220 protein-coding genes, 7 tRNA genes and 1 pseudogene (2 of these 228 running past the window's edge) are annotated in these 225,619 nt (G+C 69.6%); 126 read left to right on the top strand and 102 right to left on the bottom strand.

What is annotated here, in order from left to right:
• From gyrA to EDF27_RS03820, 4 genes are all read left to right on the top strand, one after another.
• Window positions 1-1,147: the 3' portion of a DNA gyrase subunit A gene (gene gyrA, locus EDF27_RS03835; protein ID WP_243698188.1), read on the top strand. The gene continues 1,508 nt to the left of window position 1, outside the view; the window shows 1,147 of its 2,655 coding nt (coding positions 1,509-2,655); its start codon lies off the left edge, out of view; its stop codon occupies window positions 1,145-1,147.
• Window positions 1,140-1,547: a DUF3566 domain-containing protein gene (locus tag EDF27_RS03830; RefSeq protein WP_022907014.1), complete on the top strand. Its 408-nt coding sequence runs from the start codon at window positions 1,140-1,142 to the stop codon at window positions 1,545-1,547. Before gyrA ends, EDF27_RS03830 begins: the two co-directional genes overlap by 8 nt.
• Window positions 1,548-1,623: 76 nt before the next feature.
• Window positions 1,624-1,700, top strand: a tRNA-Ile gene (locus tag EDF27_RS03825).
• Between the two features lie 32 nt (window positions 1,701-1,732).
• A tRNA-Ala gene (locus EDF27_RS03820) sits at window positions 1,733-1,805 on the top strand.
• A gap of 482 nt (window positions 1,806-2,287) precedes the next feature.
• Here EDF27_RS03820 and EDF27_RS03815 read toward each other — a convergent pair.
• Window positions 2,288-2,869, bottom strand: a complete 582-nt coding sequence (locus EDF27_RS03815; RefSeq protein WP_123655028.1) for a hypothetical protein — start codon at window positions 2,867-2,869, stop codon at window positions 2,288-2,290.
• A 117-nt stretch (window positions 2,870-2,986) separates the two neighbouring features.
• On the opposite strand from EDF27_RS03815, the gene EDF27_RS03810 reads away from it, so the two are divergent.
• Both EDF27_RS03810 and EDF27_RS03805 read left to right on the top strand, forming a co-directional pair.
• The gene (locus tag EDF27_RS03810; RefSeq protein WP_123655029.1) at window positions 2,987-3,526 is read left to right on the top strand and encodes a peptidylprolyl isomerase; all 540 of its coding nucleotides are present in this window, start codon (window positions 2,987-2,989) and stop codon (window positions 3,524-3,526) included.
• Window positions 3,527-3,675: 149 nt separating this feature from the next.
• The gene (locus tag EDF27_RS03805) at window positions 3,676-4,386 is read left to right on the top strand and encodes a rhomboid family intramembrane serine protease (protein ID WP_243698187.1); all 711 of its coding nucleotides are present in this window, start codon (window positions 3,676-3,678) and stop codon (window positions 4,384-4,386) included.
• A 280-nt stretch (window positions 4,387-4,666) separates the two neighbouring features.
• Here the strand turns inward: EDF27_RS03805 and EDF27_RS03800 are convergent, their stop codons facing one another.
• Window positions 4,667-4,921: a cell division protein CrgA gene (locus tag EDF27_RS03800; protein WP_123655031.1), complete on the bottom strand. Its 255-nt coding sequence runs from the start codon at window positions 4,919-4,921 to the stop codon at window positions 4,667-4,669.
• A gap of 82 nt (window positions 4,922-5,003) precedes the next feature.
• Between EDF27_RS03800 and EDF27_RS03795 the strand changes: the two genes are divergently transcribed.
• Window positions 5,004-5,648 carry a gamma-glutamyl-gamma-aminobutyrate hydrolase family protein gene (locus EDF27_RS03795; RefSeq protein ID WP_123655032.1) on the top strand — a complete coding sequence of 215 codons (645 nt, stop codon included), beginning with the start codon at window positions 5,004-5,006 and terminating at the stop codon, window positions 5,646-5,648.
• 122 nt (window positions 5,649-5,770) lie between these two features.
• Here the strand turns inward: EDF27_RS03795 and pknB are convergent, their stop codons facing one another.
• From pknB to EDF27_RS03760, 7 genes are all read right to left on the bottom strand, one after another.
• Window positions 5,771-7,594, bottom strand: a complete 1,824-nt coding sequence (gene pknB, locus EDF27_RS03790; protein WP_260233336.1) for a Stk1 family PASTA domain-containing Ser/Thr kinase — start codon at window positions 7,592-7,594, stop codon at window positions 5,771-5,773.
• Between the two features lie 124 nt (window positions 7,595-7,718).
• The gene (locus EDF27_RS03785; RefSeq protein ID WP_132047379.1) at window positions 7,719-9,470 is read right to left on the bottom strand and encodes a serine/threonine-protein kinase; all 1,752 of its coding nucleotides are present in this window, start codon (window positions 9,468-9,470) and stop codon (window positions 7,719-7,721) included.
• Window positions 9,467-10,921, bottom strand: coding sequence for a penicillin-binding protein 2 (locus EDF27_RS03780; protein WP_123655034.1), 1,455 nt, complete (start codon window positions 10,919-10,921; stop codon window positions 9,467-9,469). Before EDF27_RS03780 ends, EDF27_RS03785 begins: the two co-directional genes overlap by 4 nt.
• Window positions 10,918-12,366, bottom strand: coding sequence for an FtsW/RodA/SpoVE family cell cycle protein (locus tag EDF27_RS03775; protein ID WP_123655035.1), 1,449 nt, complete (start codon window positions 12,364-12,366; stop codon window positions 10,918-10,920). The genes EDF27_RS03780 and EDF27_RS03775 overlap by 4 nt, the downstream gene beginning before the upstream one ends.
• Window positions 12,363-13,730 (bottom strand): Stp1/IreP family PP2C-type Ser/Thr phosphatase, encoded by a 1,368-nt coding sequence (locus EDF27_RS03770; protein WP_123655036.1) that lies wholly within the window; start codon window positions 13,728-13,730, stop codon window positions 12,363-12,365. Before EDF27_RS03770 ends, EDF27_RS03775 begins: the two co-directional genes overlap by 4 nt.
• A 6-nt stretch (window positions 13,731-13,736) precedes the next feature.
• Window positions 13,737-14,291: an FHA domain-containing protein gene (locus EDF27_RS03765; RefSeq protein WP_132047377.1), complete on the bottom strand. Its 555-nt coding sequence runs from the start codon at window positions 14,289-14,291 to the stop codon at window positions 13,737-13,739.
• On the bottom strand, window positions 14,288-14,968 hold the full coding sequence (locus EDF27_RS03760) for a DUF3662 and FHA domain-containing protein (RefSeq protein ID WP_123655038.1): 681 nt from the start codon (window positions 14,966-14,968) through the stop codon (window positions 14,288-14,290). Before EDF27_RS03760 ends, EDF27_RS03765 begins: the two co-directional genes overlap by 4 nt.
• Before the next feature lie 86 nt (window positions 14,969-15,054).
• Here EDF27_RS03760 and EDF27_RS03755 point away from each other — a divergent pair.
• Window positions 15,055-15,141 (top strand) — tRNA-Leu (locus tag EDF27_RS03755).
• Window positions 15,142-15,303: 162 nt separating this feature from the next.
• On the top strand, window positions 15,304-16,287 hold the full coding sequence (locus EDF27_RS03750; RefSeq protein WP_132047375.1) for an NAD(P)-dependent oxidoreductase: 984 nt from the start codon (window positions 15,304-15,306) through the stop codon (window positions 16,285-16,287).
• Window positions 16,288-16,293: 6 nt separating this feature from the next.
• Here the strand turns inward: EDF27_RS03750 and EDF27_RS20195 are convergent, their stop codons facing one another.
• From EDF27_RS20195 to EDF27_RS03735, 3 genes are read right to left on the bottom strand one after another with little or no spacing between them, the layout of a single operon-like run.
• The gene (locus EDF27_RS20195) at window positions 16,294-17,484 is read right to left on the bottom strand and encodes a Fic family protein (protein WP_132047373.1); all 1,191 of its coding nucleotides are present in this window, start codon (window positions 17,482-17,484) and stop codon (window positions 16,294-16,296) included.
• Window positions 17,485-17,527: 43 nt separating this feature from the next.
• Complete coding sequence (locus EDF27_RS03740) at window positions 17,528-18,139, bottom strand: TetR family transcriptional regulator C-terminal domain-containing protein (RefSeq protein WP_132047371.1); 612 nt, start codon at window positions 18,137-18,139, stop codon at window positions 17,528-17,530.
• A 46-nt stretch (window positions 18,140-18,185) separates the two neighbouring features.
• Window positions 18,186-19,700 (bottom strand): PucR family transcriptional regulator, encoded by a 1,515-nt coding sequence (locus EDF27_RS03735; RefSeq protein ID WP_132047369.1) that lies wholly within the window; start codon window positions 19,698-19,700, stop codon window positions 18,186-18,188.
• 92 nt (window positions 19,701-19,792) lie between these two features.
• Between EDF27_RS03735 and gabT the strand changes: the two genes are divergently transcribed.
• From gabT to EDF27_RS03720, 3 genes are read left to right on the top strand one after another with little or no spacing between them, the layout of a single operon-like run.
• Window positions 19,793-21,151: a 4-aminobutyrate--2-oxoglutarate transaminase gene (gene gabT / locus EDF27_RS03730; RefSeq protein ID WP_132047367.1), complete on the top strand. Its 1,359-nt coding sequence runs from the start codon at window positions 19,793-19,795 to the stop codon at window positions 21,149-21,151.
• A 2-nt stretch (window positions 21,152-21,153) separates the two neighbouring features.
• Complete coding sequence (locus tag EDF27_RS03725) at window positions 21,154-22,659, top strand: NAD-dependent succinate-semialdehyde dehydrogenase (RefSeq protein WP_207909556.1); 1,506 nt, start codon at window positions 21,154-21,156, stop codon at window positions 22,657-22,659.
• Window positions 22,656-24,023 (top strand): NAD(P)/FAD-dependent oxidoreductase, encoded by a 1,368-nt coding sequence (locus EDF27_RS03720; RefSeq protein WP_132047364.1) that lies wholly within the window; start codon window positions 22,656-22,658, stop codon window positions 24,021-24,023. The genes EDF27_RS03725 and EDF27_RS03720 overlap by 4 nt, the downstream gene beginning before the upstream one ends.
• 57 nt (window positions 24,024-24,080) lie before the next feature.
• On the opposite strand, the gene EDF27_RS03715 is transcribed toward EDF27_RS03720, so the two are convergent.
• Entirely contained in the window at window positions 24,081-24,653 is a 573-nt protein-coding gene (locus EDF27_RS03715) for a TetR/AcrR family transcriptional regulator (RefSeq protein WP_123655046.1), read from the bottom strand.
• Between the two features lie 76 nt (window positions 24,654-24,729).
• Between EDF27_RS03715 and EDF27_RS03710 the strand changes: the two genes are divergently transcribed.
• Window positions 24,730-25,464 (top strand): SDR family oxidoreductase, encoded by a 735-nt coding sequence (locus EDF27_RS03710; protein WP_132047362.1) that lies wholly within the window; start codon window positions 24,730-24,732, stop codon window positions 25,462-25,464.
• 42 nt (window positions 25,465-25,506) lie between these two features.
• Window positions 25,507-25,665, top strand: coding sequence for a hypothetical protein (locus EDF27_RS19565; RefSeq protein ID WP_165931350.1), 159 nt, complete (start codon window positions 25,507-25,509; stop codon window positions 25,663-25,665).
• A gap of 17 nt (window positions 25,666-25,682) precedes the next feature.
• On the opposite strand, the gene EDF27_RS03705 is transcribed toward EDF27_RS19565, so the two are convergent.
• The 7 genes from EDF27_RS03705 to EDF27_RS03675 all read right to left on the bottom strand — a co-directional run bounded on the left by EDF27_RS03705 (window position 25,683) and on the right by EDF27_RS03675 (window position 33,262).
• Window positions 25,683-27,065, bottom strand: coding sequence for an NAD-dependent succinate-semialdehyde dehydrogenase (locus tag EDF27_RS03705; RefSeq protein WP_132047360.1), 1,383 nt, complete (start codon window positions 27,063-27,065; stop codon window positions 25,683-25,685).
• Window positions 27,062-28,489, bottom strand: coding sequence for an APC family permease (locus EDF27_RS03700; RefSeq protein WP_123655049.1), 1,428 nt, complete (start codon window positions 28,487-28,489; stop codon window positions 27,062-27,064). The genes EDF27_RS03705 and EDF27_RS03700 overlap by 4 nt, the downstream gene beginning before the upstream one ends.
• 179 nt (window positions 28,490-28,668) lie before the next feature.
• Window positions 28,669-29,913, bottom strand: coding sequence for a type II toxin-antitoxin system HipA family toxin (locus EDF27_RS03695; RefSeq protein WP_132047358.1), 1,245 nt, complete (start codon window positions 29,911-29,913; stop codon window positions 28,669-28,671).
• Window positions 29,910-30,227, bottom strand: coding sequence for a helix-turn-helix domain-containing protein (locus EDF27_RS03690; RefSeq protein ID WP_123655051.1), 318 nt, complete (start codon window positions 30,225-30,227; stop codon window positions 29,910-29,912). Before EDF27_RS03690 ends, EDF27_RS03695 begins: the two co-directional genes overlap by 4 nt.
• 55 nt (window positions 30,228-30,282) lie before the next feature.
• Window positions 30,283-31,302 carry an agmatine deiminase family protein gene (locus tag EDF27_RS03685; RefSeq protein WP_132047356.1) on the bottom strand — a complete coding sequence of 340 codons (1,020 nt, stop codon included), beginning with the start codon at window positions 31,300-31,302 and terminating at the stop codon, window positions 30,283-30,285.
• Window positions 31,299-32,366, bottom strand: a complete 1,068-nt coding sequence (locus EDF27_RS03680; RefSeq protein WP_132047354.1) for a nitrilase-related carbon-nitrogen hydrolase — start codon at window positions 32,364-32,366, stop codon at window positions 31,299-31,301. The genes EDF27_RS03685 and EDF27_RS03680 overlap by 4 nt, the downstream gene beginning before the upstream one ends.
• Window positions 32,367-32,392: 26 nt before the next feature.
• Window positions 32,393-33,262 carry an aminoglycoside phosphotransferase family protein gene (locus EDF27_RS03675; RefSeq protein ID WP_132047352.1) on the bottom strand — a complete coding sequence of 290 codons (870 nt, stop codon included), beginning with the start codon at window positions 33,260-33,262 and terminating at the stop codon, window positions 32,393-32,395.
• 256 nt (window positions 33,263-33,518) lie between these two features.
• On the opposite strand from EDF27_RS03675, the gene EDF27_RS03670 reads away from it, so the two are divergent.
• The gene (locus EDF27_RS03670; RefSeq protein ID WP_132047350.1) at window positions 33,519-34,337 is read left to right on the top strand and encodes an SDR family oxidoreductase; all 819 of its coding nucleotides are present in this window, start codon (window positions 33,519-33,521) and stop codon (window positions 34,335-34,337) included.
• Window positions 34,338-34,346: 9 nt separating this feature from the next.
• Here EDF27_RS03670 and EDF27_RS03665 read toward each other — a convergent pair whose 3' ends face one another.
• From EDF27_RS03665 to EDF27_RS03645, 5 genes are all read right to left on the bottom strand, one after another.
• Window positions 34,347-35,000: a hypothetical protein gene (locus EDF27_RS03665; protein WP_243698186.1), complete on the bottom strand. Its 654-nt coding sequence runs from the start codon at window positions 34,998-35,000 to the stop codon at window positions 34,347-34,349.
• The gene (locus tag EDF27_RS03660; RefSeq protein WP_132047348.1) at window positions 34,997-36,316 is read right to left on the bottom strand and encodes an NAD(P)/FAD-dependent oxidoreductase; all 1,320 of its coding nucleotides are present in this window, start codon (window positions 36,314-36,316) and stop codon (window positions 34,997-34,999) included. Before EDF27_RS03660 ends, EDF27_RS03665 begins: the two co-directional genes overlap by 4 nt.
• A gap of 33 nt (window positions 36,317-36,349) precedes the next feature.
• Window positions 36,350-37,714 (bottom strand): FAD-dependent oxidoreductase, encoded by a 1,365-nt coding sequence (locus EDF27_RS03655; RefSeq protein ID WP_132047346.1) that lies wholly within the window; start codon window positions 37,712-37,714, stop codon window positions 36,350-36,352.
• Between the two features lie 2 nt (window positions 37,715-37,716).
• Entirely contained in the window at window positions 37,717-39,048 is a 1,332-nt protein-coding gene (locus EDF27_RS03650; RefSeq protein ID WP_243698221.1) for an aspartate aminotransferase family protein, read from the bottom strand.
• A 107-nt stretch (window positions 39,049-39,155) separates the two neighbouring features.
• The gene (locus tag EDF27_RS03645; RefSeq protein ID WP_123655059.1) at window positions 39,156-39,626 is read right to left on the bottom strand and encodes an Lrp/AsnC family transcriptional regulator; all 471 of its coding nucleotides are present in this window, start codon (window positions 39,624-39,626) and stop codon (window positions 39,156-39,158) included.
• 125 nt (window positions 39,627-39,751) lie between these two features.
• On the opposite strand from EDF27_RS03645, the gene EDF27_RS03640 reads away from it, so the two are divergent.
• The 6 genes from EDF27_RS03640 (at window position 39,752) to EDF27_RS03615 (ending at window position 46,586) form a co-directional block, all read left to right on the top strand.
• Window positions 39,752-41,212 carry a gamma-aminobutyraldehyde dehydrogenase gene (locus EDF27_RS03640; protein WP_132047344.1) on the top strand — a complete coding sequence of 487 codons (1,461 nt, stop codon included), beginning with the start codon at window positions 39,752-39,754 and terminating at the stop codon, window positions 41,210-41,212.
• Window positions 41,213-41,236: 24 nt separating this feature from the next.
• Window positions 41,237-42,427, top strand: coding sequence for an ABC transporter ATP-binding protein (locus EDF27_RS03635; protein ID WP_132047342.1), 1,191 nt, complete (start codon window positions 41,237-41,239; stop codon window positions 42,425-42,427).
• Window positions 42,424-43,632, top strand: coding sequence for a spermidine/putrescine ABC transporter substrate-binding protein (locus tag EDF27_RS03630; RefSeq protein ID WP_132047340.1), 1,209 nt, complete (start codon window positions 42,424-42,426; stop codon window positions 43,630-43,632). The genes EDF27_RS03635 and EDF27_RS03630 overlap by 4 nt, the downstream gene beginning before the upstream one ends.
• Window positions 43,629-44,540, top strand: coding sequence for an ABC transporter permease (locus EDF27_RS03625; RefSeq protein WP_123655063.1), 912 nt, complete (start codon window positions 43,629-43,631; stop codon window positions 44,538-44,540). The genes EDF27_RS03630 and EDF27_RS03625 overlap by 4 nt, the downstream gene beginning before the upstream one ends.
• On the top strand, window positions 44,537-45,403 hold the full coding sequence (locus EDF27_RS03620; protein ID WP_123655064.1) for an ABC transporter permease: 867 nt from the start codon (window positions 44,537-44,539) through the stop codon (window positions 45,401-45,403). Before EDF27_RS03625 ends, EDF27_RS03620 begins: the two co-directional genes overlap by 4 nt.
• 319 nt (window positions 45,404-45,722) lie before the next feature.
• A complete protein-coding gene (locus EDF27_RS03615) occupies window positions 45,723-46,586 on the top strand; it encodes an NUDIX hydrolase (RefSeq protein WP_207909555.1) in 864 nt (287 codons plus the stop codon).
• Here EDF27_RS03615 and EDF27_RS03610 read toward each other — a convergent pair.
• Entirely contained in the window at window positions 46,573-48,162 is a 1,590-nt protein-coding gene (locus EDF27_RS03610; protein WP_207909554.1) for a GMC family oxidoreductase, read from the bottom strand. The two genes, EDF27_RS03615 and EDF27_RS03610, sit on opposite strands and share 14 nt — an antisense overlap.
• Window positions 48,159-49,508 carry an alpha/beta hydrolase gene (locus EDF27_RS03605; protein ID WP_132047338.1) on the bottom strand — a complete coding sequence of 450 codons (1,350 nt, stop codon included), beginning with the start codon at window positions 49,506-49,508 and terminating at the stop codon, window positions 48,159-48,161. The genes EDF27_RS03610 and EDF27_RS03605 overlap by 4 nt, the downstream gene beginning before the upstream one ends.
• A gap of 89 nt (window positions 49,509-49,597) precedes the next feature.
• On the opposite strand from EDF27_RS03605, the gene EDF27_RS03600 reads away from it, so the two are divergent.
• The 10 genes from EDF27_RS03600 to EDF27_RS03555 all read left to right on the top strand — a co-directional run bounded on the left by EDF27_RS03600 (window position 49,598) and on the right by EDF27_RS03555 (window position 63,495).
• Window positions 49,598-52,147 carry a carboxylate--amine ligase/circularly permuted type 2 ATP-grasp protein gene (locus EDF27_RS03600; protein WP_123655066.1) on the top strand — a complete coding sequence of 850 codons (2,550 nt, stop codon included), beginning with the start codon at window positions 49,598-49,600 and terminating at the stop codon, window positions 52,145-52,147.
• Window positions 52,147-53,943 carry an N-acetylglutaminylglutamine amidotransferase gene (locus EDF27_RS03595; RefSeq protein WP_132047337.1) on the top strand — a complete coding sequence of 599 codons (1,797 nt, stop codon included), beginning with the start codon at window positions 52,147-52,149 and terminating at the stop codon, window positions 53,941-53,943. The genes EDF27_RS03600 and EDF27_RS03595 overlap by 1 nt, the downstream gene beginning before the upstream one ends.
• Window positions 53,940-55,838: a prolyl oligopeptidase family serine peptidase gene (locus tag EDF27_RS03590; protein ID WP_243698185.1), complete on the top strand. Its 1,899-nt coding sequence runs from the start codon at window positions 53,940-53,942 to the stop codon at window positions 55,836-55,838. The genes EDF27_RS03595 and EDF27_RS03590 overlap by 4 nt, the downstream gene beginning before the upstream one ends.
• A 44-nt stretch (window positions 55,839-55,882) precedes the next feature.
• Complete coding sequence (locus EDF27_RS03585; protein ID WP_123655068.1) at window positions 55,883-56,599, top strand: GntR family transcriptional regulator; 717 nt, start codon at window positions 55,883-55,885, stop codon at window positions 56,597-56,599.
• A gap of 208 nt (window positions 56,600-56,807) precedes the next feature.
• Window positions 56,808-57,827 carry a sugar phosphate isomerase/epimerase family protein gene (locus EDF27_RS03580; RefSeq protein ID WP_123655069.1) on the top strand — a complete coding sequence of 340 codons (1,020 nt, stop codon included), beginning with the start codon at window positions 56,808-56,810 and terminating at the stop codon, window positions 57,825-57,827.
• Window positions 57,824-58,777: a 3-hydroxyacyl-CoA dehydrogenase family protein gene (locus EDF27_RS03575; RefSeq protein ID WP_123655070.1), complete on the top strand. Its 954-nt coding sequence runs from the start codon at window positions 57,824-57,826 to the stop codon at window positions 58,775-58,777. The genes EDF27_RS03580 and EDF27_RS03575 overlap by 4 nt, the downstream gene beginning before the upstream one ends.
• A 16-nt stretch (window positions 58,778-58,793) precedes the next feature.
• Window positions 58,794-59,555, top strand: a complete 762-nt coding sequence (locus tag EDF27_RS03570; protein ID WP_123701032.1) for an SDR family oxidoreductase — start codon at window positions 58,794-58,796, stop codon at window positions 59,553-59,555.
• Between the two features lie 105 nt (window positions 59,556-59,660).
• The gene (locus EDF27_RS03565; protein ID WP_123655072.1) at window positions 59,661-61,049 is read left to right on the top strand and encodes an MFS transporter; all 1,389 of its coding nucleotides are present in this window, start codon (window positions 59,661-59,663) and stop codon (window positions 61,047-61,049) included.
• Window positions 61,046-62,749: a dihydroxyacetone kinase family protein gene (locus tag EDF27_RS03560; RefSeq protein WP_123701033.1), complete on the top strand. Its 1,704-nt coding sequence runs from the start codon at window positions 61,046-61,048 to the stop codon at window positions 62,747-62,749. The genes EDF27_RS03565 and EDF27_RS03560 overlap by 4 nt, the downstream gene beginning before the upstream one ends.
• Window positions 62,746-63,495, top strand: a complete 750-nt coding sequence (locus EDF27_RS03555) for a triose-phosphate isomerase family protein (RefSeq protein WP_123701034.1) — start codon at window positions 62,746-62,748, stop codon at window positions 63,493-63,495. The genes EDF27_RS03560 and EDF27_RS03555 overlap by 4 nt, the downstream gene beginning before the upstream one ends.
• Window positions 63,496-63,498: 3 nt before the next feature.
• On the opposite strand, the gene EDF27_RS03550 is transcribed toward EDF27_RS03555, so the two are convergent.
• The 8 genes from EDF27_RS03550 to EDF27_RS03515 form a co-directional block, all read right to left on the bottom strand.
• A complete protein-coding gene (locus tag EDF27_RS03550; protein WP_123655075.1) occupies window positions 63,499-64,167 on the bottom strand; it encodes a response regulator transcription factor in 669 nt (222 codons plus the stop codon).
• 29 nt (window positions 64,168-64,196) lie between these two features.
• Window positions 64,197-65,357, bottom strand: a complete 1,161-nt coding sequence (locus tag EDF27_RS03545) for a histidine kinase (RefSeq protein ID WP_132047336.1) — start codon at window positions 65,355-65,357, stop codon at window positions 64,197-64,199.
• Window positions 65,358-65,368: 11 nt separating this feature from the next.
• Complete coding sequence (locus EDF27_RS03540; RefSeq protein WP_123701036.1) at window positions 65,369-66,349, bottom strand: D-alanine--D-alanine ligase; 981 nt, start codon at window positions 66,347-66,349, stop codon at window positions 65,369-65,371.
• The gene (alr, locus tag EDF27_RS03535; protein ID WP_132047335.1) at window positions 66,342-67,502 is read right to left on the bottom strand and encodes an alanine racemase; all 1,161 of its coding nucleotides are present in this window, start codon (window positions 67,500-67,502) and stop codon (window positions 66,342-66,344) included. The genes EDF27_RS03540 and alr overlap by 8 nt, the downstream gene beginning before the upstream one ends.
• Window positions 67,499-68,128 carry a M15 family metallopeptidase gene (locus EDF27_RS03530; RefSeq protein WP_123655079.1) on the bottom strand — a complete coding sequence of 210 codons (630 nt, stop codon included), beginning with the start codon at window positions 68,126-68,128 and terminating at the stop codon, window positions 67,499-67,501. Before EDF27_RS03530 ends, alr begins: the two co-directional genes overlap by 4 nt.
• 109 nt (window positions 68,129-68,237) lie before the next feature.
• Entirely contained in the window at window positions 68,238-68,918 is a 681-nt protein-coding gene (locus EDF27_RS03525) for an SDR family oxidoreductase (protein ID WP_123701038.1), read from the bottom strand.
• A 140-nt stretch (window positions 68,919-69,058) separates the two neighbouring features.
• Window positions 69,059-69,718, bottom strand: a complete 660-nt coding sequence (locus EDF27_RS03520) for a helix-turn-helix domain-containing protein (RefSeq protein ID WP_243698184.1) — start codon at window positions 69,716-69,718, stop codon at window positions 69,059-69,061.
• A complete protein-coding gene (locus EDF27_RS03515; RefSeq protein WP_123701039.1) occupies window positions 69,715-71,226 on the bottom strand; it encodes an APC family permease in 1,512 nt (503 codons plus the stop codon). The genes EDF27_RS03520 and EDF27_RS03515 overlap by 4 nt, the downstream gene beginning before the upstream one ends.
• A 198-nt stretch (window positions 71,227-71,424) precedes the next feature.
• On the opposite strand from EDF27_RS03515, the gene EDF27_RS03510 reads away from it, so the two are divergent.
• The 6 genes from EDF27_RS03510 (at window position 71,425) to EDF27_RS03485 (ending at window position 77,088) form a co-directional block, all read left to right on the top strand.
• On the top strand, window positions 71,425-72,921 hold the full coding sequence (locus EDF27_RS03510; protein ID WP_123655082.1) for an APC family permease: 1,497 nt from the start codon (window positions 71,425-71,427) through the stop codon (window positions 72,919-72,921).
• A gap of 50 nt (window positions 72,922-72,971) precedes the next feature.
• Window positions 72,972-74,936, top strand: coding sequence for a primary-amine oxidase (locus EDF27_RS03505; RefSeq protein WP_123701040.1), 1,965 nt, complete (start codon window positions 72,972-72,974; stop codon window positions 74,934-74,936).
• A gap of 1 nt (window position 74,937) precedes the next feature.
• Window positions 74,938-75,579, top strand: a complete 642-nt coding sequence (locus EDF27_RS03500; protein WP_123701041.1) for a hypothetical protein — start codon at window positions 74,938-74,940, stop codon at window positions 75,577-75,579.
• Between the two features lie 135 nt (window positions 75,580-75,714).
• Window positions 75,715-75,897, top strand: a complete 183-nt coding sequence (locus EDF27_RS03495) for a hypothetical protein (RefSeq protein WP_123655085.1) — start codon at window positions 75,715-75,717, stop codon at window positions 75,895-75,897.
• A gap of 20 nt (window positions 75,898-75,917) precedes the next feature.
• The gene (locus EDF27_RS03490; protein ID WP_123701043.1) at window positions 75,918-76,457 is read left to right on the top strand and encodes a MarR family transcriptional regulator; all 540 of its coding nucleotides are present in this window, start codon (window positions 75,918-75,920) and stop codon (window positions 76,455-76,457) included.
• Window positions 76,458-76,482: 25 nt separating this feature from the next.
• A complete protein-coding gene (locus tag EDF27_RS03485) occupies window positions 76,483-77,088 on the top strand; it encodes a TetR/AcrR family transcriptional regulator (RefSeq protein WP_123701044.1) in 606 nt (201 codons plus the stop codon).
• A gap of 80 nt (window positions 77,089-77,168) precedes the next feature.
• Here EDF27_RS03485 and EDF27_RS03480 read toward each other — a convergent pair whose 3' ends face one another.
• A complete protein-coding gene (locus EDF27_RS03480; RefSeq protein WP_123701045.1) occupies window positions 77,169-78,272 on the bottom strand; it encodes a Gfo/Idh/MocA family oxidoreductase in 1,104 nt (367 codons plus the stop codon).
• Window positions 78,269-79,069 (bottom strand): sugar phosphate isomerase/epimerase, encoded by an 801-nt coding sequence (locus EDF27_RS03475; protein WP_185017334.1) that lies wholly within the window; start codon window positions 79,067-79,069, stop codon window positions 78,269-78,271. The genes EDF27_RS03480 and EDF27_RS03475 overlap by 4 nt, the downstream gene beginning before the upstream one ends.
• Before the next feature lie 216 nt (window positions 79,070-79,285).
• Between EDF27_RS03475 and EDF27_RS03470 the strand changes: the two genes are divergently transcribed.
• The 4 genes from EDF27_RS03470 to EDF27_RS03455 all read left to right on the top strand — a co-directional run bounded on the left by EDF27_RS03470 (window position 79,286) and on the right by EDF27_RS03455 (window position 83,852).
• Window positions 79,286-80,587 carry an MFS transporter gene (locus EDF27_RS03470; RefSeq protein WP_123655089.1) on the top strand — a complete coding sequence of 434 codons (1,302 nt, stop codon included), beginning with the start codon at window positions 79,286-79,288 and terminating at the stop codon, window positions 80,585-80,587.
• 14 nt (window positions 80,588-80,601) lie between these two features.
• A complete protein-coding gene (locus EDF27_RS03465; RefSeq protein WP_132047334.1) occupies window positions 80,602-81,810 on the top strand; it encodes an MFS transporter in 1,209 nt (402 codons plus the stop codon).
• A 78-nt stretch (window positions 81,811-81,888) separates the two neighbouring features.
• Complete coding sequence (locus EDF27_RS03460) at window positions 81,889-83,205, top strand: carboxylesterase family protein (RefSeq protein WP_132047333.1); 1,317 nt, start codon at window positions 81,889-81,891, stop codon at window positions 83,203-83,205.
• A 59-nt stretch (window positions 83,206-83,264) separates the two neighbouring features.
• A complete protein-coding gene (locus EDF27_RS03455; RefSeq protein ID WP_123655092.1) occupies window positions 83,265-83,852 on the top strand; it encodes a hypothetical protein in 588 nt (195 codons plus the stop codon).
• Between the two features lie 38 nt (window positions 83,853-83,890).
• Here the strand turns inward: EDF27_RS03455 and EDF27_RS03450 are convergent, their stop codons facing one another.
• A complete protein-coding gene (locus EDF27_RS03450) occupies window positions 83,891-84,511 on the bottom strand; it encodes a GNAT family N-acetyltransferase (protein WP_123701047.1) in 621 nt (206 codons plus the stop codon).
• 155 nt (window positions 84,512-84,666) lie between these two features.
• Between EDF27_RS03450 and EDF27_RS03445 the strand changes: the two genes are divergently transcribed.
• Window positions 84,667-85,107, top strand: a complete 441-nt coding sequence (locus tag EDF27_RS03445) for an NUDIX domain-containing protein (RefSeq protein WP_123655094.1) — start codon at window positions 84,667-84,669, stop codon at window positions 85,105-85,107.
• 4 nt (window positions 85,108-85,111) lie between these two features.
• Here EDF27_RS03445 and EDF27_RS03440 read toward each other — a convergent pair whose 3' ends face one another.
• From EDF27_RS03440 to EDF27_RS03430, 3 genes are all read right to left on the bottom strand, one after another.
• Window positions 85,112-85,798, bottom strand: a complete 687-nt coding sequence (locus EDF27_RS03440) for a hypothetical protein (RefSeq protein ID WP_132047332.1) — start codon at window positions 85,796-85,798, stop codon at window positions 85,112-85,114.
• Window positions 85,795-85,986: a hypothetical protein gene (locus EDF27_RS03435; RefSeq protein ID WP_123655096.1), complete on the bottom strand. Its 192-nt coding sequence runs from the start codon at window positions 85,984-85,986 to the stop codon at window positions 85,795-85,797. The genes EDF27_RS03440 and EDF27_RS03435 overlap by 4 nt, the downstream gene beginning before the upstream one ends.
• A gap of 89 nt (window positions 85,987-86,075) precedes the next feature.
• Window positions 86,076-86,447, bottom strand: coding sequence for a VOC family protein (locus EDF27_RS03430; protein ID WP_123655097.1), 372 nt, complete (start codon window positions 86,445-86,447; stop codon window positions 86,076-86,078).
• Between the two features lie 33 nt (window positions 86,448-86,480).
• Here EDF27_RS03430 and EDF27_RS03425 point away from each other — a divergent pair, with 33 nt between their 5' ends.
• A complete protein-coding gene (locus EDF27_RS03425; RefSeq protein WP_132047331.1) occupies window positions 86,481-87,119 on the top strand; it encodes a nucleoside/nucleotide kinase family protein in 639 nt (212 codons plus the stop codon).
• 28 nt (window positions 87,120-87,147) lie between these two features.
• Window positions 87,148-87,981 (top strand): SDR family oxidoreductase, encoded by an 834-nt coding sequence (locus EDF27_RS03420; protein ID WP_123701049.1) that lies wholly within the window; start codon window positions 87,148-87,150, stop codon window positions 87,979-87,981.
• A gap of 196 nt (window positions 87,982-88,177) precedes the next feature.
• Here the strand turns inward: EDF27_RS03420 and EDF27_RS03415 are convergent, their stop codons facing one another.
• The 4 genes from EDF27_RS03415 to EDF27_RS03400 form a co-directional block, all read right to left on the bottom strand.
• Window positions 88,178-89,437, bottom strand: a complete 1,260-nt coding sequence (locus EDF27_RS03415; protein WP_165931349.1) for an MFS transporter — start codon at window positions 89,435-89,437, stop codon at window positions 88,178-88,180.
• Window positions 89,434-90,165: an HAD hydrolase-like protein gene (locus EDF27_RS03410; protein WP_123655100.1), complete on the bottom strand. Its 732-nt coding sequence runs from the start codon at window positions 90,163-90,165 to the stop codon at window positions 89,434-89,436. The genes EDF27_RS03415 and EDF27_RS03410 overlap by 4 nt, the downstream gene beginning before the upstream one ends.
• Before the next feature lie 88 nt (window positions 90,166-90,253).
• On the bottom strand, window positions 90,254-90,949 hold the full coding sequence (nucS, locus tag EDF27_RS03405) for an endonuclease NucS (RefSeq protein ID WP_132047329.1): 696 nt from the start codon (window positions 90,947-90,949) through the stop codon (window positions 90,254-90,256).
• A gap of 9 nt (window positions 90,950-90,958) precedes the next feature.
• Window positions 90,959-92,293, bottom strand: coding sequence for an MFS transporter (locus EDF27_RS03400; RefSeq protein ID WP_123701052.1), 1,335 nt, complete (start codon window positions 92,291-92,293; stop codon window positions 90,959-90,961).
• 54 nt (window positions 92,294-92,347) lie between these two features.
• On the opposite strand from EDF27_RS03400, the gene EDF27_RS03395 reads away from it, so the two are divergent.
• Window positions 92,348-93,457, top strand: coding sequence for a substrate-binding domain-containing protein (locus tag EDF27_RS03395; protein WP_123655103.1), 1,110 nt, complete (start codon window positions 92,348-92,350; stop codon window positions 93,455-93,457).
• Between the two features lie 74 nt (window positions 93,458-93,531).
• On the opposite strand, the gene EDF27_RS03390 is transcribed toward EDF27_RS03395, so the two are convergent.
• Together EDF27_RS03390 and EDF27_RS03385 are read right to left on the bottom strand one after the other, a co-directional pair.
• Window positions 93,532-94,842, bottom strand: a complete 1,311-nt coding sequence (locus EDF27_RS03390; protein ID WP_123701054.1) for an MATE family efflux transporter — start codon at window positions 94,840-94,842, stop codon at window positions 93,532-93,534.
• A gap of 70 nt (window positions 94,843-94,912) precedes the next feature.
• The gene (locus tag EDF27_RS03385; RefSeq protein WP_123701055.1) at window positions 94,913-96,256 is read right to left on the bottom strand and encodes a solute carrier family 23 protein; all 1,344 of its coding nucleotides are present in this window, start codon (window positions 96,254-96,256) and stop codon (window positions 94,913-94,915) included.
• 91 nt (window positions 96,257-96,347) lie between these two features.
• Here EDF27_RS03385 and EDF27_RS03380 point away from each other — a divergent pair, with 91 nt between their 5' ends.
• Window positions 96,348-98,312, top strand: coding sequence for a M13-type metalloendopeptidase (locus tag EDF27_RS03380; protein WP_123655106.1), 1,965 nt, complete (start codon window positions 96,348-96,350; stop codon window positions 98,310-98,312).
• On the top strand, window positions 98,312-99,250 hold the full coding sequence (locus EDF27_RS03375) for a serine hydrolase (protein WP_123655107.1): 939 nt from the start codon (window positions 98,312-98,314) through the stop codon (window positions 99,248-99,250). Before EDF27_RS03380 ends, EDF27_RS03375 begins: the two co-directional genes overlap by 1 nt.
• Window positions 99,251-99,509: 259 nt before the next feature.
• On the opposite strand, the gene EDF27_RS03370 is transcribed toward EDF27_RS03375, so the two are convergent.
• The 11 genes from EDF27_RS03370 to EDF27_RS03320 form a co-directional block, all read right to left on the bottom strand.
• The gene (locus EDF27_RS03370) at window positions 99,510-99,701 is read right to left on the bottom strand and encodes a hypothetical protein (RefSeq protein WP_123655108.1); all 192 of its coding nucleotides are present in this window, start codon (window positions 99,699-99,701) and stop codon (window positions 99,510-99,512) included.
• A 31-nt stretch (window positions 99,702-99,732) separates the two neighbouring features.
• Complete coding sequence (locus tag EDF27_RS03365) at window positions 99,733-100,155, bottom strand: MFS transporter permease (RefSeq protein WP_123655109.1); 423 nt, start codon at window positions 100,153-100,155, stop codon at window positions 99,733-99,735.
• Complete coding sequence (locus tag EDF27_RS03360; RefSeq protein ID WP_123655110.1) at window positions 100,152-100,640, bottom strand: Asp23/Gls24 family envelope stress response protein; 489 nt, start codon at window positions 100,638-100,640, stop codon at window positions 100,152-100,154. Before EDF27_RS03360 ends, EDF27_RS03365 begins: the two co-directional genes overlap by 4 nt.
• A 76-nt stretch (window positions 100,641-100,716) precedes the next feature.
• Window positions 100,717-100,890 (bottom strand): CsbD family protein, encoded by a 174-nt coding sequence (locus EDF27_RS03355; protein WP_123655111.1) that lies wholly within the window; start codon window positions 100,888-100,890, stop codon window positions 100,717-100,719.
• A 92-nt stretch (window positions 100,891-100,982) separates the two neighbouring features.
• Window positions 100,983-101,546, bottom strand: coding sequence for a hypothetical protein (locus tag EDF27_RS03350; RefSeq protein ID WP_123701059.1), 564 nt, complete (start codon window positions 101,544-101,546; stop codon window positions 100,983-100,985).
• Window positions 101,543-102,133: a DUF6286 domain-containing protein gene (locus EDF27_RS03345; protein WP_123655113.1), complete on the bottom strand. Its 591-nt coding sequence runs from the start codon at window positions 102,131-102,133 to the stop codon at window positions 101,543-101,545. The genes EDF27_RS03350 and EDF27_RS03345 overlap by 4 nt, the downstream gene beginning before the upstream one ends.
• Window positions 102,134-102,141: 8 nt before the next feature.
• Entirely contained in the window at window positions 102,142-102,456 is a 315-nt protein-coding gene (locus EDF27_RS03340; protein WP_123655114.1) for a hypothetical protein, read from the bottom strand.
• On the bottom strand, window positions 102,453-102,644 hold the full coding sequence (locus EDF27_RS03335) for a DUF2273 domain-containing protein (RefSeq protein WP_123655115.1): 192 nt from the start codon (window positions 102,642-102,644) through the stop codon (window positions 102,453-102,455). The genes EDF27_RS03340 and EDF27_RS03335 overlap by 4 nt, the downstream gene beginning before the upstream one ends.
• Window positions 102,641-103,108 (bottom strand): Asp23/Gls24 family envelope stress response protein, encoded by a 468-nt coding sequence (locus EDF27_RS03330; protein WP_132047327.1) that lies wholly within the window; start codon window positions 103,106-103,108, stop codon window positions 102,641-102,643. Before EDF27_RS03330 ends, EDF27_RS03335 begins: the two co-directional genes overlap by 4 nt.
• Before the next feature lie 160 nt (window positions 103,109-103,268).
• Window positions 103,269-104,441 (bottom strand): helix-turn-helix domain-containing protein, encoded by a 1,173-nt coding sequence (locus EDF27_RS03325; protein ID WP_132047325.1) that lies wholly within the window; start codon window positions 104,439-104,441, stop codon window positions 103,269-103,271.
• Window positions 104,442-104,472: 31 nt separating this feature from the next.
• On the bottom strand, window positions 104,473-105,135 hold the full coding sequence (locus EDF27_RS03320; RefSeq protein ID WP_243698183.1) for a DUF4232 domain-containing protein: 663 nt from the start codon (window positions 105,133-105,135) through the stop codon (window positions 104,473-104,475).
• Window positions 105,136-105,266: 131 nt separating this feature from the next.
• Here EDF27_RS03320 and EDF27_RS03315 point away from each other — a divergent pair, with 131 nt between their 5' ends.
• Window positions 105,267-105,563, top strand: a complete 297-nt coding sequence (locus EDF27_RS03315; protein WP_123701063.1) for a hypothetical protein — start codon at window positions 105,267-105,269, stop codon at window positions 105,561-105,563.
• Between the two features lie 46 nt (window positions 105,564-105,609).
• Here EDF27_RS03315 and EDF27_RS03310 read toward each other — a convergent pair whose 3' ends face one another.
• Window positions 105,610-106,008, bottom strand: coding sequence for an NUDIX domain-containing protein (locus tag EDF27_RS03310; RefSeq protein WP_243698182.1), 399 nt, complete (start codon window positions 106,006-106,008; stop codon window positions 105,610-105,612).
• A gap of 20 nt (window positions 106,009-106,028) precedes the next feature.
• Window positions 106,029-107,354 carry a glutamyl-tRNA reductase gene (locus tag EDF27_RS03305; protein WP_347812793.1) on the bottom strand — a complete coding sequence of 442 codons (1,326 nt, stop codon included), beginning with the start codon at window positions 107,352-107,354 and terminating at the stop codon, window positions 106,029-106,031.
• Window positions 107,355-107,412: 58 nt separating this feature from the next.
• Here EDF27_RS03305 and hemE point away from each other — a divergent pair, with 58 nt between their 5' ends.
• From hemE to hemL, 11 genes are all read left to right on the top strand, one after another.
• A complete protein-coding gene (hemE, locus tag EDF27_RS03300) occupies window positions 107,413-108,522 on the top strand; it encodes a uroporphyrinogen decarboxylase (protein WP_243698220.1) in 1,110 nt (369 codons plus the stop codon).
• Window positions 108,519-109,835 carry an FAD-dependent oxidoreductase gene (locus EDF27_RS03295; protein WP_132047319.1) on the top strand — a complete coding sequence of 439 codons (1,317 nt, stop codon included), beginning with the start codon at window positions 108,519-108,521 and terminating at the stop codon, window positions 109,833-109,835. Before hemE ends, EDF27_RS03295 begins: the two co-directional genes overlap by 4 nt.
• Before the next feature lie 96 nt (window positions 109,836-109,931).
• Window positions 109,932-110,186, top strand: coding sequence for a hypothetical protein (locus tag EDF27_RS03290; protein WP_123655123.1), 255 nt, complete (start codon window positions 109,932-109,934; stop codon window positions 110,184-110,186).
• Window positions 110,183-110,641 (top strand): phage holin family protein, encoded by a 459-nt coding sequence (locus EDF27_RS03285; RefSeq protein WP_123655124.1) that lies wholly within the window; start codon window positions 110,183-110,185, stop codon window positions 110,639-110,641. Before EDF27_RS03290 ends, EDF27_RS03285 begins: the two co-directional genes overlap by 4 nt.
• A gap of 49 nt (window positions 110,642-110,690) precedes the next feature.
• Entirely contained in the window at window positions 110,691-110,927 is a 237-nt protein-coding gene (locus tag EDF27_RS03280) for a DUF3618 domain-containing protein (RefSeq protein WP_123655125.1), read from the top strand.
• Between the two features lie 69 nt (window positions 110,928-110,996).
• A complete protein-coding gene (gene hemQ / locus EDF27_RS03275) occupies window positions 110,997-111,755 on the top strand; it encodes a hydrogen peroxide-dependent heme synthase (RefSeq protein WP_132047317.1) in 759 nt (252 codons plus the stop codon).
• Entirely contained in the window at window positions 111,752-112,987 is a 1,236-nt protein-coding gene (locus tag EDF27_RS03270) for a ferrochelatase (protein ID WP_132047315.1), read from the top strand. The genes hemQ (EDF27_RS03275) and EDF27_RS03270 overlap by 4 nt, the downstream gene beginning before the upstream one ends.
• Window positions 112,988-112,998: 11 nt before the next feature.
• Window positions 112,999-113,958, top strand: a complete 960-nt coding sequence (gene hemC / locus EDF27_RS03265) for a hydroxymethylbilane synthase (protein ID WP_243698181.1) — start codon at window positions 112,999-113,001, stop codon at window positions 113,956-113,958.
• A 35-nt stretch (window positions 113,959-113,993) separates the two neighbouring features.
• Window positions 113,994-114,779 carry a uroporphyrinogen-III synthase gene (locus tag EDF27_RS03260; RefSeq protein WP_279433181.1) on the top strand — a complete coding sequence of 262 codons (786 nt, stop codon included), beginning with the start codon at window positions 113,994-113,996 and terminating at the stop codon, window positions 114,777-114,779.
• Window positions 114,776-115,831: a porphobilinogen synthase gene (gene hemB, locus EDF27_RS03255; RefSeq protein ID WP_279433175.1), complete on the top strand. Its 1,056-nt coding sequence runs from the start codon at window positions 114,776-114,778 to the stop codon at window positions 115,829-115,831. Before EDF27_RS03260 ends, hemB begins: the two co-directional genes overlap by 4 nt.
• Window positions 115,828-117,177, top strand: coding sequence for a glutamate-1-semialdehyde 2,1-aminomutase (gene hemL / locus EDF27_RS03250; RefSeq protein ID WP_132047311.1), 1,350 nt, complete (start codon window positions 115,828-115,830; stop codon window positions 117,175-117,177). Before hemB ends, hemL begins: the two co-directional genes overlap by 4 nt.
• 103 nt (window positions 117,178-117,280) lie before the next feature.
• Here the strand turns inward: hemL and EDF27_RS03245 are convergent, their stop codons facing one another.
• The 5 genes from EDF27_RS03245 to EDF27_RS03225 form a co-directional block, all read right to left on the bottom strand.
• On the bottom strand, window positions 117,281-118,066 hold the full coding sequence (locus EDF27_RS03245; RefSeq protein WP_123655131.1) for an ATP-binding cassette domain-containing protein: 786 nt from the start codon (window positions 118,064-118,066) through the stop codon (window positions 117,281-117,283).
• Window positions 118,063-119,382, bottom strand: coding sequence for an FCD domain-containing protein (locus EDF27_RS03240; RefSeq protein ID WP_165931348.1), 1,320 nt, complete (start codon window positions 119,380-119,382; stop codon window positions 118,063-118,065). The genes EDF27_RS03245 and EDF27_RS03240 overlap by 4 nt, the downstream gene beginning before the upstream one ends.
• Before the next feature lie 38 nt (window positions 119,383-119,420).
• Complete coding sequence (locus EDF27_RS03235; protein ID WP_123655133.1) at window positions 119,421-120,089, bottom strand: GntR family transcriptional regulator; 669 nt, start codon at window positions 120,087-120,089, stop codon at window positions 119,421-119,423.
• An 88-nt stretch (window positions 120,090-120,177) separates the two neighbouring features.
• On the bottom strand, window positions 120,178-121,155 hold the full coding sequence (locus EDF27_RS03230) for an acryloyl-CoA reductase (RefSeq protein ID WP_132047307.1): 978 nt from the start codon (window positions 121,153-121,155) through the stop codon (window positions 120,178-120,180).
• Window positions 121,156-121,225: 70 nt separating this feature from the next.
• Window positions 121,226-122,254 carry a 6-phosphofructokinase gene (locus EDF27_RS03225; protein WP_123655135.1) on the bottom strand — a complete coding sequence of 343 codons (1,029 nt, stop codon included), beginning with the start codon at window positions 122,252-122,254 and terminating at the stop codon, window positions 121,226-121,228.
• Between the two features lie 74 nt (window positions 122,255-122,328).
• Here EDF27_RS03225 and EDF27_RS03220 point away from each other — a divergent pair, with 74 nt between their 5' ends.
• Window positions 122,329-123,279: a DNA-3-methyladenine glycosylase 2 family protein gene (locus tag EDF27_RS03220; protein ID WP_123701073.1), complete on the top strand. Its 951-nt coding sequence runs from the start codon at window positions 122,329-122,331 to the stop codon at window positions 123,277-123,279.
• A gap of 5 nt (window positions 123,280-123,284) precedes the next feature.
• Here EDF27_RS03220 and EDF27_RS03215 read toward each other — a convergent pair whose 3' ends face one another.
• Entirely contained in the window at window positions 123,285-123,866 is a 582-nt protein-coding gene (locus tag EDF27_RS03215) for a hypothetical protein (protein ID WP_132047305.1), read from the bottom strand.
• A 140-nt stretch (window positions 123,867-124,006) separates the two neighbouring features.
• Between EDF27_RS03215 and EDF27_RS03210 the strand changes: the two genes are divergently transcribed.
• The 3 genes from EDF27_RS03210 to EDF27_RS03200 are packed head-to-tail and all read left to right on the top strand — an operon-like array spanning window position 124,007 to window position 125,933.
• On the top strand, window positions 124,007-124,690 hold the full coding sequence (locus EDF27_RS03210; RefSeq protein WP_123655138.1) for a YceI family protein: 684 nt from the start codon (window positions 124,007-124,009) through the stop codon (window positions 124,688-124,690).
• Window positions 124,687-125,202: a sigma-70 family RNA polymerase sigma factor gene (locus tag EDF27_RS03205; protein ID WP_123655139.1), complete on the top strand. Its 516-nt coding sequence runs from the start codon at window positions 124,687-124,689 to the stop codon at window positions 125,200-125,202. Before EDF27_RS03210 ends, EDF27_RS03205 begins: the two co-directional genes overlap by 4 nt.
• On the top strand, window positions 125,199-125,933 hold the full coding sequence (locus EDF27_RS03200; protein WP_123655140.1) for a zf-HC2 domain-containing protein: 735 nt from the start codon (window positions 125,199-125,201) through the stop codon (window positions 125,931-125,933). Before EDF27_RS03205 ends, EDF27_RS03200 begins: the two co-directional genes overlap by 4 nt.
• Before the next feature lie 179 nt (window positions 125,934-126,112).
• Here the strand turns inward: EDF27_RS03200 and EDF27_RS03195 are convergent, their stop codons facing one another.
• Window positions 126,113-126,580 carry a MarR family winged helix-turn-helix transcriptional regulator gene (locus EDF27_RS03195; protein WP_165931347.1) on the bottom strand — a complete coding sequence of 156 codons (468 nt, stop codon included), beginning with the start codon at window positions 126,578-126,580 and terminating at the stop codon, window positions 126,113-126,115.
• Between the two features lie 115 nt (window positions 126,581-126,695).
• Between EDF27_RS03195 and EDF27_RS03190 the strand changes: the two genes are divergently transcribed.
• Both EDF27_RS03190 and EDF27_RS03185 read left to right on the top strand, forming a co-directional pair.
• Entirely contained in the window at window positions 126,696-130,253 is a 3,558-nt protein-coding gene (locus EDF27_RS03190) for a bifunctional proline dehydrogenase/L-glutamate gamma-semialdehyde dehydrogenase (RefSeq protein WP_123655144.1), read from the top strand.
• A 7-nt stretch (window positions 130,254-130,260) separates the two neighbouring features.
• Window positions 130,261-130,986, top strand: coding sequence for a tyrosine-protein phosphatase (locus EDF27_RS03185; protein WP_132047303.1), 726 nt, complete (start codon window positions 130,261-130,263; stop codon window positions 130,984-130,986).
• On the opposite strand, the gene EDF27_RS03180 is transcribed toward EDF27_RS03185, so the two are convergent.
• The 5 genes from EDF27_RS03180 to EDF27_RS03160 all read right to left on the bottom strand — a co-directional run bounded on the left by EDF27_RS03180 (window position 130,979) and on the right by EDF27_RS03160 (window position 134,035).
• Window positions 130,979-131,620: a hypothetical protein gene (locus EDF27_RS03180; protein WP_132047301.1), complete on the bottom strand. Its 642-nt coding sequence runs from the start codon at window positions 131,618-131,620 to the stop codon at window positions 130,979-130,981. The two genes, EDF27_RS03185 and EDF27_RS03180, sit on opposite strands and share 8 nt — an antisense overlap.
• A gap of 32 nt (window positions 131,621-131,652) precedes the next feature.
• Window positions 131,653-131,850: a hypothetical protein gene (locus EDF27_RS03175; RefSeq protein ID WP_123655146.1), complete on the bottom strand. Its 198-nt coding sequence runs from the start codon at window positions 131,848-131,850 to the stop codon at window positions 131,653-131,655.
• A 252-nt stretch (window positions 131,851-132,102) separates the two neighbouring features.
• Window positions 132,103-132,663: a dihydrofolate reductase family protein gene (locus EDF27_RS03170; protein WP_123701078.1), complete on the bottom strand. Its 561-nt coding sequence runs from the start codon at window positions 132,661-132,663 to the stop codon at window positions 132,103-132,105.
• A 32-nt stretch (window positions 132,664-132,695) separates the two neighbouring features.
• Window positions 132,696-133,043 (bottom strand): hypothetical protein, encoded by a 348-nt coding sequence (locus EDF27_RS03165; protein WP_123655148.1) that lies wholly within the window; start codon window positions 133,041-133,043, stop codon window positions 132,696-132,698.
• Complete coding sequence (locus EDF27_RS03160; protein WP_132047299.1) at window positions 133,040-134,035, bottom strand: SDR family oxidoreductase; 996 nt, start codon at window positions 134,033-134,035, stop codon at window positions 133,040-133,042. The genes EDF27_RS03165 and EDF27_RS03160 overlap by 4 nt, the downstream gene beginning before the upstream one ends.
• A gap of 86 nt (window positions 134,036-134,121) precedes the next feature.
• Here EDF27_RS03160 and EDF27_RS03155 point away from each other — a divergent pair, with 86 nt between their 5' ends.
• On the top strand, window positions 134,122-134,736 hold the full coding sequence (locus tag EDF27_RS03155) for a hypothetical protein (RefSeq protein ID WP_132047297.1): 615 nt from the start codon (window positions 134,122-134,124) through the stop codon (window positions 134,734-134,736).
• A 36-nt stretch (window positions 134,737-134,772) separates the two neighbouring features.
• Here EDF27_RS03155 and EDF27_RS03150 read toward each other — a convergent pair whose 3' ends face one another.
• Genes EDF27_RS03150 through EDF27_RS03140 form a run of 3 tightly spaced genes read right to left on the bottom strand, consistent with a single transcriptional unit; the run spans window position 134,773 to window position 136,771 of the window.
• Window positions 134,773-135,555: a DUF2071 domain-containing protein gene (locus EDF27_RS03150; protein ID WP_132047295.1), complete on the bottom strand. Its 783-nt coding sequence runs from the start codon at window positions 135,553-135,555 to the stop codon at window positions 134,773-134,775.
• The gene (locus tag EDF27_RS03145; protein WP_132047293.1) at window positions 135,552-136,382 is read right to left on the bottom strand and encodes a nitroreductase family protein; all 831 of its coding nucleotides are present in this window, start codon (window positions 136,380-136,382) and stop codon (window positions 135,552-135,554) included. The genes EDF27_RS03150 and EDF27_RS03145 overlap by 4 nt, the downstream gene beginning before the upstream one ends.
• A 17-nt stretch (window positions 136,383-136,399) precedes the next feature.
• Window positions 136,400-136,771, bottom strand: a complete 372-nt coding sequence (locus tag EDF27_RS03140) for a hypothetical protein (protein ID WP_123655153.1) — start codon at window positions 136,769-136,771, stop codon at window positions 136,400-136,402.
• 62 nt (window positions 136,772-136,833) lie between these two features.
• On the opposite strand from EDF27_RS03140, the gene EDF27_RS03135 reads away from it, so the two are divergent.
• Window positions 136,834-137,619 (top strand): CPBP family intramembrane glutamic endopeptidase, encoded by a 786-nt coding sequence (locus EDF27_RS03135; protein ID WP_132047291.1) that lies wholly within the window; start codon window positions 136,834-136,836, stop codon window positions 137,617-137,619.
• Here the strand turns inward: EDF27_RS03135 and EDF27_RS03130 are convergent.
• Window positions 137,590-138,027, bottom strand: a complete 438-nt coding sequence (locus EDF27_RS03130; protein ID WP_123655155.1) for an Lrp/AsnC family transcriptional regulator — start codon at window positions 138,025-138,027, stop codon at window positions 137,590-137,592. The two genes, EDF27_RS03135 and EDF27_RS03130, sit on opposite strands and share 30 nt — an antisense overlap.
• Before the next feature lie 214 nt (window positions 138,028-138,241).
• Here EDF27_RS03130 and ddaH point away from each other — a divergent pair, with 214 nt between their 5' ends.
• Together ddaH and rocD are read left to right on the top strand one after the other, a co-directional pair.
• Window positions 138,242-139,147 carry a dimethylargininase gene (gene ddaH / locus EDF27_RS03125; RefSeq protein WP_347812792.1) on the top strand — a complete coding sequence of 302 codons (906 nt, stop codon included), beginning with the start codon at window positions 138,242-138,244 and terminating at the stop codon, window positions 139,145-139,147.
• Window positions 139,147-140,388, top strand: coding sequence for an ornithine--oxo-acid transaminase (rocD, locus tag EDF27_RS03120; RefSeq protein ID WP_132047289.1), 1,242 nt, complete (start codon window positions 139,147-139,149; stop codon window positions 140,386-140,388). Before ddaH ends, rocD begins: the two co-directional genes overlap by 1 nt.
• A gap of 157 nt (window positions 140,389-140,545) precedes the next feature.
• Here the strand turns inward: rocD and EDF27_RS03115 are convergent, their stop codons facing one another.
• A complete protein-coding gene (locus EDF27_RS03115; protein ID WP_132047287.1) occupies window positions 140,546-141,544 on the bottom strand; it encodes an NAD-dependent epimerase/dehydratase family protein in 999 nt (332 codons plus the stop codon).
• Window positions 141,545-141,623: 79 nt separating this feature from the next.
• Between EDF27_RS03115 and EDF27_RS03110 the strand changes: the two genes are divergently transcribed.
• A complete protein-coding gene (locus EDF27_RS03110) occupies window positions 141,624-142,634 on the top strand; it encodes an aldo/keto reductase family protein (protein ID WP_123655158.1) in 1,011 nt (336 codons plus the stop codon).
• 248 nt (window positions 142,635-142,882) lie between these two features.
• Here the strand turns inward: EDF27_RS03110 and EDF27_RS03105 are convergent.
• From EDF27_RS03105 to EDF27_RS03095, 3 genes are all read right to left on the bottom strand, one after another.
• A tRNA-Phe gene (locus EDF27_RS03105) sits at window positions 142,883-142,955 on the bottom strand.
• 1 nt (window position 142,956) lies between these two features.
• Window positions 142,957-143,033, bottom strand: a tRNA-Asp gene (locus EDF27_RS03100).
• Window positions 143,034-143,086: 53 nt separating this feature from the next.
• A tRNA-Glu gene (locus EDF27_RS03095) sits at window positions 143,087-143,159 on the bottom strand.
• A 301-nt stretch (window positions 143,160-143,460) separates the two neighbouring features.
• Here EDF27_RS03095 and EDF27_RS03090 point away from each other — a divergent pair.
• Together EDF27_RS03090 and EDF27_RS03085 are read left to right on the top strand one after the other, a co-directional pair.
• Window positions 143,461-144,765, top strand: a complete 1,305-nt coding sequence (locus EDF27_RS03090; protein ID WP_132047285.1) for a M23 family metallopeptidase — start codon at window positions 143,461-143,463, stop codon at window positions 144,763-144,765.
• 32 nt (window positions 144,766-144,797) lie between these two features.
• Complete coding sequence (locus EDF27_RS03085) at window positions 144,798-146,255, top strand: NlpC/P60 family protein (protein ID WP_132047283.1); 1,458 nt, start codon at window positions 144,798-144,800, stop codon at window positions 146,253-146,255.
• 98 nt (window positions 146,256-146,353) lie between these two features.
• Here the strand turns inward: EDF27_RS03085 and EDF27_RS03080 are convergent, their stop codons facing one another.
• The gene (locus EDF27_RS03080) at window positions 146,354-146,845 is read right to left on the bottom strand and encodes an inorganic diphosphatase (RefSeq protein WP_070417329.1); all 492 of its coding nucleotides are present in this window, start codon (window positions 146,843-146,845) and stop codon (window positions 146,354-146,356) included.
• A gap of 64 nt (window positions 146,846-146,909) precedes the next feature.
• Here EDF27_RS03080 and tilS point away from each other — a divergent pair, with 64 nt between their 5' ends.
• From tilS to EDF27_RS03005, 16 genes are all read left to right on the top strand, one after another.
• Window positions 146,910-147,929: a tRNA lysidine(34) synthetase TilS gene (gene tilS, locus EDF27_RS03075; RefSeq protein WP_243698180.1), complete on the top strand. Its 1,020-nt coding sequence runs from the start codon at window positions 146,910-146,912 to the stop codon at window positions 147,927-147,929.
• Between the two features lie 19 nt (window positions 147,930-147,948).
• On the top strand, window positions 147,949-148,500 hold the full coding sequence (gene hpt, locus EDF27_RS03070) for a hypoxanthine phosphoribosyltransferase (RefSeq protein ID WP_123655162.1): 552 nt from the start codon (window positions 147,949-147,951) through the stop codon (window positions 148,498-148,500).
• A 115-nt stretch (window positions 148,501-148,615) separates the two neighbouring features.
• Window positions 148,616-150,604, top strand: a complete 1,989-nt coding sequence (gene ftsH / locus EDF27_RS03065; RefSeq protein WP_123701090.1) for an ATP-dependent zinc metalloprotease FtsH — start codon at window positions 148,616-148,618, stop codon at window positions 150,602-150,604.
• Between the two features lie 6 nt (window positions 150,605-150,610).
• Window positions 150,611-151,495, top strand: coding sequence for a dihydropteroate synthase (gene folP / locus EDF27_RS03060; RefSeq protein WP_132047281.1), 885 nt, complete (start codon window positions 150,611-150,613; stop codon window positions 151,493-151,495).
• Window positions 151,492-151,893: a dihydroneopterin aldolase gene (gene folB, locus EDF27_RS03055; RefSeq protein ID WP_132047279.1), complete on the top strand. Its 402-nt coding sequence runs from the start codon at window positions 151,492-151,494 to the stop codon at window positions 151,891-151,893. Before folP ends, folB begins: the two co-directional genes overlap by 4 nt.
• On the top strand, window positions 151,890-152,474 hold the full coding sequence (gene folK, locus EDF27_RS03050) for a 2-amino-4-hydroxy-6-hydroxymethyldihydropteridine diphosphokinase (RefSeq protein WP_123655166.1): 585 nt from the start codon (window positions 151,890-151,892) through the stop codon (window positions 152,472-152,474). The genes folB and folK overlap by 4 nt, the downstream gene beginning before the upstream one ends.
• Complete coding sequence (locus EDF27_RS03045) at window positions 152,471-152,950, top strand: DUF3180 domain-containing protein (RefSeq protein ID WP_123655167.1); 480 nt, start codon at window positions 152,471-152,473, stop codon at window positions 152,948-152,950. The genes folK and EDF27_RS03045 overlap by 4 nt, the downstream gene beginning before the upstream one ends.
• Before the next feature lie 18 nt (window positions 152,951-152,968).
• Window positions 152,969-153,490, top strand: a complete 522-nt coding sequence (locus tag EDF27_RS03040) for a PH domain-containing protein (RefSeq protein ID WP_123655168.1) — start codon at window positions 152,969-152,971, stop codon at window positions 153,488-153,490.
• A 9-nt stretch (window positions 153,491-153,499) separates the two neighbouring features.
• Window positions 153,500-155,272, top strand: a complete 1,773-nt coding sequence (locus EDF27_RS03035) for a PH domain-containing protein (RefSeq protein ID WP_132047277.1) — start codon at window positions 153,500-153,502, stop codon at window positions 155,270-155,272.
• The gene (locus EDF27_RS03030; protein ID WP_165931345.1) at window positions 155,269-155,961 is read left to right on the top strand and encodes a Rossmann-like and DUF2520 domain-containing protein; all 693 of its coding nucleotides are present in this window, start codon (window positions 155,269-155,271) and stop codon (window positions 155,959-155,961) included. The genes EDF27_RS03035 and EDF27_RS03030 overlap by 4 nt, the downstream gene beginning before the upstream one ends.
• Complete coding sequence (locus EDF27_RS03025; protein WP_123655171.1) at window positions 155,958-156,392, top strand: hypothetical protein; 435 nt, start codon at window positions 155,958-155,960, stop codon at window positions 156,390-156,392. Before EDF27_RS03030 ends, EDF27_RS03025 begins: the two co-directional genes overlap by 4 nt.
• 253 nt (window positions 156,393-156,645) lie before the next feature.
• Window positions 156,646-158,175 (top strand): lysine--tRNA ligase, encoded by a 1,530-nt coding sequence (lysS, locus tag EDF27_RS03020; RefSeq protein WP_123655172.1) that lies wholly within the window; start codon window positions 156,646-156,648, stop codon window positions 158,173-158,175.
• Window positions 158,176-158,203: 28 nt separating this feature from the next.
• Window positions 158,204-158,407 (top strand): hypothetical protein, encoded by a 204-nt coding sequence (locus EDF27_RS03015; protein ID WP_123655173.1) that lies wholly within the window; start codon window positions 158,204-158,206, stop codon window positions 158,405-158,407.
• Window positions 158,408-158,521: 114 nt separating this feature from the next.
• Window positions 158,522-158,713, top strand: coding sequence for a hypothetical protein (locus tag EDF27_RS03010; RefSeq protein ID WP_123701095.1), 192 nt, complete (start codon window positions 158,522-158,524; stop codon window positions 158,711-158,713).
• Between the two features lie 52 nt (window positions 158,714-158,765).
• Complete coding sequence (locus EDF27_RS20190; protein ID WP_260233343.1) at window positions 158,766-158,897, top strand: hypothetical protein; 132 nt, start codon at window positions 158,766-158,768, stop codon at window positions 158,895-158,897.
• A 338-nt stretch (window positions 158,898-159,235) separates the two neighbouring features.
• Window positions 159,236-160,297 carry a sigma-70 family RNA polymerase sigma factor gene (locus tag EDF27_RS03005; RefSeq protein WP_123655174.1) on the top strand — a complete coding sequence of 354 codons (1,062 nt, stop codon included), beginning with the start codon at window positions 159,236-159,238 and terminating at the stop codon, window positions 160,295-160,297.
• Between the two features lie 137 nt (window positions 160,298-160,434).
• Here the strand turns inward: EDF27_RS03005 and EDF27_RS03000 are convergent, their stop codons facing one another.
• Complete coding sequence (locus EDF27_RS03000; RefSeq protein ID WP_123655175.1) at window positions 160,435-161,367, bottom strand: NAD(+)/NADH kinase; 933 nt, start codon at window positions 161,365-161,367, stop codon at window positions 160,435-160,437.
• 71 nt (window positions 161,368-161,438) lie between these two features.
• Between EDF27_RS03000 and EDF27_RS02995 the strand changes: the two genes are divergently transcribed.
• From EDF27_RS02995 to EDF27_RS02990, 3 genes are all read left to right on the top strand, one after another.
• A complete protein-coding gene (locus EDF27_RS02995) occupies window positions 161,439-161,918 on the top strand; it encodes a Clp protease N-terminal domain-containing protein (protein WP_165931344.1) in 480 nt (159 codons plus the stop codon).
• A gap of 133 nt (window positions 161,919-162,051) precedes the next feature.
• Complete coding sequence (locus EDF27_RS19560; RefSeq protein WP_165931343.1) at window positions 162,052-162,228, top strand: hypothetical protein; 177 nt, start codon at window positions 162,052-162,054, stop codon at window positions 162,226-162,228.
• A gap of 154 nt (window positions 162,229-162,382) precedes the next feature.
• Complete coding sequence (locus EDF27_RS02990; RefSeq protein ID WP_123655177.1) at window positions 162,383-164,905, top strand: ATP-dependent Clp protease ATP-binding subunit; 2,523 nt, start codon at window positions 162,383-162,385, stop codon at window positions 164,903-164,905.
• Between the two features lie 71 nt (window positions 164,906-164,976).
• Here EDF27_RS02990 and EDF27_RS02985 read toward each other — a convergent pair whose 3' ends face one another.
• Window positions 164,977-165,429, bottom strand: coding sequence for an SRPBCC family protein (locus EDF27_RS02985; RefSeq protein WP_123701098.1), 453 nt, complete (start codon window positions 165,427-165,429; stop codon window positions 164,977-164,979).
• A gap of 73 nt (window positions 165,430-165,502) precedes the next feature.
• Between EDF27_RS02985 and EDF27_RS02980 the strand changes: the two genes are divergently transcribed.
• Both EDF27_RS02980 and EDF27_RS19555 read left to right on the top strand, forming a co-directional pair.
• Window positions 165,503-166,045, top strand: a complete 543-nt coding sequence (locus EDF27_RS02980; RefSeq protein ID WP_185017346.1) for an amino-acid N-acetyltransferase — start codon at window positions 165,503-165,505, stop codon at window positions 166,043-166,045.
• A gap of 64 nt (window positions 166,046-166,109) precedes the next feature.
• Complete coding sequence (locus tag EDF27_RS19555; RefSeq protein WP_165931342.1) at window positions 166,110-166,817, top strand: hypothetical protein; 708 nt, start codon at window positions 166,110-166,112, stop codon at window positions 166,815-166,817.
• Window positions 166,818-166,902: 85 nt separating this feature from the next.
• Here the strand turns inward: EDF27_RS19555 and EDF27_RS02960 are convergent, their stop codons facing one another.
• Window positions 166,903-167,343: a hypothetical protein gene (locus EDF27_RS02960; RefSeq protein ID WP_132047273.1), complete on the bottom strand. Its 441-nt coding sequence runs from the start codon at window positions 167,341-167,343 to the stop codon at window positions 166,903-166,905.
• 116 nt (window positions 167,344-167,459) lie between these two features.
• Complete coding sequence (locus EDF27_RS02955) at window positions 167,460-167,666, bottom strand: cold-shock protein (protein ID WP_123655181.1); 207 nt, start codon at window positions 167,664-167,666, stop codon at window positions 167,460-167,462.
• 282 nt (window positions 167,667-167,948) lie between these two features.
• On the opposite strand from EDF27_RS02955, the gene EDF27_RS02950 reads away from it, so the two are divergent.
• Window positions 167,949-168,332, top strand: a complete 384-nt coding sequence (locus EDF27_RS02950) for an SseB family protein (RefSeq protein ID WP_165931341.1) — start codon at window positions 167,949-167,951, stop codon at window positions 168,330-168,332.
• 49 nt (window positions 168,333-168,381) lie between these two features.
• Here the strand turns inward: EDF27_RS02950 and radA are convergent, their stop codons facing one another.
• Window positions 168,382-169,743 carry a DNA repair protein RadA gene (radA, locus tag EDF27_RS02945; RefSeq protein ID WP_132047271.1) on the bottom strand — a complete coding sequence of 454 codons (1,362 nt, stop codon included), beginning with the start codon at window positions 169,741-169,743 and terminating at the stop codon, window positions 168,382-168,384.
• 9 nt (window positions 169,744-169,752) lie between these two features.
• Window positions 169,753-170,733 (bottom strand): SGNH/GDSL hydrolase family protein, encoded by a 981-nt coding sequence (locus EDF27_RS02940; RefSeq protein ID WP_123655184.1) that lies wholly within the window; start codon window positions 170,731-170,733, stop codon window positions 169,753-169,755.
• Window positions 170,734-170,876: 143 nt separating this feature from the next.
• Between EDF27_RS02940 and EDF27_RS02935 the strand changes: the two genes are divergently transcribed.
• Window positions 170,877-170,966 (top strand) — tRNA-Ser (locus EDF27_RS02935).
• Between the two features lie 290 nt (window positions 170,967-171,256).
• On the opposite strand, the gene EDF27_RS02930 is transcribed toward EDF27_RS02935, so the two are convergent.
• A complete protein-coding gene (locus tag EDF27_RS02930) occupies window positions 171,257-173,194 on the bottom strand; it encodes a hypothetical protein (protein ID WP_132047269.1) in 1,938 nt (645 codons plus the stop codon).
• Window positions 173,195-173,202: 8 nt separating this feature from the next.
• A complete protein-coding gene (locus tag EDF27_RS02925) occupies window positions 173,203-174,630 on the bottom strand; it encodes a hypothetical protein (protein WP_132047267.1) in 1,428 nt (475 codons plus the stop codon).
• A gap of 627 nt (window positions 174,631-175,257) precedes the next feature.
• Between EDF27_RS02925 and EDF27_RS02920 the strand changes: the two genes are divergently transcribed.
• The 6 genes from EDF27_RS02920 (at window position 175,258) to EDF27_RS02895 (ending at window position 182,605) form a co-directional block, all read left to right on the top strand.
• Window positions 175,258-175,941 carry a hypothetical protein gene (locus EDF27_RS02920; RefSeq protein ID WP_132047265.1) on the top strand — a complete coding sequence of 228 codons (684 nt, stop codon included), beginning with the start codon at window positions 175,258-175,260 and terminating at the stop codon, window positions 175,939-175,941.
• Between the two features lie 83 nt (window positions 175,942-176,024).
• Entirely contained in the window at window positions 176,025-177,191 is a 1,167-nt protein-coding gene (gene wecB, locus EDF27_RS02915) for a UDP-N-acetylglucosamine 2-epimerase (non-hydrolyzing) (RefSeq protein ID WP_132047263.1), read from the top strand.
• Complete coding sequence (locus EDF27_RS02910) at window positions 177,188-178,408, top strand: MFS transporter (RefSeq protein ID WP_132047261.1); 1,221 nt, start codon at window positions 177,188-177,190, stop codon at window positions 178,406-178,408. Before wecB ends, EDF27_RS02910 begins: the two co-directional genes overlap by 4 nt.
• Window positions 178,409-178,424: 16 nt before the next feature.
• Window positions 178,425-179,690 (top strand): VCBS repeat-containing protein, encoded by a 1,266-nt coding sequence (locus EDF27_RS02905; RefSeq protein WP_132047259.1) that lies wholly within the window; start codon window positions 178,425-178,427, stop codon window positions 179,688-179,690.
• A 3-nt stretch (window positions 179,691-179,693) separates the two neighbouring features.
• A complete protein-coding gene (locus EDF27_RS02900) occupies window positions 179,694-181,433 on the top strand; it encodes an FAD-binding protein (protein WP_132047257.1) in 1,740 nt (579 codons plus the stop codon).
• Entirely contained in the window at window positions 181,430-182,605 is a 1,176-nt protein-coding gene (locus EDF27_RS02895; protein WP_132047255.1) for an acyltransferase, read from the top strand. The genes EDF27_RS02900 and EDF27_RS02895 overlap by 4 nt, the downstream gene beginning before the upstream one ends.
• A 53-nt stretch (window positions 182,606-182,658) precedes the next feature.
• Here the strand turns inward: EDF27_RS02895 and EDF27_RS02890 are convergent, their stop codons facing one another.
• Window positions 182,659-183,543: a helix-turn-helix transcriptional regulator gene (locus tag EDF27_RS02890; protein ID WP_132047253.1), complete on the bottom strand. Its 885-nt coding sequence runs from the start codon at window positions 183,541-183,543 to the stop codon at window positions 182,659-182,661.
• Between the two features lie 215 nt (window positions 183,544-183,758).
• On the opposite strand from EDF27_RS02890, the gene EDF27_RS02885 reads away from it, so the two are divergent.
• The 3 genes from EDF27_RS02885 to EDF27_RS02880 all read left to right on the top strand — a co-directional run bounded on the left by EDF27_RS02885 (window position 183,759) and on the right by EDF27_RS02880 (window position 186,221).
• On the top strand, window positions 183,759-185,144 hold the full coding sequence (locus EDF27_RS02885; RefSeq protein WP_207909553.1) for an MFS transporter: 1,386 nt from the start codon (window positions 183,759-183,761) through the stop codon (window positions 185,142-185,144).
• A 108-nt stretch (window positions 185,145-185,252) separates the two neighbouring features.
• Window positions 185,253-185,399 carry a hypothetical protein gene (locus tag EDF27_RS19550; RefSeq protein ID WP_165931340.1) on the top strand — a complete coding sequence of 49 codons (147 nt, stop codon included), beginning with the start codon at window positions 185,253-185,255 and terminating at the stop codon, window positions 185,397-185,399.
• A 3-nt stretch (window positions 185,400-185,402) separates the two neighbouring features.
• Complete coding sequence (locus EDF27_RS02880; protein WP_132047249.1) at window positions 185,403-186,221, top strand: hypothetical protein; 819 nt, start codon at window positions 185,403-185,405, stop codon at window positions 186,219-186,221.
• Window positions 186,222-186,405: 184 nt separating this feature from the next.
• Here EDF27_RS02880 and EDF27_RS02875 read toward each other — a convergent pair whose 3' ends face one another.
• Together EDF27_RS02875 and EDF27_RS02870 are read right to left on the bottom strand one after the other, a co-directional pair.
• Window positions 186,406-187,299: a hypothetical protein gene (locus EDF27_RS02875; protein ID WP_132047247.1), complete on the bottom strand. Its 894-nt coding sequence runs from the start codon at window positions 187,297-187,299 to the stop codon at window positions 186,406-186,408.
• Between the two features lie 185 nt (window positions 187,300-187,484).
• Window positions 187,485-188,072 (bottom strand): hypothetical protein, encoded by a 588-nt coding sequence (locus tag EDF27_RS02870; RefSeq protein ID WP_165931339.1) that lies wholly within the window; start codon window positions 188,070-188,072, stop codon window positions 187,485-187,487.
• A 340-nt stretch (window positions 188,073-188,412) separates the two neighbouring features.
• Between EDF27_RS02870 and EDF27_RS19545 the strand changes: the two genes are divergently transcribed.
• Window positions 188,413-189,072, top strand: coding sequence for a ScbR family autoregulator-binding transcription factor (locus EDF27_RS19545; protein ID WP_165931338.1), 660 nt, complete (start codon window positions 188,413-188,415; stop codon window positions 189,070-189,072).
• On the opposite strand, the gene EDF27_RS02860 is transcribed toward EDF27_RS19545, so the two are convergent.
• A complete protein-coding gene (locus tag EDF27_RS02860) occupies window positions 189,035-189,886 on the bottom strand; it encodes an NAD-dependent epimerase/dehydratase family protein (RefSeq protein WP_165931337.1) in 852 nt (283 codons plus the stop codon). The two genes, EDF27_RS19545 and EDF27_RS02860, sit on opposite strands and share 38 nt — an antisense overlap.
• Window positions 189,887-189,900: 14 nt before the next feature.
• The gene (locus tag EDF27_RS02855; RefSeq protein WP_165931336.1) at window positions 189,901-190,851 is read right to left on the bottom strand and encodes a ScbA/BarX family gamma-butyrolactone biosynthesis protein; all 951 of its coding nucleotides are present in this window, start codon (window positions 190,849-190,851) and stop codon (window positions 189,901-189,903) included.
• 256 nt (window positions 190,852-191,107) lie between these two features.
• Here EDF27_RS02855 and EDF27_RS02850 point away from each other — a divergent pair, with 256 nt between their 5' ends.
• From EDF27_RS02850 to EDF27_RS02815, 8 genes are read left to right on the top strand one after another with little or no spacing between them, the layout of a single operon-like run.
• The gene (locus EDF27_RS02850; RefSeq protein WP_165931335.1) at window positions 191,108-192,679 is read left to right on the top strand and encodes a thymidylate synthase; all 1,572 of its coding nucleotides are present in this window, start codon (window positions 191,108-191,110) and stop codon (window positions 192,677-192,679) included.
• Window positions 192,680-192,704: 25 nt separating this feature from the next.
• Complete coding sequence (locus EDF27_RS02845; protein ID WP_165931334.1) at window positions 192,705-193,751, top strand: nucleotide kinase domain-containing protein; 1,047 nt, start codon at window positions 192,705-192,707, stop codon at window positions 193,749-193,751.
• A gap of 44 nt (window positions 193,752-193,795) precedes the next feature.
• Window positions 193,796-194,149: a hypothetical protein gene (locus EDF27_RS02840; RefSeq protein WP_132047235.1), complete on the top strand. Its 354-nt coding sequence runs from the start codon at window positions 193,796-193,798 to the stop codon at window positions 194,147-194,149.
• Window positions 194,150-194,151: 2 nt separating this feature from the next.
• Entirely contained in the window at window positions 194,152-195,000 is an 849-nt protein-coding gene (locus EDF27_RS02835) for a hypothetical protein (protein WP_132047233.1), read from the top strand.
• Entirely contained in the window at window positions 194,997-195,377 is a 381-nt protein-coding gene (locus tag EDF27_RS02830; RefSeq protein ID WP_132047231.1) for a holo-ACP synthase, read from the top strand. The genes EDF27_RS02835 and EDF27_RS02830 overlap by 4 nt, the downstream gene beginning before the upstream one ends.
• Window positions 195,370-195,747, top strand: coding sequence for a helix-turn-helix domain-containing protein (locus EDF27_RS02825; protein ID WP_132047229.1), 378 nt, complete (start codon window positions 195,370-195,372; stop codon window positions 195,745-195,747). The genes EDF27_RS02830 and EDF27_RS02825 overlap by 8 nt, the downstream gene beginning before the upstream one ends.
• Window positions 195,747-196,763 carry an ImmA/IrrE family metallo-endopeptidase gene (locus EDF27_RS02820; RefSeq protein ID WP_132047227.1) on the top strand — a complete coding sequence of 339 codons (1,017 nt, stop codon included), beginning with the start codon at window positions 195,747-195,749 and terminating at the stop codon, window positions 196,761-196,763. The genes EDF27_RS02825 and EDF27_RS02820 overlap by 1 nt, the downstream gene beginning before the upstream one ends.
• Complete coding sequence (locus EDF27_RS02815; protein WP_132047225.1) at window positions 196,760-197,413, top strand: C1 family peptidase; 654 nt, start codon at window positions 196,760-196,762, stop codon at window positions 197,411-197,413. Before EDF27_RS02820 ends, EDF27_RS02815 begins: the two co-directional genes overlap by 4 nt.
• A 53-nt stretch (window positions 197,414-197,466) precedes the next feature.
• Here the strand turns inward: EDF27_RS02815 and EDF27_RS02810 are convergent, their stop codons facing one another.
• The gene (locus tag EDF27_RS02810) at window positions 197,467-197,784 is read right to left on the bottom strand and encodes a DUF4031 domain-containing protein (protein ID WP_165931333.1); all 318 of its coding nucleotides are present in this window, start codon (window positions 197,782-197,784) and stop codon (window positions 197,467-197,469) included.
• Between the two features lie 1,001 nt (window positions 197,785-198,785).
• Here EDF27_RS02810 and katG point away from each other — a divergent pair.
• From katG to EDF27_RS02795, 3 genes are all read left to right on the top strand, one after another.
• A complete protein-coding gene (gene katG / locus EDF27_RS02805; protein WP_132047221.1) occupies window positions 198,786-201,071 on the top strand; it encodes a catalase/peroxidase HPI in 2,286 nt (761 codons plus the stop codon).
• Window positions 201,072-201,715: 644 nt separating this feature from the next.
• Complete coding sequence (ctaD, locus tag EDF27_RS02800; RefSeq protein ID WP_243698219.1) at window positions 201,716-203,446, top strand: cytochrome c oxidase subunit I; 1,731 nt, start codon at window positions 201,716-201,718, stop codon at window positions 203,444-203,446.
• 4 nt (window positions 203,447-203,450) lie between these two features.
• Window positions 203,451-203,735: a hypothetical protein gene (locus EDF27_RS02795; RefSeq protein WP_132047217.1), complete on the top strand. Its 285-nt coding sequence runs from the start codon at window positions 203,451-203,453 to the stop codon at window positions 203,733-203,735.
• 142 nt (window positions 203,736-203,877) lie between these two features.
• On the opposite strand, the gene EDF27_RS02790 is transcribed toward EDF27_RS02795, so the two are convergent.
• Window positions 203,878-204,321 (bottom strand): MarR family transcriptional regulator, encoded by a 444-nt coding sequence (locus EDF27_RS02790; protein WP_132047215.1) that lies wholly within the window; start codon window positions 204,319-204,321, stop codon window positions 203,878-203,880.
• An 820-nt stretch (window positions 204,322-205,141) separates the two neighbouring features.
• The gene (locus tag EDF27_RS02785; protein WP_243698179.1) at window positions 205,142-205,615 is read right to left on the bottom strand and encodes a carboxymuconolactone decarboxylase family protein; all 474 of its coding nucleotides are present in this window, start codon (window positions 205,613-205,615) and stop codon (window positions 205,142-205,144) included.
• 816 nt (window positions 205,616-206,431) lie between these two features.
• On the opposite strand from EDF27_RS02785, the gene EDF27_RS02780 reads away from it, so the two are divergent.
• A complete protein-coding gene (locus EDF27_RS02780; RefSeq protein WP_132047211.1) occupies window positions 206,432-207,589 on the top strand; it encodes a globin domain-containing protein in 1,158 nt (385 codons plus the stop codon).
• Between the two features lie 208 nt (window positions 207,590-207,797).
• Here the strand turns inward: EDF27_RS02780 and EDF27_RS02775 are convergent, their stop codons facing one another.
• The gene (locus tag EDF27_RS02775; RefSeq protein ID WP_279433174.1) at window positions 207,798-208,739 is read right to left on the bottom strand and encodes a TDT family transporter; all 942 of its coding nucleotides are present in this window, start codon (window positions 208,737-208,739) and stop codon (window positions 207,798-207,800) included.
• A 568-nt stretch (window positions 208,740-209,307) separates the two neighbouring features.
• On the opposite strand from EDF27_RS02775, the gene EDF27_RS02770 reads away from it, so the two are divergent.
• The 6 genes from EDF27_RS02770 to EDF27_RS02745 all read left to right on the top strand — a co-directional run bounded on the left by EDF27_RS02770 (window position 209,308) and on the right by EDF27_RS02745 (window position 219,203).
• A complete protein-coding gene (locus EDF27_RS02770) occupies window positions 209,308-209,547 on the top strand; it encodes a hexameric tyrosine-coordinated heme protein (RefSeq protein ID WP_132047207.1) in 240 nt (79 codons plus the stop codon).
• Window positions 209,548-210,029: 482 nt separating this feature from the next.
• Window positions 210,030-210,590, top strand: coding sequence for an ester cyclase (locus tag EDF27_RS02765; protein WP_132047205.1), 561 nt, complete (start codon window positions 210,030-210,032; stop codon window positions 210,588-210,590).
• A 262-nt stretch (window positions 210,591-210,852) separates the two neighbouring features.
• Entirely contained in the window at window positions 210,853-216,237 is a 5,385-nt protein-coding gene (locus tag EDF27_RS02760) for a discoidin domain-containing protein (protein WP_132047203.1), read from the top strand.
• Window positions 216,234-217,271, top strand: a complete 1,038-nt coding sequence (locus EDF27_RS02755; RefSeq protein ID WP_165931332.1) for a 2-dehydropantoate 2-reductase — start codon at window positions 216,234-216,236, stop codon at window positions 217,269-217,271. Before EDF27_RS02760 ends, EDF27_RS02755 begins: the two co-directional genes overlap by 4 nt.
• Window positions 217,261-218,436: an acyl-CoA dehydrogenase family protein gene (locus tag EDF27_RS02750; protein WP_132047199.1), complete on the top strand. Its 1,176-nt coding sequence runs from the start codon at window positions 217,261-217,263 to the stop codon at window positions 218,434-218,436. Before EDF27_RS02755 ends, EDF27_RS02750 begins: the two co-directional genes overlap by 11 nt.
• Window positions 218,437-218,438: 2 nt before the next feature.
• Entirely contained in the window at window positions 218,439-219,203 is a 765-nt protein-coding gene (locus EDF27_RS02745; RefSeq protein ID WP_207909552.1) for an SDR family NAD(P)-dependent oxidoreductase, read from the top strand.
• 112 nt (window positions 219,204-219,315) lie between these two features.
• Here EDF27_RS02745 and sigJ read toward each other — a convergent pair whose 3' ends face one another.
• The gene (sigJ, locus tag EDF27_RS02740) at window positions 219,316-220,203 is read right to left on the bottom strand and encodes an RNA polymerase sigma factor SigJ (protein WP_347812795.1); all 888 of its coding nucleotides are present in this window, start codon (window positions 220,201-220,203) and stop codon (window positions 219,316-219,318) included.
• Window positions 220,204-220,354: 151 nt separating this feature from the next.
• On the opposite strand from sigJ, the gene EDF27_RS02735 reads away from it, so the two are divergent.
• Both EDF27_RS02735 and EDF27_RS02730 read left to right on the top strand, forming a co-directional pair.
• Window positions 220,355-220,759: a hypothetical protein gene (locus EDF27_RS02735; RefSeq protein ID WP_243698178.1), complete on the top strand. Its 405-nt coding sequence runs from the start codon at window positions 220,355-220,357 to the stop codon at window positions 220,757-220,759.
• The gene (locus EDF27_RS02730) at window positions 220,756-221,499 is read left to right on the top strand and encodes an NAD(P)H-binding protein (protein WP_132047192.1); all 744 of its coding nucleotides are present in this window, start codon (window positions 220,756-220,758) and stop codon (window positions 221,497-221,499) included. The genes EDF27_RS02735 and EDF27_RS02730 overlap by 4 nt, the downstream gene beginning before the upstream one ends.
• Before the next feature lie 151 nt (window positions 221,500-221,650).
• On the opposite strand, the pseudogene EDF27_RS02725 reads toward EDF27_RS02730, so the two are convergent.
• A pseudogene (locus EDF27_RS02725) lies at window positions 221,651-222,871 on the bottom strand (DEAD/DEAH box helicase); the annotation flags it as partial.
• Window positions 222,872-223,112: 241 nt separating this feature from the next.
• Here EDF27_RS02725 and EDF27_RS02720 point away from each other — a divergent pair.
• The gene (locus EDF27_RS02720; RefSeq protein ID WP_132047188.1) at window positions 223,113-224,324 is read left to right on the top strand and encodes an aminotransferase class I/II-fold pyridoxal phosphate-dependent enzyme; all 1,212 of its coding nucleotides are present in this window, start codon (window positions 223,113-223,115) and stop codon (window positions 224,322-224,324) included.
• 157 nt (window positions 224,325-224,481) lie between these two features.
• On the opposite strand, the gene hemQ (EDF27_RS02715) is transcribed toward EDF27_RS02720, so the two are convergent.
• Complete coding sequence (hemQ, locus tag EDF27_RS02715) at window positions 224,482-225,198, bottom strand: hydrogen peroxide-dependent heme synthase (RefSeq protein ID WP_132047186.1); 717 nt, start codon at window positions 225,196-225,198, stop codon at window positions 224,482-224,484.
• Window positions 225,199-225,240: 42 nt separating this feature from the next.
• Window positions 225,241-225,619, bottom strand: the final stretch of a protein-coding gene (gene secA / locus EDF27_RS02710; protein ID WP_132047184.1) for a preprotein translocase subunit SecA. Its footprint extends 2,429 nt past the window's final position; only the last 379 of its 2,808 coding nucleotides appear in the window; the start codon falls outside the window, past its right edge — the gene reads right to left on this strand; it ends in the stop codon at window positions 225,241-225,243.

Genomic DNA, 225,619 nt, shown 5'->3' with positions numbered 1-225,619 from the left:
CGGTGACGACCGCCGCAGCGAGATCATGTTCGGGTACGACGGCGACATGTCCATCGAGGACCTCATCCCCGAGGAAGAGGTCGTCGTCACCATCACCCGCGGTGGCTACGTCAAGCGCACCCGCAGCGACCAGTACCGCTCGCAGCACCGCGGTGGTCGTGGTGTCCGCGGCGCCCAGCTCCGCGCGGACGACGTCGTGGAGCACTTCTTCGTCACGACGACGCACCACTGGCTGCTGTTCCTCACCGACCAGGGCCGCGTCTACCGGGCGAAGGCGTACGAGCTGCAGGAGGCCGGGCGCGACGCCAAGGGCCAGCACTCCGCGAACCTCCTCGCGATGCAGCCGGACGAGCAGATCCAGCAGGTCCTCGACATCCGTGACTACGAGGCAGCGCAGTACCTCGTGCTCGCCACCGAGCACGGCCTCGTGAAGAAGACCGCGCTCACCGAGTACGACACGAACCGCACCGGCGGCATCATCGCGATCAACCTCCGCGACGGCGACAAGCTCCGCTCCGCGCTGCTCGTCGACGAGTCCGACGACCTGCTGCTCGTCTCGCGCCACGGGATGTCGCTCCGCTTCACCGCGACGAACGACACGCTCCGGCCGATGGGTCGTTCGACCTCCGGCGTGAAGGGCATGTCCTTCCGCGACGGCGACTCGCTGCTCGCAGCGCGGGTCGTCTCGGACGACGGGTTCGTCTGGGTGATGACCGAGGGTGGCTACGCCAAGCGCACCTCCGTCGACCAGTACCGCATCCAGGGACGCGGTGGTCTCGGCATCAAGGTGGCCAAGCTGGCCGCCGACCGAGGCGACCTTGTGGGTGCTCTCATCGTGGGCGAGGACGACGAGGTGCTCGTCGTGCTGCAATCGGGCAAGGTGGTAAGGTCTGCCGTGGCCGAGGTCCCCGCCAAGGGTCGTGACACGATGGGCGTCGTCTTCGCGAGGTTCGCGGAGAACGACCGGATCATCGCGGTGGCCCGGAACACAGAGCGGAACCTGGACGACCAGGACGACGCCGAGATCGAGCCCGCGGGCCCGGTGGAGACGGTCAGCCCTGCCGAAGCGGCCCCGGACTCCACTGATCCCACCGACACCGCGCCTGATGTAGACGAGGCCGGAGAGGACCAGTCAACCAATGAGTAGTGTCGCCGAGAAGCTCCAGAAGAAGGCGAAGCGTCCCGTCGGCACCCGCCAGGTCCGACTGCGGCTCGTGTACGTCGACTTCTGGTCGATGGTGAAGCTGAGCTTCCTCATCGCCCTGGCCGGCAGCATCGTGATCGTGGTCGCCACGGCACTGGTGTGGGTCATCCTGAACCAGACGGGGGTGTTCACCCAGATCGACGCCCTGCTGAAGGACGTCACCGGGCAGAACAACTACTCGATCATGGACCAGTTCTCACTGGGCCAGGTCCTCGGGTTCTCCGTCGTCGTGGGCATCCTCAACGTGGTCGTCGGCACCGTGCTCGGCGCCATCGTGAGCGTCCTCTACAACCTCAGTGTGCGGATCACGGGCGGCCTGCTCGTGGGCTTCACGAACAACTGACACACCCGGGCCGGGTGCGGCCTCCCGCTCGATTTCGTTCCGGCGAGATCGTACGGTAGGCTTTCATCCGGTCTGAGGGGCTATAGCTCAGGCGGTTAGAGCGCTTCGCTGATAACGAAGAGGTCCAAGGTTCAAGTCCTTGTAGCCCCACCACATCTCCCAGACATCCGTACCATGGGTGTCCCGGGGCCTTAGCTCAGTTGGTAGAGCGCCTGCTTTGCAAGCAGGATGTCAGGAGTTCGATTCTCCTAGGCTCCACTCCCTCGGCGCGAGCGGTGCTCCGCTCGTTCCTCGCTTCGCCGCTCTCGGTCGTCGTGCTCGTCTGCGCGGGCCACGCTCGGGCTTCTCGCGGGCTGTGGACGGCGTGGAGGCCGCGGGGGCACCACCGTCGGACTGGAGGTCCGGGTCGGGCCCGCACCGTGCCTCCCGTCCAGCTCGTCCCGCGTCCCCCGCTCCCCCGCTCTGCCCCGGTGAGATCGCAGTACTCGTCGGGCCGCGGATTCGGAGGCGACACGAAGTGCGATCTCGGCACCACCGTGCGTGACGCGCCCGTTCTGCCGCCGGCGGCGCCCCTGGCGCGCGCTCGGGCTCGGGCTCGGGCGCCGGTGAGATCGCAGTACTCGTCGGACCGCGGGATCGGAGGCGACACGAAGTGCGATCTCGGCACACCGTGCGCTGCGCGCCCCGGGGACGACGAAGGGCCCCGGCGTGTGCCGGGGCCCTTCGTACGAACCGGGAGGTCAGGCGGCGGACTTGTCCGCCGAGTCGGCGTCGTCGGCGACCCACAGGTCGTCGTCGGCGCGGAGCGTCTGGTACGCGGCATAGGCGGCACCGGCGACGGCGACCACCCCGACCACGATCAGCGCGACACCGCCGAAGCCGATGCCCTTCTTCTTCTGCGCGGCGGCGGGCACGTACTTGACGGCCGCCTTCTTCGCCTTCTTGCCCTTCTTCTGGGCGTCCTTCACGATCTTCTGGACCCGGGGGTCCTTCGCGAGGTCGACCACGCTCAGCACGGAGCCGGCCGTGGACACGAGTCCCGGCACGACCTCGGACTGGAAGCGGTGCGAGGCGTTCTGTGCTGCCGAGGTGGCAGCGTGCACACCCGTGGCGACAGCCGGGCGGATGCCGCTGTCGATCGCGTGCTGGACGCGGGGTGCGATGTCCTTGCGGGCAGCGTCGGCTGCGTTGGAGCGCGCCTCGGAGAGGATCGCGTTCGCGTGCTCGAGGACCTTGCGCTGCTCGCCGAGGAGCGAGGCGGTCTGGCCCTTGAGCTTCTTGATCTGCTTGCGACGCTTGCGCGGCAGTTCGATCGTCGTCATCTGGTACCTCCATCGGAACGGCGTGCGTCCCATCCTGCCACTGCACCACCTGACAGGTCACGGAGTCGCACCTGTGGGTACCGTCTGTACGCAGCGGACGCATGCGAGAATCGGAACATGTCTCTGCACACTGCTGTCGCAACGATCCACACCAACAAGGGCGACATCCGCGTCAACCTGTTCGGCAACCACGCTCCGAAGACCGTCAAGAACTTCGTCGACCTCGCGACGGGTCAGCAGGAGTGGACCCACCCGGGGACCGGCAAGGTCTCGACCGACAAGCTCTACGACGGTGTGGTCTTCCACCGCATCATCAAGGACTTCATGATCCAGGGCGGCGACCCGCTCGGCCAGGGCATCGGTGGCCCGGGCTACCGTTTCGACGACGAGATCTCGCCGGAGCTCACCTTCCAGAACCCGTACATCTTCGCGATGGCCAACGCGGGCATCCAGGGCGGCCGTGGCACCAACGGCTCGCAGTTCTTCATCACGACCGTCGCCACCCCGTGGCTCCAGGGCAAGCACACCATCTTCGGTGAGGTCGCCGACGACGAGTCCCGCAAGGTCGTCGACGCGATCGAGGGCGTGGCCACCGACGGCCGTGACAAGCCGCTCGAGGACGTCGTGATCAACAGCATCGACGTCGAGTCCGTCTGACCTCTGTGAGCGATCAGGCGTACAACCCGGCCAACTACTGCTACCGGCACCCGGACCGGCAGAGCTTCATCCTGTGCCAGCGGTGCGGGCGGACGATCTGCACCGAGTGCCAGACGCCGGCGGCGGTCGGGGTGCACTGCCCTGAGTGCGTGCGTGACCAGCGCATGCAGTTCGCTGCGAACCGCCGTGCGTCCGGGGCCCCGAGTGGGCTCACGGTCGCACGGCGGCGCTTCGCGATGCTCGACCAGAAGGCGACGGTCGTCATCGTCGCCGTCTCGGTGATCATCTGGCTGCTCGACCAGGTGTCGGGACGCTTCTTCACGCAGCTGTTCTTCTACAACGCCGCGTACCTGCCGACGCAGCCGTGGCGGATGGTCACGTCGCTGTTCGTGCACTCGGGGATCTTCCACATCGCCTTCAACATGTGGGCGGTGTGGATCTTCGGCCGGATGCTCGAGAACATGCTCGGGACGTGGCGGTTCCTCGCGCTGTACTTCCTCTCCGGGCTGGCCGGGTCGATGGCGGTGACGCTGATCTCCCCGGGGACCTCGGTCGTCGGGGCCTCCGGTGCGATCTTCGGGCTCTTCGCGGCGTTCTTCGTGCTGCAGCGGAGCCTCGGCGCCAACGCCGTGTCCCTGCTCGTGATCATGGGACTCAACCTCGTGATCGGGTTTCTGCCCGGCACGAACATCGCCTGGCAGGCCCACGTGGGCGGCATCGTCGCGGGCTTCGTGACCGGGTACGTCTTCGCCAAGACGCGGAACGTCCGGCAGCGCGGTCTGCAGATCACGCTGCTCGTCATCGAAGCCGTGGTCATCGTCGCCCTGACCTACGTCGGGTACGCGATCGCGGTGAACTGACCCGGACACACGCTCGACGCTCGTACGCCCCGTCGCTCTTCGGAGTGGCGGGGCGTTCGTCGTCCTGTGGAGAACTCGCTGAGTTACACCGGTGTGATTATCCCCATTGTGGACTGAGCTGTGGATAACTCCGGGGCGAGGGTGTGGATCGTCGTGTGGAGAACTCGCACTCCTGTGGAAAACGAGTGGAGAGCGTGCAGACGACGCGATCCCCTGTGGAAAACGACGACGCCCGCCGCACCGTTCGGTGCAGCGGGCGTTCGAGGGATCGAAGCGGCGGTCAGCGCCACCGGGTGGTCATGAGGAAGCCGACGAACATGATGCCGAAGCCGATGAGGATGTTCCACGAGTTCAGCGAGGGGACCGGAAGGGTGCCCTGCGAGATGTAGAAGACGATCACCCAGGCGAGGCCGATGAGCATGAAGCCGAACATGACCGGCTTGAACCACACGGGGTTGGGCGCATCGCCCGCCGTGTCGACCGAGTCGGCTCGGGTCTTCCGGGCGGGCTTGGTGCGGTCCTTGTCCTTGGCCATGGCCGGTATCCTACCGTGAACATGTGTGTGCACCGGCCCCACGGAGGCTGCACACGACCCCCACGAGTACGGTGAACCGACCATGACCAAGATCCTCGTCGTCGACAACTACGACAGCTTCGTCTACACGCTCAACGGCTACGTCCAGCAGCTCGGCGCGGACACCGACGTCGTCCGCAACGACGCCTTCCCTGAATCCGAGATCGCGGACCGCATCGCCGAGTACGACGGCGTCCTGCTCTCCCCCGGTCCGGGCACCCCCGCGGACGCCGGTGTCTCGATCGCCACGGTCCGTGCCGCGATCCAGGTCGACAAGCCCCTCCTCGGTGTCTGCCTCGGCCACCAGGCCATCGCCGAGGCCCTCGGCGCGACGGTCACGCACGCCGAAGAGCTGATGCACGGCAAGACGTCGCTGGTCGACCACGACGACAGCCCCCTCTTCACCGGGGTCCCCCACCCCTTCACCGCGACGCGGTACCACTCGCTCGCGATCGTCGAGGGCACCGTCCCCGACGAACTCACCGTCACTGCGCGCACCGCCGGCGGCGTCATCATGGGCGTCCAGCACGAAGGTGCCCCCGTGTACGGCGTGCAGTTCCACCCCGAGTCGGTCCTGACCGAGGGCGGCTACCGGATGGTCGGCAACTGGCTCGAGACCGCCGGTCTCGCCGGCGCAGCCGAGCGCGCTGCGGGCCTCGGCCCGCTCATCGCGGCCCGACGGGACTGACGCGCGTGCGGGCCACGGCCCGCGACGTCACCACCTGACGGCTTGGAGGCTCGTGGCGGGCCCGCACCGGGCCTCCCGGCTGGTGCATGGCCGGCCCCGGGCCCAGCCGTCAGCGGTCGACGTCAGTTGCCGTCGGTGTTGCCGCTGTCCCCGCCGTCGTCGTTCCCGCCACCGTTGCCACCACTGTCGCCGTCGGACGGCGTGGACGTGGCCGGAGCGGTCGGCTGGTTGGACGCGGCGCAGTACGTGAGGGCAACCGTGCTGCCCTGTGCGACGTCACCGGCCGGCTTGTCCTGCTGCGTGACGGTGCCACCGACGCACGAGTAGGAGGGCTGCGGCGTCACCTTGAGCCCGAGCCCGGCCAGGGTCGAGTTCGCCGTGGCGAACGGCTGCTGCGTCACGTCGGGGAGCTGGACCATCCCGTTGGAGACGGTGAGGTTGATCACCGTGCCCTTGGTGTGCGTCGTGCCCGATGCCGGGTCGGAGCTCATGACCGTCCCTTCGGGGACGGACGGTGAGTAGTCGGTGTTGATCGCGCCGATCGTGAACCCAGCGGTTTCCAGGGCCTTCTGCGCGGCGTCCTGCGCCTGGTTCGCGACGTCGGGGACGGCGACCTGCTCCGGACCGAGGGACACCACGACCCGGATGTTCTGGGACCGGGCGACGTTCGTGCCCGACCCGGGTTCCGTCCGGATCACCGAGCCCTTGTCCACCTTGTCCGAGTTCTCGTCGACCCGGACCGCGACGAGGTCGCGCTTCTTGAGCGCGTTCTCGGCGGAGTCGTACGTGGCGCCGACGACGTTCGGGACGCTGACCGACGAGGACACCGGAGCCTGTCCGGGCTGGAGGTTCGCGACCCAGAAGATCACGCCGGCGATCACGGCGATGGTCAGGACGATGCCGACCCAGATCCACGCGACCGGGGGGCGGTTCTGCGTGCGCTGCGGACGGTGTTCCTGCGTGTCGTCGAGTTCTCGGAAGGCGACTTCCGGGTTGGACGTCGTGCGCGGGTTCACGCCGAAGAGCATCGTCGAGGCGTCGTTCGCGCTCTGGTGGAGCTTCTTCGTCGACGCGGGGACCTGTCCGGCCGCGGCCTGCTCGAGGTCACGGCGGAACTCGGCGGCGTTCTGGAAGCGGCGCGTGCGGTCCTTGACGAGGGCGTGCAGCGTGACGGCGTCGAGCGCGGGCGAGACAGCGGGGGTGATCGTCGACGGGGCGACGGGCTGCTCGCTGACGTGCTGGTAGGCGACGGCGACGGGCGAGTCCCCCAGGAACGGCGGACGTGCCGTCAGGAGCTCGAAGAGGACGATGCCGGTCGAGTACAGGTCGGTGCGGGCGTCGACGGTCTCGCCGCGGGCCTGTTCCGGGGAGAAGTAGGACGCGGTGCCGAGGATCGACGTGGTCTGCGCGACGGTGGCCGAGGTGTCGGTGATGGCCCGGGCGATGCCGAAGTCCATGACCTTGACCTGGCCGGTGTGCGTGACCATCACGTTGGCGGGCTTGATGTCGCGGTGCACGACACCGGCGCGGTGCGAGTACTCGAGCGCGGTGAGGATGCCGCTGGTGATGCGGACGGCTTCGTCCGGGTCGACCGGCCCCTCGCCGATGATGTCGCTGAGCGGACGCCCCTCGACGTACTCCATGACGATGAAGGGGACCTGCACCTCGGCGCCGGACTGCTCCGTCACGGTCTCTTCGCCGGCGTCGTACACGCGGACGATCGTCGGGTGCGCCATGCGCGCGGCCGCCTGGGCTTCCTGACGGAAGCGGGTGCGGAAGGCCGGGTCGTTCGCGAGGCTCGGCTTGAGCAGCTTCACCGCGACACGTCGTCCGAGCCGGGTGTCCTGCCCCACGTGCACGGTGGCCATGCCGCCACGACCGATGACGTCACCGATCTCGTAGCGATTTGCGAGGAGCGTGATCCCCGCGGTCACACCTTCTGGCACGTACTCCTCCGAATGTCCGTCGGGGGCAAGTGTACGACAGCGCACCCTGGTGAGACGCTGGCCGCGGGCCACCCGGACGAACCGTTACCGGAACGGTGTGGACGGCCGCGCGGCCCGGTCGTGACTAGTCCCCTGAGCCCGAGTCGGTGCCGACCGTGGGGTCGGCGGTCGGGGTCGAGGTGGGCTGCTGCGCGTACGTGCCCGAGGCCGTGTCCGAGGACGCGGACTGCAGGTCACCGCAGTTCACGACGTAGCTGAGGCTGACGTCACCCGGCTGGGCGGCGGTCACCTGGACGGCCGTGCCGCGCGTCGCACCGGAGCTGTTGCCGGACGAGTCGGTGCCGTTCGTGATCGTGTACGTGTACCCGGTCAGCTCGTAGCCGGCGGGGCACTGCGTGTAGGCGCTCCACGAGAACGTGACCTGCCCGCTGTCGGACACCGTGCCGGCCGTGGGCGATGCCGGGGTCTCCAGCGTGGGCTGCGCGGTGTAGGCGCGGAGCACGATCGCGGTGCCGACGGGCAGGCTGCCGGTCGGGCTGATCGACTGCACGGTGCCCTGCTTGTCCGAGCTCGGGGCGGCGTCGCCGTCCGCGATGCTCGTCTGGAACCCGAGCGCATCGAGCTCGGCCTTCGCCTGCTCGGCGTTCTTGCCCACGTAGTCGCTCTGGTTGACCGTGATCCGCGTCGTCTGGGTCGGCGTGGCGGACGGGGTCTGCGAACGGGTCTGCCGGGGCGTCGAGCTCTGGCTCGAGCTCGCCGACGGCTTCGGGTCGTCGTTGTCGTTCGTGAACGCGAAGGCGGCGATCACGCCACCGGCGATGAGCACGACGGCCGCCGCGACCACCCACCAGATCCAGGCGCGCTTCTTCTTCGGGGTCTCGTCGTCGTCACCGGACGGCGAACCCGGGGTACCCGGTCCGCCGACGCCTGCTCCACCGACCGTGCCACCGGCCTGGGTGCCGATGAGGGCCGTGGCGGCGTCGTTGCCCTGTGGCGGGTTGAACGCCACGGTCCCGGCGCCGCCGAGTGCGGGGACGGCCACGGTCGCCGCGGCGACGTCACCACGACGGAGCGCCTGCGCCGCACGGGCCAGGTTCGCCGCGGTGGCCGGTCGGTCGGCGGGCTTCTTCGCGATGCAGGACATCACGAGGGCCGCGACGGGCTCCGGGATGTCGCCCGGGAGTGCCGGCGGCTGCTCGTTGATGTGCGCCATGGCGATCGCGACCTGCGACTCACCGGTGAACGGACGGCGTCCGGCCAGGCACTCGTACGCGACGATGCCGAGCGAGTAGATGTCCGTCGACGGCGACGCCGGGTGCCCGCTCGCCTGCTCCGGCGAGAGGTACTGCACGGTGCCCATGACCTGGCCGGTCGCGGTGAGCGGGACCTGGTCGGCGATCCGGGCGATGCCGAAGTCGGTGATCTTGACGCGGCCGTCCGGCGTGATCAGCAGGTTGCCCGGCTTGATGTCACGGTGGACCAGGCCGACGGCGTGCGCGGCCTGCAGGGCGTTGGCGGTCTGCGCGACGATGTCGAGGACCTTGTCGACCGGCAGGGTGTGCTCGCGCTCGATCATCGTCGAGAGGGCTTCGCCGGGGACGAGCTCCATCACGAGGTAGGCGCTGCCGTCTTCCTCGCCGTAGTCGAAGACGTTCGCGATGCCCTCGTGGTTGACGAGCGCGGCGTGGCGGGCCTCGGCGCGGAAGCGCTCGAGGAACCCGGGGTCGCCGAGGTACTCGTCCTTGAGGATCTTCAGGGCGACCGTGCGACCGATGACGAGGTCGGTGGCCTGCCACACCTCTCCCATGCCGCCGATGGCGACCCGGGACGAGAGTTGGTACCGCCCACCGAAGGTGAGTCCGCTGGTGGGTCTCATTTGTTCAGCACCGCCTCCATGACTTTCTTCGCGACCGGGGCCGCGACCGTGTTGCCGACACCGGACTGTCCGAGTCCGCCGCCGTTCCCGACGACGACCGCCACCGCGACCTCCGGGTCCTTCGCGGGCGCGAACCCGGTGAACCAGAGCGTGTAGGGATCGCCCGTGCCGTTCTCGGCCGTTCCCGTCTTCCCTGCGACGTCGACCCCGTCGATCTTCGCATTGGTGCCGGTCCCCGCGTTGACGACGCTCTGCATCGCCTCGGTCAGGTCGTCGGCGTCGTCGGACGAGATCGGGTCGCTGTACTGCTTCGGGGAGAAGGACTCCACCGTCTTCAGGTCGCTCGTGGTGATCGAGTCGATGAGCGAGGGCTGCATGACCTTGCCGCCGTTCGCGATCCCGGCCGAGATCATCGCGATCTGCAGCGGGGAGACGCGGACACTGGCCTGGCCGAACGAGCTCAGCATGAGCTGCGCGGTCGAGTCGACGGCCGGGTACTGGCTCGGGGTGGCCTTCATCGGCACCTCGATCGCATCGCCGAAGCCGTACTTGTCGGCCATCCGCTTGATCGTGTCGTACCCGAGCTTCTGTCCGAGCTCCGCGAACGGGATGTTGCAGGAGTTCTGGATCGCCACGCGGAGCTTGACCTCGTCGCCACCGCCGCAGCTGCCGCCCTCGGCATTGTTGATGTTCGTGCTCGTGCCGGGCAGGCGCAGGGTCGAGGGGTTCGGCAGCGTCGAGTCGAGGTTCCAGTCGCCGCTCTCGAGCGCGGCCGAGGCGACGACGAGCTTGAAGACGGACCCCGGCGTGTACAGGTCACCGCCGATGGCACGGTTCTGCAGCGGCTTCGACGCGTCCGACTCGAGCGCCTTGTACTGCGCGATGACGTCGGTGGTGTCGTGCGAGGTCAGCGAGTTCGGGTCGTAGCCCGGCTTCGACACCATTGCCAGGATCTTGCCCGTCTTCGGCGCGATCGCGACGACGGCGCCGGTGTTCGATCCGAGGGCGTCGTACGCGGCCTGCTGCACGTCGGGGTCGATCGTCAGGTTGACGTTGTCGCCCTGGACGTCCTGGCCGGTCAGGATCGAGTTGAGGTTCTGGAAGAACGAGTCGTCCGAGTTGCCGGACAGCACCGTGTTCTCCGAGCTCTCGATGCCCGAGTTGCCCTGGCCGATCGTGAAGTAGCCGGTGACCGCGGAGTACAGGTCGCCGTTCGCGTACTTGCGCTGGTACTTGTACTGGTCGTCGACGGCGGTGGACTCGGCGATCGGGGTGCCGTTCACCAGGATGGCACCGCGCTTGTTCGAGTAGCTGTCGAGGATCGTGCGGGAGTTCCGCGGGTCGGCGCGGAGCGCGTCGGCGGAGAAGAACTGGATCGAGGTCGTCGACACGAAGAGCGCGACGAACATGAGCACGACGATCGTGGAGACGCCGCGGAGCTGCCGTTTCATCGACGCTCCTTCCTGGTCCGCCCACGGGCGGCCTTCCGGTCGGCGGCACTCGGGCCACCGCGCTCGGAGAGGACACGCTGTTCCGCGGGGATGGAGTCGGTCAGCCGCAGCAGCATCGCCGCGATGATCCAGTTCGCCACCAGGGAGGAACCACCCGCGGCCATGAACGGGGTCGTCAGGCCGGTCACCGGGATGATCCGGGTGATGCCGCCGACGACGACGAAGACCTGCAGGGCGATCGTGAAGCCGAAGCCGATCCCGAGCAGCTTGCCGAAGTCGTCCTGCGCCATGAAGCCGACCCGGATGCCGCGGGAGACCAGCACGATGAAGAGCGCCAGGATCGCGAAGACGCCGATCAGGCCCAGTTCCTCACCGAGGGACGAGATGATGTAGTCCGCGTTCGCGACCGGGGTGATGTACGGGCGTCCCTGGCCGAGACCGGTGCCGGTGATCCCACCGTTGGCGAAGCCGAAGAGGCCGTTCACGAGCTGGTAGCTCGCCTGCGTGTCGGCGTAGTACGTGGAGTTCGCGAACGGGTTGAGCCACTGCTCGAAGCGGCCGTGCACGTACTCGAGCGAGCTCGCCGCGACGAGCGCACCGCCGACGAACAGCACGAGCCCGATGAGGACCCAGCTGAGGCGGGCGGTCGCGACGTAGATCATCACGAGGAACAGGCCGAAGTACAGCAGCGCCGTGCCGAGGTCGCGCTGGAACACCAGCACGCTCATCGCGACGCCCCACACGATGAGGATCGGACCGAGGTCACGGGCGCGCGGGAAGGTCATCCCGAGGAACTTCTTGCCGACGATCGACAGGCTGTCCCTGGCGGTCACGAGGTAGCCGGCGAAGAACAGCGCCATCGTGATCTTCGCGAGCTCACCGGGCTGGAACGAGAACGGGCCGAGCTTGATCCAGACGCGGGCGCCGCCGACGTTCAGGCCGATGCCCGGCAGCATCGGCAGGAGCAGCAGCACGATGGTCAGGAACATGAAGATGTACCGGTAGCGCTGCAGGAACCGGTGGTTCTTCACGAGGATGACGGTCAGGATCGCGAACACCATCGCCAGGAGCGTCCAGACGATCTGCTTCACGCCGATCGCGTCCCACCCGGAGAGGCCGTTGTGGACGTCGATGCGGTAGATCTCCGCGATCCCGATGCCGTTGAGCACGAGGGACACCGGCAGGACGAACGGGTCGGCGTTCTTCGCCACGATCCGCAGCACGACGTGCATGACGAGCGCCAGACCGAGGATCGTCGAGCCGACCCAGAGCACCGACGTGTCGAAGATCTCGCCCTTGGTGCCGAGCTGCACGAGGACCATCGCGCCGGCGCAGATGCCGCACGCGATGACGAGCAGGAACAGTTCGAGGTTCCGGGCGCGCGCGGGTTCCCGGAGCTTGATCGTGATCGCCTGGGTGAAGGACTGCTGTGCCGTCGTGGTCATCGGCCACCGCCGGTCGGCGAGGAGGACGGCGTCGGCGTGCCCGAGCGGGTGGACGTGGGCGTCGGTGACGAGGACGCGCCGCCGTCACCGCCCGTGCCGCTCTGGTCCTGGCCGGTCTCGGCCGCCGTCCGGAGCCGGTCGACGATGTCCCGCGCGTCGGAGAGCGAGGCGGCGTTGATCGTCGAGCGCACGTTCTCCCGCGTGTACTCGGGCAGGTCGGACACCTCGATGCCGGAGTCCTCGTACACGTCGGAGAGCTGGATCGGGCCGATCTGCTGCTGGACGCCCTTGTAGATCGCGACCTGACCGCGGTCGGAGCCGACGTAGTAGTGGTCCTGGACGATGCGCCAGCCGAGGAACACCGCACCCACGAGGGCGGCGACCGCGAGCACGAGCGCGATCGTCCAGCTGATCCGGCGGCGCACCCGGCGTCGCCGGTCCTCGGCGATGAGCTCCGCGAAGTACTGGTCACTCTCCGGCTCGAAGTGCGAGTCCTCGGGAGCGGTGGTGACCTTGAGCGGGTGCAGCAGGATCGTGGGGAGGCGGATCGGCTTGCGACCGGTCGACGCCTCGAAGGTGAGGGGCGCTGCGGCCGAACCGACCGTGGTGGCCGCGTCGTCGTCGTCCTCGGTCGGGGACGCGTCGGTGACGTCCATCGCGACGACCGTCACGTTGTCGGGCGCGCCGTGGTCGAGTGTCTCCTTGACGAGCCGCTGCGTGACCTGGTTCGCGTCCATGTTCGACGCGAGCGCGTGCCGGATGCGTTCCTCGGCCAGGTACGACGACAGACCGTCCGAGCAGAGCAACCAGCGGTCGCCCGGCTTGATGTCCATGATCGCGGTGTCGACCTCCGGTGCCGCGTCGACGTCGCCGAGCACGCGCATCAGCACGGAGCGGCGCGGGTGCACCGCGGCTTCTTCCGGGGTGATGCGGCCGCTGTCCACGAGCCGTTGCACGAAGGTGTGGTCCGAGGTGATCTGCTGCAGCTCGCCGTCGCGGAAGCGGTAGATGCGGGAGTCGCCGATGTGCGCGATCGCGAGCTGGTCGCCGACGCGGATCATCGCGCTGACGGTGGTGCCCATCCCGGTGAGCTCCTGGTGCTCGAACACCGTCTCGGTGATGAGCTGGTTCGCGGCGATGAGGGCGGACTGCAGCGCGAACTCGGCGTCGTGGGCCGACGGGAACTCGCGGTCGACTTCGCGGATGCGACGGATCGCGATCGCCGAGGCGACGTCGCCGCCGGCGTGGCCGCCCATGCCGTCCGCGACCGCGAACAGGTGCGCCCCGGCGTAGCCGGAGTCCTGGTTGTTCGCGCGGATGCGCCCCACGTGGGACACAGCGGCGCTCAGCGTGCGAGCCGTCATCCGGGGTTACCGCCGCAGCTCGAACGTCGTGGTCCCGATCGTGATCGGCGTCCGCTCTGCGACGGTCACGGGGGCGGTCACCTTCTGACCGTTGACGAACGTGCCGTTCGTTGACTCGAGGTCGATGACGACCCATCCCGACTGCTGGAGTTCCAGACGGGCGTGGTGGGTCGACGTGTAGTCGTCACGGATGACGACGTTGCTCTCGCTGGAGCGGCCGACCGTGATCGGGCCGCGACCGAGTGGCATCTCCATGCCCTCGCGGGCGCCCTCGGTGATCACGAGACGGGTGGCGACGTCGCCGGAGGGCTGGTGCGCACCCGCGGACGGGCTCTGACTGATGATGTCGGTGAAGGCCCCGCCACCGCCTGCTGGTGCACCGGCTGCGGGGATCGTGGGGGTCGTCGGACCCGACGGCGCACCCTTCGGATCGGTGGGGATGGTGCGCACCCGCTGGCCGAACAGGTCGCTCCGGAGTGCGAACACGATCACGAAGACGAACAGCCACAGCACCGCGAGGAACGCGAAGCGCAGGACGAGCAGTGTCAGTCCTGTGGTCATCGCGCACCTCCGTCGTTCTCCGGGATCACCCGGAACACCATACGGGTACGACCGATCTCGATGGTGGAGTCCGGCTCCACGATCGCCTGCTGGAAGCGCTCACCGTTCAGCTTCGAGCCGTTCGTGGACCCCAGGTCGTTGGCCTGCGCGTGCTTGCCGTCCCACACGATCTCGACGTGCTTCCGGCTCGTCCCGGTGTCCGCGACGGTGATGTCGGCGTCCGTTCCACGCCCGATCACGGTGCGTCCGCGCTGCAGTCGGTGGCGCTGGGAACCGATGTCGAGCACGGCGACCCATGCGACGTCCCGCTGCACGGTGGTGGAGTCCACCTGCAGGATCCCGGTCGACAGGGTGCCGTCCTGCTGCAGGCGGATCGTGACCGGTCCGGAGAACGAGTAGTTCTGGGCGACGGCGTGCTGCTGCACCATCTGCGTGAGTTCGTCGATGAGGGGTCGACCGACGTCGTTCATGCGCGTGAAGTCCGGTGGCGCCAGGCGCACGGTGAACTCGTTCGGCACCAGGATGCGGTCGCGTGAGACCACGGCCGCCTTCGTGTCGAGTTCTCGTCGGAGCGTGCTCGAGATCTCGACCGGCTGCACGCCGGAGCGGAAGGTCTTCGCGAACGCACCGTTGACGGCGCGCTCCAGCCCCCGCTCGAAGCTGTCCAGTAGGCCCATGGGTCTCCCACGTTCTCGGTCGTTGACCTCTGCATGGTAGTAGGTGGCAGCTGAGGCAGTCTGTGCATGGTAGTGTTTTCGGGCTGGCGCGAGTGGCGGAATTGGTAGACGCGCACGGTTCAGGTCCGTGTGCTGGAAACGGCGTGGGGGTTCAAGTCCCCCCTCGCGCACCAGGCAGATGAGAAGGCCCCCGATCGAGAGATCGGGGGCCTTCGTCGTTTCCGGCGCGGTGTGGCTGGCGTGACGAACCGGCGGACGGGAGGCCCGTGTCGGCCTGGCACCGCGCCTCCAGTCCGCCTCGGATCGCCACATCCGCACCGGCCTACGGTGGCCGCATGAGCAGCAGCAAGCGCGTCGTCGTCATCGGCGGTACCGGACACATCGGCACGTTCCTGGTCCCGCGGCTCGTCCGCGCCGGACACGACGTCGTGAACATCAGCCGCGGATCCCGCCGGGCGTACGCCGACGCGCCCGAGTGGGAACGGGTCCGACAAGTCGTCGCCGACCGCGAGCAGGAGGACCGCGACGGCAGCTTCCCGGATCGTGTCGCGGCCCTGGACCCCGACGTCGTGGTCGATCTCGTCTGCTTCACGCTCGAGTCCGCGACGGCACTCGTCGAGCGGCTCCGCGGGAGCGACGTCCACCTGGTCCACTGCGGGTCGATCTGGCGTGCGGGACCGAGCGAGGTGCTGCCGATCACCGAGGACACCATGACGGCACCGCTCGGCACCTACGGCATCGAGAAGGACCGGATCGCCCGGATGCTCAAGCAGGAAACCAGCGATGGGGGTGTCGCCACGACGTCATTGCACCCCGGGCACATCAGCGGACCGGGGTGGGCGCCGATCGGTCCGGTCGGCAACCTCGACCCGTCGGTGTGGCGGACGCTGTCGGCCGGCGAGCCGCTCGCGATCCCGGGGCTCGGCGCCGAGACGATGGCGCACGTGCACGCCGACGACGTCGCGCAGGCGTTCCAACTCGCGGTCGAGCACCGGGATGCCGCAGCCGGCGAGGACTTCTCGGCGGTCGCCGCCGACGCACTGAACGTCCGCGGGTACGCGGCGCTCGCGGCGTCGTGGTTCGGGCAGGAGGCCCGGCTGGAGTCCGTGTCGTGGGACCGGTTCCGGGAGACCACCGACCAGGACGCGGCGCAGGCGAGCTGGGAGCACCTGTCCCGCAGCCAGGTGTTCAGCATCGAGAAGGCGCGCCGGCTGCTCGGGTACGAGCCCCGGCACACCGCCGGGGAGACCGTCGAGGAAGCCATCCGCTGGTTGGTCGAGCACGGCGAGCTCGAGGGCACGCGCCCGCTGAGCCTCTGACGGCGGTCAGGGGCGCGGGTGCTGCCGGCGACCGCTGCGGTCGGCGAAGGCATCGAGCGCGTCGATCACGTCGTCGTTGATCCAGATGCGGTTCCGTTGCTTCGAGTTGCCGAGTCGGAGCACCCCGAGGTCGACGAGCTGCGCGAGAGCGTTCAGCACCGCGGGACGGGTGGCGCCGATCCGCTCGATCGCGAGCCGCGAGTTGAGGACCGGATGTTCGATCGAGAACCGCGCGATCCGCCGGGCGGTGGCGTCGGCGCGGAGTCCCCGCATCGCGAAGTCCCACCGCGACTCGAGTTGGCGGAGATCGTCGGCGAGCACGGAGGCGTTCCGGAGTCCCGCGAGTGATGCCTCGGCCACCACGTCGACGACCTGGGACGCGTCCCCTCGTCGGTAGGCGTCGAGCGCCGCGAAGTAGGCTTCGAGATCGGTCAGGAGCCCGCTGCTGACCGGGACCGTCAGGTGCTGCAGCACGCGACCACGTCGGAGGATCGCCTGGACGAGCGCCCGCCCGGTCCTGCCGTTGCCGTCCGGGAACGGGTGGATGGTCTCGAACTGCGCGTGCGCGATCGCGGCCTGGACGAGGACGGGGACGTCGGTGCGGCGGATGAAGGACACCACGTCGTCCATGGCGTCCGGCACCCTGGCGTGGTGCGGTGGGACGAACTCCGCGGTGTGGGGGAGTCGCCCGCCGATCCAGACCTGCTCGTCGCGGTACCGGCCGACCATCGACGGCGCGGTGTCGGCGAGGAGCTCGTGGTGCATCGCGATGATCGTGTCGTTGCTGATGTCGTCGGACAGCGCGATCGCGGCTTCCACGGCGCGGACGTTCCGGACGATCTGCGGTGCGTTCCCCTGGACCCGTTCGTCGATCTCGGCTTCCGAGATCGCTCGGGCACCCGCGGTGAGGTGCTCGATCTCGGAACTGGACGCTGACTCGCTGCGGAGGAGCACCGCGGAGAACGGGGCCGGGAAGTGCGCGTACGCCGCGTCGAAGCGGGTGATCGCTCCGGAGGCATCGGTCGCCTCGGCGAGGGACCGTGCGCTGACGGAGAGGTCGAGACCGGCGATCGCGGGCGTGACAGCGGCTCGGTACGGCGTGCTCCGCGTCTCGCGCTGGCCACGGGAGAGCAGGTCCGGGTTGTCGAGTCGGGGCAGCGTGTGCGCTTCCCACTCGACCGCGGTCGTCCCCGCCATCCTGCACCATCCTCGTCCGTTGGTGAAGGTTAGCGCAGATCCTTTACTGAAGGCGCGCCGAGGTGAGGCCGACGGCGCCGGCGACGGTGGCGACGACGAGGTCCTCGCGTTCGGTACGTGAGCGGTAGTCGACGAGGGCGTAGCCGTTCGCCGCGTCGACGAGGGCGAACAGCAGCAGTGCGACGCGCTCCGGGTCGTCGGTGCGCATCGAGCCGTCCGCCACGCCGTCCGCCACGACCGAGTGCGCGAGCGCCTGCCAGTCGTCCATCACGGACCGTGCCGCGTCGGCGAGCTCCGGGTTGCCGCGGCCGATGCTCCAGGCGTCCGACCACACCGCGGCGACGTCGTCACGCTCCGGGTCGTTGATCGCGTGCAGCAGCGCGGCGAGCCGGGCGACGGGTGCCGGTTCGACGCCGACGACGGACGCCACCTCGGCGACCTCGGCCGTCGCGATCGACCGGAACGTGTCCGCGACGAGGGACTCCATCGACGGGCGGTAGTGCGCGACGAGCGACGGTGCGACCCCGACCGCCGCGGCGACCGCGCGGAGTGTGACCCCGGCGAGGCCGTCGACGCGGGCGAGGGTCACCGCCGCAGCGTCGATCTGCGTCAGGCGTTCCGCGGCGCTGAGACGACGACGGGGCGAGGGGGGCACGGTGTCAGCCTAGGCAGCGGGTCGTGGATCACGCAGCGGGTGCGGGTCACGCGGGCAGCGCGACGAACGCCGCCCAGACGTCCGCCCGGGTCGCGAAGAGCCCGAGGTCGCGGTCGAGCAGGCGGCCCGCGTGTTCGATGCGGGCGCGCGCGGTGTGTCGGTGGACGCCGAGGGCCTGCGCGGTGCGGTCGTACTCGCAGTTCTGCTCGAGCCACGTGCGGACGGTGCGGGTGAGGTCGGTCCCCGACGACGCGTCGTGGTCGGTGAGGGGTGCGAGGAAGGCGCGGGCGATCTCGGACGCGCCGGTGTGGGCGAGGTGTGCCAGGACACCGTCCCGGGCGAGGTCGCCGAACTCCACGATGCCCGCCCGCCCCTCGCGGCTGCGGTCGAGCGCCTGCACCGCCTCGGCCCGTGCGCGCGCGAACGACGTGAAGGTCGCGCCGTCGGACAGGCCGGCGTGCAGGCCGTACTGCTCGGTGAGGCGCTCCACCGGCGTGGTGTCGTTCGCACTCACGCAGAGGAACAGGGCGTCGTCGACGGCGAAGAAGAGCTGCCCGGGCGTCTCCTGGACCCAGAGTTCGAGCAGGTCCACCACGGAGTCGGTCCGGTCGTCGGCGACGTCGATCGCGGCGACCCGGATCGGTTCGGCCGGCAGCGGCCCCCAGAGTTCCCGGGACGTCGTCTCGACCACCTCGGAATCGCCGAACGAGAGCATCGTCAGGAGCCCGGTGCGGAGCAGTCCCCGCGCGCGGGCGAGCTCGCGGTTCTGCTGGAGCGCGAGGCCGGCGAGGGCGATGACGGCCGTCACCACCTCGCGCCCGGCCTGGTCGAGCGAGCCGGTGGCGATCGCCAGGACACCGTCCAGGTGGCCGCCGGCCCCGAGGGTCTGCAGCGTGAAGCCCCCGTGGGCGGTGCTCACCGGCAGGCTCGCCCGCTGCCCGCCGCGGAGCAGCCGCGCTCCCTCGGCCTGCAGCTGGTCGCGTTCGTCCGCCGGGATCCCGTCGGCCGGGAACTCGCGGTCCAGCCGACCCGAGACGTCGAGCAGGCCGACCCAGCAGTCGAGCTGCCGCGAGAGCTCGGCCAGGGTGGCACCGAGTCCGTCCGGCCGGAGCGCCGCGAGCGAGATGGCGCGCTGTGCGGCGAGGGCCCACCCGCTCCGGGCGTTCGCGTCCCGGGCCACCGTCTCGGCGTTCGCCTGCGCCACGGCGATGAAGGACGTCTCGTACGGGACCTCGAAGAGCGGGAGGCCGTGCGCGCGGCATGCGTCCACGAGCGCGTCCGGGGTGCCGGCCTGGACGACCTCGGTGCCGAAGCCCAGGGCGACGACGCCGTGGTCGGCGAGGCGTGCGACGTACGCGTCGATGCGCTCTTCCGACACCGCCGTGCCCGTGCCGAACTGGGTGCCGGTCGTCAGGAGTGCCTGACCGGCGGCGAGGAACGGCGTGGGGTCCGGCAGGTCGGAGCTGTGCAGCCACGAGATCGGCACGTCGGTCGGTCCGCCACCGAGGAGACGGAGCCGCAGGTCGCGTCGGGAGAGCAGGGAATCCAGCGTCGCGGGCATGCGGGGAGCTTATCCGCCGTGGCGAGCGGAGTACGGTCCGCTGTACACCGCGGACAGCACCTGCACCGACCCGAGGCTCCTACCATCGGCGCATGTCCTCCACCGCGCTCGCAACCACCACCACCACCGGCGGACCGGGTCTCCCACAGGAGCGCCGCCTGGTCACCGCGATCCCCGGCCCGCGCTCCCAGGAGCTGCTGGCCCGGAAGGCCGCCGCGGTGCCGAACGGCGTCGGCGTCGCCGTGCCGATCGCCGTCGCCGCAGCCGGTGGCGGGGTCGTCGTCGACGCGGACGGGAACTCGCTCATCGACCTCGGTTCCGGGATCGCCGTGACCTCCGTCGGGAACGCCCACCCCGGCGTCGTGGCAGCCGTCACCGCCCAGGTCGCCGCGTTCACCCACACGTGCTTCACCATCGCCGCCTACGACGGGTACGTCGACGTCGCCGAGGCCCTGAACCGCCTGACACCCGGTGACCACGAGAAGCGCACCGCCCTCTTCAACTCCGGTGCCGAGGCCGTCGAGAACGCGGTGAAGATCGCGCGGAGCCACACCGGGAAGCAGGCCGTCGTGGTGTTCGACCACGCGTACCACGGCCGCACGAACCTGACGCTGGCGCTCACCGCGAAGAACCAGCCGTACAAGAGCGGCTTCGGTCCGTTCGCCCCCGAGGTCTACCGCGTCCCGATGTCGTACCCGTACCGCGACGGACTCACCGGCGCAGAGGCCGCGAAGCGCGCGATCAGCCAGATCGAGAAGCAGGTCGGCGCGGAGAACACCGCGGCGATCCTGCTGGAGCCGATCCAGGGCGAGGGCGGCTTCGTCGTCCCCGCGGACGGCTTCCTGTCCGCCCTCGCCGGATGGGCCGAGGCGAACGACGTGGTGTTCATCGCCGACGAGGTGCAGACCGGGTTCGCCCGCACCGGCGCCATGTTCGCCAGCGACCACGAGGGGGTCGTCCCGGACATCGTGACGACCGCGAAGGGCATCGCCGGCGGGCTCCCGCTGTCCGCGGTGACCGGCCGCGCCGAGATCATGGACTCGCCCCAGGTCGGCGGCATCGGCGGCACCTACGGCGGCAACCCGATCGCGTGCGCCGCGGCGCTGGCCGCCATCGACGCGTTCGAGCACGACGGTCTCGTCGAGCGTGCGCAGGAGATCGAGGGCATCGTCCTCGGCGCGCTCCGAGCCGCACAGGAGCACGACCCGCGAATCGGCGACGTCCGCGGTCGCGGAGCGATGATCGCGATGGAGCTCGTCGATCCGGGGACCGGCGATCCGGACCCCGGGCTGACCGGCCGCGTCGTCCGCTACGCCGCCGAGCACGGCGTCATCGCGCTCACCGCCGGCACGTACGGCAACGTCGTCCGGTTCCTCCCGCCGCTCGCCATCGACGACGCACTGCTCGCCGAGGGCCTGGGAATCGTGCTCGAGGGGCTGGCAGCATCATGACGATGACCGAGACGACCAGCACCGAGCACGACCTCCTCGCCCGCGTCCCCGATGGGCTGTTCATCGACGGGGCGTGGGGCCCCGCGAGCGACGGCGGCACGTTCACGGTCCAGGACCCGTCCACCGGCGCGGTCATCGCGACCGTGGCGAGTGCCACCGCCGAGGACGGCCTCCGCGCACTCGACGCCGCGGACCGCGCCCGTGCGGCGTGGGCGGCCACCCCGCCCCGGAAGCGCGGGGAGCTCCTCCGAGCCGCCTTCGACCTGCTGCAGGAACGCCGCGACGACTTCGCGCTCCTGATGACCCTGGAGATGGGCAAGCCGCTCGCCGAGGCGAACGGCGAGGTCACCTACGGCGGCGAGTTCCTCCGCTGGTTCGCGGAGGAAGCGGTCCGCATCGGCGGGTCCTACGGCACCAACCCCGAGGGCACCGGCCGGACCATCGTCTCGCACAAGCCCGTCGGCCCCGCGTACCTGATCACCCCGTGGAACTTCCCGCTCGCGATGGCGACCCGGAAGATCGCACCGGCGCTGGCCGCCGGCTGCACCGTGGTCGTGAAGCCCGCCGAGCTCACCCCGCTGACCACGCTGCTCTTCGTGGACCTGCTCCGGGAGGTCGGCGTGCCCGACGGCGTCGTGAACGTCGTCCCGACGACGAACGCCGCGGCCGTCTCCGAGCCGGTGATCGCGGACCCGAGGCTCCGGAAGCTGTCCTTCACCGGCTCCACGCCCGTCGGCCGCACGCTCCTCGCCCAGGCGTCCGCGAACGTGCTCCGCACCAGCATGGAACTCGGCGGCAACGCCCCCTTCCTGGTCTTCGCCGACGCCGACCTCGACGAGGCCGTGGCCGGGGCGCTCGCCGCGAAGTTCCGGAACACCGGGCAGGCGTGCACCGCCGCGAACCGGTTCCTCGTGCACGAGGACGTCGCCGAGGCGTTCGCCGACCGGCTCGTGGCGGAGGTCGAGGCGATGACCGTGGGGCGGGGCACCGAGGAGGGCGTGGCCATCGGCCCGCTCATCGACGACCGCGCCGTGGCGAAGGCCGACCGGCTCGTCACCGACGCGGTCGCCCGTGGTGCCACCGTCCGCACCGGTGGACACGCGGTCGAGGGCCCGGGCACGTTCTACGCGCCGACGGTCGTCACCGACGTGCAGCCGGGCAGCGACATCCTCACCGACGAGATCTTCGGCCCGGTCCTGGCGATCAGCACGTTCACCACCGACGACGAGGCGATCACCCGCGCGAACGACACCGAGTACGGTCTGGTCGCGTACGCGTTCACGGAGGACCCCGCTCGCGGGCAGCGCCTGATGGAGCGCCTGGAGACCGGCATGCTCGGCCTCAACACCGGCGTCGTCTCGAACGCCTCCGCCCCGTTCGGCGGTGTGAAGCAGTCCGGGATGGGCCGCGAGGGCGGCGCCGAGGGCATCTCCGAGTACCTGGAGACCATGTACACGCTCACCCCGGACCCGTTCCGGCAGCGCACCACGACAGGAGACGCACGATGATCGAGGGAGACGTCGTCATCATCGGCGCCGGCGTCACCGGCCTGACCGCCGCGACCCGCCTGGTCGCCGAGGGCAAGACCGTCGCCGTGCTCGAGGCCCGTGACCGCGTCGGCGGCCGCACCTGGACGAACGACATCGAGGGCGTGACGCTCGAGATCGGCGGACAGTGGGTGTCGCCCGATCAGACGGCACTGCTCGAGACCCTCGACGAACTCGGCCTCGAGACGTACGACCGCTACCGCGAGGGGTCCAGCGTCTACATCGACGCCGACGGCACCCGGACCGAGTACACCGGCGACATCTTCCCGCTGCCCGAGGCGACGGCGAACGAGATCGAGCGCCTGGTGTCCGTCGTCGACGAGTACGTCGCCCGGGTGGACCCCGCAGCGCCGTGGGAGTCGCCCGACGCGAAGCTCCTCGACGAGACGAGTTTCCGCGACTGGCTGCACGCCCTGAGCCCGGACCGCGTCGCGACCGACAACGTCGAGCTGTTCATCGCCGGTGCGATGCTCACCAAACCCGCGCACGCCTTCTCGGCACTGCAGGCGCTGCTCATGGCCGCCTCGGCCGGCAGCTTCACGAACCTGGTCGACGCCGACTTCATCCTCGACAAGCGTGTCGTCGGCGGGATGCAGCAGGTCTCGCTCCGTCTCGCCGAGCGGCTCGGCGACGACGTGCACCTGAACGCTCCCGTCCGGACGCTCCGGTGGACGGACGAGGGCGTCGTCGCGATCGCCGACGGCGGCATCGAGGTGCACGCCCGGCAGGCGCTCGTCGCGGTCCCGCCGCCCCTCTACACGCGGATCTCCTACGACCCGCCGCTGCCCCGACGCCAGCACCAGCTCCACCAGCACCTGTCGATGGGCTTCGTGATCAAGGTGCACGCCGTCTACGACCGGCCGTTCTGGCGGGACGCCGGGCTCTCGGGCACCGCGTTCAGCCCGTACGAGCTCGTGCACGAGGCGTACGACAACACCTCGCACGGCAAGGAGCAGGGCACGCTGGTCGGGTTCATCTCGGACGAGCACGCCGACGCGGTCTTCGCGCTGAGCGCCGAGGAGCGGAAGGCGCGGGTCCTGCAGTCGCTGGTGCACTACTACGGTCCGGAGGCCGCGGACCCCGTCGTGTACTACGAGAGCGACTGGGGCACGGAGGAGTGGACCCGGGGCGCGTACGCGGCGAGCTTCGACCTCGGCGGTCTGGCACGCTACGGGGCCGACCAGCGTGCGGCCGTCGGTCCGATCCGCTTCGCGTCGAGCGACCTGGCCGGTGCCGGCTACCAGCACGTCGACGGTGCGGTCCGGATCGGCCGTGAGGTCGCTTCGGAGATCCTGGCCGCCCTGCCGCAGCCCGCGACGCTCTAGTCGCCACCAGATCCGGACGGGAGGCTCGGTGCCAGCTGGCACCGAGCCTCCCGTCGATCAGACGAGCCGGCCCGCAGCCGACCTGGCGGCCGCCGCCCACGGACGTGTCGCGTCGGCCTGCGCGCTCGCCATCGCGCCGTCGTAGAGCAGGCACAGCTGCAGCGCCGTGCCCGTCGGGTCGTCGTGCCCCGCCTCGGTCAGGAGGCCCTCGAAGAGCTGGCGTACCCAGTCCCGGTGCGCCAGCGTCACCTCGTGCGTGGGGTGACCCTCGCCGTACTCGGCCTCGGCGTTGATGAACGGGCACCCGTGGTACCCCGGCAGGACGAACCACTCGCCGAGCATGTCGAACACCGCGAGCAGGCGATCACGGGCGGTCTCGCCGCGTGACGGCAGCTCTGCCGCAACGTGCTCCTGCCACGCCGTGCTGCGCCCCGTGAGGTAGCCGACGACGAGGTCGTCCTTCGTCCGGAAGTGCGTGTACAGGCTCGCCTTGGAGATGTCCGCCGCCGCGGCGATCTGGTCGACGCCCACCGCGTGGATGCCCTGTTCGTAGAACAGCCGGTCGGCGGTGGCGACCGCACGCTCGTACGCGGGGCGGCGACGGGTGCGGGGTGCGGTCTGCTCGGGCATGGTTTGACAATACCAAACAGATCGGTACAGTTACCAGCACCAAACCGAACCGATCTGTTCAGACAGGACATCCACCATGACCAAGACCGCTCTCATCACCGGCGCCACGAGTGGCATCGGCCGCGCGACCGCCGAGCTCCTCGCCGCCCGAGGACTCCACGTCGTCGTCTCCGGCCGCAACGCCGAACGCGGCGACGCCGTCGTCCAGGGGATCCGTGCCGCCGGTGGTTCGGCCGACTTCGTGGCAGCCGACCTCCGCGACGAGGCGAGCGCGAAGGAGCTCGCCGCACGCGCATCGGAGCTCGGCGGCGGCCACGTCGACGTCCTCGTGAACAGTGCCGGGATCTTCCCGTTCGGTCCCACCGCATCGACCACGACGGAGGGCTTCGACGACGTGTTCGACGTGAACGTCAAGGCGCCGTACTTCCTGGTCGCGGCCCTCGCGCCGGCCATGGCGGAGCGCGGTGACGGTTCGATCGTCAACGTGACGACGATGGTCGCCGAGTTCGGTGCCGCCGGCATGGGCATCTACGGCGCGAGCAAGGCGGCGCTCGTGCTGCTGACGAAGTCCTGGGCTGCCGAGTTCGGACCCGCGGGCGTGCGCGTCAACGCCGTGAGCCCCGGCCCGACCCGGACCGAGGGCACCGCCGCGATGGGGGAGAGCCTCGACGCGCTCGCCGCAGCAGGTCCCGCCGGCCGTCCGGGGACGGCGACCGAGGTGGCCGAGGCGATCGTGTTCCTCGCCACGGACGCGGCGTCCTTCGTGCACGGCGCGGTCCTGCCGGTCGACGGCGGGCGCATCGCGGTCTGACGCTGTGCGCGCCTCCACGCCGGTCCGCGTACGGTGCGCGGCATGAGTGACACCACGCCGAACGGATCCAGCGACCCCACCGAGGAGCAGGAGCAGCGCACGGCCGACCTGCCGGACGGCTCGCCGTCCGGGCACGCCACCGAGGACCCGCACGAGGACAGCGACCACGACTCCGGCGGCGAGCCGGCCGACCCGCAGTAGTCCTCGTCCGTCGGCGGTCAGCCGATGCGGATGAGCTTCTTGTTGACGAACTCGTCGGCGCCCAGCGGTCCGAGCTCGCGCCCGAAACCGCTTGCCTTGACCCCACCGAAGGGCAGTTCGGGGCTGTCCGCGCCGACGAGGTTCACGTAGACCATGCCCGCTTCGATGCGGTCCGCGACCCGGAGCGCCTGGTCGGCATCGGTCGTGAACAGGTACGACCCGAGGCCGTACGGGGTGTCGTTCGCGAGCCGGATCGCGTCGTCCTCGTCGGCGACGCGGTAGACGGCCGCCACGGGGCCGAAGAACTCCTCGCGGTACGCGTCGTTGTCGGGGGAGACGTCCGTCAGCACCGTCGGCGTGAAGGCGTTGCCGGATCGCTCTCCACCGGTCACGACCGTGGCGCCCTGCTCCTTCGCGGCCGTCAGCTGCTCCTCGAGTCGGTCGGCCGCGGCCGGTGACGACAGCGGACCGAGTTCCGCTCCCGGCGTCGTCGGGTCCGTCGGCGCCACCGCTGCCATCGCCTCGGTGAACTTCGACAGGAACCCGTCGTACAGGTGGTCCGCGACGAGGAAGCGCTTCGCGGCGTTGCAGACCTGGCCGTTGCCCTCGAGGCGGGTCGCGACGGCGGACTCGACGACGGCGTCGAGGTCGTCGGTCGAGAGCAGGATGAACGGGTCGGACCCGCCGAGCTCCAGCACCACCTTGGTGAGGTTGCGCCCGGCGATCTCGGCGACCGCGGCGCCGGCGCGGGCAGAACCGGTGAGCGAGACGCCCTGGACACGCGGATCGGCGATGACGTCGGCGATCTGGTCGTTCGTGGCGAACACGTTCGTGTACGCGCCCTCGGGGAAGCCCGCGTCGGCGAAGATCCGCTCGATCGCCAGCGCCGATTCCGGGCACTGCGGTGCGTGCTTCAGCAGGACGGTGTTGCCGATGACCAGGTTCGGGCCGGCGAACCGGGCGATCTGGTAGGCCGGGAAGTTCCACGGCATGATGCCGAGCACCACACCGATGGAGTCCTTGCGGATGAAGGCGCTGCCGTCGGAGCCGGGAGCCAGCGTGATGGGCTCGTCCGCCAGGAAGCCCGCCGCGTGGTCGGCGTAGTAGTCGTAGATGTCGGCGCAGAAGTCGATCTCACCGACGGCCTGGTCGATCGGCTTCGCCATCTCGCGGACGATCGTCGCTGCGAGCTCGTCACGTCGTTCCCGGTAGAGCTCGGCGACGCGGTGCAGCAGCGCGGCGCGCTCGGCCACGGTGCTGGTGCGCTCCCGGTGCGCGCGGTCGGCGGTGTCGATCGAGGCCCGCAGTTCGTCGTCGGTGATCGTCGGGAACGTGGCGAGCGTGGTCCCCGTCGTCGGGTCGGTGACGGCGTAGACGGTGTCGGTGCTCGTGTCGGTCATCGGGGCTCCTGTGCCTGTTCGTCGGTCAGCTGCTTGTTCACGCCGGTCACCGGCTGGTTCTCGTCGAAGCCCTTCGGCTGGACCCGGAAGCCCTTCGTGATCACCAGCAGGTACACGAAGCCGATCGCGGCCCAGACGCCACCGGCGATGAGGGCGTCGGCGTGCAGCTGTGACCAGAGAACACCGGTGAGCAGCATCGCGACACCGGGCAGCACGATGTAGGCGAAGCGGTCCCGGGCCGTGTGCCGTCGTCCCTGCCGGTACGCGAAGTGCACGATGACCGTCGCGTTCACGAACGTGAACGCGATGAGGGCGCCGAAGTTGATGTACGACGAGATGGTGTCGAGGGAGAAGGTCATCGCGAGCAGCGTGACCGCGCCGACGATGATCACGTTCGGGATGGGCGTCCGGGTGCGGGGGCTGACGTAGCCGAACACCCGCTTCGGCAGCACGTTGTTCCGGCCCATCACGAGGAGCATGCGGGCGACGCTCGCGTGCGAGGCGAGACCGGAGGCCAGTGCCGCGACGAACCCGGCAGCCACGAGGACGGCCTGGAACACCGGGCCGCCGACGATCCGGCCGATCTGGGGGAGCGGGTCGTCGGTGAACTCGCCGAACGGGGCATTCGTCGGGAAGCGGAGCTGCGCGAAGTACGCGGACACCAGGAAGATCAGGCCGCCGATGAGCACGGTCATCAGGATCGCCTTCGGCATGATCCGGATCGACTTCGCCTCTTCCGTGTACATCGTCACCGCGTCGAAGCCGATGAACGAGAAGCACACGACGGTGGCACCGGTGAGGAGCGCCGACATCGTCACCCCGTCGTGCACGAACGGCTCCGTGCTGGCGATCGTCCCCGCCCCGGCACCGTGGACGAGCTCGATCACGGTGAACACCACGAACGCGATCATCGCGAGGATCGCCCCGATGAGCAGCACCATGTTGAGGTTCGACGTGCCGCGCATCGACAGGCAGATCACCGTCGTCACGAAGACCGTGTAGACCACGACCGTCACCCAGGCCGGCAACGCGGGGAAGACCTGCTCGAGGTACAGCCGGATGATGAGCGCGTTGACCATCGGCAGCAGGAGGTAGTCCAGCAGCGACGCCCAGCCGACCATGAAGCCGGCGTTCGGGTGGATGGACTCCCGGACGTACGTGTACGCGGAGCCGGCGGCCGGGTAGACGCGGACCATCTTCCCGTAGCTCACCGCCGTCAGGAGCATGATCACCAGCGCGATCAGGTACGCGCTCGGGACCGCGCCGTTCGTCTCGCCGGACACGATCCCGAAGGTGTCGAACACCACGGTCGGGGTCATGTAGCCGAGACCGAGGCCGACGATCGCCCAGAGACCGAGGCTCCGCTTCAGGGAGCCGCCGCGGGCGGGTGCCGTGGGTGCGGCGACCGCGATGGGTGATGCCATGGGAGTTCCCTCCTCGGCGCGAACGGGTGTCGCGGGGCCGGGGTCCGTGCGTCGTCGCGTGGACCGGTTGCAGAACCCTACCGACGGGCGAGCGTCGGGCGGAGTGGACGCGGTGTACTTCTGCGGCGGGCCAGGTGTACACCGCGTCAGGTGTCATCGGAGGGTTGTCACTGGAGGATTCAGTTCGCGGCGGCCCTGAGCGTGGCGAGCCCTTCGACGAACGAGTGCTCGAAACGCGTCAGATCTGACGAGCGCACGCCGTTCGCCGCAGCGACGTCGCGCCAACGGTCCAGCGCGCCGACGATGACGGTGAGCTCCGCTCTCGCCTGTGTTGGGGAGAGTCGGCACAACTCGGCGAACGCGATCAGCCCCTCGGCCTGGCTCCGCCCGTGATCCGTCCCGACGATCGTCGTCTGACGAGCAGCCGTGTCGGGATTCGGGTTCAGATCGAAGGCAGGGCTGAGCGCCCACCCGCCGCGATCGCGGAGGAACCCGTGGTTCCGGAGGTGGTCGTCGGTGTTGTTGAGGCCGACGCTGACGGCCGCCCTGCGGAACAGTTCGCGAGCGTCGCTGCTCGGCCGGCTGCTCATCTCGGGTAGCCGCTCGACGATGTCTCCGTAGTCCGAGGTCTGCCCATCCCGTTGCTCGAGCACGGTCATCGCGCTCAGGTAACCGATCCGACGACGCTTCGCGCGGTCGAAGCGCTCGAGCAGCAGGAGGTGGCGTCCGTCGACGCGAGAGAGGTGATGCGGCGCCACCGTGACGCCCGCGGCGCTGGCGAGGTCGAGGGCCGTGGCTTCCCATGCCATGACGTCCCAGGCGTCCGCGTGGTGCGGGAACTTCGCGATGAGCGCCCGACCGTCATCGCCGAGCACGGACGCCTTGGGACGTGCCCCTCCGAGCGACCCGGTCCCGGCGTCCAGCAAGGCCTTCACCGCCATGTAGTCCTCGGTGTCGCCGCTGGCAACGTCCGCGGCACGGAGCAGCTCGGGGAGGTGCACCAGCTTCGGAACGTCATGACCGGGGTCGAGGAACGCGCCGCCCGCCTCTGTGCGGAAGCGCAGCGCTCCCTGACGTGTGGCGTCACTGACGCGCAGGAGGTAGTCGACGTCATCAAGCGTCCGCGATGCTCGCGATTCCAGTCCAGCCCGCGCACGCTCCTGCTTCTGGATGAGATTGCGCCCCCAGCGATCCGGCGCCGAATCGCTGAAGGCGCCAGGGAGTCCGGGCGTGTACTGCGTGCCGGACGTGAGGCGGAACGCCGGGTCGACTGCGTACGACGTCGGCCGGGCGAGGTAGTCGGTCTCGTACTGGAAGGTCGTCCCCTGCAGCCGACCGCGGCTCCGCTGGAACTGCGCTCGTCCGACGAACACCGTGGTGTCGTCGAGTTCGATGTGCACTTCGACCTCGTCGCGACCCGTCATCGGATCCGCTTCCGGAGGAGCATGTCCGCCCTCGCCCTGCCGAGATCGGTGCGCAGCGGATCCAGCGCCTCGGTGAGGGTGTCGAGGATGCCGAGCGCGCGGGCGACACGGAGCACGATGTGGAAGCCGACGCTCGGATCACCGTGCTCGAGCTTCCGGAGGGTGTCTCGGGTGATGTCGGCGCGGTCCGCGACCTGCTCGGCCGTGAGTCCGAGGATCCTGCGCCAGCCTGCGAAGTCCGCGCCGATGTCCCGAGCGGACCGCGCGACCGCTGTGGGCAGTGCTCGCCCGGTGCTGCTCCTCGGTTCGTCCATGACGACCACAATACGCACTAACGGCATTAAAGACGAGTACCATCGTCATTGTTGGTCAAGAGGACTGGGGCTGCTGCTGGGTGATGCAGTGCAGGCCGCCCCCGCGTGCGAAGACCTCGCGGGCGTCGACCGACCGGATCTCACGGCCCGGGTACACGTCCGCCAGGATGCCCCGTGCGCGGTCGTTGGCCGCTGCCTCGGCGTCGCCGAAGGCGCACGCGATGACGGCGCCGTTCACCACGACGTGGTTGACGTAGTTCCAGTCCACCGGGCCGTCGTCGTCGGTCAGCGTCGCCGGCGCCGGGATCTCGACGACGGTCGCGTCGGTGGCGTCCTCGATGGCCCGCCGGACCTGCGGCATGACGACGTGGTCGGGGTGCGCGGCGTCCGGCTGCGCGTGCAGCAGGACGGTCGCCTCGTCCGTGAACGTCGCGATCATGTCCACGTGCCCGCGGGTCCCGAGGCCGTCGTAGTCCCGCGTGAGCCCCCGGGGGAGCCAGATCACGTCCGTCGCCCCGATCGTCCGGGCGAGCTCCTCCTCGACGCGGGCGCGGTCGGCATAGGGGTTCCGCCGCGGGTCGAGCTGCACGGTCTCCGTGACCATCACCCGTCCCCCGCCGTCGACGTGGATCGCCCCGCCCTCGTTCACCAGGAGCGACGGGATCCGCTCGACACCGGCGGCCCGTGCGACCGTCGCGGCGATCTCCGCGTCCCGGGTCCACGTCGCCCAGGCGTTGGCGCCCCAGCCGTTGAAGACCCAGTCGACGGCGCCGGTCGCTCCGGTCTCGTCGTCCACGACGAAGGTCGGTCCGATGTCGCGCATCCAGAAGTCGTCGAGCGGGGCTTCGAGCACCTCGACGGCGCTCGAGAGCAGCCGCGCAGCGTCCGCACGGGCGACCGGGTCCACCACGATGGTGACCGGCTGGTACTCGCTGATCGTGTTCGCGGTCGCGGCCCATGCCTCGCGTGCCGCCTCGGCGCTCGCCGCGTCGTCACCGAGCGTGTGTCCGGGACGGGGGAACGCCATCCAGGTGCGTTCCTGCGGAGCAGTCTCCGCCGGCATCCGCCAGCTCACGACCGCACCGCCGTCGCCGTGTGGTCGGCGGTCGTCGCGGTGGCGGTCCCGTCCGTGGTCGGCTGATCCGGTCGGGAGGCCAGGGTCGCCTCGACCGCGCCGTACCCGTCGCGGACGGGGTCGACCGCACCCACCAGTCCGTCGTACAGGTCGGGTCGCCTCGTCAGGTAGAAGGGGAAGAGCCGCAGCCACTCCGTCCGGGCGTCGAGGTCGAGGTCGGCGACCAGGACCACGCTCGCGTCGCGAGGGGCCTCGGCGAGGACCCGACCGAACGGGTCGGAGATGAACGACGAGCCGTAGAAGGTGATGTCGCCCTCGTCGCCCCACCGGTTCGGGACGACCATGAACTGGCCGGCCGTGATCCCGTTCGCCACGATGACGTGCCGCCAGATCGAGGCGGTGTCGAAGTCCGGGAACGTCGGTTCGGAGCCGATCGCCGTGGGGTAGGCGAGGACTTCGGACCCGGCGAGGCCGTAGGAGCGTGCGACCTCGGGGAACCACTCGTCCCAGCACGTCGGCAGTCCGACACGGGCACCGAGACCGGTCGGCTCGTACACCGGGAACGCGTCGTCGTCGGCGCCCGGGCGGAAGTATGTGTCCTCGTAGTACCCGGCGCTGATCGGGATGTGGGTCTTCCGGGTCCGGCCGACGAGCGTGCCGTCCGGGGCGACGAGGATCGCCGTGTTGTACCCGCGGGGGTCGTCGGGCTGGTCGTCGTCCGCCGGGCGTTCGTAGAGCGAGGCGTGCACGAACAGGCCGTGCTGCCGCGCCTGGTCCCGGGCGAAGGTCATGGTGGGTCCGTCCGCGAGGTCCTCGGCGAGGTCCTTCGGCACGCCGCTCGCGGGGGTGTCGCCCGGGTACCGGAGCAGCGTCAGCTCGGGCAGGAACACCGCGCGGGCGCCGTTCGCCGCCGCTGCCGCGATGCCCTCCGCGAGCTGTCGGCGGTGCGCCTCGGGATCCTCGAGCCAGCGCATCTGCACCAGGGCGACACGGGTCGACCGGCGTGGTGCGCCGGTTTCCTCGTGGAGTGGGGAAGCGACCGGGGGAGCGATGACGACGTCCATGGCGCCATTGTTGACCACGCGATCAACTACCGCAAGGGGTCACCGTGGTCGAACGCTGCGAGGGCATCGGCCAGCATCCGGTGCCCCTGGTCCTCGAACCGCTCGTCGCCGACCGCGTACGCCCACACCGCGGTGCCGACGGCTTCGCGGAGCTGGAGCCAGCGCCAGGCCTCCGGGTCACGTGGGTCGTCACCGTAGCCGTCGAAGAAGGCCCGTTCGAGCGCCGGCTCGTGCTGCCAGTGCAGGACGGCGAGCCGTGTCAGGTCGAGGGCTCTCGGGCGCAGGGCGAAGCGCCCGAAGTCGATCATCCGCAGGCGGCCGTCGTCGACGATCCAGTTCCGGGGATGCCAGTCGCCGTGCGTCGGTACGAGGGTGACCGGGCCGGCGTCGAACGACTCCAGGTGGGCTCGCGCCCGCGCGGCGATGTCGTCCGGGATCCGGTGCTCCGACGCCAGCGCGTCCAGGGCCTTGCGGGACTCGCGGACCAGGAAGTCGGCGGACGGGGCCGCGTGCTGGTCGTGGAACCGGCGGAGGAGCGCGCCGGCCTGGCGGTGCACCTCCGGTGACGTCTCGTCGGGGCTCCCGAGGGCGAGGTGGCCGGGGACCCGGTCCAGCACGAGGACGCGGCGTTCCTCGTCGGCTGCCACGAGTGCCGCGGTGTCGCCGGTGCGCACGAAGGGGGCGGTCCACCGGCGGTGCGCGAGGAGCTCCCTCGGGAAGTGGGTGTTCTCCGGGCCGGCGGCCTTCACCGTGTACTCACCCGCTGTTCCCGCGACGTGCAGGACGACCGTGTCGAGGAGCCCCCACGAGTCGTTCGCCAGCACCCGTGCCCCTGGCACCGAGGCGCGGACGACCTCGACCTGCTCGTCGCTGAGACCTGTGCTCCCCCACCGCATCCCGAAAACCTACTCGCCTGCCCAACCGCGCCGATTGACGGGCCCCTGGTGTGCCGTATCGTTTCCCGCAAGAGCGTCGGGCTTGGACCGACGTGCATACCCCGGGAACCCCTCGCGCTGCGAGGGGTTCCTTGTTTCTGCGAGGCGCCCCGCATCGAAGCCGGAAGTGTCCGAAGGGCGCAGCCGTCACCCGGGCGTCCAGGTCGCACCGACCGGGGCGGCGTTGCCTGGTCGGCGTCAGATCTCAGGAGGACACATGAGCAAGACCTGGTTCATCACCGGCGCATCGAAGGGCTTCGGCCGCGAGTGGGCGGAGGCCGCCCTGGAACGCGGGGACTCCGTCGCCGGCACCGCCCGGAACACCGACGACGTGCAGGCCCTCGTCGAGCAGTACCCGGACACGTTCCTCGGACTCCAGCTCGACGTCACGGACCGTGCCGCCGACTTCGCCGCGGTGCAGCGGGCAGCCGAGCACTTCGGCTCGCTCGACGTCGTCGTCAACAACGCCGGCTACGGCCACTTCGGCATGATCGAGGAGCTCAGCGAGGACGAGGTCCGCGGCCAGCTCGAGACGAACCTGTTCGGTGCGCTCTGGGTCACCCAGGCGGCGCTGCCGATCATGCGTGCCCAGGGCTCCGGGCACGTCATCCAGGTGTCGAGCATCGGCGGGATCAGTGCGTTCCCGACGGTCGGCGCCTACCACGCGTCGAAGTGGGCGCTCGAGGGCTTCTCGCAGTCGCTCTCTCAGGAGGTCGCCGGCTTCGGCATCTCGGTGACGCTGGTCGAGCCCGGCGGGTTCTCGACCGACTGGTCCGGCCCGTCGTCGAAGAAGAGCGAGGAGAACCCCGCCTACGCGGCGGTGCGAGAGGCCGCGTCGAAGCGTCCGTCGGCGGCGGACCCCGGCAAGCCCGAGGCCACCCGCTCCGCGATCCTCAAGGTCGTCGACGCCGAGCAGCCCCCGCTCCGGGTGTTCTTCGGCAAGGCTCCGCTCGGCATCGCCGAGAAGGACTACGAGTCGCGTCTGGCGACGTGGCGCGAGTGGCAGCCGGTGTCCGAGGAGGCGCACGGCGCCTGACGCGGGCCGTCAGGCGATGATGTTGACCGCGCGCGAGATGACCAGCGCCATCAGGATGAACCCGCCGACCGACTGGTAGGCCATGATCATCTTCGCGCGGACGGTCATCGGCATCGTGTCGGTCGGGCTGAACGCCACCATGTTGGTGAGCCCGACGTAGAGGTAGTCGAGGTACACCGGACGCCACGACGCCGTGCGCTCGTCGGTCTCCTGGGGGAACTGGAAGTCCGCCTCGTCGGACTTCCAGAGCCCGGGACGCCGCCGGGCCACGGGGCCGCCGCGGTCGAGCTCCCAGTAGACGAGCCCGAAGGCGATGATGCTGCTGACCCACACCTGCAGCGCGGTCAGGAGCACGGCGCCGCCGTCCGCGTGCCCGTTGAGGAGCACCATCACGGTGCGGATCACGGTGAGCTGGTTCGCGACGGTGAGCATGATCGCGAGGCCGAACGAGAGCCACCGTGACCAGGTCGTCTCGCGCGACAACCGCCGCGGGTTGAACACGATCAACGGCATGAGCAGCAGGACGCCGAGCAGCGGGACGACCCACGACGGGAAGAACAGCACCTGGCTCGGCAGGAACAGGGCGAGCGCGAGGTTGACCAGGATCGCGGCGGCCACCGGGAAGCGGTGTTCGTGCTGGTGTCTGACCTTCGTCGGGCTCACGCGCCGAGTGTAGATGCCAGTTCCGCCGGCGTGACCTGCCTGCCGAGGATCCGCGACGCCGCACGGAGCCCCGAGTTCAGCGCCCCGTGCACCGTCGCGGGGTCGTCGCCCCACGTGGCCTCGCCAGCGAGCTGCACGCGTCCGGACGGTGTCCCGAGCAGGTCGTGGTCGTCGGTCGACGCGCCGACGTGCAGGTACGAGTACGAGCCGCGTGCGAAGGGGTCGGCGGCCCAGCGGGTGATGCGGAACGCCGTCGGGTCGGGGACGGCATCGCCGAACATGCGGCGGAGCGCGGTGACGCCCTCGGCCACGATCTCGTCGTCCGTCAGGGTCTCGATCCGCCGTGCGCCGGCACCGCCGAGCAGCGCAGCGAGCACGGGCTCCCCGGTCACCCGGGACATGTCGTACCAGGAGTGCCAGTCGACCCCGGCGGGCCCCTGCTGCCGGATCACCCACGTGTCCCAGAACTGCTCGGGGAACCGCAGGAACACCTTGTCGTAGACGCCCATGCCGAGTCGGTCGAGCGCTCCGGCGGCCGGACCGGCCAACGGCGGGTCGAACACGACGTCGCCGGCCCTGAGCACGCCGAGCGGCACGGTCACGACGACCTCGGCGGCGCAGAACTCCGAACCGTCGGTCGTGGTCACCTTGACCCGCTCGTCGTTCTGGTGGACCACGGCGACGACGGCGTCGGTGCGCACGTCGAGGCCGTCGGCGAGTGCGGCGGCGTACTGCCCGTACCCGCCGGGGAAGACGACCTCGTCGCCGGGGACGTGCTCCTCCTCGAGCCCGTGGGCGTCGAGGTCGGTGACGGGGGCGCCGCAGAGGTCCTCGGACCGGTGGGCCATGTACTCCTGCACGCGCAGGGCGCGCGCGCCGGACCAGCCGAGCGACGCCAGCACGGTCGCGACGGCCTCGGCGTACGTGGTCCCCGGGGCGGCGTCCGCCACGATGGACTCCAGCAGCCCGTCGACGGTGTGCAGATCGGCCACGAACGCACCCGGGTCGGCCACCGGCGCTCCGGACGGGTCGTGCCAGGCGATCGGCCGCCCGTCGAACTGGAAGCTGCCGACGGTGAACTCGACGGTGTCGATCCCGAACGCGGACGCCAGGGACCACAGCGGGTTGCCGTCGATGCCGTGGATCCACGAGGCGCCGAGGTCGACGGGCACGCCGAGCGCGGAGTCCGTCCAGGTGCGACCACCGATGCGGTCCCGGGCCTCGAGCACGACGACGTCGCGGCCGGCGAGGGCCAGGGCGCGCGCGGCGGCCAGCCCGGCGACGCCGGCTCCGACGACGATCACGTCGACGCCCATCAGCACAGCCCGCCCATCAGCACAGCCCACCCATCAGTGACCTCCGGTCAGCGGCGCCATCAGCCGGGCGGCGAGACTCGCACGCCCGGTCAGCCGTTCCTCGCGGTCGGCGAGGTCGGTGGCGACGAGTCCGGCGTTCGCCCCGAGGAACCGCAGCGGCTCCGGCTCCCAGTCGGGGGAGCGGTGCCCCACCCACGGCAGCGCGGTCAGCGGCGTCGAGACACCCCGCACGAGGTCGGCGAGCGTCCGTCCGGCCAGGTTCGTCGTCGAGAGGCCGTCCCCGACGTACCCGCCGGCCGAGCCGACGGATCCGTCCCAGGTCACCGAGGCGCACCAGTCGCGCGGCACCCCGAGCGGCCCGCCCCAGGTGTGCGTGATCGGAGCGTCCGCCACCACCGGGAAGAGCTCGACGAGCGACCGGCGCAGGTGCTGGAAGACCCGGGGGACCCGGTCGTACCCGGGGGTGATCGAGGAGCCCCAGTGGTACCGTGCGCCCCGCCCGCCGAACGCGAGCCGGTCGTCGGCGGTCCGCTGCCCGTAGACGAGCAGGTGCCGGTAGTCGGAGAAGGTCTGTCCGTGTTCGAGGCCGATGCGCTCCCACGCGGACGCCGGCAGCGGCGCGGTCGCGATCATCAGCGAGTACAGCGGCAGGATCCGCCGCTTCGTCTGCTCCAGCGACGCGCCGTACCCCTCGGTGGCGACGACGACCGCGCCGGCCGAGACGGTCCCGCGGGTGGTGACCACACGCCCTGGTGCCCACGACACGGCGGGCGTGTGCTCCGCGATCACGACGCCACGGGCCTCCAGGGCGGCTGCGAGCCCACGGACCAATGCGGCCGGCTGCACCCGCGCGCAGTCCGGGGTCCACGCCACACCGAGGGTGTCCGTCGCGTCACCGCGACGGCCGTCCCGGTAGGTCATGTCGTCGCCCCAGTCGGACGACGACGCGACCTCCGCGCGGGCCGCGCGGTCCTGGACCTCGGAACGTGCGTAGAGGACGGTGCCGCCCTTGACGTAGTCGCAGTCGATGTCGGCCTCGGCCGCTGCGCGACCGACCTCGTCGACGGTGTCGCGCATGGCCGCGCGCATGGCGAGCGCGGCCTCGCGGCCGTCGTGCTGCGCGATGGACTCCGCGGACCGCGGGAAGAGCGCCGAGCACCAGCCGCCGTTCCGTCCGGAGGCGCCGAACCCGGCGATCTCGCGTTCGACGACGACGATCTGGAGGCTCGGATCACCCTGGTGCAGGTACCACGCGGTCCAGAGACCGGTGAGTCCGCCGCCGATGATGCAGACGTCCGCCGAGCGGTCGCCGTCGAGGGGCGGCCGGGGCGTCAGGTCGTCGCGGCCGGATGCCACGAGCTGGTCCAGCCAGAACGAGACGCCCCGGTAGCCCGTCACGATCAGATCTTCGAGGACGCCTCGGACAGCACGCTCCGCAGGATCGAGGTGATCTCGCGGAACTCGGGCTGCCCGATGGTGAGCGGCGGTGCGAGCTGCACGACGGGGTCGCCGCGGTCGTCGGCGCGGCAGTACAGCCCCGCGTCGAAGAGCGCCTTGGACAGGAACCCGCGGAGCAGACGCTCGGACTCGTCGTCGTCGAACGTCGTCTTCGTGGCCTTGTCCTTCACGAGCTCGATGCCGTAGAAGTACCCGGCACCGCGGACGTCACCGACGATCGGCAGGTCGAGCAGGGTGTCCAGCTCGGCCTTGAAGAGCGGGGCGTTCTGCTGCACGTTCGCGAGCAGGCCCTCTTCCTCGAAGATGTCGAGGTTCTCCATCGCGACCGCTGCGGAGACCGGGTGCCCGCCGAACGTGTACCCGTGGTAGAAGGTCGTGTCGCCCTTCGAGAACGGCTCGAACAGCTTGTCGCTGATGATCGTGGCGCCGATCGGGGAGTACCCGGAGGTCATCGCCTTGGCGCAGGTGATCATGTCCGGCACGAAGTCGTAGGTGTCGCAGGCGAACATCGTGCCGATGCGACCGAACGCGCAGATGACCTCGTCGGAGACCAGGAGCACGTCGTACTCGTCGCAGATCTCGCGGACCCGCTGGAAGTACCCGGGCGGCGGGGTGAAGCAGCCGCCGGAGTTCTGGACCGGCTCGAGGAACACGGCGGCGACGGTGTCGGGGCCCTCGAACTCGATCATCTCGCGGATGCGCTCGGCGGCCCAGTAGCCGAACTCCTCTTCGCTCTGCCCGGCGAAGCCCATCTCGTCGGCGCGGTAGTAGTTCGTGTTCGGCACACGGAGGCCACCGGGCGTCAGCGGCTCGAACATCTGCTTCATCGCGGGGATGCCGGTGATCGCGAGCGCTCCCTGCGGGGTGCCGTGGTACGCCACCGCACGCGAGATCACCTTGTGCTTCATCGGCTTGCCGCGGAGCTTCCAGTAGTACTTCGCGAGTTTGAAGGCGGTCTCGACCGCCTCACCACCACCGGTGGAGAAGAACACCTTGTTGAGGTCGCCGGGCGCCAGGTCGGCCAGGCGGTCGGCGAGCTCGATCGCGGCGGGGTGCGCGTAGGACCAGATCGGGAAGAAGCTCAGCGTCTCGGCCTGCTTCGCCGCCATCTCGGCCAGGCGCTTCCGGCCGTGCCCGGCGGCGACGACGAACAGGCCGGAGAGCCCGTCGATGTAGCCCTTGCCGTGGCTGTCGTAGACGTGGTGGCCCTCGCCGCGCACCATGATCGGCACGTCGGCACCGGCCTGGTTCGCACCGTGCCGGGCGAAGTGCATCCACAGGTGGTCGCGGGACTTCTGCTGCAGGGCTGCGTCGTCCACCGGGGCGAACGGGTCGTAGGAGCCGAGCCGCGTGGGCTGTTCGGTCTTCTGGTCGGAGATGGTCATCGCGTTCCCCAGTCGTAGAGCTGTTTGCGGAGTTGCAGGTAGACGAAGGTCTCGGTGCCGGTCACACCCGGGATGGCCCGGATCGTGCCGTTGAGCAGTTCGATGAGGTCGTCGTCGTCTTCGCAGACGACCTCCACCATGAGGTCGAAGCTGCCGGCGGTCATCACGAGGTAGTCGACCGCCAGGAGCTTCTCGAGTTCGTCGGCGACCTTGCGGGTGTCGCCGCCCACGCGGATGCCGATCATCGCCTGCCGGTGGAACCCGAGCTGCATGGGGTCCGTGACCGCGACGATCTGCATGACGCCGGTCTCGGTGAGCTTCTGCACGCGCTGCCGGACCGCCGCCTCGCTGAGACCGACCGCCTTGCCGATCTCGCCGTACGGACGGCGCCCGTCCGCCTGGAGCTGTTCGATGATGCGCTTGGAGATGTCGTCGATCGGTCCCGGACGTCGTGGTGCTGCCGCCATGCCGGACAGCATGGCAGCGCCGTCGTCGAGAAAGCAAGGGATTCCGTTGTGAACAACGTGTTTCGCGACGATTTCCGTTGTTACAAGTCTTCCGAACCATGGGAAAGCGTGCCAGTATCGCCGCCATGCTGGACAGCACGAACACGTCGACGGCCACGGCGACGCGGGAACTCCGGAACTTCGTCGGAGGCGCGTCCGTCGAGTCACGCTCGGACACCGCGTTCGGCCTGGTCGACCCGACGACCGAGGCCGAGTACGGCAGGTCGCCGATCTCCACCGCGGCGGACGTCGACGACGCCTTCACCGCCGCGAGCACCGCGTTCGACACCTGGCGCCGCACCACCCCGGGGGAGCGCCAGCTCGCGCTGTTCCGGATCGCGGACGCGATGGAACAGCGTGCGGAGGAGTTCGCGGACCTGGAGTCGCTCGACACCGGGAAGCCCCGCGCCACCCTGGTCGAGGACGAGATCCTGCTCTCCGTCGACCAGATCCGCTTCTTCGCCGGAGCCGCCCGGAACCTCGAGGGCCGGAGCGCCGGCGAGTACATGGCCGACCACACGTCGTTCGTCCGGCGCGAGCCGATCGGCGTCGTCGCCCAGGTCACCCCCTGGAACTACCCGCTCAACATGGCGGTGTGGAAGTTCGCCCCGGCGCTCGCCGCGGGGAACACCACCGTCCTGAAGCCGAGCGACACGACGCCCCTGTCCACGCTGCTCCTCGCCGAGGTCGCCGCGGAGTTCCTGCCACCCGGCGTCCTCAACGTCGTCGTGGGGGACCGGACCACCGGCGCCGCGATGATCGACCACCCGACGCCGCAGCTCGTGTCCATCACGGGATCCGTCCGCGCCGGCATGGAGGTCGCCCGCGCCGCCGCCGGTGACCTGAAGCGCACGCACCTGGAGCTCGGCGGGAAGGCCCCGGTGATCGTGTTCGACGACGCCGACATCCCCGCCGCGGTCGCCGGCATCGTCGCCGCCGGGTTCTTCAACGCCGGGCAGGACTGCACCGCGGCCACCCGGCTGCTCGTGCAGGACGGCATCCACGACGAGTTCGTGGCGGCGCTCGCCGAGGAAGCGCGGGCGAACGCGCCGACCGGTGCCGACACGGCCAACCCGTACTTCGGTCCGGTCAACAACGTGAACCAGCTCACGCACGTGCAGGACTTCATCGACACGCTCCCCGACCACGCCACGATCGAGCTCGGTGGTGCGCGGCAGGGCGACGTCGGCTACTTCCACCAGGCGACGATCGTGTCCGGGCTCCGGCAGGACGACCGCGCCGTGCAGCAGGAGATCTTCGGCCCGGTGCAGACCGTCCAGCGGTTCAGCACCGAGGCGGAGGCGCTCCGCTGGGCGAACGGTGTCGAGTACGGCCTGGCGAGTTCGGTGTGGACGACCGACCACGCGCGGGCGATGCGCTTCGCCCGCGACCTCGACTTCGGGTGCGTGTGGATCAACACACACATCCCGATCGTCGCCGAGATGCCGCACGGCGGCTTCAAGCACTCCGGCTACGGCAAGGACCTGTCCCAGTACGGGTTCGACGACTACACCCGCATCAAGCACGTCATGTCCTACATCGGCTGAAGCCGACCACTCCCTGGAGGCACCATGGCAATGACCGGCACGTTCGCCGAATCGGGAGCCGACCTGCGGCTCGAACAGATCACGAAGGCCTTCCCGGGGCACACGGCGGTGGACGCCCTCGACCTCACGGTCCCGGCGGGATCGTTCTTCGCCCTGCTCGGACCGTCCGGCTGCGGCAAGACCACGACCCTGCGGCTCGTCGCGGGACTCGAAGAACCGACGAGCGGCACGATCACGATCGGCGGGAAGGACGTCACCGAGACGAAGCCGTACCAGCGGCCCGTGAACACGGTGTTCCAGAACTACGCGCTGTTCCCGCACATGAGCGTGCTCGACAACGTCGCGTTCGGGCTGAAGCGCCGACGGATCCCGGACCCGATGACGAAGGCCCACGAGGCGCTCCGCCTCGTCGAGCTCGAGGCCTCGGCGTCCAAGCGGCCCGCCCAGCTCTCCGGCGGCATGCAGCAACGCGTCGCCCTCGCCCGGGCGATCGTGAACCGGCCGGCGCTGCTGCTCCTCGACGAACCGCTCGGCGCGCTCGACCTGAAGCTCCGGCACCAGATGCAGCTCGAGTTGAAGACGATCCAGGCCGAGGTCGGGCTGACGTTCCTGCACGTCACCCACGACCAGGAAGAGGCGATGACGATGGCCGACACGGTCGCCGTCATGAACGGCGGCCGGATCGAGCAGATGGGCAGCCCCCAGGACCTCTACGAACTGCCGAAGACCGCATTCGTCGCGAACTTCCTCGGCCAGTCGAACCTGCTCGAGGGTGACGTCCGTGGAACCGAGGGCGAGCTCATCGTCGTCGCGACCGCCGCGGGCACCATCGCCGTGCCGGCCGCGCGTGCCGTTGCGACCTCCGGCCGCGTGGTCGTCGGGGTGCGCCCCGAGAAGCTCAAGATCCGCACCGCGGAGCCCTCGCACGAGGCCGGACGCAACATCCTCGGCCCGGGACGCGTCGTCGACGTCTCCTTCTCCGGCGTCAGCACGCAGTACCTGGTCGACGTCCCCGGCGCCGGCCGGGTCTCCGTCTTCGCCCAGAACTCGAAGGGCGGGCCGCGGATCGCGACCGGCACCGAGGTCTGGCTCACGTGGGGCGTCGACCACGGATTCGGTCTGGAGGCACCCGACGCGTCCGACGCGAGCGTCACCACCCAGGCCGCGCCGGGCCTCCAGGCCGTGGAGACCGCCACCGCAGGTGCGGGCGCGTGAGCGCCCGACCCGACCTGGTGCGCGGACTGACGTCCGCCCGGGTCAGCCGGCGGGGGTTCCTGGCCGGAGGCGGCGCGGCCGCCGTCGCGGCACTCCTCGCCGGCTGCAGCATCAAGGGCTCCGCCGCCTCGATGGGTCCCCCCGTGGACTGGACCGCCTTCTGGAAGGACGCGAAGGCGACGAAGGAGCTCAACTTCGCGAACTGGCCGCTGTACATCGACTCCGACCACGGCAAGTCCGAGTCGCTCGCGCTCTTCAAGGAGGCGACCGGCATCGCGGTGGACTACCAGGCGGTGATCCAGGACAACGCGACGTTCTACGCGACGGTCTCCCCGATCCTCCGGGCGCAGGGATCCACCGGGTACGACCTCGTCGTGATGACCAACGGGTACGAGCTCACCGAGATGATCAAGAACGGGTTCGTCTGCGAGCTCGACCACAGCCGGCTGCCGAACTTCGCCGCGAACGCGTCCGACTCGGTGAAGGACCCGAACTACGACCCGGACAACAAGCACTCGGTCGTGTGGCAGACCGGGTTCACCGGTCTGGCGTACAACCCGAAGTACACCGGGCGGAAGATCACCTCGTTCAAGGACCTCCTCGATCCGGCGTTCAAGGGCCGCATCGGGTTGATGAGCGACAACACCGAGCTCGGCTCACTGGCGCTCCTGGCGCTCGGGATCGCGCCGGAGACGTCGACCGCCGCGGACTGGCGGAAGGCCCAACAGTGGCTCCGTGAGCTGCGCCCGAGCGTCACCGGGTTCTACGACCAGAGCTACATCAACCGGCTCGAGAACGGGGACACCTGGATCACCCAGGCCTGGTCGGGCGACGTGTTCCAGGCGCAGCAGTCGGGGTTCCCGGACCTGGAGTTCGTCACCCCGGAGGAGGGGCAGATGACCTGGCACGACAACATGCTCATCCCCCGGCAGGCGGCGAACCCGGTGTCGGCGCTGGCCTGGATGGACTTCTACTACACGCCGAAGGTCGCCGGGATCGTCGAGGACTGGGTCAACTACGTCTGCCCCGTCCCCGCCGCCGAGGACTACGTCCGCGACCAGCTCGACGACGCGACGGTGGCGGACAGCCCGCTCGTGTTCCCCGACTCCTCGGTGTTGGAGAAGTCGCACGAGTTCCGCGTGTTCAAGAACTACGACGAGTACTCGGAGTGGAACGGCATCTTCAACGCGGTGGTGCAGTCGTGACCGCCGTCGCCCTGGGTGCCCCGCCCGCTGCACCCGTTCGTCGCGGGCGGCGTCGCAGCACGCCGTTCCTGCTCGCGCTGGTCGGCACCGCGTACCTCTGCGTCTTCTTCGTCATCCCGCTCCTGTCCGGGCTGATCGTCTCGCTCATGTCCGGCAACCCGGACGACGGGTACACGTTCACGTGGAACTGGGGGATCTACTCCTCGCTGTTCGTGAACCCGCAGGTGCCGTACCTCACGTTCCTGCTCCGCTCCCTCTGGTACGGCGCAGCGGCAACGGTCGTGACCATCATCGTCGGTTACCCCGTCGCGTACTTCATCGCGTTCCGGGTGTCCCCGCGGTGGAAGAACCCGCTGCTCATGCTCGTCTTCGTGAGCTTCCTGGTGTCGTTCATCATCCGCACCGACATGTGGGCCTTCGTGCTCGCGTCGCAGGGGCCCGTCGTCACCTTCCTGCAGGGGATCGGGCTCGCCGGCAAGGACTTCCACATCCTCGGCACCGGCGGGGCGGTGATCTTCGGGGACGCGTACAACGACCTGGCGTTCATGGTGCTGCCGATCTACGCCGCGCTCGAACGGATCGACCCGCGCCTCGGTGAGGCCGCGAACGACCTCTACGCCGGCAAGGTCCGGGCGTTCTGGCACACCACGCTGCCGCTGTCCCGCTCCGGCATCTTCGCCGGTGTCCTGCTGGTGTTCATCGACTGCGTCGGCGACCCGGTGAACTCGGCGCTCCTCGGCGGCACGAACACGTACACGATCGGGCAGGCGATCCAGGACGCCTACTCCGGCAACCAGCAGTACAACGTCGCCGCCGCGCTCTCCACCGTGCTCATGGTGGTGCTCGGCATCATCCTGTTCATCTACGCCCGTGTGTCCGGCACCGACGACCTCGAGGACCTCGTATGACCGCCGTCGCACCACCCCGCACCACCGCCCCCGCGTCGCCCGTCTCCGCTCCGGTCGTGCACCGTCACGGCGTGAACCGACGCGGGCCGTGGCTCGCGATCGTGTACTGGGTGGTCATCGCGATCACGCTCGTGCCGATCATCTACATGATCGTGTACTCGTTCAACGACGCCCCGACGAACCGGTTGTCGTTCGCCTGGAACGGGTTCACGACGTACTGGTACGCCAACCTCGTGAACGTGTCGGGGCTCGGCGCGGCGTTCGTGACCTCGGTCGTCATCGCGTTCCTCGCCGCCATCGTCTCCGTCGCGATCGGCCTGCCGCTCGCGCTCGCCCTCGAGCGGTACAAGTTCCCCGGCCGTGGCGCCGTGAACGCCGTCGTGTTCGCGGACATCGCCGCACCGTCGATCGTCGTCGGCTCCGCGTCGCTGTCGTTCTTCCTGTCGATCGGGCTGGGGACCGGCTTCCTCACCGTGCTGCTCACGCACGTGGCGTTCGACGTCGCGTACGTCGTCGTGGTGCTGCGGGCGCGGATCGCGGGGACCTCACGCGCGCTCGAGGAAGCGGCCGGCGACCTCGGCGCGACGCCGTTCCAGGCGTTCCGGCTCGTGACGCTGCCGCTCTTGGCGCCGGGCATGCTCGCCGCGGGGCTGCTGGCGCTCGCCATGTCCATCGACGACTACGTGATCACCTCGTTCGTCGCCGGGCCCTCGGTGACCTTCCCGCTCTTCGTGTACGGCGCCGCGAAGGCCGGGATGCCGCCGCAGGTGCTGTGCTTCGGGACGCTGGTGTTCGCGGTGGGGCTGCTCGTCGCGCTGCTGAACGGGGCGCTCAACCGGCGGTTGGCGCGGACGCGCGGCTGACCGGTCGCCCCGGAACGTGCCGCACCGATCGAGGTCGGTGCGGCACGTCCTTGTCTCAGTCCTTCCGGACCAGGTCGACCAGGAGCCTGGCGGGCGTGCGATCGGGCCGGAGCTCGATTACACTGGACCCGAGCGTTACGACTCGGGAACGGCTGTTGCCCGTCCCGGCTTTCCACTCGGAGAGCAACCGAAGCCCATCACCGTTCCTGCGGTGGTGGGCTTCACGCTTGCCCCAGGGTCGCCACCCGGCGGTGTCACGACCCACACGGTCAGCCTATGTGGAATGTCACCGGACACCGTGCTCACGTACGCTCGGTGCATGGACGCCACCGAGGTCGACGAGCGGGAGAGCACGTGGGAGAACCACCACCCGCGGTTCCGTGTCTACGTGCAGGAACCCTCTGGCGAGACGTACACCACCGCGACGTACGACCTGACCGGAGCCGACGTCCTGCAGGCGATGGACTGGGCGCAGCGCCAGGCCGCGACTCGTTCGGACGCCGTCTGGGCGCTCGCGCTGGTCGGGCAGGACAGCCGCGGACTCCGTGGCCTCACGTGGCTCGTCGGCATGGACGCGAACGATCCGCCGTCCGACGACCACGAGATCGACCTCCGGTTGCGGATGACCAGCAGGACTGCCAGGCCCGTCGGTGTCCCCTCCCGCGACCAGTGGCGGCCGGAGCGCTCGAGTGCGGCCGTCGTGCACGCGAACCCGTGGTTCACCGTCACGGAGACGGTGGACGCCTCGGAGCGCAGCTGGTTCCGGCTCCGCTCGTCGGACAGCGTGATCGTCGCGGCCATGGTCGACGATCGGATCGTCTTCGTGCACGGCGTGCGGGACACCACCGGTCCCGAGCCGCGCTACGAGTTGCCGTCGGGTGGGATCGAGCCGAGCGACGACTCCGCGGCGGCCGCCGCCGCCCGTGAACTCCTCGAGGAGACCGGCGCTGTCTGCGGTGAACTCACCGAGGTCGGCACCTTCGTGGCCGAACCCGGGGTCTCGGACGTCCGGACACGGGTGTTCGTCGGGACGGTCACCGAGCGCCGCGAGACCGCACTCGAGCCGGGCGAAGACTGGACCACCGTCGAGCTCGAACCCTCAGAGGTCGACGCCGCAGTCTCGGCCGGGGAGGTCACCGACGGCGCGACGCTCGCCGCGCTGCTCTTGCTCAGGATGCCGTGAGGAGCGCCTCGTCGCGGTCGGCCGCGGCGTCGTCGCGCAGCAGGCGGTCGGCGGTGCGGAGCGAGAGCGCCATGATCGTCAGCGCCGGGTTCGCGATGAGGGAGCTCGGGAACACCGAGTTGTCCACGATCCACAGGTTCGGCACGTCCCACGACCGCCCGGCGGCGTCCACGACCGAGCTCGCCGCGTCCGCGCCCATCCGCGCCGTACCGACGGTGTGCGCGGTCCGGTCGAGGACCCGCACGTCACGGCCGCCGGCAGCTTCGACGATCGCGGTCATCGTCCGGATCGCATGCCGTGTGATGGCTTCCTCGTTCGCGCCGGGCGAGAAGGACACCCGCGCCTTCGGGACCCCGTTGCCGTCGAGTTCGTCGCTGAGCACGAGCCGGTTGTCGTCGTACGGCAGGCACTCCGCGTTCATGCCGACGCCCGCCATCGACGGGTAGTCCCGGATCGCCCTGACCAGGGCAGCGCCTCGGAGCCCGCCCCCGCGGACCAGCGATGTGGCGAGTGTGAGGGGCTGCACACCGAGGCTCTGGATGAGGTAGCCGCCCGCGAAGTCGGCGTCGGCGGGACGGACGAAGTCCTCGGTGATGATCGACGACGGGTACCCGCGGTAGGACCGCATCGACGCATCGAACGTCGCCCAGACCTGGGTCCCACCGTGCGCGGTGAAGTTCCGTCCGGCCTGGTCGCTGCTGTTCGCCAGCCCGGTGTGCAGGAGCAGGCGCGGGGTCTCGATGCCACCGGCCGCGAGGACGAGTGCGCGGGTGCGCTGCCGGTGGTCTCGCCCGTCCTGGCGGTAGACGACGGCCTCGACCTCGCCGCGGGCGTCGAGTTCGATGCCGTGCACGAACGCGTCGGCGCGGATCTCGGCGCCGAACGCGACGGCGGCGGGCAGGTAGGTGGTGTCCATCGACACCTTCGCGCCGTTCCGGCACCCCTGGTGGCAGGAGCCGCAGGACACGCAGGCCTGGCGGAGGCCGTGGTGCTCCTGCATCCGGTCCTCGGTGGTGAGCCCCACGGGTGCGTCGGTCGCGGTGATGCCGACCTCGGCCGCGCCGCGGATCATCATGTCCGAGGACGCGTTCCGGGGCGGCGGTCCCATCCGGTAGCGGCGGGCCGGGTCCCACGGGTAGTGCGCAGGGCCTGCGACGCCGACGTCGTGCTCGGCCTGCTCGATGTACCGGACGAGCTCGGCGTGGTCGATCGGCCAGTCCTCGCCCTGCCCGGAGTCGGTGCGGAGCCGGATGTCGTGCTCGTTCGGCCGCGGGGTGAACGCGCCCCAGTGCAGGGTGGAGCCGCCGACACCGGTGCCGCTGTTGTTCGGACCGAACGCCGTCGGTGCGGCGCCGCCGCTGATCCGCTCGTCCATCCAGTTGATGTCGCCGGGTGCGGCGACCTCGTCGGGCGTGTGGTCGCCGGGCTCGGTGTTCGGCCCGGCTTCGAGCGCGACGACCCGCAGGCCCTTCCGGGCGAGGGTTGCGAGCAGGGGTGCCCCGCCGGCTCCGGTGCCGACGACGACCACGTCGACGACCTCGTCCTCGGCGTACCGGCGCTGGTGTTCGAGTCTCATCGTGTGGCTCCCGCCGGTTCCCATGCTTCGCGCTGTCCCGCTCCGAGGAGCTGGAAGCCCTGCTTGCGGACGCCGTCGCCGCCGTTGGCGAAGCCGTCGTAGTCGATCTCCGACATCGTCGCGGGGTGCGCGACCCACTGCTTGACGAGGTCGACGCTGGCGTCCTCGGCCCAGACGCGGAGCTGCTCGGCGTCGAACGGGCCGCTGGAGGGGGTGTGTCGGCCCGCGGTGACGGCGTCGAGCACGGTGGCGAGGTGGTCGTCGCCCTGTGCCGCCTCCGGTTCGAGGGCGTCGAGACCGACCCGGTAGGCGTCGACGTCCGTCGGCAGTCCGTCCGGCCGCCAGCCGTCGCCGAGTCCGGCAGCGAGCTGGGCGTCCACGCGGAGGGCGACGTCCACGGGGCGACCGCCCGGCTGCGGCACGACGACCCGCGCGACCGCCCGGAGCGTCGCCAGTTGGGTGTCGGTGAGCGCCAGGGGTGCCGCGTCCGGGTCGTCCGGGAGCGACCGCACGGCCAGGAGTCCGCGCGTCCGAGCGCTGACGCGGGGCGACGCGATCACGCGGGCGGTCGCCGCCGGGACCACGGGTCCACGGTCGACACGGCGGTCCCAGAAGGCGCGGATCCGCTCGGCGACCTCGTCGGGGCGCTCCCACGGCAGCAGGTGTGCGGCACCGGGCACGACGTCGAGCGTTCCGTTGGACCAGTGCGGCAGGTTCAGATCCCGCTGCGCGTCCTCGCCGAGGTCGCCGTCGGCGGCTCCGGCCAGGATCAGCGCCGGGACGGGGTTCGGCCCGAACGCGGCGGACCAGTCCTCGCGGCTGCCGCGGACGAGCCAGTCGGTCCAGGCCCGGGGGTCGGCGCGTTGCACGTCGTGCACGGCCATCGCGTGCGGCTCGGGCGGCAGCTGGGCGTCGGTGTTCGCTGCGACGAAGGTGTCCGCCTCGTCCGGCCCGATCGTGCCGTCGGCCGCCCAGCCGAGCATCGAGCTCCGTCGTTCCTCGTCCATGGGTTCCGGGGAGAGCGGGGACGCGGCGAGGAGGACCACCGCTCGGAGGCCGAACAGGCCGTTGGAACCGTCGATCGTCCGGGATGCGACGACCGACGCGACCTTGCCGCCCATCGAGTGGCCGATGAGCACCCACTCGGTCGCACCGCTCCGGCCGATCGCCCGCTCCACCCGTTCGGCCATCTCCTCGACGGTGGTGCCCGTCGCGGCCGAGCTCCGGCCGAACCCGGGGAGGTCGATGCCGATGAGGTCCAGGGTGCCGGCGAGGCGTGCGCGCAGCGTGGCGAACTCCTCGGAGCTCGACCCGAGGGCGTGGAGGCAGAACGCGGTCGCCGTCATTCCTCCACTTCTACGTGATGCGACACGGTTCTTCACAGCGCGGCGTACCCCGCCGCGCGGACCACAGGTGTCGCGGGTAGGTTCCACACATGAGTGCAGAGCTGACGCTCGGCGCCGAGGAAGAGCTGCACCTCATCGACCTCGAGTCCGGCCGACTTTCCGCGAAGGCCCCCCGCCTTCTCCCCAAACTGCCTGCAGACCGCTTCGGCGCCGAACTGCAGCGCACGACGATCGAGACGAACACCCCGGTGGTGACGACCCTCGACGACCTCCGGCGTGTGATCGTGGACCTCCGCAGCGAACTCGCGACGGCGATCGCCCCGGCGGGCGTGACCATCGCCGCGGCGGGCACGGCGCCGCGGTCGGAGTACGCCGACTTCGAACTGACCTCCGGTGGGCGCTACGGCCGCATGCAGGAGCAGTACCGGATGCTCGTCGACGAACAGCTGATCTGCGGCCTGCAGGTGCACGTCGGTGTGAGCGACCGCGACCTCGCGGTGCAGATCGCCCAGCGCGTCGCGTCGACGCTGCCCGTGCTGTTGGCACTGAGCGCGTCGAGTCCGTTCTGGAACGGCCAGGACACCGGGTACGCGTCGTTCCGCAGCATCATCTGGCAGCGCTGGCCGTCCGCCGGCAGCTTCGGTCGGGTCGAGAGTGCGGCGGAGTACGACAAGGTCCTCGACGACCTCATCGCCTCCGGTGTGATCGCCGACAAGAAGATGGCCTACTTCGACGTCCGACCGTCGTCGCACGCGCCGACGCTCGAACTGCGGGTCTGCGACGCCACCCCGGTCGTCGACGACGCGGTCCTCATCGCCGGGCTGTTCCGCGCCGCGGTGCGGAAGGCCGAGATCGCGGTCGAGTCCGGTGCCGAGTGGCACCCCCGCAGCGAGCCCCTGCACCGCGCGGCGATGTGGCAAGCGGCGCGGAGCGGGCTGAGCGGTGACCTCCTCGGCCTCGGGCAGCACCCGGAGCGGCTCCCGGCGGAGATCGCCGTGCGTCAGCTCGTGTCGCGCCTCCGCCCCGAGCTCGAGGAACTGGGCGACTGGGGGACGGTGAGCGACCTGCTCGAGGACACCCTCGCCCGCGGCAACTCCACCGACCGGCAGCGCACCGCGTACGCCGAGCGCGGTGAGCTCGACGACGTCGTGGCACTCGTGGTCGAGGACACGGCGGGAACCCCGTCCGGGCGGGACGACCACCCGGTGATCGCGATCCCGTCGTACCGGGTCCGTGCCGGTGACGAAGCCGTCGGACCGGGCGCTCGTCCCCGGCCGGCGTTCCGCGACCTCGCGGCCTTCTTCCGCGGGTGGGACCCCGAGACGACGATCGAGCACTGCACCGCGCGTGACGCCTGGACCCGGGAGCACGAGGTGGGCTTCGTCGTCGCCGGTGCGACGCAGGAGTTCGGCTGCGACCTGGTCCCGCGCACGATCAGCGCGTACGAGTGGTCCCAGCTCGAAGCCGGGCTGGGGCAGCGTGCCCGCGCGATCGAGCTGTTCCTCCGTGACGCGTACGGCGAGCGGCGGATCGTCGCGGACGGCGCGATGGACGAGCGCGACTTCGTCGGTGCGAACGGCTGGGACCCGGACGCGTCCCGGCTGCCGAAGGACGCCGTCCGGGCGCCGGTGATGGGGTTCGACCTGGTCCGGAACGAGTTCGGTGGCTGGCGGGTGCTCGAGGACAACGTGCGCTCACCGTCCGGCGTCGCGTTCGGGGTGGCGCTCCGTGAACTCATGGACGACGTGGTCCCGGACGCCCCGCGTCCGGCGGGCCTGCGCGACCCGCACTCCGTCCTCACCCGCGTCCGCGACACCCTCCGCACCAACGCGACCGCGGTCACCGGCCAGGCCGACCCGGTGGTGGCACTGGTCAGCGACGGCCCCGCCGCCGGCGCCTGGTACGAGCACCGCAGGATCGCCGACGGGGCCGGGCTGCGCCTCCTGACCGAGTCGGACCTGGACGTCCGTGACGGACGCGTGATCGAGGTGTCCACCGGCGACGTCGTGGACGCGCTCTACCTGCGCGTCGACCGCGACGCGAGCGCCCTGACCAACGACCGCACCCCGGACCTCGGCGCACGGATCCTCGACGCCGCCGAGGCGGGGCGCGTGTACCTGGCCAACGCGCCCGGCAACGCGCTCGTCGACGACAAGGCGATGTACGTCAACGTGCCGGACCTGATCTGGTACTACCTCGACGAGAAGCCGCTGCTCGAGTCGGTCCCCACGTACCGCACCAGCATCGAGGGCGAACGGCTCTCGGTGCTCGACCGTGTCGGCGAGCTCGTGACGAAACCGGTCGACGGCGAAGGAGGTCGTGACGTCCTGATCGGCCCGAGCGCGAGTGCTCCGGAGGTCGCCGAACGCCGCCGTGAGATCGCGGCGAACCCGGCCGGCTGGGTCGGGCAGGAAGTCGTCCAGCTCTCCTCGCACCCGACGATCGGTCCGGCCGGCCTCGATCCCCGGCACGTGGACCTGCGGGCGTTCGTCTACGTCACCGGCACCGGGCCGGACGACACGCACCTCGCCGACGTCGCGCTCACCCGCGTGGCACCGGAGGGCAGCATGGTCGTGAACTCCTCACGGGGTGGCGGGGCCAAGGACACCTGGATCATCGGCAAGGGAGAGGACCGCTGATGTGTGGACTCGCGGGCGAGATCCGGTTCGACGGGACGTCCCCGGACGTCGGTGCCGTCGCCAGGATGACCGGGTGCCTCGTGCACCGGGGGCCGGACGGTGACGGGCTGTGGGCGCGTGGGCCGGTCGCGCTCGGGCACCGCCGACTGTCCATCGTCGACCTCTCCACCGCCGGCGCGCAGCCGATGGTGGTCACCCGGCTCGGGCTGACCATCGCGTACAACGGCATGGTCTACAACTACCGGCAGCTCCGCGACGAGCTGCACGGCAAGGGCCACCGGTTCGACTCGACCTCCGACACCGAGGTGATCGTCGCCGCGTACGCCGAGTGGGGCACCGCGTTCGTCGAGCACCTCATCGGGATGTTCGCGATCGCGATCTGGGAGCACGCGAGCGGACGGCTCGTGCTGGCCCGCGACCGGCTCGGCATCAAGCCGCTCTACGTGGCGGAAGTCCCCGGTGGGCTCCGGTTCGCGAGCTCGCTGCCGGCGATCCTGGCGGGCAACGGCCCCGGGGGCAGCGTCGACACGTCAGTCGACCCGGTCGCCTTCGCGTCCTACATGAGCTTCCACTCGATCGTCCCGGCGCCCCGCACCATCCTCTCCGGCGTCGGCAAGCTCCCGCCCGCGACCGTCCGGGTCGTCGAACCGGACGGCTCGTCCACCGACACCACCTACTGGGAACCCCGTTTCGAGCGCGACCCGGCGAGGGCCGACTGGACCGACGAGGACTGGCAGCAGGCCTTCATCGACTCGCTCCGCACCGCGGTCGAGCGGCGCATGGTGGCCGATGTTCCCGTCGGGGTGCTGCTCTCCGGCGGCATCGACTCCTCCCTCGTGGTCGCCCTGCTCGCCGAGGCCGGCCAGCAGGACCTCGCCACCTTCAGCATCGGCTTCGAGTCGGCGGGCGGCGAGTCCGGGGACGAGTTCGAGTACTCCGACCTGGTCGCACGGCACTTCGGCACCGACCACCACCGGATCCGGATCCCGTCGTCGCGGCTGCTCGACGGCATCGACGGTGCCGTCGCCGCGATGAGCGAACCGATGGTCAGCCACGACTGCGTCGCGTTCTACCTGCTCTCGCAAGAGGTCTCCCAGCACGTCAAGGTGGTGCAGTCCGGGCAGGGCGCCGACGAGGTGCTCGGTGGGTACGACTGGTACCCACCGCTCGCGGACGTGCCGCGCGACCGGGCAGCAGAGGCGTACCGATCCGTCTTCATGGACCGCAGGTGGTCGTCGCTGCAGCCGATGCTCGGGGAGCGGTGGCGGAGCGACGACGACACCCCGTCGGCCTTCGTGGACCGCGAGTTCGCCCGCCCAGGAGCATCGACGAGCGTCGACGCAGCGCTCCGGAGCGACACGACGATCATGCTCGTGGACGACCCGGTGAAACGGGTCGACAACATGACGATGGCCTGGGGGCTCGAAGCGCGCGTCCCGTTCCTCGACCACGAGTTCGTCGAGCTCGCCGGGACCATCCCGCCGGCGCTGAAGCTCGCGGACGGTGGCAAGGGCGTGATGAAGCGCGCAGCACGCGGGATCGTGCCGGACGCGGTCATCGACCGCACCAAGGGTTACTTCCCGGTGCCGGCGATCCGCCAGCTCGAGGGCCCGTACCTCGAACGCGTCCGCGACGCGCTCATGGCGCCGGCTGCCCGGGAACGCGGGCTGTTCGACCCGGGTACGGTCGAGCGGATGCTCCAGGACCCGAACAGCACACGGACCGAGATCGGCGCGAACGCGCTCTGGCAGCTGGGCCTCATCGAGATGTGGCTGCAGCAGCAGGGGGTGCGGTGAGCGGGGCCGCTCCGGTCCGGCCGGGAGGCCCGGCTCGCGTCGACCCGTCGGGTGCTGCCGAGCAGACGGTCGCCACCACGGCCGCGGTCGACCTGGGCGAGCGGCTCACCGCCGCCTGGGGATCGTGGGGCCCGACCATGACGCGGAACGCGCGCCGGGTGGCGTTCGTCAGCGACCGGCACGGTACCCCCGAGGTGTTCGTGCAGGACGTCGTCGTCGACGGTCCGTTGCCCGAACCGGTGCGGATCTCGCTCTCCGATGATCCGGTCATCCGGGTCACGTGGTCCTCCGACGGCGAGTGGCTGGCCGTCGCGATCGCGACCGACGGCGGCGTCAAGCAGCAGGTCTGGGTCGTCCGGCCGGACGGCACCGACGCCGCGCAGATCGCCGGGTCCCGGTACCAGCACGCCGAACTCGGCCCCTGGAGCCGCAGCGGCCACCGCGTCGTGATCACGCTGCCATCCACCGAGGCCGACCAGCCCGCACGCTCGTACCTCGTCGACCCGGTGTCCGGCGACCGCGACGACCTGGCCGTCGGCGAGCTCATCCACATCCTCGACCTGTCGGTGGAGGAGCGTCTCGTGGTGCTCCGCGACGGCCAGCGCGGGCACGAGTTCGTCGTGGTCGTGGACCGTCTCACCGACGAGAGCCACCCGCTGCTCACCGACCCGCAGTCCGGGTCCGCGGAGATCGCGTTCCTCCGGCCGTCCCCCGCGAGCGAGACGAGCCCACTCGTGGCCTACGTCGCGACCGAAGCGGGCGCACCGCGTCGGCAGCTCATCGCCCAGCCGGTCGGCCCGCACGGATGGCGCGGCGATCCCCGGCTGATCATGGGCCGCGCGGACGCCGAACTCGAGTTCCTCGACGCCGACGACGCCGGGCGGACGCTGCTCCTCGGCTGGAACGTCGACGGCCGGAGCGAGCTCGACCTCATCAACACGCACTCCGCCTCCCGGACCCCCGTGCCCGGCCTCCCCGGGTACGTCGTCACCGACCCCGTGCTCAGCCGCGACGGCCGGAGCGTCATCCTCACGGTCGAGGGACCGACCCGGCCTCGGGAGCTCTGGCGTCTCGACACGAACGAGCTGACGTGGAGCCGCGTGACCGACGTCCCGGCGCTGCCGTCCGTGGCGCTCGTCGAGCCGACGCTCGAGCGCTTCGCGGCCCGCGACGGGGTCGAGCTGACCGGATGGCTGTACCGGGCGTCCGAGCCCGGCGCGGCGATGATCCACCTGCACGGTGGGCCCGAGTCGCAGGAACGGCCGACGTTCTCGCCCCAGCACCAGGCACTCGCCGCGGCCGGGATCACCGTGTTCGCGCCGAACATCCGCGGGTCCTCCGGCTACGGCACCGAGTTCGTGCACGCCGACGACCTCGGCCTGCGGTGGAACGCGCTCGCCGACGTCGTGGACTGCGCACGGTGGCTCGTGGCGAACGGGTACGCGGACCGTGAACGGGTCGCGGTCGAGGGCCGCTCCTACGGCGGCTACGCAACGCTGGCATCGCTGGCGTTCACGCCCGACGTGTTCGCCGCCGGGGTCGCGGTGTGCGGGATGAGCGACTTCGCGACGTTCTACCGCGACACCGAGCCGTGGATCGCGTCGGCCGCCGCGACGAAGTACGGGCACCCCGTCGACGACGCCGACCTGCTGGCGTCGCTCTCGCCGATGCGGGCCGTTGACGACGTCACCGCGCCGTTGCTCGTCGTGCACGGCGAACTCGACACCAACGTCCCCATCGGTGAGGCGCACCAGGTCGTCGCCGCCCTGCGCGAGCGCTCCCACGACGTGGCGTACCTGGAGCTCGAGGGCGAGGGGCACGAGTACCGCCGCGCTTCCTCGCGCGCCCTGCTCGTGCGCGAGATGGTCGCGTTCCTGGCCGCTCGCCTCGGCTAGCGCCTGCGAGGGTCAGCGTTCGTGGATTCTCTAGGATCGAGGGTGTGACGACCACGGTGCCCGGCTTCCACGCGCAACCCATCACGCAGCGCGGCCTCCGTGACCGCGTCTACGACCGGGTGCTCGACGTCCTGATGGGCCACGACGTCGAACCCGGCATGCGCCTGTCGATCGACGGCCTCGCCCGGACGCTCGGCGTCTCACCGACCCCGGTGCGCGAAGCCCTCGTGCAGCTCGAACGGACCGGACTCGTGGTGCGCGAGGCGAACAAGGGCTACCGCGTCGCACCCCCGCTCGCCGGCGACCAGCTCGAGGCACTCTTCGACGCCCGGCTCATCGTCGAGAGCGGTGCCGTGGAGCTCGCGGCCCGCGGTGACGTCGCCGCACTGCGCGAGCGGCTGAGTGCGGCGCTCGCGGACCAGGCTGCCGTCGCCGAGGAGATCGCGGCGGTGGGCGTCGGTGGCGCGTCCGAGGAGCTGATGGCCCGGTTCTTCCGGAGCGACTGGCAGTTCCACCAGCTGGTCTTCGACGCCGCCAGGAACCCGTTCCTCCTCGAGATGTCGGAGATCATCACGACCCGCGTGCACCGGATGCGCCAGATCGTCGAGGGCGGTGGCGACGACACCGACCGTGCCGTACACGAGCACCGCGCGATCCTGGACGCGCTCGCCGAGGACCCGGCGTCCGCCGTGGCCGCGATGCGGGTGCACATCGATGCGGTCCGGCTGCGGTCCCGCGCCGACGCATCGCACGCGGGCTGACCGGTCCCGCGTGCGCGTCCTGAGGGCACGGACGCCCGTGCCGAGGTTCGGGTCAGCGGCACGGGCGTCCTGATCCTCCGAGCCCGGACTCCTTCGGAGCCCCCGTACGGGGGGTTTGGTCGAGGTGGTTGCGCTCTGCCCCAGAGCATGTATCTTTCCTATAGGAAAGAGGTTCATCGCCGAACCGCGACATGCAAGGGAGCATTCCGTGAACCACGCACAGGACTGGGTCCAGCAGGACTGGGACACCGCGACCTGGACCGCCGAGACGTGGCCGATCGCCGCGTGCCTGCACGGCTTCCCGCCGGTCGGCGCCGACGGCACCGCCGTGCACGACGCCGCTCCGGAGGTCTGGGACGACATCCTCGGCCAGGTCGCCGCCGCGGGCTTCTCGCTCGCCGAACTCGCCGACAGCCACATCCGGCCCGCCGACCTCGAAGCCTCCCGCCGGGACGAGTTCTTCGACATCGCCCGGTCCCACGGGATCGGGATCCCGTCGGTGCACCTGCAGCGCAAGAGCGTCATCCAGCCGGGGCGCGAGGAGGACAACCTCGCGTACGCGCACCGCACGATCGACGCGGCGGCCGAGTGGGGCATGCAGGTGTTCTCGACCGGCCTGCACCAGCCGTTCAACGAGGCCCAGCAGCGTGCGCTCTGGTTCTGGACGGCGCAGGGACCGAAGGACCCGGACGACCCCGAGGTCTGGAACGCCGCGGTCAGCCGCCTCCGTGAACTCGGCGAGCACGCCGCGTCCGTCGGGCTGCCGATGGCGCTCGAGCTCTACGAGGACACCTACCTCGGCACCGCCGACAGCGCCGTCCGACTGGTCGAGGAGATCGGTCTCGACAACGTCGGCCTGAACGCCGACGTCGCGAACCTCATCCGCCTGCACCGTCCGGTGGAGGACTGGAAGGAGCTGTTCGCGAAGACCATGCCGCACACGAACTACCTGCACGTGAAGAACTACACGCGCGACGAGGCCGCCGACGGCAGCTGGGCGACGTCCGTCCCGAGCACCATGGAGACCGGGCTCATCAACTACCGGCAGGTCCTCCGCGACGCCGTGGCGAACGGCTTCCGCGGCATCCTCATGACCGAGCAGTACGGCGGGGACAGCCTCGGCGTCTGCGCCACGAACCAGCAGTACATCCGATCCGTCCTCGCGACCACGAAGCTCGGCGAGACCGCCGCGACCGCCGGGACGACCACCGAAGGAGCAACTCGATGAGCACCCTCGACATCGCCGTCGTCGGATCCGGCTACATGGGCGGCGGGATCGCCCAGGTCCTCGCCCTCGCCGGCCACACCGTCCGCATCGCCGACATCTCCGCCGAGATCGCCGCATCCAACCGAGCACGGCTCATCACCGAGACGGAGCAGTTCGTCGCGGACGGTCTGTTCCCTGCGGACGCCGTGTCCCGCGTCGACGCGCACCTCAGCGCCGCCGAGTCCATCGAGGAGGCGGTCGCCACGGCCGACTTCATCGAGGAAGCGGTCCCCGAGAAGCTCGAGATCAAGCACGACACCCTGCGCCGGATCAGCGCGGCCGCCCGCCCGGACGCGATCATCGGCTCGAACACGTCGACGATCCTGATCCAGTCCCTCGCCGAGGCCGTCACCGGCCCGGAGCGCTTCCTCGGCGTGCACTTCTCCAACCCCGCCCCGTTCATCCCGGGCGTCGAGCTCATCCCGCACCCCACGACGAACGACCACGCGGTCGAGGTCGCCGAGGCCGTCGTCGCCGCCACCGGCAAGCAGTCGGCGCGGGTGAAGGACGCGACCGGGTTCGTGCTGAACCGCTTGCAGTACGCCCTGTTCGAGGAGGCGACGAAGATCGTCGACGAGGGCATCGCGACGCCCGACGACATCGACACGATCGTCCGGACGACCTTCGGGTTCCGCCTGCCGTTCTTCGGCCCGTTCGCGATCGCGGACATGGCCGGACTCGACGTCTACGCGTTCTGCTTCGAGTCGCTGCAGACCCGATGGCCCGAGCGGTTCGCCACCCCGTCCTCGCTGCAGCAGCACGTCGACGCCGGCGAGCTCGGCACGAAGTCCGGCTCCGGGTACCTCGACGTCCCCGCCGACCGCACGCCCGAGCTCGTCGCCTACCGCAACCGCGCCTACGTCGCCATGCAGAAGCTCCTCGACGAGCTCGGCCCGGCACCGATCCACTGACCAGGAGGGAACGACCATGAGCAACCAGCGCAAGACCGTCGTCCTCACGGGCGCAGCCTCACCGCGCGGCATCGGCCGCGCCACCGCCCACCACCTCGCCGAGGCCGGCTGGGACATCGGGATCATCGACCTCGACGACGCCGCCTCGCAGGCGGTCGCAACCGAGATCCGCGAGCAGCACGGTGTCCGCGCGGTCGGCGCCGGAGCGAACGTCGCCGACGAGTCCGCCGTCCGAGCGGCCTTCGACACCATCGAGTCCGAGCTCGACCCGATCGTGGCCCTCGTGAACCTGGCCGGGGTCTCCTCGGCGCACGAGTACCTCGACCTGCCGGAGGGCGAGTGGCACCGGGTCCTGTCGATCAACCTCGACGGGGTGCACTTCGCCAGCCTCCGGGCCGCCGAGTCGATGGTCCGGAACGGCTACGGCCGGATCGTGAACCTGTCCTCGGTGTCGGCGCAGCGCGGCGGCGGCACGTTCAGCAAGACGCCCTACACCGTCGCCAAGGCCGGTGTGATCGGCCTCACGCGTGGGCTCGCCCGCGAACTCGGGCCGAAGGGCGTGACCGTCAACGCGATCGCCCCCGGGCCGATCGACACCGACATCATGGGCGGCACGCTCACCGAGGAGCGGAAGACCGCGATGGCCGCCGACGGGGTGCTCCCGCGCATCGGCACCCCGCGGGACATCGCCGCCGCGATCGCCTACCTGATCAGCGAGGACGCCGGGTTCGTCACGGGCCAGACGCTCAACGTCGACGGCGGCCTCTACATGCACTAGGGCCGACCGCCCGCGGAACGTGTGCCGACCCGGCGACGCGATCCGTGCCTCCCGTCCGGATCTCCGGACCCACCGAACTGCACCGTGCTCGCGAAGGAGCGAACCGTGTCCCTCCCCAACGCCCCCGCGCTCGGGTCGACCAACGACCCCGGCCTGAAGTCCGCCATCGGCAAGGCGACGAAGCACCTCATGCCGATGCTCGTCATCCTGTACTTCGTCGCCTTCCTCGACCGCACCAACGTCGGCTTCGCCGAGGAGGCCCTCAGCGTCGACCGCGGGATCTCCGACGCGGCCTTCGCACTCGGTGCCGGCATCTTCTTCATCGGCTACGCGATCTTCGAGATCCCGTCGAACCTGCTCCTCAAGCGGTTCGGTGCGCGGTTCTGGCTCGCCCGCATCGCGATCACGTGGGGCATCGTCGCCGCACTGTTCGCCTTCACGACGAACGACACGATGTTCATCGTGCTGCGGTTCATCCTCGGCGTGACCGAGGCGGGCCTGTTCCCCGGCGTGATCATGTACCTGTCCGAGTGGTTCCCGAACAAGGTCCGCGTGCGGATGTTCGCGATCTTCTACCTGGCGCAGCCGTTCTCGCAGATGATCGGTGCACCGCTCTCCGGCGGGCTCCTCAGCTTCGGCGACAAGGCCACCCCGTTCCACGGCTGGCAGGTGATGTTCGCGGGTGAGGGCATCCTCGCGGTGCTCGCCGGGATCGCGGCGCTGGTGTTCCTGACGAACAGTCCGCAGAAGGCGAAGTGGCTGGAGCCGGGGGAGAAGGACTCGCTGACCGCGGCGATGGCCCGCGAGGACTCCGCGCGGAGCGAGGACGGTCCGCAGGGCATCTGGCGGGCGATGGCGAGCGGCCGCGTCTGGTACTTCACGATCATCTACTTCTGCCTGCAGGTCGCCGTCTACGGGACGACGTTCTACCTGCCGCAGCAGGTCTCGTCGCTCCTCGGGCAGGAGGTCGGCTGGCAGGTCGGGCTCGTCTCCGCGATCCCGTGGCTCGTCGGGCTCGTCGCCTGTTACCTCGTCGGTTCCCGCGCGGACACCGTCGGCCGTCGCCGTCGCTGGGGCACGATGTTCTACATCACCACCGGTCTCTCGATCCTCGGGTCGGCGTGGGCGGGCGCGAACGGCCAGCCGATCCTCGGCATCGTGTTCATCACGCTGGCGGTCGCGAGCTTCCTGGCCGTCGGACCGATCACGTGGGCGTACCCGACCGCGTTCCTGACGGGTGCGGCCGCGGCCGCGGGCATCGGCCTGATCAACTCGCTCGGCAACCTCGGCGGGTTCGTCGCACCGATCATGCGCACCGCGATCAACGAGGTGATCCCCACCGACAGCGGGGCGTTCGGCATCGTCTCGCTCGGCGTGCTGGCGTTCGTGGCCGCCGTGATGATCTTCTGTACCAAGTTCTTCCGGGGGTCGCGTGCCGACGACCTCCTCGACACGAGCCACGTGCGCACGACCGATGCGGAGGCAGGACGATGACCCGACTGTTCAACGACCCGGCGGACTTCGCCGACGAGGCGGCCGACGGGTTCGTCGCCGCGAACCAGGCCTGGGTGCGACGGGTGCACGGCGGTGTCGCCCGTGCCACCGCCAGCCCCGACGGCACCGTCGCCGTGGTGATCGGCGGCGGCTCCGGCCACTACCCCGCGTTCGGCGGCCTGGTCGGACACGGCCTGGCAGCCGGGGCGGCGATGGGGAACCTGTTCGCCAGTCCGTCCGCGCAGCAGGTGGCGGCGGTCGCCCGTGCGAGTGAGCACGGCGGCGGGGTCCTGCTCTCCTACGGCAACTACGCCGGCGACGTCCTCAACTTCGACGCCGCCACCCGCGCCCTGAACGACGAGGGCATCGAGGTCAGGACCGTCCGTGTGACCGACGACGTCACGTCGGCACCGGCGTCCGAGGTGGAGAAGCGTCGCGGCATCGCCGGCGACCTCTGCGTGTTCAAGGTCGCCGGTGCCGCGGCGGAACGCGGGGACACCCTCGACGAGGTCACCGCCATCGCGAACCGTGCGAACGACCGCACGCGCTCGTTCGGGGTCGCGTTCTCCGGGTGTTCGCTGCCCGGGGCCGAGGAACCGCTCTTCACGGTCCCCGAGGGTCGCATGGCGATCGGGATGGGGATCCACGGTGAGCGGGGCATCGACGAGACCGACGTCCCGTCCGCGTCCGGCCTCGCGTCGCTGCTCGTCGAGAAACTCCTCGGCGAGCTGCCCGACGGTGTCGAGGTCGACGGTGCCAGGGTCGTGCCGATCCTGAACGGGCTCGGGTCGGTGAAGTACGAGGAGCTGTTCGTCGTCTACGCGACGGTCCAGCGGCTGCTCGAGGACGCGGGCGCCGTGATCGTCGAACCGGAGGTCGGGGAACTCGTCACGTCGTTCGACATGGCCGGGGTCTCCCTGACGCTGTTCTGGCTGGACGAGGAGCTCGAGGAACTCTGGGCAGCGCCCGCCGACACCCCGGCGTACCGGAAGGGCGGTGCCGTGCACCAGGAGCGTCTGCCCGAGGACGTCCTCGCCGCGGACGTCGCCGCACCGGTCGGCCCGGCGTCCGAGGACTCGCGGTCGTTCGCCGCCAGGATCGCGACCGCCCTCACCGCGGTCCGTCAGGTCCTCGACGAGCACGCCGACGAGCTCGGGCACATCGACGCCGTCGCCGGTGACGGCGACCACGGCATCGGCATGCAGCGTGGATCGGCGGCCGCCGACGCTGCGGCAGCCGACGCCGTCGCACGGGGTGCCGGAGCCGGCACCACGCTCGCGATCGCCGCGGACGCCTGGTCCGACAAGGCCGGTGGCACGTCCGGTGCGATCTGGGGCGCCGGCCTGGAGGCCATGGGTCGCGTCATCGGGGACGAGGAACGTCCGGAGCCCGCCACCGTCCAGAGCGCGGTGCACGCCGCGGTCGACGCGGTCCTGGCCTTCGGCGCGGTCGTCGGGGACAAGACCATGGTCGACGCCATCGTGCCCTTCGACGACGTGCTCACCGAACGCATCGCGGCGGGCGACCCGCTCGCCGGGGCCTGGCGGGCCGCGTCCGATGCCGCTCGGGAGGCCGCTGACGGCACCGCCGCACTGCTGCCGAAGATGGGCCGCGCACGGACGCACGCCGAGCACGCCGTCGGCACGCCGGACCCCGGGGCGGTGTCGTTCGCGCTCATCGTCGACGCGGTCGCGCCGTGACCACGATCGGCGTCTCGCTCAAGACCTACTTCGGCCACGCGCAGACGATCGCGTGGGCCGAGGCCGTCGCCGACATCGCTCGTCACCACCCGGCGGTGACGAGCGGTGCGGTCGAGCTGTTCGTGGCCCCGACCTTCCCGTCGCTCGTCCCGGTGCGCGCAGCGCTGATCGGATCAGGGGTGCTGCTCGCTGCCCAGGACGTGGCGGAGGAGGACGCGGGGCCGTTCACCGGTGAGGTCTCCGGCGCCGAGCTGGCCGAGGTCGGGGTCGAGATCGTCGAGATCGGTCACGCCGAACGACGGTCCCTGTTCCACGAGGACGACGCAACCGTCGCGCGGAAGGTCGCGGCGGCGTACCGCAACCACCTGCGGCCGCTGGTCTGCGTCGGGGAGGCGACCCGAGCCTCCCGTCAGAGCGCGATCGAAGACGTGACCGGGCAGCTCGACCGGGCCGTCCTGCCGGACGCCGCCGGTCCCGTGATCGTGGCCTACGAGCCGGTCTGGGCCATCGGCGCTCCCGAGCCCGCGCCGGACGACCACATCGTGGGGGTCCTCGCGGGCATCGAGGCGTACCTCCAGGCGCGGCCGGAACTGGCTGGCAGCGTCGCGATCTACGGCGGCAGCGCCGGACCCGGCCTGCTCACGCGGGGACAGGGCCGCATCGGTGGGCTGTTCCTCGGCCGGTTCGCGCACGACCCCGACGCACTCCGGTCCGTCCTCGACGAGGCGGAGGCGCTCACCGGCTGACGGTCACGGGCGGGCCCCGGCGAGCCCGTGGTCGTTCGCGTACACCACGAGCTGCACGCGGTCGCGCAGCCCGAGCTTCCCGAGCACGCTGCTGATCTGGGTCTTCACGGTCGACTCGGTGACGAACTCACGGCCCGCGATCTCGGCGTTCGAGAGCCCTCGCGCGGCCCAGCCGAACACGATCCGCTCCCGCTCGGTCAGCGAGCCGAACTCGGCGGGCTGCGGCCTCGGAGCCCGTTCGACGTCCTGGCCGAAGAGCTGGGCGAGGTCGTTCGGCGCGATCACCGAACTGCCCTCGTGCACCGCACGGACCGCGGCGAACAGGAACGACGGGGTCGCGTCCTTGAGCAGGAACCCGCTCGCACCGAGCCGGATCGCCGTCGCGGCAGCGGGGTCGAGGCCGAACGTCGTGAGGACGATGACGCGGGGGACCGGCTCCGACACCGCGCCGTCGAACAGCCGGCGGACGGTCTCGAGGCCGTCCATCCCGGCCATCCGCATGTCGAGCAGCATGATGTCCGGGCGGAGCTCGGGGATGCGTGCGAGCGCCTCCGCGCCGTCGGAGGCCTCACCGACGACCGTCATGTCGTCCTGTGCGTCGAGGACCACGCGGAGGCCGGCACGGAAGAGCGCCTGGTCGTCGGTGAGCAGGATCCGGATGGGTTCGGTCATCGTTCGGTCATCGTCCGTGGTCGTCTCGGTCATCGTGGGGTTCCGTCGTGCAGGGCGAGGGGGATGCGGGCGCGGGCCGCGAACAGGTCGTCGACGACGGCGGCGTCGAAGGAGCCGTCGAGCGCCGCGAGGCGTGCGCGCATGCCGTCGACACCCCGGCCGGACCCGCTCGTGGTCTCGCCCGACGTCCGCACGACGTTCTCGACCTCGAGCACCAGGTCGCCCGAGCGCCATGTCTCGCGCACCACGACCGGCAGCCCCGGCGCACCGTGGCGCAGGGCGTTCGTCAGCATCTCCTGGAGGACGCGTCGCGCCGCCGTCCCCGTGTCCTTGCCGAGCGGGCGAGGGGTCCCGCGGACGGTGTGGTCGACCTGCACCCCGGCTTCGCGGATGCCCTGCACGATCTCCTCGAGCGAGGCCGGGTCGACGCGGTCCCCGGACCCGTCGATGTGCCCGAGGACCTGTCGGACCTCGACCAGGGAGCTGCGCGCCGTGCTCGCGATGGTCGCGCTGACCTCCCGGATGCGGGCCTCGTCCTGCAAGAACGGCACCGAGTCCGCCTGGGCGATGATCACCGCCAGCGAGTGGCCGACGACGTCGTGGACGTCGCGGGCGATGGCTCCGCGGATGCGCTCCGACTCCGCCTCGTCGACGGCGCGGGTCGCGACCGCCTCGGCCTCGACACGGCGCTCGGACTCGCGGTTCCGCGAGGTCCACGAGCGCACGGCCAGGCCGCCGGCCCACACCGCGAGCAGTGCCGTGACCGGGGCGGCCGCGGCGAGGAGCGCCTGGTCCGGCGGGCCGCTGATGATCAGGGCGAACCGGTACCCGGTGTACGCCAGGTAGACCGTCGCTCCGATCCCGGCGACCAGTGCCAGCACGCCGGAGAGCACCACCTCGGCCTTCGTGCCGACGATGGCCGACGTCCCGACCACGACGAAGAGTGCGATGTCGACGAGAGACGGTCGTTCGTAACCGGTGACCTGGACGAACCCGAGCAGGACGGTCGTGACCATCGCGCCGGACGGTGAGAGTCGACGGAGCGCGATCGCGGCCGCGGCGAGGAGGACCGCGGAGAGGCTGGCGTGTTCGAGCTCGACGTCCACCGGAGCGACGAAGACGAGTGCCGCGACGACGGCCCATGCCACGTCGACGACGATCGACCGCGTGGCGAGGGGTCTGAAGATCACCCACCGCTCCGTCACCACTGGATCATCGCACGGTCCGCGCTCCCGGTGACGGCTGCATCGAGCAGCGCAGCGACGAGTTCGTCGTACCCGAGGCCGACCGCGGCGAACATCCGCGGGACCTGCGACTGCTCGGTGAACCCCGGCGCGGTGTTCACCTCGTTGAGGACGACGCCCGCGGCGGTCACGAAGAAGTCGAACCGGGCGACCCCCGCACACCCGAGCGTCTCGTAGAGGCTCCGCGCTGCCTGCTCCAGCGCAGCGTGCGCTTCTGGTTCGAGCCGCGCCGGGACGAGGAAGGGTGCGCTGCCGTCGTACTTCTGCTCGCGGTCGAACACGGCTCCGTCGGCGACGGCGATCTCGAGCGTCGCACCGGCACGGAGCACGCCGTCCCGGTCGCGGAAGAGGGCGATGTCGACCTCGCTCCCCGTCACGAACTCCTCGACGAGCACCGCGTCCCCCGCGGCGAACGCACGGTCGAGTGCCGGAGCGAGTTCCCCGGGTGTCCGGACGACGGAGACGCCGTTGCTCGAGCCGCCGGTCGTCGGCTTGACCACGACGGGCAGCGGTTGGTCACCGGGCTGTTCGCTCGGACGGACGAGCGTCCCCGGAGCGGTCCGGACGCCGGCGGCCTCGGCGAGGAACTTCGTGACCCACTTGTCCATGCCGAGCGCACCGGCACGGACGGGGGAGCCGACGAACGGCGTGCCGAGCATCCGGAGGAGCCCGGCCACGGCGCCGTCCTCGCCGTCGACACCGTGCAGCGTCGGGAAGACGACGTCCGCGGCAGTGAGGACCGTGACCGCGTCGGGTGGGGACAGCGCCGGGCCGTCCGTGGACCGCCAGCCGCCCGAGCGGTCGATCGTGAGCGCGGACACCTCGTGCCCGAGGCGTCGGAGCGCGCGGGTGATCGCGGCGGCCGACGCGACGGAGACGTCGTGTTCGTCGTTCGCGCCGCCGCCGATGACCGCGACCCGAATGCGTCGTTCAGACACTGGCTGCCTCTTCCGTGTTCGTGCTCGTGCTCGTGTTCGTGTTCGTCCGGAGGACCCGGGACACCCGACTGCCGATCCGAGTCACGATCTCGTGCTCGATCGTGTCGGCCCACGCCGCCCACTCCGTCACCGTCGGTTCGCCGGCGTCGCCCGGCCCGAAGACGATCGCCTGCTCCCCGGGGCAGAGCACGTCGTCGCCCGTGTCGACCACGACAGAGTCCATCGAGAAGCGCCCCACGAGTGGACATCGGCGGCCGCGGACGAGCACCGACGCCCGTTCCGAGGCCGCCCGGGGCAGGCCGTCCCCGTAGCCCAGGGGCAGGAGCGCGAGGTTGGTCCGCCGATCGGCGACGTGGTCGAGCCCGTACCCGATGCCGGTCCCGGCGGCGAGCGGACGGGTGGCGATGACGGTCGTCGTCAGCGACAGTGCCGGGCGGAGTGCCGCGGAGGTGTGTGACGGGTCGATGCCGAACAGTCCCGCGCCGATCCGGTGCAGGTCGTACCCGGCCCCGACCCCGGTGATCGTGGCTGCCGTCGCGGCGAGGTGCCGCACCGATGGGGCCAGCCCGCGGCGCCGCGCTGTCCGGACCGCGTTCGCGAAGACCAGGCGCTCTCGCCGGTTCTGCTCGTGCTCCGGCCGGTCGGCCGAGGACATGTGCCCCATCAGACCGACCACCCGGACAGCTCCGGCTCGCTGTGATCCGCTGGCGAGTTCGCAGAGGGACGCCCAGGTGTCGGCAGGTGCGCCGTCCCGCGCCATGCCGACGTCGACGTGCAGGTGCACGCGGGCGCGCTGCCGGACGCGCAGCGCCGCGCGTCCGATCGCGTGCAGCAGCGCGGGGCTCGACACCGCGAGGTCGATGTCCGCGGCGATCGCCGACTCGAAGTCCGCGTCGACGGGGTTCAGCCAGCTCAGCACTGGTGCGTGCACGCCGGCCGCCCGGAGCCGCAGGGCCTCATCGATGGACGTCACACCGATGGACCGCGCCCCTGCGGCGAGCACCGCGCGGGCGACGTCCCCGTGGCCGAACCCGTCGGCCTTGAGCACCGCCATCACCCGCCCACCCGTGAGCGCGGTGAAGTACGCGGTGTTCGCGCGGATGGCATCGTCGTGGACGGTCAGTTCCGTCGTCGCGTGCTGGAGGGCGGTCATCCCGCTGACCCGTCGGGCAGCGTCGCGGGGCAGTCGCCGCCGGGAGTGGTGGCGAGTTCGAAGTGCCACATCTCGTTGGCGTACGTCCGGCAGAGCCCGAACCGCGAGCCGTGCTGGTCCATCCAGCTCATCGCGTCGGTCGGCCCGACGTCGACGGCCTGCCCGCGGACGTGCGAGGACTTCTCCGGCGTGTTCACCCACCGTCGCGCCGCTTCGAGGGACCCGTACTGCTCGATGCCCTGGTCGAGGAGCGCCTGCTGGTAGTGCTTGCTGCGCCACCCGGAGTTGACGAGTACGTCGACGCCGTCCGCCGAGGCCGCGCGGGTCGCCGCTTCGAGCGCGCGGCGGAGGTCCGCGTCGAGCCCCGTGATCGCGGGAGTGTCCTCGAGCTCGGAGATCGGCGCGCTGTCGATGAGCCCGTCGCGGGACGTGACGAGCACGCCGCCGATGGTCTCGCTCGCCGTCACGGTGACCGGGGCGGACGGAGCGTGGTGCGTGGGTCGGTTCGGCGCACCGGTCGCCGGCGCGTCCGCGATCCCGGTCCCGATCGCGCACCCGGCGAGGACGATCGTCGCGGTTGCGAGCAGGCCGGTCGCGATGGTCATCCTGGAGGGCTTGGAGGTCATGAGACCATCGTCCGACATACCGGATGCTGGAACATCGGCCGGAAGACCCAAGTCCTTCCGCCTCCCGGACGAGGCCGGACTCAGTCCACGAGCCGGGCAGCCCCTGACGTCAGATCGTGACGGACCCGAGCACCCGGTGCGCGATGGAGATCGACTCGCCCGACACCGCGGACAGCGGCGAGGACAGGAACGCGATGAGGTCGGCGATCTGCTCGGGGCTGGACTCGCCACCGGACCCGCGCTGGACCTCGGCCGCGGGCTCGTCGGTGACGGTGCCCGGGTTCACCACGTTCACCGAGACACCGGTCCCCGCGAACTCGTCGGCGAGGTTCTTCGCGATGACGCTCACCGCCGTGTTGCGGAGGGACGCCGTGATGTTGCCCGAGAAGTAGGCGTTCTGGCCGCTCACCACGACGACCCGGCCGAAGCCGTTGTCGCGCTGCGTCGGGAGCACGGCGTTCGCGACCCGGAGGAACCCGAGCGCCTTGCCGTCGATCGCCGACGCGATCTGGTCCGGGTCGGACTTCTTCGCGCGGTCGAGCGTCCCGGCGCTCGGCGCGGCCGTCACCACGAGGACGTCGATGCGCCCGTGCTGCTCGACCACCGAGGCCACACCGGCGTCGACCGACCCCTGGTCGGCCGTGTCGATCGAGACCCCGTCGTCGCCGGCGCTCCGGGATGCGACCACCACCGTGGCACCCTCGGCTCGGAGCCGATCGGCGACGGCACTGCCGATGTAGCCCTTCCCTCCGACGACGAGCGCGACACGGTCCTTGAGCTGGAGATCCATGCGTCGACGCTATCCCCGCGTGCGCGCTTCGGCCCGCAGTGCTCCCACGGCCTCGAACAGCGTTCGTTTCGTTCGTTTGACTCACAAGCGTGATGCCACGCCCAGAGCGGCCACGCAGGCGGGTCGGAGACCGCAGCCCCTCACGCCAGCAACGGTTCCAACCGCGCGACCGCCGCCCGCAGGGACGCCAGCGCGGAGCCGGGGGCCTCGATGCGGGAGGACGGCGCGGAGAGCGTCAGCCCCGCGACGAGCTCACCGCGCTCACCGAGGACCGGCAGCGCCAGGCACCCGAACCCCCGCGCGAAGGTCCCCACCTGCACCGCCGACCCACCACCCGCCGCGTGCAGCCGCCCCATCGCGCTCCGCCCCGGGGAGGACCGCAGCGCCGCCTCGTCGAGCAGCGGGAAGTCCGGGTCGACGTCGATGTCGGTGATCCCGGTGGCGTCGTAGCGGGCGAGGTGCACGCCGGCCCGGACGGCGGACCGCACGTCACCGAGTACCGCACGCACGGCACGGGGGAGCGGCGACGCGGCCGGCCCCGGTACGGCGGCGGATCCGACGCCCGCCAGCTCGGCGACCTTGTGTCCGAGTGCGAACCCGCGCAGGTCCGGCAGCCGCACCAGGTACTCGTCCTCGACGAGCAGCGTGATGAGCCGGTACGTGGTCGCCCGGGGCATCCCGAGCACGTCCGAGATCTGCTGTGCGGTGACGCCCGGTCCGGCGTGCGCGACCGCCTCCAGCACCGACAGGGCGTTCTGGATCGCCTTCGGTTGCCGCGCGCGGAGACCGGGTTCGCTCACCGCGCCTCCGACCGTTCCCCGGTGGCCGGTCCGGAGGCTCCCAGCAGGTCCGCCACAACGGGCACGTCGTACACGGCCCGGCTCGCACCCCGCCGCCACGGTCGCCGTCGGGTCGCCACCAGGAACGCGACGACCACCGCTGCCACCACCCCCACGGCGAGGACCACGGCCGGCCACCGGGACGACACCGCCTCGACCCCGAGGTACGTGACGAGAACGAGCGCGAGCATGGTCCCCGTCGCGACGGACACCACTGCGACCCGGGTGGTCAGTTCCCCGATCCGGCGCAGGAACACGGGCGCCGCGAAGCACGTCATGGCGTACGCGGCGATGTACCCGAGCGCGGCGACGACGAGCTCGGCCTCCATCAGGGACCACGTCGGGATGCCGAGGGCGAGGGCGATCACGGGCAGCACGGTGAGCACGGCGCAAGCGAGGAGCCCGGCGACGAACGGCGTCCGGAAGCGTGGTGACGTCCGGCCGAGGACCCGGGGGAGCACCCCTTCTCTCCCCATCGTGAACAGCACCCGGACGAGCGCCGTCGTCGAGGCGATCGCGCACGCCGCGAAGGACGCCGCGATGCCGACGTCGAGCAGCCACCCGATCCACTGCATCCCGTACGCGGTCGCGAGCTCGTTCACCGGGGAGGCACTCGTCCCGAGGTCGGCGCCCATCGCGGCGAACCCGAGCTGCTGCGCCGCCGCACTGACGAGGTACAGCGCGCCCGCGACGAGGACGGTCCAGGAGATCGCCCGTGGGATCGTGGCGAACGGCCTGCGCGCCTCGACCCCGAGGACCGACGCGCTCTCGAAGCCGACGAAGGCGGTGACGGCGAGGGCGGTCCCGACGGCGAAGTCGTCCGGACGGGTGGGGCCGAGCGCGATCGCGGAGACGTCGACGGGGTGCGCACGGAGCACGAGCGCAACGATGAAGACCACGATGACGGCGACGGAGAGCGCCTCGACGAGCAGGGTGAGGCGGGTGGAGAGCCGCACCCCGATCGCGATCACGGCGAACACCGCAGCGCCCATCACCGCGACCACCACCATCGTGACGAGGGCGTTGTCGCCGGCCGCCGGGACGAACCGGGACAGCAGGTAGTCCAGGTAGTAGCCACTGCCGGTGAGCGAGAACATCGCGATGAAGCCGTAGCCGAGGAGCAGTGCGGCGCCCGCGACGACTCCGGCGACCGGGCCGAGCCCGAGCGACACGTACGTGTAGAGCGACCCGGTGCCGGCGACCCGTCGGACGAACTGGTTCACCGTGCGCCCGACCAGGAACGACAGCGCCATCGCGGCGAGCAGGGACCACGTCGCACCGGATCCCGCGACGCTGGCGACGAGGACCGGGATCGTCGTCGCCGCCGCCGACGGTGCCACCGCGGAGACGGACTGCGCGAGCACGTCGACCGGTCCCACGGCACGGCGGGACAGCCCGTCGACCGGGGAACGCGTGCCGATGCCGGGCACCCGGGGCGGGTCGGCGATGGCACGGTCGAGCGCGGTCATGCGGCAACCGTACGGGGAGGTCGTTGCCCGGGTGTCTCGCCCGTGTTTCCGGTGCGATTCCGGCAAATGAGACACCGCGACGGCCGGCGTCCCATTCGGGTGCGACGGGGTTTCACGCCGACGGAACAGCGGCGCAACGGCGGCACGGGACCGTTGGGGCACCACCACCCGAGACCCACCGAACCGGAAGGCCCGCCGATGTCCAGCATCACGAAGGACCCCGCGTCACTCGGAGCCGTGCCGGCCCCGCACACCAGGACCATGCGCGGCTCGCTCGGCGTCACCGCGATCGTCTTCATGGTCGTCGCCGCGGCCGCACCCCTCACCGTCGTCGGCGGTGCCGCACCGCTCGGCATGCTGCTCGGCAACGGTGTCGGCTTCCCCGCGCTGTACGCCGCGTCCGCCGTGATCCTGCTGCTGTTCTCGGTCGGCCTGGCGGCGATGACCCGGCACATCCCCCGACCGGGGGCGTTCTTCACGTTCGTCGGGCACGGCCTCGGGCGCCCGGCAGGCGCCGGCGCCGCGACCCTGGCGCTCCTGACCTACACGACGATCCAGGTCAGCGTGCACGGGTACATCGGGTACCTCCTCGGCGTGACCGTCTCGGGTCTCGGCGGTCCGGACATCCCCTGGTACGTCTGGTCCCTCGTCGTCGTGGCACTCGTCGGACTGCTCGGCTACCGGCACATCGACCTGTCGAGCAAGGTCCTCGGCGTGCTGCTCGTCGCGGAGGTCGGCATCGTGCTGGTCCTCGTCGCGGCGATCGTGGTCCGCGGCGGCGCCGACGGACTCTCGCTCGCACCGTTCGAGCCGTCGGCGATCATGTCCGGTTCGCCTGGTGTCGGCCTGATGTTCGCGATCGCCGCGTTCATCGGCTTCGAGGCGACCGCGATCTTCCGCGACGAGGCGAAGGACCCGGAGCGCACCATCCCGCGGGCGACCTACACGGCCGTGATCGGCATCGGCGTCTTCTACACGCTGGCCTCGTGGGCGCTCGTGATGGCGTGGGGTCCGAACGGGGTGCTCGCCGAGGCCGCGAAGGACCCGGGTTCCCTCATCCTCACCACGGCCGCTCGGTACATCGGCGGTGCCGGCGAGGCCGTGCTGAACGTGCTGCTGCTGACGAGCATGTTCGCCTGCGTCCTGTCCTTCCACAACGTCATCACCCGGTACCAGCACTCGATGGCGAACGCGTCCCTGCTCCCTGCCCGCCTCGGCGCGGTGCACCGCAAGCACGCGTCGCCGCACACGTCGAGCATCGTGCAGACGATCACCGCAGCGGCCCTCATGGTGCTGTTCGCGGTGCTCGGCCTCGACCCGGTGCTCCAGGTCTTCAGCTGGTTCGCCGGCGTCGCGACCCTGGCCGTCGCGATCCTGATGGCCGCGACGAGCCTCGCCGTGATCGTGTACTTCCGCCGCACCCGCTCCGACACCCGCGTGTGGAACACGATCGTCGCGCCGGTCCTCGGGTTCGTCGGGCTGGTCGCCGCCGCCGCACTCATCTGGGCGAACTTCCCGACGCTCGTCGGCGACGTGGACGCGAAGGGAGCGAGCGTGTTCGGCGTCGTCAGCATCGTCCTCACCGGGCTCGTCGTCCTCGCGGCCGTCGTCGGCGTCGTCCAGGCCGTGGTGCTGCGCCGCACCCGACGTGCGCAGTACGAGGTGATGCTCGACCGCCTGGCGGTCGAGAGCTGACCCCGAGAACCCGACCCGAGCCTCCAGACCGAGCAGAAGGAACCACGCGCATGACCCTCACCGATCCCGTCACCACGACCACCCACCCGCTCGCGAACCTGTCCGCCGACGAGTTCACCGCGATCCGCGACGTCGTCACCGGGCACCCGGACTGGACCGACACCACCCGCTTCGCCTACGTCGGCCTCGAGGAGCCGCACAAGCGCGACGTCCTCGCCTGGCAGGACGGCACCGCCGCGCTGCCGGAGCGCGTCGCCCGCGTGATGCTCCTCGACATGGCGACCGGCCGGTCCACCGACAACCTCGTGTCGCTCACCACGGCGACCCTCACCACGACCGAGGTGCTCGACGGCTCCCGTGGCCAGCTCCCGGTGCTCATCGAGGAGTTCGACGCCGTCGGCGAGATCGCGTCGGCCGACGAGCGGTGGGTGGCCGCGCTCGCGGAACGCGGGCTCACCGTGGACGAGGTGAAGTGCGTCCCGCTCTCGGCCGGGTACTACGACTTCCCGGAGGAGCAGGGTCGCCGCATCCTCCGGGTCCTGGCGTTCAAGCAGGACCACCCCGCCGACCACGTCTGGGCGCACCCGGTCGACGGTCTCTCCGTCTACGTCGACGCCGCGAACCGGACGGTCACCCGCATCGTCGACGCCGGGCACCTGCCGGTGCCGCAGACCTCCGGGAACTTCGACGACCCGGCGATGCAGGGCGAGCCGCTCGACCTCAAGCCGATCGTGATCACCCAGCCGGAGGGGCCGTCGTACCGGGTCGACGGGGAGTTCGTCGAGTGGGCGAACTGGCGGTTCCAGGTCGGGTTCGACTCCCGTGAGGGGCTCGTGCTCCGGCAGCTGTCCTGGCAGGACGGCGACACCACCCGTCCGATCGTCTACCGGGCGTCCATCGACGAGATGCTCGTGCCGTACGGCGACCCGTCGCCGGTCCGGTTCTGGCAGAACTACTTCGACACCGGGGAGTACCTGTTCGGGCGCTTCACGAACTCGCTCGAGCTCGGGTGCGACTGTGTCGGCGAGATCCGGTACTTCGACGCCGTGCTCGCCGACGAGCTCGGCAACCCGCAGACCATCCGGAACGGGATCTGCATGCACGAGGAGGACTTCGGCACCCTCTGGAAGCACGGGGACATCTACACCGGCTCGCAGGAGGTGCGCCGGTCCCGCCGCCTGGTGATCTCGTTCTTCACGACCGTCGGCAACTACGACTACGGGTTCTACTGGTACCTCTACCTCGACGGCACGATCGAGTGCGAGGCGAAGCTCACGGGCGTCCTCTTCACCTCCTCGTACCCGGGGCGGTCCGCCGACGGGGCCGACTACCCGTACGCCTCCGAGGTCGCTCCCGGCCTCGGCGCCCCGTACCACCAGCACCTGTTCTCGGCACGGCTCGACATGATGGTCGACGGGCTGTCCAACGCGGTCGACGAGGTCGACGCGGTGCGGGTCCCCGTCGGGCCGGGCAACGAGCACGGGAACGCGTTCACCAAGTCGGTGACCCGACTGGCGTCGGAGTCGTCGTCCGGCCGGCTCGCCGACGCATCCGTCGCCCGCACCTGGTTCGTGTCGAACACGGAGCAGCAGAACCACCTCGGTCGTCCCACCGGGTACGTGCTGTACCCACAGGACGCGCCGGTGCTGCTCGCCGACGACTCGTCCTCGGTCGCGTCCCGAGCCGAGTTCGCCCGGAAGCACCTGTACGTCACGCAGTACGACCCCGCAGAGAAGTACGCAGCAGGGGACTTCGTGCACCAGAACCCGGGGGGCGACGGGCTGGCCCGCTTCGTGCAGGCCGACCGCCCGCTCGACGGGGAGGACATCGTGCTCTGGCACACCTTCGGTCCGACGCACTTCCCCCGTCCCGAGGACTGGCCCGTGATGCCCGTCGACTACGCCAAGTTCACGCTGAAGCCGTACGGGTTCTTCCCGCGGAACCCGGCGCTGAACGTGCCGGCCCCCGGCTCCTCCGGGTCGGCGGACGCGCACTGCTCGCACCACGGCGGCTGAGATGACGGACGTGCTCGGGCTCGCGGCGATCCTGCCCGCGTCCGCCGGGGCGTGCTGCACGGTCGGGGCGTGGCGCCCCGGCCGTGCGGTCGACGTGGTGGCGGCGCTCGTGATGGTCGCGGCGATGGTGGACGGGGTGTTCGGGCCGCGGGTGCTGCCGGGGGTCGTCTGGTTCCTGGTGCTGGCGCTGCTGGCGGTGGCGCTCGCCGCGACCTCGCGGTTCCAGCGGGTGGGTCCGGGCGCTTTGGTCGCTGCGGGCGCTGCGGGCGGTGCGGGCGGTGCGGGCGCCGCGGGCGCTGCGGGCGCTGCGGCCGGGAGGCCCGGGTCGGGCCCGGCAGGGCGGCCGACGGGCGCGCACGGCCGCCTCCACGGCGCGCTCGGCCTGCTGGTGATGGGAGCGCTGGGCATCGGCATGACGCACGGCTCCGGAGCGTCGGACACGGCCGGGATGGCCGGGATGCACCACACCGGGACGGTCGACGTCGTGTGGCAGCTCGTGGTCGGGGGACTCACCCTCGGGTACCTGCTGCTGACGGCCCACCTCGTGCGCGACGGGCTCCGTCGCCGGACCCGTGTGCTGCCGGTCCTCGAGGCGCTCACGATGGGGATCGCCGTGGCGGTGATGGCCGCCGCGATGGTGTGATGGTCGAACCGTCCGTACAGTTCACTGCGCGAAACGTACAGCCCGTGAATCGTTCATTGCGCGAATCGTTCATCTTCTGAAAGACTTCCCCCGTCCAGCCCGGACACGAAGGCGATCAGGAAGGTGGACGACGACATGCGCAGCACGTACCACGGGGCCCAGCGGAACCCCGGACTCTTCGGCTCCCACCCGCGCGTCGGGCTCACCGCGCCGCACGTCATCGCGGCGTACGTCAACGCCCGTGTCGAGGACCCGTCGCTCCTGTCGCAGCAGACCGAGCCGTCCTACGCGGACTTCTTCACCGTCCCGCAGGCCTGACAACCGGAGTTCATGACCACATGCCGTTGACCGTCGTCCGCCGCGAGCACGTCCACCTCTACGCCCAGGAGCCCCGCTCGACCGCCGCGAAGAGCGCCGTCGATGCCCTGCTCCGCCTGCAGCACGCCGAGGAACGGCAGATCGAGCACGCCCGCATCGAGAGCGGCCTGTCGAAGAACGAGTTCCTCACCGTCCGCTACATGCTCCAGGCACACCGCGACGGGCGCGCGATGGGGCCGAAGGACCTCGCCGTGATGCTCACGGTGTCCAACGCCTCCGTCACCAAGATCGTCGACAGCCTCGTCGCGAACGGCGACCTGGTCCGCACGGCGCACCCCTCCGACCGCCGAGCACAGGTGCTCGAGCCGACGGAGCAGGCTGCGGCGAAGATCGACGCGTCCTACGGGCCGTTCCACGAGATCGTGGTCGAGGTGCTCGACCGTCTGCCGGCCGCCGACAACGACGTCGTCGCGAGGGCCCTCGGTGAGATCGTCGAGGCACTCGGCCGAGCCGTTCCCGAGCCCGCCGACGAGTACACGGTGGAGCACACCACCGCCTGAAACCTTCCAGCGGTAAGTTGTCTGCATGACCGCCGCCGAGGACGCCGAGACCGCGCCCCGGCGCGGGTACCGCAAGGGCGCCGAACGGCGGGTGCAGATCCTCGACGAGATGATCCGCATGGTCGCGGAGCAGGGGGTCGACGCATCCTCGTTGCGCTCCGTCGCCGAGGCACTCGGCATCACGCACGCCGCGCTCCGGCACTACTTCCCGTCCCGTGACGAACTCCTGCTCGCCGTCTACCGCGAGCACGAGGTCCGCGAGCAGGGCGCTCCCGACCGGCTGGAGTCCGCGATCGGGGACATGCGGGAGAGCGCCGGGCGGAACCGGGACGTCCCGGGACTCGTGCAGCTCTACACGACCCTGTCCGCCGACGCCGTCGGGGAAGGACACCCGTCCACGCGGGAGTTCATGCGCGAGCGGTTCGCCCGGCTCCGCAGCGAACTCGCCGACCTCATCCGGCGCGACCAGGAGGCCGGGCGCATCCGAGCCGACCTCGACCCGACGGACCTGGCGTCCCTGAGCATCGCGGCGTCCGACGGCCTGCAGGTGCAGTGGCTGCTCGACCCGGACGCGGTGGACGGCGAGCGGGTGCTGAGCCTGCTCGAGCACATCGTCCCGCCGGCCGGCTGACCGGCGGGAACGCCGGAACGGCCGGCTCCCGGGGGAGTCGGCCGTCCTGGTCGTGCGTGGTGCTGCGTGGTGCTGCGCTGCTACGCGGTGAGGACCGCGGCCGCGGGGTCGAAGTCCTCGGGGAGCGGCGGGATGTCGGCGACGGTCGACGTGATGTCGACGGCCGAACCGTTCGCCGCGGCGTCGCGGATGCCGAGCAGCACGTCGAGGACGTGCAGCGCGGTCGCACCGGAGGCGCGCTCCGGGCGGTCCTCCGCGATCGCACGCGCGAGCTCGACGACACCAGTGCCACGGCCCCAGGTGGAACCGACGGCGCTGATGGTCTCCGGCTCGTCCTGCCCGTAGCGCCAGAGGGTGGAGTCACCCTCGAACGTGTTCGGGTCCGGCAGCGAGATCGTGCCGAGCGTGCCGTTGATCTCGACGAAGCCCATGCGCGGGAGCGCGTGCTGGAACGAGAACGTCGACTGGGCGGACTGCCCGCCGGCGAACTCGATGAGCGCGGCGTGGTGCGTCGGGACCTCGACCGGGAACGTCTCGCCGGCACGGTCACCGGACGCGATGGTCCGGCGGTCGAGCGACTTCGACGACACGGCCTGCACGCGGGTGGCGGCACCGAGGGCGTGCACGAGCGTGGTCACGTAGTACGGGCCCATGTCGAACAGCGGACCGGCACCGGTCGCGAACAGGAAGTCCGGGTTCGGGTGCCATGCCTCCGGCCCCGGGACGTGGAACATCGTCGTCGCGGTGAGGGGCTCGCCGATGTCGCCGCGGGCGATGGCCCGGAGCGCCGTCTGGATGCCGGCACCGAGCACGGTGTCCGGCGCCGTCGCGACGCGGAGGCCCTTCGCCTTCGCGGACTCGAGCACCGCCGCAGCGGAGTCGTGGTCGGTCGCGATCGGCTTCTCGCTCCACACGTGCTTGCCGGCGTCGACGATCTGCTGGTCGACCTCGGCGTGCGCCGCCGGGATCGTCAGGTTGATGACGATCTGCACGTCGTCACGGGCGAGGAGTTCCTCGACCGTCCCCGACGCGGCGACGCCGTACGTGGACGCCTGCGCGGCGGCACGGTCGAGCAGGACGTCGGCGACGAAGCGGACCTCGACGTCGGCGAACTTCGTCAGGTTCTCCAGGTACTGCGTGGAGATGTTGCCGGCACCGATGATGCCGATCCCGACACGACTCACTTGTCGTTGGCCTTCAGCCAGGTGAGGGACTCGGAGATGCCCTCGAAGACGTCACCCTTGTACGCGTCGAACTCGACCACGCGGATGGCGTTCGGCGCGGCGGCGAGGATCGCCGGCACGTCGACGTCGCCCTGGCCGGCGGGCGTCTGGTTCTCGAACGCACGCTGCAGTGCCTCGGGGACGATGAGGGCGCTCTCCGAGGAGGGCAGGGCGGTGCGGATGTCACCGTCGACCTTGCCGTCCTTCACGTGGATCGCGACGACGCGGTCGCCGAGCCCCTTCAGCACGGCCGGGGCGTCGGCGCCACCGACGGTCGCCCAGAAGGTGTCGAGCTCGAGCACCGTCTCCGGGCTGATCTGCGACACGAAGTGGTCGTAGACCGTGCGGCCGTCGACCTTGTTCGTGAACTCCCACTGGTGGTTGTGGTAGCCGAACTGCAGGCCGCGGGCGGCTGCTTCGGCGGTGAGGACGTTGACGCGCTCGGCGATCTTCGCGACGTCGTCGGCGGTCTGCCAGCGGTCGGTCGGGATGAACGGGTCGATGACGGTGCGGATGCCGAGGCGCTCGGCGGCGTCCCAGATCGGAGCCGTGTCCTCGGCGTCGATGACGGCCACGTGACCGGACGGGGCCTTCAGGCCGGTCGCGGCGAAGGCACGCTCGAGGTCGGTGGCGCGCTCGACGAACGCGTAGGGCTCGACGTTCTCGTAGCCGATCTCGCGGACGCGGGCGATGGCGGCGTCGAGGTCTTCGGCGATGGCGTCGCGCAGCGAGTACAGCTGCACAGAGGTGGTGGGCATTGCAGAGGCTCCTTCGATCCTGGCTGGGGTGGTGCCACCCGCCGGGACGCGATGCTCCGCGGCGAGATCGATGACGACGCTACACGGAAAACCATCCGGTGTGTAGTTTTTGCTGCGCCGTGTTTCGTCCGGGGTCCCATGTCCTGACCTGTCGATGTATGCTCGCCTCTGTCAAAACCTTGCTCAGCAAGGTTTTCATCGACTCAAGGAGGCGTCATGAGCACACCCGAACCCGCGGAGACCCCGGTCCTGCTGCACCCGGAAGAGGGCATCACCCAGCCGGTCAGCACGATGAAGGTCGGGCTCGGCTACCAGATCGCGCTGTTCCTCGGACAGTTCGGCCTGTTCGTGGCGCTCATGGCCCCGGTCTACGTCAGCATGCAGCTGAAGGCCGAGGCGCTCGTCGGTTCGGATGCCGCCAACGTCATCGGCTCGGTCCTGCCGATCGGTGCGTTCGGCGCGCTCATCATGAACCCGCTCGCCGGTGCGCTCTCCGACCGGACCCGCACCCGCTGGGGTCGTCGTCGCCCGTGGATGCTCACCGGGGTCGTCGTGTTCGCGATCGCGCTCGCGTGGATCGCCTTCGCCCCGGACACCACCCAGCTCACCCTCGGGTGGCTGCTCGCCCAGCTCTCGGCGAACACGGTCCTCGCGACCCTGACCGCGAGCTTCGCGGACAACGTGCCCCAGTTCCAGCGCGGGAAGTCCTCCAGCATCATCGCGCTCGCGCAGAACATCGCCGTCCTCGCCGGCACCTACCTGTCGGTGTTCTTCGTCGCGAACCTGCCGGTGCTGTTCATCGCCCCCGGCATCCTGGCGATCATCCTCGTCGTGGTCTACGCCGTCGTCGCCCGGGACGACCTGCCGACGTACAAGCTCAAGAAGTTCACGTTCCTCAACCTGATCTCGTCGTTCTGGACGAACCCGATCAAGAACCCGGACTTCGCGTTCGCCTGGTGGTCGCGCTTCCTGATCATCTTCGCGACGTTCATGTTCACGACGTACCGCCTGCTCTACATGAAGGAGCACATCGGGATCACGAGCGACAAGGAGGCCACAGCGGCCGTCGCGTTCGGTGTGCTGCTCTACACGATCGCCTTGCTCGTCAGCGCCGCACTCTCCGGGTGGGCGTCCGACCGGCTCGGGCGTCGCAAGGTCTTCGTCGGCGGATCCACCGCGCTGTTCGCCGTCGGGCTCGTGGTCCTCGCCCACGCCGACACCGTGCACGGGTTCTACGTCGCCGAGGTCGTCATGGGCTTCGCGTACGGCATCTACTCGGCCATCGACACCGCGCTCGTGGTCGACGTGCTGCCGAACGCCGACCGTCCGGGCAAGGACCTCGGGGTGATCAACATCGCGAACGCGCTCCCGCAGTCGCTCGCCCCGGCCGCGTCGCTGTTCTTCCTGAAGTTCGGGACCAGCGGATCGCCGGACAACTACGAGCTGATGTGCTGGGCCGCCGGGATCGTCGCGATCATCGGTGCCCTCGTGGTGATCCCCATCAAGCGCGTGCGCTGATACGTTCTGGCGTCATGACGAACCCGACGGTCGACGTCGACCAACGGCACCTCGCCCGGTGGCGGAACGCGATCATCGTCGCGTTCGCCCTCGGCGGCATCAGCCTCGCTGCATGGGGCCCCCGCCTGCCCGAGCTCCGCGCCGAGCTCGGCGTCGACACCGGCACCATCGGCCTGATGCTCGGTGGCGTCACGATCGGTTCGATCGGTGGTCTGCTGTCCGCCGCCCCGCTGCTCCGGCGGTTCGGCGGTCGGAACGCCCTGACCGCGGTCGTGGTCCTCGTCCCCATCGCCATCGCCGTCCTCGGCATCGCGGCGGCGCTGCACTCCGTGCCGCTGGCCGCGGTGGCCTTCGTCGTCGCCGGTGCCGGGATCGGCTCGCTCGACGTCATGGCGAACATCGAGGGCACGGCCATCGAGGTGCTCGCCGGACGCACGACCCTCCCGTTGATGCACGCCGCATGGTCGGGAGGCGCTGCGCTCGGTGCCGGCGTCGCCGCACTCTGCGCGGCGCTCGGCATCACCGCGTCGACCCAGTTGGTGGTGGAGGCTGCGGTGCTGCTCGTGGTCGGCGTGCTCGCCATGCGCGCGATCCCGGACGGCACCCGTGCCGAGGAGCACGACGACACGATGACGGCCGGGCAGCGCATCCGCGCCTGGGCGAAGGGGTGGGCAGACGTCCGACTGCTGATGATCGGGCTGGTGATGCTCGGCGTCGAACTCGGCGAGGGGTCCGCGAACAACTGGCTCGCGCTCGCCACCACGGACGGGCACGGGCAGTCCGCGACCATCGGCGCGCTGTTCTTCACCGTGTTCGCGGTGTCCGAGGCGGCGACCCGTGTCTTCGCCGGCCCCGTCGTCGACCGGCTCGGACGGGTGAGCACGATCCGCTGGACCACGGCGCTCGGCATCGTCGGCGCCGTCCTGTTCATCGTCGGCGGCTCGTGGTGGCTCACCCTGATCGGCGTCGTGCTCTGGGCGGTCGGCGTCTCGATGGGCTTCCCGCTCGGGATGTCCGCGGCGGCGCAGAGCGGGCCGAACCCGGCCGCGCGGGTGAGTGTCGTGGCGTCGATCGGGTACTTCGCGAACTTCGCGGGGCCGCCGGTCATCGGTGCCATCGCCGAGCGCGTCGGCGCCCTGAGCGCGCTGTGGCTCGTCGCGGTGCTGTTCATCGCGGCCTTCGCCGCGTCCGGGTCGCTCCGGCCGGTGGCCCGCCGCGACTGACGACGGCGGGCCCGCGCGGCCACCCGCGCGGGCCGGCGCGCCGGGCCGGCACCGAGCCTCCCGGGCTAGCGTGGCCGGGTGAGCGACGACGGAACCAGGACCTTCGACAGCCCAGCCGGACGCATCCGCGGATCGCTGGACGGCGACGTCGTCCGCGTGCTCGGCGTCCCCTACGCGCAGGCCGACCGCTTCCGCCCGCCGCAGCCGATGCCCGTCTTCGACGACGTGTTCCACGCCGACTTCCCCGCGCCGGTCGCCCCGCAGCCCGCCGCGACCGTCGTCGACCAGCTGCTCCACGTCATCGAGGCCGAGGTCGACGAACGCTGCCAGGCGCTCTCGATCACGATCCCGGCCGACATCGGCGCGGACGAACGCCTCCCCGTCATGGTCTGGGTGCACGGCGGCTCGTACGTCATCGGCGGCGGCGACCTGCCGATCAACGACCCGTACGACCTGGTCCGCGAGCAGCGCGTGATCGTCGTCACCGTGACGTACCGGCTCGGCGTGCTCGGGTTCCTCGGCGACGGGGAGCGGATCCCGGCGAACCTCGGGCTGCTCGACCTCGTCGCGTCGCTCCGCTGGGTGCGGGAGAACATCGCGGCGTTCGGCGGCGACCCCGACCTCGTGACGCTCTTCGGCCAGTCCGCCGGCGGTGACGCCGTCGCGCACCTGATGATCAGCGACGGCGCCGAGGGGCTCTTCCGCCGCGCGATCGTGCAGAGCGCGCCCCTCGGGCTCTCGCGGAACCGCGCGCGGATGAACCGGGCGATGGTCGACGCCGTCGGCGTGGTCACCGAGGAGACCCCGCTCGAGGACCTGCTCGACCGTCAGGCGCTCGGCACGAAGGTCGCCGCCCCGTACGGGCTCCGTGGGGGGATGCCGTTCGGGACGCAGTACGGGCATGCGCCGCTCCCCGCCGAGCGCGACCTCGCCGATGCCTGGCGCCGCGTCGCCCCGGAGATCGACGTCCTCATCGGGTCCGCGTCCGACGAGGCCGGCATGTACGTGCCGGTCATCCCCGTGCTGAAGCGCATCGTGCGGCACCGGGTTCCGCGTGCGCTGGTGCGGTGGTGGCTGGTCCGGCCGCTGACGGCGGTGATCTACGGCCGCGATGCCCGGGCGTTCGCAGCACGGCATCGCGCTGGCGGTGGGAACGCGACCGTCTACCGACTGCTCCGCGGCGCGACCGTCCGTCCGACGGGTGCCGTGCACATGAGCGACCTCCCGCTCCTGCTGGGCCGGAAGGCCGCGTGGGCGGGCAGCCGGTTCGTGCCAGAACGGGACTGGGCGGAGGTGGAGCGCCGCGGACCCGGCGTCCGGGCGATCTGGGCCGAGTTCGCCAGGACCGGACGGGTCACGGCGCCCGACGACGAGACGCTGGTCTTCGAGCACTGAGCGGAGTCCCCAGAACGGGCGGTCGCGGCACACCCCCGCCGCACCGGACAATCGACGTCATGCCCGCGTCCGACCACGACCTCCGCGCCAGCATCGTCGCCGCCGGCATCGCCGCGTACCGCGAGGCCGACTTCCACGACGTCGGGCCGACCGACGTCGCACGGCTGTCCGGCATCGCCGAGGAGGAGTTCCGTCGCGTCTTCCCGCTCTGGGACCTGTTCGTCGTGGCCGTCGTCGACCGCTGGAACAACGGCACCCGTCGGGCGCTCTGGGCACTCGCCGAGGAGCACGGTGCGGTCGCGTACGTCCGCGCGCGCCTGGAGTCCGGCATCGAGGAACCGGCACTCGTCCGGCTCCGCATGGCCGTCATGAGCGCCGCGTCGAGCCCGTCGCACGCTGCCGCCGGGTGGTTCCGCGGCCAGTACACACGGTCGTTCGAGGACCTCACCCTGGCCCTGGCCCGGGACGTCGTCGCCGGCCGTGAACCCCGGGGACTGTCCCCGCGGCACGGTGCGGAGCAGCTCTTCGCGCTCTACGAGGGACTCCAGCTGCAGTCGATGCTCCGGGACGACGTCGACCTGCTGCCCGGGTTCGACCGTGCCGTCGCGCGGATGCGGGTCGGCTGGGGTGCCGGCGCGACGGTCTGAAGATCTGACGGTCGGAGGCCGCGGTGTGACGCCGCGGTCTACAGGTCCAGCCGCATCACGTACCGCCGTGCCGTCGGGTGCGTGAGCTCCCGGAACCCGGCGGCCACGAACGCCGACCGTGGACCCACGAAGAGCTCGCCCCAGACGTCCTCCTTCCCCGGCGCGAACTGCATCGGGTAGCCCTCGACCGCGCGCGCCCCGTTCCGCCGCGCGTGCTCGACGGCGCCGACGACCAGCGCGTGGCTGAGGCCCTGGCGCCGGAACCCCTTCCGGACCACGAAGCAGGGGATCGCCCACACGCTCTCGTCGGTGCGGTCCTCGTCCCGTCCCGCCCACGCCACACGGGTCCTGCGCAGCCGGACGAACGCCGGCCGTGGCTCGACGGCCGCCCACCCGACCGGTTCGCCGTCCCGGTAGGCGACGACCCCCGTGGTGTCGCGGGCGTCGGGGTCGTCGCACCCGACCTCGGCCCGGAACCGCCGGGTGCGCTCGTCGTTCGGCATGTCGGTGAACTCGCGGTCGAACGTCTTCAGCCACTGGCAGTGGCACGTCGCCGGGTCGCCGCGCTCGCCGAACACGAGGTCGAGGTCGTCCCACGGCACCTCGTTCGCGGGACGGAACGTGACCGCTCCGTCCCGGTTCGTGACCGTCGTCGTCATCGCACGCCGTCCCTCCCCGAGCGCCGCGGTGCCGCGATCCCTGCGGCTGGCACGCTCGGATGGGGCTCACGATAGCGCGCCGGGTTCCGTCGGGACGGCCTGGAGGCTCGGCGCGGCATGCGAGCGCCGGCTCCCGTTGCTGGGATGGTCGGGACATGGAGTACACCGAGTACGACACCAGGGTCGCTGCGTACGGCGTGGTCACGCACGAGGGGCGGGTGCTGCTCGCGATGCAGCGGTTCCCGGAGGCGGGGACGTGGGCGCTGCCCGGCGGCGGCGTCGAGTACGACGAGAGCGTCGAGCAGGCCGTCGTCCGCGAGTTCATGGAGGAGACCGGCTACGAGGTCGCCGTGGACGGGCTGCTCGGGGTCCGCCACCACCTCGTCCCCGCGGAGCGACGGATGCACGAGAACGGTCGCCCGATGAAGGCGCTGCAGGTCGTGTTCCGCGTGACGGTCACCGGTGGGGAGCTCCGCGACGAGGCGGACGGTTCCACGGAGCGGGCCGACTGGATCCCGATCGCGGACCTCCCGCACCACCGGCACGGCCTGGTCGTCCCGATCGCCCTCGGTTGGGCGGGCGCCCTCACCCCCTGACCGTTCAGGCGCTGACGCGCTCCCGCCCCGGTCCCTCCACGAGCCACCCCATGCTGCGCAGTTGGGCGGCGGCCTCCTCCGGATTCTCCCGCGCGACGAGTCCCGCCTGCGTCGAGACCCACCGGGCTTGGCCGTCGGCGATCGCGGAGCGCCACCCGGGCAGTGAGTCCACTCCGCACTCCTCGATGAGGAACACCAGGAACTCTTCGATGGACGGCCGGAACCGGCTGCCGCCGACCGGGTAGTGCAGTGTCGACAGCCGAGATGGGTCTCGCTGACGTCGGCCGGCCGCGGACGCCGTTGCGAGCATCGTGGTGAAGGCGCCGCGCTCCGCGTGGACGTGCCAGTGCGCAACCGGGGCACCCGACTTCGTGCGCTCGTACTCGAACCGTGCAAGGGGCTCGCGATCCGGTCGCATCAACAGCCGGAACTGCGACGTCTCGGTCCGGAATCGAGCGCTGGCGGGTTCGCTCGAGAGTGCGAACCGCACGTCGAGATCAGCGACGACCGCTCCGCCCACGCGCAGGGGGATCGTCGAGGGATCCCCGTCGTCACGCTGTGTACGCACGAGGAGCACGTTGTCCGAACGGCGTTCGAAGAACCGCACGCCGTGTTCCGGCAGCACGCCGTCGATCAGCTGCTGCAGATCGCGCACGAACCCGAAGGCCGTCGCGGCCTTGACGGTTCTCACGGTGCGTCGCTCAGCACGAAGTCGATGGCGTCGAGTTCGGCCTCGGCCTGCCACTCGTCGCCCTGGAGTTCCCGCAGTTCCATCACGGGCCCGAATCCCCTGTCGTCCAGGCCCCAGTACTGCAGGATCAGGGAGCGACGCGCGCGGAGCGCTTCTGCTCTCATCGGGTCGATCTTCGGCATGCGCATGGTCTGCTCCTTCTTCGTCGGTGCGGAGAAGGTAGATCGCCGCCGCTCCCGGGCGCCAGCTTTCTGGATGCGACATTTCGCGGGGCGGGCTACTCCGCGATGACGCTGAAGACGTTGCCCGAGGGGTCGGTGAACCACGCGATGAGCGGGCCGCCCTTGCGGTTGATGCCCTTCTCGTCGGTCATGCCCTCGTAGTGCAGGAAGCTGACGCCCTTGGCGGCGAGCTCGTCCACGGCCGCGTCGACGTCGGGCACCGGGAAGTTCAGGATCGTGAAGGACGCCGGCTCGTGCGCCGGGCCCTTCGGGTACGCCAAGACCCAGCGGCCGTCGCCGAGCTGGATCGAGAGCATGCCGTGGTCCTCGGTCACCTCGAGCCCGAGGACGTCCGTGTAGAACGCCTTCGCCTCGGCCGGGTCCCGCACGGAGAACCCGCTGAACGCCTTCGTCGCATCGATGCTCATGCCGACAGTGAACACCTCTGGGAGGATGAGGGCGTGCGCGCGGAGGGAAGTGTCGACGAAGCCGTCGAACGAGCGATCGAGCTGGCGTCGTCGCCGTCCCGCGTGGTGCTCGGCATCGCCGGGGCACCGGGAGCCGGCAAGTCGACCCTGGCTCGGCGTGTGGTCGCGGCCGTTGACGAGCGGTTCGGCGCCGGGACGGCCGTGCAGGTGCCGATGGACGGCTTCCACCTGGCGAACGCCGCACTCGACGCGCTCGGCCGGCACGACCACAAGGGCGCGATCGACACCTTCGACGCCGACGGGTACGTGGCGCTCGTCCGGCGACTCGTCGCAGCGCAGGAACCCGTCGTCTGGGCACCCGACTTCGACCGCCGCGTCGACGAACCCGTCGCAGGCAGCATCGCCGTCCCGCGCGACACCCGGCTCGTCGTCTCCGAGGGCAACTACCTGCTCGACGATGCCGCTCCCTGGAGTGCGCTCCCGGAGCTGTTCACCGAGACGTGGTTCTGCGCGGTGGACGACCGGGTCCGCGTCGACCGTCTGGTCGGGCGCCACATGCGGCACGGACGCGACCACGAGGCGGCCCGCATCTGGGCGGTCGAGGTCGACGGTGTGAACGCCGCACGCGTCGCTGCCACGGTGACCCGAGCCTCCTGGACCGTCCGGACCTGACCACCAGCGCACCATCGAGAGGACCAGCATGACCATCGCCATCACCGGTGCGACCGGCAACATCGGCGGCGCCGTCGCCCGCTCGCTCGCCGCCGACGGGGTCCCGTTCCGGATGATCGTCCGGGACGCGTCGCGGGCGCCGGAGCTGCCCGGCACCGAGGTCCGGACGGCGACCTTCGCCGACACGGACGCGGCCCGTGCGGCGCTCGACGGCGTGGACACGCTGCTCATGGTCTCCGCGGCCGAGGCCCAGGACCGCCTGCAGCAGCACCGCGCCTTCGTCGCGGCCGCCGCGACCGCCGGTGTCCGGCACGTCGTGTACACCTCCTTCGCCGGTGCAGCGCCGGATGCGACCTTCACGCTCGGCCGCGACCACTGGGCCACCGAATCGGCGATCCGTGCGACCGGGATGGCGCACACGTTCCTGCGGGACAGCTTCTACCTGGACTTCGTCGAGGACCTCGTCGGCGAGGACGGCGTGATCCGCGGGCCGGCGGGCGACGGGGCGATGGCAGCGGTCGCGCGCGCGGACGTCGCCCGGGTGGCGGCGACGGTGCTCGCGAACCCGGCAGGGCACCTCGACCGGACGTACGACCTGACCGGCCCCGTGGCAATCACGCTCGAGCAGGCGGCTGCGATCGTGAGCGCCGAGCGCGGGACGACCGTGACCTACCACCGGGAGACGGTGGAGGAGGCGTACGCCTCGCGGGCGAAGTGGAACCCGAAGCCGTGGCAGGCCGACGCGTGGGTGAGCACCTACACGGCGATCGCCGAGGGTGCCCTTGCGCGGGTCTCCGGCGACGTCGAGCGGGTCACCGGCCGTCCGCCGATGACCCTGCAGGACGTGCTCCGCGCGGGCTGACCGCTCGGTCGCTGCGCGTTCGTTCCCATCTCGCCTGCGGTGGGAAGAGGAAACGCGCGTGGTGGGTCGGAAGAAACGACCCCCTACGCGCGAAACGACCCCCTACGCGCGAAACGACCCCCTCCGCGCGAAACGACCCCCCTCCGCGCGGGGCGTCCGCGCGCGGGTAGGCCTCGCGCGCGGCCGACCGCTGGGGTCAGGGGACCCGGCGCGCGGCCAGGGTCCCGACGACCCCGAGCACCAGGACCGCCACGAGCACGACGAGCAGCGGTGCCGTCCAGTCCCCGGTCGCACCGTGCAGCGCACCGGCGACGAGGGGCCCGGCCGACCCGATCAGGTACCCGCCGCCCTGCACGAACGCGGACATCCGCCGGGCGTCGTCGTCGTTCGAGACGAGCCGCACGATGATGATGAAGATCACCGTGATGCCGCCGCCCTGCGCCGCACCGCCGAGGATCGACCACAGCAGCCAGAGCTGGGGCGCGAAGAGCAGCCCGAGCGGCATGGCGAGCCAGAGGAACGCGACGAGGGACAGGATCGCGCGCGGACGCCAGCGTGCGGCGAGCACCGGGACGCCCAGCGCACCGACGACCGCGAGGATCTGGAACACCGACGAGCTCGCACCGGAGGACGCCTTCGAGAAACCGATGTCGTCGTGCAGCAGCGTCGGGATCCAGGCGGTGAGCGCGTAGTAGGAGAACGCCTGCCCGCCGAAGGCCAGCGTCAGTCCGATGGTCACCCAGCGCGTCGGGCGGCGGGACGGCGCGGACCCGGCGGAGGCGGTGTCGGGCAGCCGGATCGCCCCGGTGCCGAGCACCTGGTCGATCGGCCCCGTCACGGGCAGCGGTTCCACGGGAGCGCCGGCCACCGGTCGGAGCCATGCAGCTCGGGGCCCGACGGCGTACGACCACGCGAGTCCGGCGACGACGGCGAGCACACCCCACACCGCGATCGCGGCGGGCCACCCCCAGACGCTGGCGATCGGCGCGGTTCCGAGCGAGGTCGTCATCGACCCGACGTTGAGCGCCGACGTGTACACGCCGGTGACGATGCCGACGCGTTCAGGTGAGGTGTCCCGCCGGATGACGACCGGGATCACGACGTTGCCGATGGTGATGCCGATGCCGATCACCGCGGTGCCGATGAGCAGCGCCGCGGCGCTCGGGAGCGACCGGACGATCGTGCCGGCGAGCACGATCAGGAGCGAGAGCGACAGTGCTCGCTCCGGGGTGGCCTTCGCGATCACCCAGCTGGCGAGCGGCGTCGCGAGGGCGAAGCAGAGCACGGGGATCGTCGTCAGCAGTCCGGCGACCGTGGTGGTGAGACCGAGGTCGAGGCGGATGTCCCCGATCACCGGGGCCGGCGCGACGATCGGCCCGCGCAGGTTCAGCGCGACGAGGACGATCGCGACGGGCAGGACCCAGCCCGCGCGGCGGACCACTGTTCCGGTGCTCACGAACGAGCGGAGGCGTCGGCAGCGTCGGCGGCGTCGGACGCGTCGGACGCGGGGAGCGACGAGTCCGACGACCCCGGCAGCAGGATCGGCAGCAGGTCGAGCGGCGTCGCAGCCTGCGCGATGGTGCCCTCGGCCTCGGCGGGGGAGCCGTAGCCCCACTCCGCGAAGACCACGGGGACGCCGTGCACCGCGGCGCCCTCGACGTCGTGCAGGCGGTCGCCGACGAGCACCGGCCGCGAGATGTCGAACCCGCGGGCGTCGAGCCGCTTCAGCGCTTCCTCGACGACGTCGGCCTTCGATGACCGCACCTCGTCGTCGCTGGCCCCCGTGATGATGTCGATGTCCCCGGTCAGTCCGTAGTGGTCGAGGATGTACGTCGCCGGGGTCTCCGGCTTGCTCGTCGCGGTCGAGATCGGCAGGCCGGCCTCGTGCAGGGTGCGGAGCACGACGTCGATCCCCGCGAACATCGTCGAGTCCAGGGCCCCGTGCGAGAAGTAGTGCTCGCGGTACACGGCGAGCGTGCGGTCCGCCAGCGCCTCGTCCATGCCCATCGCGATGCGGAACGTGTCGAGGATCGGCGGGCCCACGAACGACATCAGCGTCGCGCGGTCGGGAACGGGGACGCCGACCTTGCGGAACGTGTACGTCAGGCTCTCCAGGATGCCCGGCGCCGAGTCGCTGATGGTTCCGTCGAGGTCGAAGAGGATGGCGCTGAACGGGCTTGTCATGACGTACCCACCCTAACCGGGGGACCGGAACCGGCCCACCCGTGCGTCGTGCCGTGCGGGGCGGCGTCGACCCGGGCCTCCCGCCCGGTCAGAACAGGCGGGTGTGCCCGCCCTCGATGCCCCGCATCGCGTCGTAGTCCAGGACCAGCACGCGGATGCCGCGGTCCTCGGCCAGCGTGCGCGCCTGCGGTGCCACCGTCTGCGCGGCCAGCACCCCCTGCACCGGACGCAGCAGCGGGTCCCGGTTCATCAGCTCGAGGTACCGGGTGAGCTGCTCGACCGCGTCGATGTTCGCGTTGCGCTTCATCTCCACCGCGACGCTTGCCCCCGCGTCGTCGCGCGCCAGGATGTCGACCGGTCCGATGGCGGTCATGTACTCGCGGCGGACCAGGGTGTGGCCGTCCCCGAGCAGTTCGATCTGCTCGGACAGGAGCTGCTGCAGGTGCGCCTCGACCCCGTCCTTCACCAGGCCCGGGTCGACGCCGAGGTCGTGGCTCTCGTCGGCGATCACCTCGTAGATGGAGACGACGAGCTTGTCCTGCGTCTTCTTCTGCGTGACGGTCCAGACCTGCTCGATGCCGTTCTCGGCCTGCTCGTCGGAGGGGTCGCCGATCTCGATCGAGCACGGCGGGCTCATCCAGTTCAGCGGCTTGTAGCTGCCGCCGTCCGAGTGGACGAGCAGCGAGCCGTCGGCCTTGAGCATGAGGAGCCGAGTCGCGAGGGGCAGGTGGGCCGACAGGCGACCGGCGTAGTCGACGGAGCAGCGGGCGATGACGAGACGCACCCCGGAAGCCTAACCGGCGTCTGGTCGCGTTCCGGACGTCGCGTCCGCCTTCGTCGCGTTCTCTGCCTGGAGGCTCGGCTCGGCCCCGCTCGGTCCGTCGCCCCCGCCCCGGGCCGGGTCTCCCGCACCGGCGGTCGCGCCCGGCGTCCGCTCGCGCGCCGCCCCCGATGCCAGCCCGGCGGCGATGATGAACACGAACACGATGAGCAGCCCGTTGAGCAGCCCGAAGTGCTCGCCCACCAGCCCGATGATCGGCGGCCCGGCGAGGAACGCGACGTACCCGATGGTGGCCACGGCACTGACTCGGGCGGCGGCCGTGCGGGGGTCGTCGGCCGCGGCGGACATGCCCATCGGGAAGCCGAGGCTCGCGCCGAGGCCCCAGAGCACCACGCCGACGATCGCGAGCGGCACGTTCGGGACGAAGATCAGCATGCCGAGGCCGACGACGGCGACCGCAGCGCTCGTGCGGAGCACCGGGACCCGGCCGAAGCGGTCGATGAGGGGGCTGCCGGCGATCCGGCCGACGGTCATCGCGGCGAGGAACACGGTGAGCACGGCGGAGCCGCCGTCGTTGGCGAGCCCGTGCCCGTCGATCATGGCGAGGGGGAGCCAGTCGTTGGCGGAGCCCTCGGCCAGGGCCATGCCGAGGACGATCACGCCGATGAGCAGGGTCGACGGCTGCTTCCAGATCGCCCAGCGGGAGACCGGCAGCGTGACGGGGCTGGTGTCGGTCGGCTCGGGGTCGGACACCCGCTCGTCGCCGAACCAGCGGACGACGGTGACCAGCGCGATGCTCGTGACGATCCCGAGGACGATGAAGTGCAGGGCGACGGGGACCTCGTAGCGCTCGGCCAGGGCGCCGAGGCCGGCGCCGGCCAGGGTCCCGACGCTGAACGCGGCGTGGAACAGCGGCATGATCGTCCGGCCGCCGAGCCGCTCGGCCGTGGCCCCGGTGACGTTCATCGACACGTCGCAGAGGCCGTTGCCGAACCCGAACGCGATGAGGCTGATCCAGATGGCGGCGAAGCCCCAGCCGAGGCTGACGGAGATCCCGGCCATGACGAGGCCGAGCGCGAGGCACACGGCGGCGATCTGCACCCCGCGCTTGGCACCGAGACGGCCGACGATGTGACCCGCGAAGGTGAGACCGGCGATGGACCCGACGGACATCCCGACGACGAGCAGACCCATCTCCAGGGTGCTCGCGCCGAGTTCGTCGCGCACGCTCGGGATGCGCCCGAGCCAGGTGGCGATGTCGAGCCCGGAGAGCGTGAACACGACGAACACCGCGTTGCGCCAGGCGCGGGTGCTCGGTGCGGTCCAGGTGGGGGACGCCGTCGTCATGGTTCTTTCCGATCGAATCGATTCGAGTGAGGTTCTCGGATACGCTAACCGGCGATGGACGACACGGCAACAGACAGCGGCGAGTCGGGCTCGGCCCGGACGGCACGGCCGACCCTCGTCGCCGTCGCGCGCGCGGCCGGGGTCGCACCATCCACCGCGTCACTCGCCTTCAGCGGCAGCGGCCCCGTCTCCGAGGAGACCAGGGCACGCGTGCTCGCCGCGGCGGCGTCGCTCGGCTACGACGGCCCGGACCCGCGTGCACGGTCGCTCCGCCGCGGTCGCTCCGGCGTGATCGGCGTCGTGATGGACGAGCGACTCAGTGACGCCTTCCGTGACCCGGTCAACGTCCTGACGCTCGACGGCATCGCCGAGGTCGCGGGGGAAGCGGGGGCCTCCCTGCTCCTCGTCCGCAGCCCGCTCGACGACGAACGGGGTGCCGGACCCCTCGTGGACGCGCCGATGGACGCGGTGGTGCTCGTCGGCTGCAACGTGCGGGTCGACCCGGCCGTCGCCGTGCTCCGGCGTCGCGGGATCCCGGTCGTCGCGATCGAGGCCGACGACATCGAGGGCGCCGTCCCCATCCAGCTCGACAACCGCGAGGGCTCGCGACGCGCCTCGGCGTTCCTCCGCGACCTCGGGCACGAGTCCGTCACGGTCGTCACCCTGCCGCTCGACGCCAAGCGGCAGCGCGGGCCGATCTCCGCCGAGCGGTTCGCCGCGGGCACGGCGTTCACGACGATGGAGCGGCTCCGCGGGGTGCGCGGCGTCTTCCCGGACGCCGTCGCGATCGAGGCCGGGGGCAGCTCGGTGGAGGAAGGCCGCGCTGCCGGTGCCGCGTTGTTCGGACCGGGGGGCAGCCGTCCCACCGCGGTCGTGGCGCAGAGCGACCTGCTCGCGGTCGGGGTGATCTCCGCCGCGCTCGAGGCCGGGCTCCGCGTGCCGGAGGACGTCAGCGTCGTCGGCTTCGACGGCATCCAGGTCGACGACAGCTTGTTCCACCGCTCCCCGATCCGGCAGCTGACCACGCTCGTGCAGCCGTTCGTGCAGAAGGGCCAGGCGGCGGCACGTGCTGCGCTCGCCATGCTCGAGGGTGCCGCACCCACGCCGGCGTCCTTCCGCTCCGAGCTCCGCATCGGCGACACGACGGCGCCGCCGCGCGCGTAGCGCCGCCGCCGCGCTGCCCGCGCCGCCGCGGCACCCGCGCACCGTGCGCCCGCGCCGCGCAGCCCACCCGACGCTCAGCGCGCCATCGCCACCGCGATCCACCCCGGCCGGTGCGCCCGCACGCCGAGCGTCACCGCGCGCACCCCGATGTACCCGAACGAGAACACCGCCCAGAGCGCCGCGAGCCCGTCCCCGAACGCCCAGAGCAGCGGCAGGTACACGACGAGGTTCACCCCGCCGGCGATCGCCAGGTACCGGGCGTCGCCCGCCCCGATGAGCACCCCGTCGAGCACGAACACGTACCCGGCGATCGGCATCCCCGCCGCGATGAGCACGAGCACGACCGGCAGCGACGACCGCACCGCCGCGGAGCCTCCGAACACCGGGCCGAGCACGCCGCTGACTGCCAGCGTCAGCGCCCCGAGCATCACCCCGCCCGCGATGCCGAGCACCACGAGCCGCGTCGTGACGAGCCGCACCCGGTCGGCGTCCCCGGCCCCGAGGGCGTGCCCGACGAGCGCCTGCCCCGCGATCGCGAGCGCGTCCAGGGCGAAGGCGAGCGTGCCGAACACCGTCAGCCCGACCTGGGTGGTCGCGAGCCCGGTCGTGCCGAGCCCCGCTGCGACCGCGATCGTGGCGAGCATCGCCACGCGGAGCGACGCCGTCCGGAGGAACAGCCACGCCCCCGACCGCAGCGCACGGACCACGCCCGATGCGCCCGGCCGGAGCGGAGCGCCCACGGTCCGCGCAGCCCGCACCGCGATGACGACGTACACGGCGGCCATCGCCCACTGCACGATGACGGTGCCCGCGGCGGAGCCCTCGACGCCCCACCCGAGGCCGTAGATCAGGAGTGCGTTGAGCAGTCCGTTCGCGACGAAGCCGACCGTGGCGACGACGAGCGGCGTCCTCGTGTCCTGCAGTCCACGGAGGAGGCCGGTGGACGCCGTCACGACGAGGATCCCGGGCAGGCCGATGAGCGAGACGAGCAGGTAGGCGGTCGCGGCACTCGACACCGGGGCGGCTGCGCCGAAGAGCGACACGAGCGGCCCGGCGAGCGGCCAGCCGATCAGCGCGAGCACGACCCCGAGTCCCAGGGCCAGCCACATCCCGTCGATGCCGGCGTGCACCGCGCCGCGCCGGTCGCCGCCGCCCAGCGCCCGTGCGACGGCCGGGGTCGTCGAGTAGGCCAGGAACACGAGCAGCCCCGTCACGGTCTGCAGCACGGCGGCGGCGAGCCCGACCGCCGCGAGCGACGTCGCGCCGAGGTGCCCGACCAGCGCCGTGTCCGTCATCAGGAACAGCGGTTCGACGACGAGGGCGCCGAGCGCCGGCAGTGCCAGCCGGACGATGTCGCGGTCGACGGCGCGGCGGGACGAGGCCATCACGACATCATGCCGGACGGGAGGCCCGGGTCGGGCCCGACCCGGGCCTCCCGTCCGTCGCCTGGTGGCGTCAGCCGCGGTCGGCGCGCGGTTCCGCAGGGACGCCGCCGGTGGCGGCGTGTGCGGACTCCGACACTTCGGGCGTGGCCGGGTCGGTGCCGCGCGCCCGACCGATGAGGTCCATCAGGTGGTAGACGACGATCGCCGCGACGGTCCCGACGATGATGCCGCCGAAGCTCGCCTGGCCGAACGAGAACGTGAAGTCCGCGATGCCGATGATGAGCGCGATGCCCGCCGTCAGCTGGTTCTTCGGCTTGGAGAAGTCGACGCGGTTCTCCACCCAGATCCGGATGCCGATGACGCCGATCAGGCCGTACAGGGCGGTGGTCGCACCGCCGAGGACGCCGGCGGGCACGGAGGAGATGACCGCACCGATCTTCGGGGAGAGCCCGAGCAGGACGGCGACGATCGCGGCCACCCAGTACGCGGCGGTGGAGAACACCCGGGTCGCTGCCATCACGCCGATGTTCTCGCCGTAGGTCGTCGTCGCGGAGCCGCCGCCGACACCAGCCAGCACGGTGGAGATGCCGTCGGCGAAGAGCGCCCGACCGGTCAGCGGCGTGAGGTCACGGCCGGTGAGCTGTCCGACGCCCTTCACGTGGCCGACGTTCTCGGCGATGAGCGCGAGGACGACCGGCACGAACGCCAGGTAGATCGCGAGCTGCGACGGGTCGAAGGCCGGCGCGGTGAACTCCGGCAGCCCGACCCAGGCGGCAGCGCCGACGGCGGAGAAGTCCACCTGCCCGCCGATGAGCGCCGCGACGTACCCGATGACCACGCCGATGACGATGGAGAGCCGCCCGATCAGTCCCTTGAAGAGCACCGTCACGAGGATGATCGCGAGCAGGGTGATCAACGCGACGACGGGGGCCTTCGTGAAGTTGTCGCGCGCCGCGGGGGCGAGGTTGAACCCGATCAACGCGACGATCGCGCCGGAGACGATCGGCGGCATCAGCCGGTCGATCCAGCCGGCGCCGGCGAGGTGCACGACCAGGCCGATCACGGCGAGGAGCGCACCGACGACGATGATGCCGGAGAGCGCGAGGGGGATGCCGCCGATCTTCGTCGCGGCACCGATGGGGGCGATGAAGGCGAAGGAGGACCCGAGGTAGCTCGGCAGGCGGTTCCCGGTGATGAGCAGGAACAGGATCGTCCCGATGCCGCTGAAGAGCAGGGTCGTGGACGGCGGGAAGCCGGTGAGCAGCGGGACGAGGAACGTCGCGCCGAACATCGCGACGACGTGCTGGACGCCGAGCCCGATCGTGCGGCCCCAGGTGAGGCGTTCGTCCGGTGCCACGATCGTCGTCGCCGAGACGGTCGCGCCGTCTCCGTGCAGCTTCCACGGGAGTCCCATGCGACGACCGTACCGGCACCCGCACCCCCGTGACGGCGCCGGTCCGGGTCCCGGGGTGGACGCCAGGGGGTCGGTGACTATCGTGGAGCGCATGACCGACGTCGCAGGCACCACCGGAATCCAGACCGACGAACTCGATGCCACGGTGCAGCCGAAGGACGACCTCTACCGGCACGTGAACGGGCAGTGGATCCAGGCGACGCCGATCCCCGACGACAAGGCGCGCTACGGGTCCTTCACGGTCCTCGCGGAAGCGGCAGAGGTCGCCGTCCGGGACATCATCGAGCGCTCGCAGCAGGCCGCTCCCGGCACCGAGGAGCGCAAGGTCGGCGACCTGTTCTCCTCGTTCACCGACGAGACCGCGCTCGAGTCGCTCGGCACCGCGCCGATCGAGCCGCTCCTCGCCGAGATCGCCGCGATCGAGACCAAGGACGAGGTCGTCCGGATGGTCGGTCGGTTCGAGCGCCTCGGCCTGCCGAGCTTCATCCAGCTCTTCGTCGACAACGACCCGGGCGACCCGGAGTCCTACGTGGTGTTCCTCGAGCAGTCCGGGCTCGGGCTGCCCGACGAGTCCTACTACCGCGAAGAGCGCTTCGCCGACATCCGCGACAAGTACCGCGAGTTCGTCGGCGCGATGTTCCCCCTCGCCGGCTACGACGAGAGCGCGGACCGCACCGAGCACGTCATCCGGCTCGAGACCGAGCTCGCCGGCAAGCACTGGGACAACGTCGCCACGCGCGACAGCCAGAAGACGTACAACAAGCTGCCGTGGGCCGAGGTCGCCGCGCTGGCGCCCGGGATCGACCTGCAGCTGTGGTGGGAGTCGATCGGTGCCCCGGTCGGCGCGTTCGAGACCGTCGTGGTGCGCGAGCCCTCGTTCCTCACCGGTCTGGCCGAGCTCCTCCGCGACGAGAACGTCAGCACCTGGAAGGACTGGCTCGCCTGGCAGGTCATCCGCGGGTCGGCGCCGTACCTGACGAGCGCGTTCTCGGCGACGAGCTTCTCGTTCTACGGCACCGCACTCACCGGGGCGCCCAAGCAGCGCGAGCGCTGGAAGCGCGGCGTCTCCCTGGTCGAGGGCGCCATGGGCGAAGCAGTCGGACGGATCTACGTCCAGGAGCACTTCGACGAGACCTCGAAGGTGACGATGGACGACCTCGTCGCGAACCTCGTCGAGGCGTACCGGCAGAGCATCACCGCGCTCGACTGGATGACCGACGAGACCCGGGCCCGCGCGCTCGACAAGCTCGACAAGTTCACGCCGAAGATCGGGTACCCGGTCAAGTGGCGCGACTACTCCGCGCTGCCGGTCGCCGCCGACGACCTGCTCGGCAACGTGCGCGCCGTCGCGGCCTTCCAGGTCGACCGCGAGCTCGGCAAGATCGGGAAGCCGATCGACCGCGACGAGTGGTTCATGACCCCGCAGACGATCAACGCCTACTACAACCCGGGCTTCAACGAGATTGTCTTCCCGGCCGCCATCCTGCAGTTCCCGTTCTTCGACGCCGCCCGCGACGCCGCCGCGAACTACGGCGCGATCGGTGCCGTCATCGGCCACGAGATCGGCCACGGCTTCGACGACCAGGGCTCGCAGTACGACGGTGACGGCCGCCTCGAGAACTGGTGGACCGAAGCCGACCGCCTGGCGTTCGAGGAGCGCACGAAGGCCCTCATCGCCCAGTACGACGCGCTCGTCCCGACCGAGGTCCCGGACGGCCACGTCAACGGTGCCCTGACGATCGGCGAGAACATCGGCGACCTCGGTGGCCTGTCCATCGCGTGGAAGGCGTACCTGCTCTCGCTCGACGGCCAGGAGCCCCCGGTGATCGACGGCCTGACCGGTGCCGAGCGGTTCTTCCTCAGCTGGGCGCAGGCCTGGCGCATGGCGATCCGGCCGGAGGAAGCGGCACGACTGCTGCAGATCGACCCGCACTCGCCCACCGAGTTCCGCTGCAACCAGGTCGTCAAGAACATCGACGTGTTCTACGACACCTTCGGCGTGACCGAGCAGGACGCGATGTACCTCGACCCCGCCGAGCGCGTCTCGATCTGGTGATGGTGGAGCCCGACGCGGCACCGTCCTCGCGGCGGCGACGCCACGACGGTCGTGCCGCGGCGGGCAACCGTGCGCGGGGTCGTCACCGCGGTGGCGGCGAGGACCGCTTCCAGGCGACGGTCGAGGCGCTCGGCGCGCTCGCGTTCGACGGCGCGGGCGTGAGCGCCTCGGTCATCGACACCTCCAGCGGCAAGGCGCTGCTGGCGATCGACGACCGGCTCGTGCAGCCCGTCGCCGGACTCGGTCGGGTGCTGCTGCTCATCGAGGTCGCCGCCCGGCTCGAGGACGGCCGGCTCCACGGCGACCGGCTCCAGCGGATGGCGCGGGACACCGCGACCGGCCCCGGCCTCTGGCAGTTCCTGCAGGAGCCGACGATGCAGGTGTCCGACCTGGCCACGCTGGTCGGCGCGACCGCGGACGCGTGGGCGACGAACGCCCTCCTCTCGACCGTCGGCATCGACGCGGTCCGGGAACGGGCCGAGTCGCTCGGGGTCGAGCGGTCGGCGTTCATCGACCGGGTCCGGGACCGCCGGGGGCCCGACGACGCCCCGGACGTCGCGGTCGCGGCCACCGGTGAGCTCAGCTGGGTGATGCGGGGTCTGGCCCTCGGCGAGGTCGTCGACGAGGGCGTGTCGAACCGCGTGCTCGGATGGCTCTCGCTCGCCGGCGACCTGACCCTGGTGGCCGGGTCGTTCGGGCTCGATCCGTTCGCGCACCGGGCGCTCGACCACGGGTTGCAGTCGGTCGCGGTGACCGGTTCGGGTCCGGGTGTGCGTGCCGAGGCGGGCGTGCTGCGTGGTCCGGGGTCGTCGGTGAGCTACGCCGTGACGGTGACGTTCGACGACGACACGCTCGACCGACGGCTCGCGGTCGTCGAGGCGATGCGGACGATGGGCACCGAGGTCCTCGACGCGGTGCACGTCGTCGTGACCCGCTGACCCCGTTGGTCGTGCGGCCCTGGACCCGGCCGTGCACGCGCCGGAGCCGACGTCGTGCGGCGGGGTGAGCCTCCCGGCCGTGCATGCACGCGCAACGCGCGACGACACCGTTGTCGTACGACGACAACGGTGTCGCAAGCACGCCTGCGCAACGGTTGCAGACGCTGGCTGACGACGAAGTCGTCGTCGTACGACAGCGACCCTGTCGTTCCGAGTCGGGCCGAGGGCGGCAGCGAGCCGCCGGCCAGCCCCAGCCGCCTCAGCGGTGCTTCTTCGCGGCCTTCGCGATCTTCTTGCCGAGCTTCTTCCGCGACTTGCGGGCGTGCGGGTCGTTCCACATCTTCCGGGCGGTCTCGCCCTTCGACTGCTTGATCACGGGACGGTTGGCCCGGGACCCGAACCAGAACGCGACGAGCACGATTGCTCCGATGACGATGATGCGGTTGCGCATGGTGTTCCTTTCGGTGTCGGATCGCGGCCGGTCAGCCGGTGATCCGTCGTACGAGGTCGGTGATGATGGGCCCGACGTCCCCGGCCCGGTCTGCCGACCCGATGGCGACGGTGACGAGCGGGTAGGCCGTGACCACGAGGGTGACGACGACCGCGAGGACGACCGGCACCCACGACGCCACCGTACGTCGCCGGGTCACGGCGAGGATCAGCAACGCGAGCACCACGATCCCGCCGAGGACGGTCACGAGCGTGACGCGGACGACCGGGAACGGCACGAGTCCGGCGGTGGTGGCCGTCACACCGGCGAGGAAGCCGACGAGCGGCAGGAACACGCCCACGAAGACGAGGACGATGACGAGCACGCCGACGACCGTCGCGATCCAGACACCGCGTGCTCGGGGTGGGCGTTCACGGGCGAACCGACGGCCGCGGCGCCCCGACCAGACGGTCACGACGCCGACTCGGTCGCGGCGTCCGCGGTCGCGGAACCGGCGAGCACGGGATCCGCGGTCGCGGGAGCCGACGGCGCGTCGTCGAACGGCCCGTGCACGTCGGTGACGTGCACGTCGACGCGGACCGGCAGCGCGGCGAGCTGGCCGACGGCGTGGGCGACCTGCGCGCGGACCTCGTCCGCGACGGCGCTGACGCGCTCCGGGTAGGTGACGACGAGCGACACCCGGACCTCGAGGATCCCGTCGGTGTCGTCGACCTGCACGCCGACGGTGGTCGCGGAACGGCCGAGGCGGGACCGCAACTGGTCGGCTGCCCGTTCGACGACCCCGCCGAGGTGGTGCACCCCGTCGACGCCGAGCGCGGTCGTCGCCGCGGTGCGGGCCGCGACGTCGAGCGGGCTCGCGTCCTCGGGCAGCGGTGCGGTCAGGGACGCCGGCAGCGTCACCTCGGTGACCGACGTGCGTGCGTGTGTCTCGTCGTGCATGGTCTCCTCCTCGGTCCGGACAGGCGACGACGGGGCACCCGGATGCGGCTGCCCCGTCGTCGTCACTGCGGTCGCGCTAGTTCTTGAAGACGTCCTTGACGTCCTCGCCGGTCTGCTTCACGCTCGCCGAGGCCTGGTCCTTCTTGCCCTCAGCGACCTTGGAGTCGTCGTTGGTGGCGTTGCCGAGGGCTTCCTTCGCCTTGCCGGCGATGTCCTGTGCGGCGTTCTTGATCTTGTCGTCGAGACCCATGAGGGTTCCTTTCTTCGGTGGGCAGGCGCCCGTTGCGGTGGTGTGGGTGGTGGTGACGGCCGGGAGGCCCGTCGTGCGTCCGGCGGTCGGCCTCAGTGGACGCGACTCGCCTTCGCGAGCACCGAACGGGTCCCCCCGGTCAGGTGCACGAGCACGGGGACGGGGCGTCCGAGCGTGCGGTCGAGGACCGCCAGTGCGCGGTCGACGGCGTCGAGCACGGCGACGGCGTCGCCACCGCGCCGGACGGCGACCCGGATCCGGGCGGCACGCTGCCGACGGACCTGGAACACGTCGACCTTGGCGCCGACGACGTCACGGACGTCACTGAGCTCGTGGTCCACGACGTCCCGGACGAGCGCGACGTTGATGGTCACGGCGTCGTCGCCGGAGCGTTCCCGGACGGCGACGGACGTGCCGCCACCGCCGCGGGTGAAGACCCAGACGAGCGCCAGCACGATGACGACGGCGCAGGCGACGGCGACGATCCAGAGGGAGGTCGCGGGGACGTCGAGGCTGCGGGGCAGCTCGAGGTACGGGCGGACGGCGTCACGGACGGCCGGGAGGACGCCGGCGCCGATGGTCAGACCGACCAGGACGGCGACGATCCCGAGCACGAACAGGATGATGCGGTTGAGCGTGCGGTTGCTCCTGGTCATGACAGCGTCCCCTGTTCTGCGACACGGACGCGCACCCGACGGCCGAAGCGCTCGTCGAGCCGGTTGAGTCGCTCCTCGACGGCGGCGCGGACGGCGCTCTCGTCGACGGGCATGCCGGAGACCGGGACCACGCGGACGTCGGTCCGGTTGCCGCGGGAGCTGGCGGTGGCGTTGCCCTCGGGCACGCCGGCCACGGAGCCCGCGGCGTTGGCGGCCGTCGCGGCGATGATGCGGGTGTCGATCACGACGGCACCGCGATCGTGCGGCACCGGCGACCGGTGCTGACGGCCGGGCTTCACGGCCAGGACGACGAGCACCACGCCGAGGACGACGAGGACGACTGCGATCACCTCGGCGATCGTGACGAACGCCGCGTCCGGGCGGAGGGCCGCGTCGACGGCGGTCTGCGGGTCGGCGAGGAGCGGGGCCGCGCCGACGGCACGCAGGACCGACTCGGTGCCGATCCAGGCAGCCACCAGGGCGAGCACGACGAGCGCGACGGACACGGCGGTCGATCGCGAGCGGTGCACGCTCCGTCGCCGGATGCGTCGCTCGACGGCGTTGCCGCCGACGGTGTTGCTGCTCATGACGTCTCCTACCGGACCCGGTTCGTGCGTTCCCGCACGATCCCGGTCAGTTCGATGTGGGCGCTGCCGACCCGACGGCCGGTCAGTTCGCTGACGCGGTCGCGGACCTCGGCGGCGGTGGCGGTCGCGCGGCCGACGAGGTCGTCGGCCGCGGCGATCGGGCCGGTGATGTCGAGCGCGAGGGAGCCCCGGTGGTCGCCGAGGGCGACGCGGACCTGCTTGACGGGTGCTCCGAGGTGCTCGGCGGCGACGGCGCGGGCGCAGGAGGTCAGGGCCCGCGCCGAGATCTCGACGCGGCCCGGGACGTCCGGGCCGCCGCTCACCGGGAGCTCCGGCGCCCGGTCAGCACGTCGGTCAGGGCTCCGCGGTCGATGCGGCCGGACACGAGCGCTGCCACGAGGGCACCGACCGCGGCGAACACGACGACGAGGACGAAGCCCCAGAAGCCGAACTGGAGTGCGACGACTGCGAGGACGGCGCCGATCAGGGCGCCGGAGAGGGTGGTGCTCATGCGACTCGCGACTCCTTCTTGTCGTCATCGTCGTCGTCGCCCGGGATGAAGACGTCCTGGACGGTCACGTTGACCTCGGTGACGTCCATGCCGACGATCTGCTCGAGCGCGCGGCTCACCGAGGCGCGGACGCTGTCGGCGACCTGCTGGAGCGGGACCGGGTACTCGGCGACGATGACGATGTCGGCGGCGATCTGCGTCTCGCCGACCTCGACCTTGACGCCCTGGGCGAGGTCGCGCTGGCCGATGGCGTCACGGAGAGCGCCGATGGCACGGGCTGCGCCGCCGCCGAGGGAGTGCACGCCGTTGACCTCGCGGGCGGCGATACCGGCGACCTTCGAGACGACGGTGTCGTCGATGACGGTCTTGCCGGTGGTGGTGGCGCTGCTGGACGCCGAGGAGGCGATCGTCGCGCGGGACGTGGTCGCCGCTGCGGTGGTGGGGGTGGACGTGGTGTCGGCCATGGTGGCTCCTTCCGAGATGCCCGCCGGGTGTTCCCAGCGGTTGCTGTTCACGGATGAGACGGGCTGGGGTCGACAGAAGTCACACGTCGGCACCACGTCCCAGGGAGCTGCCAGACAGGCCCGGTTCGGGGACGGTTCTGTCCCCCGAAGTGCGGACAGCTCAGTCGTCGACGCCGTTTCCGGCCGTCGGAGTGCGTTCCGTGCCGACCCGGACCGCGCGGACACGGGCCATCGGCGTGGTGCCGCACTCGTCGCGGAAGACCTGCTGCAGGCGACGCGGACGGACGCCGGCCGCGGCGGCGATCTGCTCGACGGTCAGCGGCTCGGCGGCGTGCGACTCGATGAACGCCGTCGCGCGCTGGACGACCCCCGTCGCCGACTGTGCGGCACGCAGTGTCGTCCCCGGGCTCTCGTCGAACCGCTCGCGGTAGGTCGCGGTGAACCGGCCGGCGTTCGTGAACCCCCACGCCCGGGCGACGTCGCCCGCGGCGTCCTCCGTCCGGCCCCGCAGGAGTTCCCGACGGACCTCGTCGAGTCGGTGGTCGCGGAGGAACCGGCTCGGGGTGGTGCCGAGCGTCCGGACGAAGACCTCCTGCAGCCCGCGCTCGCCGAGGCCCGCGGCGTCCGCGATCGCGCGCACCGGGGGACGCTCGCGCGCGTGCTCCTCGATGAACCGGATCGCGTCCCGCAGCCGGTTCGCGACCGGGACGTCGTCCCCGAGGTCACGGAGCGGGAAGGTGTCGAGGACCACCACGGCCAGCCGCCGGTTCAGCGCGGTCCGCATCGCGCCCTGCACGCGGTCGTCGAGGAGGGCGGGGCTGAGCTCCCGGATCAGTCGGCGGAGCGGCTCCCGGCGGGCGATCACCTCGTCCTGCTGCGCGAACAGCAGCGGGCCGTCCGGTTGCCGGAACCCGAGCTCGCGCCCGACCCTCCGGAGGAAGCGGTCGGCGACGTGCACCCCGTTGTAGACGGTCTCCTCGGACTCGAACCGGTAGGCCTCGGACGCGGACGCGATGTAGGGCGCTCCCGGCAGGACCACCCGGCTCCGGTCGGCGAAGTGCATCTCGAGGTGCCCCTGGGCGAGCCAGAACACGACGTGGTCGCCGCGCGGGCCGATCACCCCGCCGCGTCGGCCACCGGTCGCGCGCATCGTGCGCAGCGAGAGGTCGTCGTCACCGACGACCGTGTACTCGTACCGGGCCTCGGGCGCCGCAGCGGTCTCGGAGGCGAAGTCCGACCCGCCGTACTCGGACGTGAAGATCGCCGCGTAGTCGGTGCCGTCGTGATCGGTGAACCGCTGCCTGCGGAATCCGGTCGACGACGACGAGGTCACCTCGCCATCATGGCACCCGGGCGTCCCGCTGTCAGGAGGTCGCCTGGCCCTCGGGGACGAGCGCCTGGACGGACAGCAGCGCCGCGTCGGGGTTCTTGCACGCGGTGCTGCCGGCGTCCTCCACGAAGAGTGACTGCTTCGACCCGGGCGGGTAGATGCGGAACCCGTCGGGCGTCTGCGGCTGACACGTCGCGGTGTCGAAGGCGGCTGCACTGACGATCCGCAGCTGCGCGACCGCGGTCTGGCCGGCGGCGAGCGTCACCGTGGGGTGCGGGCCGCTCTGGTCCTCCGTGGCCGCTGCGCCGATCTGCGTGCCGGTCCCGCCACCGACGAAGGAGACGCCGGGCCACCCCTGCAACGTGCAGGTCGCGGATCCGGTGTTCCGCAGCGCGAGGTGCACGTACGTGCTGCCGGCCGCGCCGCCGCTGCCCGCTTCGAGCGAGCCGGCGAGGTCCGCCGCGACGCACCGGGTCGGTGTCGCGGAACCGGAACCGGAACCGGAACCGGAACCGGAGGCGGACCCGGAGGTGGCGGGTGCCGTCGCGGACGCGGTGGGAGCGTCGGCCGCCGGGGTCGTGGAGGGTGATGCGGTCACGGTCCGCGTCGCGGTGGCGGTCGGTGTGGCGTCGCCGCCGGAGGAACACCCGGCCAGGGCCCCCGCCACCAGGAGTGCGACGCCTGCGGACACGATCATCGGTCGACTGCTGCGGTGCATGCCGACAGGCAACCACTTCCATGTGCGAACTGGTTCGGGCGCCACTCAGGGACCACGAGCACACTCGCGCACAACGGCATCGGTGCCGTTCCAGGACCCGGAGGACGGACATGGCAGGCAAGCACGAGCAGATCCGAGGCGACGCGGACCGGGCGGACGGCGTCGAGCCGGCAGCCGGGGCGTTCGTCGACAGCGACATCCCCGGCGAGGACAGCCCGCACACGGACGAGCCGGTCGGCGAGTTCGTCCAGAGCGACATCCCGGGCGAGGACGTCCCCACCGAGACGGACACCGACGGCGAGTACGTCGAGTCGGACATCCCGGGCGAGAACGAACCGCGTCCCTCCGGCGAGGTCGGCCACTACGTCGACTCGGGCTCCGGCACTGACGACACCGAGAACGGCTGACGACACCGGGAACGGCCCGCGACAGCGGGAACGGCCAGCGCCGTCGCTAGTCGATGAGCTCCGCCTGCACCAGCAGGCGGAGCGTCTCCACGCCCGCGGGCGGGCAGCGATCGGCATCCGCCGCGGTGACCCACTCGACCTCGTCGACCTCGGCCGAGGCGACCGGGATCGCGGCGTCGAGTGCGCCGCCGGGCCGGGCGAGGAAGAGCGTCATGGCGACGACGGTCCCCGGAGCCTGGCCGTGCGCGGGCTCCGTCACGACGGCGAACTCGTCGACGTCGTCGGGTGTGAGCCGCAGGCCGGTCTCCTCGAACGCCTCGCGCACCACCGCCTCCACCGCGGTCTCGCCGGGTTCGGTCTTGCCGCCGGGCAGGTAGAGCACGTCGCGCTGCCGTGCTCGCACCATCAGGACGCGTCGGTCGCGCACCAGCAGGAGCGCGGACACGTCCAGGACGGGCGGGAGGCTCAGCTCGCGTCCGCCTCGTCGTCGTTGCGCGGGCACGCGGTGCGTTCCGCCAGCGGGACGACCGGGGCGGGCACGTCCAGTTCCGCTTCGGGCTCGGGGCGGACGCCGAACAGGGCGTCGAGGGCGCCGACGAACTCCTCGCCACGTCCGGCTCGGCCGAGCTCACGCGCGCGGACCGACGGCCGGTGCAGCAGGACGCCGACCAGGTGCCGGAGTGCCCGTTCGGTCTGCTCGGCGGACTCCGGCGTGACGTCGCCGCGCCGGGTCGAGCGCTCGATCTCGGCGTCGAGGATGTCGAACACGTGCTTCCGGAAGGCCACGAGCGCCGGCGTCGTGGACTGCTCGAGCGCCTGCGCACGGAACCGGGACACGGCGTCGTCGACCATCGCACGGGCCTCGGACTCGGCGTTCAGCTCGGACACGGGAGCGTGGATGCTGATGGTCTCGAGGTCGAGCAGCTCGACGCCCTGCACCGCCGCGGCTTCTGCCGCGACGTTCCGGGGGAGCCCGAGGTCGATGACGATCCGGCGGACGCCGTCGTCGAGGTCGGCCGCGCCGATGACCGGGACCTCGCTCGAGGTGCAGGTGATCACGACGTCGCTCGAGAGGATCGCCTGGTGCAGGTCGTGCGCGGCGACGAGGTCGTGCTTGGCGGCGAACCACGGTGCGCGGCCGGACGGCGAGTACACCTGGATGCGCTGGGCGCCACGGTCGCGGAGGGCGGCGATGGTGGTTGCGGCGTAGCTGCCGGTGCCGACGAGGAGCACGTTCGTCCGGGCCCAGTCGGTCACCCGGGACGACGCGAGTTCGAGGCCGAGTCGCACGAGCGAGCGGCCCGCCGCACCGATGCGGGTGCGGGTCTTGACGCCGCGGGACGTGTGCGCCGCTTCCTGGAAGAGCCGCTCGAGGTCGGAGGTGGTCGTGCCGTTGGCGCGGGCGTCCTCGAGCGAGCGGCGGACCTGTCCGGAGATCTCGGTCTCGCCGATGACGACGGACTCGAGGCCGCTGGAGACGGCGAAGAGGTGCTGGACCACGTCCTTGCCGTCGAGCACGGAGACGGAGTCGAGGACGTCCGTGCCGACGAGCCCGCTCGCGGCGGCGACGGCGTCGACCGTGGCGGCGACCGCGGAGTCGCTGTCGTCGCCGGCGATGTCGAGGTAGGCCTCGAAGCGGTTGCAGGTCGCGAGGACCACGGCGCCGTCGAGGACGTCCGAGTCGGTGACCAGTCGAGAGGCGGCCGCGGGGGCGCCGATGCTCAGTCGCTCCAGGAGGTCGAAGCTGGCGTTGCGATGCGACGCCGTGAGACAGATGAGCACGTACTCCATGGTACCGCGCAGTTCACGATGCCGCTGCTGCGAGAATCAACGGGTGACCGATGCACCCATCTCCGCCCTCCCGTCCTCGCACCCGCTGGCCGACGGGCGCACCGCCGGATCCGCGCTGGTCCGGGCCCTCCGGGGTGACCGACCGGAGACCCTGCCGGTGTGGTTCATGCGCCAGGCGGGCCGTTCGCTGCCCGAGTACCGGGAGCTCCGGGTGGGCACGGCCATGCTCGACGCCTGCCTCGACCCGGCGATGGCGTCGGAGATCACGCTGCAGCCGGTGCGCCGGCACGGGGTCGACGCGGGCATCTTCTTCAGCGACATCGTCGTGCCGATCAAGCTCGCCGGCGTGGACGTCGAGATCGTCCCCGGTCGTGGTCCGGTGCTCGGCTCGCCGATCCGCACGTCCGCCGACGTCGACGCGCTGCAGGACCTCGACCCGGCGTCGCTCGCACCGATCTCCGAAGCCGTGGCCCGCACCGTGGCCGAACTCGGCTCGACACCGCTGATCGGGTTCGCGGGCGCACCGTTCACACTCGCCGCGTACCTGGTGGAGGGCGGCCCGTCGAAGGACCACATCCGCGCCCGCACGCTCATGCACAGCGACCCCGAGACGTGGTCCCGGCTGCTCGGCTGGGCGGCCGAGGTGTCCGGCACCTTCCTCCGCGCCCAGGTGCTCGCCGGGGCGTCGGCAGCGCAGCTCTTCGACTCCTGGGTCGGTTCGCTGTCCCGTGCGGACTACGTCGAGCACGTCGCCCCGCACTCCGCGCAGGCGCTGTCCCACGTCGCCGACCTCGGTGTCCCGCGCATCCACTTCGGCGTCGGCAGCGGTGAGGTCCTCCGGGACATGACCACCCTCGGCGACGACACCGCCGGACCCCGCGTCGACGCGGTCGGCGTGGACTGGCGCCTGCCGCTCGACCAGGCCGTCGAGCGCGTCGGCACCGGTGTCACCGTGCAGGGCAACATCGACCCGGCGATGCTCGCCGCCCCGTGGGAGGTCCTCGAGGCGCACGTCCGCGACGTCGTCCGCCGCGGTGGCGCCGCACGGGCGCACGTGGTGAACCTCGGGCACGGTGTGCCGCCGGAGACCGACCCGACCGTGCTCACCCGGGTCGTCGAGCTCGTCCACGGACTCGGCAGCGGCGCGGGCGACGGAGCTGCCGCGTGAGAGGCGCGGTCGTCGTCGGGGGCGGCGTCGCCGGGCTCCTCGCCGCCCGGGACCTCGCGAAGGCGGGCGTGCACGTGGTGCTCGTCGAGGCCTCCGGCACGCTCGGCGGGATGATCCGCCGGCACACGGTCGCGGGGATCGACGTCGACATGGCCGCCGAGTCGTTCGCGACCAGGACCGACGCGGTCGCCTCGCTCGCGATCGAGCTCGGTCTCGGGAACGAGCTCGTCGACCCCGACCCGCGCGGCGCCTGGCTGATGACCCGTGACGGCCGCACGGCACCGATGCCTTCGACCGGGCTGCTCGGCATCCCCGGCGTCCCGATGGCGGCCGACGTGCTCGCCGTCGTCGGACAGGCCGGCGGGCTGCGGGCGCAGATGGACTCCCTGCTGCCCTCGCTCGTGGGGTCGCGGGCCGCGAGCCTCGGCGAGCTGGTCCGGAAGCGGATGGGCGCCAAGGTCCTCGACGACCTCGTGGTCCCCGTCGTCGCCGGCGTGCACTCCACCCACCCGGACGACCTCGACCCCGACCGGGTGGCCCCTGGCCTCCGTGAGGCACTGCTCCGGGACGGCTCCCTCGCGCGGGCCGTCGTGACCCTGCGCGAGCGTGCGACCGCCGGCTCCGCGGTCCGGGGGATCCGCGGCGGCATCGTCCGGATCGTCGACGAGCTGATCGCGGACCTCGAGACGTACCGGGTCGACGTCCGGCTGCACACCAGGGCACTGCGGATCGAACGGGCCGCGGTCGAGGTCGCCGGCCCCGACGGCGACGTCGAGCGGCTCGTCGCGGACCACGTCGTCGCCACCGTCCCCGATCCGGAGCGCGCGGCATCGCCGTCGCGCACCGGCATCGAGCTCGTGACACTCGTCGTGGAGCAGCCCGAGCTCGACGCCGCCCCGCGCGGGTCCGGGATCCTCGTGCACCCGGACGCCACCGGTGTCCGCGCGAAGGCCCTGACACACGCGACCGCGAAGTGGCCGTGGCTGGCTCAAGCGGCGGACGGTCGCCACGTCCTGCGGCTCAGCTACCGGGCGGACCGGGCCGACGAGGCGGACCAGGGCACGAGCCTCCCGGTCGACCCGCGTGACGAGACGGGCGCCCGTGCGACGGCGGACGCGACCGCCCTGCTCGGCGTCCACGTCGGACCGGAGCAGGTCGTCGGAGCCGCGCGCGTCCGGTGGTCGGGGCCGGACACCGAGCCCGCCGGCCTGGCCGAGGGCGTGATCGGGACAGGCGAGGCGTCAACAGGACGGGGCCTGGCCGGGATCGTCGGGACGACGCGATCCGCCGTCCGGGACCTCCTCGCTTCCTGAGCGGACCGCCGACCCCCCGAGGGCTACTGTTGGTGGAACGCCGAGACATTCCGCTCGGCGCATGACCACCGCACACACTGACCAATCGGAGGAACCATGCGAGGCAGGCTCCTGTTCGTCGCCGGCGCAGCACTCGGGTACGTCCTGGGATCGCGAGCCGGACGGGCGCGGTACGAACAGATCAAGACCGTCAGCGGCAAGATCTGGAACAGCAACGGCGTCCAGAAGGGCGTCCACAACGTCGAGGAGTTCGTCGCGGACAAGACTCCCGACGTCGCCGAGTTCGTCGGCGAGCAGACCAAGAAGGTCGTGCGCAAGGTCGGCCAGAAGAAGGACGCCCAAGCCTCATGACCGACACCCGTGACCGGAAATCGCGATCGCTGTTCGGTCTCGTCGGGGACGTCCCGCAGCTGGTCAAGAACCTCGTCAAGGGTGAGATCGCGCTCCTCAAGGCCGAGCTGGTCGGCAAGGCCAAGGTCTTCGCCATCGCCGCCGCCCTGCTCGTCGTGGCGCTCGTCATCGTGCTCTACGCGATCGGCGTGCTCCTGACCGCGGCCGTGATGGGCCTCGCGACGATCATGCCGGCGTGGCTCGCCGCGCTCGTGCTCGCGTTCGTGATGCTCGTCGTCGCGGGGATCCTCGGGTTCGTCGGCTGGAAGCGGTTCAAGAAGGGGCTGCCGATCACGCCGAAGCGCACGATCGACAGCGTCAAGAACGACATCAACGCGGTCAAGGGCATGGGCAAGAAGCCCACGCCCGAGACCCAGCACGCGTCCCGCAACCCGGACGTCGGCGGCCGGTTCTGACGTCGACGCACCCGCGACGCACACCCCTGCACCACCCCACGGAGGACCAGTGACCGACCCGCACCCGCACGACGAGCTCGCCGACCAGGTCGCAGCGACCCGCGCGCAGCTCTTCGACACCCTCGACGCGATCGAGGACAAGCTCAACGTCCCGAAGCAGATCGGCATCGCCGCGTCGAAGGTGAAGCGGGGCGTCGTCGAGAAGCGTCCCCCGTACCTGGCCGGGCTCGCAGCGGGCGTGGCGGTGGTCGGGGGTATCGTCGTGACGGTGCTCCGACGGCGGTAGATCCGATCGGGGGTCCACTGCGGTCCAGGGGCGCGACCGTTCCTTGCAACCGATAGGACAATGGACCACATGAGTTCCACCGTGCCCGCTCCGCACAACGGCTCCGGGCCGCACGACAGCGCTTCCCCCCACGAGACCTCCCCGGACTCCGGTGTCGACCCGAACCTCCTCACGGCGTACGCGCTGTGGGCGGTGTTCCGTCGGCCCCTCGGCCCGATCCACCGGCCCGGTGACGACGCCGTCGCGGAACTCGACGCGGTGATCGCGTCGGCCGCTGAGCGCGGTGTCACCATCCGTGGCTTCTACGACGTGTCCGGTTTCCGCGCGGATGCCGACGTCATGATCTGGCTGCACGGCGACGACGCGCAGGCGATCCAGGCGGTGCTGCGGGAGATCCGCCGGACCGGCCTGTTCCAGGACGCCGAACCGGTGTGGCACGCGATGGCGATGCACCGCGAAGCCGAGTTCAACAAGCGCCACACGCCCGCGTTCCTCCGCGGCAAGGACCCCGAGGCCTGGATCACGGTGTACCCGTTCGTCCGGTCCTACGAGTGGTACCTCCTGCCGGAGGAGGAGCGCTCGAAGATGCTCCGCGACCACGGCATCCAGGGCGCGAAGTACCGCCGCGTGCTGACGAACACCATCGCGTCCTTCGCGCTCGGCGACTACGAGTGGATCCTGCCGCTCGAGAGCCCGGACCTGGTGGACCTCGTCGACCTGATGCGGGACCTCCGCTACACCGAGGCGCGCATGCACGTGCGCGAAGAGGTGCCCTTCTTCACGGGTCGTCGGGTGACGACCGCCGAACTCCCGGAGGTGCTGTCGTGACCGACACCAGCAACATCACGAACGGTCAGCTCGTCATCGGAGCGACCCCGGCCGCGGCCACGGGTCCCGAGCACGTCGAGACGCCGGTCGCGTACGACGCGATCCTGCTCGCCGGCTTCGGCGGCCCCGAGGGCCAGGACGACGTCATCCCGTTCCTCCGCAACGTCACGCGCGGCCGGGGGATCCCGGACGAGCGGCTCGAAGAGGTGGCACACCACTACCGGCACTTCGGTGGCGTGAGCCCCATCAACGACCAGAACCGTGCGCTGAAGGCCGCGCTCGAGACCGAGCTCCGCTCGCGCGGGCTCGACCTCCCCGTGCTCTGGGGCAACCGGAACTGGGACCCGTACCTCGAGGACGTCGTGAAGGAAGCCGGTGAGCGGGGCTACGGCAACCTCATCGCGATCGCGACGAGCGCGTACTCGTCGTTCTCCAGCTGCCGCCAGTACCGCGAGGACTTCGCCCGGGTGCTCGACTCCACCGGGCTCATCGACACGGTGAAGATCGACAAGGTCCGGCAGTTCTTCGACCACCCGGGCTTCGTCCGGCCCTTCGTCGACGGTGTCCGTGACGGACTCGCGAAGGCCATCGCGGAGAACCAGGACCTCGACGTCGCGACCGAGGTCACGGTGCTGTTCTCCACGCACTCGATCCCGTCGTCCGACGCCGCGAAGTCCGGCCCGGACTTCCGTGGGTTCGGCCCCGACGGCGCGTACGCCGCCCAGCACGAGGCCGTCGCGCAGGTCGTCCTCGACCAGGCGTGGGCGGAGCTGCTCGAGCAGCCCGAGCACGCGGGCCTGCAGGGCACGTCGAAGCCCGCGTGGAAGCTCGTCTACCAGTCGCGTTCCGGCCCGCCGAGCATGCCGTGGCTCGAACCCGACATCAACGACTACATGAACGAGGAGCTCAAGGGCGGCCCGACCCGCGCCGTGCTCATCGTCCCGCTCGGCTTCGTGAGCGACCACATGGAGGTCATGTGGGACCTCGACGAAGAAGCCACGGAGACCGCCCAGGAGCTCGGCTTCTGGTCGATCCGCACGCAGACGCCCGGCGTCGACCCGGCGTACGTCGCCGGCCTCGTCGACCTGGTGCTCGAGCGCGTCAACGGCACGCCCACCGCGGAGCGTCCGCACGAGACGGACCTCGGCCCCTGGTACGACGTCTGCCGTCCGGGCTGCTGCGAGAACGAGCGCGCCGGGTTCAAGCCCGCCGCGGCCGGTCTGGCGCCGTGAGCGCCGCTGCCGTGACCGACACCACGACACCGATCCGTCTGGGCACGCGCGCCAGCCGGCTGGCGGTCGCGCAGTCCCAGGACGTCGCCGACCGGATCGCGAAGGCGTCCGGCCGGCCGGTCGAGCTGGTCACCGTGACGAGCGAGGGCGACACGAACCGTGCCTCCCTCGCGTCGCTCGGCGGCACGGGCGTCTTCGCGTCCGCGCTGCGCGAGGCCCTCGTCGCGGGTGAGGTCGACGTGCTCGTGCACTCGCTGAAGGACCTGCCGACCGCGCCGTACCCCGGCTTGACGATCGCCGCGGTGCCGAAGCGCGCCGACGCCCGCGACGTCCTCGTCGCCCGGAACGCCGGCACGATCGAGACCCTCCCCGAGGGCGCGAAGGTCGGCACCGGTTCCCCCCGCCGTGTCGCGCAGCTCAAGGCGAAGCGTCCGGACCTCGACGTCGTGGACATCCGCGGCAACATCGACACCCGGCTCGGCCGCGTCGAGGACGACCTCGACGCCGTGGTGCTCGCGGCCGCCGGTCTCGGGCGGATCGAACGCCTCGACGCCGCGACCGAGCTCCTCGACCTCGGCTTCTGGCCGAGCGCTCCGGGGCAGGGTGCGCTCGCGATCGAGATCCGATCGGACGAGCACGACCGCACCCTCCTCGCCGCGCTGAAGAAGATCGACCACGCCGCGACCCGTCTCACGGTGACGTCGGAGCGCGAGGTCCTGGCGAAGCTCGAAGCCGGGTGCTCAGCGCCCATCGGTGCGACGGCCATCGTCGACGCCGACATGCTCCTCGTCTCCGCCACGGTCTACCGCCCGGACGGCTCCGAGTACCGCACCGCGTCGCACGCCGCGGTCCTCGACGGCTCCGCGCAGGACCGCCTCGCCGAGGCACTCGAGGTCGGTGGCCGCGTCGCCGCGGAACTGCTCGAGAACGGCGCGGGCGACCTCGCCGACCTCGCGGACTCCGTGAAGTAGGCCCCGTCACGGACACGCACCGGCCCGTCGTCGTCATCCCCCGCGGTGACGACTGGGGGGAGCGTGTCGCCGCGGCCGCACGGGAACGCGGACTGGAACCGAGGATCGTGCCGCTGATCGCGACGCAGCCCCCGGCCGATCCGGTCCCGCTCGACCGTGCGGTCGCGCGGTTGGTCGCCGCCACCCCGGACGGGAGGCCCCGCTCGCGTCCCGACGTCGGCGCAGCCGGGCGCACGGCCGGGTACACGTGGTTGGTGGTGACGAGTGCGACCGCCGTCACGGTGGTCGCCGGACGCGTGGCGAGCCTCCCGTCCGCTCTTCGGGTCGCCGTGGTCGGTGAGCCGACCGCACGTGCCGCGCGTGCTGCGGGCTGGGCTGTCGACCTGGTCCCCGACCAGGCGTCGGCGGCAGCGCTCGTCGACGCCATGCCGGACACCGACGGCACCGTCCTGTTCCCCCGCGCGGACATCGCGGCGCCGACCCTGGCGACCGGCCTGCGTGCCCGGGGCATCGACGTGGACGACGTGGTCGCGTACCGTACGGTCGGGACCGGTGACGAGCCGGTCTCCCTCGACACGGTGCCCGCCGCGGTGCTCGTGACGAGCGGCAGCGTCGCCCGGGAGATCGCCCGTCGGATGACCCCGCTCGACCCCGGCACCCTCGTGGCGTGCATCGGCCCCGGCACCGCGTCGGAGGCCCGTGCCGCCGGCCTGGCCGTGCACGTCGTCGCCCCGTCCCGCTCCGCAGAGGCACTCCTCGACGCCGTCGTCGACACCCTGAACCCGAACCGAACCGCCCCCGAACAGGAAGGCACCCCGTGACCGGCCGCTTCCCCCAGGTCCGCCCCCGCCGACTCCGAGCCACCCCCGCGATGCGACGGCTGGTGGCCGAGACCCGGCTGCACCCCGCCGAGCTCGTGCTGCCGATGTTCATCCGCGAGGGTGCGACCGAGGCCGTCCCGATCTCGAGCATGCCGGGCGTCGAGCAGCACTCGCTCGACTCGTTCCGTCGCGCGCTCGTGTCCGCGGCCGAAGCAGGGGTCGGCGGCGTGAACCTCTTCGGCGTCCCCGAGACGAAGGACGCGACCGGATCCGGCGCCACCGACCCGGACGGCATCCTCAACGTCGCGATCCGCGTCGCGAAGGACGAGGTCGGCGACGCCCTCGTCGTGCAGTCCGACCTGTGCCTCGACGAGTTCACCGACCACGGGCACTGCGGGGTGCTCGCCGCCGACGGCTCCGTCGACAACGACGCGACGCTGCTGCGCTACCGGGACATGGCCGTCGCGCAGGCCGAGGCGGGCGCCGAGCTCGTGTGCATGAGCGGGATGATGGACGGCCAGATCGCCGCCGCCCGTGATGCGCTCGACACGGCCGGTCACTCCGGGACGGCGCTCCTCGCCTACGCGGCGAAGTACGCCTCCGCGTTCTACGGCCCCTTCCGTGAAGCCGTCTCCTCGTCGCTCGTCGGGGACCGCCGGACCTACCAGATCGACGCCGCGAACGGACGCCAGGGCCTCCGCGAGGTCGCGCTGGACGTGGACGAGGGCGCGGACATCGTGATGGTGAAGCCGGCGATGAGCTACCTCGACGTCCTCGCCGAGACCGCCGCCACGTCGCCCGTTCCGGTCTGGGCCTACCAGATCTCCGGCGAGTACGCGATGATCACCGCGGCCGCGCAGAACGGGTGGATCGACCGGGACGCCGCCGCGATGGAGTCGCTCGTCGGCATCAAGCGCGCCGGGGCCGACGCGATCCTGACCTACTTCGCGACCGAGATCGCGCGGAAGCTCAACGACGAGGCCGGACTCCGGACCTCCGGAAGCACGGCGGGCGTCGCCGGCATCGCCTCGACCGGGAAGGCCCCCGAATGACCACCGCAGCATCGACCACGACGAACGGCCAGCTCTTCAGCCGGGCCAAGAACAGCATCCCGGGCGGCGTGAACTCGCCGGTCCGCGCCTACGGCTCGGTCGGCGGGACCCCGCGCTTCCTGGTGTCCGCGAAGGGCGCGTACGTCACCGACGCCGAGGGTCGCGAGTACGTCGACATGGTCGCGTCGTGGGGGCCCGCGATCCTCGGGCACGCGCACCCGGCGACGGTGCAGGCCGTGCAGGACGCCGCCGCCCGTGGACTGTCGTTCGGGGCGTCCACCCCGGGCGAGACCGAGCTCGCCGAACTCGTGAAGCAGCGCGTCTCGGTCGACGGCGACGGTCCGATCGAGAAGATCCGGATGGTGTCGACCGGCACCGAGGCGACGATGACGGCGATCCGCCTGGCCCGCGGGTACACCGGCCGGGACCTCCTCGTGAAGTTCGCCGGGCACTACCACGGGCACTCCGACTCGCTCCTGGCCGAGGCCGGGTCGGGCGTCGCGACGCTGGCGATGCCGGGCAGTGCGGGCATCACGGCCGAGACCGCCGCGCAGACCCTCGTCCTGCCGTACAACGACCTCGACGCGGTCCGCCGCGCCTTCGACGAGCACTCGGAGCGCATCGCCGGCGTCATCGTCGAGGCGGCCGCGGCGAACATGGGCGTCCTGGCGCCGGACCGCGGGTTCAACCGGGCGCTCGCGCAGATCGTCCAGTCGCACGGCGCGCTGCTCATCGTGGACGAGGTCCTCACCGGGTTCCGTGTCGGGTCCGCCGGGTGGTGGGGGCTCGAGGCGTCGAAGGTCGTCCCGGACGGCGCCGGGTGGAAGCCCGACCTCATCACGTTCGGCAAGGTCATCGGCGGCGGCATGCCCCTCGCCGCACTCGGCGGTCGGCGCGAGCTGATGGACTTCCTGGCGCCGCTCGGCCCCGTGTACCAGGCGGGCACCCTCTCCGGGAACCCGCTCGCGGTCGCTGCCGGGATCGCCACGCTCCGCGCCGCGACGCCCGCCGTGTACGAGTCGCTCAACCGGACCGCGTCCGTGATCTCCACGGCGACGAGCGAGGCGCTGTCGGCCGAGGGCGTGGCGCACACCGTGCAGCGCGCCGGGAACCTGTTCTCGTTCGCGTTCACCGAGCGGGCCCCGAAGAACTACGACGACGTCCGCGCGCAGGACACCTGGCGGTACGCGCCGTTCTTCCACAGCATGCTCGACGCCGGGGTCACGCTGCCGCCGAGCGTCTTCGAGGCGTGGTTCGTCACCGCCGCCCACGACGACCGTGCCGTGGACCGGGTGCTCGGCGCGCTGCCGGCCGCCGCGAAGGCCGCAGCGGCCGCCACCGCGTAGCGGCCACCGCCCGGCCGCCGGTCGGCCCGTCGAGTGGGCAGTCGTTGTCGTCCGAGTGGCCCTCTGGCCGCCACTGCTGCGCACTCGATCGGGAAGGGGGCCGCTACGCCGCCCGGCGTGCGTGCCAGCGGCCCTCGTTCCGCGCGATGGCGAGCGGGAAGTCGAAGGCGTGCGAGACCGCGGACGACGTGATGACCTCGTCCGCGGTGCCCTGCGCGACCGCGGCGCCGTCACGGAGCAGCATCGCGTGCGACGTCGAGGCGGGCAGGTCCTCGAGGTGGTGGGTGACCATCACACTGCCGAGATCGGGGTGACGGTGCCGCAGGGCGTCGACGGTCTCGAGGAGGTGCTCCCGCGCCGCGACGTCGAGCCCGGTCGCCGGCTCGTCGAGGAGCAGCAGCTGCGGCTCCGACATCAGCGCCCGGGCGATGAGGGCACGTCCACGCTCGCCCTGGGACAGCACCGGCCACCGGGAGTCCCGGCGGGCGGCGAGCCCGACGGCGGCGATGTGCTCCTCGGCCCGGGCGACCTCGGCCGCGGTCGGTTCCCACCGCATCATCAGGTCCGTCGTCCCGGTGAGCCCGGTCAGCACCGTCTCGAGCACGGTCAGCGGGGAGAGCATCCGGTGGCGCGGGTCGACGTGCCCGATGTGCTCCCGGAGTTCCCGCACGTCGACGCGGCCGAGCCGGCGCCCGAGGACCTCGACGGTGCCGGCGGTCGGGTGCCCGGTGGCACCGAGCACGGCGAGCAGCGTCGACTTGCCCGCACCGTTCGGGCCGAGGAGCGCCCAGTGCTCCCCGCGGCGGACGGTCAGGTCGATGTCGTGCAGCAGGTCACGGCCGGACCGGGTCACACGGACGCCGGAGGCCTGGATGAGGACGTCGTTCACGACTCCATGCTGCCGTACCGCGTGCGGACGTCGACGATGTGGGCGTCGAAGTGGGCTGCGAGCGCGTGGCAGGCGTCCGAGGCGATGTCGGGGTCGCGGGACGTCACGGCCTCCTCGAGGAGCTGGAGGAAGTCCTCGACCGCCCACTGCCGGAAGGGCGGCGGCTCGGGGAGGATGTAGGCCAGCCGGGCGATGACCACGGTCGTGGTCTGGCGCATCGCCCGGTTCGGGCTGCGGAGGGCGAAGAAGCGGTTCAGCTCGAGCAGCGTGGTCGTGTACGCGTAGTCGCGCACGCGGGCCTCGCGGCGGGCTCGGGCGATCAGCGCGGTGAGCTCGTCGACGTCGCCGTCGGTGAGCACCGGGATGCTGCTCCTCGCGCACATCTCCTTCAGCCCGAGCAGCAGGCTGATCGTCTCGGCCCAGTCGTCGACGGTCGGCGTGCTGACGAGCACGCTGCCCTCGCGGTCCGGACCGGCCTCGACGAGGCCCATCACCTCGAGGCGGCGGATCATCGGCAGCAGGCGCTGCAGGGGCACCCGGAACCGTGCGGTGAGCGCTCGCAGCGGGTACTCCTGGCCACGGACGAGGGACTCGTCGCGGATCGACCCCAGCAGCTCGAACCAGTCGGCGTCCGGGCGCCAGTCCGCCCAGTACAGGTCGTCGGAGGCGTGCCCGGCCGTCTGGCGGAGGTCGGTGCCGAGCACTGCGGCGCTCGACGTCAGGTAGCGCTCCCACAGCCGGGCGAACACGTGCGCCGCACGCTCGGCACTGCCGGTGTCGCGGAGCCGGAGGGCCTGCAGCGACGACGCGAGCCACGCCTCGTCGTCGGGGTCCTGCCACGGCGGCCGGGTGGCGAGCCCGTAGCGCATCTGCTGCATCGTGCGGACGAGGAGCCGGGCGGTGAAACCCTCCGGCGTGCGCTCCGCCCAGAAGTCGATCGTGGCGAGCACCGTCGTGTCGAGTTCGTCGCCGCGTTCCGCCGCGGCGCGACGTGCGGCCGCGACGAGCTCCTCGTACCGCCTGACGTCGTCGTCCGTGGCGACGGGCACGAGCGCGCGCATCGACACCTCGACGAGGCCGACGAGCAGCCGGGTCCCCTCCGCCCAGGCGACGGGGTCCAGCCGGGTGAACCGGACGACGTCCCCCGGTGTCACGTGTGCGAGTCCGATGTCGGCGAGCCGCTGCAGGGCACCGCCGAGGACGGCCGGACGCACGTCGAACCGCTCGCACAGCGCCAGGACGTCGTACGGGGTGTCGTCCCGGAGCGTCCCGTCCCGGACGCCTGCGAGCACCAGCGCGAACGCGTCGTCGAACACGGGACGTCGGTCCCGGTTCGACGACGTGTCGGCCATCGTCAGCCGCGCGCGGCGCGGACCGTCTCGATGTGCTGCTCGAAGTTGCGGGTCAGGGCACGGCCGGCCTCGGCCGCCGTCTCGCCGTCGCGGTCGGAGAGCGCCTCGCGGAGGATCGAGAAGAACGCCTCGGACTCGTACTGCTCGAACGGCGGGGTCGGGTTCAGCGTGAACCGGACGCGTTCCAGGGCACCGGTCGCGGCGACCTGCACGAGCGGGTTGCCGGAGTGCGCGATGGCGAACTCGATGATGTCGGTGAGCGCGCCGCTGAACCCGTAGTCGCGGACCTTGCGGAGGCCGTCGGCACGGTCGAGGAGCTTCTCGAGCTGCTGGGCGTCGGCATCGCTGTACTCGGGGACGCCCCAGCGCAGGCTGAGCTCGAAGAACCCGGTCATCGCGCGGGTGGCGGTGACCCAGTCGTCGATCGTCGGGGTCGCGACGCGGGTGTACCGGTTCGCCTCCATCTCGACGAGACCGATGTCGACGAGCTTCGCGATCGCCTCACGGATCGGGGTGCGACTGACACCGAGCCACTGCACGAGCTCGTCGTCGTTGAGGCGCTCGCCGTGCTGGAGCGTGCCGTCGCGGAGTGCTGCGAGCATCTTGTCGTAGACCACGTCGCGCAGGAGCTTCCGCGGCGAGTTCTCGACGGTGGACTTGGGTACCGGCATCCGGGGCTCCTCACGAGTCGTGCGTTTGGTACTCCAAACCTAGCGTGTCAATATGCAAGCGCTTGTGAAACAACAGTATTGTGGAACGTCAGCGCGAGGTGTCGACGATCGTCCGGCCGTGCACCCGCCCCGCGACGATCTCAGGCCCGAGGGTGACCGCCTCCTCGAGACCGACGGTCCGGGTGATCGGCGCGAGCAGGGCCGGGTCGAGCTCGGCGGCGAGCACCTCCCACGCCTCCCGGCGCAGCGCCGCCGGAGCGTCCACGGAGTTGATGCCGAGCAGTGACACCCCGCGGAGGATGAACGGCAGCACGGTCGTGTGCAGCTGCACGTCCTGCGCGAGACCGCACGCGGTGACCGCGCCGCCCCAGCGCGTCGAGGCGAGCAGGTTCGCCAGGGTCGCCCCGCCGACACTGTCGACCGCGCCGGCCAGGGTCGCCTTCTGCATCGGCTTGCCCCGCTCCGCCAGGGTCGCCCGGTCCACGACGTCGGACGCGCCGAGTGCCCGGAGCGCCTCGCCGTTCGCCGGACGACCGGTGGACGCGGTCACCCGGTACCCGCGTCCGGCGAGCAGCGGGATCGCGACGGACCCCACCCCGCCGGAGGACCCGGTCACCAGGACCGTGCCGTCCCCGGGAGCCACGAACCGGGCGAGCGCGAGGACACTCAGCGCGGCGGTGAACCCCGCGGTCCCGATCGCCGCGGCGAAGTCCTCGTGCACCGACTCGGGCAACACGACCAGGGACGCCGACGGCACGACCGCCTGGGTCGCCCACCCGCCGTGCCGCGTCTCGCCGGCACCGGCGCCGTTCAGGACGACCCGGTCGCCGATCGCGACGTCGTGCACGCCCGGTCCGAGCGCCGCGACGGTGCCGACGACGTCGATGCCGGGGACCAGCGGGTCGACCCGCGCGACACCGGGTTCACAGGCGAGCGCGAGGCCGTCCTTGTAGTTCAGGCTCGAGTACGCGACGTCGACCAGCGCCTCGCCCTCACCGGGATCCGGGACGTCGACGTCGGAGAGGGCGGGGGCGGTGGTGCTGGACACGAGGACGGCGCGGGTCATGTGCCGGACGCTACCCCGAGCCTCCGGACCGGGTCAGACGCGACCGGCCCGGTGACGGCGACCAGCGCGCTCAGCCGAACAGGATCGCGGCCTCGTCGAAGCGCGACTGCGGCACCGTCTTCAGCTCACCGAGCGCGTCCGCGAACGACACGTGCACGATCTCGGTCCCGCGGAGCGCGACCATCCGGCCCCACCGTTCCTCGACCACGGAGTCGATCGCGGCCAGGCCCAGCCGCGTCGAGAGCACGCGGTCGTACGCCGTCGGCGTGCCACCGCGCTGGATGTGTCCCAGCGTGGTCGCCCGCGTCTCGATGCCCGTCATCTCCTCGATGAGCGGAGCGAGGCGCTCGCCGATCCCGCCGAGCCGCGGGCGGCCGAACGCGTCGAGTCCGCGCTCCGAGTGCGCGTTGTCCTCGTGGTCGGGGACGAAGCCCTCGGCCACGACGACCAGGGGTGCGCGTCCGCGGTCGTAGGCGGACTGCACCCACGCGGCGATCTGCTCCATGCTCGTCTTCTGCTCCGGGATGAGGATCGCGTGCGCGCCGGCGGCCATGCCGGACTGCAGGGCGATCCAGCCGACGTGCCGGCCCATCACCTCCGCGACCATGCAGCGGGAGTGCGACTCACCGGTGGTCCGGAGGCGGTCCATCGCCTCGGTCGCGATCTCGACGGCGGTGTCGAATCCGAACGTGTAGTCGGTGGCGCCGAGGTCGTTGTCCACGGTCTTCGGGACGCCGACGATCTTCAGTCCGGCATCGGTCAGCCGCTTCGCCGCCGCGAGGGTCCCCTCACCGCCGATCGCGATGATCGCGTCGATGCCGTGTCGCTCGAGGACGCGCTGGATGTTCTCCACGCCGCCCTTCTCGCCCTCGAACGGGTTGGTGCGGCTCGTGCCGAGGATCGTGCCGCCCTGCTTCGCGATGCCCTGGATGTCCTTGCGACCCAGGGGCACGATGTCGCCCTCGACGACGCCGCGCCAGCCGTCACGGAACCCGACGAACTCGTACCCGTGGATCGCGATGCCCTTGAGGACCGCAGCCCGGATGACCGCGTTGAGTCCGGGGCAGTCGCCGCCGGAGGTGAGGATGCCGATGCGCATGGGATGACTTCCGTTGTCGGGTGGTGGGTCGGGTCCCATCTTGGCCGACGGTGGTGTCGCTTACCATCCCTCTCATGCACCAGGTCCGTCTCGAGTCGCCGCCGACCGGTGGCGCACGTCTCGACACGGTCTACCGCCCTGGAGGCCCGGTGCACGTGGCCGCGACGCTGCGGCCCCTGCAGCGCGGCTCCGGCGACCCGGCCTTCCGGGTGGTCGGGTCCGACGTGTGGCTCGCGCTCCGGACGCCCCAGGGGCCGGCGTCGGTCGTGGTCCGGCCCGCCGGGGACACGATCGCGATCTCCGCGTGGGGTGACGGCGCAGCGTGGGCGATCGAGCACGGACCGGACCTGGTCGGCCGCGGCGACGACTGGTCCGACCTCGACGTCTCTGCACACGCGTTCCTGGCGGACGCCCGGCACCGGCAGCCCGGGCTCCGGCTGTGCCGGACGAACACCGTCGTCGCGATGCTCGTGCCGGCGATCATGGAGCAGAAGGTCACCTCACGGCAGGCGTGGGGCGCGTGGCGGTACCTCCTCCGTCGCTTCGGGACACCGGCCCCCGGCCCGGCGCCGGTCGGCATGATCGTGCCGCCGTCCGCCGACGAGTGGGCGCGGATCCCGAGCTGGGAGTGGCACCGGGCCGGCATCGAACCGGGGCGCTCCGCCACGGTGATGCGGGCCGTGAAGGTCGCGCCGGCGCTCGAGCGGACCCTCGCACTCGGTCGCGGTGGAACCGTCGTCGCCGCCCGGCTGCAGTCGATCCCCGGCATCGGGGTGTGGACCGCCGCCGAGACGACGCAGCGGTCCCACGGCGACCCGGACTCGCCGAGCGTCGGGGACTTCCACGTGCCGGCGCTCGTCGGGTGGGCGCTGACCGGCGGCCCGGTGGACGACGACGGCATGCTCGAGCTCCTCGAGCCCTTCCGCGGGCACCGGCACCGGGTCGTCCGGCTGATCGGCGGCAGCGGCTTCCGGAAGCCCGCGTTCGGTCCCCGCATGACGATCCAGGACCACCGCCGCCACTGACGCGGCTACCGCTGCTCGGAGCCGTCGGGGTTCACCACGTACCAGACCCCGCCGACGCCCTGCCCGGTGACGTCGCCCGGCTTCGTGTCCTCGGCGTACGTGTAGAGCGGGCGGCCGTCGACCGTGACCTGCAGCTTCCCGTCCGCGCCGGTGATCGTGCCGACCGCGCCCGTGACGCCGGTGACGGCGGGCTTCGCCGAGTCGGACTCGATCGGCGGCCAGGCCGCTGCGCACCCGCCCGTGCAGGTGCTCTTGCCCGAGCCCTTGACGTCCTGGTCGTAGAAGTACGCGGTCATGCCCTTCCCGTCGACGACGATCGTCCCGAGCGAGGTGGCGGCCGTGGCGATGCCGTCGTCGGCCCCGTGACCGCCGGTGTCGCCGCCCTTGTCGTCCGTGCCGTACGCCCCGCCGGCTGACGAGGACGGGGACGACGACGATGACGACGATGACGGCGCAGTGGACGCCGACGTCGGGCCGGCGTCTCCGGACGACGCCGAGGACCCGGCGGAGCACCCTGCGAGCGCCAGCGCGGCGAACGCGACGCCGACTGCCAGCAGGCCGGCACGGGTGGAACGTGTGGTGCGCATGGGGTGACCCCTGTCCTGCGGAGCCGCGCCGGGCCTCCCGGCATGGACGGATCCACTCATCGGTGACACGGCGGGACGGGCCGGATCGTTCGATCTCGCTCCGGATCGAACGATCCGCCGGTCTGTCTCGTTGACCGGGTATGCGGAGACGAACGAAGGTCCTCATCGGCATCGCCTCGGGCGTCGTCGTCCTCGGTGCCGCCGGTGTCATCGGCGGCCCCGTCCTCTACGCGAACGTGGTGAACGGCGCGGCCGACGCAGCACCGACCCTCGCCCCGACCGGCGGGGCCACCCTGGACCCCGCCCAGGCGGACGGCGACTGGACGTCGTCCGCCGACTCCTTCGCCGGGTACCGGGTGCACGAGGTGCTCCGGGGCCAGGATGTGACCGTGACCGGTCGGACGAAGGACGTCGAAGCGCGTGCCACCGTCGCCGGCGGATCGCTCACCGGGGCGACCGTGACGGTGCGGGTGGCATCGATCTCGACGCCCGAGTCGGCCCGCGACGAGTACTTCCGGTCCGAGGCGCTGCAGACCGACCGCTTCCCGACCGCGACGTTCCGCGTGACGGACCCGGTCGACGTGCGCGCGGCGCTCGCCGGGACGGACCGCGACGTCACCCTCCGCGGCGACCTGACCATGCACGGCGTCACGAAGGCGGTGTCCGCGGACGCCCAGCTCGGCGTGGACGGTTCCGGGCACGTCGAGGTCGCCGGGTCGGTCCCGGTCACCTTCGCGGACTACGGCGTCACGGCACCCGACCTCGGCTTCGTCACGGTCGACGGACACGGCGCCGTCGAGTTCTCGCTCGAGCTGGAACGGTGACCGTGGCAGCGCGACCGGCGGACGAACTGCTCGCGGCCCTGCACGCCGAACACGGGGACGCACTCTTCCGGTACGTGCGGCACCTCACCCCGGACCGTGCGCTCGCCGAGGACGTCGTGCAGGAGACCCTGGTGCGCGCGTGGCAGCGCCCGGCCGTGCTCGAGCGCGACTCGGACGGCGCTCGCGCGTGGCTCTTCACGGTCGCCAGGAACCTGGTCGTGGACGATGCCCGATCGGCACGGCACCGCCGCGAGTTCGGGTCCGACGACCCCGTCGACGAACCGCAGCCGGACCGCACCGACGCCGTCCTCGACGGCATCCTCGTGGCCGACGCACTCGCCGCGCTGTCGCCGGAACACCGCCGGGTCGTCGTCGACGCCTACTGGCTCGGCCACACCGTCCCGGAGATCGCCCGACGCCACGGCATCCCCGAGGGCACCGCGAAGTCCCGTCTGCACTACGGACTCCGCGCACTCCGACTCGCACTGCAGGAACGAGGGGTGACCCGATGACCGACGACCGCTACCGGGACTGGGACGCCGCGTACGTGCTCGGGTCGCTGCCGAACGACGAGCGACTGGAGTACGAGCGGCACCTCGAGACGTGCGCCGCGTGCCGCGCCGCCGTCGCGGAGCTCGCGGGCGTGCCCGGACTCCTCGGCCGGCTGCCGGCCGAGGACGCGGTCGCGATCGCGGACCCGGACGGGAGGCCCGACCCGGCTCCCGAACGCACGCTCGCCTCGGTCGCGCACCGTGTCCAGGGCCGTCGGCGGCGTCGACGGGCGCTGGTCGCGGTCACCGCGGGGCTCGCCGTCGTCGCCGCGGTCCTCGGCGGGGTCGCGGTCGGTGGTGCACGGGTCGAGCCCGCGGCACCGACGGCGTCGGCGCTCGCCGGCGGTGCGTCTCCGGCTCCTGCCGGAGGTGCGTCGGAGCGCTACGCGATGACCTCGGGTTCAGCGACCGGGCTCCGCGTGGACCTCGACGTCACCGGGAAGGCGTGGGGGACCCGGTTCGACTGGGGCTGCACGTACGGCGGCCGCGACTGGGGGAGCGACAGCGCGGTGATGTACGACCTGGTCGTGGTGCGGAAGGACGGCACCGACGAGACCGTGGCGTCCTGGACGGCTTCGGGGCGCGAGGCTGCGGGGCTGGCGGCGGCGACGGACGTGCCGCTGCACTCGATCGCGTCGGTCGAGGTGCGCCTGCACGACGACCCGCGCGCGCTGGCGTCGGTCGCGCTCTGACGGCGCCGGGCGGCCGGCGCCGCCGGCTACCGCTGGTGCACTGTTCCACGCGGAGGCAGTTTCACGCGGAGGCAGTGGAATCGCGCGTAGTCAGTCGTTCCTTTCGACCCCCGACGCGCGTTCCCGCTTCCCATCGCGTACGCCATGGGTGCAAACGCGCGACCACACCGGACGGGAGGTCAGTCGTGGACGGGCTCGCCCGGGCCGATCGCGGCCTGCAGCCGGGCGCTGACCGAGCGGAGCGTGCCCGCGTCGTCGGCCACCGGTTCCCAGAACAGGTGCTCGAGCGCAGCGGTGTGCGCGCGGATGCCGGCGAGCACCGCACGGCGACCGTCCGGGGTCATCACCACCCAGCTCCCACGGCCGTCGGTCGGGCAGTCCGCCCGTTCGACGAGCCCGCGCGAGACCATGCGCGTGACCTGGTGGCTGACACGGGACTTCTCCCAGCCGATGCCCGCCGCGACGTCACGGACCCGCAGCCGGTGGTCGGGCTCGCGGTGCAGCCCGATCAGGATCTCGAACTCCGGGATCGAGATGCCGGCGCCCTGCTGCACGGCGTGGTCGAGCGCCCGGTCGAGGCGCCGCCAGACGTCGTGGTACGCGTCCCACGTGGCCCAGTCATGGCCTGCCCCACCCTGCTTCGACATCCCACCAGCGTATCCATCGGGGACACACTCGGCCGGGTGCTGACACATTGCTGACTCTTGGGCGGCGCCCGGCGTGCTCCGAGGTCAGGTCGGTGGCGCGGCATACGATCGGACCATGCCGAGCGCCCGCATCCAGGACTGCACCGACGACGCCGTCGCCCTCGTGCGGCGGTGGCTGGCGGCGTCCGCGGACGTCAAGCCCGACGCCGGCGCGGCCCGGCTCGCCGGGGTCCTCCGCGACGAGCAGGGCCTCGACTTCACGCTCGGGTTCGTGGACCGGGTCATCCGGCCCGAAGACCCCAGGGTCGCGGCGCGCAACCTCGAGAAGGTCAGCCAGGACGTCCCCGACGCCCTGGCCTGGTACCTCCGGGGAGCGGTGTCCTTCGGCGGCGGGTTCGCCACGATGGCGCCGTGGGCCGTCATCCCCACCGCACGCCGGATCCTCCGCCGGATGACCGGACACCTGGTGATCGACGCCAGCCCGTCGAAGCTCGGTCCGGCGCTCGCGAAGGTCGGCGGCGACGGCACACGGCTCAACGTGAACCTGCTCGGCGAAGCGGTGCTCGGCAGCGGGGAGAGCGACCGCCGACTCAAGGGCACCATGGACCTCCTCGCCCGGGACGACGTCGACTACGTCTCGATCAAGGTCAGCGCCGTCGTGCCGCAGATGTCGATGTGGGCCTTCGACCAGACCGTCGAGCGCGTCGTCGACCGGCTCGTCCCGCTCTACCGACTCGCAGCGTCGAGCCCGACACCGAAGTTCATCAACCTCGACATGGAGGAGTACCGCGACCTCGACGTCACGCTCGCGGTGTTCCAGGAGCTGCTGGGCCGTGACGAGTTCCTCGGCCTGCACGCCGGCATCGTGCTGCAGGCGTACCTGCCCGACGCCGCAGGGGCGCTCGAGTCCCTGACGTCGTGGGCCACCGCACGCCGGGCCCGGGGCGGTGCGCCGGTGAAGGTGCGACTCGTGAAGGGCGCGAACCTCGCCATGGAGCGCGTCGAGTCGATCGTCCACGACTGGCCGCTCGCCACGTGGGGCAGCAAGCGCGAGACCGACACCGCCTACCTCCGGATGCTCGACGCCGCGCTGACGCCGGAGCGCACCGACGCCGTGCGGATCGGGGTCGCGGGGCACAACCTCTTCGACCTCGCGACCGCGTGGGTGCTCGCCCAGCGCCGCGGGGTCACCGACGCCGTCGACGTCGAGATGCTCCTCGGGATGGCCGCGACCCACGCCGACGCCGTGCGCGCCGACGTCGGGCAGATCCTGCTCTACACACCCGTCGTGCAGCCGGACGAGTTCGACTCCGCGATCGCCTACCTGGCCCGCCGCCTGCAGGAGAACGCCAGCCCGGAGAACTTCATGTCGGCCGCGTTCGACATCGACCACGACGAGTCCGCCTTCGAGCGCGAACACCAACGGTGGCTCGCATCCGTCGCGGCACTCGGCGACCCGGTGCGCCCGACGAACCGCACGCAGGACCGCCGACTGTCCCCTGGTGACCCGATCCCGCGCGACGCCTTCCGGAACGCGCCGGACACCGACCCCGCGATCCCCGCGAACCGCGAGTGGGCCGCCGATGTCCTCCGCCGGGTTCCCCGCTCGCAGCTCGGCGCGCAGACGATCCGCGGTGCGCGGGTCCTCGACCGCACCAAGCTCGAACGGATCGTCCGCAGCACCGCCCAGGCCGGCGTGAACTGGGGCCGCCAGGACCCGGTCGACCGCGCCGAGCTCCTCGAACTGATCGGCCACGAGCTCGAGACCCGACGCGCCGACCTCGTCGAGGTGATGGCCGCCGAGACGGGCAAGACCATCACGGAAGCCGACGCCGAGGTGAGCGAGGCGATCGACTCTGCCCACTACTACGCGGACCGGGCCAGGCACCTCGCGGACATCACCGGTGCCACCTACGTCCCGCCGCGCCTGACCGTGGTCGTGCCGCCGTGGAACTTCCCGGTCGCGATCCCGGCTGGCGGGGTGCTGGCCGCGCTCGCCGCCGGCAGTGGCGTGCTGTTGAAGCCGGCACCGGAAGCCAAGCGCTGCGGTGCCGTGCTGGCGGACATCCTCTGGGACGCCGGGGTCCCGCACTCGCTGCTGCAGCTCATCGACCTCGAAGAAGACGTGCTCGGCCGCCAGCTCATCGCGCACCCCGCCGTCGACCGGATCATCCTCACCGGAGCGGCGGAGACGGCCCGGTCGTTCACGTGGTGGCGTGCCGGACTGCCGTTGACCGCCGAGACCAGCGGCAAGAACGCCATCGTCGTGACGCCGTCGGCCGACATCGACCTCGCCGTGCAGGACATCGTGCAGTCCGCGTTCGGGCACGCCGGGCAGAAGTGCTCCGCCGCGTCGCTCGTGGTCCTCGTCGGTTCCGTGGCGGAGAGCGAGCGCTTCCGCCGGCAACTCGTCGATGCGACCCGCACCCTGCGCGTGGCGTGGCCGGACGACCCCACGGCGCAGATGGGTCCGCTCATCGCCGAGCCCACGGGCAAGCTCCGCAAGGGCCTCACCGAGCTCGGGCCGGGGGAGTCCTGGCTCGTGCAGCCCGTCCCGCTCGACGACTCCGGACGGCTCTGGTCGCCGGGCATCCGCGACGGCGTCCGTCCGGGCAGCGACTTCCACCAGACCGAGTACTTCGGTCCGGTGCTCGGCATCATGCACGCGGAGACCCTCGACGACGCCATCGCGATCCAGAACGGCACCGACTTCGGCCTGACCGCCGGCATCCACTCCCTCGACGTGGACGAGGTCGCCGACTGGCTCCACCAGGTCCAGGCCGGCAACCTCTACGTCAACCGCGGCATCACCGGGGCGATCGTCGGGCGGCAGCCGTTCGGCGGGTGGAAGCGCTCCTCGGTGGGCACCGGCACGAAGGCCGGCGGCCCGATGTACGTCGCGACCCTCGGCCGCTGGGAGCCGACACCGCGCAAGGTGCACAAGAGCATCCAGCTGCACGGGCTGTCCCCGCGGGTCACCGCCGTGATCGAAGCGGCACGCAGCGGACTCACGTTCGAGGAGTTCGACCAGGTCCGCGCCGGCGCCACGAGCGACGTGCAGGCCCGCGAGACCCAGTACGGCGTCTCGCACGACCCGTCCGCGCTCGTCGTGCAGCGGAACGTGCTGCGCTACCGTCCGCAGTCGGTCATCGTGCGCCAGGCCGAGGGAGCACCGAGCGGTGACCTCGTGCGCTCGCTCGTCGCCGCGACCGCGGCACGGGCGCACGTCCTGCTGAGCACGGCACGTCCGTTGCCCGGGCCCCTCACCCAGCTCTTCGCGTCGAGCCGTTCCCCGCTCGACGTCGTCGACCACGTCGTGGAGTCCGACGAGGAGTTCCACCGTCGCGCCGCGTCGGGTGCGGTGTTCCAGGACGACTGGTCGAACCCGTCCGACGAACCGCAGGACGCGATCGAGGTCGTGCTCTCCCAGGGCCAGGAGCGTCCGAAGCACACGGCCTTCGGCGGTCCCGGTGCCCGCATCCGGCTGATCGGCGGTGACCACCTCGCGCTCGAGGAAGCGCTCGGTGCCAGCGTCGACGTCGCGGTGTTCGCCGCGCCCGTGGTCGAAGGCGGCCTCATCGAGATGCTGCCGTTCATCCGCGAGCAGTCGGTGTCGATCACGGCCCACCGGTTCGGGGACCTCGACGCCGACTTCACGGACCTGCGCGTCTGAGCCGCCGATGCACGACGACCGCACCCTCGTCGCCGACGGGCTCCTGAACGCCCGCGACCTCGGCGGGCTCAGGACCCGTGACGGTGGGACCACACCGCGGGGCCGCTTCTTCCGTTCGGAGTCCGTCGACCGCCTGACCGACGACGGCTGGGACGCGCTCCGCACGGCGGGCATCCGCACGGTGGTCGACCTGCGCACCCCGTCGGAGCGGGCGCGGGACACCGGCACCCGGCCGGCCTGGGTGACGACGGTCCCCGTGGACCACGACGACCTCGACGACCAGGCGTTCTGGGTGGACTTCTGGGACAACGGGCTCGTGGGCACGCCCCTGTACTACCGCGACCACCTCGCGCGGAAGCCGGAGCGGACGGTCGAGGTGCTCCGTACCCTCGCCGGTGCCGAGCCCGGCGGTGTGCTGTTCCACTGCGCCGGCGGACGGGATCGCACCGGGATCGTCGCGCTGGTGCTGCTGTCGATCGCTGACGTCGACCCGGACGAGGTCGTCGCCGACTACCTCCGCACGGTCGCCGTGTCCGATGCGATGTACGCGGCGATCGGCGTCGAGGGGCAGGAAGCACGCATCGAGGAGCTCTGCGCCGAGCACGGCACGACCGTCGCCGACGCGTTCCGCGCCGTCGTCGCGGGATTCGACGTCGACGGTTTCGTCGCGCGGTCCGGGCTCACCCCGGCCGAACTGGAGGCCCTGCGCACGTTCCGGACGCCGCTCACCTGACCCGGTCGGCGGCACGGCGCAGCACCGCGACCAGGCCGGCCGGGTCGGGCCGGTAGCCGGGATCGACCTCCGCACGCCACCGGCCGTACAGCTCGTACGCGCGGAGCGCCACGGTCGGGTCGAGCGCGCCCGCGGTGAGCGCGGCAACGTCCGCGGCACGAGCGTCGTACGGCGTCGGCAGGCGGTGGTGGACGGTCCCCGCTGCCAGGTCCGCCCGCACCATCGACTGGACCAGGGCCTCCCGTCCGATGCCCAGGACCAGGTGGAGGCCGATGAGCAGGTTCCCGCGGCCGAGCCGGGTCGCGGCGAGCGCCGCGTCGAACCGGACGTCGACATCGGAAGGCGGTTCGGGGAGGAGCACCGACGGTCCGTCGACCGTCAGGTCCACCCGGCGCCCGTCCCGCGTGACGAGTCGGAGCTGCTGCCCGGACTCGGTGCTGGATCCCTGCCATGCCCAGAGCGGCGCTCCGAGCAACCGCTCGACGTCGAGCGGTTCGTGCGTGACGACCCGCACGTCGAGGTCGCTCCACGGGTCGAGGGCGTCAGCGCCCGCGACCGACCCGTACGGCTCCACGGCGCCGGTCGGCAGCGCGGTCCGCAGCTGCGCGAGGGTCTCGTGCCGCCAGTCGCCCATGCCCTCAGCCTGCCATCCGGGTGGGCGGGAGGTCAGTCCTCGGCGTCGCCCTCGTCCTCGGGCTCCACGCCCGTCTCGTCCATGCGGTCGCGGAGGTGGTCCGCCATCGACGCTGCGCCCTCGTCGCCGTGGTCGTGGTTCACCTGCTCGATGAGGCCGGACAGCTTGTCGTGGTTCGTCGCGTCGGTGGCGCCGTCCATGACGGGCTCGGTCTGCTCGTTGTCGCTCATGTTCCGGACGCTACGCGGCCGTCCCGGGGGAGCCGCGCACGTCGTACCCCGAAATGGGGGGAAAGAACTGTCTGTCCCCCTTTGTGCGGACCCGCTAGGCTCCATGACAACGAGCCACACCCGATCGGTGGAACCCCTGACCACCGCAGGCTCGCACAGGGCATCGACGCTCCGGCCCTCGAGCGTCCCCTGCGCTCGGGCCGGAGCGCGGTGGCCCGATCCACACGCGCTGACGTGCTCTCGATCCGGCGCTCAGGCGTTCCGGTCGATCGCGTCGACCGCGTCGCCCGCCCGGTAGTGCAGCTCCACGGCGCCGCCGCGGAACGGGGTCGTCCCGACGAGCTCGAACACCGACGTCGGCGCAGCGACGGGGAGGAGCGGTGCCCCCGTTCCGAGCGCGAGCGGCATCACCGTGACGCGGAGCTCGTCGAGGAGACCGGCTTCCTGGTACTGCGCCGCGAGCAGCCCGCCGCCCATCACCCAGACCCCGCGCGCCCCGGCGGAACGCTCGATCACGGCCTGGTGGTCGGTGACCGGGCCGGACACGAACCGGACGTCCGCACCGACCGGAGCGGTGAGGGCTCGCGAGGTGAACACCCACGTCGGCAGGTCCGGGTAGGGCCAGGTGCCCTCGTGCGTGGTCAACCACGCGAAGGTGCTCGACCCCATCACGATCGCCCCGACCCCGGCGAAGAAGTGGTCGTGGTGCTCCTGGAACGGTTCGAACCCGAACTGCAGCAGCCAGTCGAGGTCGTCACCGGGCGCAGCGACGAAGCCGTCCAACGAGGACGCGACGGAGTAGGTCGTGGTCATGCCCGGACGGTACCGAGCCCCACCGACACGCCTCAGCGCTTGCGGCCCGTCCCGACGAGCGTGACCTCGGCGACTGCCAGCGCGGTCGCGATCCAGAACTGACTCGTCGCCACCCGGCGCCACTGCCCGCCGACGAGCATCAGCGGCAGCATCGTCACCGCGTGGGTGGCATCGACCGCCGCGCCGAGGGTGTGTGCGTCGCCGGACCGCGCGCGGAGGAGCAGCGCCGCCTGCGCGAGCTGCCGGACGCCGAGCACGCGGTAGAACACCGCGGTCCGCGGAGCAGCGCCGGCCCGGACGAGGTGCAGCCCACCGAGGACGAGCCGCGCCGCCTCGACGGCCGATGCGCGCTGCCGACGACGGTCCCGTGCGCGGCTCATCGTCGACGCCCCGCGGCGAGCACCGCTGCGCCGGCGACGCCGAGCGCCGCGCCGATCAGGCCGTTGCCGAGACGCCGGTGCTCCACCCACCACGTCTGCGGTGACCACGCGTGGGCCCTGTCGTCGAACACGCCGTGCGCGCCGTGGTCGCCCTCGACCGGCTCGTCGAGGTTCGACGGCAGCATCTGGCCGTCCTTCGACGCGGTCTGCTGCCCGGACACCAGCGTCTTCGCCGCGTACCAGTCCGCGAACCGTCCGCTGATCCGGTTGCCGAGGATCGTGTACACCGTCGACTCGCCGACCCAGGTGCGGCGGCGCGGGCGCTCGGCGGTGGCCGCGATCGCCCGGGCACCGACCTCGGGCTGGTAGATCGGCGCGACGGGCTGCGGGTGGTGCGGCAGCTGCGACTTGACCCAGTTGAACTGGATCGTGTTGAGCGCCGGCATGTCCACGCGGGACACCTGCACCCTGCTGCCCTGCTCGATGAGCTCCGACACGACCGACTCGGTGAACCCGACGATGGCGTGCTTCGCTCCGCAGTACGCGGCCTGCAGCGGGATCCCACGGAAGCCGAGTGCCGACCCGACCTGGATCACCTGGCCGCGGTCGCGGGGGACCATCCGGCTGAGCGCGGCGCGGGTGCCGTTCACGAAGCCGAGGTACGTGACCCGCAGTGCGCGTTCGAAGTCCTCCGGCTCGGTGTCCAGGAACCGGCCGAACACCCCGACCATCACGCCGTTCACCCACAGGTCGATCGGACCGAGCTCCGCCTCGATCCGGTCGGCGGCGTCCTCGACGGCCTGCCGGTCGGAGACGTCCGCGACGACCGCCAGTCCCCGGCGCCCCGCTGCTTCGACCTCGGCTGCTGCCGCGTCGACGCCCTCCTGCCCGCGCGCGATCACGGCGACGTCCCACCCGCGGGCCGCGAGTTCGCGCACCGTCGCCCGTCCGAGTCCCGCTGATCCGCCGGTCACCACTGCCACACGTGTCATGTGCCCCTTGTACCGGCGACGGCGTACAGACATCTCAGCCGCTGTCCCCCGATGCGCGTCCGTCGTCGCACGAGCACACTGGCCTCGTGGAGCCGACCGACGAGACACGAGACACCGAGACGCCGCCGGGGTGGGTGCTCCGTACCCCGACGCAGCCGAGCGAGGTCTGGTTGCTCCCGCTCCTCGCCGCGGTCCTCGCGGCGGGGCTGATCGTCGGCGGCGTGGTGCTCGGCGACGCGGTGGCTGCCATCACGGGGATCACCGTGGGAACGTGCATCGCCGTCGGAGCGGTCGCCCTGGCGGTGGCGGGCCACACGGCGTACACCGAGCAGAACCGGGCAGCCTCGTGGCGACTGCACGTGGTCAACGTGGTCGTCGGATCCGGCTCGCTGCTGGTCGTCGCGCTCGGCAGCCTGGTGAGCGGCGTCCTCTTCGGGGTCGTAGCCGGCAGCCTGGTGACCGCCGTCCGGGTCGTCCACACTGCCAGGACGGTGTCGTGGATCGACCGCGTCGCACTCGGGGTGGTGTCGTCGGCGCTCGCTGTCGGCGCTGCGGTCTTGGTGGTCCTCGGTCTCACGGTCACCGGCATCCCGTCGCACCGGGTCGCGGTGTGGGTGGGCGCCGGGTGGCTGGTCGCGGTCGTCGCGGCGGTGGTCGCCGTCGTCCAGTTCCGGGCGGCGGCGCGCACACCGCGTGACTGAGACGCCCGACGACGGCCGGGGCGCCAGCCCTCGCCGTCAGCGCCCCGCGCCGAACCGCGTCGTCACGCCCGGCGAGTACAACACCGAGTCCGGCGGCAGCTCCGTCAGCGCGAACGGCAGCCCGGCGGCGCCGACCAGGTCGTCCCGCAACGACACCACCGATGCCCGGTGCAGCGCCCAGGTGTCGTGCTCGTTCGGCCAGAACCGTGTCGCCCCGGCACGGTGCACGTGCATGCCCCACCGCGCCGTGAGGAACGTCTCGAGCGCCGTCGGCTCCGTGATCACCGGCCCGACGCGCACGTCGAGCGCCGACCGCAGGTGCGTCCCGTGCCGCCGCATCGCGTAGCCCACCCGGCCGTCCGTCTTCCGCACGGCGGCGTCCGCCCACCGGTACGGCAGCCCGGTCGCGACGCGCGCTCCGAGGGTCGGCAGGAGCTTCCCGGCGTCGAGCGAGAGGAACACGACCCCGCGCTGCCCCTGCTCGTCCACCGTGTAGACGCGGACGTTCACCTCGACGAAGTCGCCGATGCGTCCGGTCCGGCCGAGTGGTCCGAGCGGCGGGAACCGGGTGTCCTCGAAGCGGAAGGCGATGAGGCCGACCCACGTGGTCACGCCATCGTCGGTGCCGTCGACGGCCATCGTGTCGGGGCGGGTCCCGGCGGGCAGGAGCGGGGCGACGGCCGACACGTCCACCCGCCAGTGCAGGAAGACGACGTCCAGCCAGTCCTGGGAGATCCAGGGACGGCCGGGCAGTCCGGGGGCGACGGATGCAACGGCCGGGAGGCTCGGTGCGGCTCCGGTGGGACGGCCGCCGGTCATGCGATGGTCGCGTCGTCGATGTGGGTCGCCACGGGCGATTCGTCCCACCCCTGCTGCGGGGTGTCGCAGGTCCCGCGGAACACGTACTGCGACGGGCGCTTCCGCTCGCTCGACGTCCAGTCGATCGCCGGACGTCGACGCTCGGGCGGCAGGTACCCGATCCGGTACACGGCCATCAGCTCGAGCTCCGGCGGCACCCGGAGCAGCCCCTCGATCTCCTCCCATGCACCGGGGGTCTCCATCGGGAAGGACACGAACTGGATGCCGAGGCCGAGCTCGGTGGTCGCGAGCCAGATGTTCTCCATCGCGGCGCCCATGCTGAACACGGAGTAGAAGCCGGAGAGCTCTTCCTTCCGGTACTCGTGCCGGTCGAGCATCACCCCGAGCAGCAGCGGCGACCCGGCGACGAGCTTCCGGTTCTCCTCGCCGAGCGTCTGCGGGACCCGCAGCGTGTTCATCAGCATCTGCCCGCGCTTGGTGAACACCTGCTTCGTGAACGGCTTCAACGGCCCGGGCAGCTTGTCGAAGAGCATGCCGTCACGGCGCTCGTCCATCTCCGCCTGGCTGAACCGGAAGTACGGCTTGTAGCGCTGGAAGAACGTGCCCTCGGCCATCGTGCGGGTCATCGATCGCGCGCTGATCTCCGCGACCCGCTCGATCGTCGGTCGCTCCTCGACCAGGACGAAGCGCCACGGCTGGCTGTTCAGCTGCGAGGGTGCCCGGCCGGCGAGTTCGACGAGGAGCCGTTGGTGCTCCTCGGACACGGGATCGGGCAGGAACGCCCCGTTCGTCGTCCGCCGGCGTCGGATGGCCTCGAAGAGCTCCACTGCTGTCCTCCCACGGGTCAGCGCCGGAACAGCAGCGCCCCGAGGTAGGACGGCGCGGCGGCGACCGCGACTCTCCAGTGTGCTCCGGTCCGCGGGTTCGTGCGCGGAGCCATCGCCAGCGGCACGAGTGCCGGCAGCAGGAACAGCGCCGACCTCGACCTGGTCCAGAGCGGGGTCGTGGCGGCGGCCCCGGTGAGCGTCGCCGTCACGACGAACAGTCCGTGGTGGACGACCCGCAGCTTCTTCGTGCGGATGAGCCGGACGGCCACGGCCGTGCCCCAGAGGCAGTTCGCGACGTAGGCGGCGGACGCAGCGGTGACCATCCGGCGGGCAGTCGGCGATCCGACGGGAGGCATGGCGAGCCTCCCGGCTGTCTCCTTGCGTCCCATGGACGCGAACCTACGCGCCGGTGGTTCCGGCAGACTGCAACGAACGACTCGAAGGGGATCGCATGCGCGTCACACCGAAGGTCTGGATCGGCATCGCCGCCCTGATCGGGTACATCGTCCTGGTGGTCGTGATCCAGGCGGCGAGCGGCATCGACTACACGGCGTGGGGAGACTCGGCGCACGACCTGTTCTTCGGTGCGGACGTGTCGCTGATCGTCGCCGCGGTCGCGGTGGCGGTCACCGTGTCCCTGCTGGGCTGGTGGGGGCCGGTTCTCCGTGAACGACACCGCAGCCCGCACCGCTGGACGTTGCTCGCGCCGATCCTGATGGCGGTGATCGCCGTCGTGGGCCTCGCGTTCGCGGACTGGGGTGCCGTCGGCGGGGCGTTCCTCGCTGCGGCCCTCGTCCTGCTCCTGGTCGGGTTCACCGAGGAGGTCGTGGCACGGGGGATCCTCCTGGTGGCGCTGCGGTCGCGGCTGTCCGAGGTGTGGGTGTGGCTGATCACGTCGGTGCTGTTCGGTGTGATGCACATGAGCAACGTGTTCCTGGGGCAGGCGGTCGGCCCGACGCTCGTGCAGGTCGTCTTCGCGTTCTCGGCCGGGTCGGTCTTCTACGTCCTGCGACGGACGACCGGGTCCCTGATCCCGGCGATGGTGCTGCACGCCGTGTGGGACTTCACCCAGTTCGTCGGCGGGGTCGGCGAGCGTTCGGCGGTCGCCGACTTCGCGCAGGGCGTGTACGTCGGGGTGGCTCTGCTCGGCGTCGTGTGCGCTGTGGTCGTCGCGATGGGCGCCGATGAGCGTTCCGGGTTCCGGACCTCAGGCGGACTCGCGGGACACCAGGCGTGACAGCACGATCGCGCTGCGGGTGTGGTCGACCTGGGGTGCCAGCCTGACCCGGTCGAGTGCTTCCTCGAGCGCGGGGAGGTCCTTGGAGCGCATGTGCACCACCGCGTCGGCGCTACCGGTCACCGTTCCGGCGTCCACGACCTCGGGCACGGAGTCGAGCAGCGCGCGGAGTTCGTCGGGGGAGACGGTGCCGCGGCAGTAGAGCTCGACCCAGGCCTCGGTGCCCCGGTCCTCGACCGCGGGGTCGACCTTGATCGTGAAGCCCCGGATGACACCGTCGGCGACGAGACGGTCGACCCGTCGCTTGACGGCGGAGGCGGAGAGTCCGACGACGGATCCGATGTCGCCGTAGCCGGCGCGTGCGTTGTCCCGGAGCTGATCCAGGATGCGGTGGTCGAGCGAATCCATTGGGACCCATCGTACGCGGGGTTCTTGCGAGGACGTCGGGTCCAACGCACGAAATGTGCGCGCTTCCCTGCTGCGGTGAGCGCGGCGGAATCCATAGACTGGCCACGGCGTCGACCTGGTCCGCCGTGGAACACGGTGAGTGAGCCTGCATCTCACCGAGATCGCTCCAGGTGGTTCCTGGCAGGCTCGGGCCCGAAGTCCCAGGAGGACTCCCGTGTCGACCCAAGCCACGTCGAACCCCGCAGCCGCCACCACGACGGCTCCCACTCGCACCGCCACCAAGCGCACGATCCTGATGTGCAAGCCGGACTTCTACACGGTGAGCTACCGGATCAACCCGTGGATGCACCCCGAGGACCCCACGGACACCGCGAAGGCAGTCGCCCAGTGGCAGGAACTCCACGACGTCTACCAGGGGCTCGGGTTCGAGATCCACCTGATCGACCCGATCCAGGGCCTCCCGGACATGGTCTACGCGGCGAACGGCGGCTTCGTGCTCGACGGTGTCGCGTACGGCGCGAAGTTCCAGTACCCGGAGCGCCAGCCCGAGGGCCCCGCGTACATGGACTGGTTCCGGGGCGCCGGCCTGCAGGTCGCCGAGCCCGTCGAGACGAACGAGGGCGAGGGCGACTTCCTGCTCGTCGGCGACGTCATCCTCGCCGGCACCGGCTTCCGCTCCGACAGCACCTCGCACGAGGAGATCGCGAAGGTCTACGGCCGCGACGTCATCACGCTGAAGCTGATCAACCCGAGCTTCTACCACCTGGACACCGCGATCGCCGTGCTCGACCCGGAGCCCGACGCGGACGGCCGCAGCAACATCGCCTACCTCGAGAGTGCCTTCGACGAGCCGTCGCTGGCGATCCTCCGCGAGCGCTTCCCCGACGCGATCATCGCGACGGAAGAGGACGCGGCCATCCTCGGCCTGAACTCCTACTCCGACGGGTACAACGTCGTCATCGCCGCGCGCGCGACCACCTTCGCGGAGCAGCTCCGCGCGAAGGGCTACAACCCGATCGGCGTCGACCTCTCCGAGCTCCTGCTCGGCGGCGGCGGCGTGAAGTGCTGCACGCTCGACCTGCACCCGGTCGGCACCGGCAACTCCGTGGCGCGGTCCTGATGACCACCGCGACCGGCGCGGGCACCGGGCTCGGTGCGGCGACCGCCGCAGCGCTCGCCGTCGAGGACCGCTCGCTGGCGCACAACTACAGCCCGCTGCCCGTCGTCATCGCCTCCGGTGACGGCGCGTGGGTGACGGACGTCGACGGCAAGCGGTACCTGGACGGCCTCGCGGCGTACTCCGCCGTGAACTTCGGCCACGGCAACGCCCGGCTGGTCGCTGCTGCGAAGGCACAGCTCGACCGGGTGACCCTGACGAGCCGCGCGTTCGTGAACGACCAGCTCGGCCCGTTCGCGTCGAGCCTGGCGGAGCTCACCGGCACCGAGATGGTGCTGCCGATGAACACCGGCGCGGAAGCGGTCGAGTCCGCGATCAAGGTGTCGCGGGCGTGGGGCTACCGGGTGAAGGGCGTCCCCGCCGACCGGGCCACGATCATCGTGGCGAGCGGGAACTTCCACGGCCGGACGACGACGATCATCTCGTTCTCCGACGACCCGGACGCCAAGGACGACTTCGGCCCGTACACGCCGGGCTTCCGCACGGTGCCGTACGGCGACGCGGACGCGCTCCGTGCCGCGATGGACGACACCGTCGTCGCGGTCCTGCTCGAGCCCATCCAGGGCGAGGGCGGCGTCGTGATCCCGCCGGCGTCCTACCTGCCGGCCGTGCGGGAGATCTGCGACGAGTTCGGTGCGCTGTTCGTCGCTGACGAGATCCAGTCCGGGCTCGGACGCACCGGCCACACCCTCGCGGTGTCGCGGGTCGGCGTCCGCCCCGACCTGATCACGCTCGGCAAGGCGCTCGGCGGTGGCATCGTCCCGGTGTCGGCCGTCGTCGGTTCCGCTGCGGTGCTCGGTGTCCTCCGTCCGGGCGAGCACGGTTCCACGTTCGGGGGCAACCCGCTCGCCGCGGCCGTCGGTGCTGAGGTCGTGACGATGCTCGGCGAGGGCACGTTCCAGCAGCGTGCACTCGACGGTGAACCGGTCCTCCAGGGGCTCCTCGACGGACTCATCGGCCACGGGGTCGTCGAGCACCGGGTCGCCGGGCTCTGGGCGGGCATCGACATCGACCCGGCCATCGGGACCGGCAAGGAGATCGCGAAGGGACTCGCCGAGCGCGGGGTCCTCGTGAAGGACACCCACGGGTCGACGATCCGCTTCGCGCCGCCCCTCGTCGTCACCGATGACGAGATCGCGATGGCGATCGAGGCACTCGGCGCGGTCCTCCGCGACCGCAGCTGATTCGCCGGACCGGCACCGGGCCTCCCGGCCGTCCGCTGTCGGTGTCGGGTGGACCCGCACAACCAAAACCGGCTCGCACCACGTGATCACGTGGTGCGAGCCGGTTTGCGTTGTGCGTCGACGGGTCGAACCGCAGGCCGCGGGCCGCGCCCGCGCGTCAGACCGCCCAGCGCTCCGCGAGCTGGTCCATCAGCGCATCGAGCCGCTCGTCGACGACCTGCTCCTCCGGGTGCGCCTCGAACCACGCGATGACCTCGCGGACGCCCTGCCGGTACGGCGTGCGCGGGTGGTACCAGGGCACGAGCGACCGGATCTTGCTGTTGTCGAAGACGGAGCTGTTCGCCTTGTCGCCGAGCAGTGCTGCACCCCAGTCCGCGTCCACGGCGTTGATCGCGTCGGCGGGGACGTGCACGATGCGCAGGTCCTCGACCCCGGCCGCTGCGGCGATCTCGTGCGCGATGGCGTTCCACGTGGGGGCCTCGTCGCTCGTGATCGTGAACGCCTCCCCGATCGCCTCGGCCCGGTCGAGCAGCCCCGTGAACCCGACCGCGAAGTCGCGGCTGTGGGTGAGCGTCCACAGGCTCGTGCCGTCGCCGGTGATGATGACGGGCTTCCCGGCGCGCATCCGTGCGATCGCCGTCCACCCACCCGTCAGCGGCAGCTTGGTCTCGTCGTAGGTGTGCGACGGGCGGACGATCGTCACCGGGAAGTCCTGCTCCCGGTACGCCTGCATGAGGAGGTCCTCGCACGCGATCTTGTCCCGCGAGTACTGCCAGAACGGGTTCTTCAGCGGCGTCGACTCCGTGATCGGCAGGTGGGTCGGCGGGGTCTGGTACGCCGAGGCCGAGCTGATGAACACGTACTGGTTCGTCCGGCCGGCGAAGAAGTCGATGTCCGCCTGCACCTGGTCGGGCGTGAAGGCCACCCAGTTCACCACCGTGTCGAAGTGGCGGTCGCCGAGTGCGTCCGCCAGGGCGCTGCGGTCGGACACGTCGGCCTGGAGGCGCGTCACACCCTCCGGGATCGGCCTGCCCCCGGTGGTCCCGCGGTTCAGGACCGTGACCTCCAGTCCCTGCCGGGTCGCCTCGGTGACACAGGCGGCGCTGATCACGCCGCTCCCGCCGATGAACAGGACGCTCGCTCCGTTGCTCGTCATTCCTCCACGTAACCACCTTCCGGCGGGGCTAGCGTCCATGGAGACGCCGCACCGATGCGGCACGGGAGGAACACCGCACATGGAGTACCGCTACCTCGGGAACTCGGGCCTCAAGGTCTCCGAGATCACCTACGGCAACTGGCTGACCCACGCGTCCCAGGTCGAGAACGACGCCGCGATCGCCTGCGTCCGGGCGGCCCTCGACGTCGGCATCTCGACGTTCGACACCGCCGACGTGTACGCGAACACCGGAGCCGAGACCGTCCTCGGCGAAGCGCTCAAGGGTGAACGGCGCCAGTCGCTGGAGATCGCGACGAAGGTCTTCGGACCCACCGGTCCGAAGGGCCACAACGACACCGGGCTGTCCCGGAAGCACATCCTCGAGTCCATCGACGGGTCGCTCGGGCGGCTGCAGACCGACTACGTCGACCTGTACCAGGCACACCGCTTCGACCACGAGACCCCGCTCGAAGAGACCATGCAGGCCTTCGCCGACGTCGTCCGCGCGGGCAAGGTCCTGTACGTCGGCGTCTCGGAGTGGACCGCCGAGCAGCTCCGTGCCGGCGCCGCGCTGGCGAAGGACCTCGGCTTCCAGCTCATCTCGAACCAGCCGCAGTACTCCGCGCTGTGGCGGGTCATCGAGGAAGAGGTCGTCCCCACCTCGAAGGAACTCGGGATCTCCCAGATCGTCTGGTCGCCGATCGCCCAGGGCGTGCTCACCGGGAAGTACAAGCCCGGGCAGCCGCTGCCCGAGGGCTCGCGTGCCACCGACGACAAGGGCGGCGCGGACATGATCAAGCGGTTCATGCGCGACGAGGTGCTGTCCGCCGTGCAGGAGCTCGAGCCGATCGCGAAGGAGCTGGACCTCTCGATGGCGCAGCTCGCCGTGGCGTGGGTGCTGCAGAACGAGAACGTGGCATCGGCGATCATCGGCGCATCGCGGCCGGAGCAGGTGCACGACAACGCCGGCGCTGCCGGCGTGACGATCCCGGCGGAGCTGCTCTCACGCATCGACGACGCGCTCGGGGGCGTCGTCGAGCGGGACCCGGCGAAGACGAACGACAGCAGCCCGAAGACCCGCGAGGCCTGACGGCCGCGGCGCCGCGCCGCACGGGCTGGAGTTCGCACAACCGAAACCGCTTCGCACCACGGACGTCGGCGGTGCCAGGTGGTTTCGGTTGTGCGGAGGTGAACCGCACCACCGATGCGGCAGTGCCTCGGCACCGGCGCGAGCGCGGCTCGGCGCGAGCGCGGCCCGGCGCGAGCGCGGCGCGGCTCGGCGTGCACCCACCGCAGAAACGGCGAAGGCCCCTCACTCGCGTGAGGGGCCTTTCACCGTGGCTGGACACGGCATCGATCCGTGGACCTTTCGATTTTCAGTCGAACGCTCTACCAACTGAGCTATCCAGCCGTGGCGACCCTGACGGGACTTGAACCCGCGACCTCCGCCGTGACAGGGCGGCACGCTAACCAACTGCGCTACAGGGCCATATTGACTTGCATCCGGTGTTGCTCTGTTCCTGCTTGCTGTCTCACGAGGAGTGACCCCAACGGGATTCGAACCCGTGCTGCCGCCGTGAAAGGGCGGTGTCCTAGGCCACTAAACGATGGGGCCGCAAGCAGTACATCGCTGCACCGGAGGTCAAGCATACGGAAGCCCTGCGCGGATGACAAATCGGCGTGCCCGCACCGGCTCCGCCCGGCGTGTCGCAGGTCCGGGAACACGGCGCGCGGGCTTCACTCACGGTGGAGGAGTCCCTCCGATTCTGCGCCGTCGGTGTTCGAGTGCGAGCATCGTCGTCGGTCCGTGTCCCTCGTGCGAGGGGCTGCCCCGGTCCGGCACCTGTTGTTACTGTTGCGTCTGTTAACAGTGTTACGTGCGTGAGCCTTGCCGCGCTGTTACGAAATCGAGATGTATGTCGACCTCACCATCGCAGTCCCTCAGGCCCCGCCGCCGCGTGATCGCCGCCGCGGTGGCTGTCGTGCTCACTGCAGGGGCCATCGCCGCGTTCGCGCCCGCTGAGCAGGCATCCGCGGCGAGCTACCCGAGCTGGAGCGACGTGCAGGCCGCGAAGGCGTCCGAGTCCGCCCAGCAGGACAAGGTCACCGAGATCAAGAGCCTCATCTCGGACCTGACGACCGAGGCCGCGGCGAAGCAGAAGTCCGCCGCCGCAGCGGGAACGGCGTACCAGACGGCGCAGACGAACTTCGACGAGGCGACGCTCAAGCAGCAGAAGCTGCAGGAGCAGGCCGACGCGGCCGAGAAGACCGCGGCGCAGTCCGAGGAGCAGGCCGGCCAGCTCGCCGCCCAGCTCGGTCGTGCGAGCTCGAACGACGTCACGACGGACCTCCTCACGCACCCGACGAACTCCGGTGACCTGCTGTACGAGCTCGGCGCGATGTCGAAGCTCACGGAGCAGGCCGACGGCATCTACTCGCAGGCGACGCAGGACCGGGGGACGGCGCAGGCCCTCGCGGACAAGTCGGCCGTCGCGAAGAAGGCCCTCGGCGCCCTCGCGGACGCCGCGCAGCAGAAGATGCAGGCCGCGCAGTCCGCTGCCGAGGCCGCGCAGACCGCGGTGGACGCCCAGAACGACAACCAGGCGCGACTCGAGGCGCAGCTGACCCTGCTCACCTCGAACGCGACGAACGTCGAGGCGAAGTACAACAAGGGCGTGGCGGTGGAGAAGGCGCGCCAGGCGGCCCTCGCCAAGGCCCGTGCAGCCGCCGCCGCGAAGGCCGCTGCTGCCGCTGCCCCGAGCGGCGGTTCCGGCGCCGGCTCCAACGGCTCCGGTGGCGGCACCCCGAACTCCTCCGGCTGGGTCCGCCCGAGCGCCGGCTACCAGACCAGCCCCTACGGCTACCGCGTCGACCCGTACACGGGTGCGCACGCCCTGCACGCTGGTGTCGACCTGGCGCCGGCCTGCTACTCGCCGATCTACGCGGCGCACTCCGGCACCGTGACCTTCGCGGGCAACGGCGGCGGCTACGGCAACGAGGTCGTGCTCGACAACGGCGGCGGCATCTCCACCGCCTACGGGCACATCGTCGACGGCGGGATCATGGTCGCCGCCGGCCAGCACGTCTCCGCCGGGCAGCAGATCGCCCAGGTCGGTTCGACCGGGTGGTCCACCGGGTGCCACCTCCACTTCGAGACCCGGGTGAACGGCGCAGCCGTCGACCCGGTCCCCTTCATGGCAGCGCGGGGGATCTCGGTATGACCGTGTGCGCGCCCGAGAGGCCCTGACACCACATGAAGAAGCCTGCGCGTTCCCTCGCCTGCGGCATCGCCACCGTCTCGTTGCTCGGCATCGGGCTCTCGGTGGGGATCGCGGGACCGGCAGGGGCGACCCCCGCTGCGGCCCCGTCGTGGGCTGACGTGCAGGCGGCGAAGGCCGACCAGGCGGAGAAGCAGCAGACGGTCGACGAGCTCGCCTCGCGGCTGTCCTCGCTGCAGGACGACGCCGACGCGGCCGGCATCGTGGTGCAGCAGGCGGGCCAGACGTACGCGCTGGCAGCGTCGAAGCAGCAGGAGGCGCAGTCGACGCTCGACGACCTGACCGCGCAGGCCAAGCGTGCGAAGACCGCGGCCGACGAGTCGGCAGGGCAGGTCGCGGCGCTCGTGGTCGAGCTCTCCCGCACCGGCGGCGGGGACCTGTCGACGAGCATGCTCGTGGACTCCGCCGACGCGAAGGACCTGCTGTACCAGGTCGGCACGATGTCGCACCTCTCCGAGCGCTCGGCGACGGTGCTGGCGCAGGCGAAGGCCGACCAGAAGACGGTCGACTCGCTCGCGGCGCAGAAGAGCCAGGCGGCGAAGGCACTGACGAAGGCGACCGACGCCACGAAGACCGCCCTCGACTCGGCGAACGACACCGCGGCCGCCGCGAACGGCAAGCTCGCGGCCGGGCAGGAGCAGCAGGACGAGGTGCTCGAGCAGCTCGCCTACCTCAAGGGCACGACCGTCGCGACGGAGAGCGCGTACTACACGGAGCAGCGCGCGAAGCAGGCCGAGGCCGAACTCGCGGCGCAGGCCACGACCGACGACGGTGGGGCGAGCAGCGGCGGGGCGACCACCGGCAGCACGACGACCACCACGACGAAGCCGTCGACCAGTGGCGGCGGCACGACGACCACGACCAAGCCGTCGACCACGACGACGAAGCCGTCCACGACGACCACGAAGCCGTCCACCACGTCCCCCACGACGTCGAAGCCCGCCACGACGACGCCCGTCGCCCCGGCGAAGCCGAGCACGCCCGTCACGACCACGCCCTCGAAGCCGGTCACCACGACCCCGACCGCACCGAGCACCCCGTCCAAGGCCGCCGGTGCCATCGCGTACGCCCGTGCCCAGCTCGGCAAGGCGTACGTCCTCGGCGGCGCGGGCCCGAACACGTGGGACTGCTCCGGCCTGGTGATGATGGCCTACAACTCGCAGGGCATCGCGACCGGCGGGCACAACGTCGTGTGGCAGTACAACTACTTCAGGTCGATCGGCCGGCTCGTGCCGCTCTCGCAGCGCCAGGCGGGTGACATCCTCTTCTACTCGTCGAACGGAACCGCTTCAGGTGGTTACCACGACTCGATCTACACCGGCGGCGGGATGATGGTCGAGGCTGCTCGACCGGGTGTCGGCGTCGTCGAGCGGGCCGTCTGGACCCCGAGCCAGCTCCTGCCCTACGTGGCACGCCCCTCCGGCTCCCTGTAGCGGGAACGCGGAACGGCCCGGCCCCACCAGGGACCGGGCCGTTCGGCGTCAGCGCGGAAGCCGCGGACGAAGCAGACGCAGCGGAAGCGTCAGCAGCGTCAGTGACCGGCGGGCACGTACGCGGCCTGGCCGGCCGTGACGATCGCCTCGGCCTCGGCGGCGTCGCCCCAGCCCTCGGCCTTGACCCACTTGTTCGGCTCGAGGTCCTTGTAGCGCTCGAAGAAGTGCGCGATCTCGGCCTTCGTCTGCTCGTCGACGTCGGAGATGTCCTGGATGTGCGCCCAGCGCGGGTCCTTCGCGGGGACCACGAGGACCTTCGCGTCGTTGCCGGCCTCGTCGCTCATCTTGAAGACGCCGACCGGGCGGACCTTGACGCCGACGCCCGGGAAGGTCGGGTACTCGAGCAGCAGGAGCGCGTCCACGGGGTCACCGTCGTCCGCGAGGGTCTTCTCGAAGAACCCGTAGTCGGTCGGGTACACGAACGACGTGAACAGCACGCGGTCGAGGTACACGCGACCGGTCTCGTGGTCCACCTCGTACTTGTTGCGGCTGCCCTTGGGGATCTCGACGACGACGTCGTACGCGGCCATGGTTGCACTCCTGGTTTGTCGATGGGTCTGTCGGTGGTTCCGAAAGCGCGGCTAACGTTACCGGGTGAACTCTCCGCGTCCCCGGCTGGATCCCGCGGTCGCCGACATGCGTCGTGCGGTCCGTGACCTCCTGGCCCGTGCCCGCGACGACCAGGTCGTCGCCGACGGCGACCTCGTCCTCGTCGCACTCAGCGGCGGACCGGACTCGCTCGCGCTCGCGGCCGCCACCGCGTTCGAGGCACCGAAGCAGGGGCTCCGAGCCGGTGCTGTGGTCGTCGACCACGCACTCCAGGCGGGATCCGAGGCGGTCGCGACCCGAGCCTCCAGGCAGGCATCCGAACTGGGTCTCGACCCGGTGACCGTCCGACGCGTCGTCGTCGGCTCCGACGGCGGTCCGGAAGGCGCCGCCCGGGAGGCCCGGCACGCGTCCATCGCGGACGTCGCGTCCGCCACCGGGTCGCCCCTCGTGCTCCTCGGGCACACCCTGGACGACCAGGCCGAGACGGTGCTCCTCGGCCTGCTGCGCGGCAGCGGGCCGGACAGCCTGTCCGGCATGCAGCCGCTCGCGCGGCGCGAGGGCGGACCGGCGTACGGCCGACCGCTCCTGGCGGTGCGGCGGCACACCACCCGCCAGGCCTGCGCCGCAGCGGGGCTGGCGCCGTGGCACGACCCGCAGAACGAGGACCCGGCGTTCGCCCGGGTCCGGGTGCGCACCACGCTCATGCCGGTGCTGGAGCAGGAACTCGGCGCCGGGGTGCAGGAGGCGTTGGCACGCACGGCCGACCAGCTGCGTGAGGACTCCGCGGCGCTCGACCACTTCGCGGAGGAGATGGCCGAGGACCTCGCCGAGCACTCGGAAGCCGGGATCTCGCTGTCCGTGCGCGAGCTGCACGCGAACCCGCCGGCGCTCCGGCAGCGACTCGTGCGCCTCGCCGTGGAGAGCGAGTTCGGCGTGACGCTGTCCCGCGTCCAGACGCTCGAGGTCTGCCGGCTCGTCACCGACTGGGGCGGACAGGGGCCGATCGACCTGCCCGGTGTCCGGGCGTCCCGCGACGGTGACCGACTGTCCTTCGCTGCCGCGTAGGGCCGGTTAGGCTGGACCGGTGGAACTCTCCGACGTGCAGGACGACCTCTCCGAAGTGCTCTTCACCCCCGAGCAGATCGACGACAAGATCGCCGAACTCGCTGCGGCGGTCGATCGCGACTACGCCGACAAGGACCCGCTGCTCGTCGGCGTCCTCAAGGGCGCGGTCATGGTCATGGCGGACTTCTCCCGCCACCTGACGCTGCAGGCGAAGATGGACTGGATGGCGGTGTCGTCGTACGGCTCCGGCACGAAGTCCTCCGGCGTGGTGCGGATCCTCAAGGACCTCGACACCGACCTGCACGGCCGCGACGTCATCATCGTCGAGGACATCATCGACTCCGGCCTGACGCTGTCGTGGCTCAAGCAGAACCTCGAGTCCCGCGGTGCCGCGAGCGTCGAGATCGTCGCGCTGCTCCGCAAGCCCGAGGCCGCCAAGGTCGAGGTCGACGTGAAGTACGTCGGCTACGACATCCCGGACGAGTTCGTGGTCGGCTTCGGCCTGGACTACGACGAGCGCTACCGCAACCTGCGCGGCATCGGCGTCCTCGCGCCGCACATCTACTCCTAGTCGAACGGGGAGTTCGCCCGCAGAGGACACCCATTCTCGCCACAGAATCGCGGCCGTATGCTGATCAGCACGCAACTTCGGCAGAGAAAGGTGTCGGGCGCTCTGCCCGGATCACATGGACTTCAAGCGCATCCTCCGCGGGCCGTACATCTACGTGCTCATTGCGATCGTGGGGATCTGGATCGGGTGGGCCTTCATCAGCCAGTCCGGCACACAGCAGATCGACACGCAGAAGGGCCTCGAGCAGCTCTCTGACGGCAAGGTCTCCTCCGCGGTGGTGAACTCCACCGAGCAGCGCGTGGACCTCACCCTCAAGGACGGCGGCACCACCGAGCAGTTCTACTACTCGACCCCCCGTGGCACCGAGGTGGTCGAGGCGATCGCCAAGGCCGACCTGCCGAAGGGCTACAACGACACCGTCCAGCAGTCGAACTGGTTCGTCTCGCTGATCCTGACGCTCCTGCCGTTCCTGCTCATCCTCGGCCTGTTCTGGTTCCTCCTCTCGAGCGCCCAGGGTGGCGGCTCGAAGGTGATGCAGTTCGGCAAGTCCAAGGCGAAGATGAACAACAAGGAGAACCCGCAGGTCTCCTTCGCGGACGTCGCCGGTGCGGACGAGGCGATCGAAGAGCTCCACGAGATCAAGGAGTTCCTCAAGGAGCCGGCCAAGTTCCAGGCCGTCGGCGCCAAGATCCCGAAGGGCGTGCTGCTGTACGGCCCTCCCGGAACCGGCAAGACCCTGCTCGCGCGCGCCGTCGCCGGCGAAGCGGGCGTCCCCTTCTACTCGATCTCCGGTTCGGACTTCGTGGAGATGTTCGTCGGTGTCGGTGCGAGCCGTGTCCGTGACCTCTTCGAGCAGGCCAAGGCGAACTCGCCGGCCATCGTCTTCATCGACGAGATCGACGCCGTCGGTCGTCACCGCGGTGCCGGCATCGGCGGTGGCAACGACGAGCGCGAGCAGACGCTGAACCAGCTCCTCGTCGAGATGGACGGCTTCGACGGCAAGACGAACGTCATCCTGATCGCCGCGACGAACCGTCCCGACGTGCTCGACCCCGCCCTGCTCCGTCCGGGCCGCTTCGACCGTCAGATCGGTGTCGACGCACCCGGTCTCGCCGGTCGCAAGCAGATCCTCGAGGTGCACGCGAAGGGCAAGCCGCTCGCCGCGAGCGTCGACCTCGAGCTCCTCGCCCGCAAGACCCCGGGCTTCACGGGCGCCGACCTGGCGAACGTCCTGAACGAGGCGGCGCTCCTCACCGCCCGTTCGAACGCGCAGCTGATCGACAACCGTGCCCTCGACGAGGCCGTCGACCGCGTGATGGCGGGCCCGCAGCGCCGGACCCGGATCATGTCCGACCAGGAACGCCTCATCACGGCGTACCACGAGGGCGGTCACGCTCTCGCGGCAGCGGCGATGCGGCACACCGACCCGGTCACGAAGATCACGATCCTGCCGCGCGGCCGTGCCCTCGGCTACACGATGGTGCTCCCGCTCGAGGACAAGTACTCCGTGACGCGCAACGAGCTGCTCGACCAGCTCGCCTACGCCATGGGCGGCCGCGTCGCCGAGGAGATCGTCTTCCACGACCCGACCACGGGTGCGTCGAACGACATCGAGAAGGCCACCGGCACCGCCCGCAAGATGGTCACCGAGTACGGCATGAGCCGTGCGGTCGGGTCCGTCAAGCTCGGCGCCGGTTCCACGGAGCCCTTCGTCGGTCGTGACATGAGCGGTGGCACCGGGCGCGACTACTCGGAGAACATCGCCGAGACGGTCGACGCCGAGACCCGCGCCCTGCTCGAAGCCGCGCACGACGAGGCCTACCAGGTGCTCAACGACAACCGCGACATCCTCGACCGTCTGGCCGGCGAGCTCCTCGAGAAGGAGACCCTCGACGCCCCGGAGCTCGTGGAGATCTTCAAGGACGTCCGCAAGCTGCCCGAGCGCCCGCAGTGGCTCTCGAGCGACAAGCGGCCGGTCAGCAACCTCCCCGCGATCGACGTCCCGGGCAAGGCGGCGAACACCGCGTCCGAGTCGAACGACCGCGAGGCGTCGAAGACCCCGCGCCACCGTCCGTTCGGCAACCCGGGTATCGCCCCCGCGTAGGCCGGGATGACCGACCTCCCGACGAGACGGGACGGCCGCCTCGCCGCGACCGGCCGTCGCCGTGACCCGGGTGCGCTCCAGCGCGAGCGCACCCGGGTCATGGGCATCCTCAACGTCACCCCGGACTCGTTCTCGGACGGTGGCCTGCACGATGCGTACGACACCGCGCTCGCCCACGCCCGTGATTTGGTGGCCTCCGGCGCGGACATCGTCGACGTCGGTGGCGAGTCCACCCGGCCCGGTGCCGAGCGGGTCCCGCTCCAGGTGGAACAGGACCGCGTGCTGCCGGTCGTCCGGGAGCTCGTGGCCGAGGGCATCGCCGTGAGCGTCGACACCATGAACGCGTCCACTGCGGAGCGTGCGGTGGAGCTCGGCGCGGCGATCGTCAACGACGTCTCCGGCGGCCTGGCCGACCCGGACATGGCCCGCGTGGTCGCCTCCACCGGCACCGGCTTCGTGGTGATGCACTGGCGCGGCCACAGCGACCGGATGTACCGCGACGCCGTGTACGAGCACGCGGTGGAGGAGACCCGGCGCGAGGTGGAGATGCGCGTCGCCGAGCTCATCGTGCTCGGGGTCCGTCAGGAGCAGGTGGTCATCGACCCGGGGCTCGGCTTCGCGAAGCAGGGCGTGCAGAACTGGGAGATCCTCGCCGGGTACGAGCGCTTCGCCTCGATCGGGCTCCCCGTGCTCGTCGCCGCATCGCGGAAGCGCTTCCTCGAGGGCATCGGCAGCCCCGCGGGAGCCCCGCCGAAGGACCGCGACCTGGCCACGGCGGCCATCAGCCTGTTGTCAGCAGAGCGCGGCGCCTGGGGTGTCCGCGTGCACGACCCGGCGCCGACCCGCGCCGTGCTCGACGTGTGGGAAGCCTGGAGGGCAGCTCGATCGTGAACGACACCATCCGCCTCGTCGGGGTCCGTGCCCGCGGTCACCACGGCGTCTTCGACCACGAGCGTGCCGACGGCCAGGACTTCGTCGTCGACGTCGCCGTCGAGGTCGACGCCCGCGCGGCCTCCGGTCCGGACGACCTCGAGCAGACCGTCCACTACGGGGTACTCGCCGAGCAGGTCGTCGCCGAGATCGAACGCGATCCGGTGGACCTCATCGAGACCCTCGCCGAGCGGATCGCCGCCGCGGTGCTGACCCACCGGGCGGCGCTGGCGACCGAGGTCACCGTGCACAAGCCGCAGGCCCCGATCACGGTGCCGTTCACGGACGTCTCGATCACCATCCGCCGAGAGCGTGCCGCGGACGAGCCCGCGCGTGCCGCGGGCGAGGAGCCGGCGTGACCCGCGCCGTCGTCGCCCTCGGCGCGAACCTCGGCGACCGGGGCAGCACGCTCCGGGCCGCCGCGGCCGCCGTCGCCGCGATCCCCGGTGTCACCGCCGTCGGGTCGAGCCACGAGGTCGAGTCCGTCGCCCTCACACTGGACGGCCTCGACACGTCGAAGCCCCGGTACCGGAACGCCGTCGTGGTCCTCGACACGGTGCTCGCACCGCAGGAACTCCTCGACGCCCTGCACGTCGTGGAGGACACCCACGGCCGCACCCGGGAGGTCCGCTGGGGCGACCGGACGCTCGACCTCGACGTGATCACCTACGGGGACGAGCGCATCGACACCGAGACGCTCACCGTGCCGCACCCCCGGGCGCACGAGCGGGCCTTCGTCCTCGCGCCCTGGCTGGACGCCGACCCCGACGCGGTGCTGCCGGGTGCCGGACCGGTCGCCGACCTGCTGGCCGCACTCGGCGACGACACCGACCGCGTCGACGAGCCGCGCCTCCTCGACGACCCGACCCGAGCCTCCCGTCCGGACGTGACGGAAGCCGAGACCGACCCGACCACCGCCGGAACGGAACACGCCCCGTGAAGACCACCCGCGCCTCCACCCTCGTCAGCCTCGCCCTCGTGGCGGGCATCGCCGGCTTCGCCCTGAACGCGGCACTGGCCTCGCGCCAGGCGCCCGCGCTCATCCTGGTCACCCCGCTCGGCTTCACGCTGGCGTTCATCGGCATCGTCCTCATCGCCCTGGCGCTGCCGGTCCGCCGGCACGTTCGCGGCGGGGCCGACCGCCGGGTCGACCCGATCTACGCGACCCGCGTGGTGGTGCTCGCGAAGGCCTCGAGCATCTGCGGCGTCCTCTTCGGCGCGTTCGCCCTCGGGCTCCTCGTGTACCTCCTGACCCGCTCGGTGGTCCCTTCGCTAGGCTCGACCCTGCCGAGTGCCGTGGCGGTCGGCGGTGGGATCGTGCTGACCGTGTGCGCCCTCGTCGCCGAGCGCATGTGCATCGCTCCGCCGGACGACGACGACCGCGACGACCCGCGGAACGGCACCACGGTGAACTGACACAGCAGGAGGGCCCCGATGCCGCGCGAACGACTCGACGAGCCCGGCCTGGGGCTGACCGGCATCGCGTGGACCAGGGTGTCCGCGAAGCTGGTCTGGACCGAACTCATCACGACGGTGCTCGCCGGTGCGGTGGTGACGGTCGGGTGCGTGCTGATCGGGCTCGCGACCGGTGGCGTCGGCGAGACGACCGGCCTGGTCTGGACCCTGATCGCCACGGTCGTCGGGATCATCACGCTGATCACCGCGATCCTCACGCCGCGACGGGTCCGTGCGATCGGGTACGCCCTCCGCGACGACGACTTCGTGCTCCGGCGCGGGCTGATGTGGCAGCGCTTCACCGCCGTCCCCTACGGGCGCCTGCAGCTCGTCGACATCAACCGGGGCCCGCTCGACCGGGCGCTCGGGATGAGCGAGCTGAAGTTCGTGACCGCCGCCGCGTCGACGAACGTCCGCATCCCCGGGATCCCCGCCGAGCACGCCGACGAGCTCCGCGACCGGCTCGTCGAGCTCGCCGAGACCCGCCGCGCCGGGCTCTAGGCGGTCACCGTGACGTTCCGACCCGGCCCTCCGCCGCCGGCACCGCCCCGCAGCGGCAACGCTGCCGCCGCCGCACCCCTGACCGACGGCGAGTGGCACCGCCTGCACCCGCTGACGCCGCTGCTCCGCGGTGGGATCTTCCTCATCGTGGTGCTCGGCATCGTGCTGAACAACCTCCGCGACACCCTCTTCGACATGATCATCCCGGGCGGCGGTGGCCCCTCGGAAGAGGGCGACCCGGTCCGGTACGTGTACGAGCACGGCGCCGTCGGGTGGGTGCTGCTCGGCATCGCCGGGTTCCTCATCGTGCTGATCGGCCTGTTCTACCTGTCCTGGCGGATGCACGAGTTCCGGGTCACCGGCGAGATCGTCGAGGTCCGCTCGGGCGTCCTCTTCCGGAACCACCGGAAGGCGCGGCTCGACCGGATCCAGGGCATCAACATCACCCGGCCGCTCGTCCCGAGGATCTTCGGGACCGCCCGGCTCGAGATCGCACAGGCCGGCAACGACGCGAACGTGCAGCTCGCCTACCTCGGTGCGAGGGCCGCCGACGACCTCCGGCAGCGGATCCTGGTGCTCGCCTCCGGCGCACAGGAGGACGAGACGGAAGCGGGCGAGCGCCAGAGCAACGGCCGCGTCCAGGACCGGGTGAACGAGTTCCTCTCGCCCGAGCTCGACCCGTCCGCCGTGCACGCGACACGCATCGTCAAGGTGAAGCCCGGCCGGCTGATCGCGTCGATGGTGCTCTCCGGCACGACGGTGTTCATCCTGCTCGCCGTCGTCGCGATCATCGTGAGCATCGCGATCACCGGCCAGTACTTCCTGCTCGTGTCGCTGTTCCCGGCCGTCATCGGCGCCGGCGGGTACTACGTCCGGAAGTTCTCGAAGTCGCTGCAGTACACGATCGCGGACACCCGGGACGGCATCCGGATCGGCTTCGGGCTCGTCTCGACCACGAACGAGACGCTGCCGCCCGGGCGCATCCACGCCGTCAGCGTCGCGCAGCCGCTGATGTGGCGGCCGTTCGGCTGGTGGGACGTCCGCATCAACCGGGCCACCAACGCCGGCAACGGGGCGTCGAACAACCAGCAGGTGTCGTCGATCGTGCTGCCCGTCGGTGACGCCGCCGACGTCCGGCAGGTCCTCGAGATCATCCTGCCCTCACTCGTCGGCAGCGCCGTCGTCGGACCGTCCGCCTCGAAGGACCTCCTCCGCGAAGGCTCGGCCGAGGCCGTCAGCGTCGTCGACGACAGCCTCACCACGTCGGGCGACCAGGGCGGGTTCCGCTACTCGCCCCGCCGCGGTCGCTGGCTCCGGCCGCTCTCCGCGCGCCGCAACGGCTACCGCTTCGTCCAGGGGGCGGTGCTGCTCCGGCTCGGTGCGGTCTGGCGGTCGCTCGTGGTCGTGCCGCTGCCCCGCGTGCAGAGCGTGAAGGTGTCCCAGGGGCCGGTGGAGCGACTGCTCCGACTCGCGTCGGTGCACGTGCAGACCGTGCAGGGCCCGGTCACCGCGTCCGTCGGTGCGCTCGACGCGCGGGACGCACAAGAGCTGTGGTCGGAGACCGCGCACCGCGCGATCGAGGCCGCCGCGACCGACACGTCCCACCGGTGGCGGTCCGCCTCGGGAGCCGGACACGACGGCCTGGAGGCTCGGGTCGCCCCGGACGCGCACCCTGCGGTTCCGCAGGCGGCGGCTCCAGGGCATGTCGCGCCTCCCGTCGTTCGTCCCGTCGTTCCTCCCGTCGGGTGGACCGACGTGCCACCCACCGGAGCGGTCCGATGAGGGCCGGGCGACTCGGGGTCGGCGTCGTCGGCGCCGGACGCGTCGGACCGGTGCTCGGTGCCGCGCTCGCGAACGCGGAGCACGCCGTCGTCGGGATCACCGCCGTGTCGAAGTCGAGCGTGGACCGTGCCGAGGCGCTGCTCCCCGGCGTGCCCGTGCTCGAGACGCCGGACCTCGTCGAGCGGAGCGAACTCGTGCTGCTCGCCGTGCCGGACGACCAGCTCGCGGGCCTCGTGCAGGGTCTCGCGGACGCCGGGATCTGGCAGCCGGGCCAGCTCGTCGTGCACACGAGCCCTGACCACGGCGTCGGGGTCCTCGCCCCCGCGATGGCCGCCGGCGCGATCCCGCTCGCGATCCACCCCGCGATGGCGTTCACCGGCACGAGCGTCGACCTCGCCCGCCTGCGGGACGCGTACTGCGCCGTGACCGCACCGGCGCCCGTGCTGCCGATCGCGCAGGCGCTCGTCGTGGAGATGGGGGCGGAGCCGTTCGTCGTCGCTGAGGCCGACCGGCCGGCGTACGCCGACGCCGTCCGAGCTGCCGTGAGCTTCTCGACCGCGATCGTGGACCAGTCCGCCGGCACCCTCTCCGGGATCGGCGTGGAGCACCCCGGGCGGGTGCTCGGCGCCCTGGTGCGGTCCGCCGTCGACAACGCGCTCGCCGCGGCCGACGGGCAGTCCACGCTGTGACGGAGTCGGGCTTCCGGATCACCACCGCCCAGGCGAAGGTCGGGTACGTCGTGGGGGCCACCGTCGTCGAGGTCCTCCTCGCCCTGCTCCTGTGGGCGATCGGCCTGCCGGACGCGGCCGTGCCCTTCCTCTCAGCAATCGGACTCGTGGCGATGGTCGTCGTCGGCGTCCGGCTCTTCCGCGGCGAGGACGAGCCCGTCGAGCCGCCTCGGGCGTGGTGGCGGATGACCGCAAGGCCGTTCGCGGGGTTCCTGCTCGCGGCGTACTTCGTCGCGGACGCCCTGTTCGCCCGGGCGTCCACCATCGGGGCGTTCGACGTGCTCGGGACGGTGGTGATGCTGCTCGTGGCGGCCGCCTACGTCGGGTCGTCGGTGACGCTGCTCCTGCTGCGTGCGCAGGGGCGGCCCCCTGCCGGGGCCTTCGAGGCCTGAGTGCTCGCGTTCCGTCGGTTCCGACGCCCGATCGGCTTCATCGGTCCGCTGAGGGGTCGCGACTCCCCGCGCGCATCCCGCCCACCGGTCGGACATCGTCCCACCGGTCGGACATCGTCGCTCGGCACCGGTCCCGCGGCCGATTCGTGGCCGGTCGGCGAGTCTCGGTCGGGGTGTCGCCGGGATTCCGGGGGAGTGCACGCGGACGGGTAGCATCGGTGCGATCCCCCACGACCCTCGGAGCCGCACCCGCATGACCGACGAGACCGCCGCCACCACCGACACCGCGATCGCCGACGCCGCCGCACTGGCCGAGCAGGAGACGAACGAGCAGCGTCAGGTCCGGCTCGACAAGCGCTCGCGGCTCCTCGAAGCCGGGATCGAGGCCTACCCGGCCGAGCTCCCGATCACCACCACGATCCCCGCGGTCCGGGCGCAGTACGCGCACCTGGAGACCGGCGAGGAGACCGACGACGTCGTGGGCATCGCCGGGCGCATCGTGTTCTCCCGCAACACCGGCAAGCTCTGCTTCGCGTCCCTGCAGTCCGGCGACGGTTCCCGCATCCAGGCGATGGTGTCCCTCGCCGAGGTGGGCGAGGACTCGCTCGCGCGCTGGAAGGAGTTCGTCGACCTCGGCGACCACGTGTTCGTGCACGGCCGCGTGATCTCCTCGCGCCGGGGTGAGCTGTCGATCATGGTCGACGAGTGGGCGATCGCGGCGAAGGCGATCCTGCCGCTGCCGAACCTGCACAACGAGCTCAACGAGGAGACCCGGGTCCGTCAGCGGTACCTGGACCTCATCGTCCGCGACCAGGCGCGGGAGACCGTCCGTGCCCGAGCCGCCGTGATGGCGTCGCTCCGCCAGACGTTCACCGGCCACGAGTACCTCGAGGTCGAGACCCCGATGCTGCAGACCCAGCACGGTGGCGCCTCGGCCCGGCCCTTCGTCACGCACTCGAACGCGTTCGACACCGAGCTGTTCCTGCGCATCGCGCCCGAGCTCTTCCTGAAGCGCGCCGTCGTCGGTGGCATCGACCGCGTCTTCGAGATCAACCGCAACTTCCGGAACGAAGGCGCCGACTCGTCGCACTCGCCCGAGTTCGCGATGGTCGAGGCCTACCAGGCGTACGGCAACTACGAGCAGATGGCCGACCTCACGCAGGAGCTCGTGCAGAACGCCACGCGTGCCGTGACCGGTGGGCCGCTCGAGGTCCCGCTGCCCGACGGCACCACGTACGACCTCGGTGGCGAGTGGCCGCGCATCGACATGTACGGCTCGCTCTCCGAAGCGGCAGGCCGCGAGATCACGCCGTCCACGCCGCTGTCCGAGCTGCAGGAGCTCGCCGCGGCCGAAGGGGTCGAGGTCGCGCACGCCACGCACGGCAAGTACGTCGAGGAGCTCTGGGAGCACTTCGTCATCGACTCGCTCGACCGCCCGACCTTCGTGATGAACTTCCCGGTCGACACCTCCCCGCTGACCCGCGAGCACCGCACCCGCCCGGGCATCGTCGAGAAGTGGGACCTCTACGTCCGTGGCTTCGAGCTCGCGACGGCGTACTCCGAACTCGTCGACCCGGTCGTGCAGCGGGAGCGCTTCGTCGAGCAGGCGAAGCTCGCCGCCGGCGGTGACCCCGAGGCGATGCGCGTCGACGAAGAGTTCCTGCGTGCGCTGGAGCACGCGATGCCCCCGTCGGGCGGCATGGGCATGGGTGTCGACCGGCTGCTGATGGCCATCACGGGCCTCGGCATCCGCGAGACGATCCTGTTCCCGCTCGTCAAGTAGGCCCAGTCGCCGGGGTTAGGATGCTCGGGTGCCGCATGGAGTCGTGACCGGGATCATCTTCGCCCTGACGCCGACCATCGTCGTCGGCCTCGTCTTCTGGTTCGTCATGCGCGCGATCATGCGCGCCGACCGGACCGAGCGCGCCGCCTACGCCAAGGTCGAGGCCGAGGAGCGTGCACGCTTCGAGCGTGAGCACGGCGCGAGCGCGCCGGCACCCGCCTCGGCGGAGTAGCTCCACCCGCTGTTCCGCGCTCCACCCGCTGTTCCGCACTTACCCGATGTTCCGCACTTACCCGCTGTTGCGCGCTTCACCCGCTGTTCACCGGGCGGTGCGATCGTGCGCGCCATGCACCCGACGACACCCGCGCCGGAGGACCCGGCGACTCCTCTATCGGACGATCCGACGGACATCGATGCAGCCGATGCGTTCGGGCACGCCGCGCTGAGCGACCCCGCTCGCGACGACGGGCGATGGGCCGACGTCGTCGGCGCTGACGACTTCGACGACTTCGACGACTTCGACGACATCGACGTCTGAGCGTCGCCGCCCGTTCACGCGGTCGTTGCCGGCCGCTGTGAGCATCGTCCCCATGTCCATCACCCAGATGCTCCGTGCCCGCAGCCTCGTCGGCGACATCGAGAGCGAGTACGACGAGTACGACCGCGACGCCGACCATGAGGCGTCGAAGCGCCGCGCCGGATGGCTGGAGCCGTCCTGGTGACCCCCGCTCGCTCGGTCAACGGGGTACGGAGGCCGGATCTCGCCGATCCGGTCCGACGTACCCCTTTTGCCTGTCCGGCAAGCGCTGCACCCCGGGGTACATCGTCCGAAACGCGCCAGAAACACCGATGCAATCCCGGAAACACAACGACATCCCCTTGATCTCGGGGCGGCAGGGGGACCACACTGTTCCCACGCTGTACCCCGTGGGGGGCAGTCGCAATGACGAAGCACGGAGAACCCTGGGAATCATTCGGTTCCGTTTGTGGGGTACACCCCTCGCCCGCTTCACTAGTGACACCCCACGAGGCCATCACCGTCGAATGCAGGGAGAGTCACATGACGATCGCAACGGCAGCACCGAGCACCAGTTCGCGCCGGACGAAGAAGGCAACCGCCAAGACCGACAGCGCCAAGGTCGAGAGCACCACGCTCGACACCGCAGCAGCAGAGGTCGAAGCGGACGAGCAGCTCGCCGGCGTCCGCGGCGCATCGGTCGACCAGGTCGGCGACTACCTCCGCCACATCGGGCGTCTCTCGCTCCTCACCGCTGAGGAAGAAGCAGACATCGCCCGCCGGATCGAGGTCGGTCTGTTCGCCGGCGAGAAGCTCGCCACCGAGCAGGGACTCCCGAAGGCCCTGCAGCGCGAGCTCAAGTGGCTGGTCCGTGACGGTGAGCGCGCCAAGGAGCGCATGATCACCTCGAACCTGCGTCTCGTCGTGAGCATCGCCAAGCGCTACTCGCAGCGCGGCCTCCCCTTCATGGACGTCATCCAGGAAGGCAACCTCGGCCTCGTCCGCGCGGTCGAGAAGTTCGACTTCACGCAGGGCTACAAGTTCTCGACGTACGCCACCTGGTGGATCCGTCAGGCGATCTCGCGTGGTCTCGCCGACAAGGCCCGCACGATCCGCATCCCGGTGCACACCGTGGAGCTCATCAACAAGATCTCGCGCACCGAGCGTGACCTCACCGTCGACCTCGGCCGTGCGCCGATGCCGGAAGAAGTCGCGGCAGAGCTGAGCATGTCGGTCGAAGAACTCGTCGACCTCAAGGGCCGCTCGCACGAGCCGGTGTCGATCCACACCGTGGTCGGCGACTCGGACGACAGCGAACTCGGCGACTTCATCGAGGACGAGGACGCCGCGTCCCCGAACGAACTCACCGAGACGACGCTCCTGCACCGCGACATCCGTTCGATCGTCGCCGAGCTCCCGAGCGACGAAGCCAACGTGATCCGCATGCGCTACGGCCTCGACGACGACAAGCCGATGACGCTCGACGAGATCTCGAAGATCGTGCACACGACCCGTCAGGCAGTCAGCCGTGTCGAGTCGCGTGCGAAGCTGCGCCTGTTCGCCAAGGCGGTCTCGCAGGACATGCAGCTCTACCTGACCGAGTAGGTCAGCAGCACTTCGGCCGACGCTTCACCGCGTCGGCTCGGGGAGCCGGGTCGTTCTGTGGGAAGGCGATCCGGTGGGGTGATGGGACGGCCCGTCCGAGCACTGCTCGGACGGGCCACACTCATGTCAGCAGGGTGTCAGTCCTCGACCTCGCGCCGCAGCTTCTGCCGCAGGTCGCTCGGGATGAGCTCGACGAGCTGGTCCGGGCGCACCGGCAGGTCAAGCAAGCTGAGCTTCACGCGGCCCGTCCGCCCGTGCCGCTCGGCGTCGAGGCGCACCACGCTGCCGGCGTCCTTCCGCAGGCGCATGTCGATCTGTGCACCGGTCGCGACCTCGCCGACGACGAGCCCGTCGACCTCGAGCGCCGCGCTCCTGGTGCCCTCCGCGATCTCGAACCGGTAGCGCTCACGCGCGGCGAGCACGACGGAGCGGTCGATGCCCGCCATCGGCGCGACCGGGGTCACCACGGAGCCGGAGAGCGCGGGGGAGAGCACCGGGCCACCGGCGGCGTAGTTGTACGCGGTGGACCCAGCGGGCGTCGCGGCGACGATGGCGTCCGCGCGGTAGTAGCCGTACCCGAGCCCGCCGACGCTGAGGTCCGCCGAGACCTGGCCGGCTCCGGGGCGGCGCACGATCGTGAGGTCGTTGAAGGCGAGGTAGTCGGTGCGGGCACCGCTCCAGGACAGCCGGGCCTCGAGCGCGTGGTGCGGCTCGAGCTGGTAGTCGCCGGCGGACAGACGGTCCAGCGCGGCTTCGAGCTCCGGCGGTTCGATCTCGACCAGGAAGCCCACGTTGCCGTAGTTCACGCCGAGGACCGGGACCGGGCGCTTCGCGACGAGGCGCATGGCTCCGAGCATGGTGCCGTCGCCGCCGAGCGCGACCACGAGGTCGACCGTCCCGGTGAACTCGTCGTCCTCGACCACGTCGATCACCCCGCCGATCCGGGCGGCGTCGATGCGGCGGGCGATCAGGCGTCCGCGACCGGAGGCGTTCCAGCGCTGCAGGGTCGTGACGGACTCCTGGACGTTCTTGGTCGGGTGGACGACGAGGCCGACGACGGGCTGATCCATGCGCCGGATGCTACCGGGCGGACCTGGTCCGGGGTCTTTCCATCGCGGCCGCTATGCGATATTCTGTATACATGCACACCGCGACGCTCTCCATCTCCGTGCCCGTCCTCCGGCACGGCCGCGAGATCGTCCTCCTCGCCGAACACGAGTCCCGCGAATCGGGCTTCGGGTTCGTCGACGCCGAGCACCTGCTCGTGGCCGCCACCGTGCTGTGCTCCGGCATCCCGCGCTTCCGCGACGTCCTCGACCACCACGGCGTCACGCCCGAACGGCTCCGCGACGCGATCCGGGTGTTCGTCGGGGCAGGGACCGCGCCGTACCCGTCCGAAGCCGGAACGATCACCTGCACCCCGGCGGGCGCCCGGATCCTCGCCCGTGCCGCGCAGGTCGCCGGCGCGAACGAGCGCGTCCGTCCGCACCACGTGCTCCTCGCCGTGCTCGACGGTGTCGACGACCCGTTCATGGGTGCGGCGCACGACGTCCTCGAGCGGCTCGGCGTCGACCCCCGTCGCTTCCGCCGTGCCCTGCTCCGGGCTGCGCGCCGCGCCTGACGACCGGCCGCGCTCGGGTGGCGCGGACTGATATGTTGCACTCTCCTTTCCGTTGGAGGTTGCTGTGGCCCGGACCCAGACGCTGGTCGGTCTCGCGAGAGCCCTGAGTTGCGCGTCCGTCGCGCTCGCTGCCGTGACGATCTTGGCTGTCAGCGCCGACGGTCGCCCGATCCTGACCGGGGCGCTCGCGCTGGCACTGGTGACCACCGCCGGCACCCTGCACCGGTCCAGCCGTCTCGCGCCGGCGCTGTTCCTGGTCGACGTCCTGCTGCTCCTGATCGCGGTCGCCCTGCACCTGATCACGCGGTGACGAGCCGATCGGCGCACCCAGCGCCCCGAGGTCACGCCCACGGCGAACAGGGGCAGACCAGGGGGTGAGCGCTGGTTACTCTCGATGTACGTGACCGGACTCACACGAGACCGGTGCAGCTGTCGGCCCGGTACGAAGGGCCAAGGGAGAGCACATGTTCGAGAGATTCACCGACCGAGCCCGTCGTGTTGTCGTCCTCGCTCAAGAAGAAGCGAAGATGCTCAACCACAACTACATCGGCACCGAGCACATCCTCCTCGGCCTCATCCACGAGGGCGAGGGCGTCGCCGCCAAGGCGCTGGAGTCGCTGGGCATCTCGCTCGACGCCGTCCGCGAGCAGGTCCAGGACATCATCGGGCAGGGCCAGCAGCAGCCGACCGGGCACATCCCGTTCACGCCGCGCGCCAAGAAGGTCCTCGAGCTGTCCCTGCGCGAAGCGCTCCAGCTCGGCCACAACTACATCGGGACCGAGCACATCCTGCTCGGCCTCATCCGCGAGGGCGAGGGTGTCGCAGCCCAGGTCCTCGTGAAGCTCGGCGCCGACCTCAACCGGGTCCGCCAGCAAGTCATCCAGCTCCTGTCCGGCTACCAGGGCAAGGAAGCGGTCGCCGTCGGCGGCGAGCAGCAGCAGAACGCGCAGCAGGGTTCGCAGGTCCTCGACCAGTTCGGTCGGAACCTCACCCAGGCCGCGCGCGACGGCAAGCTCGACCCCGTGATCGGGCGCGAGAAGGAGATGGAGCGGGTCATGCAGATCCTCTCCCGCCGCTCGAAGAACAACCCCGTCCTGATCGGTGAGCCCGGCGTCGGCAAGACCGCCGTCGTCGAGGGCCTCGCCCAGGCGATCGTCAAGGGCGATGTCCCCGAGACGCTGAAGGACAAGCAGCTCTACTCGCTCGACCTCGGGTCGCTCATCGCCGGGTCCCGCTACCGCGGTGACTTCGAGGAGCGCCTCAAGAAGGTCACGAAGGAGATCCGCACCCGCGGCGACATCATCGTCTTCATCGACGAGATCCACACGCTGGTCGGTGCCGGTGCAGCGGAAGGTGCGATCGACGCCGCGTCGATCCTCAAGCCGCTCCTGGCCCGTGGTGAGCTCCAGACCATCGGTGCCACCACGCTCGACGAGTACCGCAAGCACTTCGAGAAGGACGCCGCACTCGAGCGTCGCTTCCAGCCGGTGCAGGTCAACGAGCCGTCGCTGCCGCACGCGATCAACATCCTCAAGGGCCTCCGCGACAAGTACGAGGCGTTCCACAAGGTGTCCATCACCGACGGTGCGATCGTCGCCGCGGCGAACCTGGCGGACCGCTACGTGCAGGACCGCTTCCTGCCCGACAAGGCCATCGACCTGATCGACGAGGCCGGCGCTCGCCTGCGTCTGTCGATCCTGTCGGCGCCGCCGGAGCTCCGCGAGTTCGACGAGAAGATCTCGACGGTCCGTGGGTCGAAGGAAGCCGCCATCGAGGAGCAGGACTTCGAGAAGGCCGCGAGCCTGCGCGACGAGGAGAAGAAGCTCCTCGGCGAGCGTCTCCGCCTCGAGAAGCAGTGGCGTGCGGGTGACGTCGCCGCGTCCGGCACCGTCGACGAGGGCATCATCGCCGAGGTCCTGGCCCAGGCCACGGGCATCCCGGTGTTCAAGCTCACGGAAGAGGAGACCTCGCGTCTCGTCTTCATGGAGAAGGCCCTGCACCAGCGCGTCATCGGTCAGGAAGAGGCCATCTCGGCGCTCTCCAAGACCATCCGCCGCACCCGTGCCGGCCTGAAGGACCCGAACCGTCCCTCCGGCTCGTTCATCTTCGCCGGCCCCACTGGTGTCGGCAAGACGGAGCTCGCCAAGGCACTCGCGGAGTTCCTCTTCGACGACGAGGGTGCATTGATCTCCCTCGACATGTCGGAGTTCGGTGAGAAGCACACCGTCTCGCGCCTGTTCGGCGCCCCTCCCGGGTTCGTCGGGTTCGAAGAGGGCGGCCAGCTCACCGAGAAGGTGCGCCGCAAGCCGTTCTCCGTGGTCCTGTTCGACGAGATCGAGAAGGCCCACCCGGACATCTTCAACTCGCTGCTGCAGGTCCTCGAAGAGGGTCGTCTGACCGATGGTCAGGGCCGCGTGGTCGACTTCAAGAACACCGTCATCATCATGACCACGAACCTCGGTTCGCAGGGCATCGCCGGTGGCCCGGTGGGCTTCCAGGTCGAGGGTGACTCGGGCGTCGGCTACGACCGCATGCGTGCGAAGGTGAACGAGGAGCTCAAGAAGCACTTCAAGCCGGAGTTCCTGAACCGCGTCGACGACACGATCGTGTTCCCGCAGCTGTCGCAGCCCGAGCTGCTCCAGATCGTGGACCTGTTCGTGAAGCGTCTGTCGGACCGCATGCTCGACCGCGACATGACCGTCGAGCTCACGCTCCCGGCGAAGGAGCAGCTCATCAAGGTCGGGTTCGACCCCGCCCTCGGTGCTCGCCCGCTCCGCCGCGCGATGCAGCACGAGGTCGAGGACCAGCTGTCCGAGCACATCCTGCAGGGTGAGCTCACCGCTGGTGACCACGTCAAGGTGGACTTCACCGACGGCAAGTTCCAGTTCGAGACCGGGCGTCAGCCGGGTCGCGAAGAGGTCCTCGCCGGAGCCGCTGCCGTGGAGTCCGCAACGGACGCCACCCCGCAGGGCGAAATCGAGTCCTAGAGTCCTCACCAGACAGACGGGAGGCCCGGTGCCAGCTGGCACCGGGCCTCCCGTCTGTGTTCTGTCGGGTCTCAGGCCTGGACGTCGCCGCGCCAGCCGGCGTCCGTGGGTGCCGCCTCGACGCGCTCCTTGTAGTTCTGCAGGTCCTTCTTGATCGCGTGTCCGCCGACACCGACGGCGGCGCCGAGCTTCTCGAGGAAGCCGGAGGGCTCCCAGTCGATCTGCGCGGTGACGCGGGTCTCGTTGTCGGACAGCTTGTGGAACGTGACGACGCCAGCGTGGTCGGTCTCGCCGTCCTTGACGGTCCAGGCCACACGCTCGTCGGGGTGCTGCTCCGTGATGACCGCACGGAACTTGCGCTCCTGGCCGGCCACCTTCACGGTCCAGTCGGTGGTGGTGTCGTCGACCTGGTCGATCTTCTCCACCTCGTCGAGGAAGTGGGGGAACTCCTCGAAGCGGGTCCACTGCCCGTAGGCAGCGCTGACGGGGACGTTGACGTCGATGGTCTCGATGATCTGGGGCATGTCCCGGACGGTAGGCGGGTGCGCCTGGGCGCGACCCGGAACGCTGTCCCCCGACCGCACTATGGTGGGGGAGATGACTGAGCACGGGAAGCACGCGTTCCACGAACGGGACGACCACGGCATCCTGGTGCGACCTGCGCTGGCGTCGGACGTGCCGCACATCCAGCGACTCATCGCCCCCTACGTCGACCGGCGGATCCTGCTCGGCAAGGAGAACGTCGCGCTCTATGGCTCGATCCAGCAGTTCCGGATCGCCGAGGGGCCGGACGGTGTCCCGATCGGGTGCGGTGCCCTCGCCGTGTTCTGGGACGACATCGCCGAGGTGCGAACGCTCGCCCTCGACGCGGACTGGATCCACAAGCGCGTCGGACACCGGATGCTCGAGGCGCTCGAACACGACGCGCGAGAGCTCGGCGTCGCGCGGATCTTCTGCCTGACGTTCGAGGTCGAGTTCTTCGCGAAGCACGGGTACCTCGAGATCGGCGAGCAGGTCGTCGAACCGTCCGTCTACGCGGAGCTCGTGCGGTCGTCGGACGAAGGTGTGGCGGAGTTCCTCGACCTCGCCCGGGTCAAGCCGAACACGCTCGGCAACACCCGCATGCTGAAGATCCTCTGACGCTTTCACACCCGGCTCGGCGGGGTTCCCTCGTGGCGCGCCCGGCGTTGTCTACCCTGTGCGCATGTCGTCGTTCCGTCACCCCGTCGGCCCGCAGAAGCCGGGCGTCTACTGGCGCCGTCGCGCGACCGTGGCCGGAGTGATCCTGCTCATCGTGATCGTCGTCGTGCTCATCGTGGTGGGGCGTGGGAACGGGGCACCGGCGGCGGAGTCCTCGCCGTCCGCGTCCCCGTCCGCGTCGTCGTCGGTTCGGTCGTCGGCGCCGTCGCCGTCGGCTTCCTCGGCACCGTCTTCTGGGTCGGCCTCTGCGTCGCCGTCCGCTTCGGCGTCGCCGTCTTCTTCGTCGTCTTCTTCGTCTTCCGCATCCGGTTCGACCTGCTCCAAGAACCAGATAACGCTGAAGCCCGTCCTCGACAAGAGCGCCTACGGCCCCACCGAGGACCCGAAGATCGCGATGTCGATCGAGAACACCGGGTCGGGCTCCTGCCACATGGACCTCGGGTCGTCGCAGCAGGTCCTCACGATCAGCTCCGGTGAAGAGCAGTACTGGTCGTCGAAGGACTGCCAGACCGGCGGGACGAACCAGGACGTCACGATCAAGGCCGGGCAGACCCTGACCACGCCAGCGATCGCGTGGGACCGCACCCGGTCGTCGACGTCCACGTGTGACTCCTCACGGCCGTCGGTGACCGGTGGGGGTGCGAGCTACCACCTGCAGGTCGCGGTGGGGAACATCTCGTCGAAGGAGTCGGCGCAGTTCATCCTGAACTGACGTCGGCGGCTCGGCGGCTCGGCGGCTCGCCTGGCGGTTCGCCCGGCGGCTCGGTGGCTCGGCCGGCGCGGCGCGGTTCGGGCGGTCAGTCGAAGTCGGGGGTCGTCGCGGCGCAGCGGACGGGCGCGCCGGCACGGCCGTGCTCCTCGGCGATGACCTTCTTCCCGTCGAGCAGGATGCGACAGCTCGCCGTGCGCTCCGCCGGGGGAGTGGCGCGGACCGACGCGGGATCGTCGGTGAGGACGATCGACTCGTGCGTCCAGGTCTGTGCCGCCGACTTCGTGTCGCTCGTCGTCGACACCGCTGACCGTTCGTGCGTCGTCGGAGCAGCGCCCCGTCGCTCGGCGCCTTGGAAGCGGACGTCATGGAGCGTGACGGATTCGGGAGCATCGACGCTCACCTCGTACGTCACCGACCAGGCGTCACCGACCTGCTGATGGACCTGCGCGCACCCGCTCAGTCCGATGACGGTCAGTGCGAGTGCTGCTGCTGCGGCGGTGGTCGATGCGATGCGTGAATTGGTCATACAAACACAATCGCGGCCGGCCGATCGATCCTCGTCATGACGAGGTATCGATCGAGTCCGACCGCGGTCGTGTTCGGGGTCAGCCGACCGGATGACGGTCAGCGTTCCCCTGGGGTTCAGCCGATGACGGAGATGTTCTCCGCCTGCGGGCCCTTACGGCCCTCAGTGATCTCGAACTCCACCTTCTGGTTCTCCTCGAGGCCGCGGTAACCGCTGCCCGAGATCGCCGAGAAGTGGGCGAAGACGTCGGCGCTGCCGTCGTCCGGGGCGATGAACCCGAAGCCCTTTTCGTTGTTGAACCACTTGACGGTTCCAGTTGCCATGATGGCGTTTCCTTAACTGTTCTTGCTTTCCATCGCGGTATGACACGCAGACGGAGCCTCGACGTATGTCGACGAGGGTGATGCGCCACGCGGGCAGGTGCCGGCGGGACGGGTTCGGGGTCAGGCCCGTGGGCCAGTGACCCGTGAGCCCGGATGAGGGAGTGAAACCACCTCGCCCGGACGTTGGGCGCCGCAGAAGCGGTTCCACCAACCTATCGTGTCCGGACCCGAAGAACCAGACAAGTCGCCCGGATCGCAAGATTTCTGGTGAACTTGATGGCGATGGCAGACAAGGAACAGCGCTTCCGGAGCGAACAGCTCGAGGAAGCCCTCGCGAAGCAGGACGTGGCGGCGGTGGCGTACGCGCTGCGGAACGACATCGTGATCGTGCCCAGACTCGTCACCGGCAAGAAGGACATGCAGGTGCGGGTCTTCGGCCGCGAAGGGTCCGAGAAGCGCATCCTGCTGCTGTTCTCGTCCGCGGACGCCTACACGGCGATGGTGCCGGACGAGAAGATCCGGCAGGTCATGGTCTACGACGCGGCGCGGCTCGAGGAGTTCCTCGCCGCGCACCTCGACTCGCTCGAGGGCGTGTTCTTCGACATCGCCGGGCCGCACACGATGCAGTCCGAACCGGCCGACCTGCTGGCCGCATTGCGCGCCTGACGTCCGGTCCCGCGCGTGTCGGGGGTGGCGCCTGGCGCGTTGCCCGGCGTCAGAAGGCGGCGTCGAGTTCGCGTTCCCGGACGGACTTCGTCAGGGAGAACGCGACGCGGAGTGCTTCACGGAGGTGCTCGGCGTCCGCCCCGAGCACGGTGGTGAACCCGAGCCGACGCGCTTCGCTCGCGCGCTGCTTCGCGCCGGTGGCCTGCCGGATCTCCCCGGCGAGGCTGATCTCCCCGATGGCCGCGAGCGTGTGCGGGTAGGGACGATCCCGCGCGGCACTGGCGAGTGCCAGCACGATCGCGAGGTCGGCGCCGGGCTCGGTGAGCTTCATGCCGCCGACAGTGGAGACGTAGACGTCCGCATCGGAGAGCTTGATGCCCGCCCGGCGTTCGAGGACCGCGAGGAGCATCGCCACGCGTGACGAATCGACGCCGTTCACCACGCGGCGCGGCTGCGGGGCGGAACTCGGGACGACGAGTGCCTGCACCTCGACCGGGAGCGCCCGACGGCCTTCCATTGTGACCGTGATGCACGTCCCCGACACCGGTGTGCCGTTCCGCGACATGAACAGGCCGCTGGGGTCCGGGACTTCGTGGATGCCGTCGCCGGCCATGTCGAAGCAGCCGACTTCGTCCGTGGGGCCGAAGCGGTTCTTCAGGGCGCGGACGAACCGGAGCGCGGTCTGACGGTCGCCCTCGAAGTGACACACGACGTCGACCAGGTGCTCGAGCAACCGTGGGCCGGCGATCGAGCCGTCCTTCGTGACGTGCCCGACGATGAGCACCGGCAGGGCGCGGTCCTTCGCGGCACGGATGAGGGTCGATGCGACTTCACGGACCTGCGACGTGCCGCCCGCGATGCCGTCGATGCTGGCGGAGGAGATCGTCTGCACGGAGTCGGCGATGAGCAGGTCCGGCTGCACCTGGTCGATCTGGCCGAGGATGACGCCGAGGTCGACCTCACTCGCGAGGTAGAGGTCGTCGTGCATCGCCCCGGTGCGCTCGGCGCGCAGACGGACCTGGTCCACCGACTCCTCAGCACTGACGTAGAGGACACGCTTGCCCATGGAGGCGGCGCGCGAAGCGACTTCGAGCAGGAGCGTGGACTTGCCGACGCCGGGCTCGCCGCTCAAGAGGACCGCTGCACCCGGGACGATCCCGCCGCCGAGCACCCGGTCGAACTCGCCGATGCCGGTCTGCCAGCGTGGAACCGCACCACCGCGCGCCTGCGTGATGGGCTGCGCGATGCGGGTCCCCGTGACGGCGACCGCACTGGTGCCCCGTGCGCTGGCCGTGACGGCAGAGGCGTCTTCGACGGTGCCCCACGCCTGGCACTCGCCGCAGCGACCGACCCACTTGATCGTGGTCCAGCCGCACTCGGAGCAGCGGTAGGAGGACTGGGGGCGGGCCATGGGACGAGGTTAGGCCGCGCCGCCGACATCACCGGCATCGCCGGAGGTGTCGTCGTTCTCGGTGGCGCCGGGCACGGTGATCGACCCGGTCATGCGCTGCCGGAGCCGGTCGACCCGGCCGGGACGGTGTGCGTGCTCGAGTTCCTCGGCGCCGAGCGTGTCCTGTTCGGCACGCGCGTTCGCCACGGCACCGGCGTCGCGCCCGAGGTCCTCGGCTTCTCGCGCCGACAGGTAGTGCCGGATCGCGGCGACGGTGTCCACCCGGGCGTCGATCGCCGGTTCGAACGCGCTCGCCCAGATCTCGTACCCGCGGTCGTTCGGGTGGAACAGGTCACCGTAGGTGTTGAAGAACGTCCGCCGCAGCCCCACTCGGCGCGTGATCGCGTGGAGCGGCGCCACCGTCAGTCCGAGCTCGTCCGCGACGCGGTGCACGATCTCGTTCGCGACGGCGACCTTGCGCTCGCGGTCGGGGACGAACATGCACGGCAGCTCCGCGACGATCGCGTGCGACGGGACCGCGCCGTAGATGGCGCGGAGGTTCCGCTCGAACTTGTCCGGGTGGAAGTCGGCGATGTCGTTCGCGCCGATCGAGACCGTGCACACGTCGGGAGTGAAGCTCCGCAGCTTCGGGAGCTGGTCCTTCTTCGCGCCCCACGTCGTCGCGCCCGAGACACTGAGGTTCACCACGCGCACCGTCTCGCGCGACCGGTGCTTGATCCGCCGTGCGAGCAGACCCACGTACCCGCGGGACGGGACCGTCGCGCCGACCCCCTGCGCCGCGGAGTCGCCGATCGCCAGGTACGTGATCTCGCCCTCGTGGTGGAGCCGTTCGCGCCACCAGTCGGCGTGCGACGGGAGCATGTCGACGACGCGTTGCGCTGCCGCACGCTGGCCCTTGACGCCGGCCCGGGCGCCGAGGGCGGCGCCGCCGGCGACGACCAGGCCGCCGCCGATCGAGGAGAGCAGGGCGATGAGGGTTCGGGACTTCATGCGGTGGACGGTACGCCCGCTGGATCAGTCGGATCAGAGGGGATCCTGTGGCTGTGGGAAGAGCGCCGGGGCCGGCCGCCTGTGGATGGTGGGCGAGCCTGCGGTGTCGCGAGGGGCCTCCCGGATCGTGTAAACTCTCTCCCGGTACCGTGTCCGAGCGGCCGAAGGATCATGTCTCGAAAACATGTGTGGGGGCAACTCCACCGTGGGTTCAAATCCCACCGGTACCGCCACAGGGTCATTTGCAGGTCTGGTCTCCAGCGTTTGCAGGTCTGGCCCTACAGAAAAGCCCCCGGCTTCGGCCGGGGGCTTTTCTGGTTCTCGGACGCTGCTGCGGGTCGCGTTTCGGCGCTCGCCGCAGGATCTGGGCACGCGCGGGCTCGAGTCGACGTCTCTGCGGCCCGTTTCCGGGCGCGCCAGAGCACCCCAGACGCTGGGCCGCCGTCTGAAGGCGCGACGGAGCGTCGGGGTGTGCGGGTGGTGTTGTGTGGTTCTGCCGGCGGTGCCGGTGCGGGTCAGCCCGTTACGCGGGCGCTGGCGGTAACTCCAGCGGCTCCCATGGGACGAGTTTGCGGGGTGGCGGGTTCCGCATGTATCGGGTTTCCCCGTTGCGGTCGCGGGCGCGGTCGAGGTATTCGTCTGCCTGCTTTCGCGGCTTCGGTGCGCGGCCGGCGGCAACGCGTCGTTCCATCACGAGGATTTCGTGTTCGAACTTGATGATGCGCCGCATGTTCGATGCGACTGCGAAGAGCGCGAGCGCGAACTGCTGCGCGGCGAGGCCGTGCATGGGGCGACGGAGGGTGTCTTCGAGGTTGTGGTCCTTCTGCAGCAGGTCGTTGGTCGATTCGCTGCTGTTGCGGTCAGCGCGGTATGTCTCGAACCATTCCTTGCTGCCGTAGCGGAGCTTCTGCCGCTGCTGCACGTGCGTGGTCGGCTTCACCGACACGGACTTCTGGCAGCAGACCTTGTAGGCCTTCTGGCGGTCGGTGATGTTCGAAGGCTGGATACTGACACGGTCCCCTTCCTCGATGGGGACGGCGTTCTTCTGCAGCTCTCGGAGCGGGCAGACCGCTGTCGGCGACGGGCCTGACGCGGGGCAGCTGAGGCGGAGGGTGCCGTTGTCCTTCTTCTCGTGCAGATGCAGCTCGTACTTCTCCAGCTTCTTCCGCGCGGCCCAGTACTCCTCGTTCGTGAGCTTGCCCTGTTCCCAGAGCTCAGTTGACTGCAGTAGTTCCATGGGCGTGGACGGGCAATAGTACCGCCCTTCGGCCATGACTGAGTTGCCGATGGCGCCGTTGGTGATGCCCTTCTGCCGGTCGATGTAGTCCTTCACGACGGGGATGCCGCGCGCGACGAGCTGTTCGTGGAACTCGTCCTTGAGTTGCGAGTAGCCGCGGTCGAAGCTCAGCCTTGTCAGTTCGTACCCGCGGGCCTGCAATGAGTCGAGCAGGGAGATGGCGTGACCGCCGATGCGCTTGTTCGGGGTGCCGAGGCTGATGGCGCGGATGAGCTGCGGCGCGTGCTGCTTCTTGTCAGCGGACGGGTTCTCGAGAACATCGATGATGATGTTAGCCATGTAGCCCAGCTCCCACTTGATGCGGGAGATGCGCTCCTCTTGGTCCGCGTTGCGCTTCTTCGCGCCCTTCTTCTTCGTCACCCAGTCCGCTTCGAGCGCCCGGACACGACGTGACTCGGGCTTGTCCGTTGTCGGGTCCAGTTGGTTGGTCATCGGGATTTCTTTGCCCGTGTTCGGGTCCCGCTTCCATCGGGCCATGACCGCGCCGGCCTTGACCGCGCTCTGGTCGATGGTCATCGCGGTCTTCCTCCGCCGGTACTTGCGAGCCTGCTGCTGCACGGACATCTCGATGAGAGCGTTCATGAACCATTCGGCGCGGGCGGTCATCTCCGCGACGAACGCGGGGTCGACGGCATCCTCCCAGGCGATGCGTTCTTGGTAGGTCATCGCGCGCCACTGGTTCCGCTCCGCCCCGTCGTTGGTGATGTACGGGTCCCAGGTGGCGATGACACGGTGGATGGCTCGGTGCGCGATGAAGTACCAGTTCCGGAATGGGTTGTCGTAGAGGTGGTCGATGCCGAGCACTTCGCGGGCTTCTGGGGTGAGCCGGTGCTGCAGCGCACGTCCCATGTCCTGGACACGGACGGACGAGTGTTCCATGACGAGGATGAGCGCGATGGTGAGGATGACCGCGTCGTTGATGGCTGGTGGTGGGCCACCGGCTCGCTTCCCGGTCCGTTCCCGGTTGCGCAGCCGCCATTGCCCAAGCGGCGGGAGGACACGGGACTCAATGACTCGGTTGAGCCATGTCTGTGCGAGGTCAGCGTCGATGGGAGCCATCGGACCCGGACCTGCGGCGATTTCCTGCTCGGTCAAGCTGCCTTCACCGACCGTTCGCAGCAGGTCGAACGTCGTCGCGACGGTGCTGTCCCAGGTGTTGGACATCGCGGTGCTCATCGCTTGCCACCACGTCGGGTCCGGCGAGCATCGGCGAGGAGCGCTTCGCGCAGCGCACTGAACTCGGATGCTGCCGAGGCCGGCTCGTCGTCCGTGACTCGTTCGGCGAGCACCTCTGGTAGCGCCGGGAGGTACAGACTCTTCGGCGGTTCAACAGTGCTCGGGGACTCGTTGCGCGGACGCTGCGGAATCCAGCCGGCTTCAAGACGCTCACCAGGTCGCGGCAGTGTCTCGTCCATGTTGAGGTGACCATCGGCCGCTTCCACTTCGCTGGCGTCGTTCTGCTCTGGCGCCTTCATGGTCTCGAACGGAGCGGCAGGGGTGCCTGCGGGGAAGGCGGTGCTGTCCGTCTCGATTGCCTGGGCACGCAGTTCGTCGGCCGTCAGCGCCGAGAGTCCGCCGGCGGTCCGCCGCTTGTACGTGCCTCCGGCGGTTCGGTCCCGCGGAACGGGCTGGCGCCCGGGCTCGGCCTCGTGCCTCAGTTTCGTGTTGAACGTCTCGGCGTCGTCGCGGAGCTCTGCGTAAGCGGCCATCCAGCTGTCACTGCCGTAGGCGGCGGGGCTGCGAAGTGCGGACTCCCACTCCTCGTAGGGCATCGAGGCGTTCGGGAGGTAGCGGCGGAGCGTGGTCACGTCGGGCATCCCTGCGGCCTGCATCACGATGCTGGCGGGGAGCGCGCGCAGCTGACGAAGCATCCACGTGTCTCGGAACCACTGCGGGTTCGGGGACGGATGCGCACCTCGGTACAAGGTTCGGAGAGAGACTGCGCGACTCTCTGGGGTCCCACCGTGGAAGAGCACGAACTCGTCGCCGCGGAGGTGTCCGATGACTCTCTCGAGGTATCCGGCGAAGTCCGACAAGACGGGCACGACGCGAGGGTTCCGGCCGGCAATGCGGATGGAGTACCCGTTGCTATCGCCGAGGACGTCGGCACCGGTGACGCCGAGTGCTTCCTTCGTCCAGAGGCCTGCACCGCCCATCAGTGCGAGGACCGTGTAAGCCCGGCGGCGGCGAATGTCGGTCCTCTGGGTAGCGGCCCAGCTCTCCAAGTCGGCGAGTTCTCCGGCGGTGTACTCGTGCACGGGGACGGCGAAGCGGCCGCGCTTCTTCCGGTTGTGGTCGACGTCAGCGACGGCGCTGGCGATGCGGAAGAGCCGTGAGTGGAGGGACTTGTAGGCGCTTGAGTTTTTGTTGCTGACGCGGCTGCGCAGGTACCGACCCATGAGTGCGGGGTGGAAGATGCCTTCGTAGTCGAGCGGTGCGTACTCTTCACGCGTCGCCCAGAGGACGAAGAGTGTCACCGTTGAGAGCATCTCTCCGGCGACCTTCGCGTTCACCGGCCCGTAGGTGAGGACAGCCTGCCGGCAGAAGTCCTTCACACGGTTCCAGTCGGCGGGCAGGACGTTGACGGGGCGGTACTTCATCAGCGCCTCCCGAATCTCCGGCGAGTCTCGTTCCGTGTTAGGAACAGAGTGTGCTACAGGCTGAGTCGGAGCGGAAGGGGTCTGAGGGAGGTGATTGGTCATGCCGCTGCTATGCGCGGGGCGTCGTCTCAGGCGGGATCTGGAGTGTGAGATCGGCTGGCCAGCGAGGGCTCGTTATCGGAGCGGTTCCACGAAAATGGCCGATCAGGGATCACTTAGACCTGGTTGCCACGAGGTAGACGCGTATGCGGGATTTCCGCCTTCGACCGGCGCACCCCGGGCGTGTCGGGGTGCACGAAGTGAATTTCGACGGCGTCCGCCTGGCACTCGTTCGTCACCTGGCGGAAACGGACTTTTTACGTCTCATTACACGCCGCCTTTGATGCAAGGTGCAACGCGCGCGTCGTAGCGCTTCAATCTGGACTCGGTCAAGCAACCCGCAGTCGGGAGCCTGTCACTGTCAGGGAGTGGATAGCCATCCTGAGCAACTGCTGTTATTACCTCACTGCGGGACGAGGAAGTGCCACACGGTCAGTCAACCGGCTTCCTCATCCCGCAGTTTCCTGTTCAGAGTGGGGGTTCTACAGGGGTGCCCTCGTCTGACGGTCAACGACTCAGGGGGTCGGCATGAGCACCATCACCGCAGAGAAACTGAACTTCGACAGCACACTCGCATCCGCCGTGATCCTCCGCGACACGGTCGAGTTCCCGATTACCGAGCGAACCGTCGTCGTCAACCTCGCGCAGACGGACGCGTTCACCGGCACGGCGCAGCTCGCGCCGTTGCCGCCGATGAGTTCGACCATCCTCGTCAACGGAACGGTCACTGGTGAGCTCCTCCTCGCCATCACCGTGCAGTCCGAAGGCGACCAGGAACAGCGCGCCCGTGACCTCGGGTGGCAGGACTTCTACGGCGCCGACGGACCGGTCCTGCTGAAATCCCCGCAAGACACCATTGGAACCATCCTCATCGACCGGCGCGCCGTACTCCGTCAGCCGGCGCTGCCATCAGCGCCGGAACGGTTCACCGTGAAGGCGAATCTCTGGTTCAGCCCCGCCGGCACCGACTGCGGGATCCACAACCTCCACCCGTTCATCGAAGTGCACGCGCAAGTCAGCGGGCTCGGCCGGATGCAGAAGTTCGACGAGAAGACCCACGCGTCACTGTACGAAGACCAGCAGCTCAGCCCCGGCACCACGAACCCGATCCCGTTCTGCATCGACCTGGACGGCACATTCACCTACCCGTGGCACCAGTACCGGGCAGACACCGACTGCATCTGGCTCGCACTCGAATACCACGCGGCCTGAGCTCCAGCACTCCCACCATCACCGACGCCCACCGGTCCGCAACCGGTTCCTTCGGCGTCCCCGAAACAGGCAGGAGCACCACCATGAAGACCATCGGAATCGTTTTCGGCACCCGGCCCGAAGCCGTCAAGTACGCACCGCTCATCCACGCCCTCCGCGAAGACGAGCGCTTCCGGACGGTGCTCATCTCTACCGGGCAGCACCGGGAGATGCTCACCAGCACCCTCGAAGAGTTCGGCATCGTCCCCGACGTCGACCTCGCCATCATGAAAGACGGGCAGACCCTCTCCGAGGTCACCCACCGCATCCTCGAAGGACTCTGCGCAGGCGAGCACCTCGCCGGCCTCGACGCAGTCCTCGTGCACGGCGACACCGCCACGACCCTCGCCGGCGCCCTCGCCGGACTGCACGCACAAGTACCCGTCATCCACGTCGAGGCGGGCTTGCGCTCCGGGAACAACGCATCCCCGTTCCCCGAGGAAGCCAACCGGAAGCTGGTCGGCCAGATCGCGGCCCTCCACCTGGCGCCGACGCCGGGCAACCACGCAAATCTCATCCGGGAAGGCGTCAAGGAAAGCGCGATCACCGTCACTGGCAACACGATCGTGGATGCGCTCGCCTGGGGCATGCAGAACCTGCGCTCCTACGGCGATCCCCGGCTGGAGAACCTCGACACGGATCCGCGCCGAGTCATCCTCGCGACGACGCACCGACGAGAAAGCCACGGTCAGCCGATGCAGGAGATCGCCGAGGCCCTCGCCGACATCGCCACCCGCGACGACGTCCGAATCGTCGTGCCGCTGCATCTGAACCCGAAGGTCCGGTCGGTGATGCTCCCAGTGCTGTCCGGCATCGACAACGTCGACCTCGTCGACCCGCTGCCGTACCTGTCCTTCTGCCGGCTTCTCCGCCGCAGCGACATCATCCTCTCCGACAGCTCCGGCGCCGAGGAAGAGGGCCCCGCCCTCGGCAAGCCCACACTCGTCCTCCGCGAGATCACGGAACGGAGCGAGTCGATCCTCACCGGGTCCTCACGACTCGTCAGCCGGCACCGGGGACAGATCGTCGCGGAAGTGCAGCGCCTCCTGAACGACCCCGACGCCTACACGGAGATGTCGACCGCCATCAACCCCTACGGCGACGGACGCGCCACCGATCGCACGATCGCCGCAATCGCGAACTTCTTCGGCATGGGCCCGGCGGTCATGCCGTTCGTCCCCGGCGCTGACGTCGTGCCGTCGCTGGCATGAGCGAAGCACGGACGAGGCTCCCTGCAGGGCTGATCGCCCTCGCACTCGGCGGCTTCGGGATCGGACTCACCGAATTCGTCATCCTCGGGTTGCTCCCCGAAGTCGCCGACGACTTCTCCGTCACCATCCCACAGGCCGGGTACCTCGTATCCGGATACGCGATCAGCGTCGCATTCGGTGGGGTCTTCGTCACCGCCGCGACCGCGTCCCTGAGGCCGAAGACAGTGCTCTGCGGCTTGATGGTGCTCTTCGTCGTCGGCAACCTCCTCTCCGCCGTCGCAAGCGGCTACGGACAGATGCTCGTCGGCCGGATCGTCGCGGCGCTCTGCCACGGCGCCTTCTTCGGCATCGGCTCGGTCCTCGCCGCATCGCTCGTGCCGGCGAACCGGAAAGCACAAGCGATATCGATCATGTTCCTCGGGCTGACGGTCGCGAACGTGCTCGGCGTCCCGCTCGGTACTTTCCTCGGCCAGGCCTACGGATGGCGGTCGACGTTCTGGACCATCACGGGCATCGGGGTGGTCGCACTTGTCGGGCTCCTGGCCTTCATACCGACACAGCCGGCGGAGCATCGGCCGACAGGGCAGCTCCGGCGGGAGCTCGCAGCGTTCCGCAACGGGCAAGTGTGGTTGTCGATCCTCGTCACGGTCTTCGGCTTCGGCGCGATGTTCGGCACGTTCACCTACGTCGCGCCGATCCTCACCGACGTTGCCGGCTTCCCGGAGACGGCAATCCCTTGGATGCTCGTCCTCTTCGGCAGTGGACTCTTCGTCGGAAACCTCCTCGGCGGCCGCGCCGCTGACCGGCAGCTCGACCGCACCCTCGTCGTGCTGCTCAGCGCGCTCATCGTCGTCCTCATCGGCTTCGCAATCGTCGCCGGTAACCCCTGGGGTGCGGGCGCAGCACTGTTCCTCCTCGGCGCCGTGGGCTTCGCTTCCGTCCCCGGCATGCAAATGCGCGTTCTCGAGTTCGCGTCCGCAGCACCCACGCTCGCATCCGGCGTCAACATCTCCGCCTTCAACGCAGGGAACGCCATCGGAGCATGGCTCGGCGGTCTCACCATCACCGCCGGGCTCGGCTACCGATCACCGATCATCGTCGGCGCTTCCCTCGCCATGATCGCTCTCATCCTCATGACCGCCGCCGCCTCCGGACATCGACGTCGGATCACCGCGTCAACGACCACGGAACCCCTCACCGTCACCATCCCCTCCTAACCAGGAAGGCACCACCATGACCATCGACACCATCCGCGGAACCGCAGCACGCACGCTGCCGCTCACCCCGCCGACCTTCGACACCGAGACCGTCACCGACTTCCTCCGCGACGGCTACTGGCTGGAAGCAGCCGACGTCGACGGTGACGGGAACCTCGACCTCATCGGCTACGGCCTGACCGTGGGCGAGATCTACTGGTACAAGTCCCCGACATGGGAGAAGCACCTCATCGTCGACAAGATCAAGGAGCCCGTCGGAGCCGGCACCGGTGACATCACCGGCAACGGTCTGCCAGACCTCGTCGTCTGCTACCAGCTCTACGGCCCCGGCGGGACCATCCACCACGCCGACGGCGAGGGCGGCAAGATCGACTGGCTCGAGAACCCAGGCGATCCAGCCGTCAGCACCGAGAACTGGAAACGCCACTATGTGGGCCGGGCCACCGGCATGCACCGCCTTCGCGTCGGCCACTTCTCCCGCACCGACCGCATCCAGATCATCGGGTTCCCCATCGTCGCCGTCGAGGACGTCCACGCAGTCCTCCCCGTCATGCTCTTCACACAACCCGATGACGCTACGCAAGAGTGGGACGCAGAAGTCATCAGCCGTACCGACTTCCGGATGATCCACGGCGTCGCCAGCAAACCCGGACTGATCCCCGGCTCCGCGCTGGACTCGATCCTCATGGCATCAGACGAAGGCGTGACCTGGCTCTATTACGACGAGGTGTCCGGCCGCTTCGCCTGGGAACACATCGGAGACGGCGAGGCGAGCCAGTTCGAACAGACCACCTTCAAGGGCTCCGGCGACGTCGACGGTGGCCGAGTCGGTGACGACCCGCTGGCATACGTCGCCGCGATCGAACCGTTCCACGGCAACACGGTCGCCGTCTACACCCGCACCACCGGCGACGCCGAGGCGTCGACATGGCAGCGGCACCTCCTCGACATCTACGGTGACCCGAACGAAAACGGTGAAGGACCGGGCCACACCGTCATGTGCCGAGACTTCGACGGTGACGGCGACGACGAGTTCCTCATCGGCCTCCGCGGACCGGAACCCTGGCAAGGCGCCTACTACTACAAGGCCGTCGACCTCGAGAAGGGGTTGTTCGTGAAGTGGAAGGTCTCCGGCGAATCGATCGCCCGAATCGTCGCTGGCGACTTCGGCAACCGCGGCGTCGATGACTTCGCCACCATCTCGTACTCGGTGCCGCACTACTTCGTCGCACCGAAGGCCGAGATCACCCTCCACCGCAACCTCACCCCTCAGGAAGGCTGAGCGATGCCGACGACTACCAACACCGAAACGGCACCACCCAAGAGGAACGTCGGCCGTCGCGCGTTCCTGTTCGGATCCGCCGGAACCGCCGCGGCCGGCGCAATGGTCGCGCTCGAGAACGCGAATCCGCTCACCGCGTTCGCCTCGGACGCCACGACCGCAGCGCGGAACGCTCTCGCCCCGACCGGCACCGTCATCACCCCGGGTGACTCCCGCTACCTCGACATGATGACCGGCAACAACGTCCGCTTCGTCGCGAAGCCCGACTACGTGCGCCTGATCGGATCGGCGAAGGACGCCGAAGCCGCCGTCCGGACAGCGGTCGCGGCGGGGAAGAAGGTCTCCGTGCGGAGCGGCGGTCACTGCTTCGCCGATTTCGTCTGCAACCCCGAGATCGAGGTCATCCTCGACCTCTCCACGATGACGGATGTGTACTACGACCAGAAGATGCGCGCCTTCGCCGTCGAGCCCGGTGCACGGCTGCTGAACGTGTACGAGAAGCTGTTCAAGGGATGGGGCGTCACCATCCCCGGCGGCATCTGTTACAGCGTTGGTGCCGGCGGTCACATCGCAGGCGGCGGCTACGGTCTCCTCACACGAGCGCACGGACTCGTCGTCGACCACCTGTACGCCGTCGAGGTCGTCACCGTCGACGAGCAGAAGAAGGTCTCGACGCACATCGCCACACGCGAGTCCAAGGGTGCTCTCGGTGACCTGTGGTGGGCGCACACCGGCGGTGGCGGTGGCAACTTCGGCATCGTCACCAAGTACTGGTTCCGTTCACCCGGCGCGACCGGGACGAACCCGTCGGACCTGCTTGTGAAAGCCCCCGCCCGGGTGCTCGTCAGTGCCCTGTCGTTCCCGTGGGACCAGGTCGACGAGACCGCGTTCCGGAAGCTCATGACGAACTGGAACACGTGGCACGAACGCTACAACGGCCCCGGCACGCCGGAGTCGAACCTGTCGAGCTTGTTCAACCTCAATCACCGTGCGCACGGAAGCCTCGGAATGTTCACCCAGATCGACGCGGACGCTCCTGATGCTGCCGGTGTCCTCCACCGTTTCATCGCCGCGATCACCGACGGTGTCGATATCACCTCACAGCCGATGTCGGCCCCGAGCGGAGAGCTTCCTGCGCTGCCGGACTTCTACGAAACGCAGCAGATTTCCTGGATGCAGGCCACAAGGACCGTCGGCACCAACAACCCGACCATCACCAACCCCACCAGCCGTGGAGCCCACAAGAGCGCGTACTTCAAGAAGGGTTTCACGAGTCAGCAGCTGCGTGTGATGTGGAAACAGATGACGCGGACGGACTTCACCAATCCGGACACGATGATGGTCGTCTTCTCCTTCGGCGGCCAGGTGAACGCCGTCGCCGAGGACGCCACGGCGAATGCGCAGCGTGACACGATCTTCAAGATCTGTCTGCAGACCTTCTGGCAGGACGAGAAGGATGACGCGTTCTACCTCGGCTGGGAACGGGAGACCTTCGAGGGTCTGTTTCCCAACACCGGCGGCGTCCCGGTACCGGGCGACCAAATGGACGGCTGCTACATCAACTACCCGGACGTCGACATGGCGGACCCGAAACGGAACCGCTCCGGCGTCCCCTGGTCGACTCTCTACTACAAGGGCAACTACCCCCGCCTGCAGCGCGCGAAGCAGGAATGGGATCCGACGAACTACTTCACCCACAGTCTCGGCGTCGAGCTGCCCGCACGGAAGGACGGGCACCGATGACCATCGAAGCGCCCACCATCAAACGTCAGCCGAAGCTGCCGTCCCTGACTGGCCTGCGGTTCTTCGCCGCGCTGCTGGTCTTCGGGTTCCACATGACCCTCTCGGCATCGCCGATTCCGCCGAACGACCCGATCAACCTCTTCGCGGACAAGCAGGTCGCCGACACCGCGGAGAGGATCTTCATCACCACCGGCTACATCGGGGTGTCGTTCTTCTTCGTCCTCAGCGGGTTCCTTCTCGCCTGGGCAGGGAAGCCCGGAGAGAAGATGACGTCGTTCTGGCGTCGGCGGATCATGAAGATCTTCCCGAACCACCTCGTCATGTGGCTCCTCGCCATGGTGCTGTTCGCCGCCACGATCACCCCCGTGCACGCCGTGGTGCTGAACTTCTTCCTACTGAACTCGTACTCGCCGGATGGCGCTGTGAACGTCGCCGTGAACCCGCCGTCGTGGACGCTGTGCAGCGAGCTGCTGTTCTACATGCTCTTCCCGCTGATCATCCTCGGCCTCCGGAAGATCCCGGGGAACCGGCTCTGGTTCTGGGCGGCGATGATGGTGGCCGGCATGATCGTCGTGCAGGTCATCAACCTCACCGTCGTACCAGACAGCCCGAAGTCGGCGCTGACCCCGGTGTCATCGTTCCAGTTCTGGTTCGGCTACATCTTCCCGCCGTCCCGCCTCTTCGAATTCATCCTCGGGTCCATCCTCGCCCGCATCGTCATGGAGCACCGGTGGCCCGCGATCCGCATGTGGCATGCCCTGCTTGCCTGCGCCGCCGGGTACGGCCTGGCGAACGTGGTGCCGTTCGTGTGGACGTTCAACGTCGCCACGATCGTCCCCATCGCCATGCTCATCGCGACAGCTGCAGCCGGCGACGCGGCCGGGAAGCCGACGTTCCTGCAGTCCCGGCCGATGCAGTGGCTCGGTGACACATCGTTCGGGTTCTACCTCTGCCAAGGCGTCGTCATCTTCTGGGTCCGTCAGATGATGCACAACGCGACGTTCTCAACCCCTGTCGCAGTGCTGGTCATCGCGGGCTTCTTCGGGTTGACGCTCCTCGGCGGATGGGCGCTCTACGCGCTCGTCGAAAAGCCGATGATGGACCGGTTCGCCAGGCCTCGCCGCAAGGTGCTGCCGACTGCGGAACCGGCCGTCGCCGCTCCGACCGTCTGAGCGCGAGGAGAAGGCCCGACCCCGAGTGGGGTCGGGCCTTCTCCCGTGATGGTTCAGCGGACCGTGGCCGTCGGCCTTGTGACGCGGGCGTCGGCACCACGACCGAGGAGCTCGAGCGCTCCGGCTGCGGGGGATCCGGAATCCGGGGTGTACATGAGCACCCGGTGGCCGGAATCGTCCGGCGGGGTGAGCACCTCGAAGTCCAGGTCGAAGTCGCCGACCTCAGGGTGGCGGAACGACTTCACCCCGGACACGCAGTTCTCCACAGGGTGCTTCGCCCACAGCTTCCCGAACTCCGGACTCTTCACCGTCAGCTCCCCGACGAGCGCAGTCAGCTCGGCGTCCTCGGGACTCTTCCCACCGAGCACCCGGAGCGACGACACCGCACGGATCGCCTCCTCCTGCCAGCGGGTGTAGAGCTCGCGGGTGTGGGCGTCGAGGAACAGCATGCGGGTCATGTTCGGCCGGTCGCTGATCCGTTCTGGGCTCTCGAAGTCGAGGTGCCCTGCGACGAGTCGATGACCGAGCGCGTTCCATCCCAGCACCTCGCTTCGCTTGCCGATGATGACGGCGGGTGTCGCAGCGAGCGAGGTGATCAAGCGGATCGTGCCCGGACGAGCGTGGTCCGGTTTCGACGCCGACTTCCGTTTCGGCGCCGAATGCTCGGGCCGGGCGAGGTTGAACAGGTGTGCGCGTTCGTCTCCGTTGAGGTTCAACGCACGCGCGATCGACGCGATCACTGCTTCCGAAGCATTCGTGCTCAATCCCTGCTCGAGCCTCGAGTAGTACGTCGGGCTGACGCCAGCGAGCATGGCGAGCTCTTCGCGGCGGAGACCCGGGACGCGGCGCACACCGTAGCCCTGCAACCCGACATCCTCGGGCTGCAGGGCGGCGCGACGGACGCGAAGGAAGTTCCCCAGTTCGTTCGGACCGTTCATCTCCTCATTCTGAGGCTCCTAGACCGATCTGTCCTGTCACTGGCAGTGACAGGCGCGGCGGGGTGTGGCTGTTCGGTCGCCGCATCGCGAGGGTTGCAGCACGCCACCGCCAACGCGGATCCGATCCGCTCACACACGACCGAAGGGCCACCGTGACCACGGAACACGCACCAGACCTCGCGACCACTGTCGCGGCACACCCACCCGAGCCCGCGATGACCGGCAGGCAGCGCGTCGCGCTCATCGTTCTCCTCACCGCCAGCTTCACGCTCGCCGTCGACTTCTCCATCCTCAACGTCGCTCTGCCGACCATCGGCGCGGACGTCGGCTTCGCGCTCGAAAACCTGCAATGGATCGCGACCGCGTTCGCGCTCTGCGCCGCAGGCTTCACCCTCCTGATGGGACGAGTGGCGGACATCGCAGGACGCCGACGGATGTTCCTCATCGGCATGGTGCTCCTCGGCGCCGGGTCGCTCGCCGGTGGCCTGGCCTCCACACCGGAGATGCTTCTGGTCGCACGCGTCGCACAAGGATTCGCCACGGCGATCGTGGTCCCGGCCGCACTCGCCCTGCTGCTCAGCGCGTTCCCCGAAGGGCCCGCACGTGACAAAGCACTCGGGTTGAACGGGTCGCTGATGGCTGCCGGATTCACCACCGGAGCGATCCTCGGCGGACTCCTCACCGACCTGCTGTCCTGGAGGTGGGCATTCCTGATCAACGTGCCGGTCGCCGTCGGCGTCCTGATCGTCGCGCCCATCGTCCTGAAGGACAGCCGCGCCGCCGAGCGCACGCGCCTGGACGTGCCCGGTGCCATCACCGTGACCCTCGGACTGCTCGCACTCGTCTTCGGACTCACAACCGCCGCAGAGACATCATGGACAGATCCGGTCGTGCTGCTCTCATTCGCTGCCGCCGTCGTCCTGCTCGTCGCGTTCGCGTTCATCGAGCGGCGAGCCGCGTTCCCGCTGGTCCCACTCAGCATCCTGCGACGCTCCAGCGTGTCGTGGGGCAACCTCGCTGGCATGGTCGCCTTCGTAACCGAGACGTCACTGGTGTTCCTGCTGACGCTGTACTTGCAGAAGGTCCTCGGATACACGCCTCTCGCTGCAGGGCTCTCGTTCGCGGTCCTCGGAATCGGCACCGTCATCGGCGGCCTCGTCGGCCCCCGCATCATCGGCCGGTTCGGGAACAAGGCCGCCATTGTCGGTGGCTTCATCGTGCAGGGAGCGGCGACACTTCCGCTCGTCCTCATCAGCGATGCCGCGTCGTCGATCTGGCTGGTGCTCGCCGCGACGTTCATCGGGGGAGTAGCGAACCTCGTCGTGATCGTCGGGTTCATGGTGACCGCGACCTCCGGCCTGCCGGAGGGTGAGCAGGGCATGGCGACAGGTCTGACGACCATGAGCCAGCAGGTCGGCATCACGATGGGAACCCCGATCATGAGCGCCGTCTTCACCGCGGTGGCACTGGCGAGTACGGCACCGCAGGCCCAAAGAGTCCTCGCCGGGGTCACGACCGCCATCTGGGTCAACGGCGGCATCTGCATCGCCGCCGCGATCGCCATCGCGCTCTTCCTCCGAGGGCGCACCAAGACCGCCTGACGCGATCAGGCAGGCGGACGATGCCCGAGCGCGTGACCCCCTCGCGCTCGGGCACTCGTCGTTCCATCGAACAACGGTCCAACTGAACCTCAAAGAAGAAAGCAAGCCGTGGCAGTTCTCATCTTCACCTTCGTCGGTGAGCACCTCTGGGACATCGTGCAAGCGGTCGCCATCACCGCCGTGACCGCCGTCCTCACACCGGCGATTCAGAACGCTCGAGCTCGTCGCATCGGCCGGCGCGGACAGGGACGCTGATCCGTGCAGCTCCTCGTCACAAGTGTCCCCGGCGGCATCATCGCGCTAACAGCGTTCATCGTCGGTCTCGCAGCGGGGACCGCGTTCGGGCCGCTAAGCGCCGGGCGCGACACCCCCACGGCGATCTCGATGGGCGCAGCGTTCCAGGACGCGAACACGCTCACTGATTGGCGGGTCTGGTCGTGGCTCCGCCGGGAATTCGCCAGCGGATCCGCTCGGAACCAAACGGAGGGGAATCCACCCGCCAACCTGTTCATCGTCGGCGTTGTCGTCGTCGTCCTCGTCCAGTTGTACGCACGGCATCGCGACACCGTCGCGGTCGTCGTCGTCCTGGCCACACTGGGAATGCTCGCGACAGTCACGCTGTCCTTCGCCGCACTCTGGTGGAAAGAGGTCGTCGAGGGTCGAGCGACTGCGTGGAGGTTCCTCGTCTCCGTCGCCTTGGTCGCAGTCGGTCTGTACGACGGCATCTCGTTGGTGCACCCGGCGTTCAATGGCAACGCGGTCACCGACCTTCTCGCGCACGGCGTGTTCGCGTCGGACGGCGCCTCGTTTGGGACGGTTCTTTACCAGGCTGCAGGCGCCTGCATGGCGCTCGCGATTGCAGTGGTGTCAGTCTTCTATTGCATGGCAAGCATCACCGCTGTCTACATAACAGCGGGGGCCTTCGGGCGTCCGCTCTGGCGTCTGCTGTACTGGGCGAGCCGATGGACGGTGCCCGGATGGGTTGGATGGGTTGCCCTCTTCATCGGCGCTCTATCTGTCGTCATGACAAACGGAGTACTCGCGCATCTCCTCGCCACGTTGCAGTCCGACGCCTGATTCGCCGCATCTGCTCCATTCGAACAGATTGGAGCTCCATGGGTGTCATCATTTTTACCGTCGGCGCAACCCTCCTCGGAGTCGCGCTCGCGAGCGATGTCGGTCGTTGGGAGAACAGCATCCGTCGACGAACGGAAGCCGGAACAGGGCCGAACGATTCGGCGTGCGAACCCGTCGGGGATCTCTAGTGTGCTGAACCGTCGCCTGCGAAGGGCAGCACCCGGTCAAGCGCTTCTGCGGATTGCAGCCCAGCGATCCGCAGCAGCGCTTTCAGCGGCGTCGCCCGGTCGAGGTGCCCGACGAGCCAGGTTGCGCGCATGCGCCGGGTCTGCAGCGGCACTTCGGGTCCGGTGCGTGAGACGAAGTCGGTGATGAGGTTGATGTTCCCGCCATGCTGGTCGGTGCGGAACGCCCATCCTTCGCGTCCCATGAACCGAAGCCGTGCGCGCAGCCCCGCGTCCCACTCGTGGAGCACCGGCACGTCGCGTTCGTTGTCGCCGGTGACTCGAACGGTCAGCGTGGCGCCTGCTTCGGAGATGTCCTCGAGCCGTTGTCGGATGATCTCCGCCCCGGTGAGTCCGGCGCCGAAGCCGAGCGACAGTAGCGCGGCGGCGGACGTGCGCCGCTCGGCGGATGTCTGCGCCCGGGACCACCCTTCAAGCGCCGCTTGTTCGGCCACGCTGTAGGGCGTGACGGCGTCCGCTTTCCCGAGTGCTTTGAACTTCCCGATGGCGTCGTCGCCGAGGAGCGCTTCGGACACGCGACGGAGCCGCGCACGTATGGTGTTCCGGCTGGCCCGGTTGTACCCGGCGAGGTGATGATTGACGAATCGGCCGACCATGTATGGGTCGAAGACCGTGGCGTCATCGAGGGGTGCGTACTCGTGACGGACGAAGTCGACGAGCCGAGTGATCGCGGGATACAGCTCTCGGGCGTCGTAGGTCACGACCGGTTCCGCTCTGGCGACGACGTCGTGGACGTACGGGGCAATGGCGGCCCAGTCTTTCGTTGGCAGCTGCGGACGGTACGGTCGATTCGGTTCAACCATGCCGTTGCGCCCGTCCTCCGGTCCTGGCATCTACGCTTTGGGTATGGGTCGTCCGATGCGTGCGTTGCCGGTGGAACTCGCTGACGCACCGTGGCCGGAGGTGCCGTCCGCGGATCGGTTTGGCGAGATTGCCCGCCAGTTCGTCTTGAACGTTCGCGATGCGATGGCGGGTCGGAGCCTTCGGGCGGTCGCTGCGGATGCGGGGATCGGGCATGTCACCCTGCAGCGTGTTCTTGCTGGTCAGGCGTGGCCGGATCTTGCGACGATCGCGCGGCTGGAGGTGGGCTTGGACGCGGCGCTCTGGCCGAGGCATCGTGCTTCGTGACTCGGTCGTTGAACCGGTGCGCCATGTCGTAGAACGCATTCCACGCACTGGGGCTTCGTTCCGCGGGCGGTGGCGGGTACCAATCGCTGCCGGTCACGTCGGCAAGCAGCTGTAACGACGTCCACGTGTTCGAGTCGTGTTCGTCGAACGTTGGGGGAGCAGGACGCGTGGTGAGACCGCAGCGTTCATCGAAGTCGTTGCGGTCGGCGACGAACTCAAGCGCGAGCCGGCGAAGCCCTGAGCGGCGCTTCGGGTCCCGTCCCGATGCGGACACGACCACTTCACGGGTCTCAAGGTCGAGGCGTGCGGTGCCATCGGAACGGCCGTCGACCACGATGACGGTGACGCTGGAAGCGCGTTCGTGGGCCGAAACGCGCACACCTGGTGGTGGCAGTACCGTCGTCGGCCAGCCCAGGCGCGGAATATGACGCTCCTTGAGCAAGGCAACGAGCTTCATGAGGGAATCCCCGTCGGTCATAACTAGGAACATACTCTGCAGTGATGCCCATGTCTACGGTCTGCATGGAGGGCTGCGACCCAGCCTGCGTGGCCCTGACCTCCGACGAGTTGTGGGTACCACCCAGCGGCCGGTGACCGTGTTGGCCTCGAACAGGTCGGCACTGAGAGGCACCTCGATTGCACGGGGAGCGAGCGTCCGGGGGCGAACGTCTCGGGCGTGCCCGGACACCGCGACGGGTGCTGCCTCCTGCAACGCCCGAGCTCAGCTGCCCGTGGGGGCAGCTGAGCTCGGGCGTTGCCTGACTATCATCGTGGTACCCGTTCGCCCGGCGAGGCGAGCGCATGACAACGGGAGTGCAGTGGCGAAACAGCTCCGCAGCCAAGCAACGCGCGCGGCCATCATCACCGGCGCTGCGGGGGTGTTCAATGAAGTCGGCTTCAAACGCGCGACCCTCGAAGCCGCGGCGGACGCTGCCGGGGTGACCAAGGGTGCGTTGTATTTCCACTTCCCGAGCAAAGCGGATCTCGCGAACGCAGTCATTGAAACGCAGCATGAAATCTCGCGGAAATACGCGGTGGCGGCATTCGCCCGCGGGGCGTCAGCCCTCGAGTCGCTGATGTGGATGTCGAGGGGGCTCGCCGAGCAGATGCGGAACGAGGTGGTCGTCTCCGCAGGAATTCGGCTGTCAACGGAGTCCGGCTCCGGTGAACTAACCCGCGACGCCCCGTACGTCGACTGGATGGAAGCCGTGGAAACGCTCCTGCGTGAGGCTATCAACCAAGGCGACGTTCTCCGGACGCACGACCCGGAGCTCCTTGCTCGGTTCATCATCCCTGCGTACACCGGCGTGCAACTCGTCTCCGACGTCGTGCATCAGCGGACGGACCTCTACGAACGTGTGCGTGAAATGTGGCAGGTGTTGCTCCCCGCGATCGTCGTCCCGGAGCGGGCAGCCTTGGCCACCTCGCTGCCGGAACTGATCATGCAACCGACGCGAGGACTCGGCGGTACCAGGTGAGGTCCTCCCGTCGCAGCTGGAATGCCTCCGACGCTGACCTACCAACAGCTGCACCCCACTTGCCCGTCGGCAGGAACGTCGCATCGGTTGTCAACATCGACTGTTGATGCGCTGACAGCGACACCGATGATGCTCGCTGCTCTCTGTCGGCGCTGCTGCGCAACGCGTCGACCAGCAGCGATAGTTGAACGGGTCGCGGATGAGCCACATGAAGCTCCCGGGGGACAGCGGCGTTGTCGACCGCTACCCGTACGAGCGCCGCGGCGAGGTCGACGACGTGCACGATCGTCACCGTGGCGGTCAACGCCGGCGAGGGGAAAGTGTTCGCAGCGCTGAGCAGCACGGGAACGAACGACGTGTCTCCGCGGCCGTACACCAGGTTCGGGCGCACGATCACGTCATGGTCGCCATCGACGAAGGACTCCGCGCGTGCGCGTGCCGCGGACCGTATCGATGCTGGTGCGATTGGCACACTGCCGGCGGCGGCGTTGAAGAACGGGCCGTAACCGTAAACGGCGGTCGTGCTCAGCAAGGTCACTCTGCGCACGCCCGCCGCTCTGGCCGCGCTGACCACGGCTGCGGTGCCTGCGACCGTCACAGACTCCTGCTCCTCTGGGTCTGAGCTTGACGAGGACGCGCAATGAATGACGGACCGGCATCCTGCGAACGCTGCACGCAGCGCCGACTGGTTCTGTAGGCCGGCACGACGCTGACCCGGCCCAGAACGGCTGATTGCGATTACGTCGGCGCCCATCGACTTCGCCGCCGCGGCAACATGACGGCCGACAAATCCGCTCGCGCCGGTCACCGCCACCCGCGGAGCGTCAATCACGCGCGCGTAAGCGTTGCGAGCCGAAGCCCCGGCAAGTTTGAGTGGCTGTCGGATGGGACTCGACGCGGGGCGTCGCGATTCCGGATCTGCATGCGGGCGCTTGCACAAACACGGCTGCCTTGCATGAAGCTTGCTTCCAACGTCGTCCCACCCGTGGATCGCATCGTCAGCGAAGTTCGCTGATCCAGTTCCAGATGGTGAGCGAAGTGGAGCGTGATGTCGTCGATATCGGCCGACGCGTCGTGCGACCAGATCCGGAGGCCTTGACGGCAGGCTTCGAGTACCACCATGCCGGGTACATGATCCAACGGGTGATCGAAGTACACCGGATTGCTCGCATCCGCGACAAGCGACAGTTCTTCCCCATTCCGTTCCACCACTGCATATGCCGGTGTCGTGCCTGACTCGGGGGACCACACGGCAGGACGTGTCGTGACCGTCGCGGACGATACGGCACCTGCCCGAACACGTTGAAACACTGCCGGCGGCAATATCCGCGCATCACCGCGCCCCTGGGCGACCAACGTCCCGTCGAGGTACATGGAGACGGACGACTTTGCTTCTGACGTCATCCCTCGACGCTCGACACGGTCGGTCAACCCAACCGTCACACGGATGTTCTGCGGACCCGTAGCCGACCGCTCTGCGTCGAACACGCGGACCCGCAACGCCTCCATCACGAACGCATGCCCAAGCGGGACCCCGAGCCACCGATGGAACACCGCGATCGTTGCTTGCCGGAGCGTTTCCGCAGCGATTGCCACATCGGTGACGGCGGGCCGTTCATCGAACGGCCCATAGTACGGGTGTCGACGAGGCCATTGAGCGCCGCAGATAAACCGGGACTGCCCATCCGGGTCCACGTCCGTGATGAGGACTTCTGAGAGCTGCGTCCGGTGCACGAACGCACCGGGGATCAAGCCGCCCCACATGCCCTCGATGTCCATGGTCCCTTCCCTGCTGAGTCGGCCGTGCTCGCCGCCACTCCCCGCTCTGAGGATGAAACCGGTCAGACGGTATCGTTTTGCAGCCATGATCCGCCATCCGCCCCGATACTTTCTCAGCCCCAAACGGGGGCCAAAGGTTGCTGGCGCCATCTAAAACCGGCTAGCGAGAATGTTTTGGTGCGTATGCTGTCCGATGAGAGCGGCACGCGTTCCGAGCGGGCCCGCGACACGCGTCGAGGACGACGCCAGGAGACCGATGGACCACCACAACGCAGGCGAGGCATTCATCGAACTGCTCGCCGCGATCAACACCCAAGGCGCCGTCCACCAATCACGTGCCGGGTCCACCCGGGAACTGCTGCACCAAAGCGTGACCCTCACGCGCCCGCTCGAGCGGTGCGTCGTCGTCCCGCACCGTAATAACGACGTGTTCGCCGCGATCGCCGAGACGATCTGGGTGATCGCCGGTCGGGCCGACATGGAGTTCCTCACCCGGTACGTCCGACGGGCGCCGGAGTTCTCAGACGATGGTGTGCAGTGGCGGGCCGGGTATGGGCCACGAATGCGCAGGTGGGGCGGCGCGACGGATCAGCTGGCTGGTGTCGTCGCGGAGTTGCGGAACAATCCGGAGAGCCGGCGCGCGGTCATCAGCCTCTTTGACCCGACGACCGATCTGTTGCCGACGAAGGACGTCCCCTGCACGGATTGGCTGCAGTTCGTCCTCCGAGACGGGGTGCTCTCGTTGGCGGTGACGGTGCGCAGCAATGACTTGTTCTGGGGGTTCTCCGGCATCAACACCTTCGAGTGGAGTGTCCTCCATGAGATGGTTGCGACGTGGCTGGGTGCTTCCGTTGGAGCAGTGACCTTCTTCATCGGCTCCCTCCACGTGTACGAACGGCACTTCGACCGAGCTGAGCGGATCCTCGCCTCCCGACCTGGCCCGGAGCTCTACCCCGTGCCTGCGGCTCCGCGATTCAGTACGCCGCTCGAGGACCTGGACGCTGAACTTGACCGGTGGTTCGACGTGGAGAAGCGTGTCGCAGCGTCCGACCTGTCCGACGTCGACACGGTGCGGGACCCGCTGCTGCGCGATTTCGCCTGGATGCTTGCCGCCGACGCGGCGGGGAAGCGGGGCGACCTTCCCGCCGCAGCCTCAGCGCTGGAACACGTCGCAGACACGGCGCTGGTCGCCGCCGCCCGGGACACCCTGCGTTGGCGTGACGGACTGATCGCGGACGAGCAGGAGGGGCCCACCGGTGACACGCTCCCGGAAGATCTGAGCGTCTACCTCATGTCGCTGCACCGTGAGAAAACCGCCGGGTACGGCGACAGCTGGAAGAAGCGTGGTGAAGTGTTCGGCGTGCTTCCGAACATCGACCGGAAGATCGACCGGCTCGTGGTGCTCGACAGCCAACCTGCCGTCACGACCGAGTCGCTCCTCGACACGGCTGTTGACCTGTTCGTCTACGCCGTCAAGTACAAGACGCTGCTCCTCGATCTGGATGGGTCGACGCTCCGCGGCGGCACATGGAGTGATGACGTCGACGGCTTCGAAGCGCTGGTGCCAGAGATTGTCGCGTCCGATGTTACTCCAACGCCGACGGTTGCCGAAGTCGCGGCGCTGGTGACCGCGATCGAAGAAGCGATGGCGGCAAGGGCGGACCGGGCGGAACGGATCGCGCTTGCCGAGAAACTCATCGCTGGCACATGGTCACTGCTGCTGGAAACAGCCCGTCGGAATGAAGGAGCCACGTACCGTGAGTTCGCCCGCCAGAAGCGATCTGAGCGGAAGCGGCTCGGCGCGCCATCGGCGGTGCTGGGTGATTGAGGGTGGCTCCTCTTACACTCCGACCATGACCGGCATGCAGCGCCCGACCGTCCGCCCCGAAGCCTTCGACATCTTCTGGCGCTTCACAGCGGAACGTCATCGGGTGTTCGAAGCACGGGCCAGCGGTGAGCGGGGTCCGTGGACTGAGGACCCGATCCTCGCAACCTACAAGTTCTGCAACGTGTACCGGGCTGCTGATCGGGTCAGCCAGTACCTCATCCGCCATGTGGCGTACCCGTCCGTGCCGCAGTCAGATGTGGACAAGCTGTTTCAGATCGTCGCGTTCCGAACGTTCAGCAAGATCGAAACCTGGCAGCGCCTCGAGGATGAGCTCGGCGGCGCGCCCACGCTTCACGATTTGGCCTCCGGTCGCTTCGAAGCAGCGCTGACCCGACTCCGCGATGCCGGCGTAACCATCTACACGGGAGCCTTCATCCTCTGCGCCACCGACGCGTACGGGCGCCGGATCAAGCATCTCAACCATGTCGAGTTGTTCAAGAAGATGTTCCTCGACAGCGACTTCCCGGACCGTGTTCTTGAAGCCGGCAGCCTCCGAGAGGTCTATGACCTGCTGCACGCATTCCCGCTCATGGGTGACTTCATGTCGTACCAAGTTGCCATCGACATCAACTACTCGACGCTGATCAACTTCTCCGAGAACGACTTCACCCAGCCCGGCCCTGGGGCCCTCCGCGGCATCAAGAAGGTCTTCCGCAGCACCGGCTCGTTCAAGCCGGCCGACATCATCCACTGGATGGTGGACCGGCAAGAAGAGGAGTTCGATCGCCGCGGCCTCGAGTTCAACGGTCTCTTCGGCCGTCGGATCCATGCGATCGACGCTCAGAACCTGTTCTGCGAGACCGACAAGTACTGTCGGGAAGCTCTGCCTGCGCTCGCGAGTGCACGGAGCCGTATCAAGGCGAAGTTCGCGCCGGCTGGGCAACCTCTTCCACTGTTCTTCCCTCCGAAGTGGGGCATCCGCCCGACTTCGGCCCCCGTTGACGCTGCCCACGTCACCGCTTCGACCCACTCCACTTCTCAGTTCCGCGACTACGCCCTGCAACTTTTCTAGTCGCGTATCTTGACATACATGTCGGAAAATCCGACACTGAGGTTATGACAGCACCCACACCGGCGCCGCTGAGCGCCACCCGCCGACGCAACGGAGTGCCGGCGACACTTGCCGACGCCGTGGCGCTGACAACCGACGAACGCCTTGAGGTCATCCGTCGAGTGTTCCTGCACCTCGAAGCGATGACGGACGCCGAACTTGCCGCCGCACCAACGAACGATGCTGGCGAGTTCGTCTTTGACAGTCTCCTCGGAATGGATCTGTACACCGAGATGACGCAACACCTTGGCGAGAAGCCTCTTGACCTCTCGGAGTTCGTCCACGGCAAGTTCGAAACCTTCGCTGGCATCAACGAGCTCGTGGGTCTCGCCTACGACATGCTGCAGAAGAAGAGCTGACCATGGTGCTTTTCATCGAACCGCAGCCGACCATCGGCGAAGCGTGGGCACGAACACTTGAAGGCGTCACCGCCGCCGGCGGTTCCGCAGTCCACGTCGTCACCACGATCACCGACCCCGCAGGTCGCGACGACAGCAAACTCCGTGGCGTCGCGGACCGGTACCTGGTCGAACGGTACATCGGTAATCACCACGTGCAGACCGTGCAGACGGTCGCGAACACCATCTTCCCGAAGTCGTTCTACCGGTCGCCCGGATACTCCTGGGCACCTGAGCTGAAAGGCACTGAGGAGGAGACAGCACTGAACGCTGCGGCGGACGAGCTGTACGCACGCTACAACCGGAACTTGCCGCATCTTCGTCAGTTCAACAAGACCGGTACGTACTTCCAGCGCATGATTGCTTGGGATAACAAGAAAGGCCAGGGGTACAACCAGGTCGCTGCCCGGATCAAGAAGCTGCGATCCGATCGCAGTCAGAATTGGAGCACCTCGAACGCGGCCGACCTTGCGGTCGCCGGGGACGGAGAGCTCGAAGCGGCGGGGCTCCAGACGTTCGCCTCCACCGATGAGCGGACCCGAGGATTCCCCTGCTTGGTGCACGTTGACCTCACCGTTCGCGACAAGACGTTGCACGTGTCTGCGCTCTACCGCCACCAGTACTTGATCACCAAGGCGTACGGGAACGCGCTCGGGTTGGCGCGTCTGCAAGCGTTCATCGCCGAGCAGACCGGGTACGCAGTCGGTGAGCTGACCATTCTCGGCACGTATTCGGACACTGAGTCGAGGATCTGGACGAAGGCCGGCGTGAGGGAGATCCTCGCCGATCTTCGCGATGCAGGCGCAGCATGATGATCATCCGGACGGGGATCGACATGGTCGACCTCAGCGTCCTCCGCCGCCGCGTTGAGCGGTCCGAGAACGATCTGCTTGCCGCGTTCCTGACCCAGCAAGAACTGGAGTCGGTGGGCGGCCGGATCGATCGTGCGGGTACCCGCTGGGCTGCGAAGGAAGCGACGATGAAGGCGCTTGGGTGGGGGCTCGACAAGCTCGACCCGCACCAGATCGAAGTACACAGTGATGACGGCGAGGCGCCGCAGCTGCGTCTGCACGGGGACGCTGGGAAACGCGCTGCCGTCCTCGGGCTCACGCAATGGACTCTTTCAGTCAGTCACACCGACAATGAGGCGATCGCATCCGTCGTCGCAATCGGAGAAGTCCATGACTGACCAGACCCCGGCCGCCGGGAGTAAAGCGGAACAGCAGCGTGAGATGGGGGCACGACTGCGGGAGGCCCGCGAGACGCTCGGCATCACGCAGGAGGACGCAGCGGTCGCTCTTGGCATCCCTCGAACGAGCATCACCGCGTTGGAGAAGGGGTCTCGGGCTGTCGCTGCGACTGAGCTGACCAAGATGGCGACGTTATATCGGCGCCCTGTCGCATGGCTCCTCGGTGACGAGGACCCCGCGCCGGTAGCCACCACGGCACTGTTCCGGGCAACGGCTTCGCTCTCCGACGCGGACAAGGAACAAGTCCTGCGGTTCGCGCAGTTTCTCGCGACCGCCGGCGCGCCACCTCAACCAGATCGGAAGCAATAGTGGCTCGGCTGACGCGGACTCGCCGCGCCGAGGTGTTGGCTGCGGCCACTCGTCTTCGCGACGACCTCGACCTCCTCGACGATGAGCCGGTAGACATCTTCGACGTTATCCGCCGCGTCGGTGTCTGGTTGGTCTTCCAACCGATGGACAAGCTTCTCGGTGTCACCCTCAGCGCGGGCGCCGGTGGCATCATCATCACAACGCAGCGCGACGTGTCGATGCAGCGTTTCACTGCGGCGCATGAACTCGGCCACCTTGCCCTCCACGGCGAGGAAGACACGTGGGACTTCGAGCAGGACGTCGAGGCGACTTCGACGTCGGCGAAGGAGCTGGAGGCGAACGTGTTCGCCGCGAGCTTCCTGCTGCCACGATCCCTCCTTAACCAGCGGCTGCGTGATTACGGCATCCGCCGTGATGCCGAAGTGCCGGCGGCAGTCGTCTACCTCATCTCCCGAGACCTGGGGTTGAGCTACGCGGCGACGGCAAGCCGGATCGCTGAAGTGAAAAACTTGGCGCCCAGGGCACGCGAACGCTTGCAGCAGGTGCGGCCGATCGATGTGAAGCGGGAACTGTTGGCAGGCCGCGAGCCGGAGAACCGGCGGGCGCAGGTGTGGCTGCCAGCAGAACGAGACAAGCCGACGTTCGCGGTCGACGTCGGAGACGAGATGTTCGCCGACCTTCCCGAAAGTCCGAGCACGGGATACCGGTGGACGCGGCCGAGCGAACCGGCCGATGATGCGGCCGTCACGATACTTGGCAACGAGTACGCGCCGGCGCCCGAGGCTGCGCTTGAACAGTCGCCCTCGGAGCGAGTGATCGGTGGGCAAGGTGTCCGCCAGCTGCACCTGCGCGCGGAGAGCGAAGGGGAGTGGGCTGAACAGTTCATCCTCCGCCGCCCGTTCGAGCCGCAGACCGGCAGCGAAGACTCGATTGAGTTCCGCGCTACCGTCCGTCCTCGACCGCAGACGTTGAGTTCTCGTTTCAACACGCAGCTACCGGAGCTTGACGCCGAGTGAACCCGACCATCATCACCGACCTTCGATCGCAGCTGACTTCAACGGTTTTCAACCAGGGTCACCGTCGAACGTGCCTTGCGATCGCCGCCAGCCAGGCACACCAGGCTGCTCGGGGTGGCGAGCCCTTGGCGCCGGATGCGTTGTGGATGACCGCCCAGTCGTCTAAGAGCGCTGGCCCCAGGGGCTTGACACCTGCCGAGGCTGCTGCTGCCCTCGCGCAGCCAGGGCAGCCGCTCCTGTCGGCAATGCCCCTCGAGACTTCTGCGCATGCGGTCATCGCATGGCCAGCGGGGATCGCGTCCGAGCCGTGGTTCAGCGCCCACATGAAAACGGACAGTGGAACGGGCGCGATCCGGGCTGCTTTAGCTGCGAATCAGATCGTGATTCTTGGTATTGAGGTCACGGACGCGTTCCTTGACCTGACAACGAGTGACGGCGTCGTGGACGCGGATCCCACACGGCAACGGTTCTACGAGCTGCATGCCGTCATCTGCGTCGGTAGTGGCCGTTCCGCCGCTGATGAAGAGCTCTTCCTGATCCGGAACAGTTGGGGGCCGTACTGGGCGGACGGCGGCGATGGATGGGTAACCGCGGCGTTCCTCGACGAGCACTGTCGAGACGTCATGGAAGTGGACGACGTGTACCCCTGATCTGAACGCTGCGAGCCGGTAGCCGCGCCGCCACCGCGCCACCGACCCGCGGCTCAAGAGCTGAACGCAGCAGGGAGGCTGACCTGTTCGGCGTCCACAACCATGGTCAGCGCCTTCCGATCCAGAACGGCCTGCATTTGGACGTAGTCCACGGGAACCGCCCCCATCGCCAGTGCCCGGCGGCGTACCGCCGACGTGACGTCATAGTGCTCGCGTAAGGTTCCGCGACGCTGAATCCACGACGTTGACAGACGAAGCTTCCTGGCGAACTGCACAAGTTCGTCGTGCGTGTCTGCGACGAGGTGCGACCAACGACGGCGCTTGCCGTCGACTGTCGCATCCACTTCGAAGTCGTCCACGTAGACCGCCATAGTTGCCCTTCCTCGGTGTTCAGACACGCTATGCGGTCGGGGCGCTCCCGGTGAAACCGGCGACGTGCCAGACGTTCCACGTGGAGAACTCCCACCAGTGCGACCTCGAAGGGTGGTCCGCCCGCCCGCCTGGTCCGTCCGCCCGCGCATAGACGCTGCGACGGCAACGGAAGGACCGCTCAGATGATTTCTCTCCCATACGCAGACGACGACACGATGCGCAGGTACCGCAGGGCGTGGGATGACGGCTACGACGCCGGCTATTCAGACGCGCGCGCTGATGCGCTGACGGATCCGATGACGTTCTGCGGCTGCTCTGACGCGCAGTGCGCTGGCGTCGAAGCGGTCGCTGACGGTACGGCGCGGACGTGCTGGTACTGCACGTTTCTCGACGGCGAATCACCATGCCCGGCGCTCACGGCGCCGTAGCGAGGGTGCGGCCGCTGGTGCGGAACCACGCGGTCGCGCTCGGCCCCAGTCTGCACCCCTAGTTTTGACTGATGCAAAAATGGGATAGGGTGCTTTCGTAGCGGTACGAAACGACCGTGAGTTCGTTCCAGCGGAGAGGAGGCTCCGCAACGCGGACACCTGAAATGTGCAGCACCCCGACTCGCCGTCTAGGACGACCGCAGGCTGGGCGCTCGCGTACCAGATGATCAGGCAATGCGGGCGCAGGAAATGTGGCGCTCCTTTGTCGTATATCAGAACCCGCGCTGTTTCACCCCTGAACCCTCCGGGTCATTTCCGGGCGCTGGTTGTCATTACGTTCTCGTCGAGAACCACGATGATCAGAGCGCCCCGGATGCCTGGTGCCGTTCGCATTGCCGGCTGTTATCGTCGCGCCCTTTTCGGGTGCTCAGCATCGCGGTAACAAAGCTGTACCGCTCGGCGTCATGCGGTTCTCAGTCCAATTGCTCCTCAGCAACCTCATCTGTGGGCTGAACCGCTCCGGACTGAATTGATCCCGGAACAGGCTCAACACCCTTCCTTTAAGGAGAACCATGACCGAGAACGACCCAAGTACCGCTGGCATCGGTGAGGACGTGACAGCGATGGACCAGAACGTCACCGTCGCTGACACGGCCGATCAGTACGCTGAGGAGGCCGGAACGTGTCCAGTGATGCATGCGCAGCCACATCCGACGTCTGGATCTGCCAACAACGTGTGGTGGCCAAACCAGCTGAACCTGAAGGTGCTCGCGAAGAACGCTCCGGCGCGCGATCCGCTCGACCCTGGGTTCGACTACAGGGCAGCGTTCGCGTCTCTTGACCTCGCGGCAATCAAGCAGGACATCAGTGACCTGCTCACCGTCTCGCAAGACTGGTGGCCGGCCGACTTCGGCAACTACGGGCCGCTCATGATCCGTATGGCCTGGCACAGTGCGGGCACCTACCGGGTGATGGACGGTCGCGGTGGCGGTGGCGGTGGCGCTGGGCAGCAACGCTTCGCGCCGCTGAATAGCTGGCCCGACAACGTCAGCCTCGACAAGGCCCGGCGCCTGTTGTGGCCGGTGAAGAAGAAGTACGGTCAGAAGATCTCCTGGGCCGACCTGTTGATCCTCGCCGGCAATGTGGCCCTGGAGAACATGGGTTTCTCGACCTTCGGTTACGCCGGTGGTCGCGCTGACGTGTGGGAGCCGGACGACGACGTGTATTGGGGTCCGGAAACCACGTGGCTGGGTGAGGAACGATATTCGGGCGATCACGAACTGCAAAAGCCGCTCGCTGCCGTGCAGATGGGTCTGATTTACGTCAATCCGGAAGGCCCGAACGGAAACCCGGATCCTATCGGCGCAGCTCACGATACCCGCGAAATCTTCGGCCGTATGGCGATGAACGACGAAGAAACGGTCGCACTCATCGCTGGCGGTCACACTTTCGGGAAAACGCACGGAGCCGCCCCCGACTCCAACCTCGAGGGCAACGCCGAGAGTGCCGGGCTTGAGATGATGGGTTTGGGCTGGAAGAACAACTTCGGGACGGGGAAGGGTGATGACACAATCACCTCAGGTATCGAGGTGACCTGGACGTACCACCCAACTCGTTGGGATAACGAGTTCTTCCACATCCTGTTTGGCTACGAGTGGGAGCTGATGAAAAGCCCCGCCGGTGCGTATCAGTGGCGTCCCAAAAACGGTGAGGGTGCCGACATGGTGCCACTTGCGCATTCCGAAGGCCGTCGCGAGCCGCGCATGCTGACCACTGACCTGGCGTTGCGTGTCGACCCTGAGTTCGAGAAGATCTCGCGACGTTTCCGCGACGATCCGGTCGCGTTCGGTGACGCATTTGCCCGCGCCTGGTTCAAACTGACGCACCGTGACATGGGTCCAATCGAGCGGTACCTCGGACCGGAGGTGCCGACGGAAGAACTCATCTGGCAGGACCGTGTCCCGGCGATCGATCATGCCCTAATCGATGCGGACGACGCGGCAGCGCTCAAGACCCAGATCATCGGATCCGGCCTCACTGTTACGGAACTGGTCGAAACCACGTGGGCGGCGGCGTCGTCGTTCCGGGGCAGCGACAAGCGCGGCGGCGTCAACGGAGCACGCATCCGCCTGGAACCGCAGAAGAACTGGGCGGTGAACAAGCCCACGCAGTTGCAGAGAGTGCTCGGTGTGCTGGAGGGCATCAAGGCGGCGTTCGATAGTGGAGCGGCCGGTGATAAGAAGGTGTCGCTGGCTGACCTGATCGTCCTCGCTGGCGACGCCGCGGTGGAGAAGGCAGCCGCTGATGCCGGGATCGACATCGAGGTGACGTTCCATCCGGGGCGCACCGACGCGACACAGGAGCAAACAGACGCCGCATCCTTCGTATACCTCGAGCCCGTCGCGGACGGGTTCCGGAACTACCAGGGACCGCTCGCGACGATGCCTGCCGAGTACCACCTCATCGACAAAGCGAATCTGCTGACCCTGACTGCGCCGGAGATGACTGTGCTCATCGGCGGTCTTCGATCCTTGAACGCGAACTGGGATGACTCCGCGTACGGCGTGCTGACGGAACGTCCAGGCGTATTGACCAACGACGTGTTCGTCAACCTGCTGGACCTCGGAGCCACCTGGCGTCCGCTCGATTCCGGGTCGCACGCGTTCATCGGTAAGAAGGACGGCTCGGGGGAACCCGTCGGCGTCGGCACACGCGTCGACCTGCTGTTCGGATCGAACTCGGAACTCCGCGCGTTGGCCGAAGTGTACGCGTCGGATGATGCCCAAGAGAAGTTCGTGCGCGACTTCGTCGCTGCGTGGGTCAAGGTCACCGAACTCGACCGATACGACCTGCGTTGATTAGGTAATCGAGTCACCTGCAGCGGTCCGCTCCCTATTGGGGGCGGACCGCCCCCGGAGTTGTACAGCGATATCGAGGTGGGGCGTCCGCTTCCTCGCTGAGACCGCGGTTGCGAGCGCGCTCGCGCGTCACGTCAGAACTCGCAGGACGGAACGCATCAGTCGGCCCTCCAAGATCCACGGTTTTGCGGCAGGAGCTACCCGGGTGCAGCGTGACGCGCGCTTGCGCTGCGTCTCGCCGTCTCGGGCTGCTCTTAGAGATCAGGCGACCTGCTGACCGACGGGTACCGCCCCTCACTCGTCAGGCGTCGTGACTCATCGGGCTGATCTGTCTGGCTCGGAGCATCACCTGACTGAACTCCCCGCTGCATGCGCCGGCGCACACTCAGCAGGCGATGCTGACCCTCCCTCGTGCGCTCCCCCTGCGGGAGGGGGCCGTGGAGCTGCTGCCCTCGGCGCTGACGGATGGCGCACGAGTGCTGCTGCCCTCCACGGATTCGGTCGAGGAAGTCGACCGGATGGGAAAGAACCTTGCACTCGGAGCCACTCCTGGGTCTACGATTAGTGCACGAATCTAGAGTTAGCGTGCGAACCGTCGACGCTGCTTCGAGGAGGGACTTATCGTGACTGCGACCGCACCACGCCTGGATGAACGCGACGTCACCGCACGGGGCCGCCCACATGTTGGGAGGAAGGGCAACCTCGTCGTCCGGTGGATCACGTCCACTGACCACAAGACCATCGGGTACCTCTACCTCATCACCTCGTTCCTGTTCTTCCTCGTCGGCGGCGTGATGGCGCTGGTCATCCGTGCGCAGCTCTTCGAGCCCGGCCTGCACGTGGTCGCGACGAAGGAGCAGTACAACCAGCTGTTCACGATGCACGGCACGATCATGCTGCTGCTCTTCGCGACGCCGCTGTTCTCGGGCTTCGCGAACGCGATCATGCCGCTGCAGATCGGCGCCCCCGACGTGACCTTCCCCCGGCTGAACGCCTTCTCGTACTGGGTGTACCTCTTCGGAGGACTGATCACGCTCGGCGGCTTCCTGACCCCACAAGGCGCAGCGTCCTTCGGGTGGACGGGGTATGCGCCACTGTCAGACACCACGTTCACACCAGGGATCGGTGGAAACCTCTGGGTCTTCGGGCTGTTCCTCGTCGGATTCGCGTCCATCCTCGGGTCGGTGAACTTCATCACGACGATCATCTGCAACCGTGCGCCCGGGATGACCATGTTCCGCATGCCGATCTTCACCTGGAACGTCCTCATCACCGCACTGCTGGTCCTCATGGCGTTCCCGGTGCTCGCAGCGGCGCTAGCAGGCCTTGGCATGGACCGCCTCTTTGGTGCGCAGGTGTTCAACCCGGCGAACGGCGGCGCCCTGCTCTGGCAGCACATGTTCTGGTTCTTCGGCCACCCCGAGGTGTACATCATTGCGCTGCCGTTCTTCGGCATCATCTCCGAGATCTTGCCGGTCTTCAGCCGCAAGCCGATCTTTGGTTACAAGACGCTGATCTACGCGACCATCGCCATCGCGGCCCTCTCGGTCACGGTGTGGGCACACCACATGTACGTCACCGGATCGGTGCTCCTGCCGTTCTTCTCTCTCATGACGATGCTCATCGCGGTCCCGACGGGCGTGAAGATCTTCAACTGGGTGGGCACGATGTGGCGTGGTTCCGTCACGTTCGAGACGCCGATGCTGTGGGCGATCGGGTTCCTGGTCACGTTCACCTTCGGTGGCCTTACCGGTGTGATCCTCGCGTCACCCCCACTCAATTTCCACGTGTCCGACTCGTACTTCGTTGTCGCGCACTTCCACTACACGGTGTTCGGCACCGTGGTGTTTGCGATGTTCGCTGGCTTCTACTTCTGGTGGCCGAAGTGGACCGGCAAGATGCTCAATGAGCGTCTCGGCAAGATCCACTTCTGGCTCCTGTTCATCGGCTTCCACACCACGTTCCTCATCCAGCATTGGTTGGGCGTCATCGGCATGCCGCGCCGCTACGCGACGTACCTACCGTCCGACGGGTTCACCTGGATGAACCAGCTCTCAACCATCGGTGCGATCCTGCTGGGCTTGTCGTTCCTGCCGTTCACGTTCAACGTTTACGTGACGTCGCGGAGGGCACCCAAAGTGGCCGTGAACGACCCGTGGGGCTACGGCCGGTCACTTGAGTGGGCCACGAGCTGCCCGCCGCCCCGGCACAACTTCACATCGATCCCGCGGATCCGTTCCGAGTCACCAGCGTTTGACCTGAACCACCCGGAAGCGGGTGTCCCGATCGGTATCGGCCCTGCCGTGGATGCCCCTGATGCTGCGGTGCACGATGCGGCGACAGGAAAAAATCACTACCCGAGCCAGAAAGGCTGACACGATGAGCGGCGACGACCCGACGAGCGGCCCCATCGAACTCACCGTCGACGAAGCGATCCTGATTTCCGGTCACGCGCAAAGCGGCACATTGTCGCTTGATGACCCGGAGGTGCTACGAGTGGTTCAGGAAGCCAACCGTCTGCTGGTCCGCACGCAGCTGTGGGGAGAGACCCCAACACCGCATCGCCGACGAAAGCAGCGGCTGATGGCTCTCGGTCTCACTGTGTTCATGCTCGTCTGGCTATTCGGTGTCATCATCCCGCTGCTGGTGCGCTGGATCTCCTAACGGGCACACCTTTTCCGGTGCGACCTCACGTGGGGCGGCTTATCCGCCGCTCGCTGGCTCAACGCCCTGTTGCGCACCCCGCGATGTCATCTGCACCTGTGCCGGATTCCAGGTCCGGGCCCTTTACCAGCGTGAGGGTGGGTCAGGCTGCCTGGTTGACCGTCGCTCGCAGCTGATGCAGGGTCTCTCGCAGGTTGGCGAACGCGGAGTCGCTCAGACCGGTAGACGCCTCCACTTGCTCCCGCACGGGCGCGGCCCGAAGCTCAAGTGCGCGCCCAGCGTCGGTGACGTGGACGTGCACCACCCGCTCGTCCGTCTCCGACCGCCGGCGGAGTACGAGCCCCAGTGCCTCAAGGCGGCGGACAATCGGAGACAACGTGCTCGACTCAAGGTCGAGTGCGGCGCCGAGCTCAGCGACGCTGGGCGCGTCCCGCTCCCAGAGCGAGATCATCGCGAGGTACTGCGGGTAGGTCAGCCCGATCTCTCGGAGGAGCTGCCGATACGCGCCCGAGACGGCACGAGACGCGGCGTACAACGCGAAGCACAGCTGGTCGTCCAGGCGGGCATGATCACGAACCTTCGTCATCGATCAACCTTCCTCCGGACTGCAGTCTACGTCCGTCAGCCGTGTGCGATTCAGTCGTGCGCGACGTACATTCTGCACCCGTGAGAGGCAGTATTACGCGCTCCGTACCTGTCACGGAGCCGGACGTCGACGTGCTGCCGACGTCTCCGACCGGAATCAACTCCCTGGCCCCGTCGCCGTCGCATGCGGTTCCTTGTTCGTAAGCGCAACCGATGTGCGCCGAGCGTGGCAACCGGTGGACGCGACCACCGAGGACGCGGCGGATCACGAAGACGCGGCGCGCGGGTCGCTCCGAGGGGCAAGCCCTCGTTCGTTCTCACGGACCCTCGTTGTCGGCGCATTCGGTGCGGCGGCTCTGGCAACGGGCAGCGGCGTGCGCGGGATGAGCGGTCACTCGTCCGGCCAGTTCCCCGTCATCGTCGCGCGGCACGGGGGAGTGGCCGTACCGGTTGCGTATTGCGAAGGGTTATCGCCTGAGACTGCTGCTCTCGCGGAGATAGGCCTGGGCAGGCGCAGACGTCAACGCTGCTCAGATCCTGTCCGTTGTCGCGACGCACGTCGGCGGACTGGCCGATGCTGCCGGCGAGGGCATGCTCCGTGTAGTCGCCGTCGACGCAACTGCCTGAGGTGCGCCTGTTGCTGCGGCCAGAGTGACGGTGCTCGTTTCGGCGGGCTTCACCGACCGGCCAGGTAAGGGTGTGCCGCCGGTTGACTGCGCCGTGGCCGGGTGCCGCCACCGACGCCGAGGCGCGGAAGTGCACCGAGGGCGTGCGAGGCCCTGAACTAATGAGATCAGGGCCCGCACACGATACTCATTCAGCTACGGCGCTACGGGGTAGTGGCTGAACACGGCGACCCGGTTCCACGAGTTGATCACGATGGTGATCCAGGTGACCGCCGCGACCTGCTTGTCGGTGAGAGTTCCCTCGGCCGCGACGCCGCGCGAGGGCAGCCGGCCGTGGTCGCTGAGGAGGGTGACTTCTTCGGCGATTTGCAGGGCGGCGCGCTCCTGGTCGGTGAAGTACTGGGACTCCCACCAAGCGGCGACAACCGCCAGACGGTCGGCGGTCTCGCCGTGCTGGATCGCGTCATTCGTGTGCATCTTCAGGCAGAATGCGCACCCGTTCAGCTGAGAAGCGCGGATCTTCACCAGCTCGATCAGTCGCGGATCCAGGCCTGACTCTGCCGCGCTCTCGAGAATGGTGTTGTTCAGCTGCATCAGCGCCTGATACGCCTTCGGCTGCTGCTTGCCGACGTTGACTTGGGTCATCTCGGTGGGGTCCTTTCTGCGCACGACCGGAGCGTGCGTCCGCTGTCAGGACGACGTAGGTTGACCGGGTGTGAGGTCATCCGGCGCCCTTCAACGGCAGCCTGCCGACGATCCGGAACGCGGGGTTTCAGGGATGCGTGTTACGAAGCCGCAGACCCAGTAACGGGGTGCGAAGCGCCAAGCCCGGTGTCGTGCCGCCTTCCGATTCTGACCCGGCAGATACCCGCAACTTCGTGCGGGTGGTAGCCAACCACCTGAGCGGCCTGCTGCTCCGGGGGGTGTGGAGCCTGCGCGAGTACACGATCCAGCACGGTGACGTGCGCCGCGCAGAGAGCAGGTCCAAGGCGTAGCCATTCGGCCGCGAGTGGACACCGGACCACCACTTCTCCTGCACGTGTCCCGTCGACGGGTTCGAAACCGTGCCGTTCCAGGTGGGACACGACGACAGCCCGTTCGTCATCAGCAGCATCCTCGCGCTCGAGCAGCCAAGCCTCCGCCCGTGCGAGCTCGATCGCAGATCGCAGTCGAGGTCCGGTGAGCACCGGCGCTGTCGGTTCACCCAGTCGATATACGACTCTTGGCCGCCCCCGACGGCCGATGCGTTCTACCTCGGCGACGACGAAGGACTCGTCCACCAGAAGGGTTAGATGCTCGCGGATCGTGTTCTGATGCACACCGAGCCGCGTGGCCACCTCAGCGCTCGTGGCATTCGGGTACTCGGCAAGGTCGACCAGGACCTCACCGCGCCGCCGGGTGAACACTCCACGTCGTCGCCGGTCTGGCGCTTTTTCACGGGACATCTCGCAACAGCGTACGGGCTTCCGATGCGACTGTGACGGCATGACTGAAACACCTTCGAGCGTGTCCCTCTTGTCGGATGCAGCTCAGCCCATCGTCGCGGCGACGGCAACAGCGCTGGCGGCGCGGATGCCGGAAATCAGTGTGGCGTTCTACCAGAGACTTTTCGATGCGCACCCAGAACTCCTGGACGGGATGTTCAGTCGCGCGAATCAGGCAACGGGACGGCAGGCGAGCGCTCTTGCCAGCAGCATCGTGACATTTGCCGTGTTGATGCTTGACGGTGACCACCCGATCGATCTCGTCCGGCGCATCGCGCATCGGCACGCATCACTTGGCGTCTCCCCGCAGCAGTACGCGGTGGTCTACGAGCATCTCTTCGCGGCAATCGCCGCGGACCTCGGTGACGCCGCGACGGACGCCGTCGTCGCAGCGTGGACCGAGGTCTATTGGCTGTTCGCCGACCTGCTCGTTGCTGAGGAGTCACGGCTCCACAATTCCCAGCCCAACCCTGCGTTCTGGGCGGAATGGAGAGTGGCAGATTCCACCTTGGCGAGCTCCACGGTTCGCTCGATGACGTTCACCCCGACCGACGACACACCAATCGCCGACGCCCTGCCAGGGCAGTACGTCAGCGTGCGTGTTCCGGCTGCGGATGGCCTTCGCCAAGTTCGGCAGTATTCCCTCCTCTCGCCCGGCCAGGTTCGTCGGATCGCTGTGAAGCGCGATGACGGGGGTGAGGTGTCGCCCGTGCTTCACGGGTTGCAGCCGGGCGCGATCGTCGAAATCTCGAATCCGTATGGGGAACTGACGCTGGACGAATCGGACCGCCCTCTGGTGCTCGCAACGGCTGGAATCGGCTGTACGCCGGCGCTTGGATTCTTGGAAGGGCTGACCGCAGCCGGCAGCGACCGCCGCGTCATGGTTCTGCATGCGGACCGTTCGCATGACCAGTGGGCGCTGCGGTCGGAAGTCGCTAACAACGTTCAACAGCTCAAGAACGGGACACTGCACACCTGGCTCGACGGGCGTCGTATGCGGCTCGAGGACGTGCAGCTGCCTGAAAATCCTGTTGTGGTGATGTGCGGACCGCTCGGGTTTATGAAGTCCCTACGGGACCAAGCGGTGGCTGCTGGGATCGCCGATGAGGATGTGCGGTACGAGATGTTCGGACCGGATGTCTGGCTGAAATCCGTGTGAGCGACTCAGTAGGAGCGGGCGCTTGGCTGGCGGCCTTAGCGGCCCCAGCGGGCTGCTGTCGGGATAGTTCGGGATAGCGGCCGCCACCCAGGTGCTTCGCCGCCGCCGTCAGAGTGAGGGTGGTTCGCCTCTGAGGACGTCGTCACCATGGCTGAGACGTCCCGGGGTTCGATGCGACGGGCAGAGTGGAGTGTCGTTGACGGTCTCGCTACGGGGTTCGGGCAACCGGCCTGGCACGGTCAGCGCGGGTGTGACGAATGACGAGCATCACGGTTCCTGCGGCTAAGAATGCGACGAGCACCGTGATGACGACCGCAACGGCGCCGACGGCCGAATGCGGCGAGTGCTCGGCGATGAGGACGCGGACGGCCACGTTCGCACTCGAGGCTATGGGGAATGAAAACGTCCACCAATTCATCGCCAACGGCAGCGACACGTACTGGGCGGCCGCCGTCAGCTGGACCAGCAGCATCATCACCATGACCCCGACCAGACCCGCGGCGACGGCATCGAAGCGGCCGTGTTCGGCGTCCATCCAGGCGATCGCTGCTGTGGCGGGAGCGGCGAGGAGGATCGCGGTCGAGGGCAGCAATGCAGGCGTCAGGGGCGCGCGGGAGATGAGCCGGGTGAAGATCACGCCACCAAAGACGAGGAGAAAAAACACGCCAGCGCCGAACTCCGCCCACGCCGCAGCGCCCGCGCCGACCGCGTGTAACCCGATCGACGCGATGAACGGGCCAGCGACTACGGGAAGGTAGTAGCCGGCGTGCAGGGACTCGGGAGAGATCCCGCCGCTCAACCAGTGGCCGAGCAGGACCGCGTCCACCAACGCGAGCAGGGCCACGAAGCTCCAGATGAACCACGGGCGGGCTTCTGGCTGCAACATCCCGTAGTGGATTCCGAGGAGCAGACCGATCACCGGAACATACGCAATCAGCGGACCCTGGATTGGGTGCTTGTGCGCACGGTGCAAAAACCGCTGTCGGAGTCCCACGACAAGATAGTTCACGGTGAAAGCAAGCCAGAGCACGCCAGCGAGTGCTGTTGACACCTCACTGGCCACCTGCCCTCCCGAGCCAAGGCCGGCTGCCGTCCACAGCGAGCCGACGCCGGCGAGCCCGAGGGGCATCGCGAACCACCCGAGTGGCACAACGGACCAGAACGTGGCGTCTCGGCCGACGCCAGTGTTACGCCGCAACAACGTGAACGCTGAGGCCGCAGCGGCAGCGCGCCGCGCACCTGGGGAGGCGCGTCTGATGCGAGGTCCGGACTCGCGCGGCGGTGGGATGCCGCTGGGTCATGTTCACGTGAATCATCCGAGTCCTCATCCTCCTGGCGAAAGCGTCCTCGACACTCTCCACGCCAGGAAGACGACGCAACGCCTCCGTCTGTGATGTCTGCGGCCAAAACGGTGGTTCCCGGACCGAGCAGACCAGTGTCCATGGTTCGTGCGTGTTCCCGCCGCCTTCCCCGCCGAGCGACGCATGCGCACCCTAAACGGGAACCACCTCACATTCACTGGCGCTACATCGTCCTGAACTGTATGAGGCATCCACACCGGCGGAGGCTGGGTCTCCCGGCAGCTCCGGCGCCATGCTCAGCGAGCCCCTCACCCGCGCAGCAGCGTGTGAGGTCACAAAGCTTTCACTTTTGCACGATTCAAGTGTGTACGCTTTAGTCGTGCACGACTTACGTCTACGCGATTGGATGGAGCGGCGATGGCTGAGCAGTGGTTGACGACGTTGATGACGCCGACTGCCGAGGAGGGGTTCATGCTGGCCATGAAGCTTTCCCGGAAGGTCGTGGCGCTTACGCAACCTGACGCGGAGGTACGCACGCGGCTGCGGCCGGTGTATTCCGAAGACCCGGACGCGCTGATCGCGACGTCGCAAGTGGTTGCGACGAACTTTCAGACCATCGCGGCAGCCAACGACTACTGGCGTGCAGTAGCGCAGTAAGTGAGCGTCCGTCTGGCTGATGCAGCGGTACATCTGGTGGCAGCGGACGCGACTGTTCGCCAGTGCGGCAGTCCGGCAACTGAGCGTCGAAGCGACTGCGAACCACGTCACGTGAACGACAGCGCAGCCATCAGCGACATTCCGTCGATGATCGTGATTGATGCGGACGGTGTCGGCCCCTGGGATTCGCGAAGAAAATCGTCCCTCTCACTCAACCGACGAAGGTCCGCTTCCCGGTGTCGCCGCTCCACCCCTGGCCGTCCCGCGGGTGGAGCGGCCACACCGGGAAGCGAGCGCGCCGAGAGTCGAAGGCTGTTGCGCTCGTGCGATCACGGTTTCCCGCCGGGCCGCACGGCGACTACGCCCCAGCGGTAGCGCCACTGGACGCCAGTCATAGTGGCGACAGCCGACGTGCACTGGGGTTCGACACCACGGTTCCCAACCTTCTTCGCGCGCCCGCTGAACTCAAAGGAACACTCATCATGCGTAGTGAATTGCAGCAGGCACTCGATATCTTCCACGTGCTCGAGTCCGGCGACGTGGCGCTCGCACGGCGCACTGCGGCGCCGAATTTCCGTAATAGGGAGGCCGCAGTTGCGCCGCGAGCGTGTTCAATCCCCGGCGCCGGAGGACTTCTCGCGTCCAGTGCGTGGATGCGAGGTGCGTTCGACGAACTGACGTTCCCAATCGTGGGATCTGCGTTCGACGGGGAACATGCGTGGATTCGACTCCGGATGCAGGGCATTCAGCGGCGGCCGTTCGTACAGTTCCGCAACGGCCAGCCCGACCGCGTGATGCCGGCAACCGGCCGACGGATCAACTTCGAACAGATCCATGTTCTCCGGGTCGGACCCGAAGGCGTCACCGGCCACGAAGCCGTGCGGGACGACGTAACCATGCTGCAGCAGCTCGGAGCGTTCCCTCCGTCGCCATCCGTGATGTTGGGGATGCTCAACGGCAAAGTCACCGGCGCTGCCCGTCGGGCTGCGCGTGATGTGTCGAAAGCTGCAGACGTGGCCGCAGCACAAGTACGAACAGCGTGACTGTCCCCAACGAGGAGGCCAGCAACGTGCGGCGTCTCGCCCGAAGCTCGGAAGGGTCGCTCCGTGACGGTTTCCCACCGCACGTCCTTGGACGCGCATCCGTTCGTCGGACGCGGGCAACCCCGCCAACACGACGAACGACCCGCTGACGTCCGTCGGCGTCCAGTCTGATCCGCCAGTTGACACCGGACGACCCACGCTCCACCCTCTCCGCGCTACATCAGCGCAGTACACAGCAACCCCTTCACGACAGGAGCCACCGATGCGTGCGCCGAGAACCAGCTTCCAAGCCTTAGCGCTGCTCACAGCGTGCTTTGCGCTGACCGCAGGAGCGATGCTGCAGATGTCGGCGCCCGCGCACGCGGCCGCCGCGCGTCAAACGGCCGACGCACCGCCGGCGGTAGCGCCTGCTGCGAACGGAGTCGCCGTCGGCGACGGCTCATATGCGCCGAGTCCTCCGGCAAGCATCACGGATAGCAAAGACGTGCAGGCAACGCTGAATCAGCATCTCTATATCGACCCGTCGCAAGCCGGCAAGCCCGTCCCAACAAATCAATGGTGGACGGACCTGGTCGCCAGCAAATACTCGGGCGACATGTGGGCATATCCGTTCGTGTCCTCGAACAGTTCGAGCGGCACGAAGCTCACCTACCCCACGCGGTGGAACGATGATGGCACCGGGATGCGATTGGAAGACCCGATCACCGTCGGTGGTTCCGTCAACCCGACTCCCGACGCGTCCGACCGCGTCCTAGCGGACTTCGAGAACGGTGTTCCGGCCGGATGGACGGCTACTGGTACGGCATTCGCAGCAACCGCGACGGGCACGAACCGCGGTCAAAGCGAGGTGTCCGGTTGGCTGGGCTCCGGCTACCTGAACTCGTTCCCCGACGATGCCGGCGACAGTGCCACTGGCACCCTCACCTCTCCTACCTTCACGCTCGACCGATCCACCCTGGCGTTCCTGATCGGCGGTGGCAACCATCCCGACGAAGAAGCAGTACAGCTCCTGGTCGACGGGAAGGTTATCGAAAGTAGCACCGGGACCAACAGCGAGCAGCTCCAGTGGACGTCGTGGGATGTTGCCGCATACGAAGGCAAGACCGCGCAGGTACGCGTGGTCGACGCGCTCAGCGCAGGCTGGGCACACATCTTGCTCGACCAGATGCTCCTCACCGACGCACCGAACGGAATTCCACAGCGGTTCTCGACGGCGTTCTCCGCGAAAGAAGCAGACGCGCTCCGCTGGGGCGACTGGAACGTCAGCTGGCGCATGCCGCAAGACGGTCCCGGCGGCCAGTACATGGACGTCACCGCCGTCCAGGGCTCCCCATACGAGTGGTTCGAGTTCCACGGCATGACCCCTCGGATCACACTCGCCGACGGTGCAACGGTTACCGACGCCGGCGGCGATCCAATCGCCCTCCCAACGACAACCGACCGATTCGAGATCCGGCAGGACGGACACGTCTTCGGCGTGCACGCACCGGCCGGCACAACGTTCAAGCAGGCCGGAAACGCAATCGAAGCGTCAGTCGGCACACCGTACTTGGTGGTCAGCGCCGACCCGAAGTCCGGACTCACGCTCGACCAGCTGCAGCAAACTGCGTTCGCTGTCCCCCGAAACACGACGATGGATTACTCCTACGACGCCGACAAGGGTCAGGTCGAGCAGCATTGGAGCGTCGACACCGACGCCCTGCAGGGCACCAACCACGACACCGTGCAGGGATGGCTGCAACACCAGTACGCCGACACGACGAACAACCTTGACTTCACCGGCGCCACGTACGCCACCCCGCGCGGCACCATGAAGACCACCATCGGCCACGGTGGGTGGACGCTGGATTACAGCTTCACCGGCATGACACCGATCGGTGCCACGCCGAGCAGCGGCGGAGCCAGCCCCTACGCGACCGACGTCATGCGGAAGTATTTGTCGGACTACGCCGAGAAGACCACGTACGGGGGCGACACGTACTGGGGCGGCAAAGACCTCGAGCAGCTCGCTGAGTACATGACCGTCGCGAAGCAGATCGGCGACGTGAAGGACGCAGCAACACTGCAGAACACCCTCGAGAAGGCGCTCACCGACTGGTACACCTACTCGACCGGTGAGAGCGAGCACTTCTTCGCCATGTATCCGACGTGGAAAGCTCTTATCGGATTCGGGGACTCCTACGGTTCTGCGCAGTTCAACGACAACCACTTCCACTACGGTTACTTCGCAGTGGCCACCGCTCTCCTTGGGCAAGCCGACCCAGCGTTCGTGAAGCGGTTCGAAGGCATGGCAACCCTGGTGACGAAGGAATACGCCAACTGGGACCGTGACGACAATAAATTCCCGCACCTGCGCACATTCGGCGTCTGGGAAGGACATTCGAACGCAGGCGGCGTCTCGTCGCCTGGCGGAAACAACCAGGAATCGTCGTCCGAAGCAATCCAGTCCGAGGCAGGTCTGTTCCTGCTGGGAACGGTGCTCGGTAACACGCACATGCAAGCCACCGGCGCTATGGAATACGTCACCGAGCGTGCGGCGGTCCGTGACTACTACCAGAACGCTCACGGGAACACAGCTTCCAAGACGTACGACGGCAACGGTGCGTTCCCCGACGCGTACCAGCATGGCCAGGCCGGGATCCTATTCGACTCCGGACAAGCGGAAGCCACCTACTTCTCAGCAGACCCAGCCTGGATTTACGGCATCCAGTGGATGCCGACCGCGCCGTGGTTCGACTACTTCGGCTGGGACCCAGATTTCTCGAAATCGATCATGCAACAGATGATGCGCGACCGACCGAAAGCCGTCGGGCAGGACGGCGTGGTGAGCGGCAACGCCGGCCACATTCAGATGCTCACGAAGAAGTGGTGGGGTGTCGGAAGCTACGGCGACACGAAGATCACCCAAGACCGTCAGGCGGCGATCGGAGAACTCGAGGACGCGATCCGCGCCGCTGAAGCGAACCACCCGGGATACGTCACGAAGAAGACTGCGTCGAACCCGCTATACGACAACGCGAGCGACACGTTGTACGTCTCAGTGGACGATCACGGCGCCGTCGTCTTCCCCGCGGAGTACTGGACCCCGACGACACTGCCGGCGTCACTGACACCCGCGCAGCTGGACAGCGCCACTGCGGACAAGCAGCCGACGGACTGGCCGACTCCGTCGCCGCTGCTGCCCTACCTGTCGACGAACTACACCGCAGACACAGCCACCATCAACCGGCTCTACTCGGTGGATCTGACCGACTACAAGCCGGGAACCGACACCGGGAACGCCGCAGCGGTCTTCAGCGGGATGGGAGACGCTCTCGGGAACGTGGTCCTCGGCTTCCTCGCCCAGTACGACCCGGACACGTACGCCGACATTCACGCCGCACTCTGGAAAGCCAACGATCCCGCAGTGACCGGGCAGTCGATGGCAGGGATGGTCTACTACCAGGCCATGTCGAACCGGACGGTTGGCACTGAAGTCATCAACCGGCACACGTCCGACCCGCTCAGCCAGGTGTTCCGTGCGTCCGACGGGACGTACTCGTACGTGCTCGACAACACGGACGGTGTCCAGCACTCCTACAACGTGTATGAGGACACGAAGGTGATCGGGCAGATCTCTGTCCCAGCCCACACGCAGATCACTTCGCATCTCGACGCCCACCTGGCGAAGATCGTTGTCAGCACGACGGGTGACCCGCGGACGATTGTCCCGGGTTCCTCAACGAAGTTCGAAGCGACCGGTTACGACCAATACGGTGCCACGATCCCGCTCGAACACGTCACCTGGAGCGCCGACACCGGAACCGTCGGAGAGGACGGCACCTACAAAGCAGGTGATCCGGCGGATACAGCCACCGTTACAGCTACCGTCGGAGACACGAAAGCGTCGTACTCGTTCCGCGTTGCGGCGGCACCCGTACTCACCGGGATCACGATCACACCGGGCTTCGATCAGCTCGTCGTGGGGACGCCGGCACACTTCACAGCCGCAGGGCGCGACCAATACGGTGACCTGGCCAAGCTTCCTGCCGCCCCGGTGTGGGGCTACACCGGCCCAGGCAGCGCAACGGCCGATGGCACGATCACGACCAGCGCGGCCGGATCTGGATATGTGACCGCAACTGCTGGTGGTATCGAAGGCAGCGCCGTCGCATCATCCGTTGCAGGTATCCCCGATCTCTCCAACCACTCAACGGCTACGGCATCCTCCACAGACGGGGCGAACACGGCCTCTAACGGGTTGGACAACGACCCAACGACGCGGTGGGAGAGCGAGCACGGCGTCGACGACGTTGACTACACAATCGACCTCGGAAGCGCCGCCGATATCACCACGGTCGGTGTGAACTGGGAAAATGCTGCAGCCAAGCAGTACGTGCTGCAGGTTGCGGACAGCGCCGACGGCGATTGGCGCGACGTGAAAACCGTCGACAAGACTGACGCTGCCGCCGACAGCGTCAGTGTCGGAACCACCGCCCGGTTTGTCCGACTGCACTTGCGCAGCCGTCAGACTGGGTACGGATACTCCATCTGGGACGTGCACGTGTACGGGACCCCGGCGGCGGCAACCGTGACGGCATCCGATGTGCTTGTGGCCCCGCGCGCGTCCGCTGTCCTGCCTTCCACTGCAGTGCATCTGACTGCGTACGGATTCGACCGCGACGGTTACGGCGGTGCCCTCAGCGGTTCTGCCGCCCCGGCGTGGACGGTGACCGGCGGCGGGGATATCACCGCCGATGGAACACTGACCTCCGCAAACAGCGGCGGCGTCACCGCAACTGTCACCGCAACACGCGGCACCACATCCGGACACGCCACGGTGACCACCGTGGCGACAGGAGACACTCCCACCCCAAACCCGTCGCGTGATATCGCCGTCGGCAAACCAGTGACCACGTCGAGTGATGAGAGCGGGAACCTGGCCGGGGAAGCAGCGGTGGACGGTGACAGCAGCACCCGCTGGTCGAGCAGCGCCCATGACGGTGAATGGCTGACCGTCGACCTCGGTGAAACGGTGCCGGTCGATAAGGTGCAGATCGATTGGGAAGCGGCGTATGCGGACTCGTACCGTATCCAGACGCGCACCAACACTGACGCGACGTGGCAGACCGCAGCCGCAATGCCCCACGGGGCGGGCGGCGAAGAGACTCTGTCGCTCCACGGTGTCGCCGCACGGTACGTTCGACTGCTCGCGGACACGCGGCACACCAACTACGGCGTGTCCCTGTGGAACTTCCGCGTCTACTCGAAGGAAGGCGCGCCGACACCCGATCTCGCTCGCGGCGCTGTGGTGAGCTCCTCCGACGATGAATCCGCATCGGTACCGGCACGGAACGCCGTCGACGGGGACAGCACATCTCGATGGGCGAGCGGGCACACCGACGATCAGTGGCTCACTGTTGACTTGGGCGCCTCCGAGCCGGTGCATCAGGCGAAGATCCGCTGGGAAGACGCCTATGGGCGTGGCTACCGCATCCAGGGGCGAAACGCCTCGACCGACCACTGGACCACGCTCGCCAGCGAGAGCGACGGCGACGGCGACACGGACACCCTCGCGCTCAATGGGTCATGGCGGTACGTCCGGCTCCAAGGCGACGAACGCGCTACCCCGTACGGGTACTCCGTCTACGACTTCGAGATCCGATGAGCGACGCCAACTGGCGGCAGGGTTCCGTCGGTGCCGGTGGGGCGGCACCCTTGAGTGCCGCCTCGGAGCGGACGCCGTCTCCAGGGTTCGATGTGCGAAAACGGGAACCAGCGCCGGCGCGGGTCGCCCTCATCGGAGCGGGGGCAATCGGACTGGCGGTCCTCGCCGAACTGAACCCGAAGCGAGCATCGGCGACCATCTATCGGCGCTCACCTTCGACCACTCAGCCAGAGGTGCGGTATCCCGACGGGTCGTTCATGGTGATGGAGACACGCCAGGTCACTGATCCCGTCGACGCTGAACCGGCCGACTGGGTGTTCATCGCGACGAAGGCGCACCAGACGGCGTCGACCGAACCGTGGCTTCGCCGCGTCGTCGGGCCGGACACTGTCGTGGTGGTGCTTCAGAACGGCATCGATCACGCCACGCGAGTCCCGCAACTGGTTCCATCCGAACGGATCCTCCCCACCATCGTGCACACCGTCGCCGCCCGGCACGGTCATATCGTCAACGTGCTCGCACGCAACCAAGTACTCGTTCCGCCGGGCGCGACGTTCGACCGTCTCTCACGACTCTTCAAAGCGCCGCAGCTGATCGAACCGGACCCAGATTTCGCCGCGAACTCGTGGCGGAAACTGATCCTCAACACCGCGTTCAACTCGATCACCACGATCACCGGCGCTCCGGCCTCGATACTCGCCCTCCCAGCGGTGTCTTCCTTGTTCCGGCAGACGCTGCGGGAAGGCGTTCGAGTCGCATCCGCGATGAACGTCCCGTTCCGAGCTGACGAAGCGAAGCGCCTCTACGACGTCATCGCCGCGCTGCCGCCGAAGGCGTCGTCCTCGATGCGCCGCGACTGGGAATCCGGAGCCCCGCTCGAGACCGACTACCTCAGCGGCGCGGTCATCGACGCGGGTCGCCGGACCGGTGTCCCCACACCGACCATTGACGCCCTCCACGGGATCCTCACCGCGCTGGGCACCTACACGCCGCAACCAGAACCGATACCGCAACGGACCCGTCATGCCAGCTGACAACCGACCGTCCGATCCTCGCGAGACGGCGACTGGTCTCATCCCTTTCCTCACGGAGTACGCGCCGCGGCACGACGCTGCTGGCACCATCAGTCCGGAAGTGCTCCACCGGATTCAGGCGGAAGGGATGCTCCGTCTCGGCACACCCCGAGCTTTCGGTGGGACCGGCGCGGACGTCGTGACCGCGATCGACGTCTGCGAACGTCTCGCCGCCGGTTGCGCTGCTACGTCCTGGATCGTCGGAATCGCCTACGGCGGCAATCTGCTCGCGTCCCAAATGAGCGATCAGGTGCGGGCGCAGATCTGGGCAGCAACACCGGATGCGTTCGTGTGCGGGACTGCGAACCCGGCGGGGACCGCCGTACCCATCGACGGTGGCTGGCGACTCACCGGCCGATGGGGGTGGATGTCAGGCATCAACCACGCTCCCTGGACCTTGCTGGGCTTCCTCGACGACGCCGGTGCAGCAGGCCCCGAACGCCGGATGGCGCTGGTATCGACCGCATCGCTGGAGGTCGAACACACGTGGGCTGTCGCGGGAATGCGGGGCACCGGCAGCGACACCGCGATCACGGACGGTATCGACATTCACGAAGATCAGACCATCTCCCTCGAAGCGATGGCGGCGGGGGAATACCGACTCCTTCACCCCGACCAGCCTCGGGTGATTTTCCACCTCTCGATCAATTTGCCGTTGGCCGGAACTGTCATCGGCATCGCAGCGGCCGTCCTTGACGCGGTCATCGGACGCGTCCGGTCCGGTCAGCGATCGTCGTCCCCGCAGCACCACCTGGTAGCTGAGTCTCCGAGTCATCAGCTCGCCATCGCGGATGCCGCAACACGTATCGACGCCGCACGGCTGCTCCTGCGGCGCGCGGCCGCAGACGTCGACGAGGCGGCCGCCGGAGGGCGCCTCCCGGAACCGCGAATCCGGACCAGAATTCGCGCTGACGTCGCATTCGCGGTGCGGACAGCACGCCAGGCAGTCGCCGACCTGCTCGACATGGCCGGGTCGAGCAGCTTCGCGGATGAGTCAACGATGCAACGGGCATGGCGCGACATCGAGACCGCGTCACGGCACGCAGCATTCAGTGCGCGCACCAATCAGGAGCTGCATGGTGCGGCCCTGCTGGGCGTCGACTTGCCGAACGACCCGAGGATCTGAGCGTGCCCGACTCGAAGGCCGCGATCGGAAGCGCCGGCGTAGCCATTGTCACCGGCGCCGGCCGAGGCATCGGCTCGGCCATCGCCGCTCGACTCCACCGCGACGGGTACCGGGTCGCCGTCGTCGACCGAGATGCGGCTACGGCGACAGCGGTCGCCTCGCAGCTCGACTCGACGTTTCGGTCCGCCACACAAATTCTCGCCGACGTCGGCGATCCCACCGACCTCGATCGTGCAGTCGACGAAGTCGAAGCGCTGTGGGGGCCGGCAGCTGTGCTGGTCAACAACGCTGCGATCACCGCGCCGGGTTCCGTTTGGGAGGTCGGCGTCGACGAATGGGACGCTGTCCTCCGAGTCAACCTCCGCAGCGTGTTCCTGCTGAGTCAGCGATGCGGAGCGAACATGCGGACCGCAGGGTGGGGCCGCATCGTGAACTTGACATCGTTAGCCGGGCAGCAGGGCAGCCTACTCGCGGGAGTGCATTACGCGGCGGCAAAAGCCGGCGTCATCGCCGTCACGAAAACATTCGCGGGAGATCTCGCCCCGCACGGCGTCACCGTCAACGCCGTCGCCCCGGCGCTGATCGCCACCCCAGCTGTCACAGCACTCGGGGAGGCGTCCGTCCACGCAGCAGTCCGACATGTGCCGGTCGGGCGGCTCGGGAGCTCCGAGGAAGCTGCGTCGGCCGTCGGCTACCTGTGCAGCGAAGAGGCAGCGTTCATCACCGGAGCGACCCTAGACATCAACGGCGGCCTCCACATGCGCTGAGTTGGACGGTTGCGGAAAGTATCGCGAGAAGCCGGAAGGGTCCAGCCAGTTGGACCGCGCGCCTCCGCTCACGGTCGGGACGATGGGGCGTGAGCGCACCGAAGCCGCGCGGTCAAGTGATCGTGCCTTCGTCTGCACCGGAGGGGAGAGTCCAAAGGGATAGCTTTTCCGGGTTCACAACCATTCGGACGTTAGTGACGAGCCCGCCGAGAACGTCGAGCGTGACGACGCCGGTGATGCGTCCTTCACGCCAGATCACGAAGCCGAGCCCGTCGTGAGTCTGCTGCTCAACCACCTCGGCTTGTGGTTGTTTCGTCAGGGCGCCGAGAAGGAACCGGGCGACCCGGTCTGCGCCGTAGATCGGATTGCGGGCAGCCTTGACGACGCCGCCGCCATCGGAGCGCAGCACGGCGGTGGGGTCCAGTGCCTTGATGAGAGCGTCGAGATCACCGGTTCGTGTTGCCGCCGCGAATCGGCGAACGACTTCATCGTGTTCGCTCCGCGGGACCGTCCGAGATGGCGAGGCTTGCACTCGCGCACGCGCAGAGGTCGCAAGTTGCCGGCACGCTGCGGGAGTGCGCCCGACGATCTCCGCGATGTCGGGGAAAGGCAATCGGAACACGTCGTGGAGCACGAACGCCACCCGCTCAGCGGGCGTCATCGCCTCCAGCACAACTAAGAGCGCCATGCTCACAGAATCATCCAGGGTCACCCGCTCCAGCGGATCCTCACCGAGCTCAGCGAACGCGGAAGTGGGAACGGGTTCGGGTAGCCACGGACCCACGTACCGTTCCCGACGCGCTCGAGCGGACCCGAGCATGTCGAGACAAACCCGGCCGGCAACCCGGGTCAGCCACGCTCGCGGAACATCAATCTTTTCACGCTTGAGCGGATCCATCCGGTACCAGCGAATATATGTCTCCTGCACCGCATCCTCGGCTTCGGAGATCGTTCCGAGCATACGGAACGCGAGCGAGAGCAGATGCCGGCGCTCACCGATCAGCTCGTCGTCAACTGTGGGTTCATCGTGTGCGTGAATCTTGGGCCTCCAAATCTATAAGACGAAGCACTGCGGCCAGGTGTGAGGCCTGACACCTGACAGTTCTCCCCTCCACGTCGTCCTGAAGGGTATGAACACGTTTTTTCGGCGAGTGATCCTCGCACTGACCGTTGCCCAGGGCCTCCTCGTCGGGATCTGGGCCGAGTTCTTTCCTCGATCCTTCTACGATTCGTTCCCCGGGTTCGGCCTGCACTGGGTGAGCATGATGGGCGCTTGGGATGAGCACCTTGTCAGCGACGTGGGCAGCTTCTACCTGGGTCTGAGCGCGCTGACAATCGTCGCGATCTTTGCCCGCACGGATGGTCCTGGCCGTCTCGCCGGCATCGGTTGGACCGTGTTCGGAGTGTTCCACTTCGTCTACCACCTCACCCACCCGATGGGCTCGACCTTCGATCGGGTCGGGAATCTCGCCAGTCTCGGTGTCGCCGCACTGCTCGGGATCGTCCTGCTCTTCCCGGGTCGCACGGTCGCAGCAACGAAGGAGCAGCGGGTATGAAGATCGCGATCGCTGGCGGCACCGGTACCGTCGGTCGCCATGTCACACATGCCGCTGCGGTGGCCGGTCACGACGTCGTCGTCCTGTCCCGTTCAAAGGGCGTGGACCTGATGAGCTCATCCGGTCTTGCGGAGGCTTTGGTCGGCGTCGACACCGTCATCGACGTCTCAGCACCGTCAACGATCTCCACGAAGAAGGCCGTCGCGTTCTTCGGGACAGTGACCGACAATCTGCTCACCGCAGAACGTCGAGCGGGTGTCGCCCACCATGTGCTGCTCTCGATCATCGGCGCCGCCAAAGCGAACTCGGGCTACTACGCCGGGAAAGCGCTCCAAGAACAGATGGTGACTGGATCCGTGGACAGGTGGAGCATGCTGCGGACGACGCAGTTCCACGAATTCGCGCAGCAGACGGTCGCCCGCGGAACAACGCTCGGTCTGTTCATCGCCCCGAACATGCGTAGCCAGCCGATCGCCGCTGCCGACGTGGCCGCGGAGTTGGTCACAATCGCGCTCCAAGAGCCGCAAGGCATGGTCCCGGATCTGGCTGGCCCGCAGGAAGAGTCCATGCCAGACCTCGTCAGACGCTACGCGCGGGCATCGGGCAGAAACAATCCTGTCCTGCACCTCACCCTGCCCGGGGCGATCGGGAAAGCGATGCGGGACGGCGTGCTCCTGCCTGAACCCGGCACTCGGCACAGCACCGGGACGTTCGACGAATGGCTCGCCGCGCACCGCTGAGTGCCGTCGCCGACTGCTGTCGCGGACGACCGTGCCCATCGTCGGCTCGTGGACGACAACGGCCGTGCTGTCGACGGCGACCAGGTCAGCTGCGCTGGCGGCCACGGTCGAGCTTCTTTGGGTGGCTCCGTCCTCCCGCTCCCTGGGGGGACGGTGCGCTCAAGCGCCCTGTGGAGCCGCGCGGGATGTCGAGCTGTTCGAATAGGTGCGCACTTGAGGAGTACGTCTCAACCGGATTCGGCTGCCCCATTTCGAGCGCACGGTCGATCAGGGCCCACTTGTGAAGGTCTTCCCAGTCGACGAAGGTGACGGCGATGCCGGTCTTACCGGCTCGGCCGGTCCGTCCAACCCGGTGTACGTACGTGTCATGGTCGTCTGGGACTGCGTGGTTGATCACGTGAGTGACATCGACGACGTCAATTCCACGGGCGGCGACATCCGTTGCGATGAGGATGTCGATCGTGCCCGCTTTGAACCCGGCCATAGCTCGTTCGCGTTGCTCCTGGTTCAGGTCGCCGTGTACCGCTGCGGCGAGGAAGCCACGGTCGGTGAGGTCCTCGACGAGGCGGGCGGCAGCGCGTTTGGTTCGTGTGAAGATGACGGTCTTGCCGCGATGCTCCGCTTGCAGGATGCGGCCGATGATCTCGAGCTTGTCGAGGGAGTGAGCGCGGTACACGAGGTGCGTGATATTCGCCTGGGTCAGGCCTCCGTCGGCGTCGTTCACGCGAATGTGTACCGGACGTGTCATGAACCGGCGGGCGAGGGCGAGGATCGGGCCGGGCATCGTCGCGGCGAACAGCATCGTGTGCCGGATCGGTGAGACGTACCGGAGGATGTTCTCGATGTCGTCAAGGAACCCGAGGTCGAGCATCTTGTCGGCCTCGTCAAGTACGACCTCCTGCACCTGTGCGAGGTTGAGAAGTCCCTGCCCAGCGAGGTCGAGCAGACGGCCCGGTGTCCCGACGACGATTTGCGCTCCTGCCTGCAGCTGTTCGACCTGCCCGTCATACGCCCGGCCGCCGTAGATGCTGACGACTGTCGTCGGACGGTTCGAGGCTGCGAGTTGGAGGTCCTCCGCGACCTGGACGCAGAGTTCGCGGGTGGGGACGACGACGAGGACCTTCACACCCGGTGTGGGGTCCGGGCCGATGCGCTGAATGATCGGAAGGCCGAATCCGAGGGTCTTGCCGGTCCCGGTTTGCGCTTGACCGATGATGTCTTGTCCGTTGAGGGCGAGCGGGATGGTCTGGGCCTGGATTGGGAACGGGTCGACGATGCCGTGAGTAGCGAGCGCATCCACCATGTCCTGGTCGATACTGATTTCAGAGAACGTCACAGGTGTGCTCCTGGTGGTCGAGTGCGGATGCCCCATGGTCAGGGCGGCTTGTCCGCCAAGTGCAACGGAGTCGGGACGCACGAGGCGCTGTGCCGGATCGTCCGAGTGAGGCAGATGGAGGTGCTACGAACTCCGACGCAGAGCGTGTCGGTTGGACGCGCAAGCGCGACCGCGAGCGGATAGTTCGTGCCCTAATCGTAGCTCATCGTGGATGACGGTTCCGGGTTGGCGGCGTAACAAGGGCGCAGGGTTAGTGCACGAACGCTAGCTTGGCCGCATGACTTCCCGCCCAGACAAAGAAAACCCAGCGACCCTGGCATTCCTCACCCAGGCCGTCCACGCCGGCAATCACGTCGACCACGGCTCGGGGGCGATCCGGACACCGATCGTGATGGCGAACTCCTACGCCCTCCCAGAGGACGCCTCGAGCGTGAACTGGTCGGGCACGGACATCCCCCTTTACACCCGTAACTCCGGCGCGAACCAATTGGGCCTGCAGGCGAAGCTCGCCGCGTTGGAGGGCGGCGAGGACGCCGTCGTGCTCGCGACGGGCGTCGCGGCTCTGCACTCCGTATTCTTCGCTTACCTCAACAGTGGCGATCACATCGTCGTCGCGGATGTCACGTACGAAGCCACGTGGCGGCTGTTCACGGAGTTACTACCGCAGAAGTACGGTGTGCAGGCCACGTTCGTGGACGCCTCCGATCTCGACGCGGTGCGGGCTGCGATCCGAGAGAACACACGCTTGGTGCACGTGGAAGCGATCGGGAACCCGACGACGAAGGTCACCGATATCGCTGCTGTGGCGCAGATCACCCATGAGGCAGGCGCCCTGCTCGTGGTGGACTCCACTTTCACCCCGCCACCGCTCTACAGGCCGTTGCAAGATGGGGCAGACCTCGTGGTGCAGTCGTTGACGAAATACATCAATGGCCACGGTGACGCGATGGGCGGTGCGGTGGTGGGCTCACGCGAGCTGATCCGACCGCTGAAAACAGACGCCATGGTCTCGGTTGGGGGAGCGATCTCGCCCTTCAACGCGTGGTTGATCACCCGCGGCTCTGTCACGCTTCCGCTGCGTCTGGCCCGGCACATGGACTCAGCGCAGCGCATCGCCGAGTTCCTCGAAGCGGATCCGCGGGTTGCGTACGTGGCCTACCCGGGGCTTTCCTCCCACTCGGGACACCAGCTTGCCGTGCAACAGTTCCGCGGCCGTGGTTTCGGCGCCATGATCGCGTTCGCGGTCGACGGGGATCCGGAGACACAGAACCGTTTCGTGAGCAACCTGCGCTTGATCACCTCGGCAGTGTCACTCGGCCACGACGAATCGCTGATCGTGCACGTCGGCACCGACGGTGCTCGAGTGGTCGCCTACCCGGATGTGTTCAAGGAGTACGGCCATTTGCGGTTCTCGGTTGGGCTCGAGGACCCCGACGACCTCATCGCTGATCTGGACGCCGCACTGGGCGCGACGTTCTCGGACGAGTGAGGGGACTGCGACCACATGAGTGTCGACGACGAAAATCACTCCGGACGTGACACCGAATGCAGAGCCGACATCGAAGCGTCCATGAACCTGCTTCTCGGACAGGTGCTTTCCGGGGACCCGCGCTCCATCGTCTGGTGATGCGGGGCGCGTTTCCCGGTCAGGAGAGTACGTCTGGGAGCTCCGTGGTCGTCACACGGCGCCCGGTGAAGAATGGCAGCTCCTCGCGGACGTGGAGGCGAGCATCGGTGTATCGCAGCGCCCGTGTGACGTCGACCAGGTCAACCAAGTCGGGACTCTCCATGGGCAGGATCCACTCGTAGTCGCTGAGCGCGAACGTGGCGATCGTGTTGGTCAGGACGCGCCGGTACTTCGCGCCTGCGAGGCCGTGCTCCCGGAGCATTCGGCTGCGCTCCTCGTCGGGAAGGAGGTACCAATCGTAAGAACGGATGAACGGGTAGACCGTGATCCAGTCGCCGGCGGGTTCGCCGCGGAGGAATGCAGGAGTGTGCAGCTTGTTGAACTCGGCCTCGCGGTGCATGCCCATCGCGTTCCAGACCGGAACCATCTGCCGGAGCAGAACGGTGCGGCGCAGGTCGCGCAACGCCGCCTGAATCCTCGCGGCATCGTCGCCGTGGAGCCACACCATCACGTCGGCGTCAGCGCGGAGCCCTGAAACGTCATAGAAACCCCGGACCGTCACTCCGTCGGCGTCCGCGTCGGCGACCGCTGCGTCGAGTTCACCGACCGTTTCATCGCCGTAAGCAGGTGCCGGATGCTCTGGCCGACGGAACACAGCCCAGAGGGCATATGCGGTCTGGAGTGGGGCGTCGGCACCGGTTGCCCGATCGGGCTGCGATGGCGTGGTGGTGCTCATGTGGTCCTCTGTTCTTGATCAGGGAGATAGGAGAGCGCCGTGTCAGCGGCGATTACGTTCGGCTGCGCGCCGCTGGTCACGGTTCGTCGGCGGCCCGTCAGCACTGGGAAGGCGCTGCCCGAACGCACCGCGTGTCAGATGCTGCGTTTGGCTCGTGGATGGTGCGACTTGCGGGGCCGGTGCGTCCGTCGCTCGATCGTGCTCGGCACGGTCGGTCGCAGCCCGGTCGATCCTGCCGCGCTCATCACGCACTTCCACGCCGCCCGCGTCACTGGGCGCCGTGTAGCTCAGCGACGCCGGCTCGGCGTCCGCGGCGTCCAAGCCGTTCGCGGTGATCGCAGCAGAGGCGTCAGTGACTTCCGCCACCTCGACTTCGAGGTTGAAGAGGAAACCGATGGTCTCCTCGCGGATCGCGCCAACC

It is taken from the genome of Curtobacterium sp. PhB136, assembly GCF_004346855.1.
Lineage (GTDB): Bacteria > Actinomycetota > Actinomycetes > Actinomycetales > Microbacteriaceae > Curtobacterium.
The sequence above is the reverse complement of the archived record's forward strand: the minus strand, read 5'-3'. Positions and strand labels throughout refer to the sequence as shown.

Bases quoted from the DNA above. Each gene is read 5' to 3' on its own strand.
- EDF27_RS03830 (WP_022907014.1), top strand. From the start codon at position 1,140: ATGAGTAGTGTCGCCGAGAAGCTCCAGAAGAAGGCGAAGCGTCCCGTC.
- EDF27_RS03815 (WP_123655028.1), bottom strand. From the start codon at position 2,869: ATGACGACGATCGAACTGCCGCGCAAGCGTCGCAAGCAGATCAAGAAG.
- EDF27_RS03810 (WP_123655029.1), top strand. From the start codon at position 2,987: ATGTCTCTGCACACTGCTGTCGCAACGATCCACACCAACAAGGGCGAC.
- EDF27_RS03800 (WP_123655031.1), bottom strand. From the start codon at position 4,921: ATGGCCAAGGACAAGGACCGCACCAAGCCCGCCCGGAAGACCCGAGCC.
- EDF27_RS03795 (WP_123655032.1), top strand. From the start codon at position 5,004: ATGACCAAGATCCTCGTCGTCGACAACTACGACAGCTTCGTCTACACG.
- EDF27_RS03785 (WP_132047379.1), bottom strand. From the start codon at position 9,470: ATGAGACCCACCAGCGGACTCACCTTCGGTGGGCGGTACCAACTCTCG.
- EDF27_RS03780 (WP_123655034.1), bottom strand. From the start codon at position 10,921: ATGAAACGGCAGCTCCGCGGCGTCTCCACGATCGTCGTGCTCATGTTC.
- EDF27_RS03775 (WP_123655035.1), bottom strand. From the start codon at position 12,366: ATGACCACGACGGCACAGCAGTCCTTCACCCAGGCGATCACGATCAAG.
- EDF27_RS03770 (WP_123655036.1), bottom strand. From the start codon at position 13,730: ATGACGGCTCGCACGCTGAGCGCCGCTGTGTCCCACGTGGGGCGCATC.
- EDF27_RS03765 (WP_132047377.1), bottom strand. From the start codon at position 14,291: ATGACCACAGGACTGACACTGCTCGTCCTGCGCTTCGCGTTCCTCGCG.
- EDF27_RS03760 (WP_123655038.1), bottom strand. From the start codon at position 14,968: ATGGGCCTACTGGACAGCTTCGAGCGGGGGCTGGAGCGCGCCGTCAAC.
- EDF27_RS03750 (WP_132047375.1), top strand. From the start codon at position 15,304: ATGAGCAGCAGCAAGCGCGTCGTCGTCATCGGCGGTACCGGACACATC.
- EDF27_RS20195 (WP_132047373.1), bottom strand. From the start codon at position 17,484: ATGGCGGGGACGACCGCGGTCGAGTGGGAAGCGCACACGCTGCCCCGA.
- EDF27_RS03735 (WP_132047369.1), bottom strand. From the start codon at position 19,700: ATGCCCGCGACGCTGGATTCCCTGCTCTCCCGACGCGACCTGCGGCTC.
- gabT (WP_132047367.1), top strand. From the start codon at position 19,793: ATGTCCTCCACCGCGCTCGCAACCACCACCACCACCGGCGGACCGGGT.
- EDF27_RS03725 (WP_207909556.1), top strand. From the start codon at position 21,154: ATGACCGAGACGACCAGCACCGAGCACGACCTCCTCGCCCGCGTCCCC.
- EDF27_RS03720 (WP_132047364.1), top strand. From the start codon at position 22,656: ATGATCGAGGGAGACGTCGTCATCATCGGCGCCGGCGTCACCGGCCTG.
- EDF27_RS03715 (WP_123655046.1), bottom strand. From the start codon at position 24,653: ATGCCCGAGCAGACCGCACCCCGCACCCGTCGCCGCCCCGCGTACGAG.
- EDF27_RS03710 (WP_132047362.1), top strand. From the start codon at position 24,730: ATGACCAAGACCGCTCTCATCACCGGCGCCACGAGTGGCATCGGCCGC.
- EDF27_RS19565 (WP_165931350.1), top strand. From the start codon at position 25,507: ATGAGTGACACCACGCCGAACGGATCCAGCGACCCCACCGAGGAGCAG.
- EDF27_RS03705 (WP_132047360.1), bottom strand. From the start codon at position 27,065: ATGACCGACACGAGCACCGACACCGTCTACGCCGTCACCGACCCGACG.
- EDF27_RS03700 (WP_123655049.1), bottom strand. From the start codon at position 28,489: ATGGCATCACCCATCGCGGTCGCCGCACCCACGGCACCCGCCCGCGGC.
- EDF27_RS03695 (WP_132047358.1), bottom strand. From the start codon at position 29,913: ATGACGGGTCGCGACGAGGTCGAAGTGCACATCGAACTCGACGACACC.
- EDF27_RS03690 (WP_123655051.1), bottom strand. From the start codon at position 30,227: ATGGACGAACCGAGGAGCAGCACCGGGCGAGCACTGCCCACAGCGGTC.
- EDF27_RS03680 (WP_132047354.1), bottom strand. From the start codon at position 32,366: ATGGACGTCGTCATCGCTCCCCCGGTCGCTTCCCCACTCCACGAGGAA.
- EDF27_RS03675 (WP_132047352.1), bottom strand. From the start codon at position 33,262: ATGCGGTGGGGGAGCACAGGTCTCAGCGACGAGCAGGTCGAGGTCGTC.
- EDF27_RS03670 (WP_132047350.1), top strand. From the start codon at position 33,519: ATGAGCAAGACCTGGTTCATCACCGGCGCATCGAAGGGCTTCGGCCGC.
- EDF27_RS03660 (WP_132047348.1), bottom strand. From the start codon at position 36,316: ATGGGCGTCGACGTGATCGTCGTCGGAGCCGGCGTCGCCGGGCTGGCC.
- EDF27_RS03650 (WP_243698221.1), bottom strand. From the start codon at position 39,048: ATGCACTTCGCCCGGCACGGTGCGAACCAGGCCGGTGCCGACGTGCCG.
- EDF27_RS03645 (WP_123655059.1), bottom strand. From the start codon at position 39,626: ATGGCGGCAGCACCACGACGTCCGGGACCGATCGACGACATCTCCAAG.
- EDF27_RS03640 (WP_132047344.1), top strand. From the start codon at position 39,752: ATGCTGGACAGCACGAACACGTCGACGGCCACGGCGACGCGGGAACTC.
- EDF27_RS03635 (WP_132047342.1), top strand. From the start codon at position 41,237: ATGGCAATGACCGGCACGTTCGCCGAATCGGGAGCCGACCTGCGGCTC.
- EDF27_RS03620 (WP_123655064.1), top strand. From the start codon at position 44,537: ATGACCGCCGTCGCACCACCCCGCACCACCGCCCCCGCGTCGCCCGTC.
- EDF27_RS03615 (WP_207909555.1), top strand. From the start codon at position 45,723: ATGGACGCCACCGAGGTCGACGAGCGGGAGAGCACGTGGGAGAACCAC.
- EDF27_RS03610 (WP_207909554.1), bottom strand. From the start codon at position 48,162: ATGAGACTCGAACACCAGCGCCGGTACGCCGAGGACGAGGTCGTCGAC.
- EDF27_RS03605 (WP_132047338.1), bottom strand. From the start codon at position 49,508: ATGACGGCGACCGCGTTCTGCCTCCACGCCCTCGGGTCGAGCTCCGAG.
- EDF27_RS03600 (WP_123655066.1), top strand. From the start codon at position 49,598: ATGAGTGCAGAGCTGACGCTCGGCGCCGAGGAAGAGCTGCACCTCATC.
- EDF27_RS03595 (WP_132047337.1), top strand. From the start codon at position 52,147: ATGTGTGGACTCGCGGGCGAGATCCGGTTCGACGGGACGTCCCCGGAC.
- EDF27_RS03575 (WP_123655070.1), top strand. From the start codon at position 57,824: ATGAGCACCCTCGACATCGCCGTCGTCGGATCCGGCTACATGGGCGGC.
- EDF27_RS03570 (WP_123701032.1), top strand. From the start codon at position 58,794: ATGAGCAACCAGCGCAAGACCGTCGTCCTCACGGGCGCAGCCTCACCG.
- EDF27_RS03560 (WP_123701033.1), top strand. From the start codon at position 61,046: ATGACCCGACTGTTCAACGACCCGGCGGACTTCGCCGACGAGGCGGCC.
- EDF27_RS03550 (WP_123655075.1), bottom strand. From the start codon at position 64,167: ATGACCGAACCCATCCGGATCCTGCTCACCGACGACCAGGCGCTCTTC.
- alr (WP_132047335.1), bottom strand. From the start codon at position 67,502: ATGACCGCCCTCCAGCACGCGACGACGGAACTGACCGTCCACGACGAT.
- EDF27_RS03530 (WP_123655079.1), bottom strand. From the start codon at position 68,128: ATGACCTCCAAGCCCTCCAGGATGACCATCGCGACCGGCCTGCTCGCA.
- EDF27_RS03525 (WP_123701038.1), bottom strand. From the start codon at position 68,918: ATGGATCTCCAGCTCAAGGACCGTGTCGCGCTCGTCGTCGGAGGGAAG.
- EDF27_RS03515 (WP_123701039.1), bottom strand. From the start codon at position 71,226: ATGACCGCGCTCGACCGTGCCATCGCCGACCCGCCCCGGGTGCCCGGC.
- EDF27_RS03510 (WP_123655082.1), top strand. From the start codon at position 71,425: ATGTCCAGCATCACGAAGGACCCCGCGTCACTCGGAGCCGTGCCGGCC.
- EDF27_RS03505 (WP_123701040.1), top strand. From the start codon at position 72,972: ATGACCCTCACCGATCCCGTCACCACGACCACCCACCCGCTCGCGAAC.
- EDF27_RS03500 (WP_123701041.1), top strand. From the start codon at position 74,938: ATGACGGACGTGCTCGGGCTCGCGGCGATCCTGCCCGCGTCCGCCGGG.
- EDF27_RS03495 (WP_123655085.1), top strand. From the start codon at position 75,715: ATGCGCAGCACGTACCACGGGGCCCAGCGGAACCCCGGACTCTTCGGC.
- EDF27_RS03490 (WP_123701043.1), top strand. From the start codon at position 75,918: ATGCCGTTGACCGTCGTCCGCCGCGAGCACGTCCACCTCTACGCCCAG.
- EDF27_RS03485 (WP_123701044.1), top strand. From the start codon at position 76,483: ATGACCGCCGCCGAGGACGCCGAGACCGCGCCCCGGCGCGGGTACCGC.
- EDF27_RS03475 (WP_185017334.1), bottom strand. From the start codon at position 79,069: ATGCCCACCACCTCTGTGCAGCTGTACTCGCTGCGCGACGCCATCGCC.
- EDF27_RS03470 (WP_123655089.1), top strand. From the start codon at position 79,286: ATGAGCACACCCGAACCCGCGGAGACCCCGGTCCTGCTGCACCCGGAA.
- EDF27_RS03465 (WP_132047334.1), top strand. From the start codon at position 80,602: ATGACGAACCCGACGGTCGACGTCGACCAACGGCACCTCGCCCGGTGG.
- EDF27_RS03455 (WP_123655092.1), top strand. From the start codon at position 83,265: ATGCCCGCGTCCGACCACGACCTCCGCGCCAGCATCGTCGCCGCCGGC.
- EDF27_RS03450 (WP_123701047.1), bottom strand. From the start codon at position 84,511: ATGACGACGACGGTCACGAACCGGGACGGAGCGGTCACGTTCCGTCCC.
- EDF27_RS03445 (WP_123655094.1), top strand. From the start codon at position 84,667: ATGGAGTACACCGAGTACGACACCAGGGTCGCTGCGTACGGCGTGGTC.
- EDF27_RS03435 (WP_123655096.1), bottom strand. From the start codon at position 85,986: ATGCGCATGCCGAAGATCGACCCGATGAGAGCAGAAGCGCTCCGCGCG.
- EDF27_RS03430 (WP_123655097.1), bottom strand. From the start codon at position 86,447: ATGAGCATCGATGCGACGAAGGCGTTCAGCGGGTTCTCCGTGCGGGAC.
- EDF27_RS03420 (WP_123701049.1), top strand. From the start codon at position 87,148: ATGACCATCGCCATCACCGGTGCGACCGGCAACATCGGCGGCGCCGTC.
- EDF27_RS03410 (WP_123655100.1), bottom strand. From the start codon at position 90,165: ATGACAAGCCCGTTCAGCGCCATCCTCTTCGACCTCGACGGAACCATC.
- EDF27_RS03400 (WP_123701052.1), bottom strand. From the start codon at position 92,293: ATGACGACGGCGTCCCCCACCTGGACCGCACCGAGCACCCGCGCCTGG.
- EDF27_RS03395 (WP_123655103.1), top strand. From the start codon at position 92,348: ATGGACGACACGGCAACAGACAGCGGCGAGTCGGGCTCGGCCCGGACG.
- EDF27_RS03390 (WP_123701054.1), bottom strand. From the start codon at position 94,842: ATGGCCTCGTCCCGCCGCGCCGTCGACCGCGACATCGTCCGGCTGGCA.
- EDF27_RS03385 (WP_123701055.1), bottom strand. From the start codon at position 96,256: ATGGGACTCCCGTGGAAGCTGCACGGAGACGGCGCGACCGTCTCGGCG.
- EDF27_RS03380 (WP_123655106.1), top strand. From the start codon at position 96,348: ATGACCGACGTCGCAGGCACCACCGGAATCCAGACCGACGAACTCGAT.
- EDF27_RS03375 (WP_123655107.1), top strand. From the start codon at position 98,312: ATGGTGGAGCCCGACGCGGCACCGTCCTCGCGGCGGCGACGCCACGAC.
- EDF27_RS03370 (WP_123655108.1), bottom strand. From the start codon at position 99,701: ATGCGCAACCGCATCATCGTCATCGGAGCAATCGTGCTCGTCGCGTTC.
- EDF27_RS03360 (WP_123655110.1), bottom strand. From the start codon at position 100,640: ATGCACGACGAGACACACGCACGCACGTCGGTCACCGAGGTGACGCTG.
- EDF27_RS03355 (WP_123655111.1), bottom strand. From the start codon at position 100,890: ATGGGTCTCGACGACAAGATCAAGAACGCCGCACAGGACATCGCCGGC.
- EDF27_RS03350 (WP_123701059.1), bottom strand. From the start codon at position 101,546: ATGACCAGGAGCAACCGCACGCTCAACCGCATCATCCTGTTCGTGCTC.
- EDF27_RS03345 (WP_123655113.1), bottom strand. From the start codon at position 102,133: ATGAGCAGCAACACCGTCGGCGGCAACGCCGTCGAGCGACGCATCCGG.
- EDF27_RS03335 (WP_123655115.1), bottom strand. From the start codon at position 102,644: ATGAGCACCACCCTCTCCGGCGCCCTGATCGGCGCCGTCCTCGCAGTC.
- EDF27_RS03330 (WP_132047327.1), bottom strand. From the start codon at position 103,108: ATGGCCGACACCACGTCCACCCCCACCACCGCAGCGGCGACCACGTCC.
- EDF27_RS03320 (WP_243698183.1), bottom strand. From the start codon at position 105,135: ATGATCGTGTCCGCAGGCGTCGCACTCCTGGTGGCGGGGGCCCTGGCC.
- EDF27_RS03315 (WP_123701063.1), top strand. From the start codon at position 105,267: ATGGCAGGCAAGCACGAGCAGATCCGAGGCGACGCGGACCGGGCGGAC.
- EDF27_RS03305 (WP_347812793.1), bottom strand. From the start codon at position 107,354: ATGGAGTACGTGCTCATCTGTCTCACGGCGTCGCATCGCAACGCCAGC.
- EDF27_RS03290 (WP_123655123.1), top strand. From the start codon at position 109,932: ATGCGAGGCAGGCTCCTGTTCGTCGCCGGCGCAGCACTCGGGTACGTC.
- EDF27_RS03285 (WP_123655124.1), top strand. From the start codon at position 110,183: ATGACCGACACCCGTGACCGGAAATCGCGATCGCTGTTCGGTCTCGTC.
- hemQ (WP_132047317.1), top strand. From the start codon at position 110,997: ATGAGTTCCACCGTGCCCGCTCCGCACAACGGCTCCGGGCCGCACGAC.
- hemL (WP_132047311.1), top strand. From the start codon at position 115,828: ATGACCACCGCAGCATCGACCACGACGAACGGCCAGCTCTTCAGCCGG.
- EDF27_RS03235 (WP_123655133.1), bottom strand. From the start codon at position 120,089: ATGCCGGTACCCAAGTCCACCGTCGAGAACTCGCCGCGGAAGCTCCTG.
- EDF27_RS03230 (WP_132047307.1), bottom strand. From the start codon at position 121,155: ATGACCCGCGCCGTCCTCGTGTCCAGCACCACCGCCCCCGCCCTCTCC.
- EDF27_RS03225 (WP_123655135.1), bottom strand. From the start codon at position 122,254: ATGCGCATCGGCATCCTCACCTCCGGCGGCGACTGCCCCGGACTCAAC.
- EDF27_RS03220 (WP_123701073.1), top strand. From the start codon at position 122,329: ATGCACCAGGTCCGTCTCGAGTCGCCGCCGACCGGTGGCGCACGTCTC.
- EDF27_RS03215 (WP_132047305.1), bottom strand. From the start codon at position 123,866: ATGCGCACCACACGTTCCACCCGTGCCGGCCTGCTGGCAGTCGGCGTC.
- EDF27_RS03210 (WP_123655138.1), top strand. From the start codon at position 124,007: ATGCGGAGACGAACGAAGGTCCTCATCGGCATCGCCTCGGGCGTCGTC.
- EDF27_RS03200 (WP_123655140.1), top strand. From the start codon at position 125,199: ATGACCGACGACCGCTACCGGGACTGGGACGCCGCGTACGTGCTCGGG.
- EDF27_RS03195 (WP_165931347.1), bottom strand. From the start codon at position 126,580: ATGTCGAAGCAGGGTGGGGCAGGCCATGACTGGGCCACGTGGGACGCG.
- EDF27_RS03190 (WP_123655144.1), top strand. From the start codon at position 126,696: ATGCCGAGCGCCCGCATCCAGGACTGCACCGACGACGCCGTCGCCCTC.
- EDF27_RS03185 (WP_132047303.1), top strand. From the start codon at position 130,261: ATGCACGACGACCGCACCCTCGTCGCCGACGGGCTCCTGAACGCCCGC.
- EDF27_RS03180 (WP_132047301.1), bottom strand. From the start codon at position 131,620: ATGGGCGACTGGCGGCACGAGACCCTCGCGCAGCTGCGGACCGCGCTG.
- EDF27_RS03175 (WP_123655146.1), bottom strand. From the start codon at position 131,850: ATGAGCGACAACGAGCAGACCGAGCCCGTCATGGACGGCGCCACCGAC.
- EDF27_RS03170 (WP_123701078.1), bottom strand. From the start codon at position 132,663: ATGACCACGACCTACTCCGTCGCGTCCTCGTTGGACGGCTTCGTCGCT.
- EDF27_RS03165 (WP_123655148.1), bottom strand. From the start codon at position 133,043: ATGAGCCGCGCACGGGACCGTCGTCGGCAGCGCGCATCGGCCGTCGAG.
- EDF27_RS03160 (WP_132047299.1), bottom strand. From the start codon at position 134,035: ATGACACGTGTGGCAGTGGTGACCGGCGGATCAGCGGGACTCGGACGG.
- EDF27_RS03150 (WP_132047295.1), bottom strand. From the start codon at position 135,555: ATGACCGGCGGCCGTCCCACCGGAGCCGCACCGAGCCTCCCGGCCGTT.
- EDF27_RS03140 (WP_123655153.1), bottom strand. From the start codon at position 136,771: ATGGGACGCAAGGAGACAGCCGGGAGGCTCGCCATGCCTCCCGTCGGA.
- EDF27_RS03135 (WP_132047291.1), top strand. From the start codon at position 136,834: ATGCGCGTCACACCGAAGGTCTGGATCGGCATCGCCGCCCTGATCGGG.
- EDF27_RS03130 (WP_123655155.1), bottom strand. From the start codon at position 138,027: ATGGATTCGCTCGACCACCGCATCCTGGATCAGCTCCGGGACAACGCA.
- rocD (WP_132047289.1), top strand. From the start codon at position 139,147: ATGACCACCGCGACCGGCGCGGGCACCGGGCTCGGTGCGGCGACCGCC.
- EDF27_RS03115 (WP_132047287.1), bottom strand. From the start codon at position 141,544: ATGACGAGCAACGGAGCGAGCGTCCTGTTCATCGGCGGGAGCGGCGTG.
- EDF27_RS03110 (WP_123655158.1), top strand. From the start codon at position 141,624: ATGGAGTACCGCTACCTCGGGAACTCGGGCCTCAAGGTCTCCGAGATC.
- EDF27_RS03090 (WP_132047285.1), top strand. From the start codon at position 143,461: ATGTCGACCTCACCATCGCAGTCCCTCAGGCCCCGCCGCCGCGTGATC.
- EDF27_RS03085 (WP_132047283.1), top strand. From the start codon at position 144,798: ATGAAGAAGCCTGCGCGTTCCCTCGCCTGCGGCATCGCCACCGTCTCG.
- EDF27_RS03080 (WP_070417329.1), bottom strand. From the start codon at position 146,845: ATGGCCGCGTACGACGTCGTCGTCGAGATCCCCAAGGGCAGCCGCAAC.
- ftsH (WP_123701090.1), top strand. From the start codon at position 148,616: ATGGACTTCAAGCGCATCCTCCGCGGGCCGTACATCTACGTGCTCATT.
- folP (WP_132047281.1), top strand. From the start codon at position 150,611: ATGACCGACCTCCCGACGAGACGGGACGGCCGCCTCGCCGCGACCGGC.
- EDF27_RS03040 (WP_123655168.1), top strand. From the start codon at position 152,969: ATGCCGCGCGAACGACTCGACGAGCCCGGCCTGGGGCTGACCGGCATC.
- EDF27_RS03030 (WP_165931345.1), top strand. From the start codon at position 155,269: ATGAGGGCCGGGCGACTCGGGGTCGGCGTCGTCGGCGCCGGACGCGTC.
- lysS (WP_123655172.1), top strand. From the start codon at position 156,646: ATGACCGACGAGACCGCCGCCACCACCGACACCGCGATCGCCGACGCC.
- EDF27_RS03010 (WP_123701095.1), top strand. From the start codon at position 158,522: ATGCACCCGACGACACCCGCGCCGGAGGACCCGGCGACTCCTCTATCG.
- EDF27_RS20190 (WP_260233343.1), top strand. From the start codon at position 158,766: ATGTCCATCACCCAGATGCTCCGTGCCCGCAGCCTCGTCGGCGACATC.
- EDF27_RS03005 (WP_123655174.1), top strand. From the start codon at position 159,236: ATGACGATCGCAACGGCAGCACCGAGCACCAGTTCGCGCCGGACGAAG.
- EDF27_RS03000 (WP_123655175.1), bottom strand. From the start codon at position 161,367: ATGGATCAGCCCGTCGTCGGCCTCGTCGTCCACCCGACCAAGAACGTC.
- EDF27_RS02995 (WP_165931344.1), top strand. From the start codon at position 161,439: ATGCACACCGCGACGCTCTCCATCTCCGTGCCCGTCCTCCGGCACGGC.
- EDF27_RS02990 (WP_123655177.1), top strand. From the start codon at position 162,383: ATGTTCGAGAGATTCACCGACCGAGCCCGTCGTGTTGTCGTCCTCGCT.
- EDF27_RS02985 (WP_123701098.1), bottom strand. From the start codon at position 165,429: ATGCCCCAGATCATCGAGACCATCGACGTCAACGTCCCCGTCAGCGCT.
- EDF27_RS02980 (WP_185017346.1), top strand. From the start codon at position 165,503: ATGACTGAGCACGGGAAGCACGCGTTCCACGAACGGGACGACCACGGC.
- EDF27_RS19555 (WP_165931342.1), top strand. From the start codon at position 166,110: ATGTCGTCGTTCCGTCACCCCGTCGGCCCGCAGAAGCCGGGCGTCTAC.
- EDF27_RS02960 (WP_132047273.1), bottom strand. From the start codon at position 167,343: ATGACCAATTCACGCATCGCATCGACCACCGCCGCAGCAGCAGCACTC.
- EDF27_RS02955 (WP_123655181.1), bottom strand. From the start codon at position 167,666: ATGGCAACTGGAACCGTCAAGTGGTTCAACAACGAAAAGGGCTTCGGG.
- EDF27_RS02950 (WP_165931341.1), top strand. From the start codon at position 167,949: ATGGCAGACAAGGAACAGCGCTTCCGGAGCGAACAGCTCGAGGAAGCC.
- radA (WP_132047271.1), bottom strand. From the start codon at position 169,743: ATGGCCCGCCCCCAGTCCTCCTACCGCTGCTCCGAGTGCGGCTGGACC.
- EDF27_RS02940 (WP_123655184.1), bottom strand. From the start codon at position 170,733: ATGAAGTCCCGAACCCTCATCGCCCTGCTCTCCTCGATCGGCGGCGGC.
- EDF27_RS02930 (WP_132047269.1), bottom strand. From the start codon at position 173,194: ATGTCCAACACCTGGGACAGCACCGTCGCGACGACGTTCGACCTGCTG.
- EDF27_RS02925 (WP_132047267.1), bottom strand. From the start codon at position 174,630: ATGAAGTACCGCCCCGTCAACGTCCTGCCCGCCGACTGGAACCGTGTG.
- EDF27_RS02920 (WP_132047265.1), top strand. From the start codon at position 175,258: ATGAGCACCATCACCGCAGAGAAACTGAACTTCGACAGCACACTCGCA.
- wecB (WP_132047263.1), top strand. From the start codon at position 176,025: ATGAAGACCATCGGAATCGTTTTCGGCACCCGGCCCGAAGCCGTCAAG.
- EDF27_RS02910 (WP_132047261.1), top strand. From the start codon at position 177,188: ATGAGCGAAGCACGGACGAGGCTCCCTGCAGGGCTGATCGCCCTCGCA.
- EDF27_RS02905 (WP_132047259.1), top strand. From the start codon at position 178,425: ATGACCATCGACACCATCCGCGGAACCGCAGCACGCACGCTGCCGCTC.
- EDF27_RS02900 (WP_132047257.1), top strand. From the start codon at position 179,694: ATGCCGACGACTACCAACACCGAAACGGCACCACCCAAGAGGAACGTC.
- EDF27_RS02895 (WP_132047255.1), top strand. From the start codon at position 181,430: ATGACCATCGAAGCGCCCACCATCAAACGTCAGCCGAAGCTGCCGTCC.
- EDF27_RS02890 (WP_132047253.1), bottom strand. From the start codon at position 183,543: ATGAACGGTCCGAACGAACTGGGGAACTTCCTTCGCGTCCGTCGCGCC.
- EDF27_RS02885 (WP_207909553.1), top strand. From the start codon at position 183,759: ATGACCGGCAGGCAGCGCGTCGCGCTCATCGTTCTCCTCACCGCCAGC.
- EDF27_RS02875 (WP_132047247.1), bottom strand. From the start codon at position 187,299: ATGCCAGGACCGGAGGACGGGCGCAACGGCATGGTTGAACCGAATCGA.
- EDF27_RS02870 (WP_165931339.1), bottom strand. From the start codon at position 188,072: ATGACCGACGGGGATTCCCTCATGAAGCTCGTTGCCTTGCTCAAGGAG.
- EDF27_RS02855 (WP_165931336.1), bottom strand. From the start codon at position 190,851: ATGGACATCGAGGGCATGTGGGGCGGCTTGATCCCCGGTGCGTTCGTG.
- EDF27_RS02850 (WP_165931335.1), top strand. From the start codon at position 191,108: ATGGACCACCACAACGCAGGCGAGGCATTCATCGAACTGCTCGCCGCG.
- EDF27_RS02845 (WP_165931334.1), top strand. From the start codon at position 192,705: ATGACCGGCATGCAGCGCCCGACCGTCCGCCCCGAAGCCTTCGACATC.
- EDF27_RS02840 (WP_132047235.1), top strand. From the start codon at position 193,796: ATGACAGCACCCACACCGGCGCCGCTGAGCGCCACCCGCCGACGCAAC.
- EDF27_RS02835 (WP_132047233.1), top strand. From the start codon at position 194,152: ATGGTGCTTTTCATCGAACCGCAGCCGACCATCGGCGAAGCGTGGGCA.
- EDF27_RS02830 (WP_132047231.1), top strand. From the start codon at position 194,997: ATGATGATCATCCGGACGGGGATCGACATGGTCGACCTCAGCGTCCTC.
- EDF27_RS02825 (WP_132047229.1), top strand. From the start codon at position 195,370: ATGACTGACCAGACCCCGGCCGCCGGGAGTAAAGCGGAACAGCAGCGT.
- EDF27_RS02810 (WP_165931333.1), bottom strand. From the start codon at position 197,784: ATGGCGGTCTACGTGGACGACTTCGAAGTGGATGCGACAGTCGACGGC.
- katG (WP_132047221.1), top strand. From the start codon at position 198,786: ATGACCGAGAACGACCCAAGTACCGCTGGCATCGGTGAGGACGTGACA.
- EDF27_RS02795 (WP_132047217.1), top strand. From the start codon at position 203,451: ATGAGCGGCGACGACCCGACGAGCGGCCCCATCGAACTCACCGTCGAC.
- EDF27_RS02790 (WP_132047215.1), bottom strand. From the start codon at position 204,321: ATGACGAAGGTTCGTGATCATGCCCGCCTGGACGACCAGCTGTGCTTC.
- EDF27_RS02780 (WP_132047211.1), top strand. From the start codon at position 206,432: ATGACTGAAACACCTTCGAGCGTGTCCCTCTTGTCGGATGCAGCTCAG.
- EDF27_RS02770 (WP_132047207.1), top strand. From the start codon at position 209,308: ATGGCTGAGCAGTGGTTGACGACGTTGATGACGCCGACTGCCGAGGAG.
- EDF27_RS02765 (WP_132047205.1), top strand. From the start codon at position 210,030: ATGCGTAGTGAATTGCAGCAGGCACTCGATATCTTCCACGTGCTCGAG.
- EDF27_RS02760 (WP_132047203.1), top strand. From the start codon at position 210,853: ATGCGTGCGCCGAGAACCAGCTTCCAAGCCTTAGCGCTGCTCACAGCG.
- EDF27_RS02755 (WP_165931332.1), top strand. From the start codon at position 216,234: ATGAGCGACGCCAACTGGCGGCAGGGTTCCGTCGGTGCCGGTGGGGCG.
- EDF27_RS02750 (WP_132047199.1), top strand. From the start codon at position 217,261: ATGCCAGCTGACAACCGACCGTCCGATCCTCGCGAGACGGCGACTGGT.
- EDF27_RS02730 (WP_132047192.1), top strand. From the start codon at position 220,756: ATGAAGATCGCGATCGCTGGCGGCACCGGTACCGTCGGTCGCCATGTC.
- EDF27_RS02720 (WP_132047188.1), top strand. From the start codon at position 223,113: ATGACTTCCCGCCCAGACAAAGAAAACCCAGCGACCCTGGCATTCCTC.
- hemQ (WP_132047186.1), bottom strand. From the start codon at position 225,198: ATGAGCACCACCACGCCATCGCAGCCCGATCGGGCAACCGGTGCCGAC.